The sequence below is a fragment of the Bartonella sp. WD16.2 genome (assembly GCF_002022505.1).
GTDB lineage: Bacteria > Pseudomonadota > Alphaproteobacteria > Rhizobiales > Rhizobiaceae > Bartonella.
This window is the reverse complement of sequence record NZ_CP019781.1, coordinates 634,384-865,069: the sequence shown is the minus strand read 5'-3', so window position 1 is coordinate 865,069 and position 230,686 is coordinate 634,384. Positions and strand designations below refer to the sequence as shown.

The window sequence follows — 230,686 nt, the reverse complement described above, 5'->3', positions numbered from 1 at the left end:
CTTCAACGAAAGCTTTTATTTGTCAATTGTCAACACTTGCATCAATGGCTCTGTGTGCAGCTAAACAACGTGGGCGCCTTTTAGAAACGGTAGAACAGCGGTTAGTTCAACAGTTAGCAGAAGTACCACGAATTTTAAATGAGGTTTTAAAGCTTGATAATACAATTGAGCACATTTGTCGTGATTTAGTACACGCAAAAGGTGTTCTCTATCTTGGGCGTGGTACTTCTTATCCGATTGCTTTGGAGGGAGCACTCAAATTGAAAGAACTTTCCTATATTCACGCTGAAGGTTATGCAGCGGGTGAATTGAAGCATGGACCGATTGCATTGGTTGATAAAACACTGCCAGTTATTGTTATTGCACCTTATGATAAATGGTTTGAAAAAACTTTTTCTAATATGCAAGAAGTGGCAGCACGCAATGGCCGTATTATTTTGATAACGGATAAAAGAGGAATGGAGGCCACACGTTTTAGTTCTTCGTCGACTATCATTTTGCCAGAGGTTCCAGAATTTATTGCGCCTATTATTTATACTTTACCTATTCAGTTAATAGCTTATCACATAGCTGTTTTATTGGGAACAGACGTTGATCAACCTCGTAATTTGGCAAAATCAGTAACAGTCGAATAAAAAATTGTTTTATGTCTTTGGGAGGCGAAAAATAATTAAATATGAAAGTCTATACAACAGCTTAGAATTGGCATTTATTATCAATGATAAGAATTTTATTGTCTAATTGAAGTTTTTTAACTGTAAAAAATATTTATCAACTATTGTTTTGGGCTATTAAGAAAGAATAGGATAGTTTTTTAGGAGATATGAGAAAAATAATATATTTTATTTTCTAATGGCTTATACAAAAGTTTTAAAATTCATGTATTCATTTGGTTCACACACAGGTTTTTGCAAAAACATTTTTTAAGATAATTAAAGCTTGTTTAGCAATAGAATTTTAGGTGATTTTGTTCGTAAGTAGGCTTTTAAAAGTTAGCCTGAACGTAAAAGTTGAATGGCGTCATCATGTCTAAAAAGGTAGAGAAGTAAGCGTAAAGCTTGTCCTCGTTCTGAAGAAAGGTCGGAATCGTGTTGCAAGAATAAACATGCATCTTTTCTTGCCATTAACAAAAGTTTATGGTGCGCTGTAAGGTTTGCTATGTGGAATTCAGGCATACCAGATTGTCGTGTTCCTAACAGTTCACCTTCTCCTCGCAAACGCAAGTCTTCTTCAGCGATTTTAAAACCATCTTCTGTATTACGTATGATATTAAGGCGCATTGCAGCCGTTTTTGTAAGTGGGGCTTTATATAGTAAAATACAAGAAGATTTTTTTTCTCCTCGTCCAACGCGTCCACGCAATTGGTGTAATTGTGAAAGACCAAAATGCTCCGCATGTTCGATTATGATGATTGATGCATCAGGAATGTCTACTCCTACTTCAATAACTGTAGTTGCAACTAGAATACATGTTTCTCCACATTTAAAAGACGCTATTGCTGCATTTTTTTTAGCGGTGGACATTTTTCCATGTATCATACCAACACATGCGCCAAATCGTTTATGGAGGATGGCAAAACGGTTTTCAATCGAGGTGAGTTGAAAGTTTTCTGATTCTTCTACCAAGGGACAGATCCAATAAAGTTTTTCTCCTTTTTCTAATGCAACTGCAATTCGTTCTATAAGTTCATTGATTCGCTCTAGAGGAAGAGTTGCTGTAGTGATTGGTTTTCGTCCAATTGGTTTTTCTGTGATTTTTGATACATCCATGTCACCAAAAGTTGTCAATACCAGTGTGCGTGGAATAGGGGTGGCTGTCATCACTAATATATCAGGTTTATGACCTTTTGCTGTAAGGGCAAGACGTTGATTTACTCCAAAACGGTGTTGCTCATCAATGATGGTTAAAGCAAGATTATTATAAGTAACATTTTTTTGTATTAAGGCGTGGGTGCCGATGATAATAGAGGTTTTTCCTGACAAGATATCGCTAAGAATATTTATGCGTGATTTTCCTTTTTCTCGTCCAGTTAAAAGAACTGTTTGTAAACCGATTTTTTCAGCAAGAGGAGCGATCATAGTAAAATGTTGTCGTGCAAGCACTTCTGTGGGCGCCATTAAAGCTGACTGACCTGAATTTTCAGCAATTTGTGCCATTGCCATTAATGCAACTACAGTTTTTCCTGTTCCTACATCACCTTGGAGGAGCCTTAACATAGGTTCAGGTGAAGCCAAGTCATTTGCAATATCCTGTATTGCTTCTTTTTGTGCATTTGTCAGTTGAAAGGGTAAAGATTCAAGCAATTTTTCTGTATAAACCCCTGTTGGTGGACGAGAGGCACCTGAAAGAGATTTTGTTTTTAAACGTACAAGACCAAGAGCTAACTGGCCAGCAAGAAGTTCATCATAGGCAAGACGTTGACGTGCTGTACTTTTTAAAGCTAAATCATTAGGGTCTGTGGGTGCATGAATACGATGCAAAGCATCAGAAAAAGAAGAAAATTGTTGCTGTTTTTTAAGGTTTTCCTCTATCCATTCTGGCAAAAGAGGAATACGCTCAAGAGCACCTTGCATTGCACGTTTTAATGCTCTTGCCGATAGACCTGCGGTAGAAGGATAGATAGGTTCAATTAGTGGCATCTGGTTTAATTGTTCACTGGGAGCTATATGATCGGGATGAACTATTGAAAGTTGCCCATTAAACCGTTCAACTTTACCTGATACAATTACTTTTTTTCCTTCAGGGAGCTGTCTTTCTAACCAAGAACGTTGAGCGTGAAAAAACACTAAATTTATATTTCCTGTTTTATCGTGACCAATGACACGATAAGGTGACCGGTTGTTACTATTTGGTGGTGGTCGGTGTTGATCGATTATGATTTCAAGAGTAACAATCTTTCCTTCTGGTGCAAAAGCAATGTCAGACCGCATTCTTCTGTCTATAACAGAATGAGGCATCAGTTGGAGCAGATCAATTATGGTCGGTTCACGTTGTGAGAGATTAATGTTTAAGACTTTAGCCAGTAAGGCATATATTTTTGGGTTCACTCCTGGAAGAGTGCGAATAGAGGTTGAAAGAAGGTTAAAGAGGTTTAAATACATAAGGGAATTTAGCCTGCTCTTTTCATTTTTTCTAGTACTTTAAAGGAGCTTTTTGGGGATAAATTACTCAGTTTATGAGAATAAATTGTATTATTTTTAATTTTAAGCCTTAGACAGCAAGAATAAAAAATTAAATTAACAAATGTAATAAGAACAGTGCAAGAAGGGTAGCTAATATCAGTAATATTATATATGATATTAAGAGAATTGGAGTACTTTCTGGGTATGCGATAATGTTAAAATATAAATTGAATACGGGGCAACTAGAGTACTTTTTATTATGAAAAAAATAATAGTTGCAGTTTGGCATTTATGTTGTGATGGGAAATTATGAAAATGCCAGCAAAAAAAGGAAAAATACTAAACAGTAAAAATTCTCTTCCTCGCTTTATTCATTTGAGGGTGCATTCAGCTTATTCACTTCTTGAAGGAGCTTTGAAAATCAGGCAAATTATTCAACATGCAATTTCTGATCATGCACCGGCAATAGCTATTACAGATACGAATAATTTGTTTGGCGCTTTAGAGTTCTCTCAGTATTGTTTTACAGATGGTATTCAACCTATTATTGGTTGTCAGCTTGCGATTGATTTTGACCATGAGAATTATGATCCACGTTTAACTAAACCACGTACCCCTTCTGATTTTGCTTCTATCGTGTTATTTGCTGCTAGCGAAGCAGGCTATACTCATTTGATTCGCCTTGTTAGTCACGCTTACCTTGATAAGAGTGATACGGATCTTCCTCATATTAGGGCTGATTGGCTATTATCACAAAATGAAGGAATTATTGCTTTAACTGGGGGGTGGAGTGGCCCCATTAATTTGGCTTTAACAGAAAATAAAAAAGAACGAGCTATTGAGCATTTAACTTATTTGAAAGAAATTTTTGGTGATCGTCTTTATGTTGAATTACAACGACATAATTCTTACAATCGAAAAGTTGAAGCTGCGCTTGTTGAATTAGCTTATGCGCATGAAATTCCTCTTGTTGCAACTAATGAGGCTTTTTTTCTAAATAAAGAAGGGTACGAAGCTCATGATGCATTGATGGCGGTGGCAGAAGGGCAGATCGTCTCTAATCCAAATCGCAGACGTGTGACGCCAGATCATTATTTGAAATCACAAGATGAAATGGTTTCATTATTTTCTGATCTTCCAGAAGCTTTAGAAAATAGCGTTGAGATTGCATTACGTTGTCATGCTTTTGTACCAACTCGAAAACCTATTTTACCTCGTTTTACAGAGCGATCCGTGGATCCAGATTCTGCTTTAGAGGACGAAGCTAAGGAGTTGTTAAATCAGGCTAAAGCTGGTTTAAAAATGCGTCTTGAAACAATTGGTTTGGCTGAAGGTTATACAGTTGAAGATTATGAGCAACGACTGGATTATGAAATTTCAGTTATCACACGTATGCGATTTCCTGGTTATTTTCTTATTGTTTCGGATTTTATAAAATGGGCAAAAGGCAATGATATCCCTGTCGGTCCAGGGCGTGGCTCTGGCGCCGGTTCACTTGTTGCCTATGCCTTAACTATCACTGATGTTGATCCCTTGCGTTTTTCTCTCTTGTTTGAGCGTTTTCTCAATCCAGATCGTATTTCTATGCCGGATTTTGATATCGATTTTTGTCAGGATCGGCGGGAAGAGGTTATTCAATACGTTCAGGAAAAATATGGACGTGATCAAGTGGCTCAAATTATTACATTTGGTAAATTACAGGCACGTGCGGTATTACGTGATGTTGGACGTGTTTTGGAAGTGCCATATCGTCAGGTTGATTACCTTAGCAAATTAGTTCCTGCTATGCCTGGCAGTAATGTTGAGTTGGCAGTGGCTATTCGAGATGAACCTAAATTTAAAGAAGAAAAGAAAAAGAATCCTGTCATTGGACGCATGTTGGATATAGCACTTCAGCTTGAGGGGCTTTACCGCCATGCATCAACTCATGCAGCAGGAATTGTTATTGGTGATCGACCGTTGTCAGAGCTCGTACCAATGTATCGCGATCCACGTTCTGATATGCCAGTTACCCAATTTAACATGAAATGTGTTGAGCAAGCTGGTTTGGTAAAGTTTGATTTTCTTGGTTTAAAAACGCTCACTGTTTTAAAAATGGCCACGGATTTTGTTGCACGAAAAGATGTAAAGATAGATTTGTCGAATATCTCTCTTAATGATGAAACGACTTATACTATGTTAGCACGTGGTGAGACAGTTGGTGTATTTCAAGTTGAAAGTTCTGGTATGCGTAAGGCACTTATCGGGATGAAGCCAGACCGCATTGAAGATATTATTGCGCTTGTAGCGCTTTATCGTCCTGGTCCAATGGAGAATATTCCAACATATAATGCACGCAAACATGGGAAAGAGGAAATTGCTTCTATTCACCCTAAAATAGATCATCTGGTTAAAGAGACACAAGGCGTTATTGTTTATCAAGAACAAGTTATGCAGATTGCACAGGTACTTTCTGGTTATTCTCTTGGAGAAGCGGATTTATTGCGCCGAGCTATGGGTAAAAAGATCCACAAGGAAATGCAAAAACAGCGGACACGTTTTGTAAGTGGCGCTGTTGATGGTGGTATTGATAAAAATCAAGCTGAAGTTATTTTCGATCTTTTAGCAAAATTTGCGGACTATGGTTTTAATAAATCACATGCTGCCGCTTATGCCATTGTTTCATATCAGACAGCATATATGAAAGCACATTATCCAGTTGAATTTTTAGCTGCTTCCATGACATGTGATATGACAAATACGGATAAGTTGAATGATTTTCGACGCGAAGCGTTAAGGCTAGGAATTAAAGTTATTGCACCTTGTGTGCAAACATCGTGTCGTGTTTTTGAAATAGGTGAAAAGTGTATTTATTATTCCCTTGCGGCTATTAAAGGTATTGGAGATTTAGTAGTTGATCATATTGTCGCTTGTCGGGGAGATAAGCCTTTTAAAGATCTGGAAGATTTTTGTGAGCGTATTGATCCTCGTATTGTTAATAAACGTGCGATGGAAAGTTTGATTTATGCAGGTGCTCTTGATTGTTTTCAGGTTGCACGTGAGGTTTTACTGGCAAGTCTTGGAACTCTTAATGCACGTGCTATTCGTATTCTTGATAATAATTCTAGTGGGCAGACTGATATATTTGGAATGATAGGTGGGCCGAAAGAGCCTTTGATTTTATCGCAAGCATCTCCATGGTCTTTGGCTGAAAAACTTCATTATGAATTTCAAGTAATAGGTTTTTATTTTTCTGCTCATCCTTTGGATGAGTATCAGGCTATTCTTATGAAAAAACGCGTTCAAATTTGGAGTGATTTTTCTGATGCAGTTAAAAAAGGAGCAACTGCTGCTCGACTTGCTGGAACTGTTGTGGCAAAACAAATTCGCAAAACAAAATCTGGTAAAAAGATGGGGGTTATTCAGTTTTCTGATACAAGTGGGCACTATGAGGCAGTTATATTTTCTGAGGGGCTTTCTATTTACGAGGATATGTTAGAACCGGGAAAGTCTTTTATTGTTACAGTGATTGCAGAAGATCGCTCTGAAGGAATTGGTTTACGTATTGAAACTATTCAGTCCTTAGAAAAAGAATCAATACGGGATCGTAAAACAATGCGCCTTTTTGTAAAATCAGTAGACATTCTTCCACAAGTTGAGCAGCATTTAAAATCTGGTGGCAATGGGGAAGTGGCATTTATTTTGATTCAAGAAAATGGGTTACGAGAAGTTGAAGTTATGCTTTCAAAACGATATAAAGTAAATTTGCAAGTGGCGAATGCTATAAAAGCAATTCATGGTGTGATCAACGTAGAGTTGAGTTAGATCAACAGTGATGTGACTATTATTTAGAGTGCAGATTTTGTAGTTTTTACTCTATCGTTTTTAAATATTATTTTCTGCCAGATTCATAGCATCATAAGTGTAAAGCCAATCAAGGCCAGATATAATATTTTCTGATGAACGAATTTTCATCATAAAGTTACGTGCAATCGCTAGGGGACCAGTTGCATGGTAAACTAGTTTATTAAAATCTCCACGTTTTTTTATGGCTGTAACGCGAGGTTTGCGTATTTTTTCATAAAGTGAAATAGCTTCAGTGAGTGAAAAATCATTGATTGAGAGCACTTCTGCTAATGTAGCGGCATCTTCTATCGCCATAGCAGCACCTTGTGCTGCAAAAGGTAAGGCCGCGTGTGCACAGTCACCAACAAATACTTGCTGTTTTAAACCTATAAAACGGTTATGATTCATTTGAAACAGTGGCCAATAGTTCCAGTTATCAATATGGTCAAACAGTTCGATGATTTTAGGATTCCAGTTACTGAAAAGGGCTTTGAGCTTTTCTTTATTTCCTTTTTGATTCCATTCTTTTTGTGAATTGTCTCCATGAGTGATAGCTACAAAGTTAAAAATTTTTGCTGATTGAATGGGATAGACAACAAGATGGTTTTTAGGTCCCATCCAGGCAGCAATTGTTTTTGTATTTTGCAATAAAGAACGAAAGTTTTTGGGAAGATTTTTGAATGTTTCTGTTGCACGCCAAGCAATTAAACCGCTAAAATCTGCTTTTTCATGAAAAGGGGCAAGTTGGCGTAGCTTCGACCAAACACCATCACATCCAATAAGAAGTGATGTAGAATAAAATTGGTGTTGTTGTATTTTAGTTAATTCTTCTGTTTTTATAGTTTCTATATTAACACTGTGGGTTGTAGTGTAAGTAGGTAATGATACGATATTTTCACCTAATTTACATGTGATAAGAGGGTTCTCAAGAACAGCATTATATAAAGCTTTTTGTAAATCAGCTCGATAAATCGTAATATAAGGAGCTTTCCAACGTTTTTCAGATAAATTGATAAGATCAACATGAAAATGCGTTTTTAACGATATACCGTCTTTTAACTCAAGAAAATGCGGTTTAAGGTCTGATTCTATTATTTTTTTTAGAACTCCCCAACGGGTAAGAATACGTGTTGCATTTGGGGTAAGTTGAATGCCAGCGCCTACACTGTCGAGTTGTTTACATTTTTCAATAAGAGTGCTTGCAATTCCCTTTTTGGCAAGTGCTAAAGCAGAGCTTAAACCAGCAATTCCCGCTCCGATAATGATTGGCGGTTGATTAATGATAGCCATTTTATATTAAAAGTTATAGCGGATTATTTACGGGATATATGCACCCTATTGGATTTGTTTGATTGAACGGCAATGAGTGGTTATAACGGTAAAGTGTTGAACAATAGGGGCAAATTTTTTCATCATCTGCTCCCATATCGATAAAAATATGAGGATGGTCAAATGGTTCTGTAGCACCTACACACATGAATTCTTTTACACCAATTTCAATTATTTTATATCCACGGTCATTTTGAAAATAGAGAATATTGTGGTCGGACATTGTGTACAAGCCTCCAGATAAACATGCCTGATAAGACATGATTGGGATCAAATATTTTAAATCACACGTTAACTTTATTAGTGTGTAATCAAATCCACTATAATGCAAGATGCTTTTTAAGACAATTTGCAATTGAAGATTCTTCCAATTATTTTGAATTTTAATGTAAAGATAGATTATCTGAGGTATATGAAACAGACAGTAACGGATCAGATTGCTACTCAAAATATAACGATGCAAGATCCAGCACGATTTATTAATCGAGAATTTTCGTGGCTAGAATTTAATAATCGTGTTGTAATGGAGGCTGCTAATCCGAAGCATCCTTTATTGGAACGCCTACGTTTTCTTGCAATTTCAGCGACTAATCTTGATGAATTTTTTATGGTCCGTGTTGCTGGCCTTATTGGTCAAATTTGTGCAGGGATTGTAGAACGCAGTGCAGATGGACGAACCCCACAGGAACAACTTGATTTTATATTAACTGAGATTTCGCATCTGCAGACTAATCAGCAACAAAAATTTTGTGTTTTACGTCATGAATTAAAACAGAATAATATTGAAATTATTCATTCTGATAGCCTTTCAGAAATTGAAAGATTATGGCTTGAAAAGCATTTTTTAAATACAATTTTTCCTATTTTAACGCCCTTATTTATTGATTCTGCTTGCTCTTTTCCATTTATTCCTAATTTAGGGCTTTCTATTGTATTCCAATTATTGCACTATGTTGATCAACGTCCTGTGACAGCATTATTGTGTATGCCGGCTGATTTGAAACGTTTTATTTTACTTCCTCGTGAGAGAAGTAGTTTTCGTTTTATCGCGTTTGAAGATGTTATTAGCCTTTTTGTTAGTCATTTATTTCCTGATTATGAAGTTAAGGGAAATGGTATATTTAGAATTATTCGTGATAGCGATATAGAGGTGGAAGAAGAGGCTGAAGATCTTGTCCACTTTTTTGAAACTGCACTTAAAAGGCGTCGTCGTGGGCAAATCATTCGAATTGAATTTGATGTGAAAATGCCTGAAGATTTGCGTCAATTCATTACAAATGAACTTGCAGTTTCTGGTAATTGTATCAGTATTTTAAATGGATTGTTGGCACTTGATATGATATCAGAAATTGTTTCTATCCCACGTGATGATCTGAAATTTGTTCCTTATAATCCTTACTTTCCTGAATGTGTGCGCAAATATAATGATGATTGTTTTGCAGCTATTCGTGAAAGTGATATTATTATTCACCATCCTTATGAATCATTTAGTTTTGTTGTGCATTTTTTACGTCAAGCTGCTCAAGATCCTGATGTTGTTGAGATCAAGCAAACTCTTTATCGCACGTCGAATGATAGCCCGATTATTGGTACTTTGATTGACGCTGCCAAACGGGGTAAATCAGTAACCGCTTTGATAGAACTTAAAGCACGTTTTGATGAAGAAGCTAATATTCGCTGGGCACGTGATCTTGAACATGCAGGTGTTAAAGTTGTTTTTGGTTTTATTGAACTCAAAACACATGCTAAAATGTCTTTAGTAATAAGGCGCGAAGAGAAGCGTCTTCGTTTTTATGTGCATCTTGGCACAGGCAATTATCACCCAATTACCGCTAAAATTTATACTGATCTTTCTTTTTTTACCACTGATGATGCTATTGGTCATGATGTCGCATTACTTTTTGATTATATTACTCAATATAAACAACCAAAGGAATCAATGAAAATTGCTTTTTCTCCATTAACACTGCGCAATCGTATTCTTGAACATATCGAAGAAGAAACTGTCAATGCACAACAGGGGCGATCTGCTACTATTTGGATGAAAGTGAATTCGTTAGTTGATCCTGAAATTATTGATGCTTTATATCGCGCAAGTCAAGCTGGTGTACAGATTGATTTGATTGTCCGTAGTATATGTTGTTTAAGACCCGGTATCTCAGGAATTTCGGATAATATTCGTGTCAAATCAATAATAGGGCGGTTTCTTGAGCATAGCCGTATTTTCTGTTTTGGTAATGGTAAAGATTTACCGAGTGAAAATACCATAATTTATTTTGGTTCAGCCGATATGATGACACGTAATCTTGATCATCGTATTGAAGTGTTGGTTCCAGTTTTTAATAAGGCAGTTCGTCGACAAATTCTTTCACAAATTATGTTAGCTAATGTTATTGATAACCAACAAAGCTTTGATATATTGAGCGATGGAACATCAAAACGTATAACGCCGTTAAAAGGTGAAAAATTATTTAATGCGCAGGAGTATTTTATGACCAACGCGAGTCTTTCTAAGGGGGACAAATTTTTAAAATCTTCTGCCTTACGTTTAATTGCATTGCGTCGGCAGAAAAAAAAGACATATAAAGACTGAAATATCAATGACATGTATAAATGCTCAGGGTCGACTGAAAGGGCGTAAACCCATTGCGGTGGTCGATATTGGTTCAAATTCTGTTCGACTTGTTGTCTATGAAGGTCTTGTACGCTCGCCGACAGTTTTATTTAATGAAAAAATTCTTTGTGGTCTTGGTCAAGGTGTTGCAAAAACTGGTTTTTTAGAAAAAAAATCAACTGAAATGGTATTGCACACATTGAGACGATTTCGTGCACTTTGCCAACAGATTGGTGTGAACGAAATTCATGCTTTAGCAACAGCAGCAGTGCGAGAAGCAAAAAATGGGGTAATTTTTATTCAGGATGCTGAAAAGATCTTACACGATAGAATACGCATTCTTTCAGGAAATGAAGAGGCAGTTTATTCAGCTTATGGAGTTATTTCCACCTTTTATCGTCCAAATGGTGTTTCTGGTGATCTTGGTGGTGGAAGTCTTGAGCTTATTAATATTTATGATTCTAATTTAGGTGAAGGAATAACGCTACCATTAGGTAGTTTGCGGTTGCAGTATATGTCTAATAACAATATTACAGTAGCAACAAAGATTGCTCACGAGAAACTTTATGGAGCTTCTTTTATGCATAAAAGCACGCCACATTATTTTTATGCAGTAGGAGGTACATGGCGTAATCTGGCAAAACTTCATATGGCAGCTAAACATTACTTGTTACCTGTTGTACACGGTTATGAAGTTGATGCACTTGAGATAAAGGATTTTCTGTACCTTGTAGTTACTGATAATATTGATAACTTGAAAGGTATTTCGGCTATTTCAAAGAATCGTCGTCAACTTTTAGCCTATGGAGCGGTCGTTCTTATTGAACTTATTCAGTATATGGGTTTAAAAAGAATAGTTTTTTCTGGAGCTGGAGTTCGTGAAGGTTTTCTTTATGCACAATTACTGCAAGAGGTTCGCATTTCTGATCCTTTAATTGCAGCGTGTAAAGAGATGGCTATTTTACAAGCACGCTCACCAAAGCAGGCAGATGAACTCATTGATTTTACTACGAATGCGTTTAAAGCTTTTGGAATTTCAGAAACTGAAGATGAATATCGTTATCGTAAAGCTTCTTGCCTTCTTTCTGATATTGGTTGGCGTATACATCCAGATTATCGAGGTAATGAGGCAGCTAATCAAATAGCGTTGGGATCTTATCCAGGGATTTCTCATGAAGGACGCATTTATGCTGCATTAGCTGTTTTTTTTCGTAATGCGGGTTTATTTTCCGATAAAGAAATTCCAGATATTCTTAAATTAGCAACTCATGATATGGTTGAAAAGGCACGTATTCTTGGTGGGGTTATGCGTATTGCTAATCTTTTTAGCGCTTCTACTACAGGGATTTTATGTGATCTATTATGGCAGAAAAAACAAGATCATGTTATATTACATATTCCAATACGTTATTCTGATTTAATAGGTGAACGGCCTTTGGGGCGATTAAAACAATTATCCAAAATAACAAAATTACCTTTGATGTTTGAAATTTCATGATTCTTTCATAGATGAATTAAGAGCCTGTTTTTGTTAAAAAAACAACATATCCGAACTTATTATATGCTTAATGGATGTATTTCTAAGTAGAAATATCTTTTATAAGTTAAAGCTGCTTGGTTGTTATTTCTCCATTATGAAAATAAAATGCTAGCTGGCCTTTTAGCATTTGTTCTGCTTTTTGACCAAATATTTCATAACGCCAGCCATTCATGGCAGGGATATTTTCTATTATAGCACCATGGGCGATTTTTTCTAAATCATTGGAAGTTGCAATAATTTTAGGAGCAATGTCATTTTCATTTGCAACGAGTTTTAATAATACTTTGAGCAAATCAATTGCAGCAGCTGTTTTATCATGAATAGGATTATGCTTAGGAAGGTCAGGTAAAGAAGCAATATCAACTTCAAAGCTTTCATGGATAGCTTTGATTAATGCTTGTGTAGTTGATGGGTGATACCCACTTTTTTTTAAGCTGCGCAAACGCTTTAGTTCAAGTTCGTCTTTTGGTTGTTGAATTGCAAGTTCAATAAGGCATTCGTCTTTCATAATATGACGACGCGGAACATTATGCTTGCGTGCTTCACGTTCACGCCAAGCAGCGACTTTTTGTAACACAGCCAGTTCACGAGGAGCTTTAACTTTTCCTTTCACTTTTTTCCATGCGTCTTCTTCTGGTATATCGTAAGTTGTTGGTGTTAAAAGAATCTCAAGTTCATCATTCATCCAATGGGTTCGTTTGTTTTTTTCTAATTTCTTTTTCAATGAAAGATAAACGTCTCTTAAATAAGTTACATCAGCAAGTGCATAGAGCAATTGTTTTTCAGAGAGGGGGCGGTGGCTCCAGTCTGTAAAGCGAGATGATTTATCAAGATGATGCCCGGTGCAGCGTTGTACAATTTGATCATAGGAGATAGAATCACCAAATCCACAAATAGATCCTGCTATTTGTGTATCAAATAGAGGGTAGGGGATGATTCCCCCGAGATGATAAATAGTTTCTATATCTTGGCGCGCAGCGTGAAAAACTTTAACAATTTTTTCATCTACCATCAGGTTAAAAAATGATTGTAGATCAATATCTGGTACCATTGGATCAATAAGCATTGTAACATTTGGAGATGCAAGCTGAATCAAGCACAGTTGAGGCCAGAAGGTTGTTTCGCGGATAAATTCAGTATCTACGGTTACAAAATCAGAATTACTCAAAGCAGCAATTGCAATTTCAAGTTCTGTTGTCTGTGTAATAAGTTTCATCATTTCATTATAACATAAGTAGATTAAAATTGTCTTTTGTTGTATTTTTTTTAGGTTTTTTGGGGAATATCTTGACAAGTAGCTGCCAAAAATCGTTTGTAACGCGTATGAAACAATTATAATTTAAAGGCAGAAAACTATGCACCGTTATCGCAGTCATAATTGCGCCGCGCTTCGTAAATGCGATGTAGGAATACAAGTCCGTCTTTCAGGGTGGGTTTATCGTGTTCGTGATCATGGCGGAATTCTTTTTATTGATCTACGAGACCATTTTGGAATCACACAGATTGTTGTTGATCCTTATTCACCTGCTTTTAAAACTGTTGAGAAAGTGCGTGCTGAATCAGTTATTCGTGTGGATGGAGAAGTGCGTGCACGTGCTGATGAGGTTATTAATGCCGCTTTACCAACGGGTGAGGTTGAAGTTTTTGCAAGTGAAGTGGAAATTCTTTCAAAATCTGATGAACTTCCTCTACCGGTTTTTGGTGAACCTGATTACCCAGAAGATATTCGATTGAAATATCGTTTTCTTGATTTGCGTCGAACAACTATGCACAAAAATATAATGCGTCGCACTGAAATTATTGCTTCCATAAGAAAGCATATGCAAGATTGTACCTTTACAGAGTTTACAACACCACTTCTAACGGCATCATCACCGGAAGGAGCACGCGACTTTTTGGTTCCAAGTCGTATACATCAAGGAAAATTTTATGCACTGCCTCAGGCGCCTCAGCAGTATAAACAATTATTAATGGTTTCTGGTTTTGATCGTTATTTTCAAATAGCTCCATGTTTTAGAGATGAAGATCCGCGTGCAGATCGTTTGCCAGGTGAGTTTTATCAATTAGATGTTGAGATGAGTTTTGTTGAGCAGGAAGATGTTCTTTCAACGATGGAGCCTATTGTACGTTCTGTTTTTGAAGAGTTTGCAGATGGAAAGTCTGTGACACAAAGTTTTCCTCGTATTTCGTATGATGAAGCAATTCGGAAATATGGCTCAGATAAGCCCGATTTACGCAATCCAATTATTATGGAAAGTGTTTCTCAACATTTTTATGATTCGGATTTTAAGGTTTTTGCTCAGATTTTAGCTAATGATAAACATGCGCAGGTATGGGCTATTCCCGCTAAAAAAGGGGGCAGTCGTTCTTTTTGTGATCGTATGAATGCATGGGCACAAAGTGAAGGGCAGCCCGGTCTTGGCTATATTTTCTGGCGTCAAGAAAATGGAATCTTTGAAGGGGCTGGTCCTGTCGCTAAAAATATTGGTGAACAGAGAACTGAAGCTATTCGTGTGCAACTTGGGCTTGAAAGTGGTGATGCGTGTTTTTTTGTTGCAGGAAATCCGAAAAAATTTGCGTCTTTCGCTGGTGCTGCGCGTGCACGAGTAGGAGAGGAGTTAGATCTTATCGATCATAAATGTTTTTCTTTAGCATGGATTGTTGATTTTCCATTTTTTGAATGGAATGAAGATGAGAAAAAACTTGATTTTGCGCATAATCCTTTTTCAATGCCTCAGGGTGGAGAAGAGGCTGTTGATTGTCAAGATCCTCTCACTATCAAAGCTTTTCAATATGATCTTGTTTGCAATGGTTATGAAATTGCATCAGGTGGAATTCGTAATCATTCACCAGAAATGATGTTGAAGATTTTTAAGCTTGCAGGCCTTTCTGAAGAGGTGGTCGAAGAACGTTTTGGTGGTCTTTATCGTGCATTTCATTATGGAGCTCCACCTCATGGTGGCATGGCGGCTGGTATTGATCGTATCGTAATGCTTTTGCAAGGTGTAAAAAATTTACGTGAAATTTCTTTATTTCCTATGAATCAACAAGCGCTTGACCTTTTGATGAGTGCTCCATCTGAAGTTTCTGCTGTACAGTTGTCTGATTTAGGAATTCGAATTGCTCGCACTGCTAAAAATGATTGATAAAATTAATTGTCATTTTGATGCTAATTTATTAGAGATTGTATTTAAAAATGATAAAAATAACCTTTATAGAGTAATACTTCGCTTTTTCCTATTGACTGATAAAATAAATAGTAAATATTCTTTTCTACATTTGCAAAATTAGTCTATTTCCTTATTATTTTTTACTCATAATAGTTATTTAAATAATATAATTTTTTAAAATATTTAGGTACTAAAAATTTACACTTAATAGGCCTTATGGCATACTTATTTTTATTTTAGAAGTTTCTATTCATGTACTATGTCAGATAAAATGAGTCAGCCTTTTGATAAAGAATGTATTGAGCCAGTAGAATTGTGTTCCGCTTTGCAGGAGCGCTATTTGGCTTATGCGCTTTCTACTATTACACACCGTGCGTTACCTGATGTACGCGATGGGTTAAAGCCAGTGCATCGGCGTATTATCCATGCGATGCGTTTATTAAAGCTTAATCCTGGACAGTCCTATGCTAAATGTGCGCGGATTGTGGGTGATGTTATGGGTAAATTTCACCCTCATGGTGATGCATCTATTTATGATGCATTAGTACGCTTAGCTCAGGATTTTGCTGTTCGTTACCCATTAATTGATGGGCAGGGCAATTTTGGGAATATTGACGGTGATAATGCTGCAGCTATGCGTTATACAGAAGCACGTATGACTGAAGTTGCGGCATTGTTACTTGAAGGGATTAATGAAAACGCCATTGATTTTCGTTTAACTTATAATGAGGAAGATGAAGAGCCTGTTGTTTTACCGGGGGCTTTTCCTAATCTTTTAGCCAATGGTTCATCAGGTATTGCTGTTGGTATGGCGACATCTATCCCACCGCATAATGTTGCTGAATTATGTGATGCGGCATTGCATTTGATTGCTCACCCCAGTGCAAACAATGAAGATTTAAATCAGTTTGTACTTGGACCTGATTTTCCAACAGGTGGTATTTTAGTTGAGCCTAAAAAGAGTATTGAAGAATCATACCGTACAGGGCGTGGGTTGTTTCGGTTGCGTTCACGTTGGCATCAAGAACAAAGTAGCCGCGGTTCTTATGTCATTGTTGTTACTGAAATTCCATATCAAGTACAAAAATCACGCCTTATTGAAAAAACGGCAGAATTATTACTTGCACGGCGTTTGCCGATGCTTGAAGATATTCATGATGAATCTGCAGAAGATATTCGTATTGTTCTTGTTCCCAAAAATCGTACAGTTGATGCTGAACTTTTAATGGAGTCACTTTTTAAATTAACTGATTTTGAAGTAAGATTTCCTCTTAATCTTAATGTTTTGACTTTAGGTAAAGTGCCTAATGTTCTTTCTTTGCGTGAGAGTTTACAGCAATGGCTTGAGCATCGTAAAGAAGTGCTTGTTCGTCGCTCAAATTATCGACTTAATGAAATTAATTACCGATTAGAAATTCTTAATGGATATCTTATCGCATATTTAAATCTTGATAAGGTGATTCAAATTCTTCGTGAAGAAGATGAACCCAAAAAAGAATTGATTGAACATTTCAAATTAACGGACAATCAGGCTGAAGCTATTCTTAATATGCGGTTGCGTTCTTTACGTAAACTTGAAGAATTTGAAATTCGTAAAGAATTTCAGTCTCTTAAGACTGAAGAGGTGCAATTACAAGCCTTATTAGCCTCCAATATGAAACAGTGGAAAATCATTTCAGATGAAATCACAAAAGTTCGGAAAATTTTTGGACCTGAAACTGTTTTAGGCAAAAGACGTACAACGTTTGAAGATGCTCCAAAGCACGATGTCAATGATATTCAGCAAGCAATGATTGAAAGAGAACCAGTAACTATTATTATTTCTGAAAAAGGTTGGATGCGGGCTTTAAAGGGTCATTTGAATGATTACAAGATGCTTTCTTTTAAAGAGGGTGATTGCTTAAAATTAGCATTGCCAGCGTTTACTACGGACAAAATTGTCATGGTGAGTACTGGTGGAAAATTTTTTACTATTAGTGCAAATGTTTTACCTGGAGGAAGAGGGCACGGTGAACCAATTCGTATTTTAGTGGATATGGATGGTGAACATGATATTTTGACAGCTTTTGTGCATAATGCGCAGGAAAAGCGGCTTTTAGTTTCAGCATATGGGAATGGTTTTATTGTTTCTGAAAATGAAGTGATTGCCAATACGCGAAAAGGAAAGCAAATTATGCATGTAAAATCTCCTGATAAGGTAAAACTTTGCGTTCCGGTAAATGGTGATTATGTCGCAGTGGTTGGAGAAAACCGAAAAATGCTTATCTTTGCCATAGAGCAAATACCAGAAATGAGCCGCGGTAAAGGTGTTCGTTTGCAACGTTATAAAGATGGTGTTGTTGTTGATGCTAAAACCTTTAATTTGTCAGAAGGTTTAAGTTGGCAAGATACAGCTGAACGCAGTTTTAATCGCCAGTCTGATGAGCTTATTGAGTGGATGGGAACACGTGCTGGAGTGGGGCGCTTGGTTCCAAAAGGATTTCCGAAATCAGGAAAATTTTCTAATTAATATGACAGTAGCATATAAATCATTGGCTTAAAGTGCACTAGCAATAGGCTTTAGGCTCTTTTAAATTTATCGACAATAGTAATTTAAAGGGATTATTATAAAATCCCTTTAAGAGCTGTGTTTATTTAGAGTGATGTTTACTAAAAAGACTTCCACGCTCAGCCCATAATACAAGAAAGATAGCTATAAGACTGAGGAAGAAAAATCCTGCTGAATTGGGGATCATTGTTTCATCAAAGCGTTGTGCGATGAAGAAACCGATACCTGTAGCGATGGATGTTTGAAGAAAACCAGATACAGAAGCTGCTGTTCCAGCAATTTTTCCTAAAGGCTCAAGAGCAAGTGTATTGAAATTAGCCATAATACCACCGCACGTAAACATTAGTATAGAATAAAGTATCATGTAAAAAGAGAAAGAGATAATACCGCCTGTTAAAATGGATGCGATAAACCAGACGCATGAAATGGTACAAAATAGTAGAAGCATACTATGACCAATGCATCGCATTCCAAGACGATGAACAAGTCGAGAATTTAAGAAAGCTGATACCGCTTGAAATGCAGCACTAGCTGCAAAAGCTACAGGGAACAAAATCCCCAAGTTATAGATCCCTTCATATATTTGTTGCGATGTGTTAACAGCAATAAAGATGCAGCCTAACATAATGGAAGTAGCAAGCGTGTAACAAAGTGCAGTCCGGTTGGTAATGACAAGGCATAACCCACCTTTAATAGAAGAAAAGGAAAGAGAGCGCTGTGTATGGAGAGTTTCAGGTAAGCGCAGGTAAATCCAAATCATCAATCCAAAACCAACAAATGCCATGAATATAAAAATAAGTTGCCAGTGCTCAAGAAATAAGATCGTCTGGCCTATTATTGGTCCGAGCATTGTTGCAATGAGAAAGACCATCATGACTATGGACATAACTTCTGCCATTTCTCGACCGTTATAGAGATCTCGTACCATGGAAATTGTAAGCACACGCATTGCAGCGCCCCCAACGCCTTGAAGAATACGAAGAATAAGCAATAAGGGAAAACTTGTTACATATGCACAGCCAAGTGCTGTTAATGAATAAAGGGTAAGGCCCATGAGGACAAGTTTGCGTCGCCCGAAACGGTCACTTATTGGGCCAAAAAATATTTGTGTGACACCGAAGCTGATAAGATAACAAGAAATGATATAATGCTGATCATTTTCGTTGATGATATGAAAGCTATTTAAAATATTAGGCATAGCTGGCAGCATAATATCAATGGCTATCGAATTAATTGCCATCAGTGCTGCAATGATAATGACAAATTCTTTATATCCAATTCTTTTTTTGATTGCATCTATATGCTTTTGTTCGTCAACCAAATATGACATATACACCCTTTAAAATAAAAAAATCTGACTGAATAACAGTTCGTAAGAGGCTAAAAAAATTAAAGTTAATTTTTTATGATATATTACAGGTAATGTCTTTTTCTTTGAGTAGTTTTTGTAACTCATCACTTTGAAACATTTCTTTAATAATATCGCAACCGCCAATAAATTCACCTTTGATATAGAGTTGTGGAATTGTTGGCCAATTTGAATAATCTTTTATTCCCTGACGCAATTCATCAGAAGTTAAAACATTAATTCCTTTATAATTTAATCCTAAATAGTCAAGGATTTGAACAACTTGCCCAGAAAATCCACATTGTGGAGTATTAGGGGTTCCTTTCATGAATAAAACGACATCATTTGTTTTAATTTCATTATCAATAAAATCGTAAGCAGTAGTCATTTTTATTCCTTATATTGGTTACATTTTAGGAATTACAGTTATGTTAGTTTTATTTTAAATCGTATTAACAAAATGAATGCAAGAAGAAATTTGTAAATTATTTAGGTACACTTGTTTGAAGTGCTAAGGCATGAAGCGCACTTCCCATATTGCCTTTAAGAGCATCATAAACCATTTTATGCTGCTGAACACGGCTTTTACCCCGAAAACTTTCCGAAATAACTTCTGCAGCGTAATGTTCACCGTCTCCTGCAAGATCACGGATTGTCACTTTTGCATCGGGAATTCCTTCACGAATAAGAGTTTCAATTGCATGAGCATTCATTGCCATGAGTTATTCTCCTCTATTTATTTGTTATTTTTTATAGCTAATGGAAATAAATCATTATTTATTTCTCACCCATAAACTCTGGAAACCAGCTTTCATAAGCCTGTGTCAGTTTAGATACTGGAAGTGTTAATACATCTTTTATGTCAAGTACATTGCCTTCAACTGTACCAAGCTCCATTAAAGAAACTTCGCTTGTCTGAGCAAGTGTTTTAAGGTCATTAAATTTATTAGGATTAACTGCTAACAGGTAACGTCCTTGATCTTCACCGAAAAGTTCGGCATGATGCGGTAATTTGTTGCTTAATTTTGCTCTAATTCCTTTATTTGCTTTAATTACCATTTCTGCAAGAGCAATGGCCAATCCTCCATCAGAAATATCATGAGCAGCATGAATAAAACCATAATTAATGACATCGCGAACGAATTGACCATTCTTTTTTTCAAGCTGTAAATCCACATAAGGTGGTGCACCATCCTCAATATTTAAAATATCACGTGCATAGATTGATTGTCCTAAATGTGAGCCACAAGGGCCAATTAAGACTATAATATCTCCGTTTTGCATATTGTTTATTGTAGCCATTTTTGACCAATCATTAAGAATACCAACACCAGCGATTGTAGGTGTAGGAAGAATTTCTTCTCCATTGGTTTCATTATAAAGAGAAACATTTCCTGAAACGATTGGAAAATCGAGTACTCTGCAAGCCTCACCTATACCTTTAATGGCAAAAACTAGCTGCCCCATAACTTCAGGTTTTTCAGGATTGCCAAAATTGAGATTATCAGTAGCAGCTAGTGGTGTTGCGCCTGTGGTACTAATATTACGCCAACATTCTGCAACGGCTTGTTTTCCTCCTTCATAGGGGTCAGCTTCACAATAACGAGGCGTTACATCAGAGGAAAAAGCAAGAGCACGTTTGTCTCTATTGTCTATGCGAATAACACCTGCATCACCCCCTGGGCGAGTGAGGCTATTACTCTGGATAATTGTATCATACTGTTCATAAACCCATCGCCGTGAACTTTGATTGGCCGAATTTAATAAGGTAAGCAGTGCATCGCCGAGGTTTTCAACTTTTTTAACTTCCTCTAGTCTAAGAATTGATTTTTTAGGGGGCTCTATCCAAGGACGATCATAAGTTGGAGCTTCATCTCCAAGTTCTTTGATTGGTAGATTAGCCACTTCTTGCCCTTGGTGTAATACGCGGAAACGTAAATCATTTGTTGTTTTTCCAATGACGGCAAAATGAAGTCCCCATTTATTAAAAATTTCAGATGCTTTTTTTTCAAGTTCTGGTTTAAGAACCATAAGCATACGTTCTTGACTTTCAGAAAGCATCATTTCATAGGCTGTCATATTTTCTTCACGAACAGGTACGTTATCAAGATTTAGCTCTATTCCTAAATCGCCTTTTGCACCCATTTCAACTGCAGAGCATGTTAGCCCTGCTGCACCCATATCTTGAATACCAATAACCGCTCCTAATGCCATCAATTCTAAACAAGCTTCAAGCAGACATTTTTCAGTGAAAGGATCACCCACTTGAACAGTTGGGCGTTTTTCATTGATTGTATCATCAAATTCAGCAGAAGCCATTGTAGCTCCACCAACACCATCACGTCCTGTTTTAGCACCAAGATAAACAATAGGAAGTCCCACACCTTGCGCTTTGGAGTAAAAAATAGAATCTGTTTTTGCTATACCAGCTGCGAAAGCGTTAACAAGAATATTACCATTATAACGCTTATCAAAATTGACTTCTCCACCAACAGTCGGGACACCAAAAGCGTTTCCATAACCACCAATTCCAGAAACAACACCCGAAACCAGATAACGTGTTCGGGGGTGATCAGGAGATCCAAACCGTAATGCATTCATACTTGCAACAGGGCGAGCACCCATTGTAAAAACATCACGTAAAATGCCACCAACACCTGTTGCTGCACCTTGATAAGGTTCAATATAAGAGGGGTGGTTATGACTTTCCATTTTGAAAACAACGCATTGATTGTTGCCTATATCAACAACGCCAGCATTTTCACCAGGACCTTGAATAACACACTTTCCTTTTGTTGGTAAAGTTTTGAGCCATTTTTTAGAAGATTTATAGGAACAATGCTCGTTCCACATTGCAGAAAAAATTCCGAGCTCAGTTAATGTTGGTTCCCTACCGATTAGCTCCAAAATACGTTGGTATTCATCGGGTTTTAAGCCATGTTGTGCGATTAATTCTGGTGTAATGGCAATGTTATTGTGAAGGTTCATTAGTATTTCCATTATATTGATAAAATTTTAATATTTGTTATCATTTTTAATACAGCTGTTTAATGTATTGGTAATTTCATTATTTGATAATGAAGCTATTAAAGGACTAATAAGTTAAGGCTTTAGTTAGTTGTACTTTAAACTCAGTGGTCAAATTTTTAAAAAAATTATAAAGCACGATTAAAATACAAAAGTGATTTGAGCTTGAATAATGAGCATAAAATTTAAAAGAAAGACCAAATTTGTAGTGAAACTTTGAACTTTCAAACCATATCTGATGTGTATTTAGAATAATATATTTCATCATTGTAAGTGTAGAAATTTGTTTGGTAAAGTTTATTTCATACATTAATTTTTTGATTCTAAAACACTTTGAAATAATAAGCGGCCATCATCACCACCATGTGCAGCTTCAATAAAATTTTCAGGATGAGGCATTATACCAAGAACATTGCCAGTTTTATTGACAATACCAGCAATATCACTAACTGAACCATTAGGATTTGTATTTTCTGCATAGCGGAAAACAATTTGCTTATTGTCTTCCATTTGTTTTAGTGTATCATTGTCAACGAAGTAATTTCCATCGTGATGGGCAACAGGGCAGCGAATAATTTGCCCTTTGGAATAGCATCGAGAAAATTTTGTATCAGCGTTAGCGACTTCAAGTTTTATTTCACGACAAACAAATTTTAATGAAACATTGCGCATTAAAGCGCCTGGTAATAATCCGGATTCTAGCAAAATTTGAAAACCATTACATATCCCCATAATTATGACACCTTTTTGTGCTTTTTCACGGACAGCTTGCATAACTGGCATCCGCGCACCAATAGCACCACATCTTAGATAGTCACCATAGGAAAATCCCCCAGGGATAACGATCATATCGACCTGAGGAATTGTTGTTTCCGTTTGCCAAATCTTGAGTGGTTGAATGCCTGTTATGTGATATAATGCCGCAATCATATCTTGATCGCGATTTAATCCGGGTAATTGAATAATAGCAGTTTTCATCGAGTGATCCGCTCAAAGAAGTTCTATAGTGTAGTTTTCAATGACAGGATTTACAAGCAATTGCTCACACATTTGTTCAAGTTTTTGTTTTGCTGTTTCAGCGGGTATGTTATCGAGAATGATATCAAACACTTTTCCTTGGCGAATAGATTGAATACCAGTAAAAGCTAAATTATTTAAAGCACTAGTGATCGCTTCTCCTTGGGGGTCAAGAACGCTGCTTTTTAAGTTAACTATAACGCGTGCTTTCATTTTTATTTCCTGTTATTTAAAGAATTTTTAAAAAGAATGGCTCTTTTTTATAAAGCAAGGCTGTATTGCATCACTTTGTTTCTCATTTGACTAAAACTGGGCCACTTGGTCGTTGAGGGTCATTTTCATTCATAATACCAAGACGTTTTGCAACATCTTGATAAGCATTAATAAGTCCACCCATATCACGACGAAAACGATCTTTATCCATTTTTTCTTGCGTTTGCATATCCCATAAACGAGCAGAATCAGGTGAAATTTCATCAGCAAGAACGATACGCATCGTTTCACCTTCCCATAAACGACCAAATTCTATTTTAAAGTCAATCAGTTGAATGCCAACGCCTGCAAAAAGCCCAGAGAGAAAATCATTAATACGAATTGAAAGTTGCATAATTTCTTCTATTTCTTGCGGAGCAGACCACCCAAAAGCAGTAATATGTTCTTCCGTTACCATTGGATCATCAAGAGAATCGTTTTTGTAGTAAAACTCAATGATAGCTTGTGGAAGCACTGTTCCTTCTTCTAGTCCTAAGCGCTTAGAAAGGGAACCTGCAGCAACGTTACGTACAACAATTTCCAGCGGAATAATTTCAACTGCTTTGATAAGCTGTTCACGCATATTAATCCGTTTTATAAAATGTGTTGGGATGCCTAAACGACCAAGTTGGGTAAAAATATACTCTGAAATACGGTTATTTAAGACTCCTTTACCATCAATGATTTCATGTTTTTTTGCATTAAATGCAGTCGCGTCATCTTTAAAAAACTGAATATAGGTACCTGGTTCAGGCCCTTCATATAGGATTTTGGCCTTACCTTCATAAATACGGTGACGACGGTTCATCATAATTCTCTATTCGTTGAAAAATCTTAATATTATTAATGAAAAAACATTATCTTAATTAGCAACAATTCTCAATGAATTGCTATAATATTTACTACAATTTTTGTTATTTAAAGCATATTAAATGAGATTTAAACTTTTATAGTCTGGCAAAGATATTAATGCAATCAGGCAAAATGAATAATTTGTTTTATGTTTTTCAGCATGAATCTGTGTAGGTAAAAATATTTAAGCTTCTTATAGGATATGTGTTAAGTAATATCGGGTACAATGACATAAATGTATTTTCTGAGAGTGATTCATATTGTCTTTAAAGCTTTGCAAGGAAATGGGAAAAAACTATCAGTCCTTCAGGCCAAGGACCATGACCAGATTCCACATTAATATGTCCAGATTGTCCAGCGTCAACAAAAAGTGCATTCCAGTCTTTGGCAAGATTTTCTGCTACTGAGAATTGGCAAAATTTATCATTGCGACTTGCAATAACTACTGAAGGAAAGGGGAGTTTTTTGCGATGATATGGACCAAATGTCATTAAATGCTTTGGGCGTATTTTTTCATTTTCTATATCTGGTGGGGCAACAAAGAAAGCACCATAGACTTTTTCTGCGTTTTGCGTAATTGCGTGAATAACTGTTGGCACTCCCAATGAGTGGGCAATAATAGCAACAGGTTTATTGGCTTGTGCGATGGCATTTTTTACTTCATTAGTCCATTCTTTGCATACGGGTTTTGACCAATGAGCTTGTTGAACACGACGGGCGGTAGATAATTTGTGTTCCCAACGTGTTTGCCAATGATCCGGACCAGATCCTTTATAGCCGGGGACAATAAGAATATCGAGTTGATTTGCTTTCATGAATGTCTTTCTTTATGAAAACGTACTTTGAACTAGTAAAAACAAAAGATCTTTTATTTTTTTTACAGTTATTGTTATTATCCAAACACACGTCTAAAAATTGTATCAACATGCTTAGTATGGTAAGCAAGGTCAAATTTTTCGCGAAGATCTGCTTCATTTAAAGCTTTTGCTACATCTTCATCTTTTAACAATTCTTCTAGAAAATCTTTTCCTTGTTCCCAAACTTTCATCGCATTTCGTTGAACAATGTGATAAGCATTTTCACGACTTATACCAGCTTGTGTGAGTGCTAAAAGTACACGTTGTGAATGAATAAGACCACGGAATTTATTGAGATTTTCTTGCATATTTTCTGGATAAACGATTAAATTTTCAATCACAGATATTAATCGAGAAAGAGCAAAATCAAGCGTAATGGTAGCATCAGGACCAATATAACGTTCAACAGATGAATGTGAAATGTCACGTTCATGCCAAAGCGCGACATTTTCCATAGCAGGTACTGCAAATGCGCGCACCATACGTGCCAATCCAGTTAAATTTTCTGTTAAAACCGGATTGCGTTTATGAGGCATAGCAGATGAACCTTTTTGCCCAGGTGAGAAATATTCTTCCACTTCAAGAACTTCTGTTCTATGCAGATGGCGTATTTCTATGGCTAATCTTTCAATAGACGAAGCAATAACTCCAAGTGTTGCAAAGAACATAGCATGACGGTCACGTGGTATTATTTGGGTGGAAACAGGTTCGACACGCATACCTAATGCTTGTGCTACATGTTCTTCAACGCGGGGGTCAATATTAGCAAAAGTGCCAACAGCTCCTGAAATAGCACAAGTGGCAATTTCTTCCCGTGCAGCAAGCAAACGTTTGCGACAACGGAGAAATTCAGCATATGCAAGGGCAAGTTTAACTCCAAATGTTGTAGGCTCGGCGTGAATGCCATGACTACGTCCAATAGTAATTGTCTCTTTATGTTCAAAGGCACGTTTTTTTAATACTTCAAGGAGTTGATTTATGTCTCTCAACAAAATATCGCTAGCGCGCATTAATTGAACGTTGAATGCTGTATCCAACACATCTGATGATGTCATACCTTGATGAATAAAACGAGATTCTGGTCCAATAAATTCAGCTAAGTGGGTTAAAAATGCTATAACATCATGCTTTGTAGTCGTTTCAATTTCATTAATACGATTAATATTAAATTCAGCAGATGAACCTTTTTCCCAAATAATTTTAGCTGATTTTTCTGGGATAATACCAAGCCGAGCTAACGCATCACAGGCATGTGCTTCAATTTCAAACCAAATACGATATTTAGTCTTTGATGACCAAATTGCTACCATTTCAGGGCGAGAATAACGCTCGATCATAATTTTTTCCTTATTGTGAGAGTTTTGCGGCTTGGCGCAATGCGTTAATGCGTGTTTTATAAAGATCTTTGTTACCATTTTTATAAATTGCAGATCCTGCAACAAATACATTTGCACCAGCTTTTGCAGCTATTCCAATTGTATCAACTGTAATGCCACCATCAACTTCAAGATCGATGGGTCGATTGGCAATCATACTTTTTACTCGTTCGATTTTATTTTTCATTTCTGGGATAAAGTTTTGTCCACCGAAACCTGGGTTGACAGTCATGATAAGAATGAGATCTAATTGATCAAGCAAATACTCCAGCACATGTTCTGATGTATTTGGGTTGATTGAAACTCCAGCCTTTTTTCCCATTGCTTTAATTGTTTGCAGTGAGCGATGAATATGAGGACCTGCTTCTGCGTGAATGGTTATAATATCTGAACCGGCTTGCGCAAAGGCTTCAAGATAAGGATCTACAGGTGCTATCATAAGGTGAACATCAAATATTGCTTTGGTTAGTGGGCGTAGTGCTTTGACGATATCAGGGCCAAAAGTGATATTAGGGACAAAGTGGCCATCCATAATATCAAGATGAAGCCAATCTGCGCCAGCATCAACAACTTCGGATATTTCCTGACCGAGCTTAGAAAAATCAGCAGCAAAAAGTGAAGGTGAAATGAAATGGGGACGGGGCATTAAGATCTCCTAAGTGGGCCCTTTTTATTAACGTATAATATTGTGTGATAAATATACATTTTTCTTGCTCATATATGATATAAAAGAATAAGAATATGCAATAAATCAATTTATTGAAATATTCATTGAAATTTTGAGAGCTATCTAAGTGAAAAATATGCAAAATCATACAAAAGATTTAATGCCTAAATTTCAAAAAGTTGCTACTGTTTCTTCACAGGAATATCGGGATACTATGAGCCGTTTAGCAGGAGCTGTACATATTGTAACGACAAATGGTGCTAAAGGAAAACGTGGCGTAACAGTTTCGGCTTGTTGTTCTTTATCAGATGACCCTCCAATGCTTCTTGTTTGCTTAATGAGGCATAATCCTGAAAATAAGCTGTTTATGGAAAATGGAAATTTTTGTGTCAATAGCTTAGCAGGAAAACATCGTTCATTATCAGAAGTTTTTTCTGGGCGCTGTGGTTTTACACAGACTGAACGCTTTAATACAGCTCAATGGTCTGTTTTACAAACTGGTGCACCTAGCTTATCAGGTGCCTTGGCTTCATTTGACTGCCGTTTGATTTGTTGGCATCAACATGCAACTCATTATATTTTGATTGGTGAAGTTGTTGCGATAAACCACAATCAAGAAAAAGATGCTTTGATGTATTTTAATCGTGACTATCATATTTTGTCTTTATAATTGCCACTTTGTTATTAGGTAAGTTTTGGTTATTCATTTCTGTCATGCATAAATTTTTAATGATTAGTTTTAGATTGCTATCACTTGTAAAGTAAAATAATTATATTTATCAAATTATTATTTTAAAATCTTAATGAAAAACTTAATGATTTTGTTTTATTAGTAGTGATAATCATATGATTTTGGGTAATCTAAATGGAGATCTAATTATTGCTGACTTTTAGGCTATAATTTGTATATATTTATGCAATTTGATTCTTCTTTAAAAATATTTGTTTTTATGGATTAAAAAAATTAATATAATAATTACCGTTTAATCAGGTATTCATGGGTTTTTAAAGGATATTTTTTCAAAAAAAAGATAATAAAGAACTTTTATATTTCAGATACATTTTAACCTGATCAGCTACTAGAGGACTGAATGAAAAATTTTGTTTCGTAATTTTTACCAAAATTGGTAATGAAAATATGAATTATACGTATGAATAAGTGTTAATTTCATAATACTATCATTTTATGCAAGTGATAATATGAGGTATTTAATCTTTTTACACTAACTCCTTCTTATAGAAATTTCATATAAAAACAATTAATGCTTTATATGGTGTTCAAATTTTTGTATTATGTTAGTGCTTGCTTTTTGTATGAATAAATTAAAATATATTAAATTTCTTGTAAGGCTGTTTAATTCTAAGTTTTACTAAAGGGAGAAGGAAGGTTAATGTACCCATTACTTACAATTTTTACGTGCTTATGTGCGTTGTTTGTAAAAATTTGTTTTATTTACTTTTGAAAAGGTGATGAAACTTAACTGTCACAGAGCGGAGACTATGAAATTTCATGCTTAATCTTTAATGATTTAAAAGTGATTGAAACTTCATTATTCAAAATAATAAAAAACCAAAAAACCTACTCTTTTATTTCTGCAGAAAATTTTTTACATTCGATTAAGAGAAAGCTATTTTCTAGAATTAATATGGCAGATTTTACAGTTTATGCTGAGATAAAAGAATTTATAAAGCTTCTTTTTAAAAATATTATGAAATTTCAACACGCTACACAAAAAATGAGCTAAAAATTTAAATAATGAATTCAGTATATTCTTATTTTTATAGAAATATACTTTACACTTGTGTTAATAGGAGTTACGCAATATATAGACTACACATACCATATGTGGAAGTTTTATAGCATGAATAAAGTCGTTAGCAATCAGTATCGTCCTAGTGAAGATGAGCCTTTTATGAATGAACGGCAAAAGGCATATTTTCGTGCTAAATTAATTTCTTGGAAATGTGATATATTAAAGGAGACTCGTGAGACTTTAGAAAGTTTGCAAAAAGAAAATACCAATCAATCTGATTTGACTGATCGGGCATCTTATGAAGCTGATTGTGCAATCGAATTGCGTGCTCGTGCTCGTCAGAGAAAGCTCATTGCAAAAATAGATGCAGCCTTGGAGCGTATTGATAATGGTACTTACGGGTTTTGTGAAGAAACTGGAGAACCTATTAGTATAAAACGTCTTGAAGCACGACCAATTGCAGTTTTATCGTTAGAAGCACAAGAACGCCATGAACGACGAGAAAAGGTCTACCGTGATGATTAAAATTGATTTACGGTCAAAAAGCAAAATACTCGATATCAGAATGAGGTGCTTTATTTTGGAGTAGGAATAAAGAAAGATGGTTCTTGCCGTTCTTCAATTTCAGCTGTAACTGCCGGATCTTTTAAATGTTTATTAGAGGAGGGAGGGGAGATATTGTCTTGTATAGGTTTTATTGTATTGGTGGATAAAGAGGTTTGTTCAGTAAAGGCAGTATTGAAATTAGTTTCTGACATTTTTGATGTTGGCTGTGTGTTTCTTTGTGATCTGTTATAATTTTCGTGTGAGATTTGTGTTTGAACAATGTTAGATTCTATAACAGTATCTGTTGCTCCACCAATGAGAATTAAATGCTCTACATCATCGCGACGTATTAGAACAAGGCGGCGTGTACGATCAATAGCGATTATATCAGATATGATTAATCGTAGTGGGTGTTTTTTTCTATTGAAATTGAATCTTCCTTTATTCAAATAGCGTAAAAGCGTTATAACTACAACAATTGCTGCAATTATTATTATAAGAAACACGAGGCTTGTAATTATATTTGCTGCAGATGTTCCTATATAGTTTGATAACCAAATATTCATACTGTTTTTTCCTCATTTCATTAATGAAATCATCGTTTTTTATTATGTAAGTTTATAAATTATTTTAAGAAGTTCAATAAATGTGAAATGTTGAGTGATTTCCGTTGAGCAAATATACTTATATTAAGTATAATATGAAGGATTATAGCATATCCTTCATATAGTGATTATTGAAGGTATTTTAAACTTCATGAAGCATCTACAATCGAGACAGATAGAAGATGAATAAAGATTTTAATAGCATGGACAAATTATTACCTCCTTCTATGCGGTGGGGAGCAATGGTTTGGAGGCTTTTTTTTGTTATAGTTTTTTTGCTCATTATGGGTTTTTTGGGCATTTTTTATCCGCAAAGCTATTTTCATCAAGCTGCTTTGATATCTTTTTTAATTTTAGCGATTATAGGCATTGCTGCACTTTTTCTGATAGGAATGGGTGTTTTGAGATATGATATCGGGCCATTGCATAAAAGCTTAGATTTTGGTGTTTTTAACGAAATAGATGATGCAATTATAATATCTGATTTATCAGGTTTTGTTTATTATTCTAATCAGAATTATCAGAAAATTTTTACTTATAAACCTGGGGCTTCTTGTTATGCAGTTATTGCTGATCTTCCAGGTGCTAGCGCGCTTTTATATCGCTTGAAAGTTGCAGCATTTAACAATCTTGCAGCTCAAGAAACATTAAAGATAGACCGATCAATTTTTATTCATTCTATTCAGAAAGACACTGTATGGTATAATATTTCTGTTCAACCGATACTACAATGGAGAAAAAAATTTTTATTTTGGCGTATCGCTGATATTTCACATTTGGAGGAATGCCGGGAAGATTTTTGTTTGAATCTTCAAGAAGCTATCAATCATTTAGATCAAGCTCCTGTTGGGTTTTTATCTGTTAATGTGCAAGGAGTTGTTGTTTATGCAAATGCGGTTTTTGCCGAATGGTTTTCGATCGATTTGGCAAATTTTACTATTGGTCAATATAATTTTGATCAGTTCTTTAGTGCTTCTGGAGTTAATAGTGTATGGAGTGATATTTGTTTACAAAGTCATGAACATTACAATTCAAATTGTACTACACCTTATATGTTTTCTTTGTTTTTAACTTCAGAGACTGGTGATAAAAAAGTATTGAATTGTTTTATATGTATCTCTTCTTTCTTAGAAGGTGGCGCTATTTATCGCATTGTTATAATACCGCAGTCAATACAAAAAAGCGAAAGCGATTATCAATTAAAGTTGCCAAATACATTGATAGAGTATTTTGATGCAAGTCCTTTTGCAATAGCTGTAGTTGATCAGAAAGGACAGTTTGTTCATATCAATAACTCTTTTTTAGTATTGATGGAGTGTTCTGGCAAAATTGTCAATTTTTATGATATTATATCTCATCAAGGTCGTGTTCAATTAGAGCATGCATTTGAGAAGATTGCAAAGAATAAAAATGATCCAATTTCAATAGACATAATATTAGAAAATAATAAAGAGCGCCATTTTCATCTTCATCTTGTGTCTATGATACAATATCATAATGATGCATTACAAGATTTGGTGATTGTGTCTGTTATAGAAACAACAGAACAAAAAACACTTGAAGATAAAATGGTACAAAATCAAAAGATGCAAGCTGTTGGGCAGTTAGCAGGTGGTATTGCACATGATTTTAATAATGTTTTAACAGCAATTTTAATGTCATGTGATCTCCTTTTAAATACGCACCGTAGTTCTGATCCAGCGCATGCTGATCTTATCAATATCAAAAATAATGCTAATCGTGCCGCTGCACTTGTGCAACAATTATTAGCTTTTTCTAGAAAACAAACACTTAAGCCTGAAAAAGTTGATTTTACAGAACTTTTATCCGATATCCGCAACCTTATTTTATCTCTTTTAGGAAATAATATTCAGTTAAAAATTATTCATGGAAGAGATCTATGGAGTGTTAAAGTTGATCAAGCTTCTTTTCAACGTGTTATTATGAATTTAGTGATTAATGCACGTGACGCTATGTCGAATGGAGGTCTGATAACAATTAAAACGAACAATATTACGAAACAACAAAGTGCTGAATTTAATTATGTTGGCTTTGTGAGTGGTGAATATGTGCAATTGACCATTTCAGATACAGGAGAAGGTATATCTTCTTTTGTGCAGGAAAAAATGTTTGAGCCGTTTTTTACAACAAAAGAAGTTGGGAAAGGAACAGGACTTGGGTTGTCAATGGTTTATGGCATTGTCAAGCAAACAGGTGGTTATATTTACTGTGATAGCCAAGAAGGAAAAGGAACGACATTTCATATTTTTCTACCTCGTTATATTTCTAATGTCAGCAATGAGATTTTTCCACAAATTGAAAAAATAGAAGAGCAAGAAAAAAATACAGACTTAACCGGTTTTGCTACTGTTTTATTGGTTGAAGATGAAGACGCTGTTAGAATGGGTGGGGTAAAAGCTCTTCAAATGAGAGGATATACTGTTTTAGAAGCTGCGAGTGGAGTGGAAGCGCTTGCTGTACTTGAAGAAAATAAAGGGGCTGTTGATATTATTGTTTCCGATGTAGTTATGCCAGAAATGGATGGGCCGACTTTGCTCAAGGAAGTGCGTAAAAAATATCCTGAAATCAAATTTATTTTTGTTTCAGGGTATGCAAAAGATGCTTTTACTAAGAATCTTTCAAAAGATGCTGTTTTCGGATTTTTATCTAAGCCATTTACACTCAAACAGCTGGTTTTAGCTGTTAAAGAAATGTTAGTACAGTAAAAATATTGTCGATCATATTCTTCTTATGAAGAAGAAATAAAACCAAATGTGGCGCATTTTATTTAATTAAAAAGCTTATAAATAGAAATAATCACCTAAAATGATCAAAACCTAAAAATTTGAGTGTGAAATAAATAATATAATGTTTCAAATATATAAAAAGCTAACTGTATTTTGAGATAAAAGTTAATTCTATTTTGCTGTACATGAAATACGTATTTATTTATGTGATGTTTTATAGACTATTCTTCATCAATTAAGCCTATTTTGTTTAAAGATTCTTTTGGTAGAAATGATTATAATACAATAAACGTTTTTCTGAATGTAAAATATCCATCATATTTTAGTTATCGGTTTGTAGAATATACTTTTAGTTTACGATGAATAAACAAAGATAATTTATGCAATGATCAAAGGAAATGAATAGCCATTTACAATTAAAAAACCAAAAAATACTCTAATATTTGCAAAATAATTGATGAAGAATAATAAGTTTTTATATCAAAATTTGTATTCATTAATCTAGAAAATAAATAAGTGAATTTAGGAGAAATCTTTGGCATAAGAGACTGTTTTAAAATGATAAAAGCTGCTGTTGATAATCTATTATTTTATCGTTATCATTACCTTTAATGAATGCTTTTAAGGCTTCGGGGTAAAGCTTATGCTCAACTTGAAGAACTCTTTGCGCTAACATTTCAGGAGTGTCATTGGGGCACACTGGAACAGCGGCTTGGGCAAGAATCTTTCCTTCATCCATTGCTTCTGTAACAAGATGAACTGTACAACCAGTAATTTTAACACCTGCTTGCAGAACTCTTTCATGGGTATTTAAACCTTTAAATGAAGGTAAAAGGGAAGGGTGGATATTAAGAATCCGTCCTTCATAGGGTTTTATGAAATGTGGTGAAATAAGCCGCATATAACCAGCTAAGCAAATAATATCTGGTTGATATTGGGCTAAAATAGTAAGAATAGATTCTTCATGGGCTTCTTTAGTTGGATAATTTTTACGATCTACAATATGAATAGGCAAGCTATTATCACGTGCCTTTTCAATACCAGAAGCATGGGGTTTATCACAAATAACTGCAATAATTTCAGCAGGATAATTAGTTTGTTTACTTGCTTTAGCAAGGGAAACCATATTGGAACCATTGCCGGAAATAAAAATAATTACTTTTTTTTTCACAGATGAAGCTCACCTTTATAAGTAATTCTTTTATTTTGGCATTTTGTTAAAATACCGAGTAAGGTAACTGTTTCTCCTTGCGATTTGAGTGCTTGTGTAACAGCTTCAATTGAGTTTTGTGCTACAATAATAACCATACCAATACCACAATTGAATGTTCGTAACATTTCTGTTTTCTGTATTTTACCTTGTTTGGCAATCCATGAAAATACTGACGGAATATTGATAGCAGAAAGATTAATTTCAGCGCAAAGGGAGGAGGGGAGTACGCGTGGAATATTTTCTGGAAAACCGCCACCTGTGATATGGGCGAGAGCTTTAATTCCTTTATAGTTTCGTATAATTGACAATAGTGATTTAACATAAATGCGAGTTGGTGTAAGAAGTGCTTCTCCAAGGTTTATTTTAGGGTTAAAGGGGGCAGGGTCATTCCATTTTAAATCACTTTGTTTAACGATTTTCCTGACGAGAGAAAAACCATTAGAATGAATACCGGATGAACTAAGACCTAAAATAATATCACCTTCTGTAAGATCTTTTGAGGGCAACAATGAATTACGTTCAACAGCTCCTACAGCAAAACCTGCTAAGTCATAATCTCCGTTTACGTACATTCCAGGCATTTCCGCAGTTTCTCCTCCAATAAGAGCAACGTTTGCTTGCTGACATCCTATTGCAATGCCTGAAATGATTTCAGCACCTTGTGTAGCATCAAGTTTTCCAGTTGCAAAATAATCTAAGAAAAAAAGAGGTTCAGCACCTTGGACAATTAAATCATTAACGCACATGGCTACAAGATCAATACCAACAGTATTATGAATACCTATTTCAATAGCAATTTTTAATTTTGTACCTACACCATCATTAGCTGCCACAAGAATGGGGTCTGTAAAGCCTGCTGCTTTTAAATCAAATAAGCCACCAAAACCGCCGATTTCTCCATCTGCACCTACTCGTTTTGTTGAGCGTATATAGGGTTTGATATTTTCTATCATAGTGTTACCCATATCAATATCAACACCAGCTGCTACATAAGTAAGATTATTAGGTTTATTATTTATCGGATTTTTGTTGCTCATTGGAGCCTTCTTTATGAAAAATCAATTTAATGTTGTTTACGCAATGCCATGATAGCGCTATTTCTGCAAGAAATTTAATATTTAATATCCAGAAATAAATGATTGTTTACCTTGAACCTAAACGAAAGAAGTTGCATAATCTTTTAAAAGGATTTTTTGAGGATATAGATGAATAAAATATCAGATAGTCATAATAACCCTACTTTGCAGTCAATGAAAGAGAAAATCAAAAAAAGTAGCCTTCGAGGCCGTTATACTTCTTATGTTCCAGCTTATAAACAAGTACCTTTACCAAACAGTATGAAAAAACAAGTTTTTTTCTGGCTTGGGACATTGATTTTTTTTGTTATCTTTATGTTTGTTTTTGGAGCAGTTTTGCTTCCTTTTGTAGCAGGGATTGTATTGGCTTATTTTCTTAATCCGATTGTACAATTACTTGAAAAAGTTGGTATTCGTCGTGTTTTTGGTACAATTTTAATTACCTTGTTTATTGTTATCATTTTTGTTGTTGCTTTAACAATTTTAATTCCTATTGCCAGTTGGCAAATACAACAATTTGTGAGTAGTGGTTTACCAATTTATGTTAGTCGTATTCAAAATTTTTTTACTGAATCTAATTTTGATTGGGTAGGGCGTTATTTTGGTAGTGATCCAAATGAATTACAGACCGATATTAAAGTTCTTTTAGGGCAAAGCTCTGATTTTATTACATCTCTTTTAAATTCACTTTTAAGATCAGGAAAATCTATTGTTAATATTATCAGTCTGCTTGTTGTAGCACCTGTGGTAGCATTTTATATGTTGCTGGATTGGCAGCGTATGGTTGAGGCAGTTGATTCTTGGATACCACGGAATCATCTTGAAACTGTCCGCAGTATTTTTTACGAAATGGATAGAGCTATTGCGGGTTTTGTTCGTGGGCAAGGAACGGTTTGTTTGATATTGGGGGGGTATTATGCTATTGGTCTAACTATTACAGGACTTCATTTTGGTCTTTTAATTGGTATGTTTATTGGTCTCATCAGTTTTATTCCTTATATTGGTACAATGAGTGGTTTTATTTTATCTGGTGGGGTTGCATGGGTCCAGTTTTATCCAGATAATTGGGGTCGGATTATTATTATTATGGTTGTTTTTTTTATTGGTCAATTTATTGAAGGTTATATTCTTCAACCGAAGCTTGTGGGCTCATCAGTAGGGCTTCATCCGGTATGGTTGATGTTTGCACTTTTTGCTTTTGGTTCGTTATTTGGTTTTACGGGCATGTTGATTGCTGTTCCTGCCTCTGCTGCCATTGGTGTTTTGGTTCGTTTTGCTCTTCATACTTATCTTAATTCTCAAATGTATTCACAAAGTGAGAATTCGGGGTCAGTAGAATGAATGAATACGAGACACAATTACCTTTAGAGTTTTCCTATGAGTCGGTTTTCCAACGGGATGATTTGGTAGTTACAGATAGTAATCGTGTGGCTTTTCAGTTGGTTGATCATTGGCCAAATTGGGTATTACCTATTGCTGTTTTGGTTGGAAAAGAAGGTTCTGGAAAAACGCATTTTTCTAGCGTATGGCTACAAAAAGCTAATGCTTTAATTGTTCATCGTGATGAAATTGACCAAGTAATTACTGCAGCTTCTTCAGGTAGATCACTTTTAATTGAGGATATTGATGCGGGGAAAATCAATGAAATTGGACTTTTTCATTTGATTAATAGTATTAAGCAAGCAAATCTCAATGTGCGTCAAGCTACTTTATTGATAACTGCTCGCACATTACCGTCTACATGGGATTTGAAGCTAAATGATCTAAAAAGTCGTCTTAATTCAGTTATGTTAGTTGAGATTGATCAGCCTGATGATGCACTGTTAACAGCTATCGCATTTAAACTTTTTTCAGATCGGCAGATTACTGTTCATTCAGATATTATCCGCTATCTTGTGAGTCGTTGTGAACGTTCCTTATTTGCATTAAAATGCATTATTGATTCTGTTGACAGATTAGCATTGCAAAGAAAAAGCAAAATAACACGTTCTGTCATTGGTGAAGTCATTAATACGCAAATGCAATAAATGTTATTTTTAAGTGTTTTCTCAATTATTTTAATGAAAAACGTGGTTATGCTGTTGTTTTGAAGTACCCAGATAAAAGAGATTTTCTAAGTTTTTTGCTTTTATTTAACTGATAATGTACTATTTAGTAATACCTCATTGGTTAACTTTGAAAGGTCAAATTAGCTATTTCATATAAATAAGAAGTGAAGAGGCAGTTTGTTTTTTGTACGGAAATTTTGTAGTTTGGGTACTGCAAACATTTATTTTATTTCAATTGTATATTGATCTGTTATCAATAGGCTGTAAACTTTATTGAGTAGAATTATTTATAAATGCGAAAATAGGGGGTAGTTTTTACTGTGTTTAAATTATTTATGTTTTAAATTATATTAGTCGCTATTCTATGGATAAAGTAATAAGGTTAATTAAAGAAATTATGTATGGAATTTTTTAACTTACACAGTTTATTGCACGATTTAAACTTTTTTAGAGATGTCATTTTTTCTGCTTATAACAATGTTATTGGCGGTAAGAAATGTTTGAAAAAATTATTATTCATAAAAAAAGAGAAAAAATTTTTTAAAAATATGTTTTACACTTGCACTTCTGTTGTGAAAATTTTAGGGAAGGGACATCAAATATAAATCGCGGAGCGTAGCGCAGTCTGGTAGCGCACCTGATTTGGGATCAGGGGGTCGTAGGTTCAAATCCTATCGCTCCGACCATAATAATGGATTTATTGAGTAGCGTACAGTACTGTTTGTTATTCAAACGTTGTGTCGTCTAAAGGAAAAGAATATGGTTGCACGTATTTATAGTCCAGCGAAAACATCAATGCAGTCAGGCAAGGCAAATATTGGTTTTTGGGTTCTGCAGTATGAGCCGGAGCAAGCAAAAATGCTTGAGCCTCTTATGGGATATACAGCGACATCAGATATGAATAGTCAGATAAAAATTCGGTTTAAAATGAAAGAAGAAGCTATTGCTTTCGCTCTCAAAAATTCTATTCCTTATCGTGTAGAAAATTCATGTAAGTCTTCTTTTCGGCGCGCTATTTCTTATTCTGATAATTTTCGTAGTGATCGGCAACAATCTTGGACGCACTAACGAAAAAATATTTTTTAAAAAGTGATCATCAGTTGGTCCCGTAGCTCAGCTGGATAGAGCAACGGCCTTCTAAGCCGTGGGTCACAGGTTCGAATCCTGTCGGGATCACCAAATATCAATAAAATCAATGGGTTATATAGAAGTTAGGGATTTTTGATTCCATACTGTTTTCAGTCCATTCAAAAATTGCTTTAAGTTATGAAACAGTAGCTCCTGCATTGGCAGTATCTTAAAATCGCATAATATATATTATGGAACTTTTTAAACTAATAAATAACAAAGATAGCCTATATATTTTAAATTTATTGATAAAAGCTGAATCTATTATTTTCTGACAATAGTTATTATTATTTCCGATTATTTTTTTGTGCGCCTAATGTAGGAAATAATTGCATAACGGCACCAATACAATAAATATAAATACCAGTGATTGAAATTCCTATTTTAATCCAATATGGAGCGTTAAGTTGATAAAAAAATGCAGCAATACCAAAGGAACACCACGCGAAAAAAACTAAAAGATTAAGTATACGTAAGCGAACAACTCTTATTGGGTGGATAAAATAAATTGGTAAAAAAGATAAAATTGCCGATAAAAAAATAATAACGAAGGCAACCCATTCTTCAGGCCTCACCACGAAAAGCGTGAAAATCATCATATTCCAAACAACAGGAAATCCTTTAAAGAAATTTTCTTTAGTTTTCATTCCGGTATCTGCATAATAAATGGCTGATGAAATGACAATAATAGCACTTAATAAGAATGATAACTCTGCTCCCATAAAACCGCTTTGATAAAGTGCAAAGGCTGGAATTAAAACATAAGTTACATAATCAATAATGTTATCTAGCAGTTCACCAGACCATGTTGGAAGTATAGATTTTACATTAAGCTTACGTGCTATTGGCCCATCAATACCATCAACAAGAAGTGCGAGTCCAAGCCAATAAAACATAGCGATCCATTCTTTTTTAGATGCAGCTATTAAAGAAAGAAATGCTAAAAACGAACCTGAAGCTGTTAGCAAATGGACAGAGAAAGCCCTTGCCTGTGGCATTGTTACTGTTTTGGAGCGCAATCGATCAGTGTTGGTTTTGATTTTTCTTGTTAGTTTACGTCTCAATGTTTTTCTATCCTCATTTTTAAGTCTTTGTTCATTTTATCCGCGTATCATTTTTCTCTTCATATTGTATGACTAATCTGTAAAAAGAGTACAAGGTTACCATTTTTTTTATATCGCAATATTTATTACATTATGTAATAAGAAAAGAGTCTTTTTATTTAAAATCATTAAAGCAATTAGTAAATTAGAAAGATTTAAACTGTTGTGATATTTGAAAAAAATGAACATAGAGATGTAGCTGTTATTGGTGCGGGTCCTGTTGGTATGTTAGCAGCACTTAGTCTTGCTCAGAAAGGTTATACTGTTTTTCTTATTGGGCCCCCTACTCGCGTAAATGAATTACGGACAACTGCTCTTATGATGCCAGCAATTCATGCGCTTCAAAGGTTAAATATTTGGGAAACTGTCAAATCTCATGCTGCAGCTTTATCTTTAATGAGAATCATTGATGCAACCTCTAGGATTGTACGTGCTCCTACTGTAAATTTTTGTTCTTCTGAAATTGGTAAAAAGGCTTTTGGCTATAATATTCCCAATTTAAAACTGAACAATGCTTTAATGAATGCCATTGAGTGCACATCAGGCGTTATAAGATTTTTTTCTTTAGCAAAATCTTTTCATCACCGACAAGATCATGTAAATATTACTCTCTCGGATGGTAAAATTATTCAAGTATCATTTATTGTTGCAGCTGACGGTTGTCATTCTCCAACGCGAGTGGCAGCTGGAATTAGAGTTAAACAATGGAATTATCCGCAGACAGCACTTATTTTAAATTTTGCACATAAGTTACCTCATCAAAACATATCAACTGAATTTCATACAGAAGATGGTCCTTTTACACAGGTTCCATTACCAGGAAATACATCTAGTCTTGTGTGGGTTACTAATCCCTCACGTGCCAAAAAGTTATTAAATATGCAATCAAGGGCAATAGCAAAAGTGATTGAAGATCAGATGCAATCAATACTTGGTGAGATAACGGTAAAAACGGCGGTTCAAACATGCCCTCTTTTTGGCCTTATCCCTCATTGTTTTGCTGCAAATAGAACAATTTTAGTGGGTGAAGCAGCTCATGTTTTTCCCCCTATTGGGGCACAAGGATTTAATTTAGGATTTCGTGATATTCAAACTTTAATTGATATCTTACCTAACCAGATATCCAATTCTAATTTTAAAACAATTATTGCACAATATAATTGGCGTCGTAAACCTGATATATTTATTCGTAGCGGATTTGTTCATACATTTAATTATACTTTACTTTCCAATATGCTGCCTGTTCATATTATACGAAGCGTCGGATTCGAATTGTTACGTAATTTCTCATCGTTGCGTAATTTATTGATGCGAGAAGGAATACATCCTGGTGATGGATTAAAAGCAATAATGTAACTTATTTACAATACAATTGATTCTCAAGTAACTTACACTGGTATGATAAGAAGAAATGAACGGTGCTGACATAGCTTATAGTAAATATATTTTAGTAGAGGATACACGTTTGTTGCAAGTTGGTGCATTAGTTTATCGCATAAAGAATGGAAATCTTGAATTTCTTCTTATTACCAGCCGGGGATCTAGTCGGTGGATTATACCAAAAGGATGGCCAATTCCAAAGAGATCTTTTTCACAAGCTGTATTACAAGAAGCTTTTGAGGAAGCTGGAGTGCGAGGTGTCGTGGAGACATTTCCTATAGGCACATACGAATATGAAAAATTAGATTTACCAATAGAAAAAAACAGTAAATTCTGTGTCTATGTTTTTGCTGTACTTTATTCTCATCAAGAAAAAAAATGGACAGAACAAAATCAGCGTATGTATGAGTGGGTTACAGTATTAGAAGCGGTGAAACGTGTTGATGAACCACAATTAAAAGAAATCTTACTGCATTATAAACCGTGTTAAAATTAATAATACGGTATTAGCCTTTATATTATCTTTTCTTTTATCGGTTGTTTGCTGAGGTAAATGCTATAAAATTATAATTTGAAAAAATAACCTAAATTTTAAATTGGTGCTCATAATAATTGTACAATCAAGATAATTAAAATAGATTGGAACTTGTCAGTAAGACAAGGGTTAATTATGTGCGCAAGATAGAAAAGCATCGTTTAAATAAATGGTGACAAGATGAGATTAGGTAAAAATTTTAGATTAATTACTTTTTTTGCAATAATGATTTGTATCTCATCTATAGTTATAGCTTCACCACATAAGATTTTCTATGACTCTAATTATAAAACTTCAAAGTATGTTTTTATTCAACAGGTTAGTAAAGCAGGTCAGAACTCGTTTACTGCTTCGCAAATTAGAAATCATCTCATGAAAAATGGCTTTCAAAATATTAAACGATTATATTTAGATGACAAGGGTATTTGGCGCGCTTTAGTAGAATTTAAAAATTGTAATTTTCTCATATCGATCGATTATTCTGGAGTAGTTAGCGTTCAAAGTGAAAGAAGAAAATATGATTGATTTTAAAATTTATAACGACGTTAACTCAAATAACCATGGGAGAATTTCTTTAAAGCAGATTTATTGTTTTATTAAAAAGTCTGCACTTATTGGAAGTTTAAATGGTGGTATTTCAGGAGCAATTGCAACAATTCTTGCGACTTATGGTTATATTGCCCTACCGGGATTTGGCCCAATCATAGTAATGGGTATAGGTGTAGCGCTTTTTATTGGTGTATTAACTGGTGCAGTGATAGGGTTAATAATAGGTGCCATTATCGGTATAGTTTTTAGTTTTATAAATAACTAGCAGTTCTAATTATTTCATTATAATACCAAACCATTAAATAAAGGCAGTGGAATTGTTAATTTTAATTGAAATGCTTTACAGAAAAGTATATGGCTTAGAAGTTAAGATTATTAAGCTTAAAGCATTAATTAAAAATACTTAAAATCGTATTTAAGTGATTGACCTTTTCGAAGAAGCTTGTAAAAACTACCTTATTTTAAAAAGCGTGTTTTTTGGAGGGGTGGTCGAGCGGTTTAAGGCACCGGTCTTGAAAACCGGCGTGCAGGAGACTGTACCGTGGGTTCGAATCCCACCCCCTCCGCCACATACTTTTTATCCCTATAACCTATTGATTTTATTGATATTTTTATAAGTTTAAAGACAAAATTCTAAACTTTCCACCCTTCTTTTGTACAAATAGAACTGTAAATTCCCTTCTCTGGTAAGGAAATGCATAGCATCAGTAAAAATAAAAGCCCTATCCTGTGATAGAGCTTTTTAAGTGATTTGAGTCGTACAATAAATTAGAACTTATAAGCAACACCAACCCGAAAATCATTGGTTTGGTAGTCAAGTTCTAACTTGTCCTTAGCAAATTTCTGTTTACCAAAATCTGAATAACGATATTCCGCACGTAAAATAACATTATCAGCCATTGCAAAATCAACACCACCACCGAGGGTGTAACCCACCATCATTTTTGTATCTGATAAGCTAAAAGAACTTATTTCTCGTCCCCCTATTTCAAGTGATCGTGAAAAGATATTTTGAAGCTGCGCATAAGCGACACCGCCAGCAATATAAGGCATAATACGATCAACTGCAAAGCCTATACGTACTCGTGTAGCACCAGACCATTTTTGTTTTAAAGTGTTGCTATAAATTTCATCACCAATTTCCGCTATCTCACTTAATTGTCCCGCTTCCCTTGCATGCCTTGCAGACGAATTTGAATCTACGCCTGAAGTTGATGCTATTCTAGATGAAATTTGTTGAGATTCTCTTTCTCTTTGTAAGAATTCTCCTCTCCTCTGTTCTTGAGGCCTTGTGAATCTTTGTGTTTCTACAGGGCTTATAGGACCAGCAGGGCCTGCAGGCCCTGTTACACCTCTCTCAGCATTACGTTTTGTTCTAGAACTTTCCTCCACTCTCTCTTGTTCTTGCCTACCAGCTCCTCTACCCTCTCTTCGTGATATCTGTGCACGTTCATATAATTCACGCCTTGCCTTTTCTTCTCGTGCTTCTACTTCTTCCACCTCATCTATTTCTTCTATTTCATCTATTTCTTCAAATTTTCTTTTAGCAACAACTTTTGTATCCTCTTTATTAGACCAAACTATATCCGTATCAACACCTAGAATAAGGCTATTTCCTAAATCAACATTAGCTCCTGCATAAAGACCTCCCATGACACCAGAGAGTTGAGGCAATGTATCTTTCTCAACAGGTGTCCATTCTCTCATACCAGGGCTTTTTTTAACATATAGGCTAATATCCGTTTTACCTGAAAAGCCACCAATCTGTCCTCCAAGATAAAAACCATCCCAAGAGAAAGTAGGTGCAGAAATGACTGGTGGAATATCAGGACTCGGACTCATTTCAGCAGGTGATGAAACCTGCTTGGACATTTGAGTAACAGGCCTTGACTCTCGAGGCACCATAATGTCTGCTGCTTGTGCCATAGAAGCTGTAAAAAGAGTGATAATAGATGTGCTAATTAAACGTTTTGTGCTCATGAATTACTCCGAAGACAATGTTGAGAACCACATAATGATACATTATCTCCATTACATAATCTTTTCAAAAAGAGCTATAATAAAAATGACACAATCATAAAAATAAATTCTATAAAATTTTAAGTAATAAAGTTTGCTTGTAAGTTTAAAGATTAAAATTAACTACTAACTACTAGCTTCTAGCAGATTTCGGTTACTGATTATAGATCAGCTTAGAAATGTGTGAAGATATTTTTAGCATACTCAGGAGGTAGTTAAAATTAAAGGCTAATAAAGCTATGTGGTAACACGTTGATTTTACATAAGAAAAAGAAAATTGAATCACAAAATTTACAAATTTATAAAAATATTGTAACAGGTGGAATATTAGCTGGGGAGAAATTAATATATTAATTAAAAAGGAAACTTTTTTGTTTAATTTAAATTAGATATGAAAGGTGCTCTATGAATAAAGTCTTTCCTTTATTAACATTACTTATGGTTTTATATTCTAGCGTTTTTGCTTTAGCAGAATCAACTCAGGTAACAATTTATAGGCTGGAAGAAAACAATGTAAAAAAATCTATTGGTAAGATTACAGTTCAAGAAAATAAATACGGTTTGATTTTTATACCAGATTTATCTTCATTGCCGGAAGGTTTTCATGGTTTTCACGTACATATGTATCCTTCATGTGATACGAAAGATGGTGTGATTGGTGGTTCTGCAGGAGGGCACTATGATCCCAAGAATACCAACAAACATCTTGGACCTTACAATATAAATGGCCATCTTGGTGACTTGCCTATGCTTTATGTTGATGCGCAAGGTCGAGCAACTATGAGTGTTCTTGCACCACGTATTAAAAAACTTACTGAAATTAGAAATCGTTCGTTGATGATTCATATAGGAGAAGACACTTTCTCGTCAGAGGGTGGGGGTGGTGCGCGTTTAGCGTGTGGCGTTATCAAATAATCACAATGCTCTTATTTTAATTTTCTGCCATATTTCTTCTAAAAGAAATATGGGTAAAATTATAAGGTGGCATTTTGTTCATCTCTTTCACAGGTAAATTAAGGGAGAAAGTGCCATCTTTTTTATGCTTTAAAGAAGGTGACATTTTTAGTACCATCCAGTAGCGACTTGTGCTTCTTCTGACATACAATCAGGTGTCCATGGTGGATCAAATGTCATAATCACTTCAACGTATGAAACACCTTCAACTGCATTTACAGCATTCTCTACCCACCCTGGCATTTCACCTGCTACAGGACAACCAGGCGCGGTGAGTGTCATTTCGATTCTTACTGAACGATCATCTTCAATATCAACGCGATAAATTAGCCCTAAGTCGTAAATATTAGCAGGTATTTCTGGATCGTAAATCGTTTTAAGAGCAGAGATGATATCATTTGTCATACGCTCAATTTCAGCTTTTGGAATTGTTGATATACAAGCTTTTTCTTCTTCATTTTTTATGTCAACAGATTCAGTAGAGTGACATCCTTCAATTGGTTTAACCATTAAAAAATTTCCTTGCTTTTTCCAATGCTTCAACTAATTGATCAATATCCTCATGATTATTATACATAGCTAACGATACACGACAAGTAGATGTTAAATCAAAATGCTGTAATAAAGGTTGCGCACAATGTGTCCCTGCACGTATAGCAACCCCCTGCCGATCAATAAACATCGCGATATCATGTGCATGAATATCTTCAATTTGAAAAGATATAATAGCTCCCTTATTTGGAGAACGACCGTAAATGTGTAGTGATTTAATGGTTTCAAGTTTTTCATGTGCATAGGCTAAAAGCGCCATTTCATGTGCGTAAATAGCGTTTCTATCTTTCTCTTGTATATAATCAATGGCAGTTGCCAACCCAATAGCTTCAACTATAGGAGGAGTACCAGCTTCAAAACGATATGGAGGATTATTATAAGACACCTTATCAATTGTCACTTCGTTAATCATTTCCCCTCCTCCCTGAAAAGGATGCATTTCTTCTAGCCGACATTTTTTGCCGTAAAGAACACCGATACCCGTAGGGCCATAAATCTTATGACCAGTAAAAACATACCAATCACAATCAAGATCTTGCGTATCAACCGTTAAATGTACAGCTCCTTGAGAACCATCAATAAGGACAGGAATAGTATTTTGGTGTGCTAGCTTAACCATTTCTTTAACAGGAGGAACAGTCCCTAATATATTGGACATATGAGTAATAGCAACAAGACGCGTTCTATCACTTAAAGCTTTTTGGAAGTCTTCAATATGTAAAATACCATTTTCATCAACTGGCACAAAAATAAGTTTAACACCTTTCTGTTCACGGATAAAATGCCAAGGAATAATATTTGAATGATGCTCCATAATTGTGAGAACAATCTCATCACCTTCACTCAATTTTGGCATACCCCAACCGTAAGCTACAGTATTAATAGCTTCTGTCGCACTTTTCGTAAAAACAATTTCTTGAGCTGATTGAGCATTTAAAAAAGCACGAACTGTTTCACGAGCATCTTCATAAGATTGTGTTATCGTATTTGATAAAAAATGCATTCCTCTATGCACATTGGCATAATAGCATTGATAGAGATTATTCATTGCATTAAGAACTGATTGAGGCTTTTGAGCAGATGCTCCACTATCCAGATAAGCCAACCGCTTACCGTAAATATTGTGTTGTAAAATAGGAAAATCACATCGAATTGTTTCTACATTATAATTCAATGTTTGTCCGTAATCTTCCATTTTTATGCCTTAAATATTCTTTTTTAACCACTCGCCAATGATATCACCCAAAATAGCTTGAATGTTATCTTGCTTGATGTCATCAATTAATTCAGAAATAAATCCTTTAACTAAAAGTTCACGAGCAATTTTAAGAGGGATACCACGTGCCATCAGATAAAAAAGATATTCATGATTAATTTTAGCAACTGTCGCACCATGACCACACGCAACATTATCAGCAAAAATTTCTAATTCAGGCTTTGCATTAAATTGTGCATCATCAGAAAGAATGAGGCTATTACAAGCCATGCGTGCATCTGTATTTTGGGCTTTTTGTGCAACATGTATCATCCCTTGGAAAGCACCATACGCCTTATTTGTAACAACATTACGTATAATTTCTGTAGAAGTTGACTTTTCTTCAATATGCCGAACAGTCATTGTAAGATCGCTGTGCGTTTGCTCAGATAATAAATTTATTGCCTGTAATTGAAAATTGGATTCTTGTCCTTGCAATTCAATATCGATTTCTTGGCGATTAAGATGGCTACCTATATTAACTACGTAAAGCGATAATTGAGCATTTTTATCAAGCACTGCGTGAAATCGACTAAATTGTGTAGAATCAAAATCCCGATCTCGAATAAGAATCCACGTAACATTACTATGTGCTGCAACATGTAATGAAAATATCGAGCTGGTAAAAGTATCTTTATTGCCACCAATTTGGCGTTCAATGATTATAGCTTGACTATTTTTGCCAATTTTAATGTCTGAAAAAATGTGTGACTGTCCACCCATTTGAATATTTTGCAATTCAATTGGATTATCTAATTTTGTATTTTCAGGAATCTGAAAAAGCCAACCATCTGTTACAAAAGCTGTATTTAATTGTGCAATAAAATCTTTATCTGTTGTGACTTGATTTATTTTTGCGTGATTTTTTTTCAATGCATCTGCAAGACTTTCTACTATGACACCTGCTATTTGCGATGATGTACGTATTTTTCCATTTTCAATAGAAAAAACAAAATTTTCTGAAAGTAATGCGGCGATCAGTTGCTCATTATTTGTTTCTGAAAAATCACTAATAGATTTTAATAAAGTACGTAAATTAGTATAATGCCAATTTTCAATTTTACGGGAAGGAAGCCCTGTTCTTTGAAATAATTCAATGGCCTGCTTACGTATTGTTTGCACTACCCTATTTCCAGGTAAATGATCAATACGTTGGATAAATTTATTAATAATATCTTTTTCGACAGCTATCAATTCTTGCTGTGAGTTTATACTCATATTCAATGGCCTCAGGCTGTTTTACTGATAATGTCAGCATATCCATTTTGCTCTAGATAAAGTGCTAGTGTTTTATCTCCACTTTTAATAATGCGGCCTTGATAAAGGACATGTACTGTATCTGGAACAATATAATCAAGTAAACGCTGATAATGAGTAATGACCAAAAATGAGCGCTCTAAATTGCGAAGTTTATTAACGCCATTGGCAACAATTTTTAATGCATCAATGTCTAAACCAGAATCTGTTTCATCTAGAATACAAAGAGTAGGTTCAAGGAGAGCCATTTGAAGAATTTCAGCTCGCTTTTTTTCTCCACCAGAAAAGCCAACATTCAATGGGCGCTTAAGCATGGCCATATCTATTTCAAGCTTAGAAGCAATTTCTTTTATGCGTTTGATGAATTCAGGAATTTTAAGTTCTTCATCACCACGAGCTTTACGCTGAGAATTTATTGCAACTTTTAAAAATTCCATTGTTGCAACACCAGGTATTTCCATTGGATATTGAAATGCTAAAAAAATTCCATACACTGCACGTTCTGCTGGATCCATTTCTAAAATAGATTGTCCATTGTAAAGAATGTCGCCTTCTGTTACTTCATAATCATTATGACCAGCAAGCACATAAGATAAAGTAGATTTTCCGGCTCCATTTTGTCCCATAATGGCTGCAACTTCGCCGTTTTGAACAGTTAAGTTTAAACCGCGGATAATTTCTGTATTAGTTTCAACAATACGGGCATGCAAATTTTTTATTTCTAACATAATTTAATCCTGGTCTTGCTGTTTTATAATTTAACTCATCAATTTTACAAAATACATGAAATTAGCCTACACTACCTTCAAGGCTGATAGCGATGAGCTTCTGCGCTTCAACAGCAAACTCCATTGGAAGTTTTTGAATGACTTCTTTCACAAAACCATTAACAATTAATGCGATAGCTTCTTCTTCAGGAATTCCCCTCTGCATCACATAAAAAAGCTGATCATCAGAGATTTTTGATGTTGTTGCTTCATGTTCAAAGTGAGCCGTTGCATTTTTTGCTTCAATGTACGGAACTGTATGAGCACCACAATTGTTCCCAATTAATAAACTATCGCATTGAGTAAAATTACGTGCATTTTGTGCTTTTTTATGTGCAGTGACTTGCCCACGGTAAGTATTATTTGAAAAACCAGCAGAAATGCCTTTAGAAATAATACGACTTGATGTGTTTTTGCCCAAATGGATCATTTTAGTACCAGAATCGATTTGTTGATGACCATTTGCGACAGCAATAGAATAAAACTCTCCACGTGAATTGTCACCACGTAACAAACAAGACGGATATTTCCAAGTAATTGCAGAACCAGTCTCAACCTGTGTCCATGAAATTTTGGAATTATCTCCTCGACAATCTCCACGTTTAGTTACGAAATTATAGATCCCCCCTTCCCTTCCTTATCACCAGGGTACCAGTTTTGTACTGTAGAATATTTAATTTCTGCATTTTTGAGTGCAACAAGTTCAACAACAGCGGCATGAAGCTGATTTTCATCACGTTGAGGTGCTGTACATCCTTCAAGATAAGAAACATAAGAATCTTCATCTGCAATAATCAATGTTCGTTCAAATTGACCTGTATTGCGTTCGTTAATCCTAAAATAGGTTGAAAGTTCCATAGGACAACGAACCCCTTTAGGAATGTAAACAAATGAACCATCTGTGAAGACAGCAGAATTTAAAGCAGCATAATAATTATCACCAATTGGTACAACTGTTCCTAAATATTCTTTAATAAAGGAAGGATGTTCAATAATTGCTTCTGAGATAGAACAAAAAATAACACCGGCGCGTGCTAATTCTTTTTTAAATGTCGTCACAATAGAAACAGAATCAAAGACTGCATCAACGGCTACTTGTCCTGATCCATAAATATTATCATTAAGAGGAGAATGATCAGCTTGTTTTCTTACCCCTGCCAAGATTTCCTGTTCTTTAAGAGGAATGCCAAGCTTTTCATATGTTGCTAATAACTCGGGGTCAACTTCATCTAAAGATTTTGGTCCCGTATGGTTTTTAGGAGCAGCATAATAATAAAATTCTTGAAAATTAATTTTTGGATATTCAACACGTGCCCAATGAGGCTCTTCCATTGTAGTCCAACGATGAAAAGCTTGTAAACGCCATGTCAACATCCATTCAGGCTCATTTTTTTTTGCAGAAATGAATCGGATAATATCTTCATTTAAGCCTTTTGGTGCTTTATCCGTTTTAATATTGGTTTTAAAGCCATATTTATATTGATCAACGTCTATCTCACGTACCTGGCGTATCGTCTCTTGTACTGCCGGCATTAGTTTTCTCCATTCTTTCCGGTGTTAAGGACCGGTGATTAAAGATCTTATTTTTACAAGACCAAAGCGAGTACTTCAGTCTTTAAATTATATGCAAAAGAGGAAAATTTCAATCAAGCTTTAAAATTAGCTTTAATTTTTAAATGACAAATTTTATTTTTTACTATTACTTATTATCTGAGAAAAGACCAATAAAAAATCATCAATATCTTCAGAAGTTGTGTAGCGCCCTGTTGAAACACGGATTGCACCGTTTGGAATGTGGTACCCCATTGCTTCTAGAATTTTACTTTGTTTTACTTTTCCTGAAGAACAAGCAGAACCTGCCGATACAGCAAATCCTGCCAAATCAAAACTGATTTGCATTGTTTCAGCTTTTATATTTTGTACAGAAAAATAAGTGGTATTGGGCAAACGCTGAACGTTTTTACCAAAAATTTTAACGTCATTACTAATTTGTTGGAGACCATTTTCTAATTTATCGCGTAAATAAAGTAATTTTTCTATCTCTTCTTGCGTAAAGGGATCGCTCATTGCAGCGCCAAAAGAAGCAATAAGTGGTAACGCTTCTGTTCCACCACGCAATCCTTTTTCTTGTCCACCAGCAATAATAAGGGGTTGAGGCATGAGAAGGTTCCCGCATGAAACAAAAGCACCAATTCCTTTAGGTCCACCGATTTTATGGGCTGATAATATAAAGAAATCGCCTCCAAATTGATTGATTTCAATAGGATTTTTATCCACATATTGTACTAAATCAACAATAAGAATACCTCCAGCATCTCGGACAATATCAGCTATTTCTTTTATTTTTTGAACAACACCAGTTTCACCATTAGCTGCTTGAATAGCAACGAGGGGTAAGCCTTTTGTATTATCATGAGAAGCCAATAAGAGTTTTAGATTGTCCTGTTGGATTAAACCATTGTGATCAATTGCAACTATACTGATCAATTCTTTAGAAAAACGTCCCCCTTGTGCAATAGATGGATGTTCACTTGCACCAATATAAAGGTGGGAAAATTGAACTTTAGAATACCCCATGTTATAAAAAGGGGTCAATAATGTCATCGCTGCTTCACTTGCGCCAGATGTAAATACAACGTGATTTGAGTTTGCATTAAGTCTATTGGCAATTTGCTGACGTGCTTTTTGCAATAAAGCTTTAGCAGCGCGGCCTTCTGCGTGAACAGATGATGGATTACCAAATATTTCTAAAGATTCGAATAATGCTATTTTCGCTTTTTTTGTAAGCGGTGTTGTTGCATTATGATCAAAATATCGGCGTTTTACAGCCATTTTAAATCCCAACTATTAATCCTATCAATTGATTTAAAAAAAATAATGCAATTTTCTTGAAAAATGCATTTAAAACAGAATATCTAACGATTAATAAAGTAAATTCATATAAATAAATTTTGTGTGAAAGTTAATCAAGGTCAATGAGAGCCTCTTTATATTAAGGAGCAGTAGAATGCCAGAAATCATTTTTAACGGTCCTGCAGGCCGTCTTGAAGGGCGTTATCAGCCTTCACAACAAAAAAGTGCACCAATTGCAATTATTCTGCATCCTCATCCTCAGTTTGGTGGAACAATGAATAATAAAATCGTTTATGATTTATTTTATATGTTTCAACAGCGTGGATTTATTACTTTACGTTTCAATTTTCGTGGTATTGGGCGAAGTCAAGGTGAATTTGATTATGGAACGGGAGAGCTTTCAGATGCTGCTGCTGCACTTGATTGGGTGCAAACACAACATCCTGATTCTAAAAATTGTTGGGTAGCAGGATATTCGTTTGGTGCGTGGATTGGTATGCAACTTTTAATGCGTCGACCAGAAATTGAGAGCTTTATATCTGTTGCTCCTCAACCTAATATTTATGATTTTTCATTTCTTGCTCCTTGCCCTTCTTCTGGCCTTATAATTCATGGGGACATCGATAAGGTTGCTCCCCCAAAAGATGTTCAAGCTCTTGTAGATAAATTAAAGACGCAAAAAAGCATTACTATTACACAAGAAACACTAGAAGGTGCTAACCACTTTTTTAGTGGATGCCACAAAGAACTTATTGAACGATGTTCACAATATTTAGACAATCATCTTGCAGGCGAATTATCAGGTTGTCCACGTGAAATATTGGCACTTTCTTGAAAGTATTAAAAGAAAAAGATTATTCCAGTGGCTAAATAGCGTATCATAAGAAGTATTTAGAATTTGGAGTGACTTTTTATAAATACAAAACTATGTTTGTGCAATTAATGATATGAACAGCATTAATTGTGGAAGCAAAGTATATCAATGTCATTTTTTGAAGTTTCTTTCATGTATTTTGTATTGGCTTAATATTTTTTGTGTCTTTGTAAATTACGTACCATGTATTAAAGATCGTGATGCGTTTTCAGTTATAGAAACGGATAGTAGTATTTGTTAGGAAAGAAATCCATGTTTGCCTTTAAATCTGAGTTTTTACATATTATGAGCGAACGTGGTTTTATCCATCAAATTTCAGATGAAAAAGGCCTAGATGAGCTTTTTTCAAAAGAGATTGTAACTGCTTATATTGGATTTGATCCCACTGCTTTAAGTCTTCATGCTGGAAGTCTTCTTCAAATTATGATGCTCCATTGGCTACAAAAGACAGGTCATCGCCCTATTATTTTAATGGGGGGTGGAACAGGTGTAATCGGTGATCCCTCTTTTAAAGATGAAGCGCGGCGTCTTTTGACACAAGATGATATTGCTAAAAACATCGTTGGCATTGAAAAAGTTTTTGCTAATTATTTAATATTTGGTAATGGAGCAACTGATGCACGCATTGTCAATAATGCTGAATGGTTATGCGATTTAAAATATCTAGAATTTTTGCGCGATATAGGAAAACATTTTTCAGTCAATCGTATGTTATCATTTGATTCTGTTAAACTCAGACTTGAACGTGAGAATTTTTTGTCATTCCTTGAATTTAACTATATGATTTTGCAGGCTTATGATTTTGTTGAACTTAATAAGCGCTATGGATTACGTGTGCAAATGGGTGGTTCAGATCAATGGGGTAATATCATCAACGGCATTGAATTGGGACATCGCTTGGGAGCGCCGCAGTTATATGCATTAACCTCACCACTGCTTACAACTTCCTCTGGTGCAAAGATGGGCAAATCATTGAATGGTGCAATATGGCTTAATTCAGATATGCTTTCACCTTATCAATTTTGGCAATATTGGCGTAACACGGAAGATGCTGATGTTATACGGTTTTTAAAACTGTATACGACGTTACCAATGAATGAGATTGCCAGACTTTCCACGTTGCAAGGCACTGAAGTTAATGAAGCAAAGAAGATTCTTGCAACAGAAATTACAGCCATGTTACATGGGCAGGTTCTTGCTAATGCAGCTGCAGAAACTGCACGTAAAACTTTTGAAGAAAAAACACTTGCAGATAATCTCCCAACTATTGAAGTCAATGCTACAGAATTAAAAATAGGTACTGGATTGCTTTCTCTTTTAGTACAAGCAGGATTAGCTAAATCTAATAGTGAGGCACGACGACATGTTCAAGGTGGTGGTGTACGTGTGAATGATAAAATTGTTGAAGATGAAACGCGCCTTATTGTGGAAGATGATGTCAGTGCGATAGGAGTAATCAAGCTTTCCTTTGGTAAAAAAAAGCACGTCTTGGTTAAGCCGTATAAACTATCTCTGGATTCTTAATCTCTTTTTGTAATTTCTTATATTTTGTTAAATTATAAAAGTTTTAACTTCTTATAATGATCAGGTTCTCGTAATGCATTTTTATTATTTCAATTATAACATAATAATACTATTGTATATAATTAAAGCGTTACAGTGTTATGTAATCTAAAAATTTGATACTTGTATAAAAAAGAAAGAAAGTGCAATGACAAGACCAACGAAAGGTGATATCGCCCCTGATTTTGATTTGCCACGTGATGGCGGAGGGCAATTACGTCTTTCTGATCTTCGAGGAAAGCCAGTTGTTTTATATTTTTATCCAAAAGATGATACGAGCGGATGCACAAGTGAAGCAATTGATTTTACACGATTAAAAATAGAGTTTGATAAAATAGGAGTTATCATTATTGGTATATCTCCAGATAATGTTAGCAAACATGATAAATTTAAAGCAAAACATGAGCTTGATATCATCCTTATTTCAGATGAGGAAAAAGTTACACTTGAAGCTTATGGTGTCTGGGTTGAAAAGAGTATGTATGGGCGTAAATATATGGGGGTCGAACGGAGCACTTTTCTCATTGATGCAACAGGAAAAATAGCAAAGGAGTGGCGCAAAGTTAATGTATCTGGACATGCCGAAAGTGTTTTAATTGCTGCGCGTGCATTGTGTAATAATGATTGCGAATTCAGCTAAAATTCTTGATAAGAGCCTCGATATTATTATTCTGAATTTAATTCAATTTTACCGATTAATGGTTTTAATATTTAGATTAAAAATTAATATAGATTGACTAATGATACCAGTGAAGATTCAAATATGATGGATTGGTATTAATCACTTAGTCTTTTCTTCAATTATAGGGTCTTTTTTGTAAACATGTTGGGCAAGCGCTGCTTCTATAAACACATCCAAATTACCATTAAGGACACTTTGTGGATCAGTATTTTCAACACCTGTGCGTAAATCTTTAACAAGCTGATAGGGTTGAAGAACATAAGATCTAATTTGATGCCCCCATCCAATTTCTGTTTTAGAAGCTTCAATAGCATTGTTTTCTGCTTCGCGCTTTTTAAGTTCTTCTTCATAAAGGCGTGCGCGTAGCATAGACCAAGCTGTTGCTCTATTTTTATGCTGAGAACGCTCTATTTGGCATTGAACAACAATGCCCGTTTTTATATGGGTAATACGGACTGCAGAATCTGTTGTATTGACATGTTGTCCTCCAGCTCCTGATGCACGGTATGTATCAATACGGATATCTGACTCTGAAATATTAATTTCAATATTATCATCAACAACGGAGTAAACCCAAACACTTGCAAAAGAAGTATGACGTCTTGCGTTTGAATCAAAAGGTGAAATGCGTACCAAGCGATGAACACCTGATTCTGTTTTTAGCATACCATAAGCATTATGCCCTTTTACGAGAATCGTAGCTGATTTTATACCAGCTTCTTCTCCATCGTGAATTTCTAATATTTCAACTTTCATTTTATGCTGTTCAGCCCAGCGAACATACATGCGTAAAAGCATAGAAGCCCAATCTTGGCTTTCTGTTCCCCCTGCCCCAGCATGAATCTCTAAATAAGTATCATTTGAATCGGCTTCTCCTGAAAGAAGCAAATCAATTTGTCGTTTATCTATCTCACTTTTAAGTTTACGTATTGTATTTTCTGCGTCGGTGATAATTTCTTCATCATTTTCTTCTTCACCCATTGCAATTAATTCAATAGATTCTTCAAGTATTTGCGTAAATAATCGAATGCTATTTATTGAATCTTCAAGACATTGACGCTCACGCATTATATCTTGTGCTTGTTGTGTATCATTCCAAAGTGACGGATCTTTAGCTTTTTGATTGAGATATTCAAGGCGTTTTAATGAGTGCTCCCAGTCAAAGATGCCTCCTTAGCAATTTAATAGCTTGCTGTATTTCATCAACTAATGTTTCTATTTCTACTCGCACAATTTAGTCCCTTAATTTTGATTTTTTCATTATAAATTCTTTTTTATATCAATTATAGTAATAAGAGTGAATGTTATGCTCTTATAAACTTGTTTGATTATAGCTACAGCATAGAAATAATTGAGCATTATTCACATTATCTGCCATATCAAAAAATTACTTTTCAATTAATATAATCCACCAGAACCTTTTTTAAGGGCTTTATTAACTTGTGGAGAAGTAGTTACCGTGGGAATACCTTCTTGGAAAGAATTAGTTTCACCAATAACCTGATACACATCAGCAGGACCAGTTCCTGGTTTGAATGCTTCTAAAATAACATCATTATCATCATCTTTAGCGAGCATACCGGTTTTACGGTTAATTTTTATTAAAATCATACCCTTTGGTATCTTAAATGGTACATTTGGCTTGTCTTTCAAAGCGGCTTGCATAAACTCTCCAAAAATAGGCGCTCCCAATGAACTTCCTGTTCCAGTGCGTCCTAATGAAGCCGGTTGATCATAGCCAATAAAAACACCAACCACAAGATCAGGCGTAAATCCTATAAACCAAGCATCTTTCGATTCATTAGTCGTACCTGTTTTACCAGCAATATGCCGGTTAAGATAACGCAAACGTGCAGCGGTTCCACGCTGAATAACTCCTTCCATCATTGATGTAATCTGATAAGCTGTCATAGGATCAAGAACTTGCTCTCGTTCATCAATTAATGTTGGTTCGCTTTGATTATTCCATGACTGAACATTACAATTTTCACAAAGACGATCATCATGATGGTAAACAGTTCTTCCATAACGATCTTGAATTCGATCTATAAAAGAAGGTTTAATTGAATGCCCTCCATTTGCAATAACTGAATAAGCTGTTACCATCCTTAAAACTGTTGTTTCATCAGCTCCTAAAGCCATGGAAAGATAAGGCTGTAATTTGTTTGTAACTCCAAAACGTTCTGCGTATTCGGCAACCAACGGCATTCCCATATGATGAGCAAGCCGTACGGTCATAAGGTTACGAGAATGTTCAATGCCATAACGCAATGTTGAAGGTCCTGCAAAAGTGCCACCATAGTTTTTTGGTTGCCAAACTTGACCATTACCTTGAAGAATTTCAACAGGACCATCCAAGACTACGGATGCTGGCGTATATCCATTATCCAGTGCTGCTGCGTAAACAAAAGGCTTAAATGCAGAACCAGACTGGCGATAAGCTTGTGTTGCACGGTTAAATTCAGATTCAGCAAAGGAAAAACCACCAACCATTGCAAGAACGCGTCCTGTATGAGGTTCCATAGCGACAATCGCTCCCTCAATCTTTGGTATTTGTTGCAAACGATAGACATTGTCTGTATTTGATAATTTTTCAACAAAAATGACATCTCCAACATGTAGGACATCTGATAAATTTTGAGCAGTTGTTCGACGGTTATTTTCACCAATAACATTCAATGCCCATTTTGATTGCTCTATAGATAATGTAGCAATTACTCGTTCTTTTGATAATAAACCTGAATTTTCACGCTGTGGCTGCAAACCTATCTCTACTTTATCAGTGCTAGAAGACAGAACAACTGCCAAATTCCATTCAGGAACATCGCTTAGTCCAGTGATATCTGCAAGTGCTATACCCCAATCATCTGTAATCTCGATATGTCTATAAGCTCCACGCCATCCTCGCGAATGGTCAAATTTAATTAAACCATCTTGCAAAGCACGCCGCGCAATAAGTTGTAAATACGGATCAAGTGTTGTACGAACTGAAAGGCCACCTTCATAAAGTGCTGTGGCTCCGTAGTGATGCATTAAGTGACGACGTACTTCTTCAGTAAAATACTCAGCAGCAAAAACATAACTATCGCTCCCACGTATTTTTACTCCCAAAGGCTTTTCTTTAGCTTGTTTACCTTGATCTGGTGTTACATATCTATTAGCCACCATCCGATCTATAACCCAATTACGTCGTTCAATAGCGCGTTGTGTATTTTTAAATGGATCATAATTTCCTGGTGCCTTAGGAAGAGCTGCCAGGTAAGCGCATTCTTCTAAAGTAAGTTCATGAATGGATTTATTAAAATAAATCAGTGAAGCTGCTGCGACACCATAAGTACCACGCCCCAGATAAATTTCATTAAGATAAAGTTCAAGAATATGATCTTTAGAGTAAGTTTTCTCAATACGTATGGCAAGAATAGCTTCTTTTAACTTACGTTCAAGCGTTGCTTCTGAATTTAAAAGAAAGTTTTTAGCCACTTGTTGTGTAATGGTTGATGCTCCTTCTGGACGTCGCCCAGAACCGATATTAATAATATTGTTAATTAAAGCTCTAGAAAGACCTTCAGGATCTAAACCAAAATGATTATAAAAATTTTTATCTTCAGCTGAAATAAAAGCTTCTTTAAGAAGATTTGGAATTGATTCGATTGGTAAATAAAGGCGATGTTTTGTCGCAAATTCTGCCATAAGACGGCCATCGGCTGCATGAACGCGCGTCATCACAGGTGGTTCATACAATGAGAGGACCTCATAATCAGGAAGCTCATCAGCTTGACTACTCGTTACTGCTGCGCATAGCATAATTTCATAAAATCCAAGAATTATGAAGAAATTAAGCAGATATCTTAAAAACATCATCATTGAAACGAATATCGCTTTCTTAAAAATTGATCAAAAAAACATATTTAATTTTATTATTAATAGGTGTTATTAAATTAAGACAAATGCAAGATTAATTTCTATTATTTTGTTACCAAAATTTAATATCAATGCTTTACTTTTTAATATTTAAGGAGACTGCATAATTTCTTTCCGATACTGGGAAAATTGACGAATAGAATGGGCAAGAGAAACAACTATTTGATTCCTCCATTGAGAATTATTAAATAATTTCTCGTCTTCTTTATTAGATAAATATCCTATTTCTATCAACACAGAAGGTACATCTGGAGCTTTTAAAACTTGAAAATCAGCGTATCTATGAGGATTTTTGATCAGATTAATATTATTATTTGACAAATTTAAAATAACACGATCAGCAAAATTAAGTGAAAGTATATGAGTTTCACGTCTAGCGAGATCAATCAAAATATCTGTAACTTCATGCGATTCTTCTGTGAGCAATCCACCAAGGAGATCTGCGTTATTTTCAACTTCAGCTAGAGTTTTTGCAATCGCATCAGATGCCTTATCAGATAAGGTATAAACTGTAGCACCGCGAAGAGAAGGAATATTAATACTATCTGCGTGAATAGATATGAAAAGATCGGCATTAAAATTTTGTGCTTTTTTAACTCTTTCGCTTAATCTTAGAAATACATCAGAATCGCGTGTTAAAGTCACATTGATATCAGAGTCTTTTTTTAATTCATTTTGCAATGCACGTGCAAAAGCTAACGTTATATTTTTTTCTAAAATTCCAGTAATACCTTGTGCACCACTGTCAATTCCACCATGACCAGGATCAAGCACAACATGAAAATAATGCTTTGGATTGGACTGCTTTTTTATGTTTTGGTTGGTTTTTTGTTGTTTTGTCAAAACTTCATTAGATTTTTTCTGTACATTTTGGGTGATATCAATCAGTACCTGCCATAAACCATTTTCTAATTTTTGCACTGTACTATTTTCAATAATAAAAGAGGTTTTGCTTGTCAAAGTAATATATGAGGTTTGTGTATCGGAAAAATTATAATGTATATCGGATAACATGCTTGATAGTATATTTTGTTTATTTAGAGATGTATTTTGTGTTGAAAAATCAACTGGAGGTAAATTGATAACCAAACGTGAGGAACTATCGGAAATTTGTAAATAGAAATTTGGTTCAGCATTAAAAACTGCAATAATACGTGTAGATGTGTTATCACCAATTGTTCGCAGATTAATAAGTTTTAACGCATCCGCACCTTGAATATATGTTTGAAATATCAAAAAAAAGGATAAAAAGCATATAAAATACCAAGTAATATTCCAATAGACTGCTTTCAACATTCTGACGGGGAATCGTTTAATCATTTAAGCAAAACACTTTTTCTGTATTAATAAATTGTTTTTATTGTATAAAATTGCACTGTAAATATAGGTTATATTATTTCAATAAATGTTGAATCCTTTAACCACAAATATTTAAAAAAGATCAAAATAAGGGAAATAAATGCATTATAATGGTGTGTATTTATAGTTGTTACTTGCCAAAAACATGATATCAACATAAAAGAATATTTACGCTTTTTATAGGCGATAGCCATCTGTTATTGATTTAAATTATCAATAATTTTGTTAAGTTATCTTTGAAGGTTTATCGCATATTATGCGTTTAGGCTTTTTATAGGTGATAAGTTTTCATACCTTAAAAAGCAGGATTATGTTATTTTAAATTCGCTGGTTCGGATATCCGAACTATTTTCAAAATTGTTTTGCCGGAGACTTATAAAAATATGAGTCATACAAAACAGATGGAACTGATGATTGTAAATATCGCAAACGCTGTAATGTGTTTGCGAACGAAAATCCATTGTGTTATGTCGGCACCCCCCTTTTATGGCAGACAGCCTTTTATATTTGCAAGTAGTGATCCCGCTTGTTTAGATAAAGTTGTGCGTGTCGCCTTTAGGATTTTAACTTATGTCAAACAAAATGCTTATAGATGCCTCCCATCCGGAGGAAACGCGTGTTGTTGTTGTCCACGGCAACAAAATTGAAGAACTTGATTTTGAGTCAGAACATAAAAAACAGCTTAAGGGGAATATTTATCTCGCACGTATCACACGTGTTGAGCCATCACTTCAAGCAGCCTTTGTAGAATATGGTGGTAATCGCCATGGTTTTTTAACATTTTCAGAAATTCACCCTGATTATTATCAAATTCCTATTGCTGATCGTCTTGCTCTTCTTGAAGAAGAAGAGAAAGCTGCTATTGATGAAAATCAAGCAGATGATCTCGTTGAGGAAATAAAACAGAATAAAAAAGATTCAAGAAAAACAAAAAAAAGTAAGAACCATAACGTTCTTTCTGTAGATAGTGAAAACAATGTCATATCTGAATCAATGGCAAATGATGATGGAGAAGAAATACTTGATGGAAATGTTTTTGATGATGATATTGAAATGGTGGGTGCGGAAGATGCTCTTGAAGAACTCCCTACTTATCAGCGTAAACCGGTGCGCCAATATAAGATTCAAGAAGTTATTAAACGGCGTCAAATTTTATTAGTACAAGTGATCAAAGAAGAGCGTGGCAATAAAGGTGCAGCACTCACAACTTATTTATCATTGGCAGGTCGCTATTCAGTTTTAATGCCGAACACGGCACGGGGTGGTGGTATTTCCCGGAAAATTACCAATATACAAGATCGCAAACGTCTCAAAGACATTGTAAAAGAATTAGCAGTTCCAAAAGGTATGGGTGTTATTCTACGAACTGCTGGAGCTAATAGAACAAAAGTCGAAATTAAACGTGATTATGAATATCTCATGCGGTTATGGGAAACTGTTCGTACTTTAACACTCAAATCAACCGCGCCATGTCTAGTTTATGAGGAAGGTAATTTGATAAAGCGTTCCATTCGCGATCTTTATAATAAAGACATTAATGAAATTCTTGTGTCTGGTGATAAAGGATATCGTGAAGCTAAAGATTTTATGCGCATGTTGATGCCAAGTCATGCAAAAGTTGTTCAGCCTTATCGTGATCCTATACCCATTTTTACGCGTAACAATATCGAAGCTCAACTAGATAAAATGTTGCAACCACAGGTTGCTTTAAAATCTGGTGGTTATCTTGTTATTAATCAGACGGAAGCACTTGTCGCTATTGATGTAAACTCTGGTCGTTCTACCAAAGAACATTCTGTTGAAAAAACAGCGCTACAAACCAATCTTGAAGCTGCAGAAGAAATAGCTCGTCAATTACGTTTACGTGATTTAGCAGGCTTAATTGTGATTGATTTCATTGATATGCTTGAAAATCGTAACATTAAGCTTGTTGAAAAAAAGCTGAAAGATTGTTTAAAAAATGATCGTGCCCGTATTCAAGTTGGTCGTATCTCACATTTTGGCCTTATGGAAATGAGCCGTCAACGCATTCGTGTATCAGTTCTAGAAAGTACAATGCAGCCTTGTCCTCATTGTGCTGGAACTGGAAATGTACGTTCAGAATCATCAATTGCCTTGCATGTTATGCGCTCAATTGAAAAATATCTTCTTAGTCATTCGCAATATAATATCATTGTGCGGACATCTGCAGTGATAGCACTTTATGTACTCAACCATAAACGCAGTATTCTTGTTGATTTAGAAACGCGCTTTAAGCTTAATATTAGTATTGAAGCAGATGATAGCGTTGGAGCACAGCATTTAGTTATTTCCAGAGGAACAATAGCAGAAAAAGACCATTTATCTCTACTAGCTATTGAAGATGATAATAAAGAGGAAGCTGAAGATACAATCTTGATGGAAAGCAAATTAACTTATGATGAGTCTCCTGTTGAAAATAATCAACGGTATCGGCGTAAAGATCATAAAAGTGAATTACATGACAGCTTTTCTACACTCTCTCATAAAGATGATATTCAAAATAATGAGGATAGCCGCCGTCGTGGACGTCGTCGTGGGTACCGTAAGGGTCGACGTAGTCAAAATAACGGTTTTTATCAATCTCGTGTTCCTTATGCTGAACCAGTCGGAGAATTTTCCAAACAGGCTTTAGAAGAAATTAAAGCAGCGCATCGCCGATATTCTATTCCAACTGCTGAACCTGTAGGATTTGATGAACAAAACAGTGATGCAAAACATCATGTCAATGTACAACAAAATACTGTTTTTAAAGCTAAAAAGAATCATAATGCACATCCTCGAAAGGCATTTCAAGGCCCAAAAATGCCCGAAAATGATAAAAGTGTGACAACATCAACACCTGTTGAAGAAAAAAACACTACCGACTCTATTCATAAATCTAAAACAAAAAAAGAGAATAAACCAACTCGTGAGATAATTGAAGAAATCTCGACAGGTACAAAAAAATCAATACGTCAAACAAGAAAAAAAGTTATTACGAAAAAAACAGCTCAAATAACTGAAGCATCAGAAAAAGAAACTATAACAAAACAAGCTGTTGAACAAATTTCTACCGAACCTGTTATTTCATCATCAGTACCTGAGGGAGAGAGTAAAACTGAACGCATTGGATGGTGGAAGCGCAGAGCTTTCTCAAAGAACTAAACAATTAAAAAACGCTATAGAATATTCTATAGCGTTTTTAGATATAAACAAAATATAAAAAAAGCCTTTAAAATCTTTTATATTATTTGTTATTATTTTTCTGAGCCTTTTCTTGTTCAACCCGCATACGATCTTCAATTTCTTTTTGCTTTGATTGGATAGTTTGCTGTAACTTCATTTGTTTTTGCTGAAAAGTCTTTTCATCTATACCAGGGCCTGTGTAGGCAGCTTTAAATCCGTTAAGAGAAAATTCGATAGGATTAGCACCACCCCGAATATTGGTTGTAGTTACAACCATTTTCGAACCAGTTTTCATGGCAGCAACTAACTTGTCACTTAAAACATCATTAGCGATACAACTTGTTCCATTACAAACAACGTAAGGAATTTTCATAGAAAAGTCATTTCCAATTTGGATATGAACACCCTCTGGTAGAAGACGATTCGTAGGTACTTGAATACCTATACGTTTTTCTTCCTTTTTTCCTTTTACTTCAACTAAATTAACAGCAGTCAAAGGCTGACCAGTATCTGATATAACATTGTTCATTGTGTTACAAATGTTAATATCATTCTGCTTACTGCAAACTTTGTACCAACCTTGAGATAAATTCTCTGCACCTGCTGGAGTATAAGCCATGAGAAAAAAAGTAGCGGTTCCAGCCAATACTGAAATAGCAGTATAGGTATTTTTATGCGACATAATTAAGTTAATCCTTTCAATGTGCTTGTATGATTGATCCCAATAGAAGGATATTAAGTTGATTTTTAGTCAACAGTATTAAAATTAATCAAAAAAATAATGTTTCTTTGTGCTTTTTATTATATATAAAGAGAAAAGTAAAATCTAGAGAGAGAAAACAATTAAATAATTGATTGAATTTTTATATAATTTATATGGCTCATTTTCTTTTCAATTGTTTTATTTTTTGATAAAATTTATTTCATAAAGTGCTTTCATAATGAACAAAGTTAAATTTGTATAAACAAATTATTATCACGTTATTATTAATGTTATTTAACAGTTTAGATCGTTTAAAATTTTTTCTTTCTCTTATGATTTTTCTTCTGTGCCATGACGTAATAGCAAATGGCATTGCAATGCGTGGAGCACCGAAACTACCAAATAAATTTGAATATTTTCCTTATGCTTCTTCCAATGCAAATAGTAAAGGCAAAATCACATATGGCGTTGTTGGAACATTTGATGGTTTAAATCCATTTGTTATTCGTAGTTTTAGAACAACTGCAAGAGGACTTTTTGCTGATGAGCAATTTTCTGGTCTTGTTTACGAAACAATGATGGTGCGTTCTCGTGATGAATCTTTTACACTTTATCCTCTTCTGGCAGAAAAAGTTGAATTAAATGACGAACGCACAGAGATTACTTTTTTTCTCAATCCAAAAGCGCATTTTTCAGATGGGAAACTCATAACAGTTGAAGATGTCTTATTCACGGTTAACCTTCTTAAAGACAAGGGAAGACCTCCATTTGATCGATACATGAAGCGTATAGAATCTATTGAAGTAATTAATAATTATTGTATAAGAATGCACTTTCCACAATCACAGGATCGTGAGTTTCCGCTTATTTTAGCAGGTGTAATGCCAATATTACCTAAACATGCTATTAATGTTGATGATTTTGAAAAAAATGGTTTAGTTAAAATTCCAGGAAGTGGTCCTTATGTTATTGAACATGCTGATCCTGGTGAACGAATTATCTATAAACGTGATCCCAATTATTGGGGGAGAGATCTTCCTGTTAATAAAGGGTTGCATAACTTTGACATTATTCAAATCGAATATTTTAGAAATGATACAGCGCACTTTGAAGCTTTTAAAAAAGGTATTGTTGATATCTTTATTGAAGGATCTTCTAATCCAAATCGTTGGCGGCTTGCTTATAATTTTCCGGCTGTTCGCGAGGGACGCGTTATCAAAGAATCTTTTTCAAAAGGGACACCTGCTGATACTATTGGTTTTGTTTTTAATACCCGTCGCACTATTTTTAAAGATAAAAAGGTACGACAAGCATTATCAATGCTTTTCGATTTTGAATGGGTCAATCGCCATCTTTTTAGTAATATTTATACCAGAACAGAAGGTTATTGGGCAGGATCTATACTTTCATCTGTAGGAAAATCAGCAAGCGAAGAAGAAAAAAGGCTCTTAGCTCCTTATTTTAATGCAGTTCTTCCCGAAGTAATGGATGGAAGCTGGCGTCTTCTTAAAACAGATGGTTCAGGTATGGATCGGCTTATCATGCAAACAGCTTGGAAACTTTTGCAAGAATCGGGTTTTACCAGAAAAAACAACAAAGTTATTGCTCCGAATGGTTTACCCTTTCAATTTGAGATCATGACTCAAACACTTGATGAAGAAAAAATTGCCCTTGCATTTCAAAGTACGCTATCACGTTTTGGTATTAATATTGAAATAAGAACTGTCGATGATACCCAATATCAAAATCGCTTAAGTATATTTGATTATGATATGATTATTGCAAAATTAAAAAATTCTCTATCACCAGGCAATGAACAAATAAACCGCTGGGGTTCTGCTTCTAGAAATTTGAAAGGAAGTTTTAATTTTGCAGGAACAGCTGATCCTGCTATAGACGCGATGATAACTGCAATGCTCAATGCACGTTCAGATACTAATTTCATTGCAGCAGTGCGTGCTTTAGATAGAGTTCTTATTTCTGGTAGTTATTATATACCATTGTACCACTTGCCTGAACAGCGAATAGCACGTTGGTCATATATTAAACACCCTATTTATACATCCTTATATGGATATTATCTTCCAACTTGGTGGCGTGAATAAAAGAAAAACAAACAAAAACAAACTTATGATTGTTTTTACTAATTTCATTTGTTCATGATTCCATTTAGGTTGCAATAATCAACACACAATCTTATCAGGTAGATAATGAGGCAGTTATAGGAAAAAATCTGTATAAATCCTAACGCATATTAATCGCTTTAAAAGGGAAACATCAGGTTTAGTTGCTAGTTTATAAAGCAGTACTCTCATACAATTGGTATTCGTTGTATTGTCTAGGAACACCCACATAAATCGTGAGAGAGTATATTTAACCACACTATTCCATGTTATTTTGAGGAAAATGAAATATTCTAGATATACAGCAATTTTAAAAACTATAAAAATACAATCTTATAAACTTATAGATAATGTTATTACGCAGACACATACTATAAGATATTGGAAAGGATTTTATGCCTTTGTCGTAGATCAACAATGCTTATATAAAAGAGTAACAGGCAGACTTTTATAGAATTTATGCAGAAAATTAATCATGGTTATGGTTTTAAAACTAGTAAATGCAAAAACTGCTAAGCAGGATATTGTTCTGTCATTGTTGCAAGTTGTGTCATAATTGTTTCTGCACCTAAAAGTCTTTCATCAGCTGTGGGCCAATCACGAATAAAAATAATACTTTGATCTGGTCGGATTTTTGCCAGAGAGCCTTGTTCTCCAATCCATTTAATAAGGCCAGCACTGTTTTCAAAATAATTATTACGAAACTGCACAACAATACCCTTTGGGCCAGCATCCAATTTTTCTACATGCGCTTTTTTACATAATGCTTTAATATAAACAATCTTAAGAAGATGTTGAACTTCAGTTGGAAGAAAACCGAAACGATCCACCAATTCAGCTCCTAATTGGTTGATTTGTTGCAAATCATCAAGTTCTACTAAACGGCGATAAAGACTCATACGTAGTGATAAATCAGGCACAAAACTTTCTGGTATTATCGCTGTTATACCAAGTGAAATTTGGGGTGACCATTGGCCCTCTTCATTATGTTTGCCATCCTTTAATTCGGCAACTGCTTCTTCAAGCATTTTTTGATAGAGCTCAAACCCAACTTCTTTAACATGCCCTGATTGCTCTTCGCCTAAAAAATTACCTGAACCACGAATGTCCATGTCATAACTAGCTAATTGAAAACCTGCACCCAATGTGTCGAGAGATTGCAAGACTTTAAAACGGCGATCAGCAGTAGGCGTTAAAACTTTACCAGCAGGAAAAGTAAAAAGTGCATAAGCGCGTTGTTTTGAACGCCCTACCCTACCACGCAACTGATAAAGTGAAGAAAGACCGAACATGTCAGCACGGTGCACAATTAATGTATTTGCTGTTGGAATATCAAGACCTGATTCAATGATGGTTGTTGAAAGTAGTACGTCATATTGCCTATCATAAAATGCATTCATAATATCATCAAATTGTGTAACTGGCATTTGACCATGAGCTACCGCAAATTTAAGTTCGGGTACGTGTGTTTTGAGATATTCTTCTACATAAGGAAGATCAGAAATACGAGGACAAACATAAAAACTCTGTCCGCCCCGATAATATTCACGAAGCAATACCTCGCGTATAACAACTGCATCAAAAGGTGAAATAAAAGTTCGAACCGGTGTTCTACCAATGGGTGGAGTTGCTATTAATGAAAGTTCACGCAGTCCTGATAAAGCAAGCCCTAAAGTTCGTGGTATGGGAGTAGCTGAAAGTGTGAGAACATGAATATCACTTTTAATTTCTTTTAAGCGTTCTTTGTGCTTAACACCAAAATGTTGCTCTTCATCAATGATAAGAAGCCCTAACCGTGAAAAATTAATTGATTCATTAAGTAATGCATGTGTCCCAATGGCAATATCAATTGTACCATTTGAAATATCTTTTTTGACTTGCGCTAATTCTTTGGCTTTTACAAGCCTTGAAACATGACCAATTTTAACAGGTAACCCTTGAAAACGTGAGATAAAAGTCTTGTAATGTTGCCGTGAAAGCAAAGTTGTAGGCACAACAACAGCAACTTGATAACCATTTAATGCAACAACAAAAGCACTTCTAATAGCAATTTCTGTTTTTCCAAAACCAACATCACCACATATTAAACGGTCCATCGGTTTTCCTGCCGCTAAATCACCTAGAACTGCATCAATTGCGTCTATTTGATCTTCTGTTTCTTCATAAGGAAAGCGCGCAACAAATTCATCAAACAATCCAATCGGTGGAATTAACGCAGGTGCAGAGCGTGTGGCGCGTTCTGCTGCTATGCGGATTAATTGGCCGGCAATTTTCAACAAATGTTTCTTAAGTCGAGCTTTACGTGTTTGCCAAGCAACACCACCTAACTTATCTAATGTTACATCTGTATCTTCTGATCCGTAACGTGATAGAAGTTCAATATTTTCAACAGGTAAAAATAATCGATCACCTTCAGCGTAATTGATTTCTAGACAATCACGTAAAATTCCAGCTGTCATGATGGTTTTGAGACCGATAAACTGCCCAATACCATGATCAATATGTACAACAATATCACCAGAATTTAATGTAGCAATTTCAGAGATAAAATGCGCATTATGCTTATGCCGCTTTGATGATCTTATTAATCGATCACCAAGAATATCCTGTTCTGCTATGATAACAAAATCGTCAATTTCAAAACCATGCTCAATTGCTATGATAGCTGCCGATATCTGATCATATGATGTTGCCTTTACAGCTTGTAATGACGTTGCAATTTTTATTTTTTTTAATCCGTATTCATCAAAAATTTGCAACAAGCGATTCATAGATCCTTCACTCCAGCAGGCTAAGAGCACCTTCTTACCAGCTGCTTGTAGTGAAAGCATATAATCAACTACATTCGCAAAGACATTTTTTTCCTGCGCGTTACGCTCTTTTACAAAATCATATCCCGGTATAACATTCGTATGAATGACTGTCTGTCCAAAAGTTTGTGGAACATTGAAGGGTATAAAATCAATACGTTGTCTCGATTGTTGTGCACGTGTTAAAACTTGCTCTGGTGTCAGATAAAGTAGATTAGGCTCTATTGGATGATAAGAAGCATTACTCTCTTGATCGTTTTCTTGCTCTTTACGAACATTATAAAAATCTTCAATAAGACGATAGCGTTCAGTTAGCACTTCTTCTATAAGGTACTCAAAAATAATAGGTACGTTACCACAATAATCAAAGAAATTATCAAGATTCTCATAAAAAAACGGTAACCAATGTTCCATACCAGAAAAACGCCGCCCTTGAGAAATAGCTTCATAAAGCATATCATTTCTTTGTGATACACTAAATGTATGAATATAATTATTTTTAAATCGACTAATCCGCTCAGGCGTGAGAATAACCTCACTCATTGGTTGTAAAAAAAATCAGTTTTATTGCCTGTTGTGCGTTGCGTAACTGGATCGAATATACGAATAGTTTCTAGAGTATCACCAAAAAAATCAAGGCGCAAAGGTTCACTATCACTAGGAGAAAAAATATCAATAATTCCTCCTCTAATAGCAAATTCACCAACATCATGCACAATCGCAACACGTTCAAATCCACTACGTTCTAAATAATGGATTAAATTATCCATATTAACACATTGACCAATACTCATATGGATAATTTGATCATCAATTATGGTGCGAGGTGGTAATTTTTGAATAATCGCATTTGCTGTTGTCAATATAATTGCAGAACGTGAATTTTTACGCAAATGTAATATATGCGCCAAGGCTGAAAGACGCCGTGCAGTAACGGCTATTCCAGGCGACACGCGATCATAAGGTAAACAATCCCATGCAGGAAACTGAAAAACAGGTAAATTAGGTTCAATAAAATTTAAAACTTGTTGTAAATGAGAAATCTTTGTTCCATCACGAACAATATAAACAAGTGGTTTATCTTGAGCAATTTCTGAACTCAATTGAGCAAGCGCAAAAGGTTCAAATCCATCAATAATGCCATCCAGAACTATTAAATCCCGTACATCTTTAGGAAGAATAATTTTTTGAAATATGGACATTTTGATTAATTAAAATTTGTGCAAATACGGTAATTTGCAATATCACGAAAAAGCGGACTATCTATCTCAGATGGTGTAGGAATTTCCCCTGTAATCCACATAAGTAAATCGCGATCTTCAAAAGACATAATATATTCAAGTTCAGAGACTGTTTCATCGCTCATTCCAATAATATGCGAATCAACATATTGTCCTAAAATTAAATCCATTTCACGGATGCCTCTATGCCACGCCCGAAAAATCAATCGCCGACGTCGCGTATTTAATTGATTTTTATCAATTACAAAATTTGTCATAAAAACTCTTCAATAGGTAAATATAGACATACGCTATAGTATTAACTTTCTATAATAAATGAATAAATGGTGTACTGTATTTTTAAGGAAGTTCAATAATTTTTCTCTCTTTCAGTGTAATTCGGCGATGCATCAGTTTGGCCAAGCTATAATTATGTGTTGCAATAAGAGCAGCAAGGCCAGATTGACGAACAAGTGCTGACAAAGCCTGAAATACATAAACTGAAGTTACAGGATCAAGATTCCCTGTAGGCTCATCGGCTAACAGTATAGAAGGAGCATTTGCTATCGCACGTGCAATAGCGATACGCTGTTGTTCGCCACCTGATAATTCTGATGGACGATGTCTGGCACGATGAGAAACCCGAAGATATGTTAATAATTTAAGTGCCCGATTTTCTGCAGTCGATCTTTTCAATCCTGCTATCATTTGGGGTATCATTACATTTTCTAAAGCTGTGAACTCTGGTAACAAATGATGAAATTGATAAACAAAACCAATATTGTTTCGTCTCATAGCCGTTCGCTCGCTATCAGAGCATTTTGCACAAGAAATACCATGCAACAAAACATCACCAGCTGTTGGTTTTTCGAGTAACCCAGCAATATGAAGAAGTGTTGATTTTCCAGCACCAGATGGTGCAACAAGTGCTACGAGTTCTCCACGGTTAAGAATAAAATTAGCTTTGTCTAAAATAATTAAAGGTTTGTCGTTATCAAAAAAACGTCGCTCAATCTCGACAAGTTCTAAAACAACAGACATTACTCATACCTCAAGGCTTGTACGGGGTCTAGTTTAGAAGCTTGCCACGCCGGAATAAGTGTTGCAAAAAACGATAAAAGTAAAGCCATCACAACTACTATAGCAGTTTGTTCCCATTCAACCCGTGCTGGCAATTTTGTTAAAAAATAAAGTTGAGGATTAAAAACATCAACATTAAAAAACCAAGATACAAAATCCTGAATATAATTGATGTTTGTAGCTGCTATGATACCTAAAACTACCCCTAATATTGTCCCAATACATCCAATCATCATCCCGGTAGAGATAAATATACGCATGATTGCATTCTGGTGTGCTCCCATAGTGCGCAAAATTGCAATATCATGGTTTTTATCTTTCACAAGCATAATTAGCCCAGAAATAATATTTAAAGCAGCAACGAGGATAATAAGAGAAAGAATAAAAAACATGACGTTACGCTCAATCTGCAAAGCTGAAAAGAAAGCCTGATTGCGCATGCGCCAATCAATTAAATAAACTTGTTGATCCATTTCTTTTTCTATTACCCGCTTTATTTGATCAACAGTATCGGGATCATTAAGAAATAACTCTAGTGATTGAATTTTCTGTCCTAAATTGAAAAATGCTTGCGCTTCAGAAAGAGGCATAAAAACAAATATTGTGTCATATTCAGACATACCCACTTCAAAAATAGCAATTATTTTATAAGCTTTAATACGTGGCATAACGCCAAAAGGTGTTACATCACCATCTGGTGTAATAATACGCAGATCACTTCCAATTGTCAGCCCTAATTTTTCTGCCAGACCACTTCCGATTGCAATGCCTTCCTCTTCTTCAAATTGAGCGAGTGTACCTGATTTAATATTTTGAGTTACTATTTTAAGCTTCTCCAAGTCTTCCTGACGCATACCGCGAATTAAAGCACCAGTTCCCCCACCAATATTCCCCTGAACAAGTGCTTGTCCTTCAACAACAGGCAAAGCAGAGTTTACGCCGTCTATGGATTCTAAATAAGAAATAAAGGTATTATAATCAGAGAAACCAGAATCAGTTGTCTGAATGATAAGATGTCCGTTCATGCCGAGAATGCGATTAAGAAGCTCTGTGCGAAAACCATTCATTACTGCCATAACGACAACTAAGGCAAAAACCCCTAACATAATTCCAATTAAAGAAATGATTGAAACAACAGATGTAAACATATGTTTTTTATTAGGAATCATGTAACGAAATGAAACCATCCATTCATAAGATGAAAACCATTTTCTTCTCAAATTATTCATAACATTGCCCATCTAAGTTTGTAGAAAACCGGTTAAGTACAGATTCAATTGTTAAAGATTCTTTAGCACCTGTTTTTCTATCTTTAATTTCAACCTCATTTTGTGTAGCATTTTTGGGGCCAACGATTATTTGTGTTGGTAAACCAATCAAATCCATTATTGCAAATTTTATACCAGGGCGTTCATTTCTGTCATCTAACAATGGATCAAAGCCAGCACGTATAAGTCCCTGATAAAGAGTTTCACAGATATGGTTACATTTTTTATCGTCTGATTTCATGTTGATGATACCAAAATCAAATGGTGTTATTGGCTTTGGCCAAATAATACCATTTTCATCATGAGAAGCTTCAATTGCTGCTGCAACAAGACGTGAGGGTCCAATCCCATAAGATCCCATAAAAACCGGATATTCTTTTCCGTCTTTTCCCATCACTTTTGCTCCCATTGGTACAGAATATTTAGTGCCAAAATAAAAAATATGCCCTACTTCAATGCCACGTGCTGAAAGCTGATTGGATTTAGAGATTTTACTCCACTCTTCTTCATTATGCATTTCCTCCGTTGCTGCATAAAAAGTTGTCCACTGTTTAACGATATTAGCTAAGATAATTTTATCAGTAAAATCGATCGAAAAAAGTGGAGCAGTAATGCCAAGAAATTGTTTATCGCAGAATATAGCACTTTCACCTGTTTCAGCTAGAATGATAAATTCATGACTATGTTCGCCACCAATCGGGCCTGTATCAGCGCGCATCGGAATTACTTTCAATCCCATACGAGAAAAAGTACGTAAATATGCAACAAACATACGATTATAGGATATTTTTGCACTTTCATAATCAAGATCGAAAGAATATGCGTCTTTCATTAAAAACTCTCGTGAACGCATCACACCAAAACGCGGACGGATCTCATCACGAAATTTCCATTGAATTTGATAAAGATTGAGAGGAAGATCCTTATAAGAACGAACATATGAACGAAAAATATCTGTTACTATTTCTTCATTAGTTGGGCCATAAAGCAAATCACGTTCTTGGCGATCCTTAATACGTAACATTTCAAAACCGTAATCATCGTAACGACCACTTTCATGCCAAAGATCAACAGATTGAATCGTAGGCATTAATATTTCTAAAGCACCAGCTCGTTCTTGTTCTTCACGAATAATTGTACAAACTTTATCAAGTACCTTTTTACCTAATGGCAACCAAGAATAAATCCCTGCTGTTTGTTGACGAATCATACCTGCACGCAACATAAGTCGATGTGAAACAATTTCTGCTTCTTTAGGATTCTCTTTTAAGATAGGTATGAAATACTGAGAAAGACGCATTGAAATTATTAACTCCTAATTAAGCTCATCAAATCGGAGCAGTTCAAATAATATTATGCATTTAATCATAACTGTATTCTGAAAGCTTGCAAATATAACAAACCAGCATATTAAAAGTTTTATTGCGCTATATTTTTTAGTTTATTTACCTCAATAAAGTTCAAATACGTATTAGTATAAAGCTAATCTGGTAATTCCTTTCTATTAATTTAGCTAAAAACAAATAACTTTAAGAGAAAATTTTCACTTTGAGCGATGTAAAAAGACTGTACAAACAGGTTTTTTTCCCCAAATTTCATTAACAGCTGCTCTGACAGCACGACGTACTGCTTCCCGAATAAGTTCATTATCTTTTCTTTTAATCTGTGGAATATTATTAATAGTATTTTCTACAACAGTTAAAAGAATATCTTTTAATGATTTCCCTTTTCCATCATTGTTAGGTAATCCCAATGCCATAAAACCAATATCATCAAGTAAATTATGCTTACTATTCATATGCAGAGAAATTACAACATGACCAACATAACTTAATTTGCGACGCTCATTAATCCCTACTTCATCTTCACTACCAATCAAGTAACCATCTTTATAGATTTGACCAACAGATACTTTCTCAATGACCTCCATTGGTTTGGGAGCAAGGCGGAGCATATCGCCATTTCTAATTTCAGCAATAGTTTTAATATTAGCTTGACGTGCTAAAGCTGCTTGAGCCACAAGGTGTACTGCCTCACCATGTACAGGAACAAGTATCTGCGGTTTTATCCAATCATACATTTGTAGAAGCTCTAAACGGCGGGGATGGCCTGAAACATGAACAAGAGCATCATTATTTGTAATTACTTTAATTCCCTGATCAATGAAACGATTTTGTATCTCAAAAATAGCCTTTTCATTTCCCGGAATACTACGTGATGAATAAATAATTGTATCACCAGGAGAGAGTGCAATATTTCTCATTTCATTTCGTGAAAGTTTTGCTAAAGCAGAACACGGTTCACCTTGGCTTCCTGTTACTACCAAAACCATGTTTTTCCGTGGAGTGTGACTATAATCATCTTCCGTTATAAATGGTGCTAAGTTATTCAAATAACCAAGCTCTTGCGCTACAGTAACACTACGTTTTATAGAGCGCCCCACCAAAAAAACTTGGCGCCCAGCAGATTCTGCCGCAAGAGCAATTGAACGTATCCTACCAATATTTGATGAAAAAGTTGCAATAACAACACGGCCTTCAGCTTTCAAAATAATTTCAGAAAGACTATCCCGAACTTGTTGTTCCGACGGCGATATACCGTCTTGAAGGGCATTAGTGGAATCGCATATTAATGCTAAAATGCCTTTGTTTCCTAAAATCCGTAACCTTTTTTCATCTGTTACGGGTCCAAGTGAAGGTGTGTGATCAATTTTCCAATCTCCAGTATGGATCACATTTCCTAAAGATGTTGTAATTGCCAAAGAAACAGACTCTGGAATTGAATGATTGACAGCAATAGCTTCAATTGTAAATGGACCAATCTGAAAGCAATCACCAGCTTGAAAAATATTTAATGAGATTTTATCAAATTTGAAATTTGATCGCTTTTTACTCTCTAATAACCCTGCTGTAAAAGGAGTACAATAAAGCGGAACTTGAAATTTTGGCCATAAATCAAGAACAGCACCATAGTGATCTTCGTGAGCATGTGTCAAAACAAGACCACACACATTATGTTTTTCATTTTCCAGAAAGTGAATATCTGGTAAAATGAGATTTACTCCTGGCAATTCAGGGCCGGCAAAACTGACTCCCATATCAACAAGCAACCATTCTCGGCAATCTTTTGGACCAAATCCATAAGCAGCCAAATTCATTCCTATTTCCCCTACCCCTCCCAAAGGTAGAAAAACCAATTCATTTTCATTGGCAGAAACCATAAATATCTCCTAAACTTATTAAGATAATCTCATGGTGAAATAAAATTTTACAAGTTAATAATGATGTGTATTAACAGAAGCAGCCGAACCAAAATAAACATCTCCAGCTGTTATAATTGCTTTTTTGCCATCTCTTTGTTTGATAATGCAGTTGAAATCATGATCAAGACCATCAAAAATACCTTCGGTAAGCTTTTCACTATTGACTATTTTGATAGGTTGTCCAATATGAGCTGAATATAAAAGCCATTTTTTGCGGATTATATCACACCCTCCCGACTGCTTCCAAAGAAGATAATTTTCAGCAAAACATCTTGTTAGAACCATAAATAATTCTTCTTTATCAATATCTAATCCAATATTCTTTATACTTGATGTTAAATATGGTGCATCTTTAAAATGATGTTTTACATTTACCCCGATACCAATGACCAATGCATGTTTTTGTGGGGTTAATGTAAAGAGCTCAAGTAAGATTCCAGAGCTTTTAATTCCTTTAAGTAAAATATCATTTGGCCATTTTAAATTAACAATGCTATTTTCTTTATCTTTTATAAAGTGCCTTATAGCTTCTACTACACTTACTCCAGCAACAAAACCAAGTTGAGAAGCAGTTTGGCAAACAATATCATCAATTAATAAAAGGCTAGAGTACAAATTCCCTTTCGGACTATACCATGTCCTGCCTCTTCTAGCTCTTCCTTGCATTTGTTTTTCTGCAACAATCCAAAGATAATCACGATCACCAACATTTGCTTTTTGTTGTGCAATAAGATTTGTCGAATCTACACTTTCATATGCTTCAAGGATATACCCTTGTTTTAAAGCAAAATCTGATAATGTATAAACCATGTTTATTTAAAATAATGATGTTGCTGCTTTTTCTGCAAATTCAGCAAACCAAATTCCAAAAAATACATAAAATAAAATAAATAATGTAGAAAGCCCAAGACAAAGCTTAAGTTCGTTTGATAAAACAATAAAACTAGCTTTTGCAGCATCAAACCACATAATTTTAATAATCCGTAAATAGTAAAAAGCACCAACAACAGAAGCAACCATACCAATGACAGCAAGTGGGGTAAGTCCTGCATGAACAGCTGCAGAAAATGTATACCATTTACCAAAAAAACCAGCCATAGGAGGTATACTTGCTAAAGAAAAAAGCTGTATCGTCATCGTAATAGCCATAAACGGATTAGTTTTTACCAATCCTGCAAGATCATAAATATTCTCAACATTTCCGTCACTAGATCGCATTCCAAGAATAAATGCAAATGAACCAAGAGTCATGCCAAGATAAATAGTCATATAAAGAATAACACCTTTTATCCCAAGCATACTTCCAGCAGCTAGACCAACAAGTGCATACCCCATATGACTGATGGATGAGTAAGCCATTAAACGCTTAATATTACTCTGGCCAATTGCAGCAAATGCACCTAGTACCATTGACGCAATTGCCATAAAAATTAAAATCTGCTGCCATGCGGGCATAGAACTATCAGAACTTCCTAATGGAATAAAAGTAACAACAATGATACGGATAATTAATGCCATTGCCGCAATTTTAGGAGCACAAGCAAAAAATGCTGTAATAGGAGTTGGTGCCCCTTCATAAACATCAGGTGTCCACATATGAAATGGAACTGCAGAAATTTTGAACGCCAAACCAGCTAGAATAAAAACAATACCTAAAATAACACCCAACTGTAGAGCTTCATTATTTAAAGCAAAGGCAATTTCGCGAAAACCAATTTGAGCAGTAAAACCATAAAGCAATGAAATACCATAAAGTAAAAACCCTGAAGATAGTGCACCTAAAACAAAATATTTTATACCCGCTTCAGAAGATTTCATATTGTCGCGATTGATCGCAGCAAGAACATATAACGCTAAAGATTGTAATTCTAACCCCATGTAAAGTGACAGCGTATTGCCAGCTGAAATCATTAACATCATACCCAAAGTTGCAAAAAGGACTAATACGGGAAACTCAAATATATCAAATTTCTGAGCACAGGCAAAACCGACAGACATAATGAGAGCAAAGAGTGCACCGACAAGAGTTAGAACTTTCATATAGCGGCTAAAGGAATCAATAATAAGCGTGTTTGTATAGAAAAAGCCATTTTGCGGAAAGACGACCATAATAATAATAGTTGCAACAAGTAGAGCAATTGCTAAACCAGTAATAGTTAAATATGAACGTGCACCGGAATAAACACCGATTAAAAGGAGTGCCATGGCCCCCAGTGCTATTAAAATTTCTGGAAAAATTAACGTTAATTGAGCTATTATATCAGTTTGCATGAGTATTTATTTCTTATTTAGTGCAGCTGGTTAATAAGGGTTTTTACTGTAAATGCCGTTGTTTTAAGAATCGGCATTGGATAGACACCAAAAAATATTGTAAGAACAACCATTGGATAAAGGATAATTTTCTCTCTTAGAGAGAGATCATGAAGCACTTTCAAACTTTCCTTATCTAAAGGACCAAAAATCATACGTCGATAAAGATAAAGTGCATAAGCGGCAGATAATATAACACCAGTTGTAGCAAAAATTGCAACTAATTTATGAATTTGAAAGACACCTATTAAAGTTAAAAATTCACCTAAAAATCCTGAACTTCCAGGTAAACCAACATTCGCCATAGTAAAGAGTAAGAATACAACCGCGTATTTTGGCATATTATTTACTAAACCACCAAAATCCGAAATTTCACGTGTATGCAAGCGATCATATATAACTCCAACACAAAGAAACAAAGCTGCAGAAACAATTCCATGTGATAGCATCTGATAAATAGCACCTTGAATACCTTGCTCATTAATAGCAAAAATACCCATTGTTACGTACCCCATATGAGCTATTGACGAATAGGCAATAAGTTTTTTTATATCATTTTGAACAAGCGCAACTAAGGATGTATAAATAATTGCAATCAGCGATAATACAAAAACTAAAGGAGCAAAATCAGCTGAAGCAATAGGAAACATTGGCAAAGAAAAACGAAGAAAACCATAACCACCTAATTTGAGTAGCACTCCAGCCAAAATAACAGAGCCTGCTGTTGGTGCTTCTACGTGTGCATCAGGCAACCATGTGTGGACCGGCCACATTGGCATTTTAACTGCAAAAGAAGCAAAAATGCAAGCCATAACCACATCTGCATATGTGTAGAAAATTGATAGGTCAATAAAGTTGGTATATCAAGTGTTCCCGCTTCCCAATACATAGCCATAATGGCAACTAACATGAGTACTGAACCAAGCAAAGTATATAAAAAAAACTTCATACTTGCATAAACACGGCGTGCTCCACCCCAAACACCAATAATAATAAACATTGGAATGAGACTACCTTCAAAAAAAACATAAAATAGCATTGCGTCAAGAGCACAGAAGACTCCGATGATTGCAACTTCAAGGAGGAGAAAAGCAATCATATAAGCTTTTAATCTGTCTTTAATATTCTCCCGACTTGCCAAAATACAGAATGGCAATAAAAAAGCTGAAAGGACGACAAAAAGGATAGAAATACCATCAACACCCATATGGTAGCTAATACCACTTTCTAACCAATCAAATTTTTCGACCATTTGGAAGTCGGAATTTGTGTTATCAAACCTCATCCAGATAATTAAAGAGATAATGAAAACAAAAACAGATGTAAAAAACGCTACATTGCGTATATTATGTTTTTCAACCTCGGTGTCATCTTTGATTAATAAAATCAAAAATACACCAACAAGCGGTAAAAATGTAACTGTAGAAAGAATAGGCCAGTCGGTCATCAATTTAAACTCCCGATCATTATCCACGTGATCAGCACCATGACACCAATAAGCATCGCAAACGCATAGTGATAAAGATAACCCGTCTGCAGTCGGATAATTCTGTTTGTAATATCAATAATACGTGCAGCAATACCATTCGGTCCCAGGCCATCAATAATTTTACCATCACCTATCTTCCAAAGAAAGCAACCAATTTTTAAAGCAGGACGGACAAACAAAAAGTTATAAAGTTCATCAAAATACCACTTATTGTAAAGAAAACGGTAAAATGCAGGCATAAACTCGGAGAGTTTTTTGGGAAGTGACGGAACAAGAATATAGAATAGACAAGCCAAAACAAATCCAAGGACCATTGCTGTAAATGGTGACCACTTTACCCAATTTAACACATTATGCGCTTCATGAAGAATATGGTTGTGACTACTTGTAAACAATGCGCTTTTCCAAAAAAGGTCATACAAATTACCAAAAAAATAAGGTTGAAAAACCATACCTGCAAATAATGCTCCAACAGACAAAACAAGCAGAGGAATCAACATAATCGGAGGCGATTCATGAACATGATGCATAACATCAACAGTTGCACGTGGCTTACCATGAAATGTCATAAATATAAGCCGCCATGAATAAAAACTCGTTAGTAAAGCAGATAAAACAAGAAGCCAAAAAGCACATCCTGAAATAATATTATGTGACGCAAAAGCAGATTCTATAATTGCATCCTTTGAGAAAAAACCCGCTGTACCAAGAAATGTTCCTGGTATTCCAACACCTGTTAATGAAATAGTTCCTATAATCATCATCCAATAAGTTGCTTTTATATGTTTACGCAATCCTCCCATTTTTCGCATATCCTGCTCATCAGATACTGCGTGAATTACAGAACCCGCACCGAGAAACAGTAGAGCCTTAAAAAAAGCGTGTGTAAAGAGATGAAAAACAGCTGCTCCGTAAGCTCCAACACCTAAAGCAACAAACATATAACCAAGCTGAGAACATGTTGAATAAGCAATAACGCGCTTGATATCATTTTGTACAAGCCCTACAGTTGCCGCAAAGAACGCAGTCATCGTTCCAACAATAATAATTACAGTAGAAGCCGTTGAAGAAAGTTCAAAAATTGGTGACATACGTGCAACCATAAAAACACCAGCAGTCACCATTGTTGCTGCGTGAATGAGAGCAGATACAGGTGTTGGCCCTTCCATTGCATCAGGAAGCCATGTGTGTAGAAGAAATTGTGCTGATTTACCCATAGCACCGACAAATAAAAGAAGACACGTCACAGTAATTGCTGTTTGTCCATCAAGCTGCCAACCTAAAAATGTTGTATTTTGTACAAAACTACTGTCTATAGTTTTTGCAAAAATATCTGCAAAATTAACTGATTGAAACAAAACAAAAATATTAAAGATACCTAGAAGAAAACCAAAATCACCAACACGGTTAACTACAAAAGCTTTCATCGCTGCTTTATTAGCAGAAGCTCTCTGAAACCAAAAGCCAATTAGTAAATAAGATGCAAGCCCAACACCTTCCCAACCAAAAAACATTTGGATTAAGTTATCAGCTGTCACTAGCATAAGCATCATAAATGTGAATAAAGAAAGATAGGCAAAAAACCGAGATCTTGAAGGATCGTGATGCATATAACCAATTGAATAAATATGCACTAATGCTGAAACACTGTTAACCACAACAAGCATAACGACTGTCAATGTATCAATATACAAGGTCCAATCAAAAACTAAGTTACTAACAGTTACCCAGTGCAAGATCGGCGTGCTAACCGCTGAAGTATGACCAATAGCAATATTTAAAAAAGCTATCCATGACAATGCAGCAACAATTACCATGAAACTAGACGTCACAATTTCACTTGCACGAGAGCCTATAGTTTTTCCGCCGACAGCAGCAGTTAAAAAACCCAAAAGCGGTAGAAAGACAATTACATAATACATTACTTATCAGCCTTTCATCACATTAACATCTTCAACTGCGATAGAACCGCGGTTACGGAAAAAAACAACAAGAATTGCTAGACCAATTGCTGCCTCAGCAGCTGCAACTGTCAAAATAAATAAAGCGAATATTTGACCAACCAGATCATGAAGAAATGCTGAAAAAGCAATAAAATTAAGGTTGATTGAAAGCAATATAAGCTCAATTGACATAAGAATAATAATCACGTTCTTCCTGTTTAGGAAAATGCCAAAAATGCCAATTGTGAACATTACCGCAGAAACAGTGAGATAATGAGAAATGTCAATATGCATAGTCGTTTCCCCGCTAAATACCCTTACCTGACTCAATTTGTTTAATTTCAATTGCATTTTTTGCTGTTCTAGCAACTTGCACTGCAATTGATTGTCGTTTGACACCAGACTTATGACGAAGCGCTAAAACAATAGCGCCAATCATTGCAACTAATAAAATCGTTCCAGCAATTTGGAAATAGAAAATATAATCTGTATAAAGAATATCTCCTAACGCTTGCGTATTTGTCCGCTGCGCTAAATCTGGCATCGGTTGTGTAACATAAGATCTTAAAATAGGAGAAAAGTGACTACTAATAAAAACAGAAACCAATTCTACAATAATAACAACACCAATAAAAGCACCAACAGGAATATATCGGAGCACTCCACTTTTCAATTCAGCAAAGTCCACATCAAGCATCATAACCACAAACAAAAATAAAACCGCTACAGCACCAACATAAACGACAAGTAAAATAAGCCCCAAAAATTCGGCCCCTAAAAGTATAAACAAAGCCGCCGCATTAAAAAACGCCAAGATTAAAAATAACACTGAATGTACTGGATTACGTGCAGCAACAACAATAACTGCACTCATGAGCATGATAAGAGAAAATATATAGAAAAATACCGCTGCTGAACCTGTTAGCATAGGATTTCCTTCAATTAATTAACCACTAATTAGCATAAAATTCACACCCGGCTATAATTTGCCAGATAGAATCATCCGACTACTTGTTGACGATACACTTAACGATAAGGCGCATCCATCAATATATTACGAGCAATTTCTCTCTCCCAACGATCCCCATTACTTAAAAGCTTTTCTTTGTCATAATAAAGTTCTTCACGCATTTCTGTTGCAAATTCAAAATTTGGTCCCTCCACAATAGCATCAACTGGACAAGCTTCCTGACAAAAACCACAATAAATACACTTAACCATATCAATATCATAACGAATAGTTCTACGTGTACCATCATTACACCGTGGTCCTGCCTCAATTGTAATAGCTTGCGCGGGACAAATTGCCTCACATAATTTACACGCAATACACCGTTCTTCACCATTTGGATAACGACGCAAAGCATGTTCACCACGAAAACGAGGAGAAACAATACCCTTTTCATAAGGGTAATTGATCGTAGGTTTTGGTGAAAAAAACTGACGCATCGCCAAAAAAAAAGCACTTATAAATTCTAATAAAAGCAGTGATTTTGCTGCTTGAATAAGACCTGACATACGAAACGCCCCCTCTTTAAGCTAAACTAATATATTTTAAGACAGCAGCAGTTATCACAACCATTGCCAATGAAATGGGAAGGAACACTTTCCAACCAAGCCGCATTAACTGGTCATAACGATAGCGCGGTACAAATGCTTTAACCATAGCAAAACCAAAAAACACAAAGCAAACCTTTAAAACAAACCAAATGATACCTGGAACCCAATTAAGCCACCAAACATCTAAAAGAGGCAACCAACCACCTAAAAATAAAATGGTTGTTAATGCACACATTAAAACAATAGCAACATATTCACCAAGAAAAAAGAGCATATAAGGAGTTGAGGAATACTCAACCATGTGACCAGCAACAAGCTCAGATTCTGCTTCAACTAAATCAAAAGGAGGACGATTTGTCTCAGCAAGTGCAGAAATAAAAAATATAATAAACATTGGAAAAAGAACCAACCAATTCCAATCAAGAAAACTGTTAAAAGGTAGACCAAGATTCATTCCAAGTCCTCTACTCTGCTCAAGAACAATTGTTGTAAGATCTAATGAACCACTTACTAAGATAATAGTTACGAGAACAAATCCAATTGAAACCTCATAAGAAACCATTTGCGCTGCTGAACGAAGAGCTCCTAAGAAAGGATATTTTGAATTTGACGCCCACCCCCCCATGATGACGCCATAAACCTCAAGAGAGGAAATAGCCAAGATATAAAGTAAACCAATATTAATACTAGCAATTTCCCAATTTTTATTAACGGGCACAACAGCCCAACTTGATAATGCAAGCGTAGCAGAAACAAAAGGAGCCAAAAGAAAAACACCTTTATTGGCACCAGCAGGGATAATAGGTTCTTTAACCGCAAATTTAATTAAATCTGCAAAAGATTGAAACAGTCCCCATGGACCAACAACGTTCGGACCCCGCCGCAATTGCACAGCAGCCCAAATTTTTCTATCTGCATAAAGAAGATACGCAATTAAAACTAGAAGAACAACCAAAAGGAAAAGTGTCTTACCTACTATAATCAGCAATGGTAATAGCCCGGTCATAAAGAAATCATACATAATATTCCTTTTCCCTTCTATTCTTACTCTACAGATCCAGCAACATGACTCTTTGCAAGAGCTGAACATTCAGCCATAATTGCGGAAGCACGTGCTATTGGATTTGTTAAATAGAAGTCCTTAATTATAGAAGCGAATGTTTGCTTACTCAGACCGATTAATTGTGAACCGAGCACTTTGAGATCACTTATACATGCAGGCGCTATATCATCAATTGCACAAAGATGTGGAAAATCATTGAACAAATTCTGCCTTAATTGAGATAAAGAATCAAAAGGAAGCTTTTTTCCTAAAACATCAGATAAAGCGCGCAAAATTGCCCAATCTTCCTTTGCTTCACCCGGAGCAAAACCGGCTCGATTTGTCATTTGAACACGACCTTCTGTATTAACGTAAAGCCCTGATTTCTCAGTATAAGCTGATGCAGGCAAAATTACATCAGCAGCATGTGCACCATTATCACCATGACTACCAATATAAATTGTAAAAGCTTTTTTATGGGTTAATTCCACCTCATCGGCGCCAAGTAAAAATAAAACTTCACAGGTCTTAATAATATTTTCAGTTCCAATTTTAGAAACAAAACCAATATCCAACCCCCCAACAATCGAAGCAGCATTATGAAGCACACCAAATCCATTCCATTCTTTATTAAGAGCACCGACAACATCAGATAATTTTGCGAGATTTTTTAAAACAGATAAACCTTCTTTACCCGAAACAGCAGCCTCTCCGATAAGAATAAGCGGACGTTTAGCTTTTTTCAGAACATCAAAAAATGCATTTTCTCCATTAATAAGTGCATTTAACGCTTCAGTACCAGCTCCAAGATAAGAATATGAATAACGCAAATCAGCTTGTTCTCCAATTAATGCAATTGGAAATTGCCCCATCCGTTGACGTTTTAAAATACGTGCATTTAAAACAGCAGCTTCAGTACGCGGATTAGACCCTACAATAAGCAATGCATCAGCTTGCTCAATACCCATAATAGTTGGATTAAAAATGTAGCTTGAGCGCCCTAATTCAGGCGACAAGGCCATACCTCTTTGACGACAATCAAACACCTTTGACCCTAGTGAAGTGAGCAATATTTTAAGCGCATACATTTCTTCAACAGACGCTAGATCTCCTGCAATTGCACCAATTTTTTCTGCTGGTGTTTTAGATACTACCTTCTTAATACTCGCAAAAGCTTCTGACCAACTTGCAGGCTGAAGTTTTCCATTTTTGCGAACATATGGTTTATCAAGTCGCTGAGTGCGCAACCCATCCCAAATAAAACGCGTCTTATCAGAAATCCACTCTTCATTTACGTCCTGATTCGTACGTGGTATGATTCGCATAACTTCACGCCCCCGACTATCAATGCGAATGGCACTACCAAGTGCATCCATCACATCAATTGATTCTGTCTTAGTTAATTCCCATGGACGCGCATGAAATGTATAAGGTCTTGAGGTTAAAGCACCCACCGGACAAAGATCAATAACGTTTCCCTGTAATTCAGATGTCATTGCTTTTTCAAGATATGTCGTAATTTCAGCATCTTCACCACGACCAATTAAACCAAGCTCTGAAATACCTGCAACTTCTGTCGTAAAACGAACACAACGAGTACAATGAATACACCGTGTCATAACAGTTTTTACAAGCGGACCGATATATTTATCTTCCACAGCGCGTTTGTTTTCCGTATAACGAGAACAATCACGACCATAAAACACTGCTTGATCTTGAAGATCACATTCACCACCTTGATCACATACAGGACAATCTAATGGATGATTAATGAGAAGAAACTCCATAACACCTTCACGAGCCTTTTTGACCATCGGTGTATTGGTAAATATCTCAGGTATTTCACCATTGGGTCCCAATCGTAAATCGCGAACTCCCATCGCACAAGAAGCCTGAGGTTTTGGAGGAGCACCTTTAACCTCAACTAAGCACATGCGACAATTCCCAGCAATTGACAAACTTTCATGAAAACAAAAACGTGGCACTTCAGCACCAGCAGCTTCAGCGGCTTGAAGCAATGTATAGTAGTCAGGAACTTCAATCTCTTTACCATCAACTTTGATATTTATCATCATTAATCCAGCCCGCAGATAATTTACCTAAACTCACATTTTATTATTCATCAGAATAAAATTTTCACTCTACTACTTCCAAAGCAACATTTTTGCTCTGAACCACGTTTCGCGTATAATCATCAATTCTTTGCTCAATCTCTGAGCGAAAATTGCGTATCAATCCTTGCACAGGCCACGCTGCAGCATCACCAAGTGCACAAATAGTATGCCCTTCAACTTGTTTAGAAACTTCAAATAGAAGGTCAATCTCACGTTTTTGAGCTCTCCCTTCAACCATACGTCCTAAAAGACGCATCATCCAACCAGTACCCTCACGACACGGTGTACACTGCCCACAACTTTCATGTTTGAAAAAAGCTGCTATCCGCCAAATTGCTTTGATAATATCTGTTGATTTATCCATAACAATCACACCACCTGTACCAAAAGAAGAACCAACATCACGCATTCCATCAAAATCCATAACTGCGTCTATCATATTTTCACCCCGAACAACTGGACAAGAAGCTCCACCTGGAATAACCGCTAAAAGATTATTCCACCCACCACGAATACCTCCTGTGTGTTTTTCAATTAATTCACGAAAAGAAACACCTAGAGCCTCTTCAAATGTACAAGGTGCATTAACGTGACCAGAAATCATAAACAATTTTGTTCCAACATTGTTTGAACGACCAATTGATGAAAACCATGAAGCACCCCGACGCAAAATCGTTGGAATCACTGCAATGGATTCCACATTATTAACTATTGTTGGGCAACCATAAACTCCCATATTAGCAGGAAATGGTGGTTTAAGCCTAGGCTGCCCTTTTTTCCCTTCAAGACTTTCTAAAAGAGCAGTTTCCTCACCACAAATATACGCTCCAGCACCATGATGAACAATAATATCGCAAACATGCCCACATTTAGTCTTTTTACCAAGTAAACCAGCATTATAACATTCATCAATTGCCGCTTGAAGTGCTTCACGCTCACGAATATATTCACCACGAATATAGATAAAGGCAACATTTGCCCCTATTGCAAAAGTAGCAATAACACATCCTTCAATTAAAGTATGAGGATCATGCCGCAAAATGTCACGATCTTTACATGTTCCAGGCTCTGATTCATCTGCATTCACAACTAAATAATGTGGTCGACCATCACTTTGTTTTGGCATAAAAGACCATTTCATGCCAGTAGGAAAACCAGCACCACCACGACCACGCAAACCCGACTTCTTTACCTCATCAACAATCCAGTCACGGCCTTTTTCGATAATCGCCTTGGTACCATCCCAATGCCCGCGCAGCATAGCACCTTTTAATGATTTTTCTTTTAAACCATAAATATTAGTGAAAATGCGATCTTTATCAGTTAGCATACCCCACCTTTTTTTCTAACATCGAATATGTTTTCAACATTTTCCTAAATCCAATATTTTTCAGTATTTTCAAAAGACTTGTTACTTCTACTAAAATATTTTTAAATAAACAAACAATAAACACTCTATTAATGAAGAGTTATTTACTCTGTTTTTATTTTACTATTTTTTTGAAAGTTTTGATGATTTCTTCTTCCCCTCATTCTCATCAATTAAAGAAGTTAAACCGTCTATAGGTTCCGATGATTTACGACCATTCTGTGGCCCTACAGTTATATCAGAATTTTTTCCCGCTTCAAATGCATCTATAATTTCTTCAAGACGCTCTGCTGTAAGATCTTCATAAGTATCCTTAAAAATCATAACCATTGGAGCATTAACACAAGCACCAAGACATTCCACCTCTTCCCATGACAAAGTTCCACCTTTATTAGTAATAAAAGGTTCAGGATGAATTTTCTTTTGGCAAACTTTAATTAATTCACCAGAACCACGTAACATACAAGGAGTAGTACCACAAACTTGAATATGCGCTTTTGTTCCAACCGGCTTAAGCTGAAACTGAGTATAAAAAGTAGCAATTTCTAAAACACGAATATAAGCCATTGAAAGCATTTGAGCAATATATTCAATTGCAGCACGTGTTACCCAACCTTCTTGCTCTTGAACACGCATTAAGAGGGGAATTACAGCTGACTGCTCACGCCCTACAGGGTATTTTGCTATGGTATTTTTCGCCCACACTTGATTTTCTTTTGTAAAAGAAAACTCTAATGGTTGGTGGACATCATCTGCAAGACGACGTACAGACATTAGCGATCAACCTCCCCAAAAACAATATCAATTGAACCTAAAATAGCTGTTGCATCTGCAAGCATATGACCCCGAGTTAAAAAATCCATAGCCTGAAGATGAGCAAAACCAGGAGCACGTAATTTAACCCGATAAGGCTTATTTGTTCCATCAGAAACAAGATAAACACCAAATTCACCCTTTGGCGCCTCTACAGCAACATAAACTTCGCCAGGAGGAGTATGAAACCCTTCCGTGTAAAGTTTAAAATGATGAATAAGTGCTTCCATTGAATTTTTCATTTCACTACGTTTTGGTGGCACAATTTTATGGTCCAAACTTGAAACTGGTCCATTTTTTTCAGTACTAAGCAAACGATTTACACATTGGCGCATAATTTTTGCTGATTGACGCATTTCTTCCATACGGATAAGATAACGATCGTAACAGTCGCTATTTTTACCAACAGGAATATCAAATTCCATTTCATCATAACATTCATAAGGCTGACTTTTACGCAAATCCCATGGCACACCAGCACCGCGAATCATTACCCCAGAAAAACCACGAGCCCAAGCCTCATCGCTGCTCACCACTCCAATATCTACATTTCTCTGCTTAAAAATTCGATTTGGCGTTATAAGCGCATCAAGCTTACCAAGAGCAACAAGAAATGGATCAATAAAATTACCAATATCTTCAATTAAAGATTCCGGCAAATCTCTATGCACACCACCAGGACGAAAATAATTAGCATGAAGCCGTGCACCGCATGCACGTTCATAAAAAATCATCAAACGTTCACGCTGCTCAAATCCCCAAAGCGGTGGTGTTAGAGCACCAACATCCATCGCTTGTGTTGTCACATTAAGTAAATGATTAAGAATACGTCCAATTTCAGAAAACAGAACACGAATTAACTGTCCTCGTTTAGGAACTTCAATGTCCAATAATTTTTCAATAGCAAGCACAAAGGCATGCTCCTGATTCATAGGAGCAACATAATCCAAACGATCTAAATAAGGGCACGCCTGAAGGTACGTTTTCGTTTCCATCAACTTTTCAGTACCACGATGCAATAACCCAATATGCGGATCTACACGTTCAACAACTTCACCATCCAACTCGAGAACCATACGCAAAACACCATGCGCCGCAGGATGTTGAGGACCAAAATTAATATTAAAGTTCCGGACATTGACCTCAGCCACAATCAACTCCATGCTCTTTCAAAATACGTTCCTAATTGAACGTCAATAAAGTTTTGCTTACCATATCGCAAAATACAAGATAGCGGCTTATTACATGCAGACATTTATGCCCTCCCTACTTGAAAAACATTAATCATCTAAAATCTGCCCGTTTCAATATTATTCTTATTAGTTCTAATATCATTTTTCGCCGTTTATCTTTTCATCATCCGGCAAAATATATTCAGCACCTTCCCAAGGTGAAAGAAAGTCAAAATTACGCATTTCTTGCCGCAAAACAACAGGCTCATAGATTACTCGCTTAACTTCATTATCATAACGACATTCCACAAATCCTGTCACCGGAAAATCTTTACGTAGAGGATACCCTTCAAATCCATAATCAGTTAGAATACGTCTCAAATCTGGATGACCAGAAAATAAAATACCATACATATCGTACGTTTCACGTTCATACCACTCTGCTCCAGAATAAATCGAGCATACAGAGGGAATCGGTACATTTTCGTCAGTCCGTACTTTAACACGAAGCCGTAAATTATGACGAGGAGATAACAATTGATAAGAGACATCAAAACGTTTGTCTCGAGAAGGATAATCAACACCGCTAATATCTGTAATATTAACAAACTGGCAGCGAGAATCATCACGCACAAACATTAAGACATCAGTAATCGCATCAAGACGTGACACAATCGTCAATTCGCCAAACGCAAGAACACTTTCTTCCACTTTATCCCCTAATTGATTTTTCAAATAGGTAGAAAGCTCATTTAATGATTCAAACATTATCCTAAAGCCTCTATCGCTCTATAGATCCAGTACGGCGGATTTTCTTCTGCAACAATAATATACCGTAAAGTAACGCCTCTGCTGTAGGAGGACACCCTGGAATATAAATATCTACCGGCACTATGCGATCACATCCACGCACAACTGAATAAGAATAATGATAATAACCACCACCATTTGCACACGATCCCATGGAAATCACATAACGCGGCTCAGGCATTTGATCATAAACTTTACGTAAAGCAGGCGCCATTTTATTGGTTAGAGTACCAGCAACCACCATCACATCTGATTGACGAGGTGAAGCACGCGGTGCATATCCGAAACGCTCATTGTCATAATGAGGCATCGAACATTGCATCATTTCAACAGCACAACAGGCTAAACCAAAACTCATCCACATCAATGAGCCAGTACGTGCCCAAGTTATTAAAGCATCTGCTGAGGTTACTAAAAACCCCTTATCAGACAATTCAGCATTTATATCATGAAAAAATTTATCATGAGAACTTATCAATTCACCAGTATCCACCCCCGTCAACTCTTTTGACTTTGGAGTTACAATTGTTGAATTATTTAATATTAATCCCATTCAAGAGCCCCCTTTTTCCATTCATATATAAATCCAACAGTCAAAATTGTTAAAAATATCATCATTGACCAAAAACCCATCATACCTATTGAGCCAAACGAAACAGCCCAAGGAAAAAGAAAAGCAATTTCAAGATCGAAAATAATAAATAAAATTGAAACCAAATAAAACCGAATATCAAATTTCATGCGGGCATCATCAAAAGAGTTAAACCCGCATTCATAAGCTGATAATTTTTCAGGATCAGGAGCACGATAAGCTACAATATAAGGCGTAATTAAAAGAGCTCCCGCAATAACTGCTGAAACAACAATAAAAATTAATACTGGTAAGTAAGAACTCAACAAATGAGTCATCATCTTCTTCCGCTTTAATAGAATGCCCAAAATAACGTGATTATTTGATATTGTTTAGATAAGCACATAAATTATCATAATTATCCCGCTACTCCCGCTCGTACAGCTTCAAAAGGCATGCCGTGCAATTTTTTCTTATTAATATAGGTACAGCAGTGCGAAAAAAGACGCAAGCCCCTATTCACATAAACTATATAAATAAAGGAAAAAAATTGAGATGTTAAAAAGATTTTTATAGCCAACACTAAATTTTAATACTTTGCGAATGAAATGTGTACACTACAAAAGCAAATTAGGAAGATGCTATAAAATGGCGCGAGTGACGGGGCTCGAACCCGCGACCTCCGGCGTGACAGGCCAGCACTCTAACCAACTGAGCTACACCCGCGCATTTCTTTCGAACCAATTGTTCAGCTGGTGTAAGAGGTTCATTCGTTTCTGTCAAGCATTCTTAATGCGTTTTTTTCAAAAAAAATAAAAATTTAGCATCCTTTAAAAAATATCAAACAAAAATATCTTTTATTCTTGCGTTTAAATAAAATTTTTCTTAAAAAGCTTTCGTTCAATGACAAATCATTGATTGGGCGATTAGCTCAGCTGGTAGAGCGCCTCGTTTACACCGAGGATGTCGGGAGTTCGAGTCTCTCATTGCCCACCATATGCCTTTTTTACCCCTATAACCCATTGATTTTATTAATATTTTTTTAAGGTTAGGGATAAAATAACCAGGTTAGGGAATAGGATTTTGCAACTTACCCTTATAAATCACCTTTAACTTGTGTTAATAGGTTTCCATCCACAAGAACGTTTTCCGTTTTCATTATGTTTTAAAATGTCTCGTGCTAAATTTGAACTGATGCCATCGTAGTCTTGCTTACCTAAATAAATTGGCATCCATCCTAGGCAAGAAACATAGTCATTCTTTACGCACCCACTCAGACAGATCAGAGCGTATATCCACATCACTTTTCTTGTTAACTTCATCTTCTACTTCAAACCGTGTTATAGCTATTTTTAAAGTTTTCTCAGTTCGTTTGCGTTGCTCAGCTTTTTTGCCAAACCGAAAAATCTTAGCTAAAGTTACAAAAAAAGCGGCAAAAGCCGCCGCCACCATCAACAAATATTTCTTTCCCCACCAAATCACAGCCGTTGCTCCCAAAAACGTTGAGCAACAAACGCAATACCGACACAAGCTGCTAAAACCATAATTGCCGCAAAAGCCCACTGAACTGGACCATTGCCAGCAAGTAATCCTCCAAGTCCTGAAAAAGACCCAATGATAGGCGCTAACATTTCTACTTTAAAAGCACCTGTTGATTCTTTTGCTTCTACTGCTTGATAATTAGAAGAAACATAAGCACTCGTTGCCCATAACCCCGCTTCAGCAGCACGCCTGTGAACTAAACCTTTCAAACGTTTGCCATCTGCCATTGTCCATTTTTGTAATTCAGCCGGTACAGCTTCATAATCCCCTTTATTAAGCTTTTTAAGTAAGGTAGAACGCTGAAAAGCATTCACACCAACATTATAACAAAATGAAACCAGAGCCCCAAACTGTTCATCATTTAAATCAACGCAAACCTCTTTTTCTACTGCTGCTTCATATTTTTGCAAATCAGTTAAAAGTATAGTTTCAGCTTTTTGCTTGGTAATCGTCATACCTTCAACAACAAATGGTTTACCAGCTTTTCCGGTATGACCATACCCAATGGTCCAAACACCAGATGCATCTTGATAAGCATTTAATCGCAAGCCTTCCCATTTTTTTAAACAATTTAAACAGTTTTTACTAATCCTTCGTGCCATCGTTTCATTCCATTTCTATAAATATACTTTAATTAATACAGCACCATCTCCCCCAGCACCGCTTGATGAAGATGTCGCATCTTTTCCGGGAAAATATCCACCGCCACCACCATAATAACCAACACTCCCTCGTCCACCATGACCACCCCACATGCTATGTCCCCCACGTCCGCCAACGCCATCATTACCATTCTGCTCACCTTTACCGCCTAAACCACCTCCACCTGCACCGCCATAAATACTGTTTCCACCAACACCACCATTACCGCCTTTGCCACCAATTCCTTTAGTGCCTCCAACATTACCATCACCTCCTTCTCCTCCGATACTACCCCCTCCGCCACCGCCCCACATACTATTGCCACCATGCCCCCCACGACCTCCATCACCGCTTTTGCCGTTAGGACTTCCCTCACCGCCATTGCCGCCATTGCCACCAGACCCACCACAATCATATATACACTCACCCCCACGACCTCCATTACCCCCTCTTCCCCCAGTACCGCCACGCCCACCTTTTCCACCCAAACCACCCTGACCGCCACTCCTTAAAAAATTATCGCCACCCCATCCCCCATCTCCTCCAACACCGCCAGTACCATTGTCACCGCCTTTACCCCCTTGCCCTCCACGCCCGCCAAATCCACCTATCCTACCAACTTTACCAGTATTGCCACGCCCCCCAACACCATTTTCATCCTTTGCATCAGCTCCGTCATCGCCCTTAGCACCATCAATACCACCTTGGAAAATATTACCGTCACCACTGAAAGCCGTAATAAATTGACCAACTTTTGTATCCTCTCCTCTGATACGATTATTCGTAGCTGTTTTCCCACCCTTGCCGATAGTCACTGTATTGTTGCCAAGAAACTTTTTCTTTGTTCTCACATATGCACAACACCCACCAGCACCACCATGACGAGCATTATCATCACCAGCATTACCACCACCCCAAGCCCATATTTCAAGCTCGGTATCTTCAGTGGTCCCTTCTGGCCATGCAATTTCCCCACTTTCCGTCATGAAAATCTCAATAGGTTTGCTAACACCTACACCCACACTATTGCTGCTGCCCCCACTACTGCCGCCACTATTTGCTTTAATAGAAGCAACCAAATGAGCCGGTGATATCAGTGCATTTTCTGCTTTGATACCATCAATCCAGTCTTGCTTTTCAAGAGGGGGAATGAGATCAACTGCTTTTTGTGCCTTATCGGTAGTACCTTGCGCTTTATCAGCAGTGCTTTGCGCATCCTTTGCTGTGCTTAAAGCACTCTCCGCAGTCTTTTTAGCTTCATTTGCTACATTGACCCCATATTGAGCTGTTGTTTGTGCTTGCTGTGCAACCTCTTCAATTTGATTAACCTTTGTAATCTGAATACGTTCTTGAGGCGTTAGGATAAGGTGTTTCTCCCCCTCTTTCATATGATCCATAGCAAAAACATCCTTTGCTATTTTATCTGGATCATAAACTGATTTTGACATCGCAAGAGGTTTTGATAATGCAAAATGAGTGATGGTGCCTTTAAGATCAGCAGGAGATATAGGATAATTGATATCCTCATCTGCCTTCTTCCATTTTTCTATTGTAGGGCATTCAGAACTTATCCACTGTAGCTTTACTCTTTCTTCTGCAGTCAAAATCTTTTTTGTATCACCTTCAGTCATATTCTCCATAGAAAAGGCATCTGACCTCACATGAGTAGGATCATAAATAGCAGCACTCATATCACCAATTCCTAAAGGCGATAGCTTTATTCAGCCAGTACCCGATAGAACTGTATTCTCACTAGGATCACCACTTGTGCTTATATCATTAACTGTAACCGTATCTTTGTAAGCAAGTGCTCCAACATCTCTTTTTGCAACGGCCTCATCAGCTTTCTTTCCTTGAGCAGCAGTCGCAAAATAACCCACAGAATAAGCCGCTGCACTGCCCAATGAAGAGGGTGCAACAACTTTACTGTCTAAAACACCTTCTTTGACTTCCTTATTTGTTGCTGGTTCAATTTCAAACTTGTGTGTGTGATAGGGAATAGGCATCGCTTTGAATTCCTTAATTTGTATCTTCGGGATGTGTTAGATTGACAAGTTGCAAACGCAATTCATCAATAGCTTCTTGCAAAGCCTCAATGCGTTTATTTGTCTCTTTTTGATAAGCTATAAGAGTGTTTGAAAGATCATGCTGAATATCGTCTTTGACCTTATCAAGAACCTTATTTAATGGCGCATGGACTAATCTATGACTTGCATAAAAAAGAACACGAATCTGCCCTGTGTCGGCAATCTCATCAATTGCCGATGGATTATTGATCATCTGTAAAAAACCTTATGATTTTATGGCGTAAACAACCGTTGTATTAACAGGGCGTGTTTCTGCTGTACCTGTTGAAGAAATCGTGGCACTATGCGTGTGTGCACCTGCTGAGCCTGTATTTGCTCTTATATTTTGGCTATAAAAGGCAGGGTTTCTTCCACCAATAGGACTGCCAGGTCTTCTTAACGCCTCATACTGAAACTGGTGCACATGCGCCCCTGACATTTCAATGGTGCAGCCATGTGTATGTGCTTTCAAGCTATCTTGCTGCTTTTCGGCAAATTTTCTACCCTGATCTATACCACGCCCATTATCAAAACCACGTAGAAATATCCCCCTAAAATCGGGCACTCTAAAAGTAGTATCGCTATCTGCTCCCCAATATATATCTATTGCCTTGAACAACCGAGGATATTTTACACGCTCATAGCTTGCACCATCACACAAAAGCCAACCACCTGGCACTTCTTTCATTGCAAATGTCGCAATAAACCCAGGAGGAAAGATTTCTATCTGAGGAGGTGTTTTGGGTGTTGGGTTTAATAAATACCAACCATCAAGACTTCTTGTTAATGTGCTGTTACTATAGATCAGCTCATAAATGCCATCCTTTTGTAGCTCACCACCTTCTAATGATATAACACCTATATCAGTCATTTTATAAATAGACTTCTCACTCAAGCTATTGACAGTTATTGTTGTTGCACCAACATTGGTATCACTGGCCCTAAAACGTATAAAAATATCATTCTTATATTCCGTGATAGGAGAAACTGTATTGAGTGTAATTGATGTCGTCTTTTCTTGACTGTTAACAATAAACTTTGCTTCAATTGTCCCACCATTATCTGCAAGATATTCTCGTATACGCTGCATCATAGCACGGGCACTATTATTAACAGAACTGGGCGGCTGTCCTTGTGCCCAATTAATAATATCATCTGAGTGTGCGTTTGTATCCGCTGTCAGTGACCAATCATAAATATCAGACATTATAAACTCCTGCCCTTGTTAAGAACTCTTTGCGCAATTGATCTCCTCTTTGTCGACCATTGAAAGAAGATGGCTGGCGGCGAGGACTAATCAAAGGCGTTAAATCCGCAGGGCGTGCTCCTGCTTGTGCAAACACAGGCTGCTGCATCATTTGATTTTGTGCCAACTGTATTTGTTGATCATAATTTTGCGCATTCTCTTTGATTAACTGCGTTAAACCCGCCACGCCTTTTTTTAGAAAATCAGCATGACCACCCTGCTCCTGCAATGGAGCATTCTGTGCAACCAATTGATCACCCTGCATTATATTTTGAAGCCTTTGCATGCCACGTGGTGGAACCGCTTCATTATTTGGAACTGCATTCCTATACCCTTGCTGAGGTTGAGCTGTTTTATTGTACAGCTGATAAACATGATTCATAAAATCACCTGCTGTTGCACCAGGGCGGCCACCATTAAGGGCTACTGCCTGGGGGCTTAACAGTTGGCTTGCTGGTGCATCGGGGTTCTTAATAAGCCTTGCTGCCCCCGCTGGCCCTTGTTGGTGTGCTAAGTAAAGTTCAGCTTCTGAAGGGGCTCTTCCCAAAGCTGTTTGCAAATAACGAATATTGTCTTTGGTAAACCGTGCCATCGCATCAATCGATTGAAGGGGGTCAAACTTGTTATCCAGCTTATATTGGCGTGCTGTTGAATCTAAGAATTGATAAAGCCCACCTGCACTACTGTTCTTATTTCTTGCATTGGGATCACCACCACTTTCTATCATCGCAACGCGTTTAAGAAAGCTTTCGGGTAAATTATACCTTTGTGCCGCTTGGGAAATGGCACTGTGAACATGAGGATGAAAATTGATCATTAATTTTTAAGCCCTCTAATATAGCTGCCCGTCGATAGAACATTAAGCAAATTGATGAATTTTACAAATTCTTCTTGTGTGATTAAACGCTTCCGTTCTGCTTTACGAAACTTGTTAATTAACTCAACAGATTTTTGTCTCGATAACCTAACATCCCCACGTTCATGGGCTGTTATCAGTTCTGCAATATCTCTCTCGATATTTTTATCGATTGATGACACTCCACGCTTTACTGACCCTGTAAAAAAATTCATTATTGTAGTACGAAGGCTAGACTTACTTACATTATCAAGTGCTTCTCCTGCCTTTGATCCGAGCTCACCCTCGTTCCTTGGAAGGCGAGCAAATAACTCTGATCTCTCAACCTCTGGCCGTAAAGCTTTCATCATTTGGTTTGCTTTATCCTTACCATAAATGAGCTGTAATTTTTCTTGCCCACCTTGCGTATTAAACAAGCTTGAAAGACTATTTTCAGGGCTTTGTACATTGGCTGCTGCATGTTCTATCTGTGAACGTGCACCTTTTCTAAACGCATCCAGTTCTTTAGATTCCAAGCCTGAAAGCTGATTTTTGATCATATCAAGCGTAACATTCTTATCAAACGCTTTTTCACCTTGAGATAAGGCGCTGCCAAGAGTGCGCTCGTCATGGTAAAACTTTCTTGCTTGGGTATAATGTGGAGATGATGTATCTAAAACACGAAGCAAACGTTCCTTCACATTCATCAAATCTGCAGCGTGTGTTTGATTGTCTTCTCTAAGAGCTAATTTAATCTGATTGTCTATATCGCCCTTTATTCTGTGCAAAATCTGCATACTCATTTCTGGATTTTTACGGTTTGCTATAACTGTTTCATCTCCCACATTCAACAAACCCGCAATTGCTTTTTTACGTGCGTCATTAAATGCAGGACTTTCTTCTAAAAGCTGTAAATCTTTCATAACAGACTCTGCAATGGGTGCAGTAAATGCCTTTTCATAGAGCGGTTCAGCCTCTCTTTTTGCGGTGTTAATAATGTCTTGCTTTAAATCAAGTGTATTAACTTTCTTACCGAGTGTTTCATTTAGTCTTTCCCTTACACGTTGAGTACTTTCAGCTTGCCTAGCTCCTAAACGATTGCTCATTATTGAATGTGTAGGATAGTCTTTTTTTGCCTCTCTTAAAGCCCGTGCAGCAAGCTGATCACTTAAATCAATGATCATTGAATCAGGACCTTTCCACTTTAAAGCCTTGTCTAGATCATGAATACCTGCACTGTCTAAAGCACGACTTATCTCTTTAAGCGCTTTGTTGCTTATTTGAACTTCACCTGGTTGACTTCCACGAACCCATTTTGGAAGCGTTTTTTTAACAAAAGAAGTCGTTGCACTAGCTGGTTTTGTGACAAGAGGCGCTGCTGCTGATAGAGCAAAGGGTGTAAGACCACCAAATGCCCCACCAAATCCAGTAGTTACTATAGTATTCCCCCAACCTTCCCCTTCACCACTTCCTGCTATAGCTCCATAGATTCCACCGATTTTTGCTGCGCGTATTGTATTAAACTTTGCTACGGCTTTCTTTGCAGTTGCTTCCCCTGCAAGTTTTGCTTCTGCCCGTGTGGCACCTTGCGCTAATGCAGAATGAAATGCTTTTGCCTCTGCTCTACTTATATAATCTGCAGCTGCACCTGAAGTTCTTGTGGCTGCCTTATTTACAGGACTCATTACAGCTTTACCTACAGCTTTTGCAGCAGTAGGAGTAGCACGTATAGCACCGGGAATAGCACGTCCAGTAGCAAGTGCACCACGTCCAACAGCAGCAGGAGCAGCACGCATAGCAGCGGGAACAGCGCGTACAACTGAAGGCATAGCGCGCATAGCAGCAGGAGCAGCACGTATAGCAGCAGCTATACCTCGTCCAGCAGCAAGTGCACCACGTCCAATAGCAGCACCACCCGCTACAACAGGGCCTCCAACTATTGCAGGAACTATGGCTGCCACACCACCAGCTAAATTACCAGCGAAATAAGCATAAGGATGCTCTTTTGCCAACAACTTTTGATAATCACGCCGTCTTTTCACTGAATCGTCATATGTTTCGTCCGTAAAAAGTGCATCTTTTGCTGCTGCTATTTCATCATCATAGCCCAAAGTCACTCCGTGAACTGATCCCCATCCCAAAGCTTCCATAGTATTCGTTTTAGGGCTATCTTCTTGTGTCGTTGGTTTATTTTGTGTCGTTGGTTTATTATTGTTTGTGATAGAACCATTTTGTCTTGCTTTAGCAAGTAATTCTTTATTCCTTGAGAAAATCTCTCGGAGTTGTTCTGGAGTAAAGTCACTTATATGACCAAGAACTTCAGCATTATTATAGTTTGTATCAAGCAATCGCTTATCAACTAATCGCTTATCAAAAGGCTTTTCGTTTATCATGGGTTGTCTTAACTCAGCCATTGCTTTGTTTCCTTCTAACGCGATTGTCACTATCAAGGAATGCATAACCTTCTGGTAACGTATCAAATTGCGTATATTCCGTCACACGTGGCTGCTCATCTTGCGTCTGTTGCGCCTTATCTTGATTTTGATAAGCCTCAAGTCCGTATGCTTCTTGAACAAGTTCAGGTGATACTTCTCCTTCACTAAAAAGAAGTATCCGCGTTGCTTTATTGGCTTTCTCGTAAGTATCAATAATCGTTTGGAAAGATTCTTTCATCTGCTCAGGTGAAAGGTCTTGCTCTAAAGCAGCTATAGAGTTCTGCAGTGCCATAAATTCAACGTTAGATAAGTTCCCAAAGCCCGATGCTCCATTTGGAGAATAATGTTTCATTTGTTGCAATTTATCAATTGCAATGTTGGCCTTAATAACATTAAGCATAGACTTAAATCGAGATGCCTCTGATGCTGGAAAGAACGATCCCCAATAACCATACCAACCAACAACGTTAGGATTTTTATCCAATTTTTCCTTTAATTTTTCTACCATTCCAATGAACTTTGCTGCTTCAAAAGATTTGTTTGCAAATTCTATTTTTTTCTTGTTCTCTTCATCTATTCTTTTACGCTCTGCATCGCTTCCTGGAATAAGTACAGAACGTATGTTGCCATTTTCATCTTTAACATACATATGTCCAAGCTCAGGCCTTGAAAGCATATTGTTAGGATCATCTGTCCTTTCTGTTCCCTTGAGATATTCAATCTTGCCCGTCTGTGTTGATATTTGGTAAGCCATATCACCGGGCAAGCCGTATGCTTCCTTTTCTTCGGGTGTCAGTATTCTATAGCCCTCCTTAAGACCAGCAGGGCTTAGCGTATCACTCATGATTTTCATAGAAAGATCAGGGTTTTGTGCAATTGCTTGCGCCTCTTGATCACTATATCCTTTGGATTGTAAAACGTTCAAAGTTTGCTGACGTTGAGCCCGCTCACTATTGCCCTGGCGCAATTTAAGTGCTGCATTTGAAAAGCTCTCTTGAGGTGTTTGCCCTGAAGCAAGACCAGCAAAAGAGTCCATTAAACGCTCTGAAAACTCCGAATTCTTAAAACGATCCCATAAAGAACCCGCACTGTCTTTGTCTTGAACCCCCGCATGGCCATTACCCCCGCTAATCTTTGGAAAAAATCGTCTGCTTCACTATTGGCAAGCTGCTCTGGCTGACCTTGTGAATTAATAAAGTTTTCAGGTGCATTTAAAGATTCTTGTTCTTGCTCTGACTTATCATTTGTCTGTAAAGCACCCTCCTCACTCAAAGGCGCATTTTCATTTAAAGGTGCATTCGTCTGCAATTGCTCTCTAGCAGATCTTCTGTTGAGCTCAGCAATATAATTCATTGCATCTTTTTGCTGTTGCTCTGCTTCATTTTGTGAAGGCATATCAATAGGAGAAACAAATTCAGATTGGGAAATCAATGATTCACCATGCCCTAGAGAGTTACTCTTATCGTATTGCGGTGTATTGTTTGTTTTGATCGAATAATCCGATAAAGGGGCCATCTGATCTTTTAAATCCGCAACAGATACAATTAAATCTTTAAGCCCTTTTTTGCCCGTTTCTTCAGGCTCCTTATAATAGCCTCGAATAAGATCTGGAAAATCAATTTTTTTAGGCCATACATTCTTGTCGAGTAGATGGATAGGAACGGATAAGCTGTAGCGGACAAGATCTCGAAATGGCATACGACGGGCTAAAGACATCATCCCTTTATTATTGCGGCCATCTTCTTGATCCAAAGATGGATCTAACGCATAAAATCTAGACATTAAGCAACCCTTTCCATATCAAAACCAAGCTTGCTATAATCAACATGCAAAAGACCGGTGACAGTATTTAAGAAAACAGCCTCAGGGTTTGTTGCAAGAATATCTTGCGCCATCACCCCTCTATAGCACTTAGAGCACCCTTTGTAATTATAGTCATAGAGTTTATGGCCATTCCTATACCCAACTTCAACAATGTTCTCTTTTGCTCTTCGATCACTTAACCCCGGCATTCCACCAAAAATGCCCCCAATACCTCCAATAGTTGCCCATGGATTGTTTTGAACAAGCGTTGTCGATTGCCCTGTTTGTGTACCGTAATTGCCAGAAACAGCCCCTCCTGCGGCCAGTAACTTACTTAACTGATCCCATTCAAGATTATTCTGCTGCTCCCATTTTTCCCGCTCTGCATCAAGTTTCTGCTGATTATTGGCATCAATCAAACTGCCCCCCGCAAGCGCATTCATATTCGCTTGACCTTGACCTTGGAAGAAATTCGAAGCCCCTGCAAGCTGGTTTTGGTTGGCCTGGTCAATCAAACTATTGGCAGCCATCATATTGTTAACATCTTGGTTATATTGCTGTGCCATCGCTTGGGTTGCAATACCCCCCAATTCATTGGCAAGAACGCCCGTATGTGCTCCCGAACCATAACGCCCTGCCCCTGACATTGAGCTGTTAATAGAGCTCGCCGTATTATTTAAGGTGTTTTGAAGGGCTTCATTAAAATAAGGGTTAGCGCCTATTTGCGCCCCAGAAGCCATGTTGCTTAAATTTTGACTTGCTGCATTTGGTCCCGTGGCAAGCCCATTTAAATAGCTGTTATTATAGCTTTGAGCCGTGTTGTTAAGCCCTGTAATCGCACCCAATGTCTGATCACTCAAATTGGTAACACGATCCCCCTGATAAACCTCCTTTCCACTGCCACTATTGTAAAGATTCATCGCATCATTGGCACCAAGCTCAAAAATACCTTGTGCCCATGCTGGTGGTGCATTTGTCTGTGTTGTATTTTGTGTTACCTTTGGTTTTTTATTCTTTCCCATGGTAAAGCTGCTTTCTATATTCTAAAAGATTAACGCAGTAGCCATGCGCTTTAAGAGATCTCTCCCATCCACGCCGGCCTATGATGATAAGCTCGTCTGCCCCTTGTTCTTTGTAATAGTCCTCAATATGCGGAATAATCTGACTTAAATGCTGACCACCTGTTCCACCAAGCGTCACAATAACCGCACGCTTTACCCCTGTAACAAGATGATCCAATTGTGTAGTGATATGAGCCATAAAATTTTCATGCTCATCAACGATAATCCAAAGAAGCTTTTCTCCCTTTAAAATATCGTTCAAAAGCGTCTCAAGATCATAATCATCGGGAAACTTATCAATAAAATAAGCAATCGATTTTAAGATATCACGCCAATAGGGTGCTATTTGCTCAGCACTCCATTGCTGTGTGTTATAAACCTTCAAATTCATCTGATACCTGCAGGTTTGAGTGTTACTTCAAAACCTGTCATATGCGTCCACGGCGTGCCTTCTGGAATCCTGAGACGCAACGCGTGATAACGCGCCCGTGAGCGAATATTATACATCCCGTGATTATAGCCCGCATAACGCTCGTCTGCCCAATGAAACCGATTGTCATCATCCAGAATAAAAGCAGCCCCAACACTTAATAAACCTTCTGTTGTATCGGCTTGAACAAAAGCCTCACTCATCAGGTTGATCTGTCTTGTCGTATTACCCATCGTCTGTGAGGTAATCACCGCTTCCATCGGCGGGCCTGCAAAAAGCCCAAATCTATTGTCTTGATTAAACGCTCCTAAGACAGGGGCACCATTTTGCCATATCTTACTATCAAGAGAAGCGGGCAAATCTATCAAACGATTAGAGACTTCATCGAGACCTTCTAAGGTATACCCCACTGCAAATAAGGGAAATAAGAAAAGATCATGCCCCTTGATGACACTCCATGTTTGCAAGATCCAATCATACACATAAATATGCATTCCAGCGATATCGTCATTGATCGAAAAGTACACCCGTGAATAAACTGGATCAATGCACGCGTGCATGTCATCAATAGAAAAGTTATGATAAAGTGCAAAAACCGTTTTATCGACTTTACCAAACCCAATAGGCAGCATCTCCCCTTCATTATTGATCTGGTAAAACCCATCATCAGCGACAAAGAAAGTATGTTCCCCACGGCTTGCAATGGCTGTGCTGCTTTTGGCTCCTATTTTATCCTTTATTTTTGTAAAACTAAATATAATCTTCGAGCCCGGCACAAATGTCGCATGGTAAATGGCCGATCGCATAAAAATAAATGGGTTGGTTGCTTGTGTTGAACCTTGAACATATTCACCATCTGGAAAATCTTGATAATCACAGCTGTTTTTCCCAATAGTCCAAAACTGCGCATCATTTAACCCTGACCAATGCACACGGTTTGGATAATCTGTAAGCTTCATCAAACAAACAAAATCACCCCAAACACGCACAATACCAGCCCGTGGAGGCTCCCCTCCCAAATCATCAAATCTCTCATCCTTTTTTAAAGAAAGCACCTGTGGTGCATCATTACTATTAACAGCAATGATGTAATCCCCAAAAGAAGCAAAAGACCAAGGCGTTGTCTCATTGGCATGATAGAGCGTATCAGGCTTGCTGATATCTTTCCATCCACGCGTACTATTATCAAACGCGTAAAGCTTTGTTGGTGAACCAACAATGATCCGCACACCACCTGATGAACGCACAGCATACACGCTTAAAATCTCATCGGGAAACGGATCTGAGATAGGTGCAACCGTTGGAAAGGGAATATAAGCCTGAGGGGCAGGTAAAACATTCACAATCTCATTCGAATAGCCACTGTTTATAAATGCAGTGTCTGGTCTAAATTCAGCAATAGGGATAAAAGTCATCAGAAATCCGTGTGTTGAATCTGTGCAAAGTTTTTACGCCGTGAGGTCTCAATTTGAAGAACGTTTAACTGTTCTTGAAACATCGCAAGGGCTGTTGCTGCCATCTGTGGCTCTTTGAGTATATTGGCATATAACTCATATTTTGCACGGGTTTTGATAAGCTCATAAGCTTCCAAAAACCATACAGATGCTTGCCTCGCATTCTCAATAGTTTTAACCCGTATAGGATCAAGAATAAGCCTGATAGAATAAACATCATCGGGTGTTGGATAGAAAACAAGCTTTCGTGCAAAATAAGCATAGCGTGTGGGCAAACCACGATGAGCCTCATCAAACCCTTCAATCTCCATCGGGTCTACCCGCAAAAGCTTTGACTTACTATGATTATTCCCATCAATATAAGCATCAATAATCTGAATAGCCCCACTGATTGAAGGATGAGCCTCATCTCCATAGCGGCTTTTGCCTTGCAATGTGGTTAAAACAACCTCACGGCTTTCATTGAAATAAAAGGGAAACCGTTCACAAAAGCGAATAGCTGAAAATATCACCTTTTGTACTTGATCAACATATTCATTGGTTTGATCATCAATCTCATCTTGAATATCACCAACCATCTGAATAAAATTTTGATCATGAGGAATAATCTCCCCTTTTATCTCAATGGGGCCGCCTGTATGAATCATAATAGCCATGCGTATTATCCCAACATTTAAAAAGGAGGGAGCGTAAGGAACAAACGCCCCCTTCTTTTAACGATTTGTGTAAAACTCAACAATGATCTCAGCATCCCCTTTGGAGCTTTTCTTGTCTCGTGTAACATAAATCGTATTTTCAAACTGAAGGGGAACGCTGCGTGCTTTTAAAGGCAATTCGACCTCTTTTACACCTTCCTCTTCAAGTACTTGGGTTCCATAATCACTGCCCCCTGGCTTTTTACCAATTGTTGCAGTGGCTCCTTCAAAATCTGTCAGTGTATAAATAGTGATGCTTTTAATTAAAGCACCCCGCGGTAAAACACCAACTGATGTGGTAAGTCCAGTGTCGCTTGCTTGTATACGCGAGCGAAAAAAGCTCACCTGCTGTGTATGAATATCACGCCCCTGCAAAACAGGTGGCATGCCTTCATCCGTTGTTTGTGTAAAATCAACAAATGTCTGTGTCATAAGACGTTGTTTTGTCATGATTAAATCCTACTCATTTCATTGATGTTTATACGTTATCTTCAGCAAAAGATGGGATAACAATGGTCCCAAAGTCTTGTGCTCCCTGATTAGAATAGGGTAAAGCGTAGCGTGATTTTTTCATGCCAATAATCGTCTTGGCAGCCACACCAAACTCACGTTCATAATCAAACAGCTCTTCCACTAATTTATAGCGTGTTGCTCCATTGCCTTTATTGCTACGCCCATAAGCCATGATGATACTTTGTGCACCAAGCAAAACAGCACGTCGAACAGATAAAACAGGCTCTTTGGTCTTTGAATCAACACCATTGGGCACATGAGCAGCTTCACGTAAAACAACACCATTATACACCCCTAATGATCCATCAAAAATGGGGTTTTTAGAACGGCTTCCATTAAAAACTGCCTTGGTAATATCAAGCCATTGCCCTTCATCTGTATTGGTGCGCAATTGGGTCACCTGTATTGGGTGAAGATACAACACATAGACACTGTCTCCATTAATCCGTACCGGTCTAATCTTAGGATTAGCCAATTTTGCACGCTGCACAGCTTGATCAATCAATTTGAGATTAAAGACATCCTCTTTTGCAAGTGCTTCATCCGTTTTTTTCTGATTTGGGCGAATAACACGCTTACTGCTTGGTTCTAAAGGTTCATTAAAACCATAATGCACTGGTTTAAGCGTTACGGTATGCCCTTCAAACTTCATCCATGGTGCTGTATAGCCTGCAGCTTGAATAAAGAACATCATGCTTAAACGGTCTGCATACCAATCAACAAGTGCATCCTTTGCTTCATTACGCAAGTTAAACAAAACACGTTGTTGATCAATCGACCCTTCATTTGGAACACGTACAGCATGAGAAAGCTCATTAATGTGTATCTTATCACTCATAAACTGAAGCGCTTCTTCATTACCTTCCAGCGTTTGACTTTCGCTAACACCATCACCCATAAGCTGGGTCCGTAATCCCATGGTAATTGAATCACTCGCTGATTTTCCTGATTCATCCTTCACTTGGATGATACTATTTTTGTTTGTCCCCATAAGCGGTGCAATAGACAATGCTTTTGAGGTCTCTGTATTGAGCATCTTAGCCCAAGCGCTAACCGCTAATGGGTCATTGATATTCATTTGTGTTGTCGCCATTTTTTAAAATGCCTTTCTTCATCTTGGTTAAAAAATTGCCGCACTTGTGCAGCATAACCAAGCAACATCACTTGGTTATCTCTGATGAGCTAAGATGCATGTCTTTCACATCCCGCTCATAATTTGTTCAAATTTCCCAGGATTTTTCTCAACCCATGCTGCAAATTCAGCTTCCGGCATGGAAGAAAGCGTTTTTACATCAACACCCCCTGTTGGAGCTTGCCCCCCACGGGCTGTCAATGTACGTGCTGCTGTTGTGCGTTCTTGAAGAGCACTCACATCATCTCTCATCTGTGGACCAGAGTATCCAGACTTCTTTGCTTTTTGCACAAGAAACTCCACAGGGTTAATACCTGCCCTTTGACACTGCTTACATATATCACGCAATTGAGTGCCAAGTTGTTCTTGTCTTACCGCAGGGTCATTAAGTTGCGGAAATATACTGGCATTTTCTTTCAAATCATTGTCTGCAAACTCATAAAGATAATCCATCATGCTATCTAAGTCAGGGTATTTATCTTGAACCTGTGCCTTGGCTGCTTCAAAATAATCCCCTAATTGCTGACGCTCATAGTACTCTTGATTGACGCGCTCTTGTTGCTCTCTTATCGATGAAAACTCATGAAACAACCTTTGCTGTTCTTGCACCTTCTGACCAATCCATACCATATACGCCTTGCGATCCTTTTCCAAAGAAGGAACATTTTCATCATAACGGCGCGTAATTTCTTGCTGCATGGCGGCATATTTTTGTGCCATCTCTAGCGCAAGCTCACGGGCCTCAGCAGCATCTTGCTCCGCTTTTTGACGCGCTTGGCGCTCTTGCTCTACAACAGCGTAACGAGGTTGCTCAGACTCCTTCTCGCCACCATCATCATTTAACGGCTCTTGAGAAACCTCTTCTCCTGGCTGCTCAGATGCCTCATCTAGCCCACCTGTGTCATTTGCTCCATCTGTTTCAACATCCTGCTCAGTTTCCTTAGCTTCTATGCTCTCAACAGGATCATTGCTTGCAAATTGTTCATCATAAAGGGCTTGTTCTTCAGGGGTTAATTTTTCTTCCATTGTCTCGTTCCTTTTCGTTTAAGTTTAAGTTTTGCCTCTGATGGTTGCTGCTCGATAACCTTCAAGCTCTATTTGTAATGCTCTGATTTGTAATTCTCGCTCAGTTATCGCATTTCTTGCTCTTTGCATTTCAAGCTGCATACGCGCTTGTTCTTGCTTTAAGAAAAGCTCAATATTCTTTTGCTGCAGTGCTGCCTGTTTGCTTTGGGCATCCAGTTGATTGAGCACGCCTTTCGCCTGAGTTTCTTGTTGAATGGCTGCAACTTTTGCTTGTTGCTCGGGGCTTAATTGCGGCCCTTGGTTTTGCATCATCATCTGCTGTTGTTGCTGTTGCATTTGCGCTTGCTGGGCTTTAGCCGTCAAACTGGCCACAAGAGTTGCCGGCAATGGCGAGAGCTTCAAAAGATCGGGAATCATATCAGGCGTTAAGAAATTTCCGAGCAACGGCAACATCTGAGTAACAGCTGCAAAGGTTTTTTCTTTCTCATTCGGACTGGTTGGTGAATCATCAACAATAATGTCATACTCAAGGGTGGTGACAGCCTCACGCGTTAAGGGTACATACTCAGCCTTCTCTGGTCCAGAAATGCGCACCAAACGACCATCGGAAAGATAGTTTTGAATCAGATAAAGAATGATCTTTCCTTGCCTGCACCGATACAGCTTTAAATTATCAAATAAACCTGCAAGCAAATTGAGTGTTGACTGGCGGCGTGTATTCTCCAACACATTCGCCTGATTAACCTCCCTTGTTCCTATAAACTCAGCAGATAAACCTGTCACATGTGTAAGCGCCTCGCGGGACTCATTGAACAATTGAAAAAAACCATTGGGAAATTCTGCACGTGGTTTGGACTGTATCATTCCACGAGTTAAAGCACCATTTTTAAGCCATGTGATCGTATCAGCCTTTGCCCAACTCTCCACGGCCTGGCGATCATCATCAAAAGCATCTCGTTCAGCCATAATCCCGCCTTTGGCTTGGCTATTGAGGATATACATCACCTGACTAAAATATTTATTCGACCATTTTTGTGGGTCTTTCGCCGGCCTGACAATGCCGTAAAACTGGTTTTTAAGCTTATCCAACGTGCCTGTAATGCATTCCCATCCAAGTTGCCCATCAGGTGCTAATGGTCTATCAGGTTTGCCTAAAAGACGACGCCCTAAAAAAACACGCTTAACCACCTTTTTATGAAAGCTCGCTCCTTGGATTTGCGGCATAAGCATTTGCAGCTGTTCAAACTCTTGGGCACTATAATCACGCATCTGCCCCGTTTGAAGATCAGGCGCTTTGTAATAGGTCTCATGTTCAAACCAACGACACTCAACAAGCGTGACATAACGTTTCCTTGAAATGGCATCTATCCCATTATTGTCATCACCATAAGCATCAAGGGAAACATGATAATCTTCAAGATCGGTTGTGTTATCGATAGCCCAATCAGCATTCAGATCTTCACTGGCCACATTGGGAAACAAGCTTTTTGCATCCTCGATGGGCTTGCGATCAACATACCACATGCGCTGTGCATCAACCAGATTAGGCCTTACAGCATTAACATCCCACACCATTTTGAGTGGATCTAAACGTCTTACTGTGGGTTTACCTTCAGGGTTTTCCTCATAATCAAGCCGTGTATCTGTCCACCCCATACCGCAAATGACCATATCTTGAAAGGCATCGGAATCGGCATATTCAGCTTCAGCTTCATCACGAAACCACTCTGCTGCTCCGGTGAGCAATTCATTGGATATCGCTGCACCAACTTGTCTTGGTTGAAACTGCACTTCCCGTTTATTGTTACGCTCTGCTCCAACAATGGCATTGACCAAAGGAGCAATACGGTTAAACGTCATCACGGGGCGCCGCTGTGCTTTTAAAACAGCTAAATCTTCTTCTGCCCACTGACGTCCATTATAAAAGTCAAAGTCTTCACGCGCTTGCTCTCGCCATTCATTGGCATGCTCTATATCTTCTGCATACCAAGACTTAAGACGTCTATAAAGCGCATCATCATCAAGACTTGTCGTCTTTTTAAGGTCGTTTTCTAAAATGCCATCCATGATGCCGTTTCTCTTTCTGTCGCGCTATAACGCTCTGGTTTTGATGGAGTACGTGGTGCTTCATAAACAGTACACATCAAACCAAAGGCATCAGCTCCATGACTTGCCCAGTCATGTTCAGCACCCAAACCAATGGCGCGCTTTTCATCCCATTTTTCGTGATACCAATTTAACGCCTTACGACCCGCAACCGTTGTTTCTTCATGAAACCAAACACAAGGCAAAATACGACGCACCGCTTCAATGCGCATTTTGACAGCTCCTGCTCCTTGATTGGGTACAACCTGTGTGTCAAAACCAGCCTCATTTAAAGCACTCTCAAAGCTTACATTGTAAACACGGTCTCTTGTCGCCCCATCATGAGGAAGCACCATCACTGCCTTGTCATAACCATTATGACGCAACCATCCTATATGCTCCGATAAGGGTTGACCTTGTGCTTCATAATAATCAAGCACCCTGATCTCTCTTCCCACAAACTGTGCAATCCATATAGCCGTTGCGTCAGCTTTAGCTCCAGTGCCCCCAATATCCCAAAAAGCACGAATGGGCATTAAAGGATCACGTGCAACATGCCCTATTCGCCCCTCTTGCTCTGCAGCTAACATCTCCTTTTGGAAATAAGCCCCTTGCACAGCTTTAAGATAATCACCCTCCCAAATATGCTTATAACTCTCAGGGCGGTTTTGAAGATCATCAAGGCGTACTCTTTGCAGCTTTTGGGGAAACAAAGGATTATCAGACCAGTTAACTTCTACTCCTTTAATGTTTTCGTCCTTTGTAAAACGAAAGCGTCTTTCAACAGGTGCATTTTCACGCAACGGATTCCACGTCACCCAAAGCTCTGCACGCCAGCCCTCTCCTTCTTCCCGCAATGTCGGTATTAGTGTTTGCCAAGCCGTTTCCGTCACAGGTTCAGCTTCATCAACCCAACAAAGCAAAATACGCCCCATCGACTTAATGCTCGCAATATTGCGATCTAGCCCTGAAAACTGAAAAGATATACGTCCATCTTTCGATTTGATTGACGACTCTCCAACACAGTAATAATCTTTCAAAAAATCATAAGTCTCAATCGCTCGTTTAATCTCTTGCAATGAACTCTCAGCAAGTGAATTTTGAAACTGGCGGGCACAAAGGATAATCCCTGATATCCCACCCATACCATATTCATAGCCCTTTAAGGCTGCCATTAAGGCAAAAGACCTTGTCTTTCCTGATCCTCGTCCTCCCCAAGCGGCACGTACATCAGCAGCTCCTTGAAACAACGGGATTAATTTCTCGATGATCACAACTTGAGCTGTAGCCATCTCAATCACCCCTAAACAGCTTTTTTGTCCTTTACAACAGGCGCTACAATCTCAACACGTGTAATCATCTTGATGGCTTCATCATTTTCACCGGTAACCTGCAAAGGTAAGATCTTGCCCAACAAGGCTAAATAAGCCGCTGGGCACTTTACAGCCTGGCGTTCAAGATAAGAGATCAACCCTTCATTGCCATATTTGTTGCCAGCCTGCTCTGCTGCCTTAATCACAGCCTCTTTAAGTATACGCGTTGTCTTATTGGGAACACCTTTCACACGCTCTGCTCCTGCATTAGGCGGTGTCCCTTTCACAGACTTATCTGATCCAGATGCCATCGGGGATTCCTTTAAAGTGATCTAAACAAAAAAGACCTCACTCTCGGGAGGACAAGAGGAGGTCAATTAATCGTCAATAAATAAAAATGAATAAACTGGATTATCCTAACAAAAAACCCCGCTTTCGCAGGGCTTTTAGCAGTATAGCAAGAAATAAAAATTGTATTACAAATCTAATTTTGGACGCAATAAAACTAGCACCATAATGTCATTAAATACCATTTCTATCCCTCTGTCAACTAAAAAATCATAATCTAGTATTTTTTTATCTCATTCTACCTAAATATGGTAACTCCAAAATATAAATGCTCACGATTGTATTACCTCATCGAATCAACTATATGAGCTCGTAACTTTAAAATTAGGAGGGGATGATGTGCTTCTTATCTATTAAAAGAGCTGCCTTATTGGGTATATTTATTAGTGGACTTGCTCTTACTAGTTGTGAACGAGAAGTAAATGCAGACAAGAATCGTATTCCAAACAATCTAGCTGATGCTCTTGACATGTTCGATGTTGGCCCGCAAAATTTGGATGATCTTCCGGATGAAGTACTTGAGCAGTTTAATATTAATCGGCGTGACTTATGTCAAACATTAAAACAGCAACGTAAACAATATTATGGTTATGATAAATATGAGAATCTTAACTGTAATCAATATAATTAATTACGTAAGGAATGTTGATAACTTAGCTAATACTTCGTTCATAATCATGACAGGAACCGTTTCTAGTTTTTTTCCTTTGCGCGCTCCTATATCGAGAGCACGTGGTTGATCACAGCGTATCACACCTGTTGTATGCAATCCAACTCCCATCAACGAAACAACAAAACCCGCTATTCTAGCAAAACTTCCTCCACTTGTAATGGGTAAGACAATTGGTGTTTTAGTCACACGATTAAACGCCTCTGGTGATACAATAAGCACCGGACGCGTTCCTTTTTGCTCATATCCTGAACTTGGGTCAAGCGATACTAACCAAATTTCTCCCCGATTCATTATAAGAGCTCTCTACCAACAGGTTCAGCATCAAGCCATTTCGTTTCCTCATCATAGAGGTCAGCCAAAGGATCACATTGAGCTAACAATTCGTCAAGAGTATAACTAGGAAATACCTGAGGCTCTACAATTAAACACCCATTATCAATAGTCAAACCAACCTCAGTATTTTCAACGAGGTGTAAAACATCAAGTAACGCAGGCGGTATAGAGAGCATAACTGACCCTCCAACTTTACGCAATTTCGTTGTGTGCATAGAATCTTCCTTAAAGGTATTATATAAAAATATAACATTCTAAAACCTATTATTCAATGGTTTTTACATTCTTGCGAAAAAAACTTATGAAGAGCATTCAGAGCAATGTATAGAGAACTGACAAGATGTTTTAGTTGTTGGTCTTCTATAACGATATACTGCAACGCGGCATAAAGGTTATACTGACGATATAAACCTTGTGTTTCTCTAATAACGTCTCGCACAGCTTCATAACGATCAGTTGTTATTTTAACCCACTTTTCAAGACTATCTTGATCGTGATTAGAAGTTACGTCGTCATGGACTGCCCCTGGAAAACCTTTCGCACAACAATAATCATTTCGCACCTGAATATACTGCTGTGATGCATCGTACTGATCTTGATTAATCTTTTTTTCCAATAAATATAATCGCCCTACATAAGTGCCCATAAGCGGGTTTTTCGCATCTTGAATACTTATCCCATAATGCTTGGCACGCATTTCAAGAGTTAATTGATCAGTAGGCTTACGAGGCGTCTTTGCACGTGAAATACGTCCATTGGGTTCTCTTTTTTGACCCGTTATTCTAGGTCTTCCCCGTTTCTTACGTTTCTTCATTCACGCCCCCAGATGCCTTTTTAATGTATTCCCAAACTTTCTCTATCTTGGACTGCGTCTTCCGCTTCAAATAAAAGAGCCACATAAGGAAAGAACTTATTACAAAAAAAACTATTATTTTCTCCCCCAAATGGCTCTTATCCCATATTGTCCCCAAAACTAAAGTTATGAACGTCCCTAACAAAATACCTATGGACATATCAAAATGCTGTATATACATTGCGCAATCTCTCAATGAATCCATTTCTTGTTCTGTAACAACATGATGTGTAGTCGTTCTAGGGTTTCTCCATTTCTTCATAAGTAAACCTCCTAATTAAAACGGGATATCATCATCCAAAGTCGTTTCTAAATACCGCTTATCCTCTTGCTCCATCGCTTCCAAAGCCATATCAATACCATCTTTTTGAATGCTATTAAGGATCTTCAACTCACCCCTATATTGCGGCAAGACAATTTCTGTTGTGTAGCGTGTTTGCCCGCTTTTATCTTGCCATTTACGCGTCTGTAATTGACCTTCAACATAAACCTTGGAACCTTTACTCAGATATTGCAGTGCAACCTTTGCAAGATGGGGATTAAAAACAACGACAGAATGCCATTCTGTTTTATCTACCTTTTCACCTGTTGTTTTATCTGTATAGCTCTGTGACGTGGCTATACGAAAGTTCACTACCTCTGCACCAGATGCCATTGTCCTGCTCTCAGGATCGGCACCAAGATTGCCTACTAAAATTACTTTGTTGATCATGTTGGATATCTTTATCTAAGGGAAATTATGTGTGTCTTAATGAAACAAAATACGGATATGAAAAACTATTTTTTCTATATTTTACAAAATTATATCATAATATATTAAACTAGTTAATACAGATAAACAAAATAAATAACTGAAAATAAACAGTTTATATGATTTTATCAGTGTATAAATGCTGTTCTCATCTCATTTAGATAACTTATTGATAATGTTCATAAATTTCTTCTATGAATGCATATTTTAAAAAGCTTTCATATAAAGGCAAAAATCTTTTCAAGAAAACTATATCAATCCTTGACAAATATTCGTTTATAAACGATTATTTGTTTATGTTTAAGATACGCCACTACCTTACTGCTGATGGAAAAAATTTGATAACCGACTGGTTACACAAACTTCGTGATGTGCAAACTAAAACCGCAATTATTCGCCGCCTTAACCGTTTGGAGCAAGGAAATTTTGGTGATTTTAGACCACTTCGTGATGGCATTTATGAATTGCGAATTCATATCGGGCCTGGTTACCGAATTTATTATACCCAATTAGGAAAAACCGTGTTGCTGTTATTGTGTGGTGGCACCAAAAGGACGCAAAACACTGATATTACCCGCGCGTGCGCTTATTGGCATGATTGGCAAAACCGTGAAGATTAAAGGAGTGTAGAGATGAAAGACCGTAACCATGATGATGCAATGGCTGAACTGTTCTATAATGATCCTGAAACGGCAGCAGCTACCCTTGATGCAATTTTAGCTGATGGCGATCAAGGTGAGCTACTTGTAACGCTTCGTCAAATGGCAAAAGCCTATGGTGGTGTTCAAACTGTAGCTAAAGCAGCTGAACTAAATCCAACACAGCTTTATCGTACACTTTCACAGAAAGGAAACCCTGAGCTTCGAAGTTTGACTGCTTTACTACGAACTATGGGGCTTCGGTTAGCTGTACAACCCCTTGAACGATCTGTTCCACATATCTAACCTAAATAACCGTTAAAAAAAATCAATTGGTTCAAGCAATAAAAGATATTTTGAAAAAATAAAAAAGCTTGCTAATACAGATGTTACAGAGGATAAAAAATTAAAGCCGCATCACATAAATGACGCGGCTTTGTTTTTGCTGTTTAAAAGCAGGCGCCCCCCGCGCCTGTTATTTACGCTGCTGTAGCAATCTCGACGATATTATCGCCTTCATAAACCTCACAATTTATTGGAATAGACCACTCGTTTTTTCCTGTGATTTTTGCATTACCATATGCTTTTCCCCAAACCCATCCACTACCAGCAATTTTTGCATTACCATAAACGGAACCGTAAATCCTAACACGGCCACCAATCGTAGCATTCTCATAAACTTCACCAATAATTTTTGCATGAGCAGCAATTTTTGCATTCCCATAAACTTTTGCCCCTGATGCAATACGAGCTGAACCGGAAACCTCAGAATCCCCAAAAACATGGGCATCACTATAAACCCATGCTTTCTTTAAAATACGAGCATTCCCATAAACTTTCGCATCAACATACACACGAGTAACTCCAAACACATGAGCATTCCCATAAACGTGTCCACAAACAACAGCATGACCACACACGATAGCATTCTCATAAACACGGGCATCGTCACCATAAACACACGCATGACCCCCAACCCAACAATCGCCATCATGAGAAAGATTGTCCTCTAGCTCTATAAAGCCACCAATGTCACCAGCTTTAACATCACCAAAGTCTCTTAAGGCACGAATACGACGAAAAGTATATCCTTCAATTTCTTTGATTTCGCTTGTAAATTCATATTTTTTCATTTGGAGTTTTCCTTATCGTAATAAAGTTTTGATTGACGCCCCAAAAGGGCGCCGGGTGCTCAAAACACGGCGATAAGTCCGTCGTTACACTTTCCCCATAAAGGGTATTGTATGGTGTAACCACACCCGACAAAATCACTATACGTTGAAATACGTAAAAAGATAGTCAGTTTAAAAAGACATTGGAGAGATTGTTTCGTAACCTATCCGCTTATCGTTAAGTGTTTTGAGCACTTGGGTATCTGTATAACAAAACTATCTTTCACTGTCAAATAAAAAACTCATCACCTGTTATAAATTTTATAATTATCATCCTAATTTTTGCGTTTGCTCTATTTTTCTCAAATTAGCTCGTACAGAGCATTTTATGTTCCCAATGTTTTTGTGAATTCATCAAAAAACTTCTAAATCTTTCTCTAAGGTGCCTTTCTGTCGATTTAAACGCATATCTAATCCAAAAGTGATCACCATTTCTCTCTATTTTGCTGTTTTTAAAATCATCATGCCGTTTTTGTGAGGGGAATGACATTTCCTCCTCTCTCCTGTTCTTTCAGTGCTTTTGCTCGTGTATTCAGAACAGTCTTGCGAACAAGTCTTGCTGTTGTCAAAAGGCCTTCTTCTAAATCACGACACAATCGCACAAGCTCACAAGTGCTAGGGAAAAATGTCTCGGATACAGTTTTCACTTCACCACGCAAAATCCGTTTAACTGTTTCCATAAGTGCCCACTGTGAAACTGTCTCAAGAGCCATTCCATACGCAAGCGACATACCTTCATCATCTGAGTTTTGCGATATTTTCAAACCACACGAAAGTATACGCATAGCCTCTGCAATGACCTCTCCATCAGCTTTCACAGCAAACAGTTCTTGAAGTCGCTCATAAGCTTTCAACGCTATCGTTTCTTGCTGTTTCGTCAATGCACTCCCAGCTTTCAAGTGTAATGGGAATCCCGGTGCTATCATTTTGCAAATTTGCATTAAAGAAACCTCTAGATCCGAGATTGCGGATGTTATCTGCGATGCGTTCACCAACACTTTTTTCCCGTCGAGAGTAATTTCCATCCCTACCATTTTGTTTTTCCTTTTCCAGTTTCGCTTTCTGAGCTACAAGTCCATAGTCGGAAATAACCCAGTTGTACCATGTCAGTTGCCAATCCTTTTTGATTGCACCTTGACCAGACTTAGCCAGCCAGTAGTTTTTAAACTTCTCAAACTCTAACAACGCCTCGTCATGCGTTAAGCCCCTGTCGATTGCGTATTGCAAGTTAGGTTCGAAATCATGAGGCAATCGGCATCCTCGTCTATCTCCAGACCGCTTGGTTTTCTTTTCAGTGCTTTTTTGCTGTGAAACGGGTGATTGGTTTTCTGATGAGGATGTATCGTGATCCAAATGCTGCTCAACAGCATCATCGGTTGTTTCGTCTTGAACCGAAACTTCAGTTGCTAAATTTTCTGAAGCAATTTCTTTTTTTGATAACACGATAGTGTTAGTTTTTTTATATATATTCTTATTCTTATTCTTTATAGCTTGATTTTGCTTATCGTTTGCTTCAACAAAATTATTATTTTGCTTACCATTTGCTTCAACATAATCATTAACAGATTGTTTTTTAAGCATTTTTGCTTGTGCACCTTTTCTCCCAGCTTCACTACGCACTTGCGATATATGCTCTTGTTTATCAATAAAGTTTTTAAGTTCTTCCTCGACTTGCAAACTCCACAAACGGCCATCTTCTAAAAGAACGATTTTCTGATCACGTAACAAAAAATCTAATGCCTTATTAAAAGCCTTAACCGAGCAACCAGCACTGTGTGCTAATTTACTTGGATCACAAAAATAGGTTCACCACTTCTACGCATGTGCCATTGCAATATTACGTATGTTGCTATCTGAAATGCTTTCATTCCACTCGTGTCAGCAAGACAATCAGACGAAAAACTTTTAACCCACAGTAATTTAGTTGACATAGCTTTCCCCCTTTCTTTCTGAAGATGTACTACTGATATCAAGATCAACTGCTGATGATGTGTACCACAAACGGCCACTCTCTAAACGAATGATATAACCACGGCTCATTAAAGATTCTAATATGTTTCGAAACGTCCACACTGAACAGCTGCACAAACTTGATAAATGAGAAGCATCATTAAAAATAGGTGCGCGCTCATGAAGCATGAGCAAGACCAGTGTTGTATAAATAGCTGTTTCTTTTGGCTTCAAAAGCATAAGCTCAATTAAAAATTGACCAGGATAAAATTTTACCCAGGGTGATTTCGTGGCCATCACATGTCTCCTTCTTTCTTTAAGTATAAAATTGCCCAGCCTGTCTTCGTATCTAGATCAAGAAAAGGAATCATGTTAGGCATCTGACGTTTCATTGAAAATGTTTTATAAAATCGTTTCATCACTATGGTTTTGAAAAAGTGGGGGGAAAAATAGAATGACAGTATTTGAATGTTTCTCTATAATCTCCATTGTCATTAGTAGCATTCATGCAAGTATTTCAGTTTGGGTAAGATATGAAGAACAGAAAAAAAAGGCTTTAGGACGAACACTGCAATTTAATTGCGTATCATATAGATCGCCCGTGTCTCCGTATAAAAATGAAAATCCTGAAATTACAATAAAATTAGCCCTTCACAATCCTACAAAACAAGTAATTAAAGTAAATAACATCTGGATAGATCACAAAAGCCCATTCCAATTTATTGAAGCACGCTATATCAATCCAAACCCAAAATTCCCTAAAAAACCAGATATAATTATCTCCACAAAGCCTAAGCACATCGACTTAATAAATCCTCAGACAAAACCAGAATCAGAGCACTTCTTTGATTTATTTAGTATAAACAGTAAACAAGAAATTATACTTTCACTTACCGTGCTAGTTAAACAACCAACTACAGTAAATCCTATAACTATTATTTTAGAACATACTTCGTCTAATGATCCAAGTAAAACACTGAAGCTTCTTTGTAACCTCGGCTTTTTTAAATTGTCAGATGAACAGAATTTGAATTGTATTAATAAACTTTTCAAAGAAAGCGCACCTCAATAAATAACGTACGTACTCACTTACAAGTAGTTAAAAACGAAACAAAAAATACACAGTTAAAACAAGCCGCAAAGTATATACTATTGCCATAAAATCACCTTTAATCACTTTTCTTTCCTTATTTTTTACCTTGTCTAAGTTATTGTATGAATACCCCTGATAATTAAATCCATATTCTGTACTGCCAATAATAAAAAAGTCGCTTCCAAAACCTATGTAACCATGAAAGAGAGGCCATATACTCCTGTGGTGTCATGAATGTCATTTCATACGTAATAACATTATCATCACACACTACCGTATCTTTTATCTTTTCATCACCACTCACCATAGCATTGCCGGAAACGTATGAACCGTCATAAATCCAACAATCACCCTCGTGAGAAAGATTGGCTTCTGTCTCTATAAAGCCACCAAGGTCACCAGCTTTAACATCACTAAAGTCTCTTAATGCACGAATACGATGAAGAGTGCAGTTATACTTCTTTCCAAATCTTGAATTATCAACCTTCTCACTTTCTTCCGTAAGCTCGTATTTCTTTGATATACTCATGTTCTTATCCACCTATTGACTGTTGACCATCGGTTTGCTCATACCCTGCCCTGCTCACTACACAACCATCTACAAACTCACACGATGGGGAGGTTTCTTTTTTCTGCATTAAGTCTTGCGTTACAGCGGTGAAATTTTCTTGATACCAATCACTAGGGCTTACATAATTATTTGTAATCTTTGCTATTTTTTTTATTATCCTAGGATGAGGAAACCTCTTTCCATTCACATAACGCGCTATTGATGCTTGGGTGACACCCACAGAAACTGCAAATGCAGCGTAAGTAATATTATTTTCTGACAAATATGATTTTAGCTTAAACATTTTTGTGCTTATACCATATTGGAAATTTTAATGCAATGAAATTTTACCGTATTGGTATTTGAAAGATGATTTTTTTTTAATAGGATAAGAATCATGAATAATTTGAAATTCTTCAGAAAAAAAATGGGCTTAAGCTCTAAAAAATTAGCTGAACTAGTAGGAACGAGTCAGCCACAGATTTTCCGTTTAGAAAATGGACAACGAAAACTAACAAAAGAATGGGCTATACGTTTAGCACCTCACCTAGCCACTACTCCTAAACAATTAATGTTTTCAGAACAACAAACAAATAGCTTAGACGAACAAATACAAGATATGCTCGAACACCTAAGCTATGATAAAAAAGTTAAACTTCTTGATTTTCTTTCTTCATTTTATCAAGAAAAAAAGTAATAAATTGCTTTTTTTCATCTTCTGTTAATTTTTTCCAAAGCGCTAATATTTGTGCATTAATTGGTGGATTTTTATCCATTATTTCACCTTACTCCAAAAATATAAAATATAAAATAACCATTTTGGTATTGACTAAATGTTACCATTACGGTATAAATATCCTCATAAAGTAAAAAGAACCATTTACCAACGTGAATGAGAGGGGATGGAAAATGAATAAACAGCTTTTTGTAAATGCTGATGAGATCTTGTTGATTGTGTCTACTTACGATGATGATTACTACGCTAAACCTGGACCAATTGATAAAACTGAAATCATGGACATTGTGGGGCAGATGGAAACCGTTGAAAGCATTCTTCGCATTGATCTTATGTCAAACCGCTATGATGATATTTCAGAAGAAGTTGCTGAATTTTATGTTCAAAAATACTTAAATGATTATGACAATTATTACTTTGTAGAAGATGCCCCATATCCTTTTATAGCTCACAGCTGTGCATACAGTGATGTCTTAGACAAGATAGAAGAACGGGAAAATACAAGTCCATTCTACAGTACTTGTCGGCAATAATATTTTCTTTTCAACACATCTGAAAAACTAATCCAAACAATATGAAGGGATGGAAGATGAATAAACAGGTTTCTGTTGGTTATAATGAAGTTTTACTCATTATAACTGGTGATGAGATTTCTCACCCAGCTTTATATGGACCGTTTTCAACAGCTGAAATCATGTATATTGTTAATACTTTGAACAATGTTATAAAAATCTTTTGTATTAATCCTGATGAAAGCAGCCTTGATGATCTCTCTGAAGAGATCGCTGAAATCTATGTAAAGAATAGCGATTCCTCTCTTTTAGAGAGAGAAACACATCTCTTTATAGAAGATAGTGAGGTATATTATAATCTTTTAAGAGCTAATCGAAAACCTCCGAAATGGATGAATGCATATGCATTACATGAGCGTTTGAAGGTAAAAACCAACTTTAATGATTGGATTACTCAACGCATCCAAGAATATAAACTTAAGAAAGAAGATGACTTTTATATAAAAAATGATGATCCCCCAAAAGGATACTACCTTACCATAGACATAGCAAAAAAACTTGCCAAGGCTGAAAATAGTGACGCAGGCAAAGAAGTCTATCGATATCTTTGCGTTATATCCAAAGTATATAAGCAATAATATTTTCTTCCCAGCACATCTGAAAAAACAATCCCAACACTATGAGGTCTGTAATGGAAATGCCTATCGCTATTTGGAACCATACAATTAATCAAGAAACTGTACAAACAGTCAATGCACGTGAGTTGTATACGTTCTTGGAAGTTAACTTCAATTTTAACGATTAGATAGCTAATCGTATTAAAGAGTACGGTTTCCTAGAAAATAAAGACTTTGTGAGTTTTACTAAAATTTTAGTAAAATCCAAACAAAACGCTCGTCCAAGTACAGAATACTACCTCACCTTAGACATGGCAAAAGAACTTGCTATGATTGAACGTAATGAGAAAGGTAAGCAAGCTCGTCAATATTTCATTGAGTGTGAACGAAAAGCAAAACAAATGAACTCTTCTCAAATTGACTACTCTAATCCTCAGGTCATCTTAGGTGTTTTTACGCACTTAAAAAATGAAAGTGAACGTAAGGATTGTATCATTGCTCAATTAACTCCAAAGACAGAAAAACTTGAATCTTTAGAACGTTCTGATGATTTGCTTAGTATAAGTGATGTAGCAAAAATGTTAGACATGTGTCCTGAAGATTTAGCGAACTATTTGATTAATCGTCGTTGGATTTATCGTCGTACTGATAAAAGTTTGGTGCCTTATTATAGTAAAATTAATGAAGGACTGATGGCTTATATACCCGAAACCATTCAAACAATCAGTGGACGAGAAAGAACCATTCCTAGTGCAAAAATTACATCAAAAGGATTAAAACGCCTGAGTATGATACTCTGCAAACAAATCCACACTCAAGAAGAGATGAGCGGCTTTACTAATGCCAAAGTTGCTGATTTTAAAAGAATGACAGCAACAACGTTTTTTTCTCAATACATCTAAAAATCAATCAAAACACACCCTTTTAAACACACGCGTGCTTCACGCCACAGGTGAAGTGCACTCAAAATTAAGGAAAATAACAATGACATCTTCTCTCGTAGAAAAAATGGCGCAACAATATGATTTCTCAGAACGAGAATTTCGTGAAGCAATTTTCAAAACATGTATCAGTTGTGATATTTCTAATGCTGAGTTTTTGGTCTTTGTTTATCTTGCCAAAAAATATGGATTAGACCCTCTAAACAAAGAAATATATGCCATCCCTAAAAGAGGCGGCGGTATTATATCGGTTGTCTCTGTTGATGGGTGGCTCAAAGTCATACATTCACATGATAATCTTGATGGAGTGGAACTCCAAGAAAACTTTGATAATGAAGGCAATCTGTTTTCTGTTACATGCGCTATATATTTGAAAGACAAGAAATACCCCTTTAAAATCACAGAATATCTCAAAGAATGTAAGCGAAATACAGAACCTTGGAATCAATGTCCTGCTCGTATGCTGCGTCATAAAGCACTTATACAGTGTGCTCGTTATGCATTCGGTTTATCTGGTATCTACGATAAAGACGAAGCTGAACGTATCAATGAAGCTATTTACCTCAGTGAAGTTAATGATAATCCCCAAAACGAGAGAATATCTGATGAATCACTTGCGCAAATCAAAGAGTTAATGGAACAAACAAAAACAGAAGAGGAAAAAGTACTCTCTTACGCAAAGGTCACAAATCTCGCAGAAATGTCTCATGAGACAGGGCAAATTATTTTAAAGCGTTTGGAAGCAAAACAACACTTACAAATGAATGAAGCACAACAAGCTTTACCTTTACCAAACACACCAATTCAACAAGCTTCAATGGGAGTGTGATATGCAACAAAGAACAGCAGAATGGTTTCAAGCCCGTTTAGGTAAAGTCACAGCTTCAAACATTAACAGCATCGTCGATAAAACAGCTAAAGGCTTACCAACAAGTAAATATGAAGAGTACAAAATCAAGCTCATTACAGAACGTTTAACTGGTAAAACAGTATCATCTTATGAAACGCCTGCCATGCGATGGGGTAATGAACATGAAGACAGTGCAATTGAAGAATATAGCTTTCTTTACGATACTACCGTCACACGATGTGGGTTTATTCCTCACCCGACAATTGAAATGGCAGGCGCTAGTCCTGATGGTCTCATTGGAGATGATGGCCTCATAGAAGTTAAATGCCCTCAAGAAATAACCCATGTTCGTTTTTTGCGAGACGGTAAAATCAAGCCTGAATATATCTTACAAATGCAGTTTCAAATGGCTTGTACAGGGCGAAAATGGTGTGATTTTGTTAGCTATCATCCTTGGTTTATAGATAAATCACCTCATTTGTGTATCAGGGCTCTACGCATTCCACGCGATGATGAACAGATTGAGCTCATCAATAAAGCTGTTGAAGCATTTTTAGCAGAAGTAGAACAAGATATGCAATTCTTGACAAACGCTGCTTAAACCCATAGGGGGCGCTGTTCTCCCTCCCCTAAGCGCCCCCACCCATTTTTCAATCACTTTCAACACACGCGTGCTTCACACCACAGGTGAAGTGCAATCAAACTTAAGGAAATTTAACATGGCTCGTCGCCACGCTGCCGTAACACAGTCCGCTATTGCAAGAGCTTTAAGAGAAGCTAAAAAGCAAGGTTGTGAGTTAATGGAAATCAAACCAACCGGTGAACTCTTAATTTATCTCAAACCTGACATCACCATACCAAATACTGCTACTCATCCAGACAGATTATTAGATCTCTCAAAGGGTGATTATGACTTTGATATTGGTATGTAAGGTCACGCTATGCCTAAACCACGGCCTCCCCACCTTGTCAAAGAAATTACGCGCTATGGTAAAATTGTATGGTACGTGCGTATTGGCCATGGTCAAAGGCGTAGAGTGCGTGGAACCTATGGTACACAAGAATTTGTTGACGACTATAAAGATGCTCTTTCTGAGTTACAAGGATACAAGCTTCCTAAATCTAAACCTGGTAAACTCGTTGAAGGTAGTTTCATATGGCTCCTGAAACAATATTTTGACAGCGTCACTTGGCATAACCTAGCTCATGCTACGAAAAGACAAAAAGAACTCATTCTGATGAAAGTGTCAGATGCCATAGGAGATATTCCATACAAAGCAATTAAAAAGTCGCATATTACAGCTGGTGTTGAACGACGTAAGGAAACACCCGCAACTGCTCGGAATTTTCTCAAAGCAGTTAATGGCCTTTTTAAATGGGCAGTTGAACAAGGACTTTTAGAAAATAATCCTGCTTTAGGGGTTAAAACACCATTTCTCAAAAACAAGGATGGATTCCCTGCTTGGATAGAAGAGGACATCGACAAATATTATCAACAATGGCCTCTCGGAACGCATGAACGGGTATGGATTGATGTTCTTCTTTACACAGGCTTACGAAGGGGAGATGTTGTACGCATCGGATGGAAGGATGTCACGGATAATGTCATTCATTTAAAGACAGAAAAAAGCAAATTTCAAACAGATGTGTTTCTTCCCATTCTACCCGAATTAGCAAAAACTCTTGAAATGGGTCCTATTGGTGATGAAACTTTTATTTGTGGGAAAGGAGGCAAGAAACTAACCAAAGAAACCTTTGGGAACCTGTTTAGAGATGCTTGCAATGCAGCGGGAATAAAAAAATCAGCACATGGTTTAAGAAAATTAGCTGCAACAAGAGCTGCCAATGCAGGGGCTACGGTCGCACACAACTTAAAGCAATTTTTGGATGGACTGATGATCAAATGGCATCTCTCTACACAAAGACTGCTGATCGCAAAAGATTGGCTCTCGAATCAATCGAAAAGCTCCAAAAAAATAAGGGATAGAGCACAAAAAAACTCAATAAAATCAAGAGTCTTAGATTCCCTTATTTTTTACATAACATACTGATTTTATTGTATTATAAGGCGATCTCATTGCCCACCATACATTTTTACTTTCTTATGTTTTTTTATTTCTATCATTATTTTATAAGTTTAAAGACAAAATTCTAAACTTTCCACCCTTCTTTTGTACAAATAGAACTGTAAATTCCCTTCTCTGGTAAGGAAATGCATAGCATCAGTAAAAATAAAAGCCCTATCCTGTGATAGAGCTTTTTAAGTGATTTGAGTCGTACAATAAATTAGAACTTATAAGCAACACCAACCCGAAAATCATTGGTTTGGTAGTCAAGTTCTAACTTGTCCTTAGCAAATTTCTGTTTACCAAAATCTGAATAACGATATTCCGCACGTAAAATAACATTATCAGCCATTGCAAAATCAACACCACCACCGAGGGTGTAACCCACCATCATTTTTGTATCTGATAAGCTAAAAGAACTTATTTCTCGTTCCCCTATTTCAAGTGATCGTGAAAAGATATTTTGAAGCTGCGCATAAGCGACACCGCCAGCAATATAAGGCATAATACGATCAACTGCAAAGCCTATACGTACTCGTGTAGCACCAGACCATTTTTGTTTTAAAGTGTTGCTATAAATTTCATCACCAATTTCCGCTATCTCACTTAATTGTCCCGCTTCCCTTGCATGCCTTGCAGACGAAACTGGCCTACCTCGTGAATGTTCTGATAAAACTGAAGGTCTGGCTTCTAATCTTTGCTGTTGTTTTTGTAAACTAGGTACCTGCACTCTTTCTGAATCTTCAAAATTTTGAACTTGAGATATAGAACTCTGTTGTTGATACTGTTGCATCTCTCTCTGCATACCAGTAGTATATCCATCTCTAGTTATAACATTCCTTCTCTTCCGTTCTAAAGGTACGTTTACATGGCTTGTACTGCTTGCATTAGATGTGTAAGTTCTTTGAAAACTCTCAGGTTGCTTTGGTTGCACACGTGCACGTTCATATAATTCACGCCTTGCCTTTTCTTCTCGTGCTTCTACTTCTTCCACCTCATCTATTTCTTCTATTTCATCTATTTCTTCAAATTTTCTTTTAGCAACAACTTTTGTATCCTCTTTATTAGACCAAACTATATCCGTATCAACACCTAGAATAAGGCTATTTCCTAAATCAACATTAGCTCCTGCATAAAGACCTCCCATGACACCAGAGAGTTGAGGCAATGTATCTTTCTCAACAGGTGTCCATTCTCTCATACCAGGGCTTTTTTTAACATATAGGCTAATATCCGTTTTACCTGAAAAGCCACCAATCTGTCCTCCAAGATAAAAACCATCCCAAGAGAAAGTAGGTGCAGAAATGACTGGTGGAATATCAGGACTCGGACTCATTTCAGCAGGTGATGAAACCTGCTTGGACATTTGAGTAACAGGCCTTGACTCTCGAGGCACCATAATGTCTGCTGCTTGTGCCATAGAAGCTGTAAAAAGAGTGATAATAGATGTGCTAATTAAACGTTTTGTGCTCATGAATTACTCCGAAGACAATGTTGAGAACCACATAATGATACATTATCTCCATTACATAATCTTTTCAAAAAGAGCTATAATAAAAATGACACAATCATAAAAATAAATTCTATAAAATTTTAAGTAATGAAGTTTGCTTATAAGTCAGTGACTTGCAAATGAAGGAAACTTTTTACGGCTGCTAAAAATGTTAAGAAATAAAACAATGTCTATACCAAAAACTAAATCGTAATTTCTGCTATAATCTATCCGAATCGGATCATTACTTGCGAACAACTTTCCAGCTTCAAAAAAGAATCTATACTCAATGCTAGATTCTCCATTTGTTAAAAGTTAATATTACAAGTATAATTTTTCCCATTAAGAGAAATATCAATAGAATTCTCGATCAAAAATTATGTAATTTATATCATTGTAGTATAGTATTTCTACTTTTGCTCTAATATTTTTCAATATTTCAGAAAGCATAGAATGATATTAAGCTAATTACGAAAACACCTTCCTTCTATCTCTCCTTCTTGATATCAAAACTTCCTTTTGAAAATAAGCTTCTAAAATAATCAAGTGCACACATTTAATCTTGATATGCTAGAAAAAATATTTTTTATAAATCCTACAAAAATATTCATTTAATTTGCAATAATCCTCTCTTCTTAAATTTTTTTATATAACAATAAATCTCAAATATGATAGTAAATTTCTAAGCTTTTCAAATAATGTGTCATTTTAAATCAATAAATTGAAGATTACTTCATTTTTTAATCAATCCCATAGACCAAATAAATTAGAAATTAAAAAATGTATTATAGTATTTCGTTTTAAAGCAAATAATTACAAAATCATTTCATATATATATATATATATATCAATTTTTACTATAATGAAGCTTTTATACTATCTTTTTTATACAAACTCGTATCAATAATTTCTTATTATATACTATCACAACAATTAATACATAATAATACAAATATGTTTTATACGAAATTCTTCATTTTTAACTGAATCAACATAACCAGAATTGAATGCTGCTACATAAATCTGTGAAGTAACAAGTGTAAAAACTATATTATGCATTAGCTGCTTCAACTGATTGAAGTGCGTAATGAGACTCAAATAGATTATTTAATAAAATATAAATTGATTATTTGTGAAATCTTTCCTAAGTGAAATATAGTCTGCAAAATAGTTTTGGAGATATTTTTGTGCTAGAGTATACTAAATGTATTTACTTTTATCCTATGCAAAAATGTTAAGATAATTTTCAATTGCCATTATGTTAGCATTTTTAAGTTAATATAATACCAACAAATCAAGAAAAAGCATATGCAACGTTAAATACTCTCAATCAATATCAAATGCAGTACAGATTTCATTCTTAATCTCGTAGAAACTGTCAAAGCTTATGCATCCTATGAGCAAGCTGTTCTTATTGGGGTTATTGAAGCGTGTGTAAAAACAATGCAAATAACTATTGATGCTGATTGATATATTGAATAACCCACAAATTATGCAACAATACCTCAATAGTTAAGCTAATTTATCAAGCGTACTTTCACACTTTATGGTTATTGTTGAAAACTATCCTGATCTTAAAGCAAATCAAAATTTTCTCGCTCTTCAGTTACAATTAGAAGAAACTGAAAATCATATCTCTGTTGCTCGTCGTGATTATATTGAGGCAGTACATGTATACAATACTGCACTAAAAACAATACCAACAATGATTTGGGCAAAACTCTGGTTATGTTGATCCTAAGTCTATACAAATATTCACTATTGATACTAATATCCACCAATAAATACCGAAGGTTAATTTCAATTAATGGTATCATTTCAATATTTTATTCAACTTATTCAACATAATGCTTCTTTATCTTTATGGTCTTTTATAAGCTTTCTATTTTTTGTAGTTACATCGAATAATATTGCTTATTCACAAACCCAATCTCCCCTTTTAACAGGTTATGTTAATGATGTCGTTCATTTTGTTTGATACTACAACGATAAAAAGTCTGACAGAAGAGCTGTCTGCATTAGAAAACAAAACAGGTGACCAAATTGTCATTGTGACTATCCCTATTCTTTCGGGAATCGATATCGAAACTTATAGCAATTTTCTTTTTCGCACATTGAGTTTTGGGAAAAAAATATAAATAACGGTGTATTACTTGTTGTTGCACCAAACAAACGAAAAGCACGTTGAAATGAGCTATGGTTTGGACAAAGAGCTAACAGATGCGATTTCTGCGGTTATTATTAACAGTTTTATTTTTCCCAATTTTCGTGAAGGAAAATATCAAAAAAGAATCGTTGAAGCAGTTAACACAATTACCGATGTTATTACAGGAAATAGTTCTGATGTCATGTCTAGAATCAAAGCAGAAGCTAAAATTGTTGAAATGCAAAGTAAACGAGCTGAAAAAGAAAAAATGATAGCAAATACTATTTTCCTTTTAATCTTTTTTTATCGGTTGGTTTGCTAATTCTTACAATGATTTTTGGTAAAAAAGTAGGTCCACGAAAATATCGTTGGATGAGTATTGGTTTCATACTTTGGTTTACTGATATAAATACTAGGCAAAAACACTCTGATGGAAGATTGGGAAGATAATTCAGGTGGTAGTGGATTAAAAGGTGATGGAGGAGCATCAAGAAGATGGTAAAATGCTCATTGGTATTTGTCACAAAATACCTTATATTACTAACTTATACCTGATCTGCCCAGATGGAATAAAATCTTTTTAAATTATGCTTCAATATTACGTCTAAAACGATATCTTAATACGTATTCATCTTTTAAGCACAACGGTAATTAATGGTATAAATTTTTTGAAAAAGTTTTTTAGCTAATTATTAAAATTCAATGACACTATATACTCATCATTCAATTAATGAGGTACTTGCTGGTTTTATATCAAATTTCAGGTTATTTAATTATAATTTAACTAACTGGTTTTCTACTCAACTAAAATGATAGAAATATTTAAATGTTTTCATAAAAAATATTGATATCATTCATTTTCTATTTTGATTTTAATGAACAAGCCCATAGTTCTTGCTGCATAATTTACCGTTGCTCATAACAAAATAAAATATAACCCTTATTATAAATATTTCCGATGACATTTAAATTAAAACGTACTGATCGTGATCATTTGTTATATGATTTTAAAATAACTTCTTCCACTTCACCAATTGAATGGAAAATAAGTGATGGTTTAGTCGAATATCCGGAAGCACTCCGTTATATGCAAGAACATGTAGAAAACATTTTTGAAAAAACCGCACATGAACAAGTTTGGCTTCTTGAACACCCTCCCCTGTACACAGCTGGTACAAGTGCCAACAAAAAGGATCTTCTAGCACCTAATTTATTTCCCGTTTATGAAGCTGGCCGTGGCGGTGAATTTACATATCATGGCCCAGGACAGCGTATTGCCTATATTATGCTTGATCTGAAACGCCGAAAACAAGACATACGCGCTTTTATTAGTGCATTAGAGCAATGGATTATTCAAACGCTTGCACAATTTAATATTAAAGGCGAACGCCGTGAAGATAGGATTGGTGTTTGGGTTACACGACCAGATCGTCCAGAAACAATAAAAGGTACTTCTTGTGAAGATAAAATCGCTGCTATTGGTATCCGTGTACGTAAGTGGGTAAGTTTTCATGGAATTGCTATTAACGTTGATCCTAACTTAGACCACTACTCAGGAATTGTTCCGTGCGGAATTGCAGATTATGGTGTAACCAGCTTAATTGATCTAGGTTTACATGTAACAATACATGATGTTGATATTGCTCTAAAACAAGCATTTGAACAAATTTTTGGTCCGACAATTGATGTTTCTTAAGTACGTTGATTTTTAAACAAGAAACGGGCATAAAGCCTATTTTGATTAAACGTTTATTTTAATAACTTAAAATTTAGATAGATAATTGAATGCTATGAGCGATAATAATAAAGATCTTTTTAGTATTTTAAATAAAGCTCAGCTTCGTATGGAAACGAAAGCAAACAGTCAGAAAACTCCAGCAAATTCAAAAGCAATACCTTTAAAAGTGCCTGTATCTACCTCTAAAGATAATACCGAAATGAATGACTATAATGCGTCATCTATCCGAGTACTTGAAGGTTTGGAGCCTGTGCGTTTGCGACCTGGAATGTATATTGGTGGAACAGATAGCAAAGCGCTTCATCATTTATTTTCTGAAATCATTGATAATGCAATGGATGAAGCTGTTGCTGGTTACGCTGATTTAATTGATGTATCATTGGATAAAGACGGTTATCTAACGGTTACAGATAATGGACGTGGAATTCCTATTGAAAACCATCCTCAAATGCCAAATAAATCTACTCTTGAAGTCATTATGACACAACTTCACTCAGGAGGAAAATTTGATGGGAAAGCTTATCAAACTTCTGGTGGTTTACATGGAGTAGGTATCTCTGTTGTCAACGCTCTTTCTGACGATATGGAAGTTGAAGTAGCACGGGAACGAAAACTTTACCGTCAGCGTTTCTCACGCGGTATTCCTCAATCTGGATTAGAAGATTTAGGTGATGTCTACAACCGTCGCGGTACACGAGTTCGTTTTCATCCTGATAGTAAAATTTTTGGCGAAAAAATAGCTTTTGAACCTGAAAAAATTTACAAAATGGCACGTTCTAAAGCCTATCTTTTCAGTGGAGTTAAAATTCGCTGGAGTTGTGACCCTGTAGTACTTGAAGGCATCAACAATATTCCTGAAAAAGCTACTTTTCATTTTCCAGATGGGCTTAAAGACTATTTATCATCATCGTTGAATAGTAAATATTGTATAACAGCTGAAATTTTTTCTGGTAAAACGAAACAACGTGCCAATCATGGCTCAGTTGAGTGGGCGGTAGCTTGGCATAGCAGCGATGCTGGTGTACAATCCTACTGCAATACTATTCCTACGCGAGAAGGTGGAACCCATGAAATAGGGTTGCGGCAAGCTCTTTTACGTGGATTAAAAGCATATGCTGAATTAATAGGAAACAAGCGCGCCGCTATTATTACTTCTGATGATGTTATGGTATCAACCGTCGCAGTGCTTTCAGTTTTTATTAGAGAACCTGAATTTGTTGGGCAAACTAAAGATCGATTGGCTACAATTGAAGCACAACGTATTGTTGAAAATGCAATACGTGATCCTTTTGACCATTGGCTTGCTAATTCTCCACAAGAAGCGACAAAGCTTCTTGATTGGGTTATTGAACGAGCTGAAGAACGTGTAAAACGACGTCAGGATAGAGAAATAAATCGAAAAACAGCTGTACGTAAATTACGTCTGCCTGGTAAATTAGCAGATTGCAGTCAAAATTCTGCTGCGGGCGCTGAATTATTTATTGTTGAAGGAGATTCGGCCGGTGGTTCTGCCAAACAAGCACGCAATAGAGCAAACCAAGCAATTTTACCTCTTCGGGGAAAAATTTTAAACGTAGCCAGTGCTGCACGTGAGAAGATGGTTACAAGCCAAACAATTAGTGATCTTATTCTCGTTCTTGGATGTGGAACACGTTCTAAATATCGTGAAGATGATCTTAGATATGAGCGTGTTATTATTATGACTGACGCAGATGTTGATGGTGCACATATTGCTTCACTTTTAATAACCTTTTTCTTTCAAGAAATGCCCGATCTCATCCGTGGGGGACACTTATATCTTGCTGTACCTCCTCTTTACAGAATATCACAAGGGGGAAAAGTCGCTTATGCGCGCAATGACGCCCATAAAGATGAACTGCTAAAAACTGAATTTACTGGAAAAGCTAAAATCGAGATCGGACGTTTTAAAGGCCTTGGAGAAATGCGTGCTGAACAGCTTAAAGAAACAACTATGCATCCTCAAAAACGCACACTTTTGCGCATTTCTATCAATGCACTTGAAATGCAAAAAACTAAAGATACAGTGGAAAGTTTAATGGGGTCAAAACCAGAAGCACGGTTTCGATTCATACAAGAAAATTCAACTTTTGCATATAATCTTGATATCTAATGGAAAAAATGTTTATCAAACCACTGCTGCTGCATCAATAACACGTAATTGCGGATTGATTGTCCCATTCCAGTAATTTAAACTAAGATTACCCGCTACATGAATTGTTTCACCAACATTTTCAGAAAGAAAATTGCCAAGAGATGTTCCCACTGCATGAAAAGCTATTCCTTGGAGTTTTTTGCCTTCAAGATCAGAAACAAAGAGGCGCAAATGCCCTTTCCCAACCTCACATACACTAACCAACCGATGAGAAGGAAGAACAAAAACAGGTGTAGCATTTTCTGAACCAAAAGGACCTGCTTTTTCAATCATATCAAAAAGATCTTTATTAGCACCAGAAGCAGAAAGAAAGCCATCTATACTGAGAGACTTTTTAGCACGTAATTGCGAAACTACCACAGAAACTTTTTCTTCTAACCATTCTTGAAAAGCTTTAACTTTCGTAGATTGAATTGTAATCCCAGCTGCCATACTATGTCCCCCCCTTTTTCTAATAAGTTTAATGCGACAGCTTCATGAACAAGTGCTCCCAAATCTACACCACTAATTGAACGCCCTGATCCTGTACCTCTACCATCTTCTTTCAAAGCAATTACAAAAACAGGACAAAAAAAACGTTCTTTTAAACGGGAGGCAAGGATACCAACAATTCCTGGATGCCATTCTTGGCAAGCAACTACAAGTGATGACGACATTTCTTTATCGTGATGAACAGAATCAATATAAGCCTCTGCTTGAGCTAATTGAATAGCTTCCATCTCTTGACGTTCCTGATTAAGCTGACTTAATTGTTCTGCAACTTTATCAGCTTCATCTCTATCATTACAACTAAGCAATCGCGCTCCCAAAGCTTGGTCCCCAATGCGCCCTCCTGCATTAATTCTAGGCCCTAATAAAAAACCTAAATGAAAACTATTAATTGGCTCACCTATACGTGCAGCCTTTGCTAAAGCAGCTATCCCAGCATTGTGCATAGAACGCGCTACTTGAAGCCCTTTAACCACAAAAGCGCGATTAACACCTCGCAATGGAACCACATCGCATACGGTAGCTAATGCAACAAGATCAAGCATACTCAAAAGATCAGGAACAGTCTCTACCCATTTTTGCTTCCGCAGTAAACGATTTACCCATACTAATGTAACAAATACGATGCCAGCAGCACATAAATGCCCTTGTTCAGAAAAATCATCAGGACGATTAGGATTAACAAGAGCAACAGCCTCCTGATGAACGTCTGACATTTGGTGATGATCTAAAACCACAACATCAGCACCTGCAAGTCTAGCTGCCTTTATTGCATCTGGACTGTTTGCACCACAATCAACAGTAATAATTAAACTTGCCCCTTCCTGTGCCAACATCTTCATTGCCTGTTCATTTGGACCATAGCCCTCAATAATACGATCAGGAATATAGATTTTAACTGTTATACCAAAATAGCGTAAAAAACGTGCTAAAAGCGCTGATGAACAAGCTCCATCAACATCATAATCACCGAAAACAGCTATTTTCTCTCGGTCCATAATAGCTTTAACCAAGCGCTCTGCTGCATATTGCATATCCGTAAAACTTTCTGGATTAGGTAGCAGATTGCGTAGTGTGGGATTAATAAAAGAAACAGCTTCAGATTCATCAACGTTTCTTGCAGCAAGAACCCGAGCCAACTGATCTGGAAAACCAAATTTTTGAGAAATAGCACGAGCATTATTGATCCCTTGAATATCAAGAGGATCTACCCAAGCCTGATCACAAGCAGAAGATTTAACATTGAGACAATAATAAGGTAACTGCATTATCCTTTATGTACAACGAAAGTAGCAAAAATACAATTAACACTTAAAAGATGAAATATTTTATATAGCGTTATATTTTGTCTCATGATATGAGTAGACTGTTACACTTAAGAGCATTATAATACTCTTATTTGTAATTGCGTTACTTTTTAGCTTTTATTTTTCTTGACGCAAATCGTAAGACATTATATCAGACAAATAATATATATTGAGATGTAGTTTGGTTGTGGCAATCATTCACAATGTAAAATAATAAAAAGTGTTTTCATATTAAGGGCTTTAATAAAGGATACTTCTATGGCAACTTTTTCACAAAAGCCAACTGAAGTGGTAAAGAAATGGGTTATTATTAACGCAGAAAACCTTGTTTTAGGTCGTCTTGCCACGCTCGTTGCCAATCGCTTACGTGGCAAACATAAAACTACTTTTACCCCCCATGTTGATGATGGTGATAATGTCATTGTTATCAACGCAGAGAAAGTAGCTCTTACGGGCAGAAAATATACTGATAAAAAATATTATTGGCACACTGGCTATATCGGTGGCATTAAAGAACGTACAGCTCGTCAAATTCTTGAAGGTCGTTTTCCTGAACGAATTGTTGAAAAAGCAGTAGAGCGCATGATTCCCCGTGGTCCACTTGGTCGTCGTCAAATGAAAAATTTACGTGTTTATGCCGGTAGTCAACATCCGCATGCAGCGCAACAGCCCGAAGCTCTTGATATCGGTGCTCTAAACCGCAAAAATAAAAGGATTGCTTAAATTATGGCTGAAATTAATTCTCTTTCTGAGCTTGGTGCAACAATATCGACTATAGAAGTTAATAATAAAAATGAAAGTGTTGCTGCTCCTATTCACGTGCAAAAACTTGATTCACAAAAGCGTGCTTATGCAACAGGAAAACGTAAAGGTGCTGTTGCTCGTGTATGGGTCAAGCCAGGCTCTGGAAAAATTACTATTAATAATAAAGAGTTTGATAAATATTTTGCCCGTCCTGTTCTTAGAATGATTCTTCGTCAGCCGATTGTTATAACCAACAGAGATACCCAATTTGACATTGTTGCAACTGTTGCTGGTGGTGGTCTTTCCGGCCAAGCAGGTGCAGTACGTCATGGAATTTCTAAAGCTTTAACTTATTATGAACCAGAACTTCGTACTATCTTAAAAAAAGGTGGTTTTCTTACACGAGATAGTCGTGTTGTTGAACGTAAAAAATATGGTAAAGCAAAAGCACGTCGCTCTTTCCAATTCTCAAAGCGTTAATTTTCAGTTTTTGTATGTATGAATGAAAATCCCATCTTTTAGTGGGGTTTTTTATTTTTAACAGTATACTTAAAAAACTATTTTATAAAGTTATACTTTTCAATTTATCTTCCTATTACCATAAAAAAAGAAAACTGAATAATAACTTCAGTTTAAAAAAGATTTCAGCATTGTAATAAAATGCGGAACAGAAATAGGTTTTGACATATATTCTTCACATCCACTGGCACGAATGCGTTCTTCATCCCCCTTCATAGCAAAAGCTGTTACAGCGACAATAGGAATAGATTTAAGTTTTTCATCCTCTTTTAATTGTTTAATAACATCAATCCCTGAAACTTCAGGCAACTGAATATCCATAATAATAAGAGAGGGCATTGTCGAGCGAGCTAAATCTAATGCAATAAGGCCATTACGTGTTTCAACGGTTTCGTAACCACTTACCTCTACCAGATCACGGAATAACTTCATATTGAGTTCGTTATCTTCTACAATCATGACTTTCTTTAACATTAATATAAATTTACCCTTCTATAAAAATAGAAAATATAAATTAAATGCATATTTTCTTTTTCTAATTTTTCTACACAAATCTTTCTTTTACAGAACCATAGCAATAAGAAAACTACATTAGATCCACCTTTTACAAGAAACACACTAATATTTAATTTTGTAAAAAATCTTCTTATAAAGAATATATAATATACACTCTGATTGTTAGATAAAGCCTATATATTTGTATAATTTACTTTGCTTTCAATTAACATTAAAATTCAAATTGTTTTCTGTTGCATAACTTTATTGTACAAAAATTCAATAATTTTATATATTCTAGAGTACATTTGTTTCAAAGGTAAGACCTTGATAAGCAGGCTCAACGTTTGGTGGGACGTAGTTTAAAACATCATTATAATCAAGCGAATTATCCATATGAGTCAATATAGCTCGTTTAGGTTTTAAATACTTTATCCAATGCAATGCTTGATCAACCGAAAAATGACTTGGATGAGGTTTAAACTGAAGAGAGTCAATAATTAAAACATCTAAATCCATAAGGTTTTGTAATGCTTCTGTAGGAAATTGATTTACATCTGTACAGTAAGCAACATTGCCAATACGAAAACCCAAAGAGTTAATGCCACCATGAAATTGTAAATGTGTTTTAAAAGTAATTGCTCCACCCTGCCCTTGAATTATAAATTCACTGTTTTCATTTATAAGATGTGCCTTTAAAATAGGAGAATAACTGGAACCCTTCGGTGTTTGAAAACAATAGCCAAAAGACTCGTTAAGATACTTTAACGTAAATGCATTTGCATAAATATCTATTAAACATTTTTGTGCAAGCGCATAACTACGTAAATCATCAATACCATGAACATGATCTGCATGAGGATGTGTATAGATAACAGCATCAAGATGATTAACATGCGACTTAATCATTTGTGATCGAAAATCTGGACCTGTATCAATAACAACTGTTGTTTTTTTTCCCGATTTATCAATTCGTTCAACTAACAGGGAAGTTCTATAGCGTTTATTTTTCGGATTATTTGGATCACAAGCTCCCCAATAACCATTGGGACGTGGCACTCCAGGAGATGAACCACAACCCAATATCGTAAATCGGTAACAATCAAACATTCTTTTTATTTCATTTTTCTAAATAAACGAAAAGCATTTTGTGTTGTTATCTGAGCAATTTCTTCAATATTTAAACTAATAGTTTCAGCTAAAATAACCGCTGTATGACGCACAAAAGACGGCTCATTTGTTTGTCCACGGTGAGGCACAGGCGCTAAAAATGGTGAGTCTGTTTCAATTAACAAACGTTCATAAGGTATGATTTTTGCTATTTCACGAATTTCAAGTGCATTTTTAAAAGTGAGAATACCTGAAAAAGATATATAACCACCAAGTTCAATGCCAGCACGAGCAAGCTGCATGCCAGACGAATAACAATGAAAAATAAATGGAAATTCCCCTTCTTTCATTTGTTCACGCAATATTTGTTCCATATCAGCATCCGCATTACGTGAATGAATTACAAGAGGTAGCTGCGTTTCCCGAGAAGCAATGATATGTTCCTGAAAACTCTTCTTTTGCTCTTGTGGTGAAGTATAATTATAATAATAATCAAGCCCAGATTCGCCAAACGCAACAATTTTAGGATGTTTTGATAAATGAATAAGATCTTCAGCTTTAATATTCTGTTCTTCACACACATGATTGGGGTGAGTACCAACAGAACAAAAAACCTGATCATAAGCTTGTGTGATTGCTAAAAGTTTATCTAACTTATGAACATGTGTTGAGATTGTTATCATACGTCCAACATCAACAGCTAAAGCACGTTGAATAACACCATCCAAATTCTGAGCAAAATCTTCAAAATCAAGATGACAGTGCGTATCAATCAACATCATTTACATCAGCTTTCTTAAAGACATAACGGGGAAAAATTGGTACCGGTAATGGGAGATTTTCACCTTCTTTAATTTTTGAATCGCTTATATGACATAATAAGCGATCTTCCTTAGCAATCGCAAGACTATCAAGAAGTTTGGCAGCTGATTGAGGAATAAAAGGCAAAAGTATAATACCTATCCGTCGCAAAACTTCCAAAGTTACATAAAGAACTGTAAAAAATCTTTCTGGATTACTTTTACATAAACTCCAAGGCTCTTCACTAGCAAAATAACGGTTAGCATTTGCCACAACTGAAAAAATGGCTGAGAGCGCTAAATGTGGTGCCTGGCGTAACATAGCTTGGCGTGCAACCTCAATTATCTGAAGAGATTGTTCTAAAAGTTGTTCATCTTGAGCTAAAAATTCAGTTGGCACAGGAATTTTTGCGTCACAATTTTTTTGTATCATAGACAAAGAGCGTTGTGCTAAATTGCCAAGATCATTAACAAGATCTGCATTGATACGATTTACAAAACTTTCGTGATTATAACTACCATCTTGCCCGAATGGTACTTCACGAAGAAAAAAATAACGGACTTGATCAAGACCATAACGGTCGATTATTTCAAAAGGATCAACTACATTTCCAACAGATTTTGACATTTTTGCACCGCGATTTAACAAAAAACCATGTGCAAAAATACGTTTAGGTAATTTAATCCCAGCTGACATCAAAAACGCTGGCCAATAGATTGCGTGGAAACGAATAATATCTTTGCCAATAATATGAGTACTTGCAGACCAAAAATGACGTTTTTTTGATGTTTCATTGAAAAAATCAATTGCTGTAAGATAATTTGTAAGTGCATCAACCCAAACATACATTACATGCTTTGAGTTATTTGGGACACCAACCCCCCAATTAAAATTTGTCCGTGAAATGGAAATATCTTTCAACCCTGATTTGATAAAACTTATAATCTCATTACGCCGTTCATTGGGAGCAATGAGATCAGGATATTTTTCATAATGCTCAAGAAGAGCTTTTTCATAACGGGAAAGCTTAAAAAAATAACTTTCTTCTTCATTCCACTCAACTGGAGATCCTAGTTCTTTTTCTCGACGGATTCCATCTTCCCCAATTTGGGTATCCTTTTCTTCATAATAAGATTCTTGACGAACCGAATACCAACCAGCATAACGATCAAGATAAATATCTCCATTATCTTCCATTTTTTTCCAAATTGCTTGACAGGTTTGATGATGTCTTTCTTCTGTTGTGCGAATAAAATCATCATTAGAGCAATTTAACGCTGTAAGCATTTTTTGAAAAATAGCACTATTACGGTCTGCAAGTTGCTGAGGTGTCATGTTTAATGCTTCTGCTGCCTGTTGCATTTTGAGACCATGCTCATCCGTACCAGATAGAAAAAATACGTCTTTACCGTCCAATCGTTGAAAACGGGCTAAAGAATCACTCACAATTGCATTATAAGCATGCCCAATATGCGGAGCACCATTAGGATAAAAAATTGGAGTTGTTATATAATATGTGTCACGCATGTTATACCCAGTTGAAACATAAAAAAGGATACAATGACATAACGCCTATTAATTACATTGTCACGGAAAAAGCTTAGCTTCGTGAATGATCTTATGAACTTTTAAAAGCAGATTGATAACAAATTGCTTTTTATCAAGATTAAATGATTGCAGTTCCGCTATTTCCTGATAAATCTCTTGCCATGTTTGTGCATATTCTTTCGAAAGAGCGAGAGTCCCCTTTTCAGCTGAAATAATAGCTTTTTTTGAATCTTATCAAGAATTTCATCACAAAATTGTTGAAATTTGACATCCGAATCCGATGAAGAAAGTGTCTGAGCAAGATTGTGTACAAGAGCTAAATTACAAACTGATTGTTCTAAAAAACTATCAATGGTTTGAACAATTTCAAGTCCACCATAACACGCAAGTAAGAGCGCTTTCCGAGGGTTTCCTTGGGATTTTTGAATAACCATTTTCATGGTTTCTTTATCGATATCACCCTGATCAGAAAGAATATGTGAAATGACTTGTTTTATTTCATCATCACACAATGGTCGTAGAGAGATCTGTTGACAGCGTGAGCGAATTGTTGGAAGTAATTTTCCTGAACAATGTGTAATAATAATAAATAAAGCCTTTACGGGAGGCTCTTCAAGCATTTTGAGAATTGCATTAGCAGCACTTCTACTCATATCATCTGCAGAATCGATGATGATGATACGCCATCCACCATCTTGCGATGTTTGGTTTAAAAAATGTATGACGTCGCGGATATCATCAATTGATATGCTTGTTTTGAACTTTTGTGTTTTTAAATCAAAATGGCGAGAAATATGTATAAGACCAGGGTAACTGCCCTGCATTATCTGATGCCATACAACTGAATCATGTTCTGGCTGCAAAAAACCACTTTCTTGATTACTTAAAATATTCCAAGCAAAGTGAAATGCTAATGTTGCTTTACCAATCCCCCGCTCTCCTTCAAATAATAATGCATGATGTACACACCCTTCTTTACGTATTTGCGCCAAAAAGTGGCGAACTTCCTTATGACCAATGATGATGTTATTTTGTGATGGTGATAAAATCCCTTCGATGTCGTCATATTGACGCAAAAAATTGATATCACTCATGGCACATGACCTAATATTAACTGATAACAGATATCTTTTATTTGTGACGCTATTGTTTCCACTGCACAAGTTGCATCAATTACACGAAATCTAAAGGGTTCATTTTTAGCCAACTGGAGAAAAGCTTCCCGTCTTTGCTCTTGAATATTTAATTGATCTTTTTCGAAATAATCGATCTTTCCAATTTCTTTTCTCCGTAAATCTGTGCGCTCCATACCAAACGTTGCTGGTATATCTAACAAAAATGTCAAATTAGGCATAACTGTACCCAGACCGATACGTTCTAAAACAGAAAGAAGGTGAGAATTTACCTTATTATTAAGCCCCTGATAAACACGCATAGAATCAATAAAACGATCACATAAAACAATTTTTCCTGCTTGCAAAGAAGGTAAAATAACTTCAGTAACATGGTCAACACGTGCTGCTGTAAATAAAACTGCTTCAATGAATGCACCATATTGTTCTGTATTACCTGATAATAAAATATAGCGCATTGCCTCAGCACCCGCTGTACCTCCAGGTTCTCGAGTTATAACAACGTCATGGTTTTTGCTACGAAGATATTGTGCAAGCAAAGAAATTTGAGTCGTTTTGCCCGCTCCTTCCCCTCCTTCAAATGTAATAAAATACCCTGACACGTATGAACCTTAATTCTTCACTCTGGCCTATATTATTTTTGCAAGCATCCAATTGTTACTTTATAAAGCGCATTTTAAAAACAAATAAAATATTACTTCAATTGTCATTAATTTTGCTAATAAAAATAGGAAAAAAGTAAATATTACTCTGTTTTGCAAAGCATATTATCATGCACCATCAATAATAGCGATTGTGGTGTAGAGATTTGAAATTTTATGCTTTTTATCTATTAAACGTTAATTTCTAAAATAAGGAAAAAACTTTAATGTTATATGCAATTGATTCCTCTTTGTTTAAAAAACAGCACAAAAAGCAGATTGTATAAGGAAAAAGAGGTTATTCATTTTTTACAAGGAATATATTTACAAATTATAAAAAATTTTCATGTTTCTTTATAATTATTAAAATAAATTTATAAAATACATTATATTATTAATGTTTCATATTATACATTTTTCCTTGTTATATAGAATTTACCTATAACATCTCATTCAGCTATTGGCTTGCTGTAAATATATTAACTCAACTTTGTTTTTATGAAGACATTTATATTAATCCAGAGTTTTCCTGGATTATTTGCCACTTCTTAAATGCGTATTGCAAAAAACACAGTGTTTTCCCTTAATAAAACAATTACAATCGGTTTATCATGGATTTTCTTCATTAAATTTATCAGCAAAAGCTATTTGATCTAGTAATGTAGGTTTATCAATCAAAACAGGACCAATATCTGGTAATTTTATCAAAAAAGTCCTAATTGGTTGTTTTGGATTCATCGTGGCCTTCATTAGTTGTTTTTGGTGACCTGTATTAATAGTATCTTTCTTGTCTTCTAGAGTATTCGCTAATGCTAGCATCATAGATGAATTATAATCTCTAGATGTATAAGAGGCCATTAAATAAGCACTATCATAATCATTTACAGGCGCTTTATCGACATACTCTACTTTAACATTTGTCACCCCTTTATCGACATAACCAAGAATTGTCGCAGCTTGTTTGGATAAATCAATAATTCTATCTTTTATAAAAGGACCACGGTCATTTACCCTAACAATAATAGAAGAGCCATTTTCCAAGTTTGTAACGCGAGCATAACTGGGCAAAGGCATTGTAGGATGGGCAGCAGTTAAAAGATTCATATCATAGATTTCACCATTTGCAGTTAAACGCCCATGAAAATCTGAACCATACCATGATGCTTGACCAACACGTTTATAAGTTGGATCGTTTTCTGGATAATACCATTTCCCTTTTATTTGATAAGGTTTACCAACAACAGGTCTACCACCTTTATTTTTTGATTTCTGCTGTGCATTTAAAACCTTTTCAGGTACATTAACAGCCTTTGCCGCCTTTATCACAGGTGTCTTATTATTGAGACTTTTCCCTGTAAATTGTGTTGTTTGGTTCGCACAAGCTGTTAATAAACCAGCAACAGCAATTATAGGCACAAATTGAAAGATCACTTTAACAACGAAGATTAATTTTTTTTTACTATTTAAAAGCATTATCACCCTGCATTCCCTTCTTAGCTTTTACTGTAAATATCAAATTGCATTCTTTGCGTATAATCAGAAATTTATACCCAATGAATGGTTATATTCTTAAGATTCATGGTATTCTAAAAATCAATCTCTCATCAAGATAGTAACGTAACATAAAAGAATATTTGTTACAATTTGTGAAAATAATATACTACCTAATGTGTATTAAAGTTAAACAAAATCAATAGATTATAAATATAAAATCAGAAATAAAACATCATAATATAAGTTGTGAATTAAATCGGGCTTATTTTATATGAATAATAGAAGATAAGTATAATTTATAAATAGTCTAAATAATTTTTCACCAATTTACGGGGAATTTTAAAACATTATCTATGGTGAGCGCGCAGGGATTCGAACCCTGGACCTACTGATTAAAAGTCAGTTGCTCTACCAACTGAGCTACGCGCTCCCACACAATTATTTTGTTTGTGGAAAATGAAATGGGAACATACGGTCGACTTTTCATTTGGTCAACACCTTTTATGAAAAAATATTATTTTTTACCTTGTTTACCAAAATACTATTCATTGCACTCAACTTTCTCATTATTTTATGCATTCTTTTTGAATATAAGTAGAATAATATACAATAGCATATTGCATTCTTTACACCCATTAATATGGGCAGGAAATACGTTTTTCAGCAAATGGTGTTATTCAACTGAATAATAGAATATTAATGATTCAGATCTTCAAGAACTTTTTGCTTTTTTTTGCACAATTTTAGTGTGACTGAACCGTTCATAACAGCAGCTAAATTTTATGAATTAATAATTTGTATAAAGCGATTCCAACTATGAAATTCGTAACTATTTACACTTAATTGAAAGATTATTCTTTAATTGACATATTACTAATAGAAGTTAGTAAAAGTAAAATATTTGAGGCTATTTTTAAGGTATAGATAATCCTTTTCAAAAACTAACTATAAAACCATATGAAAGTTATTATCTAACTTGAGAAAGTTTTGATTGATACCCATAAAAAAGAACATTAAAAGTTATAATTGTATCTGAAAGAAATATAGCTAATATAAATTAGCTTTATTTAAAATTTTAAGCAATTTTCTATTCGTCAATGATCATTACATCTTACTAAAAACACGATATTCCACATATAGCTATAAAATATCAATTCGACAATGATATATAGAATATTATCAAATAAAAAAACAACTGAATCTGCATTCTTTCTCTAGAGTTAAATTTCTAGAATCAAAAATAAAGTAAAGAGTTTTGCGTTATTTTATAAAAAATTGTAGAATAATCATGAAATACTTATACTTTGTCTTCTATTTTTTCTTTTTCGATTTTTTGATTGGAATGTTGAATGCTGACATGTAAACAATATGAGCTACTTTTATTCATTCACAATCATATGAAAGAAACTGGTGTTCCCCCCTCCTTTGATGAGATGAGAAATGCATTAGAGCTTGCTTCAAAATCGAGCATTCATAGGCTGATTACAGCCTTAGAGGAGCGTGGTTTTATACGTCGTTTACCAAATCGTGCTCGTGCAGTGGAAGTTATCCGGCTTCCTGATAAAATAACATTTGATCTTTCTTCTGCACGTAAAATTTTTCCAAGTATAGTAGAAAAAAACAAAAGAAAAACATTTCAAGACTTTGATAATCTTGATAATTCTGACACAAAAAACAAAGAAAATATTACTATCCCTATTATGGGCCGTATCGCTGCTGGTGTACCCATTTCGGCAATACAGCAACAAACAAATACACTTTCTCTTCCACCTGATATGATTGGTTTAGGTGAGTATTATGCTTTAGAAGTTAAAGGTGATTCTATGGTTGAAGCAGGTATTATTGATAGAGATACTATAATTGTTAAACGTCAAAGTACAGCAACACAAGGTGAAATTATTGTTGCATTAATTGATAAACAAGAAGCAACTTTAAAACGTTACCGACGTAAAGGGGTTTCGATTGCATTAGAAGCCGCAAATCCTCATTATGAAACGCGTATATATAGGCCTGAACGTGTCCACATACAAGGCAAACTTGTTGGGCTTATTCGCCATTATTAAAAGACAAAATAACTGAAAATATATAAAAAGCTGTGTACGTTTATGGAATGTTCATACATATGAAACCGTTTCTATGATGGTTAATCGATAATGCCACTTATTAGCATCTTTGTCTTTTATATTCTGTATGTTCGTGAAATATTATAAATAAGTTTACATAATTTTGTCTCAAAATGTATCAAATACATTTAAAGCTTAAAGGGCATACGAACATTTTTCCTAAAAGTAAGAATAATAGATAAGCTAAATTTTTATTAAAGAATTACAAGGATTAATTATGGCAGTACCTCGTATTAGTTTTGTTTCTCTCGGTTGCCCAAAAGCACTTGTAGATTCTGAGCGTATTATTACAAGTCTTCGTTCTGAGGGGTACGAAATCTCACATAAACACCAAGGAGCCGATCTTGTTATTGTTAATACTTGTGGCTTTCTTGATTCTGCACGAGCTGAATCACTAGCTAATATTGAAAAAGCTATCAAAGAAAACGGAAAAGTTATTGTAACTGGATGCCTTGGCACTGAACCTGATGTCATTCGTCAAGCACATCCTAGTGTATTAGCTATTACTGGACCACAAGCATATGAAAACGTCATACAAGCAGTTCATACAATCGTTCCTCCAATACACGACCCCTTTATTGATTTAGTTCCGCCGCAAGGTATCCGTCTTACACCTCGCCACTATGCTTATTTAAAAATTTCTGAAGGATGCTCTAATAGATGTAGTTTTTGTATTATCCCTGCCCTGCGTGGTAATTTGGTCTCGCGCCCCATAAGTGATATTCTCCGTGAAGCAGAGAAGCTTGTACAAGCAGGTGTAAAAGAACTTTTGATTATTTCACAAGATACTAGTGCTTATGGTATTGATATTAAATATGCTGAAAGTTCCTGGAAAGACCGAACAATAAAAGCTAAATTTTTGGATCTTTGTCGTGAACTAGGAGATATAGGTGTTTGGGTGCGAATGCACTATGTTTATCCTTACCCCCATGTTGATGAAGTTATTGAACTTATGGCTGCAGGAAAAATTCTCCCTTATTTAGATATCCCTTTTCAGCATGCATCACCAACTGTTTTACGCAATATGAAACGCCCAGCTCATATGGAAAAAACGAATCGTAGAATTGAAAAGTGGCGAAAAATTTGTCCAGATCTCACTTTGCGATCAACATTCATTGTTGGTTTTCCAGGAGAAACTAATGAAGATTTTGAGATGCTTCTCGAATGGTTAGAAGAAACAAAAATTGAACGTGCTGGTTGCTTTAAATATGAAGCAGTAAAAGGCGCTGCTGCAAATGATCTTGAATTAGAAAGCATTACGGAAGAAGTGAAAGAAAGCCGTTGGCATCGCTTTATGGCAAAACAACAACAAATTTCTACTCGTCTCTTAAAGAAAAAGATTGGAAAAAGACTTCAAATCATCATTGATGAAAGTCAAGGTAAAGTGGCTAAAGGCCGCAGTAAATATGATGCTCCAGAGATAGATGGCGTTGTTCATGTATCATCACGGCGACCACTTCGTACCGGTGAATTTGTTACCGTTAAAATCGAACAATCCGATGCCTACGATCTTTATGGTGTTGCAGTTTAAATTATAGTAAAGCATTAAAGGAAAAAAGTTTTTTATCAAGTAAATGACTTGGGCGTACATTTGTCAAAGCACGAATCATAGTATCTTTACGCCCTGGCATTCTTTTTTCGATATCGTTTAGCATTTCTTTTATTGCATTGCGTTGTAAACCACTTTGACTACCACAAAGATTACAAGGAATAATAGGAAATTGCATTGCTTGAGAAAATTTCTTCATATCTTCTTCAGCTGCATAAACAAGAGGACGCAAAACAAAAAGATCTCCTTCATCGTTTATAAGTTTTCCAGGCATAGCCGCTAAGCGACCACCATGAAATAAATTCATAAAAAATGTTTCTAAAACATCATCACGATGATGTCCAAGTACTAATGCAGAACACTTCTCCTCACGGGCAATACGATACAAATGCCCGCGCCGCAACCTGGAACAAAGCGAACAATATGTTTGTGTTGGTGTTAATTTATCTGTAACAACTGAATAAGTATCCTGATATTCAATGCGATAAGGAATTTGATAATTATTCAAGAAATCAGGAAGAATATGCTTTGGAAAGCCTGGTTGACCTTGGTCAAGATTACAAGCTAAAATTTCAATTTGTAAAAAACCACGCCATTTTAAATCTAAGAGAAGAGCCAACAAACCATAAGAATCTTTCCCACCAGATAAAGCAACAAGCCATTTTTTCCCTGAAGACAACATAGAGAAATCATCAAACGCTTGCCGTATATAGCGTAAAAGTCGTTTACGTAATTTATTAAATTCTACAGTTGAAGGGGCAACTCGAAACATTGGATGGCAATCATCAAAATTCTCCTCCAAAAGACCACCTATACCAACATTTTTCTATTGTCCGATATTACTAAAAAGATTGATTTATAGTACTATACCCTGTGTATAATACAATGGTTTATTTTACAATCATGATACAAATAGTAACACATAATAAGATTTAAATTATGTTAAATCTCGTCTGTAGACTGCATATTAACAGTCAAAAAAATAAAATGCACGGACTTTATGGCAGCAAAAAACTGATAATGCCAACAGATTCTAAAAATGTTATCAATTTCAATAGATACAAAATGACGCCAATTTTAAAAATATACAACCAAATTAGGAAATGATAATTTTTTACACTCAATTTAGCGTGAATAAAATTCAACAACTAAATTAGGTTCCATATGAACAGCATAAGGAACATCTGAAAAAGCAGGAATACGAATAAAGGTCGCTTTCATTTTGCTATGATCTGCTTCAATATATTCAGGTACATCACGCTCAGCTAACTGTATAGATTCTAAGACCAAAACAAGTTGCTTTGATTTTTCACGAACTTCAATAACATCGCCTGGTTTACAGCGGTATGACTGAATATTCGTACGCCGACCATTTACATTGATGTGACCATGATTGATAAATTGACGAGAAGCAAAAATAGTAGGTACAAATTTTGCACGATAGACGATAGCATCCAAACGTGATTCTAAAAGGCCGATAAGATTTTCACTTGTATCACCACGACGACGAACAGCTTCTTCATAAATTTTACGAAATTGTTTTTCTGAAATATCACCGTAAAATCCTTTTAATTTTTGTTTAGCACGCAATTGGACACCATAATCAGAAAGCTTTCCTTTACGGCGCTGCCCATGTTGACCAGGACCATATTCACGGCGATTTACAGGAGACTTGGGACGCCCCCAGATATTTTCCCCTATACGGCGGTCAATTTTATATTTTGTTGATTCGCGCTTACTCATCGCATTTCCTTCACATAAAAAATAAGATCAAAATATAGACCTCAAGGAAACGCACCCTCCTCTGCCTTCTAAAATGAAGACTGACAGGATATCTTACACACAAATTTTGAAAGCTATCCACGGGACACGTCAATTAATATTATTTTCTTAAAAGAAAAAGTTCAAATAACTTTATTCAATTATACTTTAAAGTCAACTCCCTTTACTATATTAAAACTAAACTTTTGTAATAAATGCTCAGTTGCAATTTCTATATTTTGCGATATAAATAAAGCACAATCTTCATGTTTCTTTATATTTTTATTTCGTATTTCCTCTAATAATAACGATCTGGTGCGCCTGGCTATAGCCTTTGCTGGATCAATCCAACTTACCGGCCATAAAGCTTGCTTGTGAAATAAATTAATTAAAAAAGGATAGTGTGTGCAAGCCAAGACAATAACATCTGTATATTTATTATCTTTCTCAACAAAGCATGGTAAGATTTCATGACGTAATTCTTCGTCATCGACAGGACTCCCACGTAAATAATTTTCAGCAAACCTTGCAAGCTTTGTACTCCCTACAAGCTGAACATGGCACTGATTAGCAAAAGAATCTATTAATTTATGTGTATACGCACGTTGAATCGTTCCAGGAGTTGCTAACACTGAAATAAGACCTGAATTTGTCTTTTTAGCTGCTAATTTAATCGCAGGTACAGTCCCAACAAAAGGAATATTAGGAAATTTTCGCCGTAAATCTGTTATCATCAATGTAGAAGCTGTATTGCAAGCAATAACACATAAAGCAGGATTATAAAGTTTTAACAGATTTGTAAAAATCTTTAAAATGCGCTGTTTCAAAGCATCTTCACTCCAAACACCATAAGGAAACCCCGCATCATCAGCAACATAAATAAACTGGAATTCAGAAATAAGAGCACGCACTTCCTTCACCACTGTTAACCCACCAATACCGCTATCAAAAAAAAGAAGTGGCCGCTCACTCATTGGTGTTTACACCTGTTATGATTTTCTTTTTGCGATTACGTCCCACAGGCGCACCACTACCCCGTGGAAATTGAGGTGAAAAATAATCCAATGAAGATATAACTCCTCGTAGCAGTCGAATTTCAGATTCGCTCAAATTAGCACGTGTAAAAACAGAGCGTATATTGAGGACCATCACCTCTTTGCGTTCTTGCGGTCTAAAATACCCACGAGAATCCAAAGCATTTTCTAATTGCGATAAAAAACCGTGCAGCGTGGCTTTATCTGCGGGTTTCATTTCTGCTACACGAAAAGCTGTATCATTTAAATCATCTAAACCGGATTTCATCCATTCATAAGACATCAACAGAACTGCCTGTGCAATATTTAATGAGGCAAAAGCAGGATTAACCGGAAAAGTAACGATTTCATCAGCAAAGCTAATTTCGTCATTTTTAAGTCCCCACCTTTCTCTGCCAAATAAAATACCTATTTTATGCCCAACACTTTCATGATAACGTAAAATACTTGCTGCTTCTACAGCACTTCTAACAGTCTTAAAGCCACATCTTTTACGTGCTGTTGTGCCCAAAACATAATTTAAATCTGCGATTGCATCATACAATGTATTAAAAACTAACGCATTATCAATAATATGATCTGCTTTACTGGCTGCAGCTCTAGCTTTTTCATTTGGAAATACTTCTCGCGGTTTAACCAGCCGAAGATTAAATAGTCCAAAATTTGCCATTGCTCTTGCCACCATACCAATATTTTCTGGCAATTGCGGCTCAACTAAGACAATAATTGGACCATTCATTATATTTTGACAATTCCTATTTGTCCCAGCCATTCATTTCACCGATCTTCGTAAATCATATCTCTATAGCTAATTTTTTCTGCAACTCAACCTCTCAAATCAATACTCCATGAAATAACCTTTTTAGTAACAAATTGTAGTCAATTTTATCTTCTCAATAGAAATTCATTGATTTATCTAAAAAAGGATTAAATATGAATTCTGAAAGAAAAATGACTCTTGCACTCATAGCAATGCTATTGATTGTTACAACTGTTATTTTTTATGCCAATGTAACCATATCTGATGTGCTTCAACTCATCTGAATATAAGTCTTGAGTTGAATTATAAGATCATGCCCTTTAATAAAGGGAGATGTTCTTTATTCCTGAGCTCTATCCTGCAAAACTGATCCGCCGTTATAAACGCTTTCTTGCTGATGTGAGAAAGAATGATGGGCATATCTTTACCGTTTCAGTTCCTAATACTGGTTCGATGCTTGGATTAACAACTCCCAACTCTAATGTTTGGCTTTCATACAGTAATAACCCTAAGCGAAAATATCCATATCGATTAGAAATTGTCGAAGCAGATAATACTTTGGTTGGCATTAATACAACTTTGCCTAACAAACTTGCATTAGAAGCAATTCAAAATGGCTTATTACCTGAATTAAGCAGATATAAAACTATCTTAAGTGAACAACGCTACGGTACACATTCACGTATTGATTTTCTTCTACACGATGACACCCTTCCAGAATGTTATCTGGAAGTAAAAAACGTTCATTTCATACGTCAAAAGGGATTAGCAGAATTTCCCGATACCATAACAAAACGTGGTGCACGCCATCTTGATGAGCTCATAAAAATTGTGCAACAAGGAAAGCGAGCTGTTATGCTTTACATCATTCAACGAGAAGATTGTTCAGCTTTTACAATTTGTCGTGATCTTGATCCTATTTATGGGTGTAAATTCGATTTAGCTTTAAAATCAGGGGTAGAATTTTATGCGATAAAATGTCACGTAAGTATAAAAGGTATTTTTCCGATTCACCAAGTAAAAATAGAAAATAGCAAAAAAAATGACCCATTATATTGAATATAATAAAGTACCCTTAAAATTTAATGGACAAATTCGTATTTTTGACGACTATGCTTTTTCTGAAATGCGCAAAGTTGGTCGCATTGCAGCAGAATGCCTTGATGCACTCACAGACATCATTAAACCTGGTATCACTACACAAGAAATTGATGATTTCGTCTTTATTTATGGAGCTGAACGTGGTGCTTTACCTGCTGACTTAAATTACCATGGATACAGCCACTCATGCTGTACATCTATCAATCACGTTGTTTGTCATGGCATACCCAATAAAAGGCCTTTGCAAGAAGGTGATATTGTTAATATTGATGTAACATTCATTCTCAATGGTTGGCATGGAGATTCAAGTCGCATGTTTCCTGTTGGAAAAATCAAGCGTGCTGCAGAGCGCTTACTGAAAATAACTCATGAAAGCCTTATGAGGGGAATCGCAGCAGTTAAACCTGGTGCAACTACAGGTGATATTGGTGCAGCCATTCAGCGTTACGCAGAATCTGAAAGATGCTCAATTGTAAAAGATTTTTGTGGTCATGGAATTGGTCAACTTTTCCATGATGCACCAAATATTTTACATTATGGAACCCCAGGGGAAGGTGAAGAACTAAAACAAGGCATGATATTTACAATTGAACCTATGATTAACCTTGGTAAGCCACAAATTAAGATTTTATCTGATGGTTGGACTGCTGTAACACGCGATCGTTCACTTACTGCACAGTATGAACATACAATTGGCGTAACAAGTCAAGGATGCGAAATATTTACTGAATCTCCTAAAGATATTTTTTATGTTCCAAATTCATACGCTTAAATAAATGTAGTAATATTATGGCTAAAAAATCAAGTAAAAATGGAGACATGCAAAGTAATTCCTTTGAGCTAACATCACGTGCTCCGCTTAATTTGATACCACAAACAAAAAATAAAAAGCTTAAAACAAATTCAAAAATAACTAAACATTATGAAGGGCATCGTGAACGCCTGCGTAAACGCTACTTAAAGACGAAAGGTAATGCAATTGAGGATTATGAATATCTTGAACTATTACTTTTTCGTACTCTTCCTCGAATAAACACAAAAATAATAGCCAAAAATTTAATAGAACGTTTCGGCTCGTTAACTGATGTGTTGAATGCTGATATCAATCGACTCCAAGAAGTTCCTGGTTGTGGTCCAGCTACTGCAATAGACCTAAAAATTATCTCAGGTATCGCAGGACGCCTTGCTCGTGCACAATTATCTAAACGTGATATTTTTTCCTCGTGGGATAAAGTATTAGCTTATTGCAAAGCCGTTATGGCGCATGAAACACGGGAACAATTTCGTGTTCTATTTCTTGATAAGAAAAACGGCCTACTTTCTGATGAAGTGCAACAAACTGGCACTATCGATCATACTCCTGTCTATCCTCGTGAAGTTGTTTCTCGAGCTTTAGAATTATCTGCATCAGGGCTTATCTTAGTTCACAACCACCCTTCCGGCGATGCTACACCTTCTGATGCAGACATATCAATGACGTATAGATTAAAAGACATTGCCAATGCACTAGGAATTATTCTTCATGATCATCTCATTATCGCGCGTAACGATTACACAAGCTTTAAAGCACTAAAACTTATATAAAACCAATTGAATGCATAAGAAAATCGTGTTCCAATTACAATTAATTGCGTCACTTTCCTAGATCAATATCTAATATAGCCATTGAGAAGTTATAGGATAATTCATCTTCATCTTCGTCCCGGTAAATAATACCTAAAAATTCATCCCCTATATAAACTTCACAAGAATCATCTTTTCTCGGCCGTGCTTTTACCTGCAATGCTGAATTTTGGAATGTCTTTTTAAAATAACTATCAAGTTTTCTTATTTCATCAGCATTCACCGCACTCTCCTACATTTTAAGATTATCAATTAATTTCTTTTTTGCAGATAAAATACTCCTATGATTCTGCAAAGATGATAAAAATTTTTTATTCTCAATCTTTAATCCTGTTACTTATGTTTTAAACAAGATCATTCTCACAAACTTTATTGAATAACTTTCAATAAAAAGCCTATAATCAATTATTAAATTTTAAAATAAAAAATAAACAACAATCTTTTTTTATTTTTTTTAATTTTAGCACCTTATTCTACAAAGATATTTGGCGCACTTTAAGTATTAATCGCCATAATGCTTATTTACTTCACTTCAAGTAAAGTCACATAAACATTATTTTTTACAAACAATGCTTTACTTACCATAAAACCTTTTGCATGAGCTACAATAATCTTGTTCCAATAGTTATTATTTAAATAAACACCAAAAGAAAATATCCTTGAAAATAAATTTATTCTTTTGTTGTTATTGCTATAAATGATAACCTTGAACTCAAAAAGAAAATAAGTTTAATTAATCTATTGTGAAAAAGATTTTCACTCTGCTATAAGCTGTTTTAAATTTATAACAGTTACAGTTTGTCTATAAAACCTACGATATAAAAATTATTCCATTTATTTCAATATTTTTAAAAAATTAAATTATAATATAATTGGTTAATGTAAGCTTTTACCAATATCTTTCTGCTTCTAAATATAAGCTGCACAATAAAACAGAAATTCTGAATAAGCTTTTTATACTTTAAAAATAATAAAACATTAAATTTTATTTCAGTTTTCTATAAATATAAACGAATTTTATGTAATTGGATAACGAGAAAGAAAATCGATAACACCCTTTTTATAGACCTGATCCCCAACAGCAAGCATATGATCTCGTCCTGGAATTTCTAACGCTTCACCATGCGATAACAAAGCTACTAATGGTTCTGCCTCACCACTGATATCATCTAACGAGCCAACAGCAACAAGTGCAGGTTGTTTGATTTTATGAACATCAGACTCTGTTAATTTTTGTGCGGATGTCATGATACAACTAGCAAGAGCGCGTCTATCACTTCTAGTTTGATCTACAAACTTACGGAACATCAAACCACGCGCATTAGTAATAGTTGAAACATCCTCCGCTAAAAGAGCTTCTGCAACAGATTTCCAGTCACCTCCCCCTGTTACCATACCAATCCCTAAACCTCCAAAAATAACACTATGAACATATGTTGGATACAAAAGCGCCATGAATGCACTGATCCGAGCGCCCATAGAATACCCCATAACATGAGCTTTGGATAATCCTAGATGTTGAAGCAATTTAACCGCATCGCCAGCCATAGCTTGAGGAGTGTAAAATAAAGGATCATAACTTTTAACTGAATCACCATGTCCACGATTATCGAGAGCTATAACCCGATAACCTGCTTCAACAAGGCTACGAAACCACCCTGTTGCATACCAATTAATCCGTGCAGAAGATCCAAAACCATGAATCAATAAAATAGGAACACCTTGACCTTCTTCGCGATAAGCAAATCGTAAACCATCGTGTTCAAAAAAATAAACATCTTTTACCGTCATTCTCTATTACCTTTACATTTCCCACAAATAGCAGGATGAATAACACGCTGCCCTTTTTGTATGTTTTTATCTGCAACTTCACCAGCATTGAGTTCAATAGCGAAAGCTGCCGGCACCTTTGACGAAATAATATCTTCCGAAAATATAAGGGTATTTTCAACAATTGAAACAATAATTCCCTCAGAGTTTAAAAAAATCATATCCAAGGGTAAAGGAGTATTTGCCATCCACATAAACATTTCCTGTGTATTCTCAGATGTATTATTTAACGAATTTTTAAATAACATTGCGTGATTTCGAGGAAAATGAGTGCGATACATCAAGCCAGCATCTGACTGAGCTTGTGAAAAAGCAATTTCAACATTATAAGAAAGTGCGCCTTGTTTTGTATTAATTACTAAGGGGGTTGGATCAACTGGAATCTTTATAGGCTTTTTTGCCATAGTTACTTTTATACCTACACAAAAAAACACCCCCATACAAAAAAAATCAATTGAATGATTTGTTTTCTTTTAGAAAACTTCAAATATCTTACTCCTTATTAATGATTAATTTCATCTTTATCAGAAGATAAAAAACATTAAAATCTTAAACAAAAAATAAAATAAACTATAATATTGAAATTTAATGCGTAGCAAATGGAAGCGCTACATCAGGGTAAATTTCTGCTGTCATCAGGCCTTTTTCCCCTTTACCAAAACGCACAATAACAATTTGACCAGAACGAAGTTCTGCTAAACCAAAACGGCGCAATGTTTCTATATGAATAAAAATATCTTCTGTTCCTTGCCCTCGGCTAAGAAAACCAAAACCTTTATCACGATTAAACCACTTAACAACTGCACGCTCTAACCCACTTTCAGGTGTAACTACAATATGTGTACGTACCGGAATTTCTGATGGATGAACAGCAGATGATAAATCAATAGATTTGACCTGGACACATTTTAATCCCCGCTCAGTTTTTTTTACAACGCAAATAATTTTAGCACCTTCCAAAGCTGTTTGAAACCCATCTCGTCGCATCACAGTAACATGTAATAATATATCAGGAAGCCCACACAAATCAGGCACTATAAACCCATACCCCTTACTGCCATCAAACCATTTAATGACACCACTAATTTCAGTAATTTCACCACAAACATCGAAATTATCTTCAGATAGGGAATAATTTTTTAAGGTATCCTTATTCGTCATAATCAAACATGATTCCTGTAGGTTTAAATTCTACAAATTGATTCTTATCATGTTTAGTAAACATTGCTATTGTATCAACAAGCAAGCCCAAAGATAAGATTTCCCCTACATTGTAGTAACACCTAAAACTTGGCAAATTAATCCACAATATAAATACTTCTCTGAAACGTTTCATCGTATATTTCACACAGTTAATAAAGAACCTTCATATATGATTAATTTTTATTAATGTGTAACTTGCATGATAATAAAGTTCAAGATAAAGTGTAAAGTTATAATTACAAATAAGGGGAGCACACAATGCAATTGAAGAAATTCTTTACTATAATAGCTACAATGATGATGCTCATAGCAAATGCTTATGCTAATGCTCCTATTAAAATTGGTGTTTACCTTCCATTAACAGGACAAAATGCATTTGGAGGTCAACTTGAACTGGAAGGTATACAGTTAGCACACAAAAAAATACCCGAGATACTGGGACGTAAAGTTGAGCTTATTATTATTGATAATAAATCCGATAAAGTAGAAGCAGCTAATGCTGTTATGCGTTTAACTGCAAATGACAACGTTAACGGTATTATTGGAACTTATGGCTCTTCATTAGCATTAGCTGGTGGAGAAGTGTCTGAAAAAGCAAAAACTCCTGTTATCGTGACTTCAGCAACAAATCCACTTATTACGCATGGTAAAAAATACTCTTTTCGCGCATGCTTCATTGATCCTTATCAAGGTGCAGGTGCTGCAACTTATGCAATTCAGAATTTACAAGCAAAAAAAGCAGCTATATTAAAAGATATATCAAGCGATTACGCAATTGGGCTTGCAAATTATTTTAATCGTTCATTCAAAAAATTAGGTGGTGAAGTTATTTTAAATTTAAACTACAACTCTGGAGATCAAGATTTTTCAGCTGCTCTCACAAAAATTATAGCACAAAAACCTGACGTTTTATTTATCCCATCCTATTTTTCTGAAGGTTCCATTATTATGAAACAAGCACGTGAATTAGGTGCACAATTTCGCATTATGGGGGGTGATGCTATGGACAACCCAGAAACTATTGCAATTGCAGGACAAGCTGCAGAAAATTTTTTACATACAACACTTCCTTACGATAAAAACATGCCAAATATGTCAAAAGCTGCACAAGAATTTACAAATGAATGGAATACAGCTTACCCTCATAAAGAGCCAAATATCAATTCAGTTTTAGGATACACAGCTTACATAATGTTTATGAAAGCTATTGAAAATGCTGCAAGCGCTGATCGCGAAGCAATCACTATAGAATTAAGTAAATTGAAAGATTTACAAACACCTTTTGGTAATATGTCTATGGATGAAAATCACAATCCTCAAATCCCTATCGGTGTTATTGAAATAAAAAGCGGAAAACGTATCTATTTAAACGAAATAAAGCCTGCCATCTAATAATTTTAGAATATTGATTTTTTAAGATTGAAAATCATTCTTTCAACTAGGTTATTGAGAAATCTTATGTTTTACCCTATATGAGCTAACAAATGCAGAAAGACAAAAGATGAATATTGAAATGTTCATTCAGCATTTTTTTAATGCGCTAGCATTGGGATCGCTTTACGGGCTTATCGCGATTGGTTATACCATGGTTTATGGTATCCTGAGATTAATTAATTTTGCTCACGGCGATATTTTTATGTTAGGTGCATATTTTGTTTTCTTTTCTACAATTAGCTTTATGCCTGCGTGGGTTGCTATTCTACTTATATTATTAGCTCTTCTCATTTATTATTCAGTATTTATAGGGTTTAAAAAACGACCTAAAATTTATTGGATTGCAATTCTTTTTATCCTTATTTCAGGGCTTATTTATTATTTAAAAATTGCTCCACAAAATTTTACACCAATTTGGATTTTAGCTATTTGTTTTTCAATTTTTATTACAAGTGCATTAGGTATTGCTGTTGATCAATGTGCCTATAAGCCTCTGCGTAATGCACCACGAATTTCGGTGCTCATCAGTGCAATTGGTATTTCTTTTTTTATTGAAAATCTCGCAACTGTACTTTTTAGCGGTGTTCCCAAGGGTGTGAAACAACCAGATTTTCTTGTCACACCAATCCAATGGCATTTAGGACAAGGATCAGATGCAATTATTCGAATTAGCCCCATGTCCTTCATTGTTCCTGTTGTTTCCTTTATTCTCGTTATTCTTTTGCTATGGATTATTCATAAAACAAAACCGGGTCTTGCTATGCGTGCAATTTCGCACGATATTGAGACTGCTCGTTTCATGGGTGTTTCTGTTAATAAAATTATCGCATTTACATTTGCTATAGGTTCAGCGTTAGGTGCTGTAGCAGGAATCATGTGGGCTTTACGTTATCCTCAAATTCAACCATATATGGGTATACTTCCTGGATTAAAAGCATTTATTGCTACCGTTATTGGAGGTATTGGCTCAATTCTAGGAGCAATGCTCGGAGGGTTGTTATTAGGTTTTCTTGAAATTATGATTATCGCCTTTTTTCCAGCTTTATCTGGATATCGAGACGCCTTCGCCTTTATTTTATTAATTGTTATTCTACTGGTAATGCCAACTGGTTTAATGGGCAAAAAAAGTCAAGAGAAAATCTAATGGCAAAATTAACTATGTTTTTCCTATCATTTACTAGTATTGTAGTTTTTATCGGTTTTTTATTTTATGCCGATACTCATTTTAATGACTATACACTGCGTATTATCAATCTTATTGCTATAAACGCCATATTGGCAATCTCGCTTAATTTGACTTACGGATTTACAGGTATGTTCTCTCTTGGACATGCTGGTTTTATGGCTATTGGTGCCTATGTATGTGCAATCCTACTTCTCTCTCCTGAACAAAAAGAAATGATGTGGATTTTAGAACCGATAGCTGAACCATTACAAAACTTGCAATTACCTTTTTTCATTGCTGTCGTTACAAGTGGTTTATGTGCTGCAGTTGTAGGCTTATTGGTCGCTTTGCCTATATTACGCCTTGGTGGTGACTATCTTGGGATTGCAACATTAGGCTTTGCAGAAATCATTCGTGTTATTATTACCAATGCTACACCTTTAACAAATGGCTCACTGGGAATTAAGGGAATACCTCAAAATGCTACATTGTGGTGGAATTATGGTTGGTTAGCATTTACAATTATTTTTATAACTCTTTTATTACAAAGTAATATTGGTAATATATTACGCGCTATTCGTGACGATGAAATTGCCTCAAAAACAATGGGTATTAACACCTTTTTCTACCGTAATTTCTCTTTCACTGTTGGTGCATTTTTTGCTGGTATTGGAGGTGCATTAACAGCTGCTCTCATTTCAACCATCGATCCTAAAATGTTCAACTTTCTTCTAACCTTTAATATTTTAATGATTGTTGTTGCTGGTGGTCTTGGTTCTATTACAGGAAGTATTGTTGGTAGCATTATCATTACAGTAATGCTTGAATCACTTCGTATTATCGAATCTCCATTAAATTTAAGTTTTATATATGTTCCAGGAATACCAGGACTACGTATGGTTGTTTTTTCACTTTTATTGTTAATAATCATCTTATTCTGGAGAAAAGGATTACTAGGCCAATGTGAATTTTCATGGAATTGGATTTATTCCCTTTTAACAAGGAGGACACTCTCTAGTAGTGAGAAAAAGTCATGAGCGACATGATCCTTTCACTTAATGATGTTACAATGCGTTTTGGCGGATTAATCGCTGTTAACAATATCAATATGGCTATCAAACGGGGAACAATTACTGGATTAATTGGCCCGAATGGTGCTGGAAAAACCACTGTTTTTAATATAATTTCTGGTTTTTACACACCCATAAATGGAAAAATTTTTCTAGATAAGAAAAATATTTGTGGTCTCCCACCTTATATTATCTGTAAACGCCATATTGCGCGAACATTTCAAAACATTCGTCTTTTTTCAGGATTAACAGTATTGCAAAATGTTATGGTTGGTGCCCACATTCGGCAAAAATACCCATGGTTTGCTTCCGCTCTTTTATTACCAAGTGCAATTAAAGAAAAAAATAAGCTTTACAAAGAGTCGATCGAGATTCTTGAACGACTTCAGCTTGCTCATCTCGCCAACCAACCAGCAACCACTTTGGCTTATGGTGCACAACGGCGTTTAGAAATTGCTCGAGCTTTAGCAACAAAACCTAAATTACTTCTTCTTGATGAACCTGCTGCTGGAATGAATCCTCAAGAAAGTGAAGAACTTAGAAAATTCATAGAAAAAGTAAGAAAAGAATTTGACCTTACAATTCTGCTTATTGAACATGATATGAAAGTTGTCATGGGGCTTTGCCAAGATATTTGGGTGTTAGAATATGGCAGTTGCATCGCCAATGGGACACCAGATGAAATTCGTCATAATCCTAAAGTTATTAAAGCTTATCTTGGGGAAGATATGTATGAACATTCTTGAAATAAAAAATCTTCATGTTCATTACGGTGCTATTAAAGCTGTTCAAGATATTTCTATGTCCATAAAAAAAGGGAGTATAGTAACTTTAATTGGTGCCAATGGAGCAGGAAAAAGTAGTACTGTACGTTCTATTGCAGGACTTAACCGGTCTATTTACGGAGATATTATATATAAAGGTGAATCTATTATAGAAAAACAGCCAGAAGAAATTTTACAATTGGGCATTGCATTAAGTCCCGAAGGACGACGTATTATGCCTCATTTGACCGTTTTAGAAAATCTCCAGCTAGGTGCTTATATTCGTAATGACAAAGTCGGTATTGCTCATGATATTGAATGGATATTTGACTTATTTCCGCGGTTACGTGAAAGATCCAAGCAATTGGGCGGTACAATGTCAGGTGGTGAACAACAAATGCTGGCCGTAGGACGTGCACTTATAAGCAATCCTGACATGGTAATATTGGATGAACCGTCTCTTGGTTTAGCACCACTTCTTGTACAAGAAATTTTCTCGATTATCCGCAAAATTAATAAAATGGGAAAAACTGTTCTTCTTATTGAACAAAATGCATTTGCAGCTCTTTCTGTTGCCGATTATGCTTATATTTTGGAAGTAGGAAAAATTTTATTTCATGGTAAAAGCCAAACTATGCTTTCTGATCCACGTGTAAAAGAAGCATATCTTGGTGGCTGAAAAATTATAGTACGAAACTATAGTCCATTCCAAAAGGCTCTTTCTCTGTATCTTAAGGAGGGAATGTTTTTATTGTTTCATAAAAAACGTGAACTTTTAATTTTTTATGGCCACCATTTTTCAACATTTAACGTTCCCGCCGCTTGCTCTATAATGTAGGCTATCTGAAAAACTATTTCCTCAGCAAAAGGCTTACCAATCAATTGCAATCCTAGCGGTAAGCCATTTAATGATAAACCTGCGGGAATAGAAATACCTGGTAACCCTGCCATATTAACTGATACAGTACAGATATCGTTTAAATACATTGCTATTGTATCATTCTTTATTTTCTCATCAGCAATACCAAAGGCTGATGCCGGTGTTGTAGGCGTTAGAATAGCATCAATACCAGCAGCAAAACATTGATCAAAATCACGTTTAATTAATGTTCGCACCTTTTGAGCTCTAAGATAATAAGCATCATAATAACCTGCAGAAAGAACATAAGTACCAATCAAAACACGCCGTTTGACTTCATCACCAAAGCCAGATGAGCGCGTATTTTCATACATTTCAATAACATCTTTCCCTGGTATACGAAGCCCAAAACGGACACCATCATAGCGTGCTAAATTAGAAGACGCTTCTGCAGGAGCCACAACATAATAAGCGGGCAAAGCATATTTTGTATGAGGCAATGAAATATCAATAATTTGAGCTCCTGCTTCCTTTAGCCAGTCCATTCCTTTTTGCCAAAGGTCCATAATTTCAGCAGACATTCCTTCAATATAGTATTCTTTTGGAATACCAATTTTCATTCCCTTGATTGATCGACCTATATAATTTTCATAATCAGGTACTGGTACATTAATCGAAGTTGAATCCTTATCATCAAAGGAAGCCATTGATTTAAGCATAATGGCGCAATCACGCACATCTCGCCCGATAGGCCCTGCTTGATCGAGCGATGAAGCATAAGCTATAGTCCCCCACCGCGAACATCGCCCATAAGTCGGCTTTATCCCCACAGTACCAGTAAAGGCTGCTGGCTGGCGTATCGATCCACCAGTATCGGTTGCTGTTGCTCCTGCACAAAGTCGTGCTGCAACAGCAGCTGCAGAACCACCTGAAGAACCACCTGGGACAAGTTTTTCATCTGATCCTTTTTTCCGCCATGGATTAATAACTGGCCCATAATGTGATGTTTCATTAGATGACCCCATCGCAAACTCATCCATATTAAGTTTGCCTAACATAACCGCTCCATCTTTCCACAAATTAGCCGTTACTGTTGATTCATATTTAGGTTTAAAACCATCAAGAATATATGAACAAGCTTGAGTATGGACATCTTGTGTGGCAAAAAGATCCTTAATTCCTAGTGGAATTCCCTCTAAAATACCAGCTTGTCTTTTCGCAAAACGATTATCTGATTCAGCAGCCATTTTTGTTGCCTGTTCTGCTGTTACCGCTACATAAACATTTAGAGTTGGATTAGCTAATTCGATCGCTTTTAAATAAGCTTCTGTTAATTCAGTTGCTTTTAGATCTCCCTTTGTTAAAACATCACGAGCCTGTGCAATCGTTAGGGTTGTTAAATCAGTCATATTGATTCTCAAATTTTAAAATATTAAAAAATTACTCGACGACCTTCGAAACAAGAAAGAAATTTTCTTCTGTTACAGGTGCATTTGCCACAATTTCTGCAGCTTTATTACCATCTGTGATACTATCTTCACGCACTCGCAAAGCCATAGGCATTATTGATGTTAATGGTTCAACTCCATTAATATCAACTTCATTAAGTTGTTCTACAAACTCTAAAATGGCATTAAATTCCTTTGTCATGCGTTCTATTTCATCATCATGGATAGCAATACGTGCTAAACGTGCCACCCTTTTGACTGTCTTATTATCAACAGACATATTATGATGCCTTTCTGCTCAAATTTGATTGCGACATTACTCTTTTCATGTTTTGGCTATACAAGTTCGCTTCTATAAGCGCAAGAATATTGATATCTGTATCAAAACTTCATTATAAATATTAACCTAAAATATTAAGAAACTCTGAGCATAAAACACATGGCTGTCATTAACATACATGAAATTACTACACATCTTTTACCCAAACAAACAGTAGTAGGTTTGGATTTGGGTGCAAAAACTATCGGAATTGCTATTTCTGATATCAGTTTAACTCTTTCACATCCACGCCCTATCATTCAACGGAAAAAATTTACATTAGATGCCCTTACACTTGTCCAAACCTTTAATAAAGAAAATGTAGGGGTTGCTGTTATTGGTTTACCTGTTAACATGGATGGAAGTAACGGCTCTCGTGTTCAAGCAACCCGAACTTTTGTTAGTAATATGGGAACATATACAAAAATTCCATTTGTTTTTTGGGACGAACGATTGTCAACAATTGCTGCACAACGCTCCCTTTTAGAAATGGATGTATCGCGCGCCAAAAGAGCAGCCCGCATTGATTCTGCAGCTGCTGCTTTTATATTACAAGGCGTTCTTGATAGAATTCAGAACCTAAATCACACAGAAGGATAAAGGATCTCCAATAATTGTCCGGGATTATATCGTGCAATCATCATACCATAGGATAATCTCCATTGTCCTCCAAGGCGGCTTTCCATATAAGCGTTTATAATATATTCCATTTCCTTATAACGTAATGCTGCAGTTGCAGCAGCATATGCCACTTGCTCAACAAAAAAACGGCCTGCTCCTTCATTTGTTGAAGCCATATGGATAGCAGACTTGATAATTTCAACTGCTCGTGGACCTGCTGGTCCAATATCAGTTGCAATTTTTTCTAACAGTTGCTGAAATAATCCTGGTGCTTTATTAGCTATAAGGATTGCGTCCTTTACCAATTGATTAGAATCGTTATTTCTAACTACCCGAGCAGATCCATCATGTAACATTTGTGATAACGGATTACCTTCCACAAAACTTTCTAAACCAAGCTGTGCAATAATTTCACTAACAATAGGAACAACCAATTGATTTACATGACAAGCAATAATAGGTGTCATGATGCGTGCAAAAGCTGCTTCAGAACGACTATTTGTAGCATTATCAAACGCCTGCGCTAAACGTAAAACCAATGCTTGTGAAGCAGCAATATCAAGTGCAATATCAGCAAAAATACGCTCTGTTAGTGGTGGTAAAGGTTGGTTTGGCATTTTTTGCCGAAAAAAATCCACACCAAATTGAAGTGCTGCACGCAGAACACCTGTTGATACCACAGACTGATCGAAGCGCATCATAGTTTCTATATCTTTAATTATTTTAGCCCCCTCCCCAATATTTCCTAAAAGCCAACCATAACTACCCTGGAAATGGACAATTCCCTCTGGGACTGAACATTCTCCAGAACGTTGTAATAAATAATCAACCGAGATATTATTTAGTACACCATTTTCTTGCATGCGTGGAACTAAAAAGCAGCTTAAATAACCATCTATTTCCGCACTGACAAGATATCCATCAACCATCGGATTAATAACATTGGTTTTTACACTATTTAAATGATACAGATCACGCCCCATCTTCTCATCAAAAGAAACTTTCTGAGCAATTGGAAAACTAGAAAGATACTTTTCACTTTTTGCAACATTATCAAAAGCACAAGTAAGAGAAGCACTTTTTTTATCATTAATAGGCTTGAGAGATAAATCATATTGACGTGACAAGAGTACATTTCGCCATCTTTTAAATAACTCAACATCACCAATTAATACCGCAATAGCTGCACTTGTTATCATAACCTCATTCAAATGTCCGGTTTCCAAACCAGCAGATAAAGCCAAACGAATAGCACGTGCCTGATAACGTATTCCATTTTCCGAAGTTATATTTTCCCATAGTGAAGTACTTAACCCCACTTGTCTAGAATATCTTTGAAGGGTATGATAAGTGGGGTGGATTTCTAACTGTTCTGTCAATTGGCTCCATTCGTTATTAGAGCGTAATATTGGTCGATAGTGATTTGCTAAACGGGAAAGATCTCGTGCTTCATGGCTAGCCACAAATGCTCCTATTTCTTCAAAACTTGCTAATAAAGATGTAGGCAAATTAGATGCAATACGAAACATAAGTGTATCACTAAGAAACGCATTCTTTCGGTGGCCATTCTGCATAAACAGAGCACTCATAGTATATTCCTTATTCGAATCATTGATATCATAGACTATTTATCTTTTTACAGTTAAAAACATTTATTACATTCAAACAAATACTTATTTAAATTCTTTAGAGATCCCTAGAAAAGAATGCTATGACTCAAAATACTCTTTTTCCGATTTTCCCCTACCGTCATCTTTTAGGTATTAAAGGTTTAAATGTACAAGACCTTATCACACTGCTTGATCGTGCAGATGCAAATATTACTTTTTCCAAGACAATTGATAAAAAAAAATCCACACTGTATGGGCGTACCCAAATTAATCTTTTCTTTGAAACCTCCACGCGAACACAATCCTCATTCGAACTAGCTGGTAAGCGATTAGGAGCAAACGTGATGAATATGGCTATCAATAATTCATCCGTCAAAAAAGGAGAAACATTGATTGATACGGCAATAACTCTTAATGCAATGAATCCGGATATTCTTATCATTCGCCATAATTGCGCCGGAGCAGCTGCTCTTTTAGCACAAAAAGTTGATTGTTGTGTCATTAATGCAGGCGATGGTGCACATGAACACCCAACACAAGCTTTATTAGATGCTCTGACTATTCGAAGAATAAAAGGACGTATTGAAGGATTAACTGTTGCAATTTGTGGAGATATTTTGCATTCACGTGTCGCGCGTTCCAATATTATTAGCCTTAACGCTTTAGGAGCACATGTTCGTGTTGTTGCTCCTTCAACACTTCTGCCAACTGGAATAGCAGATATGAGCGTTGAAGTTTTTAACACAATGAAAGAAGGTCTTAAAGGTGCTGATGTTATCATGATGTTACGCTTACAACGCGAACGTATGGTAGGTGCTTTTATTCCTTCCGTTCGTGAATATTTTCATCATTTTGGTTTACATAAAGAAAATTTGGCTTATGCAAAAAATGATTGCATCGTCATGCATCCTGGCCCAATAAACCGTGGTGTAGAAATTGCTTCTGACATAGCAGATGGAGCACAAAGTGTGATCCACACACAAGTAAAAATGGGAATCGCCGTGCGCATGGCCGTTATGGAAGCACTGCTTGATTCGCGTCATAATTGGAGTGGAGAAAAGAAATGACAAAATCGATGGTTTTTCAAAACGCTCGTATTGTTGATCCTTCACGTACAATCGATGAAATTGGTACAGTTATTATTGAAAACGGACTGATCATAGCAGCTGGAAAAGAAGCTCTGAATCAAGGAATACCCGAAGGCGCAGAAATTATTGATGCGCAAAATAAAGCGATTCTACCTGGACTTGTTGATGCACGAGTTTTTGTTGGTGAACCAGGAGCTGAGCACCGTGAAACAATCGCTTCAGCTAGCCAATCTGCAGCAGCAGGAGGTATTACTTCCTTTCTCATGATGCCAGATACACAACCAGTTATTGATAATGTAGCGCTTGTTGAATTTATTACGCGCACAGCACATGAGATGTCATTAGTCAATATTTACCCTGTTGCTGCTATCACCCAAGGGTTAGGTGGACAAGAAATTGCTGAATTCGGTTTATTAAAAAATGCAGGTGCTGTTGCCTTTAGTGAGGGGAAAAAAACTCTTCAAAATTCATCTGTTATGCGACGCGCAATGACTTATGCTCGTGATTTTGATGTCACTCTGATTCATGAAACACAAGACAAAGATCTCACAGGTCAAGGTGTTATGAACGAAGGTCTACTAGCAAGTTGGCTTGGTCTTTGTGGAATTCCGCGTGAAGCAGAAGTCATTCCATTGGAAAGAGATTTACGACTGGCTGCATTAACACAAGCACGCTATCATGCTGCACAAATATCGACAGCTATGTCTGCCGATGCTATTCGTTTAGCAAAACAGAATAATACAAAAATTTCAGCCGGTGTATCTATTAATCATTTATCCCTTAATGAAAATGATATTGGCGAATATCGTACCTTTTTCCGCTTAATGCCTCCACTGCGTGCAGAAGAAGATCGTATAGCAATGATTGAAGCAATAAAAGATGGAACAGTCGATGTTATTGTCTCTTCCCATGACCCTCAAGATGTTGATACAAAACGCTTACCATTCCAAGACGCTCAAGCAGGTGCTATTGGCATGGAAACTCTCTTAAGTGTGGCTTTACTCCTCTATCATAATGAAATGATATCTCTTTTAAGACTGACTGAACTCTTATCAACAGCACCTGCAAAGCTCTTTGGTCTTAATGCTGGAACACTCGTAAAAGGCGCTAATGCAGATCTTATTTTAGTTGATCTTGATGAACCATGGATACTGTCTTCAGATATGCTTCATTCACGTTCAAAAAACACACCATTTGAGAACACACACTTTCAGGGACGTGTTATCCAAACATTTGTCAAGGGCCAATCAGTGTTTAAGCTTAAACAACAAAACTGAATGAGATTCTCAATGAGTGAAATAGAAGCGTTTTTTCAAGTTCATATAGGATTTATTTTCCTGATATCTTATTTCATCGGTTCTATCCCATTTGGGCTACTTTTCACAAAACTTGCTAAATTTGGCGATATAAGGACAATCGGCTCTGGAAATATTGGAGCAACAAATGTTTTACGTACAGGAAATAAAACAATTGCAGCTCTTACTTTTCTTTGTGATATGCTAAAGGGAACTTTTGTTATTTTAATTGCAAAAATTCTAATTTATCGAATAGAAGACACTATTCTAGCAGTGCACAACATTATTATTATTCTAGCTGGTTTTTTTGCCTTCTTAGGGCATCTTTTTCCCATATGGCTCAAATTTAAAGGTGGTAAAGGTGTTGCTATTTATCTAGGTGTATCTTTAGGATTTTTTTGGCCAGCAGCAGTTATTTTTATCATCATCTGGATAGGAATTTTTCTATTTACACGTTATTCTTCATTATCTGGACTTATTGCTGTTATTATTGTTCCAATTTTTGTTTATTTTTTCTCTCCTTACTTCTATGCTCATTGCATAATAGTAATGATGAGCATACTTGTTATTATAAAACATCATACGAATATCGGTAGATTATTAGTTGGGAAAGAAAGTAAGATTGGTACTAAAAACAGAAATAAATAAGGGGATTCCGCTTACTGATCATCAACGTTTAAACTGGTTGCGATTATTACGTAGTGAAAATATTGGGCCAGTTACTTTTCGTAATTTAATTGATCATTATAAAACAGCGGAAAATGCTTTAGCTGTACTTCCTGAGCTTAGTAGAAAAAGTGATCGTTGCGCACCTATTCGGATAGCAACATTAGAAGATGCTGAAAAAGAAATCCAAAAAGCTGAAAAATTGGGTATTCGTTTTGTTGGTGTAGGAGAACCTGATTATCCACCATACCTTAAAGTAACAGAAGCATCCCCACCGCTTATTACTATAAAAGGAAATGCTTCAGCTTTTCATAAACCCTCTGTTGGGATTATTGGTTCTCGAAATGCTTCAGCAGCAGGTAAGAAGCTAACTGCTCAATTTTCTCATTTTCTTGGTAACGCTGGTTTTACAACCATTTCTGGATTTGCACGTGGAGTTGATAGTATTGCTCACCAAACAAGTTTGAAAACAGGTACCGTCGCAGTTATGGCTGGCGGAATTGATCATATCTATCCTCCTGAAAATAAAAAACTTTATGATGATATTATCACTAATGGTGGAGCAATTATTAGTGAAATGCCCGTTGGTTGGAAACCACGTGCTACCGATTTTCCAAGAAGAAATCGTATTATTGCAGGTTTATCGCTTGGCCTCTTAGTAACAGAAGCAGCTATGCGGTCAGGATCTTTAATTACAGCTCGTCAAGCTGCTGAAATAGGACGATTAATTTTTGCCATTCCCGGTTCTCCACTTGATCCGAGATCAGTTGGTACGAATAATCTCATTAAAGAAGGTGCTTTGCTGGTTACACACCCTTCTGATATTGTAGAAACACTTACACCATTAGTCTCAAATAGTGTAAGTTCTCAGCTTGATCTTTTTGAAAAAGAATATCCAATTCAATTTCAACAGGAACGTTTTAGTTTACCTAATACAGAAACTGACAAATCCGCTTCTACTAGAAATGATGCAGAACGCCTAGCTGTTCTTTCAGCTCTTTCAACAACTCCAATTGATTTAGATACATTAAGTAGTCATTCAGATATTCCTTTACAAAACCTTTACCTTTTATTGGTTGAACTTGAACTTACTGGGAAGCTTATTCGACACTCTGATGGTTGCGTGTCATTGTCGGTGTTGAATCTTCCCCAAGCCCCTCAGAGCTATTAATAATACTTTGCCCCTCTTTGGCTACCATATCCAAGAGTAATGCTAAAAGTGGACTATGAGCTTGACGCGCCATTTGACTCATTTGTTTTGACATATCCGTGATATAATGGATAATTTTTAAACGATTCATAAGCATATTTTTTTTATCCTTGAGCATTCTCCCCATCTCTCAATAGATGTTATCTTAATATTTTACCGCATACTTTTTATATTAGCCACGGAAAACAAGTTGTGTTGTCTCTTATAAAGAGTATTTTAAATAATAACAATCAAAAGTTGTATAATATAGTTTTTTTTATGTGTTCTTGACTAATTGCCATTAGCTATTCATTTGAAAGGAGTTTATAGAGAGAATTTTTTATTTTAACATTCGGATAAAATCATGGATATCGTTATCGTCGAATCTCCAGCTAAAGCACAGACAATCAATAAATATCTTGGACCTCAATATAAAGTAGTTGCATCATTTGGGCATGTGCGTGACTTGTCTGCAAAAGACGGCTCTGTTCTACCTGATCAAGATTTTGCCATGAAATGGGATATCGATACTGCTTCTGCAAAACGTTTAAACGAAATAGCAAAAGCAGTTAAAGAAGCTGATAGCCTTATTTTGGCAACCGACCCCGACCGTGAAGGAGAAGCCATTTCATGGCACATCCTTGATGTTCTTAATCAAAAAAAAGTTTTAAAGGATAAACCTGTTAAACGGGTTGTTTTCAATGCAATCACAAAAAAATCTGTACTTGATGCTATGAATAATCCGCGTGATATTGATATATCGCTCGTCGATGCTTATCTTGCGCGCCGTGCTCTTGATTATCTCGTTGGTTTTACACTTTCACCTGTTTTATGGCGTAAACTACCAGGTTCACGTTCAGCTGGTCGCGTTCAATCGGTTGCTTTACGTATTATTTGTGATCGCGAATCAGAAATAGAACATTTCATTAAAGAAGATTATTGGTCGATCACAACATCATTAAAAACGATTCGAGATGATAATTTTTACGCGCGACTGGTAGCATTTAACCAAGAAAAGCTCGGAAAACTTGATATTAAATCCTTAGAACAAGCAGAAAAAATCCGCTCCATGTTGGAGGAGGCAGAATATCGCATCTTAAATGTTGAAGCAAAGCCTATAAAAAGAAATCCTTCTCCACCATTTACAACATCCACATTACAGCAAGCTGCCTCTTCAAAATTAGGTTTTTCCCCCTCTCGTACTATGCGAATTGCCCAAAAACTTTATGAAGGTGTTGAAATTAATGGTGAAACGTCAGGTCTTATCACTTATATGCGTACAGATGGCGTGCAAATGGCAACAGAAGCCATTGATTCAGCGCGAAAAGTGATCAGAGCGTCCTTTGGCAGTGACTATGTTCCTGAAAAACCACGTTTTTATTCAACAAAAGCAAAAAATGCACAAGAAGCACATGAAGCTATTCGCCCAACAGACTTTCAACGCAACCCCAATCAAGTACGCAATTTTCTTGATAGTGATCAAGCAAAATTATACGAATTGATATGGAAGCGCGCTATTGCAAGCCAAATGTGTTCTGCTGAAATTGAACGTACAACAGTCGAAATTCAAGCGATTCAAGGAGAAAATAACGCAAATTTGCGTGCAACAGGGTCTGTTATTCGCTTTGATGGTTTTATTTCTGCCTACACTGACCAACGAGATGAAGAAAATGGTGAAGATGACGAATCAACGCGTCTACCCCATATCAACGCTGGTGAAGCACTAACAAAAGAAAAAGTTGAGATAACTCAACACACTACAGAACCTCCTCCCCGTTATTCTGAAGCTTCATTAATCAAAAAACTTGAAGAATTAGGCATCGGTCGCCCTTCAACTTATGCTTCTATATTAGCGATACTTTCTGACCGTGGCTATACTGTAACTGATAAACGAAAACTCATTCCTGATGCTAAAGGACGTATTGTCACAGCTTTTCTTGAAAGTTTCTTTAATCGTTATGTAGAATATGACTTTACAGCAAACCTTGAAGAAAAACTCGATCTCATATCGGATGGAAAACTAGCTTGGAAAGATGTTTTACATGACTTTTGGAATGAATTTAATGCATCTGTTACCGATATCCAGAAATTGCGTATAACGCATGTCCTTGATGTCTTAAATGTAATATTAGCACCTCTTGCTTTTCCTAAGCGTGAAGATGGAGGTGATGTTCGATCCTGCCCTTTGTGTACAAATGGCCAGTTATCGCTAAAATTGGGACGTTATGGTGCATTTGTTGGCTGTTCCAATTATCCTGAGTGCAAATATACGCACCAACTGGGTATAGATACAGGAGAAGAAAGTGAAGCTGTACGTAGTGATGAGCCCCTTGTACTTGGCGTTGATTCTGAAACGGGAAAAGATATCTTTCTTTGCACTGGCCGCTTTGGTTCATATATTCAACTTGGTCAGGATAAAGGAGCTAAACGTATAGGACTACCAAAAGAATGGGCAAGAAAAAATATTGACCTTAATCAAGCCCTATCTTTGCTATCTCTTCCACGTGAAATTGGGATTCATCCTGAAACGGGAAAAATAATCACAGCCACAATTGGGCGATATGGCCCCTATCTTGCTCATGACAGAAAATCTGCAAATCTTTCTGATATCAATGAAGTTTTTGAGATTGGTATCAATCGTGCTGTTACACTGCTAGCTGAAAAACAAGACAATAAAACAAAACGGGGTCGAACAGTACCTGAAGCACTAATCATATTAGGTGAGCATCCAGAGGGTGGAACTGTCACTGTGCGAGATGGACGTTATGGTTTGTATGTAAATTGGGGAAAAACCAATGCAACATTACCAAAAGATAAAGATCCAGCTGATGTAACACTGTCAGAAGCATTAGACCTTCTCTTAGCTAAAGCATCCACCCCTAAAAAAAGACAAAGAGTGAATAAGAAAAAATAGTTACATAGAAAAAGATAGCATTGAAAAAACTTCTCTAAGATAAAAGAGGCATAAATTTTGGTTAAAGGTCAGAAAAAAACAAAATATCTTCAGTCTTCTTATACTGAACGACTGCCTAATAAAGCAGAAATTTTGTCCTTTATTACTAATAACCCTAACCTATTAAATAAACGCGAAATCACCAGGGCTTTTAATTTAAAAGGCAATTCTCGCCGTTGGTTGAAAGATACGCTTGATCACTTAAAGGATCATAGCTTTATATCAAAAAAACATAAGAAAATAAAAACTCAAGAGGGATTACCGCCTGTTGCTTTAGTTAAAATATGTGCATTAGATAATGATGGCGGTTTTATTGCACAGCCTCTTGAATGGAAAGGTGATTTAACGCCAAATATTGAAATACCTCCTCGCTATATAAAAGGAGTTAGCATTAGTCTTGGAGATCATCTTCTTGTAAAAATTTTTCGAAATAAAACCCCTCAAAGTTTCTCTTATACAGGGCGTATTATCCGTAAAATTGATAAGCAAGAAAGAACTATGCTTGGCATAGTAAAAAAATTAGAAAATAACCAATGGCAGCTTTGTTCCATAGATCGCAAAACTAATGACCTAATTATTGAAACACCTTTAGATATTGATATAAAATCGGGTGATCTCGTTGAAGCTGAAATTAAAAAAAATAAGGTTTACAGGTCAAAAAGTGCAAAAATAAAAAATGTTTTGGGATTTATTGATAGCGAAAAAGCACTTTCAATGATTGCGCTTATTTCAAAAGGAATTCCTTATGTTTTTCCTGAAGAGGTTTTGAAGCAAGCTAAAAATGCAAAACCTATTGTCGGCACAACAAATCGTGAAGATTGGCGACAGTTACCGTTTGTTACAATTGATCCACCGGATGCAAAAGACCATGACGATGCCGTTTATGCAGTAAAAGATGAAGACCCTGCAAATAACGATGGTTGGATTATCATTGTAGCAATCGCAGATGTCTCTTATTATGTAAAAACAGGCAGCGCTTTAGACAAAGAAGCATTGAAAAGAGGAAATTCCGTTTATTTTCCTGATCGCGTTGTGCCAATGATTCCTGAATATATTTCTAATAATTTATGTTCTCTTCTTGAAGGAAAAGACAGACCCGCTTTAGCTGTTCGTATGATTTTTGATGCAAATGGCAACAAACGCAAACATAGTTTTCACCGTATTATTATGCGTACGGTAGCTAAATTATCTTATCAAGAAGTACAATGCGCAATTGAAGGAAATACTAACGAAAAAACAGCCCCTCTTCTTGAGAATATCTTGCAACCATTGTGGAGGGCTTATATTAAACTTAAATCTGCACGCAATCGTCGAAAACCACTTGAATTAGAAGTACCAGAAAAAAAGATCATTCTCGATCAAAATGGGTACATTAAAGATGTTGTGGTTCCACCTCATCTAGAAGCACATCGTTTGATCGAAGAATTTATGATACAAGCTAATGTTGCAGCCGCAGAAACATTAAAAGAACATCATCAGCCCTTCATTTATCGTGTTCATGACAAACCATCTCTCGCAAAACAAGAAGTGCTACAGAACTTCCTCCAGAGTTTAGGAATATCATTTTCTCGAAGAACAGAACTTACGTCAGAACGATTCAATAGCATTCTTGCACAAGTCATTAATACACAACAACAAGAATTGGTTAATCAGGTCATTTTGCGCTCACAATCTCAAGCTGAATATAATCCTGAAAATATAGGTCACTTTGGCTTAAATCTGCATAATTATACGCATTTTACATCACCAATCCGCCGTTATGCTGATTTAATTGTTCATCGAGCGCTTATTAAAGCCCTGCAATTAGGCGACGATAAACTAACAGATGCACAAGAACAAAACCTGACAGCAATCGCCACGCAAATTTCTGCACATGAACGCCGTGCAATGATGGCTGAAAGAGAAACTATTGATAGGCTTGTTGCACACTATTTGGTGAATAAAATCGGCCATTCATTTAGAGGTCGCATTTCAGGAGTTACAAAAGCAGGTCTTTTTATCTCACTGGACAAACTAAATGCAGACGGCTTCGTACCCATTTCTACACTTAAACGTGATTACTATCATTTTGATGAAACTCAGCATACCCTTATAGGAAAATGGAGTCGTAAAGGCTATCAACTTGGCAACGAGGTAGAGGTAAAGCTTATAGAAGTACAACCTCTTGCTGGTGCTTTATGTTTTGAAATATTAACGCAACCTCATTCGTTTACTTTTTCATCCATTTCTTATCGTAAAAATAAATTTACGGCAAAAAAACGGGAACGTAATTCCTACAAACAAAGATGATATTGAAAAAATTAAAAACTTAGTAAAAATTAACCTAATTGCTGCAGTTTTATTATTAAGGTGGAAAAGTAATATATCGCAGATTTTCTACGAGAAATAAAAATTATCTCTTTGTCCTTAGATATTACCTTTTTTCTAAGAAAGAATTTTCGAATTATCATTACGCTATAATAATATTTATTTTTATTTCAATTGATTCTGTCCATATTTACAAAAAGTTGCAATTCATTATTTATAATTAGACTATACAAACGATCACACTTATCGTTATAAGAAATCTACTGAAAAATAAGATTAATTTCTGAAGTCCCTGCTTTATTTAGGTTAAGTGTTAACAATCAAAAGTGAAAACACAGCTTGCCTTACTGTTGATAACTAAACAGATTGTTTAAAATAACATTATAAATTATAGTGGAATCACTACAATTACCCTAATCATTTTCGCTCTAAAATTAGCACACTCATTGAATTAATTATCATTAGTCAAGCAATAAATATTTAAAAACCTTTTGATTTTTCCTCTGTGATAATTTACTTCCTTGACTAATATAGTAATCTAATACTTACCTACCTGATAAAAAAGTAATCAAATGTTGACTTTTTTTATAACATACGTAGTGTTAGTAATGAAATATAATTACATCAAAAATAAGTTTTGAAAGCAAAATAGTATCATTTTCAATTTAATTAGGATCTTTATTATGGCTAAAGCAGCAACTATTAAAATTAAGCTTTTGTCAACTGCAGATACTGGTTTTTTCTATGTAACAAAGAAAAATAGTCGCACAATGACAGACAAAATGAGTAAACGTAAATATGACCCAATTGCTAGAAAACATGTTGAATTTAAAGAAACAAAAATCAAGTAATTGATTTCATCCATTTAAATTATAGCATTTTTTATTTCCCGCTAATTATATAAGTACACTTTTAAAATACTAATAAGTGGTAAGTGTTTTTTTAAAGCTTTATCTAATAGTTGCTATTTTAAAGCAAAATTAGCTAAATAATTGGTTTGTATTTTGCTCTAATTGACGGCGTTCATTTTGTTAAAAATTCCATATAATTTTTAGATATTTTGTTTTTTTATTAAGAACTTTTTATATTGAAAATAGCAGTAAAGTTGTTCAAATAAAAAAGCTAAAAATAGCTTAGACAAGTAGGATTTTTTTGTATACGTAAAATTATAAAAAAATAAACTCAGTTAGTTAATGAAAACAATATTATAAATTTGAATATTTAAATATCAAAAAATTTTTTTTCGAATAATATTTTTAATATCAATGACATCAACCTATAGCTACTTGTTGTCATAATGATATAATCAACATTAAGAAAAATAAGCTATTTCCACAATATAATAGTGTATCTTGACTTAATCGAACACATTATGATATTAATTCTCTCATGAGAAATAACGCTTTTTATTTTAATTTAAGTAACTTTAATCAAAAAGTTATAAATTTAAGTGCTTTTATAGTTATCAGTGTTTGCATCAATGTGATGATTGATGTAAGGTGTATTTGGTCGCAACCTCAAAAGTTGATTTCTGTTTCAACAGAGTCCGTTACGGGGAATGCGATTATTATTGATGGCGATTCAATAAGAATTGGTGATGTTATGATCCGGCTTGTAGGAATTGATGCTCCTGAATTGCGTCAATTTTGTGGTACGGAAGCAGAGCGTTACCCATGTGGCATTAAAGCCAAAGAACATTTACAAAAGCTTATAGCAAACCAATTTGTTACATGTTATTGGGATAAAAGAGATAAATATCAGCGTGTTCTTGGCACATGTGGAACAGAAAAAATCAAAAATATTAATGCGAAAATGGTGCGTGATGGGTGGGCTATAAGTTATTATGGTTATACCTACCAAAAAGAAGAGCAAAAAGCCAAAGCGCAAAAAAAAGGTATATGGCAATCACATTTTCAACAACCGCAAGAATGGCGAAGAGTTCATCCTTACATAAAAAAATAAAATTATTGCTTTTTCGTAATGCTGCTGTCATTAGTTTTTATCTATCATGACGCAACAAAAATGTGATCAAATTGCTAAACTAGGAAAACAAATTCGTTCTTGTCGTGTTTGTATTGAGCGTCCATATTATTTTCCCGCTCTTCCCCATGAACCAAAGCCTGTTGTTTATTTATCCAACACAGCTTCTATTGCGATTGCAGGTCAAGCCCCAGGATTACGTGTTCATGAAACTTCTATTCCTTTCAATGATCGTTCTGGAGATAGATTACGCGATTGGTTAGGTGTAACAAGCGATGAATTTTATGATAGATCTTTATTTGCTATTGTCCCCATGGGATTTTGTTTTCCTGGCTATGATAAAAATAAATCTGATTTACCGCCAAGACGCGAATGTCAAAAAATATGGCATGACAAAGTATTTCAGGCTATGCCACAAATAAAGCTTGTCCTTGCTATTGGAAATTATGCACAAAAATGGCACATTGCAGAACTTAAACATAAAACCGTCTCAGAAACCGTTAATGATTGGAAAAATATTCTTTCTATCCGTCAACCCCGAGGATATAATGTTATGCCCTTACCCCATCCATCATGGCGAAATACTTTCTGGTTACAACGACACCCATGGTTTAATGATGAGCTGATCGTATATCTTCGCCATTTAGTGCGTAAATTTTTATAATTTAGTATTAAAAGAAAAAGTAGGAATTATTTTGATCTAAATTTATTTTTAGCAAAAAAATATCACCATTTTTTGTCTTCGATATTGTTTGAAAAATTGATTTTGATAACCCTTTTCTGGCACAAAATTTAAAAACTCTAAAAATAGTATTATTTAATGTTGTGCTGCTACTCTTTCTTAAAAAGCAACTGCACACAGTACAGCACAGTTTCTCCTATTTGACTCAATAAAACCGTGAGTAGTTTTAATATTTTTCAAAAATTGTGTAAAAATTTCTAAGTCTGAAATACTTACTACTTATTGCGTTCTGTAGTTCTAATATTGAAATTATGATGACTTTTATAAAAGATTTTAATTGTTAAATTGACGTTCTGCAACTTCCCTTCTCTTTCATAAATAAAATTAACCGATAGGCAATATCTCTTGAATTATATAAAACAGTAGAAAAGACAAATGAGTAAAATTCTTAAAGCTCTTTCTCGACATTTATCGATCACATTATTATTATTTCTAATTTTCTTGTTCACAATCTGTCATTTGTGCATGGGTTAAAAGAGCAGCCTTGACCACACCAGCAGCCATAGCTGCACCTGTTCCTTCTCCAAGACACATCCTTAAATCTAAAAGCGGTTCTTTTTCAATTTTTTCTAAAAGTTTACAATGAGCTGGTTCAGAAGAAATATGACCAATAATAATGTGATCAAGTATCCTTGGATTCATTTTATATAATACTGCCGCTGCTGCTGTTGCTACAAAACCATCCAAGATAACCGGAATTTTTTCCATTCTTGCTGCTAAGATAGCACCCACCATCGCTGCAATTTCACGCCCTCCTAAGCAACGCATAATTTCAAAAGGATCATTTAAATAACCCTCATGCAAAGCAACCGCTGTTTTTATTGCTCTCACTTTGCGTTCATAAAATTCTCCTGCAGATCCCCTACCAGATCTAGCCCATTCTTCAGCCTCCCCACCAAATAAAGCCAGACATAAGGCTGATGCTATTGTTGAGTTGCCAATTCCCATTTCACCTACACACAAAAGATCTGTTCCTCCAGCAATTGATTCCATACCAAATGCCATTGTTGCAGCTGTGTTACGCTCACCCATTGCCGCATCTTTAGTAATATTCATTGTTGGACATTCTAAAGCTAAGTCAAATATCTTTAGTCTAAGATTATAAGCCATGCAGATTTGATTGACGGCCGAACCACCAGCAGTAATCTTTTTCACCACCTCTTGTGTCATAGATTGCGGAAATGGCGTAACATTTTCCTCGATAACGCCGTGATTACCAGAAAAAATAGCCACTAAAGGCTGTGTTATAATCGGCTTTTCCTCACCTCTCCATCCTGCATACCAAACCGCAATATCTCCCAATTTTCCCAGGACTCCCTGCGGTTTTATTAACTTCGCTTGCCGTTTTCTAGCTAAAATCATAGAAAACTCATCAGCACTCGGTAAGTTTGTTAATAATGCACGAAAATCATCAAAGGGACTGCTGTTCATAAAAATATCTTTTTAAATCTATAGGGTATCAATAAAATTTTATCTTATAAACAGAGTATAAATAATTCGTTGTTTTTTACAGTATAAATATATTAGTCATTGATGTAACAATTTGTGCTTAAACTTTTTAAAAGCATTTATTTCTAAATTCTGATAATATTGCTAATGATACAACTTATTTTCCTATTATAGAAATGCTTATCTGCATACTACCCATAACATCCATAACGAGCTCATTTCAATAAAGGTAAGCTCACCGAGCTTATAGATTCTTTATCCAAAAATATTCCAAAAATCGTAAGTTTCAGTATTTATTTATTACATATGCATTTATAAAAAAGCCTTTACATCTTCTCGTTCAAATTTTAACAGAGTTTCATTATCATAAATGGATAGTATTTAGTTTTCTCCCCTTCCGATTATTTAGTATAATTACAAATTATATATAAATTACAATATATAAAATGAATTAATTAATGTATAATATTAAAATAGAATTTTAGAGTTTCAACTAAACTTATCTAAATAAAAGCAGCAAACGCTTCTTTTAGAACAGACACACCTGCATCTCTTCTTGTCGCATCATTGGATAATATTTGCCGCCATCGACGTGCACCATTTCTACCATGGAATAAATTAATCATATGGCGTGTCACATGAGAAAGACGTCCACCTGACGCTATATGTTTAGCGACATAATCACACATAGCATCAATTAAATCACAATCACTAAGATCATTCTGCGGTTCACCATATATTTTAGAATCAATGGACATGAGCAAAGCTGGGTCATGATAAACTTGCCGTCCCACCATGGTAGCATCACATAATTTTAAATGTTCTTTGACTTCATCTATTGATTGGATTCCACCGTTTATCCCAATAAATTTATGAGGATATTTACGTTTTAATCTATAAACTCTTTCATAATTAAGTTCTGGAATACTACGATTTTCTTTCGGACTTAGTCCTTTTAACCACGCTTTGCGTGCATGCACCCAGAGTGCATCACAACCTGCATTCCATACTTGATTAGCTAAAATATCTAAAGCTAATTCTTCATCTTGTTTGTCTACACCAATACGACATTTAACAGTCACAGATATAGTCACAGCCTGCTTCATTGCTTCTACAGCCCTTGCCACAATATCAGGATGGAGCATCAAACAAGCACCAAACATACCTGCTTGAACACGATTTGATGGACAACCAACATTAAGGTTTATTTCATCATATCCAAAGTCTTCTGCAATTCGCGCTGCTTCTGCTAATTTTTGCGAATCCGATCCCCCTAATTGCAATGCAATTGGATGTTCTTCATCACTAAAAGCCAATAGTCGTTCACGAATGCCATGGATTGCAGCATCTGCTACAACCATTTCAGTATAAAGTAGCGTTTTTTTTGTCAAAAGACGATAAAAAAAACGACAATGCCGATCCGTCCAATCTAGCATTGGTGCCACTGCAAATTTTACTAATGATGGAAAGCTATACAACATCATAAAAGCATTACTTATACGTTTTCATAGCATTCATTCACGTATACGAACAATGTTTTTCTTCTCTACAATATATTTTATTGTTTTTTATTATCAGTTGAGAATATAAAAACGTGCTTTATACCTAATACCTTTTTTAATTATCTAAATTTTGTTAAAATTAAACAGCAAAATATATAAAAGGTATTGTTCTTCTTCATTACATACAGTTAAATTCATTTTATTATTCATATTAACTAGGGAGTAGCCACCCTAAAATTCACCTTCTCTATTTTTTCACAGCACATTTTTACTTACTTTTAATATCTAAAGGATTTTAATCCTCAAAAAATAAAAGCAATAATAATAGTATTTTAAAAATTGTCTCGGTATAAATATACTAAAAATACCGCAATTTTAATTAATCAAACTAAGCTATATTTAGTCGATTTTTTATCCTCTATATAAGCAGAAAGAACATTAGTTTCTTGTTCATTTAATAAAAGTCCAAGTTTTGAACGACGCCATAATACATCTTCACACGTCTTAGCCCATTCCTTTTCCATTAACCATTTGACTTCAACTTCATAAAGTCCATGCCCAAAACCCTTTCCTCTATCTGCCTTACCGTTAGCAAATATTATGAGTGCTTCTGTACCATAGGAGCGAGCAAGCCTGCGCCATGTAAATGCATCTAAATCTGGAAGTAAAAGAGCAATCTTTTCTTCAATCATATCCAATCGATCACACGGAAAATCACCACCAGGTAACACTGAATTTATTGTCCACGCCATCCCCTTAGAACCAAGCGCCTTTTCAACAAACTTCATTACATCTTCAGCTAATTTACGATAAGTTGTAATCTTACCACCATAAAGATTGAGAATCCGTGGAGCATTTCCTACGCCCATTTCTTTCAAAACATAATCACGTGTAGTTTCTTGTGCTTTTGTAGCACCATCATCATAAAGCGGGCGAACGCCAGAATAGCTCCACACAATGTTTTCACGTAATATTGGCTGAGCAAAATATTCATTTGCTGCTGCACAAATATAGTCAATCTCTGCATTACTAATACGGATATCAGTAAGATCACCTTGATAGTCATAATCTGTTGTCCCAATCAATGTAAATTCTTCTTGATACGGAATAGCAAAAATAATACGGCCATCATTATTTTGAAAAATATAAGCACGATCATGAGTATAAAGGCTCGGGACTACAATATGAGAACCTTTGACAAGCCGCACTGGTGAATGCTTTTTATAGTCTAAAATATTGATTAAAATATGATTGATCCAAGGTCCTGCCATATTTCCAATATAGGAAGCAGAAACGCAATATTCTTGATTATTTAACCTATCATGAAGTGTTATTAGCCATTTTTCTCCTTCCATTTTTAAGGATAGAACTTCTGTGCGTACTTTTATGTCAGCACCTCTCTTTTTTGCATCGCGTGCATTGGCAATAACTAAACGGGCATCATCTACTGTTGCATCAGAATACTCAAAACCTTTATTATAAATTTCTTGAAGTGGAGTGTTAAATTCTTTTGAAAAATCAATCTTTTTACTACGCCATAGTTTTTGATTCCAACCACCAAGATAGTCATAAAGGAAAAGCCCAAAATGTAACATCCAAGCAGGACGCATTCTTTTATGATAGGGAAGAATAAAACGCAAAGGACGCACAATATGTGGAGCCATATTCCAAATAATTTCTCGTTCCTTCAATGCTTCACGAACAAGTCTAAATTCATAATTTTCAAGATAACGAAGACCACCGTGAATAAGCTTTGTTGATGCACTTGATGCACCCGATGCAAGATCATTCATTTCGGCTAATCCAACACTAAATCCACGACCTGCCGCATCTCTTGCCACTCCACATCCATTTATCCCACCCCCAATAATAAACAAATCATAATGCGTTGTGACTTTCATAATTTTACTTTCACATTAAATTTATTTTGCTTCACTGTGCTCAATAGAAAAAATAATTAAAATCAATATGGACTATTCTCAACCAAATATGAGCATAATGTTTATTACTTAATATAAACATTACCAATACCAGAATACATTAAAATGACATTAAACAAATAAATAAAATATTACTACCAAGCTATTGTAAAAAATAGAAAATGTAGCTTCAAGAACATAGATATATTAGAGTAAAGCAATAAACTATCTAATAAGCATTTTAATGGTCAATATTTTATGTAAAACATCGCAAAAATATTTATGTTTCTTCAAGCATTTTTGCACACTCTGCATTGCTTTTACTACATTTTCAGATAACTACAATAGAAAAGCATTATACAATAACATAATAGAAACAATTTTTGAATTAAGGTGATCTGCGGCATTAAAACTAAATAATATTTTATTTTTTGCGTTTATCACAGTTTTTTAAACATAAAAAAAATAATCCAAGGAGAAAATATAACTAACGCAGATTATGCATCATAGAATAATTTTTCACAGTAGTAAAAAAAGCAATTGATGTTATTTCTATTACCTACTAAATTTATGCTACGATTCAATGTTTTTTGCGTATATATAATAGTTTCCATATAGTTTTATAGATATTCTATTAAAATACAAAGATATATAGATGATAGATCAGCTTCAACACTTAACAATAACATTCATTGCAAAATTTTTAGTGATAGGCATGTTAAGTACGCTAATTTGCTTACCTTTATCAAGTTTAAAAGCAAAAGAGACAACATTAAACAATTCAATCGTAGAAAGCCTTAAAATACATCTTCTAGAAGATTCTACTTTTTTATCCAAACTTCGTGAAAAAATTATATCACATACAAATGATGATTACATCCGAGAGATTGTAAAAGACTACCTCCTTAAAAACCCAGAAATTATGATTGAAATGCAGCTTGTTCTTCAAGAAAAGTTGGGGGGAATAGAGGAACAACAAGCTTTTGTTATTAAATCATTAGAAAAGGAAATTTTTCAATCTCCTCATGATGCTGTTTTTGGAAATCCAAATGGCAAAATAATATTCGTTGAATTTTTTGATTATAACTGCAATTTTTGTAAACGTTTCTACTCTAGTATGGTAAATTTAATAAAAGAGTACCCAGACTTGCGAATAATTATCAAAGATTTACCCATTTTAGGTCCTGATTCAATAGAAGCGCATACAATTGCTTATGCTTTTCGACAACAATTTCCAGAGAAATATTCCCAATTTTATAAAGAGCTTTTAACTAGTCAGAATCGTGCGAACAAAGCCAAGGCTATAAAAATAGCGGTTTCATTAGGAGCAAATGAAAAAGATTTATACAATGCAATACAAAATCCTAATCTGCAAAAGTCCTTTAAAAGAAATATTCAAATTGCTTCTACATTAAATATTAATGGTACTCCCTCTCATATTATTGGCAATAAAGTATTCATTGGAGCTGTAAGTGAAGATATTTTAAAAGAAGTAATAGAGAGCATACAATGAGACCCTTTTTTACCCCACCAAATCTATTGAGAGATGTGAAAATATATTTTCTAACTTCCTCTTTTTTGTTAACAAGCTTATAAATGTGATTTTGTCGAGTAGAATAAATTATAACTGCAAAGTGTAATGAAAATACCAAACAAAAGGTAATGAATAGCCTAGAAATATTTGAGTATAAAAATTAAGCAGCAATGATCTTTATTGATCAAGGAGTTATAAATAAAATGGCAATAAAAAGAACGGACGCGACTAAACATACCGAAATTAATATGGAGCTTATCCGCGACCTTGCTAAAATTTTGAATGATACAAATTTAACTAATATTGAGCTTGAACAAGGTGGACTTCGTATTTGTGTATCACGCCAAAACACTCCAGTTGCTCCCGAACAGACAATTTATGCGTCTATTCCTGCTCCTACTGTAACCTCTTCTTCAAACTTAACAACTACAATCCCGACAAAAGAAGAACAATCAAATAATGCAATAACATCTCCAATGGTTGGTACTGCATATCTTGCACCTGCACCCGGTGCGCAACCTTTTGTAGAAATAGGACAAAATGTTTCTGAAGGTCAAACATTGCTCATCATTGAAGCAATGAAAACAATGAATCATATTCCATCACCCCGCTCAGGTACTGTAACCGCTGTTCTTGTTAAAGATGCTCAACCAGTTGAGTTTGATGAACCACTCATTATTGTTGAATAAAGCGAGAGGTAGATATGATTCAGAAAATCCTCATTGCTAACCGAGGAGAAATCGCTCTTCGCATCCTACGGGCTTGTAAAGAGCTTGGAATCAAAACTGTAGTTATTCATTCAACTGCTGATGCTGATGCTATGCATGTTCGTCTTTCTGACGAAAGTGTTTGTATTGGCCCTCCTCCATCTCATGACTCTTATTTAAATATTCACCAAATTATTTCTGCATGTGAGATTACAGGAGCTGATGCTATTCATCCAGGATATGGTTTTCTTTCTGAAAATGCAAAATTTGCAGACATTTTAGAAGCCCATGAAATTACATTTATTGGCCCAACATCTGCGCATATTCGCATCATGGGTGATAAAATTGAAGCAAAAAAAACCGCTAAAAATCTTGGAATTCCTATTGTACCTGGTTCAGATGGAGCTGTAACTGATGAAAAAGAAGCTCTGCGTATTATTAACGAAATCGGTTACCCTGTTATTATTAAAGCTTCTGCAGGTGGTGGTGGACGCGGTATGAAAGTCGTTCGTTCTGAAAAAGAACTTTCCACTGCTTTCAACACAGCGCGTTCAGAAGCTCGCGCCGCATTTAATGATGATGCAGTTTATATCGAAAAATATTTAGAAAAACCACGTCACATTGAAATTCAAGTTATAGGTGATGGAGCTGGCAATGCTATTCATTTAGGAGAACGTGATTGTTCACTTCAACGGCGCCATCAAAAAGTATGGGAAGAAGCCTACTCACCTGCCCTTAATGAACTTGAACGAAAAAAAATTGGTTCTATTGTTGCGAATGCCTGTGCAAAACTTGGTTATCGTGGAGCAGGTACTATTGAATTTCTTTATGAAAATGGAGAGTTCTATTTTATTGAAATGAATACCCGTTTACAGGTTGAACATCCTGTAACTGAAGCAATTACAGGTATAGATTTAGTTCATGAACAAATTCATATTGCATCTGGACAAGGGCTTTCAGCCACACAAGATGATATTCGTTTTTCTGGCCATGCTATTGAATGCCGTATTAATGCTGAAAATCCAATTAACTTTACGCCATCACCAGGGCTTATCACACATTTTCATACACCTGGAGGTTTAGGGGTGCGTGTCGATTCAGGTGCTTATTCAGGTTATTATATTCCACCTTATTATGACAGCTTAATTGGAAAGCTAATTGTTCATGGGCGTACACGCTTAGAGTGTATGATGCGTTTACGCCGTGCTTTAGATGAATTTGTGGTTGATGGAATTAAAACTACGTTACCTTTATTTCGCGATCTTATCAGTAACCAAGATATTATTGATGGCAATTATAATATTCACTGGTTAGAAAAATATCTTGCTAATAAATTAGCTTGACCAAATTTGTAAACAATAGCAAGAGTGATTAGGTTTGAATAGCGCTTTATTCACTATAATAAACATTAAAAACTGTAAGAGATAAAGACATAACCAAAATTCAATTGTTTCATACTTAAAAATATGCTTTTTATAAAAATATGTATTGAAATCTGTAATTTTCTATTTGCCTTTTTGTCAGTTTGTGTTACTTCCGATACAGTAATGCCCTTATAGCTCAGTTGGTAGAGCACCTGATTTGTAATCAGGGGGTCGGGAGTTCGAGTCTCTCTGGGGGCACCATATTTTATCTATAGCATGTTGAAATATATAGATTTTTACTTAATTTTCTAATTTTTCGACCACCCTTTAAGCCACCCTTTAAAGTTTATATAATTTTATATAAATTGTTGTTATTTGCAGCTTATTTCCTTTGGAATAAATGCCAAGATTTCTTTTTTTCTCCATCTTACTGATTTACCCAGCTTATATGGTTTGGGAAATAATCCTCGTGTCACCCAATTGCGAATCGTTGTTGTCGATACGCTAAAAAGCTGAGCACATTCACGTGTCGTGACATATCTATCGCCATCATCAAATATCATCTCATTACCTTTCTTTTTTATATTAAATAAATTGGTGGGAGCGCTGGTTGGGAGGATGTAAGTAAAAGAGCGCCCCCTATGGGGTTTAAGCAGCTTGTGTAAAGATTCGGGTTTCTTGTTCTATTTCTTCTAAAAATGTTTCGACAGCTTTATTGATACGCTCAATCTGCTCATCATCACGTTGAACACGTTGAATCTTTAAACGAAAACCAATTAATTTCTTTTTGAGCAAAGGATCATAACTGACAAAATCACACCATTTTCGCCCTGTGCAAGCCATTTGAAATTGCATTTGCAAGATATATTCAGGTTTGATTTTGCCATGTCGCAAAAAAAACATATGCGTTGCCGGTTGAGGACATTTGACTTCTATGAGACCATCATCTCCAACAAGACCATCAGGACTAGCTCCTGCCATTTCAATTGTCGGGTGAGGAATAAATCCACACCGTGTGACAGTAACCAAACGTCTAAGACTGTATTTTTTAATTGCCTCATCTTCATATTTACGCCCCCATCGCATGGCTGGCGTTTCATAAGATGGTATTATTTCATCTTCTAAACGTTCTCTGATAAGTTTATTTTTGTACTCTTCATATTTACTTGTCGGTGAGCCTTTACTTGTTTTTCCGACAATGCTGTCAATGTTTGAAGCTGTAACTTTACCTAAACGAGCTTGAAACCACTCTGGTGTCCTTTGTTCCATGTCACACCCCTGGTAGATCTTGTTGAGTTGGTGTGTTTGGTTGTTTTGGTGAAGGTAAAGCTTGTTGCTCTTCTTCCATTTGGAAGCGTTGTCTTTCTTTCAAACCTTCTAAAATAATTTGTCCCGTCTCATGAGATATTTCTGTAAGGCTTGCGACTTCTGCAAAAGAGAGTACTTTTTCTTCTTCTGTTTTTGTTTGTTTCATTAATTCTTTGATTTGCGCAAGTAAATCATGAGATATTCTCTCATCTTGGGGATTGTGATTAACCTCATTGATAAAAGCCTCATTAATACAATCGACCTCGTCTTCGTCATAGATATCATCAAAACCGAAGGCAAGACGTGCGCATTGTGTAATGGCCTTATAACATAACATGCGAGAAGAAGATTTTCGCCAATGTTCTGTATCGCGTCTACATTCTTCTAAAAATTCGGTAAATTTTATAGGGTATTTCTTGCTTTTCAAATATATAATACATTGAGCAGCATGCAGTTTTCCGTTGTTATCGTGTTGATAGATAATATCTATTCCATCATAATCATCCTGTGAACGTATAAGCTTGTACCATCCCTTAATACCAACAACTGCTTCAATGCCCCCTCCTCTTTTAGGAACAGCATATATTTCTTTTCTCAAGGGATTTAATTTATACCCATCAGCAAGATAAATAAAATCTTCAAAATCTTCCTTAGAAATATTGAAATTGATACAATTTTTTATGATTTTTTTGCGAAACTCTTGTTCTGATAAATTATATTTCTGCGCCACTTTTTCTACGATAGAAGTTGTCATTATCTTTATCCTTAATGCAGAGTCTGTTTTTGGAGTTCCACACTTAGGCGTGTTAATCCTTTTGGTGTAATTTTTGCATTAGAAACACTCATTTCCCTTCCGCCGGCTATTTGGATAGTTTTGGATACACAATCCATTAGTCCTTCATTGATTTTACTCTGATAAGGTAACAAAGGTCCTTTTTGAGTACGACGATAAGCCCAACGATGATTAAGCAAATAACTCGTTAAATCTTTTGTGAGTAAGCCTAACATTTTTGCTGTATCACTTACACAATGCAGACCATCAGATCGTTCTAAACGTTCAAGTGCTTCTGCCTTTGGGGTTAATTCAGCAATGATATAATCCTTACGTTCATTTTCATTTTTTAAATGCGTAAAAACACCTAACATGACCCGGGGATTAGAATAGTCAATTTGAGAGGGTATTACTTGTTTTGCTTTCCGTTCACACTCAATGAAATATTGACGAGCTTGCTTACCTTTCTCATTCCGTTCGACCATGGCTAGTTCTTTCGCCATGTCTAAGGTAAGGTAATATTCTTTTAATACCACATTTTGACGTTCGCCAATTTTGGCGAGCGTTAAAACATAATCTTTTCCTTCCTCAAATTCGTATTTTTTTATACGATCTTTGATCCAATTTGTGAAATCACGACCTACTTCCAAAAATGTATACAATTCACGTGCATTGACTGTCTGAACAGTTTCCTGATTAATTGTATTGTTCTGAATAGCGATAAGCGCTTCCATTGCAGACCTCATATTGTTGGGATTGATTTTTCAGATGTGTTGGGAAGAAAATGTTATTTCTCTATCAGGCGTATAATCGCAGAAAGCGTTGATAGACTAGGTCTCTTTCAATCTTTGCAAGTTTTAATGCCATCTTTATGGTAAGGTAGTATTCCTTTTTTGAATGATCATCTTTTGAACCTTCAGTAAGCACTGAATAGAAATCCTCTTCTTCCTTAAAATTACATTCTTGGATGCGTTGAGTAATCCAATCATTAAAATTGGTTTTTATCTTCAAAAACTCATGTAATTTACGAGCATTCACCGTTCCCATAATTACTTGATCAAGTGTATTATTTTGATGAGTAGTAGAAGCTTCCATTATAACCCCCTCCGATAATTCATATTTAAAACATCGCAAGGACGTAAACGGTGCTGCTCTTCATAAGTACCGTAGACTTTATCAGCATATTCCCGATCTTTTGTATCTTCTAAAAGATCATTGTATGCATCACTCTCAATTATAAAAAGATCCGGGTTAGACTCTAAAAAACAATAGCGGCCTTCGTCTAAGTATTTTTGCACATAAAGCTCAGCAACCTCTTCAGAAATATCATCATAACGGTCTGAATGAAGATCAATGCGGAGGATGCTTACAACATCGCCTACACCGTTAATAATGTTCATGATTTCAGTTTCATCAATTGGCCCTGATGAAGAAAGGTGATGACCATCATCACACACAACTAACAGAATCTCATGATCAGCTACAGAAACCTGTTTATTCATCTTCCATCCCCTCTCATTCGTGTTGGTAAATGTTTATTTGTAGTGTATACAAAATAAGTACATTATGTACCAAATATAGTCAAGTACATTTTGTACTTATTTTATAAAAATAATAAAAAAGGGGAAATAATCTGTGTTTTTTTATCTCTATAAGAATCACTTTATTATATAGAGTGTCAAAAATGCTCAGGCTTGTTGTTAGGAATCAACAAAACGCAGCCGCGATTCCACTGATAGCATTTAATTTTAAGTAGATGAAAGATGATTATAGTATTACATTTCAAGAATAGTACGCCGTACACGACCTATTATTGAGATAGCACCTTCGAGTTTTGGAGCATTTATTGTTTTATCATATGAGGCGGGTTGAAAAGGAGGATTATCATTTGGCCTATATCGTTTATATGTTGCCTTTCCAGTTTCATCTGCAATGACATAACAAGCATTTGGTACAAGTTTCTTATCTCGCATATTTACAAATATTATAGAATCTGGAGGACTAATTTTATTCATGGACGAACCATCCACGCGCAAAGCAATCCACTCACCCGCTGGAAGATTGACAGCTTCGATCATAGAACAATCCAAAAAATCCGTTATACCGTCTTGCTCACTTAATTCTCCAGCACTAACCCACGAAATTAAAGGAACGCTCTCACTGAGGCTAGGATTATCTTGAGAAGACTTGCCATACAAAATCCATCCAGGATCTACATTAAATACCTCTCCATATCGTCCAGCCATTTGACGCGAGATAGCGCGATTTCCATTTTCATTACTAATTAATGTATTAACATTGAGACTTGGTATAGCACGTGCGGCTTCGCTCGGTGTTAAATACCCGGCGCGCTCACGTGCCATTTTAAGTCTATCTTTTGGTAAAAGAATCATTTGTACATTATCCACTATTTTTTCTGTTCAATGTGTACGATTTTATCTTGATTTTAAATTGTACGTAATGTACTGTTGTTGCTATGGTTAATAATTTTTCTGTTAAAAATTTAATTGAGTTCTGGGGATCTATACGCCAATTCGCAGAAGAAGTTGGATGTAGTTATGAAGCCGCGCGTAAAATGCGCGATCGTAATAGTATTTCTCCAAAATATTGGAACATAATTATTCAATTGTCTCAATCCAAAGGGTTATCTTGGGTTACAATAAATTGGTTTCTTCATACATATGAGAACAAATCTCGTAAAATCTACTTTCCAATGACAAAACACCATAAAGATGCTGTTTATTCCGCGAAAAATCTTACTGTACCAAATGGATCACAGTTAACAACATCTGCGTTTTTGGAAAGTTCCACAGATAATGAGCATCAACAGAATAATTCGTCCTATCAAAGAGAAGAAAGATTATGAAAGCAAAGGAAATGTTAAAAGAAATTTATACACGATTTTACAGATTGGTAAATCGTAATAAGAGAATTGAGAATGCAAGTATATTAATAGAAGAATACACAGGGATAATACCGCCTGAGGACAGTACAGATGATGAGCTTGAGAAACAATATTCTATTCAAGAAAGTATTCGCTTACTCAAAGAAAATGTCCCTTCATTAAAAGAGATGTTGCATAAGTCAAAAGTTGAAAGTTGTCTGAAACGCTATGAAGAAACCCTTGAAGAAGAAGGTCAATTGATTCAGGAAGAGCAAACTACACTTGAAAATCTGTCTAATCTAATTGAGCAAAAAAATAAGGCGTTACAGAAGCAAAAGAAAAAACTGGCTTTAAAGGTAAAGTTGTTTGATATTCTCAGTCAAAGCAATGCTAAAACTGACGTAAAAGAACCAGTTCAATCAGTCGATATTTTACCACCAATAAAAGTTATTCCTTTTGAACAAAAGGAATGTGTTCAAGCGTAACCTCGTACTCCATTAAACGTGGCCATCTCATTAGTTTAGTGTTCAAAGTTCTTAAGAAGGCTACTTTTTAAAACATTTTTTCAATCGAGTTACTCGCTAGACGCTCTGTCATAGCGTGCATAACCGTATATTGCCTAAACTTAAGGTGGATGAGATGAGTATATCAAAGAAATACGAGCTTACAGAAGAAAGTAAGGAAGTTCATATATTAAGATTTGGAAGGAAGTATATCCACACTCTTTATCGAATTAGAGCATTAAGAAACTTTGGTAATGTTAAAGCTGGTGACCTTGGTGGTTTTATAGAAAAAGAAGACAATCTTTCTCACTATGGCGATTGTTGGGTTGGGGGTTATGCTGAGGTGTATGACAATGCTTGGATGCATGGTGATGCTTTGGTTTCCGGCTGTGCTGAGGTGTATGATAATGCCCGTGTTTACGGTGATGCTTTGATTTCCGGCAATGCAGATGTTTTCGGTAATGCACAGGTTCATGGTGATGCGCAAGTATATGATAATGCCTTAGTTTATGATGACGCACATATTTATGACAATGCGCGGGTTCATGGTAAAGCACACGTTTGCTGCCGTGGAGAAGTTTGTGGTGAAGCAGAAGTTGCTGGCGATGCTTTGGTTTTGGGCGGTGAAAAAGTCTGTTCTGGTAAGCATTTTGGTGATGCAGAGGTTGATGCGAGTACCTGCACTGAACGTGATGTAAAAGCAGCATGTAAGGATGATGCTCATAAGTCACGTGTTGATCTTATCCCCCCATCAGCGTTGTTTGCCATTGGACATGTTCTTGCGGTTGGAGCAAGAAAGTATGGTGCCAATAATTGGCGTAATGGGATGAATTGGAGTCGGTTGCACGGTGCAGCTTTACGTCACTTGTTGGCATGGTTTGACGGAGAAGATAAAGATCCTGAAAGCGGTTTATCTCATTTAGCACATGCGGCTTGTTGCCTTCTTTTCTTGATGGATTACGACATCCAACAGATAGGGTGTGATGATCGCCCACAGATAGGGCAATAAATGTCATGAGCTTTCATTCACAAACCATTCTTTGTCTTGATCTAGGTACGAAAACAGGTTGGGCAATTTCTTCTGAAGATGGCACGATAGCCAGTGGAACAGTGCATTTTCCTACACGTCGATTTGAAGGCGGTGGGATGAGGTATTTGAGATTTAAGCGATGGCTTACAGAAACCAAAGCGATACTAGGGCACATTGATGCCGTGTATTTTGAAGAAGTGCGCTGTCACATTGGTACAGATGCTGCTCATGTTTATGGGGGCTTGTTAGCAACCTTAACCACTTGGTGTGAATGCTATCAGATTCCTTATGACGGCATTCCTATTGCTACGATTAAGAAAGCAATGACAGGCAAAGGTAATGCCCCCAAAACAGAAATGATTAAGGCTGTACGTGCAAAAGGACATGAGCCTGAAGATGATAATGAAGCAGATGCTTTGGCAATTTTATATTTAATGAAAGAGAGGGAAAACAGTGATGGCAACTAAATCACCCTGGGTAAAATTTTATCCTAGTCAATTTTTAAAAGAGCTTGAGGGTTTCAAACCAGCAGAAACCGCTGTTTACACAACATTGGTGTTGCTCATGATTGATAAAGGCGCTCCTATTTTTAACAATGCTTCTCAATTAACAAATTTGTGCGGCTGTTCAGTGCAAACGTTTCGAAAGATATTAGAAGCTTTAATCCGTTGTGGTCGTATCATTCGTTTAGAAGATGGACGTTTATGGCATACCTCATCAGCATTTGATCTTGATACCAACAGTGAAACTTCAAACACTGTAAGACAGAATGAGAAAAGAGAGGGGGAAAGCTATGTCAGCTAAATTGCCCTGGATAAGATTCTATTTGTATGACTGGAACAACGGTACAGATGGAATGACACCAGAACAAAGAGGAATTTATGTTACGCTTCTTATTCGCATGTATGACAAAAAGTCACCTGTGAAAGAAGATTTCAAAACGCTTGCACGTGTATGCAATTGCACTCAAAAAAAGTTCACAACTGTTGTCGATTATTTAATAAAAAATGACAAGTTAATCCAAACAGATGAAGGATTATGGAATCTTCGTGTAGAAGAAGAGCTTAAAGATTTTACTGATAGACAAGAGCATATATCGCAAGTGCGCAGTGAAGCTGGGAAAAAAGGTGCACAAGCAAAAATGCTTAAAAAACAATTTGCTAATGATTTTGTTGAAGCAAACGATAAGCAAAATAATAATTTGCTTCAAGCAAAATTTAAGCAAAACGATTTTTTGCTTCAAGCAAACGATAAGCAAAATCAAGCTATAAAGAATCAGAATCAGATATATAAAAAAACTAACACTATCGTGTTATCAAAAAAGAAAATGCTTCAGAAGATTTAGCAACTGAAGTTTCGGTTCAGAGTGAAACAACCGATGATGCTATTGAGCAGCAGTTGGATCACGATACACCCTCATCAGAAAACCAATCACCCGTTTCACAGCAAAAAAGCACTGAAAAGAAAACCAAGCGGTCTAGGGATGGACGAGAGAGTGGCATTCCTGAGGATTTCAAACCTAACTTGAAATACGCAATCGACAAGGGCTTAACGCATGAAGAGGCGTTATCAGAGTTTGAGAGATTTAAAAACTACTGGCTAGCAAGACCAAGAAAATGTGCAGAAATCAAGGATTGGCAGCGGACATGGTACAACTGGGTTACTTCCGATTATGGAATTTTAGCTAAGAAAAAAGCAAAACTGGAAAAGGAAAAACAAAATGGTAGGTATGGAAATTATCCTCAGCGACAAAAAAGTTTCAGCGAACGTCTTGCAGAAAGTTTCGAAAGTTCCAGAGATGATTTCTCATCTGGAAATGCTTATGAAGAGGATCAGTTCGGGGTATCCATTGATCTTCAAGAGTGGGAGCGAATTGACGAAACAGGAGGAGATGACAGCATTAGAAGTTTACAACAGTCTGCAGAGATTGCTCAGTGTGAAAGCTTCGGATGAGCAGATTAAGAAAGCAGCTTTCTTGCTTTCGAGTTTGAGAGTCCCAGCTAACACAGATCCCAATGTAGTTTCCTCATCCTACAAGCTCACACTCAAGGATGTTTCAGCATACGCTCTTGCACAAGCCGTTGAAAATATTCTCACCGGTCAGGTTGAAGGGATGTCAAAGGTATTCATGCCCACATGTGCAGAACTTTCTTCCTACTGTCAGGAGATAGAAAGCGAGGTGCTTTGCAAAGCTTGGTATGTGCATAGAGCGATTGAAAATACTCGCAAGAAGGCACTGAAACAACAGGAGAGAGGAGGAAATGTCATTCCCCTCACAAGAACGGCTTCATGAGTTTTAGAACAGCAAAGTAGAGAGAAATGGTGATCACTTTTGGATTAGATATGCGTTTAAATCAACAGAAACGTACCTTAGAGAGAGATTTGAAAGTTTTTTGATGAATTCCACATTGGGAACATAAAACGCTCTGTATGAAGCTAATTTGAGAAAAAAGTCGTGAGGGATCATGAAAATGTTTTCATCACGTTTTTTTCTAATATTGAGGGGTTGAAAGAGATGGTTTGTAGTTATTCTCCATTAAGGTATCCGGGCGGCAAGACTGCACTCTATGGAAAAATCAAAGAAATCTTTGAGACAAATGGATTAAACGGATGTTCTTATCGTGAACCTTTTGCTGGTGGTGGCGGATTGGCTCTAAAACTTCTTTTAAATGGTGATGTGAAAGATATTTACATTAATGATATTGACCCGTTTATTTGGAGTTTTTGGCATTGCGTTTTGTACAAGACAGAAGAATTAATAGAAAAAATTAACACGACAACCATTAACTTAGAAGAATGGTACAGACAAAAGGAAATTTCTCCTGAAAATGCAGATGTACTTGCCGTAGGATTTGCTGCCCTTTTTTTGAATCGAACAAACAGATCAGGAATTATTAAAAATGCTGGCCCCATTGGAGGAAAAAAGCAAGCTGGGAATTACAAAATAGATTGTAGATTCAATAAAGAAAATTTAATTGGCCGAATTAGAAATATAAGCGCAAAAAAAGATAGGATATACTTAACACAGTTAGATGCACAGGAGTTTTTACTACGTCATGGAAGAAAAGATAAAGATGAAAACATTTGCCTTTATATAGATCCCCCATATTTTAAAAAGGGAAAAGGATTGTACACTGCATTTTATAAAACTAAAGATCATCATTATTTAGAAAATACTATTTCTAAACATGTGAATACTCTTTGGTTAATTACTTATGACAATGTAGAAGAAGTTAAACTCTTGTACAGTCAATATCCTAAAATAGAATTTAATATACGGTATTCTCTGCAAAATAAGAGAAAAGCTCAAGAGCTGATGATTTTCTCACCTAAAATCAAAATTCCACAATCACTAGAACAGAATACAACATCACTTTGCAACGCTGCTTAACTGTTTTCATAAACAAAATTTAAACTTTCAAGGTTGTACTAAAATCAGGATAATAACTATGAAATTTATAAAATATCTTTTCTGTGAAACCCCTCCGAAACCAATGAAAAAACATTTTTTGGGCACTGCTCATGGTTATGAGCGTTATGAGCCATTAGTTTATCATGATTCATGGATGGAACAATCGGTTGAGTGTTTTTATAACCTTTATGAGTACGAAAATGGAAGACGAATATTTGAAAGGTTTCCAGGGCGTGTTTATGACTATGATAAAACTCCAGATAATGCGGACTTTAGTATGATAGCGCAAATAAGAGCTTGGATTAACGGGAGTGATCTTCCTAAAACTGAAAATACTGGGAAGAATCTAGAAAGCGTCTGAATATGTTTAAAATAATTGGAACTGTAGCGATATACATCATAGGATTTGCAGTATTACAGTTTTTGCAGATAGAAAAAAGCATCGAATTTATTCAAGCTGTTTTAATGTTTTCATCTCTCGCCATTTTAGTCACCATGATTTTCATGGCATTCTTCTTTAGATCTCGAGTGTCTTCAGAATTTCATCACAGTCCTGAACATCAACATAAAACAACAACAGATTTGAATATTGTAACAGTTTATTTGCGCAAATATTTGTATAGTTTTTTGAATATAGTCTTTATAGCACTTTTGTTGTTACTTTTCCCAACTAATCTCAGACAAGACATTGTTTTACCTTTTGATTCAAAATGGGAATTTTATTTTTATTGGGATGTTTTGTTATGGTACTTTTTTCTAATTTTTGTGTGCACTATTTGCCTTCAAATGCGTGGTTTCATAAACAGTCTTGTACATTTGTTTAACTTAAATGCTGTCTGCTCTCCTTTGGAGTAAAGGGCTTTGAAGAACTTAACGCCCTCAAATTTGAGGCGGTTAGTTTGATGGGCACTTATTTAGACAAATATTCACTGACCTCAAAATTGAGATGAGTGATTTTGCAGATTGGATTACTGAACGTATTGAACAGTATTTTTAAAATGAAAACAAAAACTTTATAACTGCGGTAAATTTTTACCGGGGTGGAGAAATAAAAAACTACTACCTTACTTACCTAACTATTTACATGCAGTAATGTATTTTTACCTATTGACAAAATCACGGAAGCATTTATATATGCGAATTAGGTGCTTCAAAAACACCTTAAAACATGTAGCGGATTGGTTGCCGAAATAATCAGTCTTCCGTACATATTAAAGACTTTGACTCATTGTATGCATATGGCGTATAGTGGTCTTGTCGGGTGTAGTTATGCGATACAATACCCTTTATGGGGAAAGCATGACGACGGACTACATGCCGTGTTTTTGAGCACCCGGCGCTCTTTTTTGAGTGTCAATCAAAAACGCTAATTACATGTAGGTGAAAAAATATGAACACTCTCATAACAATATCAGAACAAACTGTTGGACAGGAAACTGTTCAAACAGTCAATGCACGTGAGTTGTGTGCTTTTTTAGAGGTAGGAAAAGATTTTTCTACTTGGATTAAAGATCGTATTACCAAGTATAATTTTGTAGAAAACCAGGATTATATAGTTTTCCCCAATTTTGGGGAAAACCTCCAAGGAGGCCGTCCTTCTAAAGATTACGCTATTACTTTAGACATGGCGAAAGAACTTGCCATGGTTGAACGTAATGAAAAGGGTAAACAAGCCCGTCAGTATTTTATCGAATGCGAACGAAAAGCAAAACAGCCTTTAGACCTGGTAAGTGCTTTGCAGAATCCTCTCACAATTAGACAACTGCTTTTGGAGAGCATCACACAATTGGAGGATTTAAGAACTGAGGTTAAAACACTTAAACCAAAAGCAGAAGCACTTGAAAGTTTAAAACGCTCTGATGGTCTGTTTGCTTTATATGAAGCTGCAAAGATGTTAGATGTACGTCCCACAGATTTTACTAAGCACTTACAGTTTCATAAGTGGGCTTATCGTAATTTTCCGGGTGGACCCATGTTACCTTATCAGGATAAAATTAGAAAAGGACTGATGGATTGTGTAATCCACACCATTCAAAAATCAGATGGAACAAAAATGAGCGTTTCCAGTGCAAAAATCACAGTCAAAGGATTGGCATGCCTAAGAGAACAATTTCATGGAGGTGTGCAATGAGTAACAGTATCGATTTTTTATGTGATTTATGGATATCCTTGCTTCAGTTTGAAAGTTATGAAAATGGTGATGAAGAGGATTGTATCGCTCTAGTTCAGACTATGGATACAATAGAAAAAGCTTTAATTGCAAAGCTTCAAAAAGAAACTCCAGATACTCTCAAGATACTGGCAGTTCTTACAGGTTTTGGCGATTCAGAACTTCCCCGAACATTGGATCCTTTGTTGAAAGCTTATAGTCCATGTTCGGATGGAGTATCTTATCAGCTATAAAATAAACCACACTCCCCTTCCCATCTTTAAAGGTGGGGAGAGGATCTTTAAGCTTTTTCTAAAGATGTGTGTTCTTCATTTTGAGTGGGTATTAGGCTAATTTGTAAATTTAAAGCGCTCAAAACATTAAGGAAGGTTGAGAGTTTAGGATCACCTTTGTCACTTAAAGAGCGATAAAGAGATTCTCTTGACAACCCAGCGTTTTTAGCAATTTTACTCATTCCTTGGTTTTTTGCTATTATCCCAAGAACATGTGCAAGATACTGACTATTTTTACTTTCAAGAGCATCTTGTAAAAGAATTTGTTGAGTTTCAGGAGTTTTAAAATACTCACTTGTATCAAATTTAGTGACTTCCATGTTTGAGTTCCTTTACTATTCGTAGAGCTTTTTCGATATCCTTTTGTTGGGTAGATTTATCACCGCCATTAAGGAGTAGAATAATTTCTTGCCCTTGTTTTATAAAATAAACCCGATAGCCAGGGCCATGATTTATTTTTAATTCTCCAATGCCATGGAAGAATTTTACATTGCCAAGAAGCCCCGTTTCTATTCTCGCTATCCGTGTCACAATGTGTGCTTGCGCAATCTCATCTTTTAAAGAATCTAGCCATTTTATAAAATATTTTGTTTTGTACACTGTAAACATATGTAACTTATAAGATACAGTTATTACAGTGTCAAACACAATCTTTTGTTCCAATGATAGCAAATTTTCTTAATTATCAAATATGTTTTATATTAAATTTCCACTGAGGTAGTTTGGAGAGCGCGAGTGCAATTTGCCCTCTGTGACACATGCATACATTTGCTTCAAAACAAGTAATTGCAATGCGTTTTTTATCTAAGAACAGCTGATATAATTTATCTATTGCAAGATGATTATCTTTAAGAGTTGTATTGTTATAGTCTTGAAAAAGACGCTCATAATCTTTTTGCGTTTTCAAATCTTGACGCTTTTCAGAAATAATACCCAGCTCTGGAATATGCCTATATTCAATACCCAATGCATTTACAATTTTAGATAATTGCGTTTTGGAAAACCCATATTTCCGACTTAGCGGGTTTTTTCGAACATCACATAAAGTTTTGATATTATTTTTGATAAGACGATTGAGATAATTTTCAAAAGACTTCCCCTCATACCCAATGGTGAAGAAACAAAAGGTTTCATCCTTTGGTCGAAATGCATTGATTTTTTCTAAATCCTTTTTCTCCATAATATTATTTGCTATACAGCTATTGATAGCAACATATGGATAGTTTTTGTAAACATACCGAATAAGTTCATTACCTTTAAGTTTGCTAAATTTTTCAACAAATGAAGAAATTTTCTTTTGTATAGCAAATTCAATATCAGCACTATAATCATTCTTTATTGATGTAAGCTGCCAATCATTTTTGTTGGCAAGCATGCCTAATTCTATAAGCTTGTGTTTATCAGCATGAGATTGAAAAGAGAAACAACCATATTTGTAAGGTACAAACTCATAACTTTGTTTTTCTTCGTATTGTGTAAATAAAAATAAATATTTTTGAAAATCTATACTTGAAAGACGTCCTCCAAATTCTTGAAGCAAGGCTAACAATAGTTTTTGCCGTTTGAATAAGGTTTTGCCTTTTACTGTCTTCATAATGTTATTTCTGTATCTGATTGACGTAGATGAATTTGAAAAAAACACTCAAATTTCAACAAGTGCGCTGGTTTATGATTTGCTTAAAAGCAAACAAATGAAATTATAGCACAAAAAAACATTTACGCACGGATAAAATAACCAATAAACTGTTTATTTTCAGTTATTTATGCTGTTTTTTCTTTGGAAAAATGCACTATGTTGTGCTATAATAAAAGCAGCTTTTCATATCCGTATTTCATTTCAATTATTTTCCTTAGAAAAGATAAAAAACATGCTTAATAAAGTAACTTTAATCGGCTATCTTGGTGCCAATCCTGAAAGTAGAACAATGGCATCTGGTGCAGAGGTAGTGAATTTTCGTATAGCCACATCTCAGAGCTATACAGATAAAAAAACAGGTGAAAAGGTAGATAAAACAGAATGGCATTCTGTCGTTGTTTTTAATCCGCATCTTGCAAAGGTTGCGCTTCAGTATCTGAGTAAAGGTTCCAAGGTTTATGTTGAAGGTCAATTACAGACACGTAAATGGCAAGATAAAAGCGGGCAAACACGTTACACAACAGAAATTGTCTTGCCGCAATATAGGGGTGAATTAAAGATCCTTGATAGTGCTCAAAAGTCTGATCCTGACATGGCTATTCAAGAGCAAGCAACGACATGGGAGAATAGTAGGCAGGAGCAATATTTAGAAACAACTTTGAATGATAGAATCCCGTTTTAATTAGAAGATTTGCTTACGAAAAAATGAGGAAAGTCTAAAATGACTATTCAGTATGTTGTTACAAAACAAGAGATAGATTCGTTAAAAAGTTACGCAATGTATATTCGGCATTTTAATACGGCCATAGGTATTTTGTTAGGGACGTTCATAACTTTAGTCTTGGGGCTAATATGTGATGAAACCTATTTAGAAGTGAAAGTAATAGTTTGTTGTACAATGTTTGTTTTCCTTATGTGGTTCTTTTTATTGAAGTTGGAGACGCAGTCCAAGATAGAGAAAGTTTGGGAATGCATTAAAAAAGACGTGTGATGGAATAAATGAAAAAACGTAAGAAACGGGGAAGACCTAGAATAGAAGGTCAAATAAGAGAACCCAATGGACGTATTTCACGTGCAAAAACACCTGATAAGTCTTCATATCAACAGACACTTGAAATGCGTGCCAAGCGTTATGGGATAAGTATTCAAGATGCGAAAAACCCGATTATGGGCACTTATGTAGGGCGGTTATATTTATTGGAAAAAAAGATTAATCAAGATCAGTATGATGCGTCACAGCAGTATATTCAGGTGCTAAACAATTATCGGTGTGCGAAACAATTGCCGGGTGCGGTTTATGATGGAATCACTACTAATCACGATCAAGAAAGTCTTGAAAAATGGATTGAAGTAGCAACTGATCGCTATAAAGCGATGCAAGAGGTTATCAGAGAAACACAGGAATTATATCGTCAATATAATCTTCATGCTGCGTTGCAGTATATCGTTATAGAAGATCAACAACTGCCATATCTTGTCAGTTCTCTACGCATGGCTCTCAATGCTCTTCAGAAATATTGTCCGGAAAAGAAAAAAACTTCGTAAGCTTTAAGCTTCAATGTGGTTTTCAAATAATATGGATAGTTGGAACTTTACTAACATCTGTCTCATGTTCAGCATGCCAAGCATCATAAGCTGCTTGCATACGCAACCAGACAGCAGCACCATCCCCAAATAATTTACCTAGACGAGCTGAAACGGAAGGAGAAACTGGTTTTTTTGTTTTCAAAATATCATAAAGATGTTGGCGCGATATCCCAAGCATTTGTGCAATTTCTAATTTTGTTTTGCCAGTTGCCGGAATAATTTCTGCCAATAAATCGCCTGGATGAGAAGGACAGCGGTTTCTTTTGCATTGTACAGGAATATCATTCATAATTTTACTCCTAGTGATATTGTTCAAGATTAACACGATAAGCATTGCATGAGTCAAATTCAAATGTGATGCACCACGGTCCATTCACATGTACAGTGTAACGAGTGGGGTGAAATCCAATCAAAGCATGAAAATTAAATCCTGGAAGATTCATGTCTTCGGGTTTTTCAGCAACATCTAAACGGTCAAGACGAACAATGATCCGTTTAAAAAGTCTTTTGTCAATTTTGGATGAACTTCCCATTTCAAATAATTCAGCCAATGTCTTGCTTTTAAACGTCTTAATCATGCTATTTTTATAGTATAAAAGAGCAGCTATGTCAACAAATAGCTTACACTTTTAAAATAATAAAATAAAATCGTTATTTTTTAGTTGACTTTGCTAAAAGAATGGTATTTAATGACAATACGGCTTTAGTCGTATTATGCTCAAAATTCATTATTTGTGTAAGTTCTTCTTGTTGTTAATGTTTCTGAAAGCCCCGTGAAATCGGGGTTTTTTGTTAAACAACTCAAATTTAGTCACTCCTATTTATTGACATACATTTATTGACCTCACTTCTCTTTCCTCCTGAGAGTGAGGTTTTTTTTATATCTCAATTTCTCCAAAGGAATAACCCATGGAAAAAGTACAAGTAGTCATCACAAGACCTATGTGTGTTCTTGGTGATAACAAAGCCACCGTTCGTTTTGAGCCTTCCACAAAAAGTAATCCATTCGTTGAGGTTTCTTATCAGGTTTACTGTCGTCTTAAACGCGCTGGTGCTGCCAAAGTTTATCAAGAATGGAAAGCACAAACCGTTAATGAAAAACCAGAGCCTAATGAACAAGAGGTTTCTGTAAATGTAGATACGCAAGAGGTTACACAGGTCGTTGAAGAAGTTGAACAAACTGTTGATGAAAAACTAGAGCTTGGTAAGCAAGAAGTTTCTATACAAGAGTCTCATGAGCAAGAGGTCTCTGTAGATGTAGATACGCAAGATACTGAACAGACTACTGAAGAAGTTGAACAAACACCTATAAAATCTGACAAACAGTCTCCAAAAGCAAAAACTTCTAAATCCACAACGCGTGCGACAAAGAAAGCTTAAACTGTGAAATCAAATAGCCATGCAAAGCAAGTTGAACGCTTTGCTGAGACTGCTCAAAATTATATCACGCGCTTAACAAGCATTTTAGCAGAGCCAGATACTGAAGTTAGGCAGGCCTTTGACAGTTTTTTAGCAAAATTACGTGATGATTTAAATAACACGACCACAGAAGGCGATGCGATTGAGATGCTTGCACAACATATTATCACGCTTCCTGTGTTTAAAGTGTTGTTTGAAGAATACCAGTTTACTCGTGAAAATCCTGTGTCACGTGCTATACAGCGTGTACTTGACGCGCTTAAAGAAGCTAACTTTGAGCAAGAGTCTAAAGATCTTGAAAAATTTTACGATAGTGTAAAATTACGGGCCTGTGGACTTACCGATCCACAAGAAAAGCAAAAATTGATTTTAGAGATTTATGAAAAGTTTTTCCGTTATGCATTTCCACTCACTGCTCAAAAACTAGGTATTGTCTACACTCCCATTGAAGTTGTCGATTTTATTATTCATTCAGTAAATGAAGTATTACAAACTGAATTTGGCAAAACACTTGGTTCACCTGGTGTTAAGATTATGGACCCGTTTACGGGAACGGGAATTTTTATCACACGACTTTTACAATCTGGACTGATTAAAAAAGAGGAGATGGAATATAAGTTCCGTCATGAGATTTATGCCAATGAAATAGTACCGTTAGCATACTATATCGCGGGCATTAATATTGAAGCCACATACCATAGCATTATGGGTGGAGATTATGTGCCATTTGAGGGGCTTTGTTTAACCGATACATTCCAGCTTTATGAGCGACAGCAGGAAAAAGACCTGCTTACCCCTTAGAATTGTTTCAACGGGTAATTACTGTAAGTCTAGAAACAATGAAAATTGTTCGTCATCTTCCAAAATTGGAAATGAGAGAAATTGAAGATACTCAAAAAACTATACACTAAAAAGGATTAGGTTTTGGGGTTAAAGATCCATGCCAAGTGGTATCTGCAACAGGCAGAAAATACTTTTACGAGTCTTCAAGCCCCACGTCTTCATTGGGCATTACGTAATGCTATTAACACCACAGCAAAGCAAGTTGAACGTTTTGCAGAAAAGAAAGTGGCAGAGGATGCTTCAATTCCAACAAAGCGCGTTAAGAAAGGTGTCTACATTAGCGGCAAAGCTACAGCTAAATTTCTTGAAGCAGATATCATTGGTTCAGCTTCACTATTGCCTCTTAAAATTTTTAAGGCAAGGGAAACGAAACGTGGCGTGATTTATAAAATCTTTGGCAAAAAAGAGGTTATGCCCCATGGTTTTATCCGAGGTGGGAAATTTCCAGAGCGTGTCAATTTAAAAATGGGAGGACATGTCTTTATGAGAACCTCTGGAGATAAATTCCCCATTGCAAAACAAGACGGCACCTCGATTGCTTATGTCATGTCTAAACCAAAGGTCTCAAGTTCTATTGAACACCACGCACGTGAGAGACTAACCAAAAACATCCAGAGCCAAATTGCTCGACAAGAATATATGGTCAATCAAAAGGCCCCACGCCCTTAAACTATACCAATTATATAAAAGCATATGATGATGATTTTAATGTTTCAAACCAAATTATCGGAAGAAAAGTTTTTAAAAGGTACTTTCCAGTGGGGTAGGTGTGTTGCGGGGCAATCAAGCGCGACATATCGCTAGCGACAGAATTTTTAAATAACTGTACATTGTACACATAACCTATTGATAAATAAAAATTATCATACACTACCATTCCTTCAATGATGAGGTAGTTTCTAAACCATAATATTCAATCACGGTAAAATATGAATAAAAAGAATAGAGAAGGATTGTCAGCTCGAGCGTTTGCAAAGAAGATGGGCGTTTATCCTAATGCGGTTATTGCCCGTTTTAAGACGGGGAAGTTTGATGAAGCGCTTTATGATGACGGTTCTATCAATGAAAAATTAGCAACAGCTTTATGGAATGAGAATCCCACCAAGCAAGCCTATATTGTAGGCGATGATGGAAAGCCTCGCACAAAGACAAAGCAGGATTCTATAGAAGGGGCTAATGAACACAAGATAAAACTCCAGAGAATGCAAATTGCACTTGAAAGTGAAACGATTGATCTTGAGCAGAAAAAAGAAACAACACTTGACCGTGAAGAAGTAAGGAGAGGAGCACGTAATTTTGGAAGAGCTTATCGTGATATCATGCTGCATTTTCCTCATCGTTACGGTGCGCGTATTGCAGCAAAGGTTGAGTGTAATGCCGCAAGTCTGATTGGTGCCATTGATCACTATATCCGAGAAGCTTTACAGGAAATCATAAAAGTTCCCGTTCCTTTCCATGATCAAGACCCTCCCGATCATAAGGAAGAGAAGAATGACTGATACAGGAGAAGGTTTTTTTTATTTTCATGCCAGTCAAGCGTGTCAACCAGATCCTCCCTACACAGTTTCACAATGGGCAGATAAAAACCGTTATTTAAGTACAGTAGCCAGTGCTGAACCTGGATTATGGAGGACCAAACGTACCCCTTATTTACGGGAAATCATGGACAATCTTTCCTCTTACGTCCCAATTGAAAAAACAGTGGTGATGAAAGGTGCACAGATTGGTATGTCAGAGGCTGGCTTGAACTTTTGTGGTTATGCTATTCACCATAGTCCTGGTCCTGTTCTTTATGTGATGCCTACAGTTGAGATGGCAAAGAAAGTATCTAAGACCCGTCTTGACCCTATGATTAAGGCCAGCCCTGCATTAAGCGAACGTATCTCTCCTGCCCGCGCTAGGGATAGTGGGAATACAATGTTTTCGAAAGAATTTGATGGTGGGGTATTAATGCTTACAGGAGCCAATAGTGCTGCTGGCTTGCGATCAATGCCTATTCGTTATTTGGTTCTTGATGAAGTTGATGGCTATCCATTGAATGTTGATGGAGAAGGAGATCCTGTCAATCTTGCTGAAGCACGTACCGCAACTTTTATTCAACGAAAGATTTTTAAATTATCAACACCAACTCATCGTGACACAAGTCGTATAGCTAAAGATTTTGTCCTAGGAGATCAGAGATATTACAATATTCCTTGTGATGGATGTGGTACACTTCAACCCATTGTCTGGTCACAAATTAAATGGCCCAAAGGGGCTCCTGAACAGGCTGTATTTGTTTGTGCACATTGTGGTCATGAGCATGCTGAGCACCGTAAGGAAGATTTATTATCTGAAGAAAGGGGTGCTTGTTGGATACCAACAAAAGAGCCAATTAGACCTCGTTTGCGCTCTTACCATATCTCAGCACTCTATTCACCTTGGATGACATGGGGAGAGTGTGCTCTCAAATTTTTAGAAGCTAAAAATGATCCTGCACTTTTACAGACTTTTGTTAACATCATTCTAGGTGAACCATGGGAAGATAAATCAGGAGAAGTCATTGATCCAGATAGCTTGTATGCCCAACGTGAAGATTATCCTCTTGCCCCTGCCAAAGCAGTCCTCCTCACAGCAGGCGTTGACGTACAAAATGATCGCTTAGAACTTGAAGTTGTAGGTTGGGGACGTGGTGAAGAAAGTTGGAACATTGATTATCAAGTCTTCCCTGGTGATCCCTCTTCTCTAGACGTTTGGGATCAATTGGATGAGTATCTTCAAAAACGATGGCCCCATCCTGGTTTCAAAGACGGAATAGAAATAGCAGCAGCTTGTATTGATACAGGGGGTAACCATACACAAGCCGTTTACAATTATGTACGTCCTCGTGAAGGTAGACGTATCTGGGGCATTAAAGGACATGCAGGATCACGCCCTGTATGGCCACGTCGCCCCAGTAAAAACAACAAAGGACAGATTAATTTATATATCGTTGGTGTTGATTCAGCAAAAGATACCATCACAAGGCGCTTTAAAAAATCAGGTCCTGAAGCATCAGGAGCTGGTGCAACGCACTTTCATAAAAACCTTGATAGAGAATATTTTGAGCAACTCACTGCTGAAAAAAAGGTCATCAAATATTTCAAAGGTCATCAGCGGATAGAATGGCATAAAAGTGAAACAGCAAGAAACGAGGCTCTCGATTGTAGGGTTTATGCTTATGCTGCCTTACAGGGTCTGATTTTAGCAGGTCTCAATCTTAATAAAGAAGTCGACATCTTAGAAGAGCGTTTGAAAAACATTGAAACTTCTTCAACCACAGTACCAAAAAGACTGAGACCAGAACCTGAAAAAAAACAAACCGTAATAAAAAGAAACCCTTATATGCAACGAGGTTGGGGATGGTAATCCATGTATGAGAAATCAAAGCAAATAAACTGGAAATATGAAAGACTTGCACAGCTTAAAAAACGACGAGAACAACTGGAAAATGCACTTTATTCAGGTGCGCAATCTGTGCGCCACGGCGATAAGCAAGTCAATCATCGTTCGACTGAAGATATACGCAAAGCCCTTACAATGTTGACTGAGGAAATAGCCCTTCTTGAAGGATACAAGCCTTCATATGTTTATTATCTTAACGCATCACGAGGCTATTAATGGCAAATTCTCTTATGCATCAAGTCAATCATAACCCGCATTTTGAAGCAGCAAGCCGTAGCCGTCGATTGAGTGGATTTGATCCTGTCAAAAAACATATCAATAAAGCCGTTGAAGAATGTGGTGATACAATCGTCGCTCGTTCAAGATGGCTCTATGACAATGAATGCCTTTACGGATCTGCAGCGGATGAATGGGTTTCAGCAGCAGTGAGTGATGGGATTAAGCCTTATCCTAAAATTGAAGGGTTTCAAGAAGAAAAGAAAAAGCTTCTTGATCTTTGGTGGCAATGGGTCGATGAGGCTGATTATGATGAAGATGCTAGCTTTTATGGCCTCCAAGAAATGATTGCTCGTGAGGTTTTTTTAACCGGTGAGTGTTTTGTAAGACTACATTATATCGATTTTTATGAGCGCTCACGTGTCCCGCTTCAATTGCAGATTTACCCCACAGAAATGCTGGACTTGACTTATAACGGACCAGCAGACATTAAAGGCAACACCATTCGTATGGGAATTGAATTTAATGCAAAGGGCAAACGTGTTGCTTATCATTTTTGGAAGCGTCACCCTTACGATGATCATCAGGTAACTCAGGTATTTACAGATCAAGAGCGCGTTAGAATCCCTGCTGAAATGGTTATTCATATCAAAGAACCTCGCATTGCAAAACAACTGCGTGGGTGCCCTAAAGCCACGCGTTGTATGACGAAACTCTTTCAGCTTGAATGCTATGACGATGCAGAAATTGAAAGAAAAAGAACAGCCGCTCTTTTTGCTGTCTTTATCACAGGATCAAATCCTGGTGATATGGTAGCACCAGGCAATCATGATGAAAACAAATCCGCAACATCCTCACAGGCACCACCAGATCTGCCCATAACAGAACCTGGTGCAACACTTTATATGGGAGAGAATAGAGATATTAAATTCTCCAACCCTGTGGAAGTTGGAGGCTCTTATGAAGCCTTTCAATATCGCAATACTTTAAAAATTGCATCAGCTTTAGGCATACCTTATTCTGTTCTTACAGGTGATGTCACACGAGGGAACTTTTCTAATGTGCGCACATCTATTATTCAATTTAGACGTCAGGTTAAAAAATGGCGTGAACACATCATCGCCTTTCAGTTCAATCGCGTTGTCTGGGAACGCTTTGTTCAATTGGCTGTGCTTGCTGGGTGTGTTGAATTACCAGGATGGGAAGAAAATCCCTTAGCATGGACCCAATGTGAAAGCTTTGCAGCCCCTCTTGAGATGATTGATCCCAATAGAGATATTGCAGCTGAGAAAGAAGAAATCCGAGCAGGTTTAAAAACACGACGCATGGCACTTGCTGAGCGTGGTTTTGATATTGATACCATTAATGCAGAATTGGCAGAAGAGCAAAAATGCGCGCAGGCACTTGGATTATCATTCGACACAGATGGTGACAATCCTTCTACTGGTTTGAGTGACGCTGACGAACCTGATGAAAGTGATCTCAACAAAGAGGCGCATGAAGATGAAGAATAATATTGATATGCCCTTTTTGGTTTCACGACTTTTTAATGTACCGCATATGCTTGTCCCTACAAAGTTTGATGTCATTCTCAATGCTATGACACCACGCCTTTTTAAGGGAGATAAATTTCCCCCTGGAGCATTTTCTCAAGAGGATCCTATCTTGCAAACTCCCCCAGAGACTTATGTGGTTAAAAATCATGTGGCTATTCTTCCGGTTCATGGCACGCTTGTACGTCGTGGTGCATGGCTTAGTGCTGCGTCAGGATTAACCTCTTACAATGGTTTGCAGGCCTCTTTTCAAGAAGCCATTGAGCAACCTGATGTTCGTGCAATTCTATTGGATATTGATAGTGGTGGTGGTGAAGCAGGTGGTGTTTTTGATTTGGTTGATGCGTTTCGTGCGCTTTCACAACAATACAATAAACCCATTTGGGCACATGCCAATGAAATGGCCTGTTCAGCAGCTTACGCCATTGCTTGTGCAGCTTCTCAAATCTGGGTTGCACGCACGGGAATTGTTGGGTCAATTGGGGTTGTATGTGCTCACCTTGATCAGTCTCGTGCTGATGAAATGGACGGATATAAATGGACTTTTGTCTATGAAGGGGATCACAAAGTTCACGGAAATCCTCATGAACCATTGGCTGATAAAGCCCTTGAAAAAATGCAAGCAGATTGTGCGCTTCTGTATGACATGTTTGTCGATTTAGTTGCACAAAACAGACCTACGAGTGCTCAAGCGATCCGAGACACGAAAGCAGAGACATTTATAGGCACCCAGGCTGTAGAGCTTGGGTTAGCAGATGCGCAAGGCACATTTGCACAAGCTTTGGAAGCTCTAACCGCTTCCATTCAATAACTCTGAATATGAAATCAAACGAAGGAATTAAATATATGGTGAATCTATTACGTACAAGATATCGCGCCAAAGATGATGGTGAGCTTTCCGCACAATTGCCTGCAGGAGAGGAAAGCGAAAAGATTGAAGTTTCTGCAGAAGTAAGCACTGTCGACATTGGTGTTAACGCTGAGGTCTTTAATGAAGACAAGGATGCAGTTATTCAAGCGGCACTTGAACAAGAAAGAAAGCGTGCTCAGAGCTTTATGACTCTGGAAAAGCAAGCTCAGCGTCTAGGTGTTTCTTTTAATGCCGCACAAGCTATTCAAGATGGTATGAGCTTAGAGGAAGCAAAGAGCATTATTCTAGCTAATGCTACCTCACAAAGCGAATCCTTAGTTGTATCGCCTTATGCACCCCATCCGGAAGGAAATACTCAGGCAAATATTTATGCAAAATGGGATAAAGTTTGGAGAACAATACAATGAGTAAAGTTTTTTATGAAGGCCCTCGTGATAGCGCTTATCTTGGGCATTATAACCCTGACATGTCAAACGAGGAAGTAATCTTTGCAAAAGGATCTGAAATCGCAGCAGGAACCGTCATGGGAATGGTGACCACAACGGGCAAATATGTGCCGTTTAATCCCGATGCATTAGATGGCAGTGAAATTCCAGCGGGCATTTCTTATGCCAATGTTGATGTCTCACAAAGCGATCAACGAGCAACGATTACAGTGCGTTTATGCACGGTAAAAGCATCTGAACTGATATGGCCTGAAAAAATTGATGAAAAGAAAAAGGAAACAGCCATTCAGATCTTAGAAAAAAATAACATTCTATTGCGATAGGAGACATACAAATATGGATATAAGTTTTTTTAATCACAACGCATTCTCAATGGCAACAATGATGAAAGCGATTGAGAATTACGCGTTTAAACCTGATCTGATTGGTTCACTTAACCTTTTTGAGGAAGTTGAGACAAACAAGACAACAGTTGGCATTGAGAGACGTGACAACAAATTATCACTCATTCCAACAAGTGAACGCGGCTCACCTTTAATAGAAGCAGGTAGAGATAGTCGCAACGTTCGGTTTTTTCCAACAACACGTATTGCTAAAAGCGACACAATAAAGGCGGAAGAAATTCAAGACCGCCGAGAGTTTGGTACAGAAGACCAGCTTGAAACAGCGATGAAATTTATCGCTAAAAGGCAAAAGAATCTGATTGGGGAAATTGAACTGACCTGGGAAAATATGCAGCTTGGAGCTATTCAAGGTATTGTTCTCGATGCTGATGGATCAGTGCTTTATGATTGGTATAAGGAATGGGGGATCACACCACCAGAGCCTATTGATTTTAAACTAAATGAGGACACAACCGATGTTTCTTATATGGTTAATCAAATTCGCATCAAGATGGTTAAAGCTTCAGGCAATACATTTTCCACTCGTTCACGAATTATTGGGTTTTGTGGAGATGAATTCTTTTTCAAGTTAAAAAATCACAAAACAATTCGTGAAACTTATCTCAACACATCTTTAGCACAAACATTAAATAGTACAGCAGGTATCGCAACGCCTGGAGCTATTGAATTAGGAAGCTTTGGAAGTTTTGATTTTGCTGGTGCGACGTTTGTTAATTACTGCAACATTCATGATTATAATATGAATACTAAATCCAAGACAAAACGAAGCATAGGTATTAAGCCTGATGAATGTCAATTTGTTCCTGTTAATGTGCCTGGTGTATTCCAAAAAACATTTGCTCCGGGTGAAAGTTGGAAGGTTGTTAATACAGTCGGTAAACCTCTTTATCCTACACTTGTTATAGATCGCGATAATGACGCGTGGGTGAGAGCTGAAGTATACAGTTATCCACTCTTCATTTGCGCGCGTCCTGAAATGCTCTTCAAGGCAGTAATGAAGGCGCAATAAAATGCAATGGCATGGGCTGCTCAGTCAAATGATTGAAGATGTACGTAACACTTTTGGGCAGCCCGTGATCTATACACGAAAAAAAACAGGGCAATCTTTTCATATCACAGCGATTTACAGCATTAAGCATGCTGAACAAGAAGCGGGGGGAAGAGTCAAAACAACAATCCCAAGGAAAGAACTTGATATCTGCATCAACGATATTGGTGGAGTACAACCTGAACTCGGAGATCATATTGTTTTGCTTGCTTCCCAGGAGAATTTTTCTGTCGCAAATGTGCAAGCGTCGGAATCCAATATGTACAAGCTTATCCTACGCGAAGAATCTGTCGTAAACAGGAGCTAAGATGCATCCACGAGATACATTAAGAGAGACGTTTGTTGAGTTGATCAAATCTGGCAAGACATCGGCTGGTGATGAAGTTTACAATATGCGAGACTTTAATTTTTTTAATGAAGAGCATCCGTTTGTTAATGTATCGACCCCAAACGAAACGATAGAAGATGGGCATGATTATGGAGCAAGACGACGTATTTTAACGGTTGATGTTGAATGCTATGACACGAGAGACAATGGAGCACGCTTTGTTGATCAATTAGCCTGGGAAATAGAAACGATTTTCCATAGCAATCCCAGTCTTAACAACACAGTTGAAAACTGTCGCTTACAAAATATTACCATGGCTTTTGGAGATAACGGTTCCTTAGCATTACATGGCTCTATTTTAACCTTTGAAGTCACTTATGTAACCAATATCCCTCCTGAAGAAGAAGGTACTGTCTTTTTGAACCTTGTGTAGGCTTTGATCCCGATACAGGGCCTAACAATAAGGACAAGTATCAAACTGTTGGAAACTCCCCATGTTAGAGCGACGTGATAGCGAAATCACAGATTTAAAAAGACGTGTGGCCAATATGGTTATGGTAGGCAAGATTAGCCACGTTGATCATAAAAACGCACGCTATCGTGTTCAAAGTGGTAATATTATAAGTGATTGGATTCCAGATACACAGGCCCGTGCAGGAAAAACCCGCTCCTATGAAGGACGTGATGTGGGTGAGCAAGTTATTGTCCTTTCCACATCAGGTGATTTATCACAAGGGATGATTATTGGCTCTATTCATACAGATGCCAATCAAGCAGCTGATAAGGGCAATATTCATACAACCATATACCCTGATGGCACAACGGTTGAATATGACGATGAGACAAGCACTTACTCATTGACAATTAAGTCAGAAGGCAAATTCATTTTAACGATATCTGATGGCGTTTCTATAAAAGGTGAAGGGGGTGAATTAGAAATCACCGCTCCAGATGGCATAAAGATTATCTCAGAAAGTGATATGACTTTAAAAGCAGATGGAAACATGACACTGGAGGCAGAGGGAGATGTTTCTATCAAATCAAGTGGCAGCGCATCTCTTGAGTCAGGCAGTCATATGTCCCTTAAATCAAGTAGTGGTACCTCTCTCAAAGCAGGTGGCGAGGTATCTGTTAAATCAAGTGGGTTAAAGCATAATAGCGTTAACGTCGGAAGCGGCCATAAACACCCTGGTGTTACATCTGGTAATGCTATGACGGGAGGCCCCATTTGAGTGTAGGAATGAATTGTGAAACAGGCAAATCCATGGTCGGAGTTGATCACTTGCGTCAATCCATCATGGATATTTTAATGACACGGATAGGTACACGGGTCATGCGTCGTGATTATGGATCACGTGTTCTTGATCTGATTGATGATCCAATCAATGAAACCTTTAAGGTTGCCATTTATGCAGCCGTTGCAGAGGCTTTAGATAGATGGGAGCCTCGTTTGAAGCTTCAACAAGTGAATTTAACTTCTGTTGAACCGGGAAAAGTTTCCATGTCCTTTGAAGGAATTTACCTCTCTTCAGGAAAGCCCATCACGATGGAAGGATTGCAGATAGGATGAATGAGGATTTCATAAAACCAGAAATCATTCCAGAGCTTTCTATTGAAGAAATACGTGCTGCTTGTCTTAAGAGTTTAAAACAGCTTTTACCCAATTACACACCTTTGGAAAGTGATCCAGCGGTTAAAATCATTGAGGTTGCAAGTTACAGAGAGTTTCTCTTAAGGCAGCGTATTAATGAGGCTGCACGTAACACCGTTCTTGACTTTGCAAAGGGAGAAGCTCTTGATGCTTTAGGTGAGTGGCATGGTGTTGAACGCTTAGAAGGTGAAAGCGATGACAGCTATCGTGAACGCATTAAGCTTCGTGTACGGGCTGGTAAAGGGGGTGGAACAGAGCCTTATTACAGATATTTCGCCTTATCAGCAGATAACCGTGTGAAGGATGCGATCATTTATCGAAAAGGAAGAAATCCTACCATTCACGTGGCTATTTTTGGCAAGAATGAGCAAGGAACAGCGAGTGAGGATTTATTACAAAGAGTCAAAGAAGTACTGACGGATAAAAGTGTGATTATGACCAATGATACCATTGAAGTTCACGCTGCGGTAACAAAGGTTTTAGATTTAGAAGCAGATGTTTGGCTCTTACCTGAAATTTCTTTAGAGATCTTAACCCAAATGGAAGCAAATTTACGGGCAGCTTGGAAGAAAGAGCAAGCCCTTGGTCGTGAGTTGAGTTCATCATGGTGGATTTCAAAACTGATGATCCCTGGTGTGCAAAAAGTCATTGCTGTTAACCCAACAAATGATATTGCCGTCTCCAGTGAAGAGGTTTTAGCCATTGGTAAAGTAACACTCAATTTCAAAGGGCGTCTATAGTAATGCTTGGGTGCTTACTTCCAACAAACACAACACAATTTGAAAAACGCCTTGCCGATGCTTGTGACTTTCATAAAGACATTGAAGATTCAATCAATTTTATCTCTCGTGCAAAGCTTGATATCATAGACCCAAGCTTCTTGCCATGGTTGGTTGAAGAATATGGGCTTGGAGAACTAACATCTTATGTTCCGGATTTCTCTGTTTTGCTTGAAACGGGACCGGAGTGGCAGCGGATACGTGGATCTCTAAAAGCTATTGATAAAGGGCTTGAATGGTTAGATCTTAGTGCACATTTCGTAGGAGCATGGCCAGAGCGAAAATGGTGGAATTCATTTCAGCTTTATTTTGATCAATTGCCTGACACAGACAAACTTAAAGCCATTGAAGGGATCGTCAAGCTTTCTGAATGTTTACGTTCTGATTTTTGGCGTGGTATTCATGGTTATGACGCTCCCATTGTAGAAGGAAATATATCTCGCTTAGATGACAGCATGTTTGACTCTCAAAGCGGTGTGTGCGTGACAGAAAGCGGCACAGTATTTTCCTTTGGGCGTTCTACAGAAATAAGCCTCACTTTAACTGAAGAAGACGGAAAGCTCATTGGCAATTGGATTGATGATCAAGAAGAGCTCGTTTGGGAAGGTTTAGATTATCCATGGGATGTGATGGACTTCCCTTGGGTGTCAGTGGGGAAAAACGAGCGTGACATACTCATGGCGGGTTGGTTTAAAGGTCGCACCCTTTATCTGGCTTTAAGAGATAACAATAATAAGCTGATTGGTTATCGAAGATGTAACATTGTCCAGCAAGTGACAAGAGTTTCAGATGGAGTTTACAGTTATTCAGGTCATCGCTTTACACCCTTTATAAAGGGTACAAAAGTTTTGCTTGCAGCACGAACACAGTTTGATGATATCAACGATAAACAAGCAGCGTTTGTTTCCGTTTTCGTGCATGCGGCTCCTGCAAAACATATCTCGCCTGGCAAACTATGGTTAGAGCCTGATGAGCTTATTGATGGCGTGGAGATTCTCAAAACCCCTGTCTCTCTATCTTTACGTAAAGACGTTCGTGAACAATTCAAAATTTTATTGAGGTTTTAATATGGAGCATGAAAGCGGTTTGCCGTTTGCAATTGACCGATCTGTAGGCAAAGACGAGCAACAAAGCGTTGTATTCTATGGAGAACGTTCCTTTATTCAAAGTGCAGAACTCAATGAAGTTCAAACCATTATTCGTGGCCGTCATGATCGCTTAGGAAGACTTGTCGCTAAAGAAGGTGACCGTATTGAACGTGCCGATGCTTTTGTTGATCAAGAGACTAAAAAAGTTACTTTGACAGAAGGGAAAATCTTTATCGCAGGGGATATCTTCCCTGTATCAGAAACCATTTTAAACAATGTCCCCATGCTTGGACGTGTAGAGATCGGTGTAAAGCTTCAAAAACAATGGATAACACATGAAGATGATCCACAGTTATTAGGTCAAATTCCAGGCACATTGGCAGAAGGTGAACCAGGGGCAGCAAGGGAAACAGCAAAGCTTGTATGGGCTTTGGAAAATGACAAACAAGAAGGTGTTTTCTTCCCTGTCTATGTCTTGCAAGATGGCACTTTGATTGATCAAAAGCCCCCTTCATTGTTAGAGCCTGCTTTGCAAGCTATTGCAACTTATGACCGTGCTCATGGGCATTATATTGTCAATGGTTGTCGGGTGACGGCCTTAGGACAAAATGACGGCAAACAAATATTTAGTATCGAAGAAGGTGAAGCCAATATTAATGGCTTTAAACATAAACGCCTTGCTGCTTTAAGGCATGAAGAGCCAGAAGACTACTGTGAAGGCATAGTGCCAAGTGAAACACATCTCTTTACATCCAAGAAAGCCAAGGCAACTAAATCGGAGAAGACAAGCTTTACGTTTGAAACTTATTATTTTCCCATTGCGACTGTTCACTCTATTCTACTCACAAAAGAAAAGACAACCAATGTCACACGCGGTGCGGTAGCCTCAGGGCGTGATGGGGTTCCCGATAAAAGTATTGTGAGTTTTGTTAAGGTGACTCAGGATAAAAAGGACTTTAAAGAAGGCGTAGACTTTAAAAAGACGGGTGATACGATTGACTGGTCTTTATCCGGTGATGAACCTAAACCAGGTAGCACTTATGAGGTTACCTATCACTATCGTGCAAAGGTGGATGCTGATAAAATTACAGCGCGGGAAATTACTGTCACGGATGGTGCTGAAGGTGGAGATATTATTGTCAGTTACACCTACAAACTGCCTCGTATTGACCGCATAGGCTTAAATGCTCAAGGGAATGTGGTTTATATTCAAGGAATTTCAGCAGACAATCCCATAGCACCTAGTGTTCCTGATGATATCTTATCGCTTGCAACGATCACAAACAATTGGCTTGATTATCCACGTGTCGATAATAATGGCACACGTGTTGCCCCTTATGCTGAAATGTGGCGCTATTTTAACCGTGTTCTTGATCTTGATCGGTTGTTACAGCTTGAAAAGATTAAGAGCAATGTTGATTCAAAAGAACCTGTCTCCAAAAAAGGGATGATTGCCGATCCTTTTCTTGATGACAGCCTTCGTGATGAAGGAATCGAGCAAACAGGTGCCATAGGTCAGGGTTTATTACGCCTTGCGATTGAACCTACATTTTACTACGCTCCTTTAAATGAGCCTGTCACCCTTGATTGGGAGAATGAAGTGATCATTGCGCAAGAGTTGATGACTGCTTGCGAGAAAATCAATCCTTATCAAAACTTTGACCCATTGCCAGGCACACTCGCTCTCACCCCTGCAACGGACTTCTGGCGTGTTCAACGCACGGATTGGCTTTCAGGTGTAACAAATGAACTGTCTATGGGCAGCCGTCCTGGGGGTGGTCGTACTACAGAAACGAAGGATGAACTGGTCAGTACACATCAAGAGCAAATTGATTTCTTAAGACAAATTGATCTCAACTTTAAGATTGAAGGCTTTGGTAAAGGAGAGGTTTTAGAAAGTCTGACATTTGATGGCGTTAGTGTTTTACCAAAAGAGACGCTTACTGCCAATGCTCAAGGCATTATTGAAGGGAAGTTTAAAATTCCTAAAGACATTACAGCAGGAACAAAGAACGTCATTGCTGTTGGTACAGGAAAAACAACGGCTACAGGCCTTTTCACAGGGCAAGGTGTGATTGATGTGCAGGTTATGCGGCGTGTCACAACAGTGCGTGTATGGAAAAAATCTGATCCACAAGCACAAGTCTTTACACCTGATGAAACGCGGCAAATAACAGGTATTGATTTCCATATTTGCAAGATTGGTAATCGTGCGCATGATTTGATGGTAGATCTTGTTACAACAGACAATGGCTACCCTACAGCGGACATTCAAGCACAAGCTTTATTCTCAATGAAAGAGGCTGAAACGGGATGGGCTGCAGCACGCTATAGTGTTCCATTAACCGTGCTTAATGATCGTTTAACCGCCTTTGTCATTAAAACAGATGATGGCGATCATTCTGTTTCATTAGCAAAACTTGGAGATTTTGACGAAGAAAACCAAAGATATGTTTCTAGCCATCCTTATATCACAGGTCCTCGTTTTTCTTCTGTAAATGCGCAAACATGGACAGCTCATCAAGATGAGGCCTTAGCATTTCGTGTACTTGCTGCTCGTTATACACAAACAGAAAAAACTGTCGATTTAGGTGAGTTTGATCTCAAAGAATGTTCTGATTTACAGGTGCGTGCAGCGATTGAATTGCCTTCCAGTGAATGTTCTGTCATCTTTGAAATTGAACGCAACAACGGCACAATTTATCAACTCTTACCGTTCCAATTGCTGAGTTTAACGGAATATATCAGTGAAAAAGTCCAGTTACGTGCCATTTTAAAAGGGACCGGGAAGCTATCGCCAGTGTTGTTTGCTCCCATTGAATTGATCGCGGGCAAGATTAGAAAAGAAGCAACCTATGTCACACGTGCTTTTTCCTTTGGAGAAAAGTCGAGACTAACCAGTTATATTAAAACTTTTTTACCAGGCGGTTCGACTTTCAAAATGGAGCTGCAACTGGATGATGGTGATTTCACTTCCCTAAAATTAGAAGAAACAGAACAACTCGCAGAACCACTGTGGACGGAACGCAAATTTGTCAGTGAGGATAAGACAGCTGGGCAAGCACGTTTGAGACTGACATTAACTGGCGGTCCTGCTGCACGTTCTATGGCAAGTGATTTTGGTGCGGGAATTATGTGACAGGAGTAATATTATGGCGAAAACAGAGAAGTTAGGAATGGAATTACCTCAAGAAGGTCGCTTTATCAGCGCTGAGTTTCCTCTTTTACGTAAAAACCTAACCATCATTGATCAAGCCGTTTCTGATCTGGATGAAAAGGTGGATGAGAAGGCTCCTTCACAACACACTCATGTGATGAGTGAGATCAGTGGACTTGAAGATGCGCTAAGTGGAAAGATGGAGGCAGATAAGACCTTTGCCTTGGTTGATTTAACTGATGTCGAAAGTGCCAACGATGCTGCTGAAAATCATGTTTTATATAAATCGGGTAAGGATCACTTTGCATTTAGCTCTGCTCAATCACTCGTAGGAGAACACCAGCATACAATTGAAGATATCACAGGCCTTGAGGAGTATGTAGAAAGCGTCAATGAAGGATTAACAAATTATGGGCGTTTGTCGGGTAGAAATGAGTGGAAAGATACGAATGTTTTCAAAGGAAAAATCAGTGTTGAAAAGGACATTGAATTAACTGAAATCTCTTCTCTAACTTTGAAACAGAATGATAAAGTGGTGACCAATTTAAACGCAACTGGGAGCTCGCTTAAAGGGCCTCTTAAGGTTGATGATGAGCTCGTTTATACCAAACCGCAAGCGGATAAAGCTATATCAGAAGCAATCGAAAAACTGAAACAATCTTTGACTGATGAGAACTCAAGTTGCTCTGTTGTTATCAATAAGCTCATTGATTGGCCAGAGCTTGCTGATGCAGAATTACTTTATACGCAAAGTGGAAAGATTGAGTGGCCAGATTGGATAACGGATGAAGCCGTGGTTGAAATCCAAGCATGGGGCGGCGGCGGTTCTGGTGGAGGTTCAACAAATGATTATTGGCCGGGCGGAGGAGGAGGTGGCGGTGGCGGCTCAGTGTGGTATGGCTATAAAAGAGCTTTAAAAGGACGTGAAAATTTCGTCATTGGTAAAGGGGGAGCTTCTGTGCAAAATAAAAATGTGTCAGGCAACGCTGGAGGAGACACAACTATCGGAGATGACTTTATTAAAGCCACAGGCGGCAGAGGTGGTGGTGCTGGTCGCACGAATAGTGATAAATTAGGAGAAGGTGGCGAAGGAGGAAAAGGAGAAAAAGTAGGAAACTTTGTCGACGGTCGTCCAGGTCTTGCTAAACACAGCTATGGTAGTCCGGGAACAAAAGGTACCCATTACCTTATGAGTGGTCATGGTGGCGATGCCGGAGGGGATACATCAAGAGGTGGTTGTGGAGGGATAGGAACTGGGCGCCTTATTTCAGGCAAACCAGGTCGTGGATTTGGTGGTGGCGGTAGTGGTGCTCATGGAAACAATATGAAAACTAGTATTGAAACTAACGGAAATGATAGTATCAGCGGTTCTGGAGCTGATGGCGCTGTTCTTATAAGAATATGGAAAAAACCATATGAAAAAGAATAAATCAATCTGAGCTTATAAAGCTTTTAGCATTTAAGTTTGACAGGAGTAATATCATGGCGAAAACAGAGAAATTAGCAATGGAATTACCCAAAGAAGGCCGTTTTATTAGCACTGAATTTCCTATTACACGCGAAGATTTGATAATAATTGATCAGGCGGTTTCTGATCTGGATGAAAAAGCAGATGGTAAAGCACCTTCACAGCATACTCATGTGATAAGTGAAGTAAGCGAACTTGAAGATGTACTAAGTGGCAAGATGGCAGCAGATAAAACCTTTGCTTTGGTTGATTTAACTGATGTTGAAGGTGCCAACGATGCAACTGAAACCCATGTTTTATATAAATCAGGTGAGGATCGCTTTGCATTTGACAGTATTAAGTCACTCTTAGGCGAACATCAGCATGATGTTAAGGATATCACAGATCTTGAGGAATATATAGCAACTGTCAATGTAGATCTGAAAAATTATGGATGTTTATCGGGTAAAAATGAGTGGGAAGATACCAATGTTTTCAAAGGAAAGGTCAGCATTGAAGAAGGCATTGAATTAACTGAAGCCTCTTCTTTAACTTTGAAACAAGAAGATAACGTGGTGACACAGTTAAGTGTAACTGAAAGCTTGCTCAAAGGGCCTCTCAAGGTTGATGATGAATCCGTTTATACAAAACTGCAATTGGATGAAGCTATGTCAAAAGAAATTGAAAAACTGAAACGGTCTTTACCTGATAAAAGCACAAGTTTAATTGATAAACTCATTGATTGGCCAGAGCTTGCTGATGCTGAATTACTTATTACACAAAGTGGGAAGATTCAGTGGCCAGATTGGGTAACTGATAAAACCAAAGTTGAGATCCAAGCATGGGGCGGCGGTGGCGGCGGTGGGGGTGCACAGAATGATAATTATCTAGGCGGTGGCGGCGGTGGGAGCGGTTGCATGGTTTGGTATGGCTATAAATTAAGTTTAAATGGACATCACGATATCGTTATTGGTAAAGGTGGAGCACAGGTGAGTGGAAAAATACATGGCAAAAATGGAGGATACACAATTATAGGTAATAATTTTATTGTAGTCGCAGGTGGCAACGGTGGCGATGATTCTTCTTTAGGTGGCAAAGGAAGTAGAGGAGGCAACTATGGCTTGGTAACGGATGAGAACCCAGGTCCTGTCAGAGGTTGTAATGGTTATAATGGAGGGGATGGAAAATATAAACAAATAAGTGGCTTTGGTGGTGATGCTGGCAATGCCATAAAAGGAGCTACTGGAGAACAGGGCGCAGGTGCATATACCTCAGGAGCTGGAGGAGCAGGTTATGGCGGTGGCGGTGCGGGTGCTCATGGAGTTAAAGGCGTTGGCGGTAAGGGAGCCAATGGTGCTGTTCTTATCAGATTATGGAAAAATTAACGCTCTAAAAAATTTTACAAAGGAGTTTTGAATGAATTATGCAGTTGTTGAAAATGGTGTGGTAACTAACATTATTGTTGGACCAGAGGATTATGTTTACCCGTTTGAAGGGGAAGCCATTGCTTCAAATGAAGCTCAAATTGGTTGGATTTATAAAGATGGCCAATTCTCTCCTCCTGTTGAGGAAGAAAAAGACGACTTATCTTTCACTGAAACAACACAACCGGAGTCATCTGAAGATCCCATAGAGGTGTAAAGAAGGACACTTCAGTTAAGTTTCATCAAAACCTTTCTTAAGAAAGCAGTGCAAGGCCAAATAGATTTATTTGGCCTTTATTTTTTATCATCCAATCATTAAAGGAGCACCAAGAATGGCATCAGGATTTTTACATGGGGTTGAAGTCATCGAAAACGACGATGGCACACGCCCTATTGCGCCAATTCAGTCGGCAGTTATAGGCATTGTAGGTACAGCACCTAATGCAGATGAAGAGGTCTTTCCTCTTAATACACCGGTTTTAATATCAGGATCTCTTTCCAAGGCAGCTAAACTCGACAAATACAACACAGGAGAAGGTACACTGCCCAATGCTGTTGATCTGATTTTCAAACAAGCCGGTGCCATTGTTGTTGTGGTGCGCGTAAAGGAAGGTGAAGATGACGACGAAACATTGACGAATATTCTAGGTGGTGTCAATGCCAATGGCGCTTACGAAGGTGTCCATGCTTTCATAGGAGCACAATCGATTGTTGGGCAAACACCACGCATTCTAATTGCTCCTGGTTTTACTCACAAACGCGATGCTGGTGTGTCTGCTATAAGTGTCTCGGACGGAGGCAGTGGTTACACTAAGGCTACTGTTACAATAGAAGGCAATGCCAAGGCAAAAGCCAGTGTTTGGGGCGAACAAGTAAAATCCATTAGAGTTGATTATGCTGGCAGTGGTTATGAAGAAGCACCTCGTGTAACCATTGAAGGTGATGGAGAAGGTGCCACAGCCGAAGCGACAATCAAAAAAATGTCTAATCCCGTAGCAGCAGAGCTAATTGGCATTGCTGAGCGTTTACGCGCTATTGTGGTGATTGATGGACCCAACACAACGGATGAAGAAGCAATCTCAACGAGAGGAGATTTTGATTCCAAACGTGCCATCATAGCTGACCCATTTGTAAGCATTTTGCGTAATGGAAAGATTTCACAAGAACCAGCAAGTTCAGTAGTTGCCGGTATTATTGCTAAAACAGATTTCACTCACGGTTTTTGGCATTCTCCTTCAAATAAAGGGATCAATGGCATTAGTGGTACAGCACGACCCATTGATTTTGCCATTGGTGACAGTTCCAGTCGTGCTAATTTGCTTAATGAAAAACATATAACAACAATCATTCGCGAGAATGGTTATCGCTTATGGGGTAATCGTACGCTTTCATCAGATCCAAAGTTTACTTTTATATCCGTGGTGAGAACTGCAGATATGATCAATGATGCCATTTTACGTGGACATATGTGGGCAGTCGATCGAAACATCACAAAAACTTATTTGAGTGATGTGAGTGAAAGCGTCAATGCTTATTTACGTGACTTAAAAATGAAAGGCGCCATCATTGGAGGGCGTTGTTATCCTGACTCAGAACTTAATGATCCAAGCACTATTGAAAGCGGAAAAGTCTATTTCAATGTCGAATTCCAACCAACTACGCCAGCAGAACGTATCACGTTCCGTTCGCGTATTGTCAATGATTACATAGAGGAGATCCTTTAATGATTGCACCTAGATTACCAAGAGCTTTGAAACATTTTAACATTTATGTTGATGGGATTCCCTATAGAGAAAAATGTGACAGTGTTACTTTACCAAGTTTAAATTTCGTCGTTGAAAGTTTTCGTGCAGGTGGCATGGATGTTCCTGTTGGAATCGAGATGGGAATGGAAGAGCTCACGCTTTCTATGACTGTTGCAGATTGCTCTGACGAACTTCTAGGTCTTTTGGGTAAACCCAATATTGATATTTCTTTGCGTGGTGCAATTCAAGCACAGGGTGCAGCAGAAGAAGGAGTTGTAATCTCCATGCGTGGATTTTGCAAGGGCTATGAACCTGGCCAATGGCAGCCTGGTGCTAAGTCTACCACAACGATCAATTATACCCTGAATTATTTCAAATATGTTCAAAATGACAAGGAAATCGTTGAGATTGATGCTTACAACATGGTGAGAAAATTCAATGGCGTTGATCAATTAGCAAAACATAGAGAACTTTTAGGAATGTAAAATGACTATTAAACAAAATATTACCCATAAATTGCTCTTCCCCATTAACGTTGAAGGAAAAGAACGCACCGAAATCACTTTACGCCGTCCAAAGGTAAAAGACGCCGAAGCTACTGATAAAACAGAAGGTGTTGAGCAAACGATAATTATGATTTCACGTCTTTCTGGGTGGCCTGAAGAGGCTGTTGGTGAACTTGATGTCGATGATATGGAAAATATCGGGAAAAAATTGGCGGCTTTTATAAAGCGGCGGGCTACCTAACCTGGGAAACCGCCGCTGAACTCATGGCCGATATTGCTATCGTGTTTCATTGGCCCCTTTCAGAGATGATGGAAATGGAACCTCAAGAGCTCTGGTTTTGGCGCCATAAAGCTGCAGAAAGGTATAAGAAAAAATGAGTAAAACAGTTGCAGATGCTAAGGTGCGATTGACCCTTGAAGACAAGATAACTGCACCCATTAAACGTATTCAAAAGCGTTTGACGGACTTATCAAATAAATTATCAAATAAATTAAGACTCCATCGCCTTATGGCTGCAACACGTAAAATGACAGCAAGCTTAAAAGGGGTCAGCAATGCTCTTGGTACAGTAACCAACCGTGTTTCTATGTTATCAGGAGCATTAGGCCTTGCTGGTGGTGGTCTTGCTGCAAGCTTGACTGCAGTGACTATGAAAACCATGCATATGGGGGATAGTCTTCACCACGCATCGCGTCATTTAGGTATGAGCGTTAAAGATCTTCAGTTATGGGGTGATGCAGCGGATAATTCAGGTTATTCTGCTGAGAAATTCCAACAATCCCTGGCTGTTTTAAACAGGCGTTCAGCACAAGCTTTAGCGGGACAAAAAAGGGGGATTATGGGGTTTCAAGCGCTTGGCATTTCTGTAAAAGATGCCTCTGGAAAGCTTAAATCAAACTCAGACTTGTTGGAAGAAATAACCGACAAGATGAGTAAGATAGACAATCAAGCGCAAAGACAACATATTGCCGCCTTGCTTTTTGGTGGTGATGGTAAGGAAATGGCTGCCATGCTCTCACAAGGTATGGAGCCTATCAAGGAGTTGTTTGAAAAGGCAAAAAAGAGCGGATGGCTTATGGGGGCTGATGTTGCTCACTATGCTGCAGATTTAAATGATAAGCTTGGAGCTTTTAAGAAAAAACTGGGAGGTGTTGCCACTTTTATTGGGGCACGGTTCATGCCGGTAATCAATGATATGATTGATGCCTTTTCAGAGCTGATTGATGAAAACCGTGATCTCATTCAAACAACTGTCGCAAATTGGGCAAAAACCTTAAAGAAAGCTATACAGGATTTACGCGATCCTACTTCTGAATTGAGGCAAAATATCGCAAATATTACTGAAAAAATTAAAGGCTGGTTTAAATGGTTAGAACCACTCACTGGTGAAATAACTCTTTTTAAAATAGGTCTTGCAGCCCTTGTGGCCTTCATTGTGGGGCCACTGGTTTCAGCACTTGCTGTGGTTGGTGCAGCGTTTGTTACATTTGGTACAACTATTGTTACCCTTATTATGGGGCCACTTATAACAGCGATTTACACACTTACTACAGCCTTTTTTACATTTGGTACAGCCATTATGACCACACCTGTTGGGTGGATAGCAGCAGCTATTATAGGGCTTATTGCAGCAGGGGTCGCACTTTATGTCTATTGGGATAAAGTCAAGAAAGTGCTTACTATAGCACTCAATAAGATTTGCGATGCTTTTGTTAAGCTGGGTGACTTCATTATGAAGTATACGCTTATCGGTTATGTCATTAATGGTATTAAGAAGCTTGTTGCAACAGCTGTTTGGCTTTACGAAAATTGGGATGAAGTTATGGCCTCCTGTGGGCGGTTATGGGACTCTCTTGGAGAGACAATTAATCAATTTTTTGATTGGTTTTCTAATCTCAATTTATTTGAAGTCGGTTCCAATCTAATTACGGGACTGTGGGATGGCATTAAAAGCAAATGGAATGCTATGACACAATGGCTTTCTGGTGCGGTGCAAAAATTAATGAGTTGGATGCCTGATTTTGTCAAAGACAAGTTAGGCTTCAACGTTACAGTAAGCAAAAGCACGACCGAGAGTTTAAAGAATCTCACACAAGAGACAACAACATACGCACAAAAGATTATTCATTCAACTGTTGTTCCAAACATCCCTCCTGAGCAACGTGATTACAGAAATGGAGAATATGTTAACGATGGAGGCAAACAACCTTCCGTAGTGGTATTTCAAGCGCCTGAACCGATTATGGCACATAAGGAAAATAAGACGACTAATGTTGATGCATCTATTACGATTAGCGGTTTAAACATCAGTGGGGGCAGCGGTTCACCGCAGGATATTAGTGCTGCTATTAAAAAAGCTCTTGCAGATCAAGCTAGACAGCAACGTTTAGCAATTAACTCAAGTTTATCGGATTAAGCATCATGATGTTAGCATTGGGGGATTTTATTTTTTCCGTTCAAACAGCTGCCTATCAAGAACTTGAGATGACTTATGATGTTCCCTGGGTAGAACAAGGACGTCTAGGCAGTAAAGCAGCGTTTCAGTTGCCGGCCATTGCTAATGTCGAATATTCTTTATCAGGTGTGATTTATCCAAATTTCAAGGGTAGTTACGGTCAATTGGATAGATTGCGGAGCATGGCTCATATGGGACCACATTTGCTGGTAAGTGGAAAAGGCAAAATTTTCGGTAAATTTGTTATTCTTTCCCTAGATGAAAAACAGAGCTTTTTTCGTCTAAACGGTGATCCACGCAAGCAAGAATTCACATTGCAACTGAGAGAATATGGTGGAGACGGAGGCATTTGGTGAGTGATATTTACGTTACCAAAGATGGCGATATGGTTGATGCCATTTGCTGGAGACACTATCCAAAGGGTCAGCAAGCACTGGCTGTTGAGCGTGTTTATGCAGTTAATGATGGACTTGCAAATCTTGGACCCATTTTAAAAGCGGGGATCACAATTGTTTTACCTTCCCTTCCCTACCCTCAAGCAACACCCGTTATTAGGCTCTGGGGCAGAAAACAATGAAGCCTTTCTGCAGAGTGATGTCTAATGGTGAGGATGTCACAAAAGCTTTAATGGATTATGTTTTATCGATTGAAATAACCGATGAGGCAGAAGACAAAAGTGATCGGATTACCATAGAGCTCGATGACCGTGCGCGCATCAGTGATAATGGTTTTTTAGAGATCCCTTTAATTGGAACAGTTATTTCCATAACGCTTGGTTATGAAAATGGTAAAGCCCGTGACATGGGATCCTATCTGATTGATGAAATATCTGTCAGCAGTCCACCACAAAGTTTAAGTGTGACAGGACGTGCAGCTTCTATGAATACGTCTTACCGAACGCCAAAAAGTCAATCTTATCATCAGATAACCTTGGGCAAGATTATTCAAGAGATAGCAACGCGCAATGGCTATATTCCCGAGGTTGATCCTTCTCTTGCAAAAATTGTCGTGCGTCACATTGATCAAACCGGTGAAAGCGACATGGCTTTTGCATCACGTCTTGCTGCAGAATATGACGCTGTAACAAAATCTATGGATAACAGACTTGTTCTGGCCAAACGTGGTGAAGGCAAGGCTATTACTGGAGAGATGCTCCCTGTGGTCACTATTCATGAAAGGATGTGTAGCTCTTGGGATTTTAAATATAATGCACGCGATGAAGCAGGTGAGGCCCAGGGCTTAACATCGGGTGAAGGGGATGATCAAAAAGCAGCATCAGCAGCACAAAACCCAGAGACCATTGAAGAGTATGATGAAGAAACATCCATTCATATGGATGAATCCCCTTTGCGTTCATTAGCTCGTTCAGAAAAAACACTTAAAAAGCAAGACAAAGTTGAAAAGCAAGAGGAAGAAAAGAAAGGAGGTGTGATAGCAACCTATCATGATTTACGCAGTGGTGAAAAGAAAGAGGTCAAAACCGGTCAGGCGCCTTTTCATGAATTAAAATATACCTACCACAATCAATCAGAAGCCGTTGCTGCTATTGCTGCTTATCGTAATAAATCATCACGGGGTAAAGCGACATTTTCGTGTGATATGGGTGGAGATCCGTTCATTCAAACTGAAATGAAGCTTATTCAAGCACCACCTTTCCGTCCTTACATTCCAGAGCAATGGCGCATTAAAAGTGTCAAACATCGGTTGGATACAGCGGGCGGTTATACAACAAGTATCGAGTGTGAACTGTTTAATGAAGCACAAGAAAATACAGCGCAAAATGTCATAAACACCACACCTGATAAAGATGACACAATAGATGATAACGCCCCGCCTCATGCTTATGATGAAGGTGAAGGTGTTATTTATATGGAAGGGGAAGATACATGACAGACATTGTACAGAAATTACTCAGTGGTGACTGTAAAGCACGTACACAAGGTCTGGTGAAATCCTTAGCACAAGAGATTGGGTGTGAAGAAGCTGTCGTTGCTGCGATTATTTCTGTGGAGTCAGATGGTAAAGGTTTTGATGATGAACAGCGTGTAAAAGTCCTTTTTGAAAAACATCAGTTTTATAAGAATTTACCCCCTCATAAGCGTAAACAAGCTATTACAGAAGATCTTGCGAGAGAGAAGTGGATCAGCCCTAAAGATGGGGGATATAAAGAGCAAAAAACCAATACTCAAGCTTTACAATTACTTATTGCAGCTATGACCATTGATGAAGAAGCTGCCTTAAAATCTGCTTCTTATGGTGCTGGTCAAATTATGGGAAATAACTATGGTATCCTTGGTTGGAATAGTGTTCAAGATTTTGTCACCAGCATGTGTTCATGTGAAGATGAACAAATAAGAGCGATGTTTTCTTTTTTCAAAGTCCGTGGTCTTGCTTCAAGTTTACGAGACAAAGATTTTGATGCCATTGCACGCGTTTACAATGGCAGTGGTATGGTCAAAGAATATGGCCGACGCATGCGTAATGCTTATTGTGCTCTCTCAAAAAAATCAGCAGAGGTTAGTAATTCTGTTCGTGCCAATGGTTTACGACTAGGGTGTAAAGGCTACCGTGTTGAAGGATTACAAAAACGTCTTAATGATCTTGGTTATCCTGTTGCCATTGATAGTGATTATGGACCAGATACACGCAGTGCAATCTTTTCATTTCAAGCTGATCATAATTTAGAGGTTGATGGTGTTGTTGGTGCAAAAACTCAAGAAGCACTTGATATAGCCACGCCAATGATTAGTCCCCGTCGCTCTGGTGTCAGCATGGCGGATTTGAGAAAAAAGGGTACAAACATTATTAAAGATGCGGACAAAACCCAAATGGTGGGGGGTGCTGTTGCTGCCAGTTCAACTCTCATAGGAGCAGAACAGATGGGGCTATTTGATAGTCTTAAACTCTCGATAGGAAAAATGAGTTCTATTGTAGAGCCGCTTGTTCATATTGGTAAAGCAATCTCGGATCATTGGTGGATGGCTGCTATTTTTGTAGGATTGATTATTGTTCTCGTCTCAGATCGTGTCAAAAGAACTTATCTAAAAGCTTACAAGAAAGGCAGAGCTATTTAGGAAGTTATTTTAAGAAAAAAGGAGAGCAGCGGATGAAAAGATATTTGGTGATTGTAATAACAGCGTCCATCGCTTTCTTTATAACTTTAGCAAAGGCATTTCGTCTTGGAAAGAAAGTTGAACAGCACAAACAAACAGAAGAATCTTTAAAAGTAGCAACAACAAGGTTGGAAATAGAAAATGAGATTAACAAGAAACGTGATGATGATGTACGTGCTGCTCTCTCTAACTGGGTGCGCGACAAATAAACACGCTTCCTCTTGTCTCGGATGGATGCCTATTTATTTGGATAGAAAAGATCTCAATGCAATCAGTCCAAACTTAGCACGAGACATTTTAAAGCATAATGAACACGGTAAACAGTTGTGTGGATGGAAGCATGTTAACACAAGTTCAAGCCGTTCCTGATACAAAATAAAACTGATCCTTTCCCCATTTTACAGGGGAAAGGTATGATTATATTCCTTTAAATTAAGCGGCTTTTGCAACAGGATCTTCTAAAACACGTTTAGCTTCTTCAACAAGTGTTTTATAATGCTTTCCTTCTTCTACTAATTTAAAAGCCTCAACAAGACGCGCTTGGACGGGACCTAAAATATACCAAGCCTTTTCACCAGGCCCCATACTTTCTAAATAATAGTTTTGTAAATCAAATTGCGTATTACGATCATGATCGAGTTGTAATTGACCTTCAAGTTCCATCCAACGATCAATAATCTTAGCACGTAACACTGTGCTATAACCTGAGATTAAAATAAGGCATTCACGTTTAGGAAGGTTAAAGCAAGGAAGTATACGACCTGTTGAATCTTTGTATGAACTTGCAAAATCACTCAATCCAAATTTGGATTGAGTGCTTTGAGGGTATAATTCTCCAAGAATTTTCCGGATATCACGCATTATATGAGTATGTTGTTTACCACACAAATCCGCAATTTCACGACT

215 protein-coding genes, 7 tRNA genes and 12 pseudogenes (2 of these 234 running past the window's edge) are annotated in these 230,686 nt (G+C 36.7%); 114 read left to right on the top strand and 120 right to left on the bottom strand.

Annotation, left to right across the window (positions count from 1 at the left end):
* Positions 1-635, top strand: the 3' end of a protein-coding gene (gene glmS, locus BWD162_RS03625; protein ID WP_078705482.1) for a glutamine--fructose-6-phosphate transaminase (isomerizing). It extends 1,189 nt beyond the left edge of the window; 635 of the gene's 1,824 nt are visible here — the last part of the coding sequence; its start codon lies beyond the left edge, outside the window; its stop codon occupies positions 633-635.
* 357 nt (positions 636-992) lie between these two features.
* Here the strand turns inward: glmS and recG are convergent, their stop codons facing one another.
* On the bottom strand, positions 993-3,101 hold the full coding sequence (gene recG, locus BWD162_RS03620; protein ID WP_078705481.1) for an ATP-dependent DNA helicase RecG: 2,109 nt from the start codon (positions 3,099-3,101) through the stop codon (positions 993-995).
* 336 nt (positions 3,102-3,437) lie between these two features.
* On the opposite strand from recG, the gene dnaE reads away from it, so the two are divergent.
* On the top strand, positions 3,438-6,926 hold the full coding sequence (dnaE, locus tag BWD162_RS03615; protein WP_078705480.1) for a DNA polymerase III subunit alpha: 3,489 nt from the start codon (positions 3,438-3,440) through the stop codon (positions 6,924-6,926).
* Positions 6,927-6,986: 60 nt separating this feature from the next.
* Here dnaE and BWD162_RS03610 read toward each other — a convergent pair whose 3' ends face one another.
* Positions 6,987-8,228, bottom strand: a complete 1,242-nt coding sequence (locus BWD162_RS03610; protein ID WP_078706131.1) for an FAD-binding protein — start codon at positions 8,226-8,228, stop codon at positions 6,987-6,989.
* Between the two features lie 22 nt (positions 8,229-8,250).
* A complete protein-coding gene (locus BWD162_RS03605) occupies positions 8,251-8,499 on the bottom strand; it encodes a zinc-finger domain-containing protein (RefSeq protein WP_078705479.1) in 249 nt (82 codons plus the stop codon).
* A 189-nt stretch (positions 8,500-8,688) separates the two neighbouring features.
* Here BWD162_RS03605 and BWD162_RS03600 point away from each other — a divergent pair, with 189 nt between their 5' ends.
* Positions 8,689-10,869: an RNA degradosome polyphosphate kinase gene (locus BWD162_RS03600; protein WP_078705478.1), complete on the top strand. Its 2,181-nt coding sequence runs from the start codon at positions 8,689-8,691 to the stop codon at positions 10,867-10,869.
* Positions 10,870-10,876: 7 nt separating this feature from the next.
* Complete coding sequence (locus BWD162_RS03595) at positions 10,877-12,388, top strand: Ppx/GppA family phosphatase (RefSeq protein ID WP_078705477.1); 1,512 nt, start codon at positions 10,877-10,879, stop codon at positions 12,386-12,388.
* A 106-nt stretch (positions 12,389-12,494) separates the two neighbouring features.
* On the opposite strand, the gene rnd is transcribed toward BWD162_RS03595, so the two are convergent.
* Positions 12,495-13,649, bottom strand: a complete 1,155-nt coding sequence (rnd, locus tag BWD162_RS03590; protein ID WP_078705476.1) for a ribonuclease D — start codon at positions 13,647-13,649, stop codon at positions 12,495-12,497.
* A gap of 136 nt (positions 13,650-13,785) precedes the next feature.
* Between rnd and aspS the strand changes: the two genes are divergently transcribed.
* Together aspS and parC are read left to right on the top strand one after the other, a co-directional pair.
* Positions 13,786-15,576 carry an aspartate--tRNA ligase gene (aspS, locus tag BWD162_RS03585; protein ID WP_078705475.1) on the top strand — a complete coding sequence of 597 codons (1,791 nt, stop codon included), beginning with the start codon at positions 13,786-13,788 and terminating at the stop codon, positions 15,574-15,576.
* A 283-nt stretch (positions 15,577-15,859) separates the two neighbouring features.
* On the top strand, positions 15,860-18,109 hold the full coding sequence (gene parC / locus BWD162_RS03580; protein ID WP_078705474.1) for a DNA topoisomerase IV subunit A: 2,250 nt from the start codon (positions 15,860-15,862) through the stop codon (positions 18,107-18,109).
* Positions 18,110-18,230: 121 nt separating this feature from the next.
* Here the strand turns inward: parC and BWD162_RS03575 are convergent, their stop codons facing one another.
* The 10 genes from BWD162_RS03575 to rpe form a co-directional block, all read right to left on the bottom strand.
* Complete coding sequence (locus tag BWD162_RS03575) at positions 18,231-19,478, bottom strand: multidrug effflux MFS transporter (RefSeq protein ID WP_078705473.1); 1,248 nt, start codon at positions 19,476-19,478, stop codon at positions 18,231-18,233.
* Positions 19,479-19,551: 73 nt separating this feature from the next.
* Entirely contained in the window at positions 19,552-19,884 is a 333-nt protein-coding gene (gene grxD / locus BWD162_RS03570) for a Grx4 family monothiol glutaredoxin (RefSeq protein WP_078705472.1), read from the bottom strand.
* Positions 19,885-19,981: 97 nt separating this feature from the next.
* Entirely contained in the window at positions 19,982-20,215 is a 234-nt protein-coding gene (locus BWD162_RS03565) for a BolA/IbaG family iron-sulfur metabolism protein (RefSeq protein WP_078705471.1), read from the bottom strand.
* Between the two features lie 58 nt (positions 20,216-20,273).
* Entirely contained in the window at positions 20,274-22,484 is a 2,211-nt protein-coding gene (gene purL, locus BWD162_RS03560) for a phosphoribosylformylglycinamidine synthase subunit PurL (RefSeq protein WP_078705470.1), read from the bottom strand.
* Positions 22,485-22,832: 348 nt separating this feature from the next.
* The gene (purQ, locus tag BWD162_RS03550; RefSeq protein ID WP_078705468.1) at positions 22,833-23,501 is read right to left on the bottom strand and encodes a phosphoribosylformylglycinamidine synthase subunit PurQ; all 669 of its coding nucleotides are present in this window, start codon (positions 23,499-23,501) and stop codon (positions 22,833-22,835) included.
* A gap of 12 nt (positions 23,502-23,513) precedes the next feature.
* Positions 23,514-23,753: a phosphoribosylformylglycinamidine synthase subunit PurS gene (gene purS, locus BWD162_RS03545; protein WP_078705467.1), complete on the bottom strand. Its 240-nt coding sequence runs from the start codon at positions 23,751-23,753 to the stop codon at positions 23,514-23,516.
* 82 nt (positions 23,754-23,835) lie between these two features.
* Entirely contained in the window at positions 23,836-24,600 is a 765-nt protein-coding gene (purC, locus tag BWD162_RS03540; RefSeq protein ID WP_078705466.1) for a phosphoribosylaminoimidazolesuccinocarboxamide synthase, read from the bottom strand.
* Positions 24,601-24,910: 310 nt separating this feature from the next.
* Entirely contained in the window at positions 24,911-25,459 is a 549-nt protein-coding gene (locus BWD162_RS03535; protein ID WP_078705465.1) for an RBBP9/YdeN family alpha/beta hydrolase, read from the bottom strand.
* Positions 25,460-25,536: 77 nt separating this feature from the next.
* The gene (purB, locus tag BWD162_RS03530) at positions 25,537-26,838 is read right to left on the bottom strand and encodes an adenylosuccinate lyase (protein WP_078705464.1); all 1,302 of its coding nucleotides are present in this window, start codon (positions 26,836-26,838) and stop codon (positions 25,537-25,539) included.
* A gap of 10 nt (positions 26,839-26,848) precedes the next feature.
* The gene (gene rpe, locus BWD162_RS03525; RefSeq protein ID WP_078705463.1) at positions 26,849-27,523 is read right to left on the bottom strand and encodes a ribulose-phosphate 3-epimerase; all 675 of its coding nucleotides are present in this window, start codon (positions 27,521-27,523) and stop codon (positions 26,849-26,851) included.
* 157 nt (positions 27,524-27,680) lie between these two features.
* On the opposite strand from rpe, the gene BWD162_RS03520 reads away from it, so the two are divergent.
* Together BWD162_RS03520 and dksA are read left to right on the top strand one after the other, a co-directional pair.
* Complete coding sequence (locus BWD162_RS03520; RefSeq protein ID WP_078705462.1) at positions 27,681-28,214, top strand: flavin reductase family protein; 534 nt, start codon at positions 27,681-27,683, stop codon at positions 28,212-28,214.
* Positions 28,215-29,406: 1,192 nt separating this feature from the next.
* Positions 29,407-29,823 (top strand): RNA polymerase-binding protein DksA, encoded by a 417-nt coding sequence (dksA, locus tag BWD162_RS03515; protein WP_078705461.1) that lies wholly within the window; start codon positions 29,407-29,409, stop codon positions 29,821-29,823.
* Positions 29,824-29,873: 50 nt separating this feature from the next.
* Here dksA and BWD162_RS03510 read toward each other — a convergent pair whose 3' ends face one another.
* Positions 29,874-30,410: a flagellar biosynthetic protein FliO gene (locus BWD162_RS03510; RefSeq protein WP_078705460.1), complete on the bottom strand. Its 537-nt coding sequence runs from the start codon at positions 30,408-30,410 to the stop codon at positions 29,874-29,876.
* 221 nt (positions 30,411-30,631) lie between these two features.
* Between BWD162_RS03510 and BWD162_RS03505 the strand changes: the two genes are divergently transcribed.
* Positions 30,632-33,175 carry a response regulator gene (locus BWD162_RS03505; protein ID WP_078705459.1) on the top strand — a complete coding sequence of 848 codons (2,544 nt, stop codon included), beginning with the start codon at positions 30,632-30,634 and terminating at the stop codon, positions 33,173-33,175.
* 574 nt (positions 33,176-33,749) lie between these two features.
* On the opposite strand, the gene purN is transcribed toward BWD162_RS03505, so the two are convergent.
* Both purN and purM read right to left on the bottom strand, forming a co-directional pair.
* On the bottom strand, positions 33,750-34,367 hold the full coding sequence (purN, locus tag BWD162_RS03500) for a phosphoribosylglycinamide formyltransferase (RefSeq protein WP_078705458.1): 618 nt from the start codon (positions 34,365-34,367) through the stop codon (positions 33,750-33,752).
* On the bottom strand, positions 34,364-35,446 hold the full coding sequence (gene purM, locus BWD162_RS03495; RefSeq protein WP_078705457.1) for a phosphoribosylformylglycinamidine cyclo-ligase: 1,083 nt from the start codon (positions 35,444-35,446) through the stop codon (positions 34,364-34,366). The genes purN and purM overlap by 4 nt, the downstream gene beginning before the upstream one ends.
* Positions 35,447-35,614: 168 nt before the next feature.
* On the opposite strand from purM, the gene BWD162_RS03490 reads away from it, so the two are divergent.
* The 5 genes from BWD162_RS03490 to BWD162_RS03465 all read left to right on the top strand — a co-directional run bounded on the left by BWD162_RS03490 (position 35,615) and on the right by BWD162_RS03465 (position 38,712).
* Positions 35,615-36,826 carry an AI-2E family transporter gene (locus BWD162_RS03490; protein ID WP_078705456.1) on the top strand — a complete coding sequence of 404 codons (1,212 nt, stop codon included), beginning with the start codon at positions 35,615-35,617 and terminating at the stop codon, positions 36,824-36,826.
* Positions 36,823-37,512 carry a DnaA regulatory inactivator HdaA gene (gene hdaA / locus BWD162_RS03485; protein WP_078705455.1) on the top strand — a complete coding sequence of 230 codons (690 nt, stop codon included), beginning with the start codon at positions 36,823-36,825 and terminating at the stop codon, positions 37,510-37,512. The genes BWD162_RS03490 and hdaA overlap by 4 nt, the downstream gene beginning before the upstream one ends.
* Positions 37,513-38,142: 630 nt before the next feature.
* Positions 38,143-38,219 (top strand) — tRNA-Pro (locus BWD162_RS03475).
* A gap of 73 nt (positions 38,220-38,292) precedes the next feature.
* Positions 38,293-38,601: an ETC complex I subunit gene (locus BWD162_RS03470; RefSeq protein WP_078705453.1), complete on the top strand. Its 309-nt coding sequence runs from the start codon at positions 38,293-38,295 to the stop codon at positions 38,599-38,601.
* Between the two features lie 34 nt (positions 38,602-38,635).
* Positions 38,636-38,712: transfer RNA gene (locus BWD162_RS03465), tRNA-Arg, on the top strand.
* Positions 38,713-38,948: 236 nt separating this feature from the next.
* Here the strand turns inward: BWD162_RS03465 and pcsA are convergent.
* On the bottom strand, positions 38,949-39,725 hold the full coding sequence (pcsA, locus tag BWD162_RS03460; RefSeq protein ID WP_078705452.1) for a phosphatidylcholine synthase: 777 nt from the start codon (positions 39,723-39,725) through the stop codon (positions 38,949-38,951).
* 204 nt (positions 39,726-39,929) lie between these two features.
* On the opposite strand from pcsA, the gene BWD162_RS03455 reads away from it, so the two are divergent.
* The 5 genes from BWD162_RS03455 (at position 39,930) to BWD162_RS03435 (ending at position 42,797) form a co-directional block, all read left to right on the top strand.
* Positions 39,930-41,120, top strand: coding sequence for a UbiH/UbiF family hydroxylase (locus tag BWD162_RS03455; protein ID WP_078705451.1), 1,191 nt, complete (start codon positions 39,930-39,932; stop codon positions 41,118-41,120).
* Positions 41,121-41,175: 55 nt separating this feature from the next.
* The gene (locus BWD162_RS03450) at positions 41,176-41,634 is read left to right on the top strand and encodes an NUDIX hydrolase (protein ID WP_078705450.1); all 459 of its coding nucleotides are present in this window, start codon (positions 41,176-41,178) and stop codon (positions 41,632-41,634) included.
* A gap of 225 nt (positions 41,635-41,859) precedes the next feature.
* Positions 41,860-42,204: a hypothetical protein gene (locus BWD162_RS07900; RefSeq protein ID WP_078705449.1), complete on the top strand. Its 345-nt coding sequence runs from the start codon at positions 41,860-41,862 to the stop codon at positions 42,202-42,204.
* Entirely contained in the window at positions 42,182-42,493 is a 312-nt protein-coding gene (locus BWD162_RS03440) for a hypothetical protein (protein WP_078705448.1), read from the top strand. Before BWD162_RS07900 ends, BWD162_RS03440 begins: the two co-directional genes overlap by 23 nt.
* Before the next feature lie 214 nt (positions 42,494-42,707).
* A tRNA-Ser gene (locus tag BWD162_RS03435) sits at positions 42,708-42,797 on the top strand.
* Between the two features lie 199 nt (positions 42,798-42,996).
* Here BWD162_RS03435 and BWD162_RS03430 read toward each other — a convergent pair.
* Positions 42,997-44,208 carry an outer membrane protein gene (locus BWD162_RS03430; protein ID WP_078705447.1) on the bottom strand — a complete coding sequence of 404 codons (1,212 nt, stop codon included), beginning with the start codon at positions 44,206-44,208 and terminating at the stop codon, positions 42,997-42,999.
* Positions 44,209-44,652: 444 nt separating this feature from the next.
* On the opposite strand from BWD162_RS03430, the gene BWD162_RS03425 reads away from it, so the two are divergent.
* Positions 44,653-45,162, top strand: coding sequence for a superoxide dismutase family protein (locus tag BWD162_RS03425; RefSeq protein WP_078705446.1), 510 nt, complete (start codon positions 44,653-44,655; stop codon positions 45,160-45,162).
* 147 nt (positions 45,163-45,309) lie between these two features.
* Here BWD162_RS03425 and BWD162_RS03420 read toward each other — a convergent pair whose 3' ends face one another.
* The 6 genes and pseudogenes from BWD162_RS03420 to BWD162_RS03395 form a co-directional block, all read right to left on the bottom strand.
* The gene (locus tag BWD162_RS03420; protein ID WP_078705445.1) at positions 45,310-45,711 is read right to left on the bottom strand and encodes an SUF system Fe-S cluster assembly protein; all 402 of its coding nucleotides are present in this window, start codon (positions 45,709-45,711) and stop codon (positions 45,310-45,312) included.
* Positions 45,704-46,948 (bottom strand): cysteine desulfurase, encoded by a 1,245-nt coding sequence (locus tag BWD162_RS03415; RefSeq protein WP_078705444.1) that lies wholly within the window; start codon positions 46,946-46,948, stop codon positions 45,704-45,706. Before BWD162_RS03415 ends, BWD162_RS03420 begins: the two co-directional genes overlap by 8 nt.
* A 9-nt stretch (positions 46,949-46,957) precedes the next feature.
* On the bottom strand, positions 46,958-48,226 hold the full coding sequence (gene sufD, locus BWD162_RS03410) for a Fe-S cluster assembly protein SufD (protein WP_078705443.1): 1,269 nt from the start codon (positions 48,224-48,226) through the stop codon (positions 46,958-46,960).
* Positions 48,227-48,237: 11 nt separating this feature from the next.
* The gene (gene sufC / locus BWD162_RS03405) at positions 48,238-48,993 is read right to left on the bottom strand and encodes a Fe-S cluster assembly ATPase SufC (protein WP_078705442.1); all 756 of its coding nucleotides are present in this window, start codon (positions 48,991-48,993) and stop codon (positions 48,238-48,240) included.
* 61 nt (positions 48,994-49,054) lie between these two features.
* A pseudogene (sufB, locus tag BWD162_RS03400) lies at positions 49,055-50,565 on the bottom strand (Fe-S cluster assembly protein SufB).
* Positions 50,566-50,718: 153 nt separating this feature from the next.
* Entirely contained in the window at positions 50,719-51,864 is a 1,146-nt protein-coding gene (locus BWD162_RS03395) for a cysteine desulfurase family protein (RefSeq protein WP_078705441.1), read from the bottom strand.
* A 175-nt stretch (positions 51,865-52,039) separates the two neighbouring features.
* On the opposite strand from BWD162_RS03395, the gene BWD162_RS03390 reads away from it, so the two are divergent.
* The 3 genes from BWD162_RS03390 (at position 52,040) to BWD162_RS03380 (ending at position 54,962) form a co-directional block, all read left to right on the top strand.
* Complete coding sequence (locus tag BWD162_RS03390) at positions 52,040-52,720, top strand: alpha/beta hydrolase (protein WP_078705440.1); 681 nt, start codon at positions 52,040-52,042, stop codon at positions 52,718-52,720.
* 291 nt (positions 52,721-53,011) lie between these two features.
* A complete protein-coding gene (gene tyrS, locus BWD162_RS03385) occupies positions 53,012-54,283 on the top strand; it encodes a tyrosine--tRNA ligase (protein WP_078705439.1) in 1,272 nt (423 codons plus the stop codon).
* A gap of 187 nt (positions 54,284-54,470) precedes the next feature.
* Entirely contained in the window at positions 54,471-54,962 is a 492-nt protein-coding gene (locus BWD162_RS03380; protein ID WP_078705438.1) for a peroxiredoxin, read from the top strand.
* Between the two features lie 141 nt (positions 54,963-55,103).
* Here the strand turns inward: BWD162_RS03380 and prfB are convergent.
* From prfB to BWD162_RS03365, 3 genes are all read right to left on the bottom strand, one after another.
* Positions 55,104-56,235, bottom strand: a protein-coding gene (gene prfB / locus BWD162_RS03375; RefSeq protein ID WP_153300988.1) for a peptide chain release factor 2 whose coding sequence is annotated in 2 segments (ribosomal slippage) — positions 55,104-56,165 and positions 56,167-56,235 — 1,131 coding nt in all. Because the reading frame shifts where the segments join, the coding sequence is not laid out codon by codon here.
* A 167-nt stretch (positions 56,236-56,402) separates the two neighbouring features.
* Complete coding sequence (locus tag BWD162_RS03370; RefSeq protein ID WP_078705436.1) at positions 56,403-58,868, bottom strand: penicillin-binding protein 1A; 2,466 nt, start codon at positions 58,866-58,868, stop codon at positions 56,403-56,405.
* Positions 58,869-59,015: 147 nt separating this feature from the next.
* The gene (locus BWD162_RS03365; protein WP_078705435.1) at positions 59,016-60,245 is read right to left on the bottom strand and encodes an N-acetylmuramoyl-L-alanine amidase family protein; all 1,230 of its coding nucleotides are present in this window, start codon (positions 60,243-60,245) and stop codon (positions 59,016-59,018) included.
* A gap of 609 nt (positions 60,246-60,854) precedes the next feature.
* Between BWD162_RS03365 and BWD162_RS03360 the strand changes: the two genes are divergently transcribed.
* Positions 60,855-63,449, top strand: coding sequence for an Rne/Rng family ribonuclease (locus BWD162_RS03360; protein ID WP_078705434.1), 2,595 nt, complete (start codon positions 60,855-60,857; stop codon positions 63,447-63,449).
* A gap of 82 nt (positions 63,450-63,531) precedes the next feature.
* Here BWD162_RS03360 and BWD162_RS03355 read toward each other — a convergent pair whose 3' ends face one another.
* Positions 63,532-64,152 (bottom strand): invasion associated locus B family protein, encoded by a 621-nt coding sequence (locus BWD162_RS03355; RefSeq protein WP_078705433.1) that lies wholly within the window; start codon positions 64,150-64,152, stop codon positions 63,532-63,534.
* 308 nt (positions 64,153-64,460) lie between these two features.
* Here BWD162_RS03355 and BWD162_RS03350 point away from each other — a divergent pair, with 308 nt between their 5' ends.
* Positions 64,461-66,278, top strand: coding sequence for an extracellular solute-binding protein (locus BWD162_RS03350; protein WP_078705432.1), 1,818 nt, complete (start codon positions 64,461-64,463; stop codon positions 66,276-66,278).
* Positions 66,279-66,808: 530 nt separating this feature from the next.
* Here the strand turns inward: BWD162_RS03350 and mfd are convergent.
* From mfd to BWD162_RS03240, 22 genes and pseudogenes are all read right to left on the bottom strand, one after another.
* Positions 66,809-70,308 (bottom strand): annotated as a pseudogene (gene mfd / locus BWD162_RS03345) (transcription-repair coupling factor).
* Positions 70,309-70,313: 5 nt separating this feature from the next.
* Complete coding sequence (locus BWD162_RS03340; RefSeq protein WP_078705431.1) at positions 70,314-70,604, bottom strand: FAD assembly factor SdhE; 291 nt, start codon at positions 70,602-70,604, stop codon at positions 70,314-70,316.
* Between the two features lie 82 nt (positions 70,605-70,686).
* The gene (locus tag BWD162_RS03335; RefSeq protein ID WP_078705430.1) at positions 70,687-71,367 is read right to left on the bottom strand and encodes an ABC transporter ATP-binding protein; all 681 of its coding nucleotides are present in this window, start codon (positions 71,365-71,367) and stop codon (positions 70,687-70,689) included.
* Positions 71,367-72,635 carry a lipoprotein-releasing ABC transporter permease subunit gene (locus tag BWD162_RS03330; protein ID WP_078705429.1) on the bottom strand — a complete coding sequence of 423 codons (1,269 nt, stop codon included), beginning with the start codon at positions 72,633-72,635 and terminating at the stop codon, positions 71,367-71,369. The genes BWD162_RS03335 and BWD162_RS03330 overlap by 1 nt, the downstream gene beginning before the upstream one ends.
* The gene (proS, locus tag BWD162_RS03325) at positions 72,628-73,974 is read right to left on the bottom strand and encodes a proline--tRNA ligase (protein ID WP_078705428.1); all 1,347 of its coding nucleotides are present in this window, start codon (positions 73,972-73,974) and stop codon (positions 72,628-72,630) included. Before proS ends, BWD162_RS03330 begins: the two co-directional genes overlap by 8 nt.
* A 243-nt stretch (positions 73,975-74,217) precedes the next feature.
* Entirely contained in the window at positions 74,218-75,894 is a 1,677-nt protein-coding gene (locus tag BWD162_RS03320) for a ribonuclease J (RefSeq protein ID WP_078705427.1), read from the bottom strand.
* Positions 75,895-75,948: 54 nt separating this feature from the next.
* Entirely contained in the window at positions 75,949-76,746 is a 798-nt protein-coding gene (locus BWD162_RS03315; RefSeq protein WP_078705426.1) for a biotin--[acetyl-CoA-carboxylase] ligase, read from the bottom strand.
* 6 nt (positions 76,747-76,752) lie between these two features.
* Positions 76,753-78,207 carry an NADH-quinone oxidoreductase subunit NuoN gene (gene nuoN, locus BWD162_RS03310; RefSeq protein WP_078705425.1) on the bottom strand — a complete coding sequence of 485 codons (1,455 nt, stop codon included), beginning with the start codon at positions 78,205-78,207 and terminating at the stop codon, positions 76,753-76,755.
* A 17-nt stretch (positions 78,208-78,224) separates the two neighbouring features.
* Positions 78,225-79,693 (bottom strand): annotated as a pseudogene (locus BWD162_RS03305) (NADH-quinone oxidoreductase subunit M).
* Positions 79,693-81,657 (bottom strand): NADH-quinone oxidoreductase subunit L, encoded by a 1,965-nt coding sequence (nuoL, locus tag BWD162_RS03300; protein WP_078705424.1) that lies wholly within the window; start codon positions 81,655-81,657, stop codon positions 79,693-79,695. The pseudogene BWD162_RS03305 and the gene nuoL overlap by 1 nt, the downstream one beginning before the upstream one ends.
* A 6-nt stretch (positions 81,658-81,663) precedes the next feature.
* On the bottom strand, positions 81,664-81,972 hold the full coding sequence (gene nuoK, locus BWD162_RS03295) for an NADH-quinone oxidoreductase subunit NuoK (RefSeq protein ID WP_078705423.1): 309 nt from the start codon (positions 81,970-81,972) through the stop codon (positions 81,664-81,666).
* Positions 81,973-81,985: 13 nt separating this feature from the next.
* The gene (locus BWD162_RS03290) at positions 81,986-82,606 is read right to left on the bottom strand and encodes an NADH-quinone oxidoreductase subunit J (RefSeq protein WP_078705422.1); all 621 of its coding nucleotides are present in this window, start codon (positions 82,604-82,606) and stop codon (positions 81,986-81,988) included.
* Positions 82,607-82,704: 98 nt separating this feature from the next.
* The gene (gene nuoI / locus BWD162_RS03285) at positions 82,705-83,196 is read right to left on the bottom strand and encodes an NADH-quinone oxidoreductase subunit NuoI (protein ID WP_078705421.1); all 492 of its coding nucleotides are present in this window, start codon (positions 83,194-83,196) and stop codon (positions 82,705-82,707) included.
* 16 nt (positions 83,197-83,212) lie between these two features.
* Complete coding sequence (gene nuoH, locus BWD162_RS03280; protein WP_078705420.1) at positions 83,213-84,259, bottom strand: NADH-quinone oxidoreductase subunit NuoH; 1,047 nt, start codon at positions 84,257-84,259, stop codon at positions 83,213-83,215.
* A 23-nt stretch (positions 84,260-84,282) separates the two neighbouring features.
* The gene (nuoG, locus tag BWD162_RS03275) at positions 84,283-86,352 is read right to left on the bottom strand and encodes an NADH-quinone oxidoreductase subunit NuoG (protein ID WP_078706130.1); all 2,070 of its coding nucleotides are present in this window, start codon (positions 86,350-86,352) and stop codon (positions 84,283-84,285) included.
* Between the two features lie 64 nt (positions 86,353-86,416).
* The gene (gene nuoF, locus BWD162_RS03270) at positions 86,417-87,724 is read right to left on the bottom strand and encodes an NADH-quinone oxidoreductase subunit NuoF (protein WP_078705419.1); all 1,308 of its coding nucleotides are present in this window, start codon (positions 87,722-87,724) and stop codon (positions 86,417-86,419) included.
* A 162-nt stretch (positions 87,725-87,886) separates the two neighbouring features.
* Entirely contained in the window at positions 87,887-88,537 is a 651-nt protein-coding gene (nuoE, locus tag BWD162_RS03265; protein ID WP_078705418.1) for an NADH-quinone oxidoreductase subunit NuoE, read from the bottom strand.
* Complete coding sequence (locus BWD162_RS03260; RefSeq protein WP_078706129.1) at positions 88,537-89,727, bottom strand: NADH-quinone oxidoreductase subunit D; 1,191 nt, start codon at positions 89,725-89,727, stop codon at positions 88,537-88,539. Before BWD162_RS03260 ends, nuoE begins: the two co-directional genes overlap by 1 nt.
* Before the next feature lie 180 nt (positions 89,728-89,907).
* Positions 89,908-90,516: an NADH-quinone oxidoreductase subunit C gene (locus BWD162_RS03255; protein ID WP_078705417.1), complete on the bottom strand. Its 609-nt coding sequence runs from the start codon at positions 90,514-90,516 to the stop codon at positions 89,908-89,910.
* A gap of 13 nt (positions 90,517-90,529) precedes the next feature.
* A complete protein-coding gene (locus BWD162_RS03250) occupies positions 90,530-91,111 on the bottom strand; it encodes a NuoB/complex I 20 kDa subunit family protein (RefSeq protein ID WP_078705416.1) in 582 nt (193 codons plus the stop codon).
* On the bottom strand, positions 91,102-91,467 hold the full coding sequence (locus tag BWD162_RS03245) for an NADH-quinone oxidoreductase subunit A (protein WP_078706128.1): 366 nt from the start codon (positions 91,465-91,467) through the stop codon (positions 91,102-91,104). Before BWD162_RS03245 ends, BWD162_RS03250 begins: the two co-directional genes overlap by 10 nt.
* 311 nt (positions 91,468-91,778) lie before the next feature.
* Positions 91,779-91,855: transfer RNA gene (locus BWD162_RS03240), tRNA-Asp, on the bottom strand.
* A gap of 194 nt (positions 91,856-92,049) precedes the next feature.
* Between BWD162_RS03240 and BWD162_RS03235 the strand changes: the two genes are divergently transcribed.
* Positions 92,050-92,125, top strand: a tRNA-Val gene (locus tag BWD162_RS03235).
* A gap of 258 nt (positions 92,126-92,383) precedes the next feature.
* On the opposite strand, the gene BWD162_RS03225 is transcribed toward BWD162_RS03235, so the two are convergent.
* The 20 genes from BWD162_RS03225 to BWD162_RS03135 form a co-directional block, all read right to left on the bottom strand.
* Positions 92,384-92,611: a hypothetical protein gene (locus BWD162_RS03225; protein ID WP_078705414.1), complete on the bottom strand. Its 228-nt coding sequence runs from the start codon at positions 92,609-92,611 to the stop codon at positions 92,384-92,386.
* Positions 92,608-93,273, bottom strand: coding sequence for a lysozyme (locus BWD162_RS03220; protein WP_078705413.1), 666 nt, complete (start codon positions 93,271-93,273; stop codon positions 92,608-92,610). The genes BWD162_RS03225 and BWD162_RS03220 overlap by 4 nt, the downstream gene beginning before the upstream one ends.
* A gap of 15 nt (positions 93,274-93,288) precedes the next feature.
* Positions 93,289-95,004, bottom strand: coding sequence for a hypothetical protein (locus tag BWD162_RS08105; RefSeq protein WP_261340772.1), 1,716 nt, complete (start codon positions 95,002-95,004; stop codon positions 93,289-93,291).
* A 30-nt stretch (positions 95,005-95,034) separates the two neighbouring features.
* A complete protein-coding gene (locus BWD162_RS07885) occupies positions 95,035-95,319 on the bottom strand; it encodes a hypothetical protein (protein WP_236824130.1) in 285 nt (94 codons plus the stop codon).
* 13 nt (positions 95,320-95,332) lie between these two features.
* Positions 95,333-95,593, bottom strand: a complete 261-nt coding sequence (locus BWD162_RS03210) for a hypothetical protein (RefSeq protein ID WP_078705412.1) — start codon at positions 95,591-95,593, stop codon at positions 95,333-95,335.
* Positions 95,594-95,605: 12 nt separating this feature from the next.
* Positions 95,606-96,586 (bottom strand): tail fiber protein, encoded by a 981-nt coding sequence (locus BWD162_RS03205; protein WP_078705411.1) that lies wholly within the window; start codon positions 96,584-96,586, stop codon positions 95,606-95,608.
* Complete coding sequence (locus BWD162_RS03200) at positions 96,579-97,442, bottom strand: transglycosylase SLT domain-containing protein (RefSeq protein ID WP_078705410.1); 864 nt, start codon at positions 97,440-97,442, stop codon at positions 96,579-96,581. Before BWD162_RS03200 ends, BWD162_RS03205 begins: the two co-directional genes overlap by 8 nt.
* Complete coding sequence (locus BWD162_RS03195; RefSeq protein WP_078705409.1) at positions 97,442-99,874, bottom strand: hypothetical protein; 2,433 nt, start codon at positions 99,872-99,874, stop codon at positions 97,442-97,444. The genes BWD162_RS03200 and BWD162_RS03195 overlap by 1 nt, the downstream gene beginning before the upstream one ends.
* Positions 99,867-100,931 carry a hypothetical protein gene (locus BWD162_RS03190; protein WP_078705408.1) on the bottom strand — a complete coding sequence of 355 codons (1,065 nt, stop codon included), beginning with the start codon at positions 100,929-100,931 and terminating at the stop codon, positions 99,867-99,869. The genes BWD162_RS03195 and BWD162_RS03190 overlap by 8 nt, the downstream gene beginning before the upstream one ends.
* Entirely contained in the window at positions 100,931-101,677 is a 747-nt protein-coding gene (locus BWD162_RS03185; RefSeq protein WP_078705407.1) for a hypothetical protein, read from the bottom strand. The genes BWD162_RS03190 and BWD162_RS03185 overlap by 1 nt, the downstream gene beginning before the upstream one ends.
* Entirely contained in the window at positions 101,677-102,720 is a 1,044-nt protein-coding gene (locus tag BWD162_RS03180) for a tail fiber domain-containing protein (RefSeq protein ID WP_078705406.1), read from the bottom strand. Before BWD162_RS03180 ends, BWD162_RS03185 begins: the two co-directional genes overlap by 1 nt.
* The gene (locus BWD162_RS03175; protein WP_236824129.1) at positions 102,707-103,150 is read right to left on the bottom strand and encodes a hypothetical protein; all 444 of its coding nucleotides are present in this window, start codon (positions 103,148-103,150) and stop codon (positions 102,707-102,709) included. The genes BWD162_RS03180 and BWD162_RS03175 overlap by 14 nt, the downstream gene beginning before the upstream one ends.
* Positions 103,147-104,604, bottom strand: a complete 1,458-nt coding sequence (locus BWD162_RS03170; protein ID WP_078705405.1) for a hypothetical protein — start codon at positions 104,602-104,604, stop codon at positions 103,147-103,149. Before BWD162_RS03170 ends, BWD162_RS03175 begins: the two co-directional genes overlap by 4 nt.
* The gene (locus BWD162_RS03165; RefSeq protein ID WP_078705404.1) at positions 104,604-105,299 is read right to left on the bottom strand and encodes a phage adaptor protein; all 696 of its coding nucleotides are present in this window, start codon (positions 105,297-105,299) and stop codon (positions 104,604-104,606) included. Before BWD162_RS03165 ends, BWD162_RS03170 begins: the two co-directional genes overlap by 1 nt.
* A 57-nt stretch (positions 105,300-105,356) precedes the next feature.
* Positions 105,357-105,788: a hypothetical protein gene (locus BWD162_RS03160; RefSeq protein ID WP_078705403.1), complete on the bottom strand. Its 432-nt coding sequence runs from the start codon at positions 105,786-105,788 to the stop codon at positions 105,357-105,359.
* Between the two features lie 28 nt (positions 105,789-105,816).
* Positions 105,817-106,944: a N4-gp56 family major capsid protein gene (locus tag BWD162_RS03155; protein WP_078705402.1), complete on the bottom strand. Its 1,128-nt coding sequence runs from the start codon at positions 106,942-106,944 to the stop codon at positions 105,817-105,819.
* 105 nt (positions 106,945-107,049) lie between these two features.
* Positions 107,050-108,009 (bottom strand): hypothetical protein, encoded by a 960-nt coding sequence (locus BWD162_RS03150; RefSeq protein WP_078705401.1) that lies wholly within the window; start codon positions 108,007-108,009, stop codon positions 107,050-107,052.
* 24 nt (positions 108,010-108,033) lie between these two features.
* Positions 108,034-110,076: a portal protein gene (locus tag BWD162_RS03145; RefSeq protein WP_078705400.1), complete on the bottom strand. Its 2,043-nt coding sequence runs from the start codon at positions 110,074-110,076 to the stop codon at positions 108,034-108,036.
* Positions 110,061-111,386 carry a PBSX family phage terminase large subunit gene (locus BWD162_RS03140; protein ID WP_078705399.1) on the bottom strand — a complete coding sequence of 442 codons (1,326 nt, stop codon included), beginning with the start codon at positions 111,384-111,386 and terminating at the stop codon, positions 110,061-110,063. Before BWD162_RS03140 ends, BWD162_RS03145 begins: the two co-directional genes overlap by 16 nt.
* A gap of 11 nt (positions 111,387-111,397) precedes the next feature.
* Entirely contained in the window at positions 111,398-111,718 is a 321-nt protein-coding gene (locus BWD162_RS03135; RefSeq protein WP_078705398.1) for a hypothetical protein, read from the bottom strand.
* A gap of 371 nt (positions 111,719-112,089) precedes the next feature.
* Between BWD162_RS03135 and BWD162_RS03130 the strand changes: the two genes are divergently transcribed.
* Positions 112,090-112,386, top strand: coding sequence for a hypothetical protein (locus tag BWD162_RS03130; RefSeq protein WP_236824128.1), 297 nt, complete (start codon positions 112,090-112,092; stop codon positions 112,384-112,386).
* Here BWD162_RS03130 and BWD162_RS03125 read toward each other — a convergent pair whose 3' ends face one another.
* From BWD162_RS03125 to ssb (BWD162_RS03105), 4 genes are all read right to left on the bottom strand, one after another.
* Positions 112,387-112,719 (bottom strand): type II toxin-antitoxin system PemK/MazF family toxin, encoded by a 333-nt coding sequence (locus BWD162_RS03125; protein ID WP_078705396.1) that lies wholly within the window; start codon positions 112,717-112,719, stop codon positions 112,387-112,389.
* Entirely contained in the window at positions 112,719-112,976 is a 258-nt protein-coding gene (locus BWD162_RS03120) for an AbrB/MazE/SpoVT family DNA-binding domain-containing protein (RefSeq protein ID WP_078705395.1), read from the bottom strand. Before BWD162_RS03120 ends, BWD162_RS03125 begins: the two co-directional genes overlap by 1 nt.
* 53 nt (positions 112,977-113,029) lie before the next feature.
* On the bottom strand, positions 113,030-113,575 hold the full coding sequence (locus BWD162_RS03115; RefSeq protein ID WP_078705394.1) for a hypothetical protein: 546 nt from the start codon (positions 113,573-113,575) through the stop codon (positions 113,030-113,032).
* A gap of 316 nt (positions 113,576-113,891) precedes the next feature.
* Positions 113,892-114,326 carry a single-stranded DNA-binding protein gene (gene ssb, locus BWD162_RS03105; protein ID WP_078705392.1) on the bottom strand — a complete coding sequence of 145 codons (435 nt, stop codon included), beginning with the start codon at positions 114,324-114,326 and terminating at the stop codon, positions 113,892-113,894.
* Between the two features lie 335 nt (positions 114,327-114,661).
* Between ssb (BWD162_RS03105) and BWD162_RS03100 the strand changes: the two genes are divergently transcribed.
* Positions 114,662-114,985 carry a type II toxin-antitoxin system RelE/ParE family toxin gene (locus BWD162_RS03100; RefSeq protein ID WP_078705391.1) on the top strand — a complete coding sequence of 108 codons (324 nt, stop codon included), beginning with the start codon at positions 114,662-114,664 and terminating at the stop codon, positions 114,983-114,985.
* 12 nt (positions 114,986-114,997) lie between these two features.
* Positions 114,998-115,309, top strand: coding sequence for a helix-turn-helix domain-containing transcriptional regulator (locus BWD162_RS03095; protein ID WP_078705390.1), 312 nt, complete (start codon positions 114,998-115,000; stop codon positions 115,307-115,309).
* 173 nt (positions 115,310-115,482) lie between these two features.
* Here BWD162_RS03095 and BWD162_RS03090 read toward each other — a convergent pair whose 3' ends face one another.
* The 5 genes from BWD162_RS03090 to BWD162_RS03075 form a co-directional block, all read right to left on the bottom strand.
* A complete protein-coding gene (locus tag BWD162_RS03090) occupies positions 115,483-116,136 on the bottom strand; it encodes a hypothetical protein (RefSeq protein ID WP_078705389.1) in 654 nt (217 codons plus the stop codon).
* Between the two features lie 500 nt (positions 116,137-116,636).
* On the bottom strand, positions 116,637-117,056 hold the full coding sequence (locus tag BWD162_RS03085; RefSeq protein WP_194284866.1) for a hypothetical protein: 420 nt from the start codon (positions 117,054-117,056) through the stop codon (positions 116,637-116,639).
* Positions 117,016-117,903, bottom strand: a complete 888-nt coding sequence (locus tag BWD162_RS03080; RefSeq protein ID WP_078705388.1) for a hypothetical protein — start codon at positions 117,901-117,903, stop codon at positions 117,016-117,018. Before BWD162_RS03080 ends, BWD162_RS03085 begins: the two co-directional genes overlap by 41 nt.
* A 50-nt stretch (positions 117,904-117,953) precedes the next feature.
* Positions 117,954-118,106 (bottom strand): hypothetical protein, encoded by a 153-nt coding sequence (locus BWD162_RS07665; protein WP_153300986.1) that lies wholly within the window; start codon positions 118,104-118,106, stop codon positions 117,954-117,956.
* Positions 118,096-118,422, bottom strand: coding sequence for a DUF1376 domain-containing protein (locus BWD162_RS03075; RefSeq protein WP_078705387.1), 327 nt, complete (start codon positions 118,420-118,422; stop codon positions 118,096-118,098). The genes BWD162_RS07665 and BWD162_RS03075 overlap by 11 nt, the downstream gene beginning before the upstream one ends.
* A 157-nt stretch (positions 118,423-118,579) precedes the next feature.
* On the opposite strand from BWD162_RS03075, the gene BWD162_RS03070 reads away from it, so the two are divergent.
* Positions 118,580-119,197, top strand: coding sequence for a hypothetical protein (locus BWD162_RS03070; RefSeq protein ID WP_078705386.1), 618 nt, complete (start codon positions 118,580-118,582; stop codon positions 119,195-119,197).
* A 160-nt stretch (positions 119,198-119,357) separates the two neighbouring features.
* Here BWD162_RS03070 and BWD162_RS03065 read toward each other — a convergent pair whose 3' ends face one another.
* Together BWD162_RS03065 and BWD162_RS03060 are read right to left on the bottom strand one after the other, a co-directional pair.
* Positions 119,358-119,747 (bottom strand): hypothetical protein, encoded by a 390-nt coding sequence (locus tag BWD162_RS03065; protein WP_078705385.1) that lies wholly within the window; start codon positions 119,745-119,747, stop codon positions 119,358-119,360.
* Positions 119,748-119,751: 4 nt separating this feature from the next.
* On the bottom strand, positions 119,752-120,072 hold the full coding sequence (locus BWD162_RS03060) for a helix-turn-helix domain-containing protein (protein WP_078705384.1): 321 nt from the start codon (positions 120,070-120,072) through the stop codon (positions 119,752-119,754).
* A 93-nt stretch (positions 120,073-120,165) separates the two neighbouring features.
* Between BWD162_RS03060 and BWD162_RS03055 the strand changes: the two genes are divergently transcribed.
* The 8 genes and pseudogenes from BWD162_RS03055 to BWD162_RS03020 all read left to right on the top strand — a co-directional run bounded on the left by BWD162_RS03055 (position 120,166) and on the right by BWD162_RS03020 (position 125,411).
* On the top strand, positions 120,166-120,465 hold the full coding sequence (locus BWD162_RS03055) for a helix-turn-helix domain-containing protein (RefSeq protein WP_078705383.1): 300 nt from the start codon (positions 120,166-120,168) through the stop codon (positions 120,463-120,465).
* A 191-nt stretch (positions 120,466-120,656) separates the two neighbouring features.
* Entirely contained in the window at positions 120,657-121,037 is a 381-nt protein-coding gene (locus BWD162_RS03050) for a hypothetical protein (protein WP_153300985.1), read from the top strand.
* Between the two features lie 56 nt (positions 121,038-121,093).
* Positions 121,094-121,654 (top strand): antA/AntB antirepressor family protein, encoded by a 561-nt coding sequence (locus BWD162_RS03045; protein WP_194284865.1) that lies wholly within the window; start codon positions 121,094-121,096, stop codon positions 121,652-121,654.
* 167 nt (positions 121,655-121,821) lie between these two features.
* Positions 121,822-122,535, top strand: coding sequence for a phage antirepressor KilAC domain-containing protein (locus BWD162_RS03040; RefSeq protein ID WP_442855929.1), 714 nt, complete (start codon positions 121,822-121,824; stop codon positions 122,533-122,535).
* Positions 122,536-122,617: 82 nt separating this feature from the next.
* A complete protein-coding gene (bet, locus tag BWD162_RS03035) occupies positions 122,618-123,403 on the top strand; it encodes a phage recombination protein Bet (protein WP_078705380.1) in 786 nt (261 codons plus the stop codon).
* 1 nt (position 123,404) lies between these two features.
* Entirely contained in the window at positions 123,405-124,025 is a 621-nt protein-coding gene (locus BWD162_RS03030) for a lambda exonuclease family protein (RefSeq protein ID WP_078704976.1), read from the top strand.
* A 118-nt stretch (positions 124,026-124,143) separates the two neighbouring features.
* Positions 124,144-124,356 (top strand): hypothetical protein, encoded by a 213-nt coding sequence (locus tag BWD162_RS03025; protein WP_078704975.1) that lies wholly within the window; start codon positions 124,144-124,146, stop codon positions 124,354-124,356.
* A gap of 9 nt (positions 124,357-124,365) precedes the next feature.
* A pseudogene (locus tag BWD162_RS03020) lies at positions 124,366-125,411 on the top strand (tyrosine-type recombinase/integrase).
* A 299-nt stretch (positions 125,412-125,710) separates the two neighbouring features.
* Here BWD162_RS03020 and BWD162_RS03015 read toward each other — a convergent pair.
* Complete coding sequence (locus tag BWD162_RS03015) at positions 125,711-126,964, bottom strand: outer membrane protein (protein WP_078705379.1); 1,254 nt, start codon at positions 126,962-126,964, stop codon at positions 125,711-125,713.
* A gap of 1,298 nt (positions 126,965-128,262) precedes the next feature.
* Here BWD162_RS03015 and BWD162_RS03010 point away from each other — a divergent pair.
* The 4 genes and pseudogenes from BWD162_RS03010 to parE all read left to right on the top strand — a co-directional run bounded on the left by BWD162_RS03010 (position 128,263) and on the right by parE (position 132,997).
* A pseudogene (locus BWD162_RS03010) lies at positions 128,263-128,766 on the top strand (LemA family protein).
* A 165-nt stretch (positions 128,767-128,931) separates the two neighbouring features.
* Positions 128,932-129,450, top strand: a pseudogene (locus tag BWD162_RS07880) (TPM domain-containing protein).
* Between the two features lie 636 nt (positions 129,451-130,086).
* Positions 130,087-130,824, top strand: coding sequence for a lipoyl(octanoyl) transferase LipB (gene lipB, locus BWD162_RS03000; protein WP_078705378.1), 738 nt, complete (start codon positions 130,087-130,089; stop codon positions 130,822-130,824).
* A 94-nt stretch (positions 130,825-130,918) separates the two neighbouring features.
* A complete protein-coding gene (gene parE, locus BWD162_RS02995; protein WP_078705377.1) occupies positions 130,919-132,997 on the top strand; it encodes a DNA topoisomerase IV subunit B in 2,079 nt (692 codons plus the stop codon).
* A 15-nt stretch (positions 132,998-133,012) separates the two neighbouring features.
* On the opposite strand, the pseudogene recJ reads toward parE, so the two are convergent.
* Positions 133,013-134,796 (bottom strand): annotated as a pseudogene (gene recJ / locus BWD162_RS02990) (single-stranded-DNA-specific exonuclease RecJ).
* 297 nt (positions 134,797-135,093) lie between these two features.
* On the opposite strand from recJ, the gene rplM reads away from it, so the two are divergent.
* On the top strand, positions 135,094-135,558 hold the full coding sequence (rplM, locus tag BWD162_RS02985) for a 50S ribosomal protein L13 (protein WP_078705376.1): 465 nt from the start codon (positions 135,094-135,096) through the stop codon (positions 135,556-135,558).
* A gap of 3 nt (positions 135,559-135,561) precedes the next feature.
* Positions 135,562-136,059, top strand: a complete 498-nt coding sequence (gene rpsI / locus BWD162_RS02980) for a 30S ribosomal protein S9 (RefSeq protein WP_078705375.1) — start codon at positions 135,562-135,564, stop codon at positions 136,057-136,059.
* Between the two features lie 147 nt (positions 136,060-136,206).
* Here rpsI and BWD162_RS02975 read toward each other — a convergent pair whose 3' ends face one another.
* The 8 genes and pseudogenes from BWD162_RS02975 to BWD162_RS02940 form a co-directional block, all read right to left on the bottom strand.
* Positions 136,207-136,572, bottom strand: coding sequence for a response regulator (locus tag BWD162_RS02975; RefSeq protein WP_078705374.1), 366 nt, complete (start codon positions 136,570-136,572; stop codon positions 136,207-136,209).
* Between the two features lie 318 nt (positions 136,573-136,890).
* The gene (locus BWD162_RS02970) at positions 136,891-137,703 is read right to left on the bottom strand and encodes an MBL fold metallo-hydrolase (RefSeq protein ID WP_078705373.1); all 813 of its coding nucleotides are present in this window, start codon (positions 137,701-137,703) and stop codon (positions 136,891-136,893) included.
* A gap of 5 nt (positions 137,704-137,708) precedes the next feature.
* The gene (locus BWD162_RS02965; protein WP_078706126.1) at positions 137,709-138,482 is read right to left on the bottom strand and encodes a TatD family hydrolase; all 774 of its coding nucleotides are present in this window, start codon (positions 138,480-138,482) and stop codon (positions 137,709-137,711) included.
* Positions 138,472-140,031, bottom strand: coding sequence for a methionine--tRNA ligase (gene metG, locus BWD162_RS02960; RefSeq protein ID WP_078705372.1), 1,560 nt, complete (start codon positions 140,029-140,031; stop codon positions 138,472-138,474). Before metG ends, BWD162_RS02965 begins: the two co-directional genes overlap by 11 nt.
* A 60-nt stretch (positions 140,032-140,091) precedes the next feature.
* Positions 140,092-141,146, bottom strand: a pseudogene (locus tag BWD162_RS02955) (DNA polymerase III subunit delta').
* A complete protein-coding gene (gene tmk, locus BWD162_RS02950) occupies positions 141,143-141,787 on the bottom strand; it encodes a dTMP kinase (protein ID WP_078705371.1) in 645 nt (214 codons plus the stop codon). Before tmk ends, BWD162_RS02955 begins: the two are co-directional and overlap by 4 nt.
* Before the next feature lie 648 nt (positions 141,788-142,435).
* Positions 142,436-143,299: a septal ring lytic transglycosylase RlpA family protein gene (locus tag BWD162_RS02945; protein WP_078705370.1), complete on the bottom strand. Its 864-nt coding sequence runs from the start codon at positions 143,297-143,299 to the stop codon at positions 142,436-142,438.
* A gap of 375 nt (positions 143,300-143,674) precedes the next feature.
* A tRNA-Lys gene (locus BWD162_RS02940) sits at positions 143,675-143,750 on the bottom strand.
* 919 nt (positions 143,751-144,669) lie between these two features.
* On the opposite strand from BWD162_RS02940, the gene lexA reads away from it, so the two are divergent.
* Positions 144,670-145,383: a transcriptional repressor LexA gene (gene lexA, locus BWD162_RS02935; protein WP_078705369.1), complete on the top strand. Its 714-nt coding sequence runs from the start codon at positions 144,670-144,672 to the stop codon at positions 145,381-145,383.
* Between the two features lie 277 nt (positions 145,384-145,660).
* Complete coding sequence (gene rimO, locus BWD162_RS02930) at positions 145,661-146,974, top strand: 30S ribosomal protein S12 methylthiotransferase RimO (RefSeq protein ID WP_078705368.1); 1,314 nt, start codon at positions 145,661-145,663, stop codon at positions 146,972-146,974.
* A gap of 1 nt (position 146,975) precedes the next feature.
* Here the strand turns inward: rimO and ttcA are convergent, their stop codons facing one another.
* The 4 genes from ttcA to BWD162_RS02910 all read right to left on the bottom strand — a co-directional run bounded on the left by ttcA (position 146,976) and on the right by BWD162_RS02910 (position 150,559).
* Positions 146,976-147,764: a tRNA 2-thiocytidine(32) synthetase TtcA gene (ttcA, locus tag BWD162_RS02925; RefSeq protein WP_078705367.1), complete on the bottom strand. Its 789-nt coding sequence runs from the start codon at positions 147,762-147,764 to the stop codon at positions 146,976-146,978.
* A 353-nt stretch (positions 147,765-148,117) separates the two neighbouring features.
* Positions 148,118-148,735, bottom strand: a complete 618-nt coding sequence (gene rpsD, locus BWD162_RS02920) for a 30S ribosomal protein S4 (RefSeq protein WP_078705366.1) — start codon at positions 148,733-148,735, stop codon at positions 148,118-148,120.
* A 179-nt stretch (positions 148,736-148,914) separates the two neighbouring features.
* Positions 148,915-149,727, bottom strand: coding sequence for a glutamate racemase (murI, locus tag BWD162_RS02915; protein ID WP_078705365.1), 813 nt, complete (start codon positions 149,725-149,727; stop codon positions 148,915-148,917).
* The gene (locus BWD162_RS02910) at positions 149,720-150,559 is read right to left on the bottom strand and encodes an RNA methyltransferase (RefSeq protein ID WP_078705364.1); all 840 of its coding nucleotides are present in this window, start codon (positions 150,557-150,559) and stop codon (positions 149,720-149,722) included. Before BWD162_RS02910 ends, murI begins: the two co-directional genes overlap by 8 nt.
* Before the next feature lie 321 nt (positions 150,560-150,880).
* Here BWD162_RS02910 and sfsA point away from each other — a divergent pair, with 321 nt between their 5' ends.
* Genes sfsA through radC form a run of 3 tightly spaced genes read left to right on the top strand, consistent with a single transcriptional unit; the run spans position 150,881 to position 153,232 of the window.
* Positions 150,881-151,606 carry a DNA/RNA nuclease SfsA gene (gene sfsA, locus BWD162_RS02905; protein ID WP_078705363.1) on the top strand — a complete coding sequence of 242 codons (726 nt, stop codon included), beginning with the start codon at positions 150,881-150,883 and terminating at the stop codon, positions 151,604-151,606.
* Positions 151,590-152,420 carry a type I methionyl aminopeptidase gene (map, locus tag BWD162_RS02900; protein WP_078705362.1) on the top strand — a complete coding sequence of 277 codons (831 nt, stop codon included), beginning with the start codon at positions 151,590-151,592 and terminating at the stop codon, positions 152,418-152,420. Before sfsA ends, map begins: the two co-directional genes overlap by 17 nt.
* 17 nt (positions 152,421-152,437) lie before the next feature.
* Positions 152,438-153,232, top strand: a complete 795-nt coding sequence (gene radC, locus BWD162_RS02895; protein WP_078705361.1) for a RadC family protein — start codon at positions 152,438-152,440, stop codon at positions 153,230-153,232.
* Positions 153,233-153,281: 49 nt separating this feature from the next.
* Here radC and BWD162_RS02890 read toward each other — a convergent pair whose 3' ends face one another.
* The 4 genes from BWD162_RS02890 to BWD162_RS02875 all read right to left on the bottom strand — a co-directional run bounded on the left by BWD162_RS02890 (position 153,282) and on the right by BWD162_RS02875 (position 156,262).
* Entirely contained in the window at positions 153,282-153,494 is a 213-nt protein-coding gene (locus BWD162_RS02890; protein WP_078705360.1) for a DUF3126 family protein, read from the bottom strand.
* A gap of 794 nt (positions 153,495-154,288) precedes the next feature.
* Positions 154,289-155,062, bottom strand: a complete 774-nt coding sequence (locus BWD162_RS02885) for an alpha/beta fold hydrolase (protein ID WP_078705359.1) — start codon at positions 155,060-155,062, stop codon at positions 154,289-154,291.
* Complete coding sequence (locus BWD162_RS02880; RefSeq protein WP_236824127.1) at positions 155,059-155,505, bottom strand: DUF192 domain-containing protein; 447 nt, start codon at positions 155,503-155,505, stop codon at positions 155,059-155,061. The genes BWD162_RS02885 and BWD162_RS02880 overlap by 4 nt, the downstream gene beginning before the upstream one ends.
* A 181-nt stretch (positions 155,506-155,686) precedes the next feature.
* Complete coding sequence (locus BWD162_RS02875; RefSeq protein ID WP_078705357.1) at positions 155,687-156,262, bottom strand: cold-shock protein; 576 nt, start codon at positions 156,260-156,262, stop codon at positions 155,687-155,689.
* Between the two features lie 300 nt (positions 156,263-156,562).
* Here BWD162_RS02875 and BWD162_RS02865 point away from each other — a divergent pair, with 300 nt between their 5' ends.
* From BWD162_RS02865 to BWD162_RS02845, 5 genes are all read left to right on the top strand, one after another.
* Positions 156,563-157,696, top strand: a complete 1,134-nt coding sequence (locus BWD162_RS02865; protein ID WP_078705355.1) for an ABC transporter substrate-binding protein — start codon at positions 156,563-156,565, stop codon at positions 157,694-157,696.
* A 109-nt stretch (positions 157,697-157,805) separates the two neighbouring features.
* A complete protein-coding gene (locus BWD162_RS02860; RefSeq protein ID WP_078705354.1) occupies positions 157,806-158,882 on the top strand; it encodes a branched-chain amino acid ABC transporter permease in 1,077 nt (358 codons plus the stop codon).
* Positions 158,882-159,940: a branched-chain amino acid ABC transporter permease gene (locus tag BWD162_RS02855; RefSeq protein WP_078705353.1), complete on the top strand. Its 1,059-nt coding sequence runs from the start codon at positions 158,882-158,884 to the stop codon at positions 159,938-159,940. Before BWD162_RS02860 ends, BWD162_RS02855 begins: the two co-directional genes overlap by 1 nt.
* Positions 159,937-160,719, top strand: a complete 783-nt coding sequence (locus BWD162_RS02850) for an ABC transporter ATP-binding protein (RefSeq protein WP_078705352.1) — start codon at positions 159,937-159,939, stop codon at positions 160,717-160,719. Before BWD162_RS02855 ends, BWD162_RS02850 begins: the two co-directional genes overlap by 4 nt.
* On the top strand, positions 160,706-161,416 hold the full coding sequence (locus BWD162_RS02845; RefSeq protein WP_078705351.1) for an ABC transporter ATP-binding protein: 711 nt from the start codon (positions 160,706-160,708) through the stop codon (positions 161,414-161,416). Before BWD162_RS02850 ends, BWD162_RS02845 begins: the two co-directional genes overlap by 14 nt.
* A 104-nt stretch (positions 161,417-161,520) precedes the next feature.
* Here the strand turns inward: BWD162_RS02845 and gatA are convergent, their stop codons facing one another.
* Both gatA and gatC read right to left on the bottom strand, forming a co-directional pair.
* Complete coding sequence (gene gatA, locus BWD162_RS02840; protein ID WP_078705350.1) at positions 161,521-163,005, bottom strand: Asp-tRNA(Asn)/Glu-tRNA(Gln) amidotransferase subunit GatA; 1,485 nt, start codon at positions 163,003-163,005, stop codon at positions 161,521-161,523.
* 31 nt (positions 163,006-163,036) lie between these two features.
* Complete coding sequence (gene gatC, locus BWD162_RS02835) at positions 163,037-163,324, bottom strand: Asp-tRNA(Asn)/Glu-tRNA(Gln) amidotransferase subunit GatC (protein WP_078705349.1); 288 nt, start codon at positions 163,322-163,324, stop codon at positions 163,037-163,039.
* A 159-nt stretch (positions 163,325-163,483) separates the two neighbouring features.
* Between gatC and ruvX the strand changes: the two genes are divergently transcribed.
* Positions 163,484-163,963 carry a Holliday junction resolvase RuvX gene (gene ruvX / locus BWD162_RS02830; RefSeq protein ID WP_078705348.1) on the top strand — a complete coding sequence of 160 codons (480 nt, stop codon included), beginning with the start codon at positions 163,484-163,486 and terminating at the stop codon, positions 163,961-163,963.
* Here ruvX and BWD162_RS02825 read toward each other — a convergent pair.
* Positions 163,948-165,573 carry an acyl-CoA dehydrogenase family protein gene (locus BWD162_RS02825; protein WP_078705347.1) on the bottom strand — a complete coding sequence of 542 codons (1,626 nt, stop codon included), beginning with the start codon at positions 165,571-165,573 and terminating at the stop codon, positions 163,948-163,950. The two genes, ruvX and BWD162_RS02825, sit on opposite strands and share 16 nt — an antisense overlap.
* 122 nt (positions 165,574-165,695) lie before the next feature.
* On the opposite strand from BWD162_RS02825, the gene BWD162_RS02820 reads away from it, so the two are divergent.
* From BWD162_RS02820 to dprA, 4 genes are read left to right on the top strand one after another with little or no spacing between them, the layout of a single operon-like run.
* The gene (locus tag BWD162_RS02820; RefSeq protein WP_078705346.1) at positions 165,696-166,661 is read left to right on the top strand and encodes an aspartate carbamoyltransferase catalytic subunit; all 966 of its coding nucleotides are present in this window, start codon (positions 165,696-165,698) and stop codon (positions 166,659-166,661) included.
* Entirely contained in the window at positions 166,658-167,959 is a 1,302-nt protein-coding gene (locus tag BWD162_RS02815) for a dihydroorotase (RefSeq protein ID WP_078705345.1), read from the top strand. The genes BWD162_RS02820 and BWD162_RS02815 overlap by 4 nt, the downstream gene beginning before the upstream one ends.
* 12 nt (positions 167,960-167,971) lie before the next feature.
* Positions 167,972-168,625, top strand: a complete 654-nt coding sequence (plsY, locus tag BWD162_RS02810; RefSeq protein ID WP_078705344.1) for a glycerol-3-phosphate 1-O-acyltransferase PlsY — start codon at positions 167,972-167,974, stop codon at positions 168,623-168,625.
* Complete coding sequence (dprA, locus tag BWD162_RS02805; protein ID WP_335617781.1) at positions 168,600-169,814, top strand: DNA-processing protein DprA; 1,215 nt, start codon at positions 168,600-168,602, stop codon at positions 169,812-169,814. Before plsY ends, dprA begins: the two co-directional genes overlap by 26 nt.
* Here dprA and BWD162_RS02800 read toward each other — a convergent pair.
* Positions 169,744-169,950, bottom strand: coding sequence for a hypothetical protein (locus tag BWD162_RS02800; protein ID WP_078706125.1), 207 nt, complete (start codon positions 169,948-169,950; stop codon positions 169,744-169,746). The two genes, dprA and BWD162_RS02800, sit on opposite strands and share 71 nt — an antisense overlap.
* A 246-nt stretch (positions 169,951-170,196) precedes the next feature.
* Here BWD162_RS02800 and topA point away from each other — a divergent pair, with 246 nt between their 5' ends.
* The 5 genes from topA to BWD162_RS02775 all read left to right on the top strand — a co-directional run bounded on the left by topA (position 170,197) and on the right by BWD162_RS02775 (position 177,736).
* Entirely contained in the window at positions 170,197-172,746 is a 2,550-nt protein-coding gene (topA, locus tag BWD162_RS02795; protein ID WP_078705343.1) for a type I DNA topoisomerase, read from the top strand.
* 57 nt (positions 172,747-172,803) lie between these two features.
* Entirely contained in the window at positions 172,804-175,074 is a 2,271-nt protein-coding gene (rnr, locus tag BWD162_RS02790) for a ribonuclease R (RefSeq protein ID WP_078705342.1), read from the top strand.
* A gap of 701 nt (positions 175,075-175,775) precedes the next feature.
* Entirely contained in the window at positions 175,776-175,943 is a 168-nt protein-coding gene (gene rpmG / locus BWD162_RS02785; RefSeq protein ID WP_007477349.1) for a 50S ribosomal protein L33, read from the top strand.
* 538 nt (positions 175,944-176,481) lie between these two features.
* Positions 176,482-177,054, top strand: coding sequence for a thermonuclease family protein (locus BWD162_RS02780; RefSeq protein WP_078705341.1), 573 nt, complete (start codon positions 176,482-176,484; stop codon positions 177,052-177,054).
* A gap of 46 nt (positions 177,055-177,100) precedes the next feature.
* Complete coding sequence (locus BWD162_RS02775; RefSeq protein ID WP_078705340.1) at positions 177,101-177,736, top strand: uracil-DNA glycosylase family protein; 636 nt, start codon at positions 177,101-177,103, stop codon at positions 177,734-177,736.
* Between the two features lie 510 nt (positions 177,737-178,246).
* Here BWD162_RS02775 and cobT read toward each other — a convergent pair.
* The 3 genes from cobT to glpD form a co-directional block, all read right to left on the bottom strand.
* Positions 178,247-179,245: a nicotinate-nucleotide--dimethylbenzimidazole phosphoribosyltransferase gene (gene cobT, locus BWD162_RS02770; RefSeq protein WP_078705339.1), complete on the bottom strand. Its 999-nt coding sequence runs from the start codon at positions 179,243-179,245 to the stop codon at positions 178,247-178,249.
* 521 nt (positions 179,246-179,766) lie between these two features.
* Positions 179,767-180,747 carry a tRNA dihydrouridine(20/20a) synthase DusA gene (gene dusA / locus BWD162_RS02765; protein ID WP_078705338.1) on the bottom strand — a complete coding sequence of 327 codons (981 nt, stop codon included), beginning with the start codon at positions 180,745-180,747 and terminating at the stop codon, positions 179,767-179,769.
* Between the two features lie 401 nt (positions 180,748-181,148).
* Positions 181,149-182,666, bottom strand: coding sequence for a glycerol-3-phosphate dehydrogenase (gene glpD, locus BWD162_RS02760; RefSeq protein ID WP_078705337.1), 1,518 nt, complete (start codon positions 182,664-182,666; stop codon positions 181,149-181,151).
* 673 nt (positions 182,667-183,339) lie between these two features.
* Between glpD and BWD162_RS02755 the strand changes: the two genes are divergently transcribed.
* The 4 genes from BWD162_RS02755 to BWD162_RS02740 all read left to right on the top strand — a co-directional run bounded on the left by BWD162_RS02755 (position 183,340) and on the right by BWD162_RS02740 (position 186,550).
* Positions 183,340-184,197 carry a DsbA family protein gene (locus BWD162_RS02755; RefSeq protein ID WP_078705336.1) on the top strand — a complete coding sequence of 286 codons (858 nt, stop codon included), beginning with the start codon at positions 183,340-183,342 and terminating at the stop codon, positions 184,195-184,197.
* Between the two features lie 224 nt (positions 184,198-184,421).
* Entirely contained in the window at positions 184,422-184,907 is a 486-nt protein-coding gene (gene accB, locus BWD162_RS02750; RefSeq protein ID WP_078705335.1) for an acetyl-CoA carboxylase biotin carboxyl carrier protein, read from the top strand.
* 14 nt (positions 184,908-184,921) lie between these two features.
* The gene (gene accC, locus BWD162_RS02745; RefSeq protein WP_078705334.1) at positions 184,922-186,268 is read left to right on the top strand and encodes an acetyl-CoA carboxylase biotin carboxylase subunit; all 1,347 of its coding nucleotides are present in this window, start codon (positions 184,922-184,924) and stop codon (positions 186,266-186,268) included.
* Positions 186,269-186,474: 206 nt separating this feature from the next.
* A tRNA-Thr gene (locus tag BWD162_RS02740) sits at positions 186,475-186,550 on the top strand.
* Between the two features lie 110 nt (positions 186,551-186,660).
* Here the strand turns inward: BWD162_RS02740 and BWD162_RS02735 are convergent.
* The 7 genes from BWD162_RS02735 to BWD162_RS02705 all read right to left on the bottom strand — a co-directional run bounded on the left by BWD162_RS02735 (position 186,661) and on the right by BWD162_RS02705 (position 190,762).
* A complete protein-coding gene (locus BWD162_RS02735) occupies positions 186,661-186,852 on the bottom strand; it encodes a helix-turn-helix transcriptional regulator (RefSeq protein WP_078663298.1) in 192 nt (63 codons plus the stop codon).
* A gap of 85 nt (positions 186,853-186,937) precedes the next feature.
* Positions 186,938-187,558 (bottom strand): lambda exonuclease family protein, encoded by a 621-nt coding sequence (locus BWD162_RS02730; protein ID WP_078705333.1) that lies wholly within the window; start codon positions 187,556-187,558, stop codon positions 186,938-186,940.
* A 1-nt stretch (position 187,559) separates the two neighbouring features.
* The gene (locus BWD162_RS02725; protein WP_078705332.1) at positions 187,560-188,351 is read right to left on the bottom strand and encodes a recombinase RecT; all 792 of its coding nucleotides are present in this window, start codon (positions 188,349-188,351) and stop codon (positions 187,560-187,562) included.
* An 11-nt stretch (positions 188,352-188,362) separates the two neighbouring features.
* Positions 188,363-189,103 (bottom strand): antA/AntB antirepressor family protein, encoded by a 741-nt coding sequence (locus BWD162_RS02720; protein WP_078705331.1) that lies wholly within the window; start codon positions 189,101-189,103, stop codon positions 188,363-188,365.
* A 64-nt stretch (positions 189,104-189,167) separates the two neighbouring features.
* Entirely contained in the window at positions 189,168-189,464 is a 297-nt protein-coding gene (locus BWD162_RS02715; RefSeq protein ID WP_078705330.1) for an antA/AntB antirepressor family protein, read from the bottom strand.
* Complete coding sequence (locus BWD162_RS02710; RefSeq protein WP_078705329.1) at positions 189,464-189,871, bottom strand: hypothetical protein; 408 nt, start codon at positions 189,869-189,871, stop codon at positions 189,464-189,466. Before BWD162_RS02710 ends, BWD162_RS02715 begins: the two co-directional genes overlap by 1 nt.
* Positions 189,872-190,144: 273 nt before the next feature.
* Complete coding sequence (locus BWD162_RS02705) at positions 190,145-190,762, bottom strand: LexA family transcriptional regulator (RefSeq protein ID WP_010704151.1); 618 nt, start codon at positions 190,760-190,762, stop codon at positions 190,145-190,147.
* Between the two features lie 83 nt (positions 190,763-190,845).
* Here BWD162_RS02705 and BWD162_RS02700 point away from each other — a divergent pair, with 83 nt between their 5' ends.
* The 13 genes from BWD162_RS02700 (at position 190,846) to BWD162_RS02640 (ending at position 198,601) form a co-directional block, all read left to right on the top strand.
* Positions 190,846-191,235: a hypothetical protein gene (locus BWD162_RS02700; RefSeq protein WP_078705328.1), complete on the top strand. Its 390-nt coding sequence runs from the start codon at positions 190,846-190,848 to the stop codon at positions 191,233-191,235.
* Complete coding sequence (locus tag BWD162_RS02695; RefSeq protein ID WP_078705327.1) at positions 191,232-191,738, top strand: hypothetical protein; 507 nt, start codon at positions 191,232-191,234, stop codon at positions 191,736-191,738. Before BWD162_RS02700 ends, BWD162_RS02695 begins: the two co-directional genes overlap by 4 nt.
* 154 nt (positions 191,739-191,892) lie before the next feature.
* The gene (locus BWD162_RS08055) at positions 191,893-192,765 is read left to right on the top strand and encodes a dATP/dGTP diphosphohydrolase domain-containing protein (RefSeq protein WP_078705326.1); all 873 of its coding nucleotides are present in this window, start codon (positions 191,893-191,895) and stop codon (positions 192,763-192,765) included.
* A gap of 5 nt (positions 192,766-192,770) precedes the next feature.
* Positions 192,771-193,253: a crossover junction endodeoxyribonuclease RuvC gene (locus tag BWD162_RS02685; RefSeq protein WP_078705325.1), complete on the top strand. Its 483-nt coding sequence runs from the start codon at positions 192,771-192,773 to the stop codon at positions 193,251-193,253.
* Complete coding sequence (locus BWD162_RS02680) at positions 193,243-193,590, top strand: DUF1376 domain-containing protein (protein ID WP_078663288.1); 348 nt, start codon at positions 193,243-193,245, stop codon at positions 193,588-193,590. Before BWD162_RS02685 ends, BWD162_RS02680 begins: the two co-directional genes overlap by 11 nt.
* A complete protein-coding gene (locus BWD162_RS02675; protein ID WP_078705324.1) occupies positions 193,580-194,131 on the top strand; it encodes a YdaU family protein in 552 nt (183 codons plus the stop codon). The genes BWD162_RS02680 and BWD162_RS02675 overlap by 11 nt, the downstream gene beginning before the upstream one ends.
* A 53-nt stretch (positions 194,132-194,184) precedes the next feature.
* Positions 194,185-194,739, top strand: coding sequence for a hypothetical protein (locus tag BWD162_RS02670; protein ID WP_078705323.1), 555 nt, complete (start codon positions 194,185-194,187; stop codon positions 194,737-194,739).
* Positions 194,723-195,079, top strand: coding sequence for a hypothetical protein (locus tag BWD162_RS02665; protein ID WP_078705322.1), 357 nt, complete (start codon positions 194,723-194,725; stop codon positions 195,077-195,079). Before BWD162_RS02670 ends, BWD162_RS02665 begins: the two co-directional genes overlap by 17 nt.
* 222 nt (positions 195,080-195,301) lie before the next feature.
* A complete protein-coding gene (locus BWD162_RS02660; RefSeq protein WP_078705321.1) occupies positions 195,302-196,177 on the top strand; it encodes a DNA adenine methylase in 876 nt (291 codons plus the stop codon).
* Positions 196,178-196,235: 58 nt separating this feature from the next.
* Positions 196,236-196,559 carry a hypothetical protein gene (locus BWD162_RS02655; protein WP_078705320.1) on the top strand — a complete coding sequence of 108 codons (324 nt, stop codon included), beginning with the start codon at positions 196,236-196,238 and terminating at the stop codon, positions 196,557-196,559.
* A gap of 2 nt (positions 196,560-196,561) precedes the next feature.
* On the top strand, positions 196,562-197,053 hold the full coding sequence (locus BWD162_RS07775; RefSeq protein WP_078705319.1) for a hypothetical protein: 492 nt from the start codon (positions 196,562-196,564) through the stop codon (positions 197,051-197,053).
* 535 nt (positions 197,054-197,588) lie between these two features.
* Entirely contained in the window at positions 197,589-198,329 is a 741-nt protein-coding gene (locus BWD162_RS02645) for an antA/AntB antirepressor family protein (RefSeq protein WP_078705318.1), read from the top strand.
* On the top strand, positions 198,326-198,601 hold the full coding sequence (locus BWD162_RS02640) for a hypothetical protein (RefSeq protein WP_078705317.1): 276 nt from the start codon (positions 198,326-198,328) through the stop codon (positions 198,599-198,601). Before BWD162_RS02645 ends, BWD162_RS02640 begins: the two co-directional genes overlap by 4 nt.
* A gap of 47 nt (positions 198,602-198,648) precedes the next feature.
* On the opposite strand, the gene BWD162_RS02635 is transcribed toward BWD162_RS02640, so the two are convergent.
* From BWD162_RS02635 to BWD162_RS07875, 3 genes are all read right to left on the bottom strand, one after another.
* Positions 198,649-198,960: an addiction module antidote protein gene (locus BWD162_RS02635; protein WP_078705316.1), complete on the bottom strand. Its 312-nt coding sequence runs from the start codon at positions 198,958-198,960 to the stop codon at positions 198,649-198,651.
* Positions 198,947-199,249, bottom strand: a complete 303-nt coding sequence (locus BWD162_RS02630) for a type II toxin-antitoxin system RelE/ParE family toxin (protein ID WP_078706123.1) — start codon at positions 199,247-199,249, stop codon at positions 198,947-198,949. Before BWD162_RS02630 ends, BWD162_RS02635 begins: the two co-directional genes overlap by 14 nt.
* A 76-nt stretch (positions 199,250-199,325) precedes the next feature.
* Positions 199,326-200,234, bottom strand: coding sequence for a DUF488 domain-containing protein (locus BWD162_RS07875; RefSeq protein ID WP_078705315.1), 909 nt, complete (start codon positions 200,232-200,234; stop codon positions 199,326-199,328).
* Positions 200,235-200,508: 274 nt separating this feature from the next.
* Here BWD162_RS07875 and ssb (BWD162_RS02620) point away from each other — a divergent pair, with 274 nt between their 5' ends.
* Together ssb (BWD162_RS02620) and BWD162_RS02610 are read left to right on the top strand one after the other, a co-directional pair.
* Positions 200,509-200,958 carry a single-stranded DNA-binding protein gene (ssb, locus tag BWD162_RS02620; protein ID WP_078706122.1) on the top strand — a complete coding sequence of 150 codons (450 nt, stop codon included), beginning with the start codon at positions 200,509-200,511 and terminating at the stop codon, positions 200,956-200,958.
* A gap of 317 nt (positions 200,959-201,275) precedes the next feature.
* Entirely contained in the window at positions 201,276-201,821 is a 546-nt protein-coding gene (locus BWD162_RS02610; RefSeq protein ID WP_078705313.1) for a hypothetical protein, read from the top strand.
* A 22-nt stretch (positions 201,822-201,843) separates the two neighbouring features.
* Here BWD162_RS02610 and BWD162_RS02605 read toward each other — a convergent pair whose 3' ends face one another.
* Together BWD162_RS02605 and BWD162_RS02600 are read right to left on the bottom strand one after the other, a co-directional pair.
* Positions 201,844-202,152, bottom strand: a complete 309-nt coding sequence (locus BWD162_RS02605) for a HigA family addiction module antitoxin (protein ID WP_078705312.1) — start codon at positions 202,150-202,152, stop codon at positions 201,844-201,846.
* A gap of 10 nt (positions 202,153-202,162) precedes the next feature.
* Complete coding sequence (locus BWD162_RS02600; protein ID WP_078705311.1) at positions 202,163-202,441, bottom strand: type II toxin-antitoxin system RelE/ParE family toxin; 279 nt, start codon at positions 202,439-202,441, stop codon at positions 202,163-202,165.
* Positions 202,442-202,772: 331 nt separating this feature from the next.
* On the opposite strand from BWD162_RS02600, the gene BWD162_RS02595 reads away from it, so the two are divergent.
* The 31 genes and pseudogenes from BWD162_RS02595 (at position 202,773) to BWD162_RS02445 (ending at position 229,989) form a co-directional block, all read left to right on the top strand.
* Positions 202,773-203,243, top strand: coding sequence for a hypothetical protein (locus BWD162_RS02595; protein WP_078705310.1), 471 nt, complete (start codon positions 202,773-202,775; stop codon positions 203,241-203,243).
* 42 nt (positions 203,244-203,285) lie between these two features.
* A pseudogene (locus BWD162_RS02590) lies at positions 203,286-204,077 on the top strand (N-6 DNA methylase); the annotation flags it as partial.
* Between the two features lie 129 nt (positions 204,078-204,206).
* Positions 204,207-204,794 (top strand): hypothetical protein, encoded by a 588-nt coding sequence (locus BWD162_RS02585; RefSeq protein ID WP_078705309.1) that lies wholly within the window; start codon positions 204,207-204,209, stop codon positions 204,792-204,794.
* Between the two features lie 260 nt (positions 204,795-205,054).
* Positions 205,055-205,624: a hypothetical protein gene (locus tag BWD162_RS02580; protein ID WP_078663258.1), complete on the top strand. Its 570-nt coding sequence runs from the start codon at positions 205,055-205,057 to the stop codon at positions 205,622-205,624.
* Positions 205,617-207,512, top strand: coding sequence for a phage terminase large subunit family protein (locus BWD162_RS02575; protein WP_078705308.1), 1,896 nt, complete (start codon positions 205,617-205,619; stop codon positions 207,510-207,512). The genes BWD162_RS02580 and BWD162_RS02575 overlap by 8 nt, the downstream gene beginning before the upstream one ends.
* 3 nt (positions 207,513-207,515) lie before the next feature.
* Positions 207,516-207,764 (top strand): phage head-tail joining protein, encoded by a 249-nt coding sequence (locus BWD162_RS02570; RefSeq protein ID WP_078663260.1) that lies wholly within the window; start codon positions 207,516-207,518, stop codon positions 207,762-207,764.
* Positions 207,764-209,278 carry a phage portal protein gene (locus BWD162_RS02565; protein ID WP_078705307.1) on the top strand — a complete coding sequence of 505 codons (1,515 nt, stop codon included), beginning with the start codon at positions 207,764-207,766 and terminating at the stop codon, positions 209,276-209,278. Before BWD162_RS02570 ends, BWD162_RS02565 begins: the two co-directional genes overlap by 1 nt.
* A pseudogene (locus BWD162_RS02560) lies at positions 209,268-210,122 on the top strand (S49 family peptidase); the annotation flags it as partial. The gene BWD162_RS02565 and the pseudogene BWD162_RS02560, both read left to right, overlap by 11 nt.
* 41 nt (positions 210,123-210,163) lie before the next feature.
* Positions 210,164-210,595: a hypothetical protein gene (locus tag BWD162_RS07870; RefSeq protein ID WP_236824106.1), complete on the top strand. Its 432-nt coding sequence runs from the start codon at positions 210,164-210,166 to the stop codon at positions 210,593-210,595.
* Positions 210,592-210,957: a head decoration protein gene (locus BWD162_RS02550; protein WP_078705305.1), complete on the top strand. Its 366-nt coding sequence runs from the start codon at positions 210,592-210,594 to the stop codon at positions 210,955-210,957. The genes BWD162_RS07870 and BWD162_RS02550 overlap by 4 nt, the downstream gene beginning before the upstream one ends.
* 13 nt (positions 210,958-210,970) lie before the next feature.
* Positions 210,971-212,047: a major capsid protein gene (locus BWD162_RS02545; protein WP_078705304.1), complete on the top strand. Its 1,077-nt coding sequence runs from the start codon at positions 210,971-210,973 to the stop codon at positions 212,045-212,047.
* A 1-nt stretch (position 212,048) separates the two neighbouring features.
* Positions 212,049-212,393 (top strand): head-tail joining protein, encoded by a 345-nt coding sequence (locus tag BWD162_RS02540; RefSeq protein ID WP_078663264.1) that lies wholly within the window; start codon positions 212,049-212,051, stop codon positions 212,391-212,393.
* Between the two features lies 1 nt (position 212,394).
* Positions 212,395-212,925: pseudogene (locus BWD162_RS02535) on the top strand (hypothetical protein).
* A complete protein-coding gene (locus tag BWD162_RS02530) occupies positions 212,909-213,646 on the top strand; it encodes a phage baseplate assembly protein V (RefSeq protein WP_078705303.1) in 738 nt (245 codons plus the stop codon). The pseudogene BWD162_RS02535 and the gene BWD162_RS02530 overlap by 17 nt, the downstream one beginning before the upstream one ends.
* A complete protein-coding gene (locus BWD162_RS02525) occupies positions 213,643-213,984 on the top strand; it encodes a GPW/gp25 family protein (protein ID WP_078705302.1) in 342 nt (113 codons plus the stop codon). The genes BWD162_RS02530 and BWD162_RS02525 overlap by 4 nt, the downstream gene beginning before the upstream one ends.
* The gene (locus tag BWD162_RS02520; RefSeq protein WP_078705301.1) at positions 213,981-214,805 is read left to right on the top strand and encodes a baseplate J/gp47 family protein; all 825 of its coding nucleotides are present in this window, start codon (positions 213,981-213,983) and stop codon (positions 214,803-214,805) included. The genes BWD162_RS02525 and BWD162_RS02520 overlap by 4 nt, the downstream gene beginning before the upstream one ends.
* 2 nt (positions 214,806-214,807) lie before the next feature.
* Entirely contained in the window at positions 214,808-215,911 is a 1,104-nt protein-coding gene (locus tag BWD162_RS02515; protein WP_078705300.1) for a phage tail protein, read from the top strand.
* A gap of 1 nt (position 215,912) precedes the next feature.
* Entirely contained in the window at positions 215,913-219,071 is a 3,159-nt protein-coding gene (locus BWD162_RS02510; RefSeq protein WP_078705299.1) for a DUF4815 domain-containing protein, read from the top strand.
* Positions 219,072-219,084: 13 nt separating this feature from the next.
* Positions 219,085-220,518: a Bgr_08870 family protein gene (locus BWD162_RS02505; protein ID WP_078705298.1), complete on the top strand. Its 1,434-nt coding sequence runs from the start codon at positions 219,085-219,087 to the stop codon at positions 220,516-220,518.
* Positions 220,519-220,571: 53 nt separating this feature from the next.
* On the top strand, positions 220,572-221,921 hold the full coding sequence (locus tag BWD162_RS02500) for a Bgr_08870 family protein (protein ID WP_078705297.1): 1,350 nt from the start codon (positions 220,572-220,574) through the stop codon (positions 221,919-221,921).
* 31 nt (positions 221,922-221,952) lie between these two features.
* Complete coding sequence (locus tag BWD162_RS02495; protein WP_078705296.1) at positions 221,953-222,177, top strand: hypothetical protein; 225 nt, start codon at positions 221,953-221,955, stop codon at positions 222,175-222,177.
* Between the two features lie 115 nt (positions 222,178-222,292).
* Entirely contained in the window at positions 222,293-223,684 is a 1,392-nt protein-coding gene (locus BWD162_RS02490; protein ID WP_078705295.1) for a phage tail sheath C-terminal domain-containing protein, read from the top strand.
* Entirely contained in the window at positions 223,684-224,190 is a 507-nt protein-coding gene (locus BWD162_RS02485) for a phage major tail tube protein (RefSeq protein ID WP_078663272.1), read from the top strand. The genes BWD162_RS02490 and BWD162_RS02485 overlap by 1 nt, the downstream gene beginning before the upstream one ends.
* 1 nt (position 224,191) lies before the next feature.
* Complete coding sequence (locus BWD162_RS02480) at positions 224,192-224,452, top strand: phage tail assembly protein (protein ID WP_078663273.1); 261 nt, start codon at positions 224,192-224,194, stop codon at positions 224,450-224,452.
* Positions 224,453-224,475: 23 nt separating this feature from the next.
* Complete coding sequence (locus BWD162_RS08140; protein WP_078663274.1) at positions 224,476-224,589, top strand: GpE family phage tail protein; 114 nt, start codon at positions 224,476-224,478, stop codon at positions 224,587-224,589.
* Positions 224,586-226,628: a phage tail tape measure protein gene (locus BWD162_RS02470; protein WP_078705294.1), complete on the top strand. Its 2,043-nt coding sequence runs from the start codon at positions 224,586-224,588 to the stop codon at positions 226,626-226,628. Before BWD162_RS08140 ends, BWD162_RS02470 begins: the two co-directional genes overlap by 4 nt.
* A gap of 5 nt (positions 226,629-226,633) precedes the next feature.
* The gene (locus BWD162_RS02465) at positions 226,634-227,023 is read left to right on the top strand and encodes a phage tail protein (RefSeq protein ID WP_078705293.1); all 390 of its coding nucleotides are present in this window, start codon (positions 226,634-226,636) and stop codon (positions 227,021-227,023) included.
* Positions 227,020-227,244, top strand: a complete 225-nt coding sequence (locus BWD162_RS02460) for a tail protein X (RefSeq protein WP_078705292.1) — start codon at positions 227,020-227,022, stop codon at positions 227,242-227,244. The genes BWD162_RS02465 and BWD162_RS02460 overlap by 4 nt, the downstream gene beginning before the upstream one ends.
* Positions 227,241-228,557 (top strand): contractile injection system protein, VgrG/Pvc8 family, encoded by a 1,317-nt coding sequence (locus BWD162_RS02455; RefSeq protein WP_078705291.1) that lies wholly within the window; start codon positions 227,241-227,243, stop codon positions 228,555-228,557. Before BWD162_RS02460 ends, BWD162_RS02455 begins: the two co-directional genes overlap by 4 nt.
* Complete coding sequence (locus tag BWD162_RS02450; RefSeq protein WP_078705290.1) at positions 228,554-229,741, top strand: N-acetylmuramidase domain-containing protein; 1,188 nt, start codon at positions 228,554-228,556, stop codon at positions 229,739-229,741. The genes BWD162_RS02455 and BWD162_RS02450 overlap by 4 nt, the downstream gene beginning before the upstream one ends.
* A 32-nt stretch (positions 229,742-229,773) precedes the next feature.
* Positions 229,774-229,989, top strand: a complete 216-nt coding sequence (locus tag BWD162_RS02445; RefSeq protein ID WP_078663281.1) for a hypothetical protein — start codon at positions 229,774-229,776, stop codon at positions 229,987-229,989.
* Positions 229,990-230,425: 436 nt separating this feature from the next.
* On the opposite strand, the pseudogene BWD162_RS07855 reads toward BWD162_RS02445, so the two are convergent.
* Positions 230,426-230,686 (bottom strand): annotated as a pseudogene (locus BWD162_RS07855) (Rha family transcriptional regulator); its annotated part runs 45 nt beyond the window's last position; the annotation flags it as partial.

Excerpts from the sequence above, each read along its gene's own strand:
- BWD162_RS02540 (WP_078663264.1), top strand. The coding sequence starts at position 212,049 with ATGCAATGGCATGGGCTGCTCAGTCAAATGATTGAAGATGTACGTAAC.
- BWD162_RS02715 (WP_078705330.1), bottom strand. The coding sequence starts at position 189,464 with ATGGAAGCTTCTACTACTCATCAAAATAATACACTTGATCAAGTAATT.
- BWD162_RS03195 (WP_078705409.1), bottom strand. The coding sequence starts at position 99,874 with ATGGCTGAGTTAAGACAACCCATGATAAACGAAAAGCCTTTTGATAAG.
- BWD162_RS02645 (WP_078705318.1), top strand. The coding sequence starts at position 197,589 with ATGAACACTCTCATAACAATATCAGAACAAACTGTTGGACAGGAAACT.
- bet (WP_078705380.1), top strand. The coding sequence starts at position 122,618 with ATGACATCTTCTCTCGTAGAAAAAATGGCGCAACAATATGATTTCTCA.
- hdaA (WP_078705455.1), top strand. The coding sequence starts at position 36,823 with ATGAATGAATACGAGACACAATTACCTTTAGAGTTTTCCTATGAGTCG.
- BWD162_RS07775 (WP_078705319.1), top strand. The coding sequence starts at position 196,562 with ATGTTTAAAATAATTGGAACTGTAGCGATATACATCATAGGATTTGCA.
- metG (WP_078705372.1), bottom strand. The coding sequence starts at position 140,031 with ATGCGTGACACATATTATATAACAACTCCAATTTTTTATCCTAATGGT.
- nuoG (WP_078706130.1), bottom strand. The coding sequence starts at position 86,352 with ATGATAAATATCAAAGTTGATGGTAAAGAGATTGAAGTTCCTGACTAC.
- BWD162_RS02860 (WP_078705354.1), top strand. The coding sequence starts at position 157,806 with ATGAATATTGAAATGTTCATTCAGCATTTTTTTAATGCGCTAGCATTG.
- BWD162_RS02800 (WP_078706125.1), bottom strand. The coding sequence starts at position 169,950 with ATGCTTATGAATCGTTTAAAAATTATCCATTATATCACGGATATGTCA.
- sfsA (WP_078705363.1), top strand. The coding sequence starts at position 150,881 with ATGTTCTTTATTCCTGAGCTCTATCCTGCAAAACTGATCCGCCGTTAT.
- BWD162_RS07900 (WP_078705449.1), top strand. The coding sequence starts at position 41,860 with ATGAGATTAGGTAAAAATTTTAGATTAATTACTTTTTTTGCAATAATG.
- BWD162_RS03060 (WP_078705384.1), bottom strand. The coding sequence starts at position 120,072 with ATGTTTAAGCTAAAATCATATTTGTCAGAAAATAATATTACTTACGCT.
- proS (WP_078705428.1), bottom strand. The coding sequence starts at position 73,974 with ATGCGTCTTTCTCAGTATTTCATACCTATCTTAAAAGAGAATCCTAAA.
- BWD162_RS02500 (WP_078705297.1), top strand. The coding sequence starts at position 220,572 with ATGGCGAAAACAGAGAAATTAGCAATGGAATTACCCAAAGAAGGCCGT.
- BWD162_RS03255 (WP_078705417.1), bottom strand. The coding sequence starts at position 90,516 with ATGTTTGAATCATTAAATGAGCTTTCTACCTATTTGAAAAATCAATTA.
- BWD162_RS03245 (WP_078706128.1), bottom strand. The coding sequence starts at position 91,467 with ATGACTCATTTGTTGAGTTCTTACTTACCAGTATTAATTTTTATTGTT.
- BWD162_RS03315 (WP_078705426.1), bottom strand. The coding sequence starts at position 76,746 with ATGGTTTATACATTATCAGATTTTGCTTTAAAACAAGGGTATATCCTT.
- BWD162_RS03470 (WP_078705453.1), top strand. The coding sequence starts at position 38,293 with ATGGTTGCACGTATTTATAGTCCAGCGAAAACATCAATGCAGTCAGGC.
- BWD162_RS07665 (WP_153300986.1), bottom strand. The coding sequence starts at position 118,106 with ATGTCAACTAAATTACTGTGGGTTAAAAGTTTTTCGTCTGATTGTCTT.
- BWD162_RS03220 (WP_078705413.1), bottom strand. The coding sequence starts at position 93,273 with ATGGCACGAAGGATTAGTAAAAACTGTTTAAATTGTTTAAAAAAATGG.
- BWD162_RS02755 (WP_078705336.1), top strand. The coding sequence starts at position 183,340 with ATGATAGATCAGCTTCAACACTTAACAATAACATTCATTGCAAAATTT.
- purQ (WP_078705468.1), bottom strand. The coding sequence starts at position 23,501 with ATGAAAACTGCTATTATTCAATTACCCGGATTAAATCGCGATCAAGAT.
- BWD162_RS03425 (WP_078705446.1), top strand. The coding sequence starts at position 44,653 with ATGAATAAAGTCTTTCCTTTATTAACATTACTTATGGTTTTATATTCT.
- BWD162_RS03565 (WP_078705471.1), bottom strand. The coding sequence starts at position 20,215 with ATGGCAATGAATGCTCATGCAATTGAAACTCTTATTCGTGAAGGAATT.
- BWD162_RS03340 (WP_078705431.1), bottom strand. The coding sequence starts at position 70,604 with ATGACAAATTTTGTAATTGATAAAAATCAATTAAATACGCGACGTCGG.
- BWD162_RS03335 (WP_078705430.1), bottom strand. The coding sequence starts at position 71,367 with ATGTCTGTTGTTTTAGAACTTGTCGAGATTGAGCGACGTTTTTTTGAT.
- BWD162_RS02820 (WP_078705346.1), top strand. The coding sequence starts at position 165,696 with ATGACTCAAAATACTCTTTTTCCGATTTTCCCCTACCGTCATCTTTTA.
- BWD162_RS02880 (WP_236824127.1), bottom strand. The coding sequence starts at position 155,505 with ATGGCAAAAAAGCCTATAAAGATTCCAGTTGATCCAACCCCCTTAGTA.
- recG (WP_078705481.1), bottom strand. The coding sequence starts at position 3,101 with ATGTATTTAAACCTCTTTAACCTTCTTTCAACCTCTATTCGCACTCTT.
- BWD162_RS02565 (WP_078705307.1), top strand. The coding sequence starts at position 207,764 with ATGGCAAATTCTCTTATGCATCAAGTCAATCATAACCCGCATTTTGAA.
- BWD162_RS03180 (WP_078705406.1), bottom strand. The coding sequence starts at position 102,720 with ATGGGAAAGAATAAAAAACCAAAGGTAACACAAAATACAACACAGACA.
- gatC (WP_078705349.1), bottom strand. The coding sequence starts at position 163,324 with ATGTCTGTTGATAATAAGACAGTCAAAAGGGTGGCACGTTTAGCACGT.
- BWD162_RS02635 (WP_078705316.1), bottom strand. The coding sequence starts at position 198,960 with ATGGAAGTCACTAAATTTGATACAAGTGAGTATTTTAAAACTCCTGAA.
- BWD162_RS02660 (WP_078705321.1), top strand. The coding sequence starts at position 195,302 with ATGGTTTGTAGTTATTCTCCATTAAGGTATCCGGGCGGCAAGACTGCA.
- BWD162_RS02910 (WP_078705364.1), bottom strand. The coding sequence starts at position 150,559 with ATGGCTGGGACAAATAGGAATTGTCAAAATATAATGAATGGTCCAATT.
- BWD162_RS02515 (WP_078705300.1), top strand. The coding sequence starts at position 214,808 with ATGCTTGGGTGCTTACTTCCAACAAACACAACACAATTTGAAAAACGC.
- BWD162_RS03145 (WP_078705400.1), bottom strand. The coding sequence starts at position 110,076 with ATGGATGGCATTTTAGAAAACGACCTTAAAAAGACGACAAGTCTTGAT.
- BWD162_RS03320 (WP_078705427.1), bottom strand. The coding sequence starts at position 75,894 with ATGGTTTCTGCCAATGAAAATGAATTGGTTTTTCTACCTTTGGGAGGG.
- BWD162_RS02780 (WP_078705341.1), top strand. The coding sequence starts at position 176,482 with ATGAGAAATAACGCTTTTTATTTTAATTTAAGTAACTTTAATCAAAAA.
- parC (WP_078705474.1), top strand. The coding sequence starts at position 15,860 with ATGTCAGATAAAATGAGTCAGCCTTTTGATAAAGAATGTATTGAGCCA.
- nuoF (WP_078705419.1), bottom strand. The coding sequence starts at position 87,724 with ATGCTAACTGATAAAGATCGCATTTTCACTAATATTTATGGTTTAAAA.
- BWD162_RS02855 (WP_078705353.1), top strand. The coding sequence starts at position 158,882 with ATGGCAAAATTAACTATGTTTTTCCTATCATTTACTAGTATTGTAGTT.
- BWD162_RS03505 (WP_078705459.1), top strand. The coding sequence starts at position 30,632 with ATGAATAAAGATTTTAATAGCATGGACAAATTATTACCTCCTTCTATG.
- BWD162_RS02605 (WP_078705312.1), bottom strand. The coding sequence starts at position 202,152 with ATGAATGATATTCCTGTACAATGCAAAAGAAACCGCTGTCCTTCTCAT.
- BWD162_RS03090 (WP_078705389.1), bottom strand. The coding sequence starts at position 116,136 with ATGAAAAAATATGAATTTACAAGCGAAATCAAAGAAATTGAAGGATAT.
- dnaE (WP_078705480.1), top strand. The coding sequence starts at position 3,438 with ATGCCAGCAAAAAAAGGAAAAATACTAAACAGTAAAAATTCTCTTCCT.
- BWD162_RS02695 (WP_078705327.1), top strand. The coding sequence starts at position 191,232 with ATGAAAGCAAAGGAAATGTTAAAAGAAATTTATACACGATTTTACAGA.
- BWD162_RS02470 (WP_078705294.1), top strand. The coding sequence starts at position 224,586 with ATGAGTAAAACAGTTGCAGATGCTAAGGTGCGATTGACCCTTGAAGAC.
- BWD162_RS02610 (WP_078705313.1), top strand. The coding sequence starts at position 201,276 with ATGAAAAAACGTAAGAAACGGGGAAGACCTAGAATAGAAGGTCAAATA.
- BWD162_RS03510 (WP_078705460.1), bottom strand. The coding sequence starts at position 30,410 with ATGAATATTTGGTTATCAAACTATATAGGAACATCTGCAGCAAATATA.
- BWD162_RS02445 (WP_078663281.1), top strand. The coding sequence starts at position 229,774 with ATGAAAAGATATTTGGTGATTGTAATAACAGCGTCCATCGCTTTCTTT.
- BWD162_RS03025 (WP_078704975.1), top strand. The coding sequence starts at position 124,144 with ATGGCTCGTCGCCACGCTGCCGTAACACAGTCCGCTATTGCAAGAGCT.
- BWD162_RS02845 (WP_078705351.1), top strand. The coding sequence starts at position 160,706 with ATGAACATTCTTGAAATAAAAAATCTTCATGTTCATTACGGTGCTATT.
- plsY (WP_078705344.1), top strand. The coding sequence starts at position 167,972 with ATGAGTGAAATAGAAGCGTTTTTTCAAGTTCATATAGGATTTATTTTC.
- grxD (WP_078705472.1), bottom strand. The coding sequence starts at position 19,884 with ATGACTACTGCTTACGATTTTATTGATAATGAAATTAAAACAAATGAT.
- rplM (WP_078705376.1), top strand. The coding sequence starts at position 135,094 with ATGGCAACTTTTTCACAAAAGCCAACTGAAGTGGTAAAGAAATGGGTT.
- BWD162_RS03170 (WP_078705405.1), bottom strand. The coding sequence starts at position 104,604 with ATGACTTTTATCCCTATTGCTGAATTTAGACCAGACACTGCATTTATA.
- BWD162_RS07875 (WP_078705315.1), bottom strand. The coding sequence starts at position 200,234 with ATGAAGACAGTAAAAGGCAAAACCTTATTCAAACGGCAAAAACTATTG.
- BWD162_RS03390 (WP_078705440.1), top strand. The coding sequence starts at position 52,040 with ATGCCAGAAATCATTTTTAACGGTCCTGCAGGCCGTCTTGAAGGGCGT.
- BWD162_RS03185 (WP_078705407.1), bottom strand. The coding sequence starts at position 101,677 with ATGTCTAGATTTTATGCGTTAGATCCATCTTTGGATCAAGAAGATGGC.
- BWD162_RS03095 (WP_078705390.1), top strand. The coding sequence starts at position 114,998 with ATGAAAGACCGTAACCATGATGATGCAATGGCTGAACTGTTCTATAAT.
- BWD162_RS03155 (WP_078705402.1), bottom strand. The coding sequence starts at position 106,944 with ATGGCGACAACACAAATGAATATCAATGACCCATTAGCGGTTAGCGCT.
- BWD162_RS03140 (WP_078705399.1), bottom strand. The coding sequence starts at position 111,386 with ATGGCTACAGCTCAAGTTGTGATCATCGAGAAATTAATCCCGTTGTTT.
- BWD162_RS03415 (WP_078705444.1), bottom strand. The coding sequence starts at position 46,948 with ATGGAAGATTACGGACAAACATTGAATTATAATGTAGAAACAATTCGA.
- BWD162_RS02970 (WP_078705373.1), bottom strand. The coding sequence starts at position 137,703 with ATGTTTGATTGTTACCGATTTACGATATTGGGTTGTGGTTCATCTCCT.
- BWD162_RS02575 (WP_078705308.1), top strand. The coding sequence starts at position 205,617 with ATGACTGATACAGGAGAAGGTTTTTTTTATTTTCATGCCAGTCAAGCG.
- dusA (WP_078705338.1), bottom strand. The coding sequence starts at position 180,747 with ATGATGTTGTATAGCTTTCCATCATTAGTAAAATTTGCAGTGGCACCA.
- map (WP_078705362.1), top strand. The coding sequence starts at position 151,590 with ATGACCCATTATATTGAATATAATAAAGTACCCTTAAAATTTAATGGA.
- tyrS (WP_078705439.1), top strand. The coding sequence starts at position 53,012 with ATGTTTGCCTTTAAATCTGAGTTTTTACATATTATGAGCGAACGTGGT.
- nuoN (WP_078705425.1), bottom strand. The coding sequence starts at position 78,207 with ATGCAAACTGATATAATAGCTCAATTAACGTTAATTTTTCCAGAAATT.
- BWD162_RS02510 (WP_078705299.1), top strand. The coding sequence starts at position 215,913 with ATGGAGCATGAAAGCGGTTTGCCGTTTGCAATTGACCGATCTGTAGGC.
- BWD162_RS03430 (WP_078705447.1), bottom strand. The coding sequence starts at position 44,208 with ATGAGCACAAAACGTTTAATTAGCACATCTATTATCACTCTTTTTACA.
- BWD162_RS03015 (WP_078705379.1), bottom strand. The coding sequence starts at position 126,964 with ATGAGCACAAAACGTTTAATTAGCACATCTATTATCACTCTTTTTACA.
- lipB (WP_078705378.1), top strand. The coding sequence starts at position 130,087 with ATGACATTTAAATTAAAACGTACTGATCGTGATCATTTGTTATATGAT.
- BWD162_RS02570 (WP_078663260.1), top strand. The coding sequence starts at position 207,516 with ATGTATGAGAAATCAAAGCAAATAAACTGGAAATATGAAAGACTTGCA.
- BWD162_RS03070 (WP_078705386.1), top strand. The coding sequence starts at position 118,580 with ATGACAGTATTTGAATGTTTCTCTATAATCTCCATTGTCATTAGTAGC.
- BWD162_RS02850 (WP_078705352.1), top strand. The coding sequence starts at position 159,937 with ATGAGCGACATGATCCTTTCACTTAATGATGTTACAATGCGTTTTGGC.
- BWD162_RS02815 (WP_078705345.1), top strand. The coding sequence starts at position 166,658 with ATGACAAAATCGATGGTTTTTCAAAACGCTCGTATTGTTGATCCTTCA.
- nuoE (WP_078705418.1), bottom strand. The coding sequence starts at position 88,537 with ATGTCTGTACGTCGTCTTGCAGATGATGTCCACCAACCATTAGAGTTT.
- topA (WP_078705343.1), top strand. The coding sequence starts at position 170,197 with ATGGATATCGTTATCGTCGAATCTCCAGCTAAAGCACAGACAATCAAT.
- accC (WP_078705334.1), top strand. The coding sequence starts at position 184,922 with ATGATTCAGAAAATCCTCATTGCTAACCGAGGAGAAATCGCTCTTCGC.
- BWD162_RS02680 (WP_078663288.1), top strand. The coding sequence starts at position 193,243 with ATGGCAACTAAATCACCCTGGGTAAAATTTTATCCTAGTCAATTTTTA.
- BWD162_RS03595 (WP_078705477.1), top strand. The coding sequence starts at position 10,877 with ATGACATGTATAAATGCTCAGGGTCGACTGAAAGGGCGTAAACCCATT.
- rpsI (WP_078705375.1), top strand. The coding sequence starts at position 135,562 with ATGGCTGAAATTAATTCTCTTTCTGAGCTTGGTGCAACAATATCGACT.
- BWD162_RS03175 (WP_236824129.1), bottom strand. The coding sequence starts at position 103,150 with ATGAATTTGAAGGTTTATAACACACAGCAATGGAGTGCTGAGCAAATA.
- BWD162_RS03165 (WP_078705404.1), bottom strand. The coding sequence starts at position 105,299 with ATGGCTATTATGATTCATACAGGCGGCCCCATTGAGATAAAAGGGGAG.
- BWD162_RS03290 (WP_078705422.1), bottom strand. The coding sequence starts at position 82,606 with ATGCTAACAGGTTCAGCAGCGGTATTTTTCTATATATTTTCTCTTATC.
- BWD162_RS03365 (WP_078705435.1), bottom strand. The coding sequence starts at position 60,245 with ATGATTAAACGATTCCCCGTCAGAATGTTGAAAGCAGTCTATTGGAAT.
- BWD162_RS02675 (WP_078705324.1), top strand. The coding sequence starts at position 193,580 with ATGTCAGCTAAATTGCCCTGGATAAGATTCTATTTGTATGACTGGAAC.
- ssb (WP_078706122.1), top strand. The coding sequence starts at position 200,509 with ATGCTTAATAAAGTAACTTTAATCGGCTATCTTGGTGCCAATCCTGAA.
- BWD162_RS03370 (WP_078705436.1), bottom strand. The coding sequence starts at position 58,868 with ATGATGATGTTTTTAAGATATCTGCTTAATTTCTTCATAATTCTTGGA.
- purS (WP_078705467.1), bottom strand. The coding sequence starts at position 23,753 with ATGAAAGCACGCGTTATAGTTAACTTAAAAAGCAGCGTTCTTGACCCC.
- BWD162_RS03360 (WP_078705434.1), top strand. The coding sequence starts at position 60,855 with ATGTCAAACAAAATGCTTATAGATGCCTCCCATCCGGAGGAAACGCGT.
- sufC (WP_078705442.1), bottom strand. The coding sequence starts at position 48,993 with ATGTTAGAAATAAAAAATTTGCATGCCCGTATTGTTGAAACTAATACA.
- dksA (WP_078705461.1), top strand. The coding sequence starts at position 29,407 with ATGAATAAAGTCGTTAGCAATCAGTATCGTCCTAGTGAAGATGAGCCT.
- BWD162_RS03125 (WP_078705396.1), bottom strand. The coding sequence starts at position 112,719 with ATGAATCGGGGAGAAATTTGGTTAGTATCGCTTGACCCAAGTTCAGGA.
- BWD162_RS03205 (WP_078705411.1), bottom strand. The coding sequence starts at position 96,586 with ATGTCTGATATTTATGATTGGTCACTGACAGCGGATACAAACGCACAC.
- BWD162_RS02640 (WP_078705317.1), top strand. The coding sequence starts at position 198,326 with ATGAGTAACAGTATCGATTTTTTATGTGATTTATGGATATCCTTGCTT.
- BWD162_RS03330 (WP_078705429.1), bottom strand. The coding sequence starts at position 72,635 with ATGAATAATTTGAGAAGAAAATGGTTTTCATCTTATGAATGGATGGTT.
- BWD162_RS07870 (WP_236824106.1), top strand. The coding sequence starts at position 210,164 with ATGGTGAATCTATTACGTACAAGATATCGCGCCAAAGATGATGGTGAG.
- BWD162_RS03150 (WP_078705401.1), bottom strand. The coding sequence starts at position 108,009 with ATGGAAGAAAAATTAACCCCTGAAGAACAAGCCCTTTATGATGAACAA.
- BWD162_RS02455 (WP_078705291.1), top strand. The coding sequence starts at position 227,241 with ATGAAGCCTTTCTGCAGAGTGATGTCTAATGGTGAGGATGTCACAAAA.
- BWD162_RS03535 (WP_078705465.1), bottom strand. The coding sequence starts at position 25,459 with ATGAAAGCAAATCAACTCGATATTCTTATTGTCCCCGGCTATAAAGGA.
- BWD162_RS02490 (WP_078705295.1), top strand. The coding sequence starts at position 222,293 with ATGGCATCAGGATTTTTACATGGGGTTGAAGTCATCGAAAACGACGAT.
- BWD162_RS08140 (WP_078663274.1), top strand. The coding sequence starts at position 224,476 with ATGGCCGATATTGCTATCGTGTTTCATTGGCCCCTTTCAGAGATGATG.
- rnd (WP_078705476.1), bottom strand. The coding sequence starts at position 13,649 with ATGATGAAACTTATTACACAGACAACAGAACTTGAAATTGCAATTGCT.
- BWD162_RS03120 (WP_078705395.1), bottom strand. The coding sequence starts at position 112,976 with ATGCACACAACGAAATTGCGTAAAGTTGGAGGGTCAGTTATGCTCTCT.
- rpe (WP_078705463.1), bottom strand. The coding sequence starts at position 27,523 with ATGCCCCGTCCCCATTTCATTTCACCTTCACTTTTTGCTGCTGATTTT.
- BWD162_RS02975 (WP_078705374.1), bottom strand. The coding sequence starts at position 136,572 with ATGTTAAAGAAAGTCATGATTGTAGAAGATAACGAACTCAATATGAAG.
- BWD162_RS03355 (WP_078705433.1), bottom strand. The coding sequence starts at position 64,152 with ATGTCGCATAAAAATACCTATACTGCTATTTCAGTATTGGCTGGAACC.
- BWD162_RS03200 (WP_078705410.1), bottom strand. The coding sequence starts at position 97,442 with ATGATCAATTTTCATCCTCATGTTCACAGTGCCATTTCCCAAGCGGCA.
- nuoI (WP_078705421.1), bottom strand. The coding sequence starts at position 83,196 with ATGTCAGGTCTTATTCAAGCAGCAAAATCACTGCTTTTATTAGAATTT.
- BWD162_RS02485 (WP_078663272.1), top strand. The coding sequence starts at position 223,684 with ATGATTGCACCTAGATTACCAAGAGCTTTGAAACATTTTAACATTTAT.
- BWD162_RS02865 (WP_078705355.1), top strand. The coding sequence starts at position 156,563 with ATGCAATTGAAGAAATTCTTTACTATAATAGCTACAATGATGATGCTC.
- BWD162_RS02480 (WP_078663273.1), top strand. The coding sequence starts at position 224,192 with ATGACTATTAAACAAAATATTACCCATAAATTGCTCTTCCCCATTAAC.
- BWD162_RS03075 (WP_078705387.1), bottom strand. The coding sequence starts at position 118,422 with ATGGCCACGAAATCACCCTGGGTAAAATTTTATCCTGGTCAATTTTTA.
- BWD162_RS02965 (WP_078706126.1), bottom strand. The coding sequence starts at position 138,482 with ATGTTGATTGATACGCACTGTCATCTTGATTTTGAAGATTTTGCTCAG.
- BWD162_RS03605 (WP_078705479.1), bottom strand. The coding sequence starts at position 8,499 with ATGTCCGACCACAATATTCTCTATTTTCAAAATGACCGTGGATATAAA.
- BWD162_RS02945 (WP_078705370.1), bottom strand. The coding sequence starts at position 143,299 with ATGCTTTTAAATAGTAAAAAAAAATTAATCTTCGTTGTTAAAGTGATC.
- BWD162_RS08055 (WP_078705326.1), top strand. The coding sequence starts at position 191,893 with ATGAGTATATCAAAGAAATACGAGCTTACAGAAGAAAGTAAGGAAGTT.
- nuoH (WP_078705420.1), bottom strand. The coding sequence starts at position 84,259 with ATGTATGATTTCTTTATGACCGGGCTATTACCATTGCTGATTATAGTA.
- BWD162_RS03350 (WP_078705432.1), top strand. The coding sequence starts at position 64,461 with ATGTTATTTAACAGTTTAGATCGTTTAAAATTTTTTCTTTCTCTTATG.
- BWD162_RS02595 (WP_078705310.1), top strand. The coding sequence starts at position 202,773 with ATGGAAAAAGTACAAGTAGTCATCACAAGACCTATGTGTGTTCTTGGT.
- rimO (WP_078705368.1), top strand. The coding sequence starts at position 145,661 with ATGGCAGTACCTCGTATTAGTTTTGTTTCTCTCGGTTGCCCAAAAGCA.
- BWD162_RS02450 (WP_078705290.1), top strand. The coding sequence starts at position 228,554 with ATGACAGACATTGTACAGAAATTACTCAGTGGTGACTGTAAAGCACGT.
- BWD162_RS02720 (WP_078705331.1), bottom strand. The coding sequence starts at position 189,103 with ATGGAAGCGCTTATCGCTATTCAGAACAATACAATTAATCAGGAAACT.
- BWD162_RS03210 (WP_078705412.1), bottom strand. The coding sequence starts at position 95,593 with ATGATCAATAATCCATCGGCAATTGATGAGATTGCCGACACAGGGCAG.
- BWD162_RS02705 (WP_010704151.1), bottom strand. The coding sequence starts at position 190,762 with ATGATTCTTTTACCAAAAGATAGACTTAAAATGGCACGTGAGCGCGCC.
- BWD162_RS02700 (WP_078705328.1), top strand. The coding sequence starts at position 190,846 with ATGGTTAATAATTTTTCTGTTAAAAATTTAATTGAGTTCTGGGGATCT.
- BWD162_RS02520 (WP_078705301.1), top strand. The coding sequence starts at position 213,981 with ATGAATGAGGATTTCATAAAACCAGAAATCATTCCAGAGCTTTCTATT.
- BWD162_RS02630 (WP_078706123.1), bottom strand. The coding sequence starts at position 199,249 with ATGTTTACAGTGTACAAAACAAAATATTTTATAAAATGGCTAGATTCT.
- BWD162_RS02735 (WP_078663298.1), bottom strand. The coding sequence starts at position 186,852 with ATGATATTTGATGATGGCGATAGATATGTCACGACACGTGAATGTGCT.
- murI (WP_078705365.1), bottom strand. The coding sequence starts at position 149,727 with ATGAGTGAGCGGCCACTTCTTTTTTTTGATAGCGGTATTGGTGGGTTA.
- BWD162_RS02825 (WP_078705347.1), bottom strand. The coding sequence starts at position 165,573 with ATGAGTGCTCTGTTTATGCAGAATGGCCACCGAAAGAATGCGTTTCTT.
- ttcA (WP_078705367.1), bottom strand. The coding sequence starts at position 147,764 with ATGTTTCGAGTTGCCCCTTCAACTGTAGAATTTAATAAATTACGTAAA.
- BWD162_RS03395 (WP_078705441.1), bottom strand. The coding sequence starts at position 51,864 with ATGGCTGTAAAACGCCGATATTTTGATCATAATGCAACAACACCGCTT.
- BWD162_RS02710 (WP_078705329.1), bottom strand. The coding sequence starts at position 189,871 with ATGAATAAACAGGTTTCTGTAGCTGATCATGAGATTCTGTTAGTTGTG.
- BWD162_RS03160 (WP_078705403.1), bottom strand. The coding sequence starts at position 105,788 with ATGACAAAACAACGTCTTATGACACAGACATTTGTTGATTTTACACAA.
- nuoK (WP_078705423.1), bottom strand. The coding sequence starts at position 81,972 with ATGCATATTGACATTTCTCATTATCTCACTGTTTCTGCGGTAATGTTC.
- BWD162_RS02685 (WP_078705325.1), top strand. The coding sequence starts at position 192,771 with ATGAGCTTTCATTCACAAACCATTCTTTGTCTTGATCTAGGTACGAAA.
- BWD162_RS02580 (WP_078663258.1), top strand. The coding sequence starts at position 205,055 with ATGAATAAAAAGAATAGAGAAGGATTGTCAGCTCGAGCGTTTGCAAAG.
- BWD162_RS02465 (WP_078705293.1), top strand. The coding sequence starts at position 226,634 with ATGATGTTAGCATTGGGGGATTTTATTTTTTCCGTTCAAACAGCTGCC.
- BWD162_RS02885 (WP_078705359.1), bottom strand. The coding sequence starts at position 155,062 with ATGACGGTAAAAGATGTTTATTTTTTTGAACACGATGGTTTACGATTT.
- BWD162_RS03575 (WP_078705473.1), bottom strand. The coding sequence starts at position 19,478 with ATGTCATATTTGGTTGACGAACAAAAGCATATAGATGCAATCAAAAAA.
- BWD162_RS03045 (WP_194284865.1), top strand. The coding sequence starts at position 121,094 with ATGAATAAACAGGTTTCTGTTGGTTATAATGAAGTTTTACTCATTATA.
- BWD162_RS02495 (WP_078705296.1), top strand. The coding sequence starts at position 221,953 with ATGAATTATGCAGTTGTTGAAAATGGTGTGGTAACTAACATTATTGTT.
- ssb (WP_078705392.1), bottom strand. The coding sequence starts at position 114,326 with ATGATCAACAAAGTAATTTTAGTAGGCAATCTTGGTGCCGATCCTGAG.
- BWD162_RS03380 (WP_078705438.1), top strand. The coding sequence starts at position 54,471 with ATGACAAGACCAACGAAAGGTGATATCGCCCCTGATTTTGATTTGCCA.
- BWD162_RS02655 (WP_078705320.1), top strand. The coding sequence starts at position 196,236 with ATGAAATTTATAAAATATCTTTTCTGTGAAACCCCTCCGAAACCAATG.
- parE (WP_078705377.1), top strand. The coding sequence starts at position 130,919 with ATGAGCGATAATAATAAAGATCTTTTTAGTATTTTAAATAAAGCTCAG.
- purM (WP_078705457.1), bottom strand. The coding sequence starts at position 35,446 with ATGAGCAACAAAAATCCGATAAATAATAAACCTAATAATCTTACTTAT.
- BWD162_RS03100 (WP_078705391.1), top strand. The coding sequence starts at position 114,662 with ATGTTTAAGATACGCCACTACCTTACTGCTGATGGAAAAAATTTGATA.
- BWD162_RS02530 (WP_078705303.1), top strand. The coding sequence starts at position 212,909 with ATGTTAGAGCGACGTGATAGCGAAATCACAGATTTAAAAAGACGTGTG.
- BWD162_RS03030 (WP_078704976.1), top strand. The coding sequence starts at position 123,405 with ATGCAACAAAGAACAGCAGAATGGTTTCAAGCCCGTTTAGGTAAAGTC.
- accB (WP_078705335.1), top strand. The coding sequence starts at position 184,422 with ATGGCAATAAAAAGAACGGACGCGACTAAACATACCGAAATTAATATG.
- BWD162_RS03115 (WP_078705394.1), bottom strand. The coding sequence starts at position 113,575 with ATGAAGAAACGTAAGAAACGGGGAAGACCTAGAATAACGGGTCAAAAA.
- BWD162_RS03520 (WP_078705462.1), top strand. The coding sequence starts at position 27,681 with ATGCAAAATCATACAAAAGATTTAATGCCTAAATTTCAAAAAGTTGCT.
- rpmG (WP_007477349.1), top strand. The coding sequence starts at position 175,776 with ATGGCTAAAGCAGCAACTATTAAAATTAAGCTTTTGTCAACTGCAGAT.
- BWD162_RS03490 (WP_078705456.1), top strand. The coding sequence starts at position 35,615 with ATGAATAAAATATCAGATAGTCATAATAACCCTACTTTGCAGTCAATG.
- BWD162_RS02600 (WP_078705311.1), bottom strand. The coding sequence starts at position 202,441 with ATGATTAAGACGTTTAAAAGCAAGACATTGGCTGAATTATTTGAAATG.
- BWD162_RS03250 (WP_078705416.1), bottom strand. The coding sequence starts at position 91,111 with ATGGGATTAATATTAAATAATTCAACAATTGTAACTCCAAAGTCAAAA.
- lexA (WP_078705369.1), top strand. The coding sequence starts at position 144,670 with ATGCTGACATGTAAACAATATGAGCTACTTTTATTCATTCACAATCAT.
- glpD (WP_078705337.1), bottom strand. The coding sequence starts at position 182,666 with ATGAAAGTCACAACGCATTATGATTTGTTTATTATTGGGGGTGGGATA.
- BWD162_RS02505 (WP_078705298.1), top strand. The coding sequence starts at position 219,085 with ATGGCGAAAACAGAGAAGTTAGGAATGGAATTACCTCAAGAAGGTCGC.
- gatA (WP_078705350.1), bottom strand. The coding sequence starts at position 163,005 with ATGACTGATTTAACAACCCTAACGATTGCACAGGCTCGTGATGTTTTA.
- purL (WP_078705470.1), bottom strand. The coding sequence starts at position 22,484 with ATGAACCTTCACAATAACATTGCCATTACACCAGAATTAATCGCACAA.
- BWD162_RS03055 (WP_078705383.1), top strand. The coding sequence starts at position 120,166 with ATGAATAATTTGAAATTCTTCAGAAAAAAAATGGGCTTAAGCTCTAAA.
- BWD162_RS03420 (WP_078705445.1), bottom strand. The coding sequence starts at position 45,711 with ATGGTTAAACCAATTGAAGGATGTCACTCTACTGAATCTGTTGACATA.
- purB (WP_078705464.1), bottom strand. The coding sequence starts at position 26,838 with ATGATCGAGCGTTATTCTCGCCCTGAAATGGTAGCAATTTGGTCATCA.
- BWD162_RS02545 (WP_078705304.1), top strand. The coding sequence starts at position 210,971 with ATGGATATAAGTTTTTTTAATCACAACGCATTCTCAATGGCAACAATG.
- cobT (WP_078705339.1), bottom strand. The coding sequence starts at position 179,245 with ATGAACAGCAGTCCCTTTGATGATTTTCGTGCATTATTAACAAACTTA.
- rpsD (WP_078705366.1), bottom strand. The coding sequence starts at position 148,735 with ATGAGTAAGCGCGAATCAACAAAATATAAAATTGACCGCCGTATAGGG.
- BWD162_RS03600 (WP_078705478.1), top strand. The coding sequence starts at position 8,689 with ATGAAACAGACAGTAACGGATCAGATTGCTACTCAAAATATAACGATG.
- BWD162_RS03135 (WP_078705398.1), bottom strand. The coding sequence starts at position 111,718 with ATGGCATCTGGATCAGATAAGTCTGTGAAAGGGACACCGCCTAATGCA.
- BWD162_RS08105 (WP_261340772.1), bottom strand. The coding sequence starts at position 95,004 with ATGAGTGCTGCTATTTATGATCCTACTCATGTGAGGTCAGATGCCTTT.
- purC (WP_078705466.1), bottom strand. The coding sequence starts at position 24,600 with ATGAACCGTCGTCACCGTATTTATGAAGGTAAGGCCAAAATCCTATAT.
- BWD162_RS02725 (WP_078705332.1), bottom strand. The coding sequence starts at position 188,351 with ATGACAACTTCTATCGTAGAAAAAGTGGCGCAGAAATATAATTTATCA.
- BWD162_RS02550 (WP_078705305.1), top strand. The coding sequence starts at position 210,592 with ATGAGTAAAGTTTTTTATGAAGGCCCTCGTGATAGCGCTTATCTTGGG.
- BWD162_RS02730 (WP_078705333.1), bottom strand. The coding sequence starts at position 187,558 with ATGGAACAAAGGACACCAGAGTGGTTTCAAGCTCGTTTAGGTAAAGTT.
- BWD162_RS03065 (WP_078705385.1), bottom strand. The coding sequence starts at position 119,747 with ATGAGTATATCAAAGAAATACGAGCTTACGGAAGAAAGTGAGAAGGTT.
- radC (WP_078705361.1), top strand. The coding sequence starts at position 152,438 with ATGGCTAAAAAATCAAGTAAAAATGGAGACATGCAAAGTAATTCCTTT.
- BWD162_RS02875 (WP_078705357.1), bottom strand. The coding sequence starts at position 156,262 with ATGACGAATAAGGATACCTTAAAAAATTATTCCCTATCTGAAGATAAT.
- aspS (WP_078705475.1), top strand. The coding sequence starts at position 13,786 with ATGCACCGTTATCGCAGTCATAATTGCGCCGCGCTTCGTAAATGCGAT.
- sufD (WP_078705443.1), bottom strand. The coding sequence starts at position 48,226 with ATGAGTATAAACTCACAGCAAGAATTGATAGCTGTCGAAAAAGATATT.
- nuoL (WP_078705424.1), bottom strand. The coding sequence starts at position 81,657 with ATGTATTATGTAATTGTCTTTCTACCGCTTTTGGGTTTTTTAACTGCT.
- BWD162_RS07885 (WP_236824130.1), bottom strand. The coding sequence starts at position 95,319 with ATGCCTATTCCCTATCACACACACAAGTTTGAAATTGAACCAGCAACA.
- BWD162_RS03130 (WP_236824128.1), top strand. The coding sequence starts at position 112,090 with ATGATGTGCTTCTTATCTATTAAAAGAGCTGCCTTATTGGGTATATTT.
- BWD162_RS02775 (WP_078705340.1), top strand. The coding sequence starts at position 177,101 with ATGACGCAACAAAAATGTGATCAAATTGCTAAACTAGGAAAACAAATT.
- BWD162_RS03450 (WP_078705450.1), top strand. The coding sequence starts at position 41,176 with ATGAACGGTGCTGACATAGCTTATAGTAAATATATTTTAGTAGAGGAT.
- BWD162_RS03190 (WP_078705408.1), bottom strand. The coding sequence starts at position 100,931 with ATGGACTCTTTTGCTGGTCTTGCTTCAGGGCAAACACCTCAAGAGAGC.
- ruvX (WP_078705348.1), top strand. The coding sequence starts at position 163,484 with ATGGCTGTCATTAACATACATGAAATTACTACACATCTTTTACCCAAA.